The following is a 227816-nucleotide window of genomic DNA, read 5'->3' as shown; positions in this document are numbered from 1 at the left end:
TGTCCTGACCATGCACGCAAAGGAAGGCATCGAAGGGGTGATTACCGGCCGCGCGCTCTATGACGGTCGGCTGGACTTGAGCGCGGCGCTGGCGATGGCGGTGCGGGCATGAATTCCCTAGCGGCCATTCTGATCGGCGTGGTTCTAGCCCTTGGAGCCGGTGTGCTGATGGGACCCGCCGACTTACCCGCCTGGCTTCCGGTCGTGGAATTTTTGGCGCTTTTTGCCATTATGAGCGGCGTGTTCTGGCTCTTCCGAAAATTCGGGATACTCACGATCGCGGTCAATCCGTCTGTCCTCATGGTGATCTGCATCGCGCCGGTCCTGTTCGTATCGATGACGGCCGCGCCATGACCGTTCGCATCCGCGTCATCCCCTGTCTCGACGTGGCCGATGGCCGCGTGGTCAAGGGCGTCAACTTCGTCGATCTCAAAGATGCCGGCGATCCGGTCGAGCAGGCGCAGGCTTATGATCGGGCCGGGGCGGACGAGTTGTGCTTTCTCGACATCTCCGCCAGCCACGAGGGGCGCGGCACCCTGCTCGATATCGTGCGCCGCACGGCCGAAGTGTGTTTCATGCCGCTGACCGTGGGCGGCGGGGTGCGTAGCGTCGAAGACGCACGGGCGCTGCTTCTCGCGGGCGCGGACAAGGTGGCGGTCAATTCCGCCGCCGTCAGTCGTCCCGAACTCGTGGGCGAGATCGCGGACAAGTTCGGCAGCCAGTGCGTCGTCGCTAGCGTGGATGCCCGCGCGGCGACCCGGGCCGATGGCGAAGGCTTCCGTGGGTGGGAAATCTTTACCCATGGCGGCCGCAAGCCGACCGGGATCGACGCGGTCGAACACGCCATGCACCTCGCCGAACTCGGCGCGGGCGAATTGCTCGTCACCTCGATGGATGGCGATGGGACGAAGCAGGGCTACGACCTCGAACTGACCCGCGCCATTGCGGACAACGTCTCGGTCCCGGTGATTGCCAGCGGCGGCGTCGGCAGCCTCGATCATCTCGTCGAAGGCGTTACTAAGGGGCATGCAAGCGCGGTGCTGGCCGCCTCGATCTTCCATTTCGGCGAGCATTCCATCGGCGAGGCGCATGCCGCACTGCGCGCCGCGGGCTTGCCTGCGCGCGGTTGATCCCGCAGGACGCGCCGCATGGACACCCTGACCCGCCTCGAACATACTATCGCCGAACGCCGCACTGCCGATCCCGCGTCGAGCTACGTCGCGCAGCTTTCATCCCGGGGCACGCCGGTCATGGCGCGCAAACTGGGCGAAGAGGCAGTGGAGGCCTGCGTTGCCGCGCTTTCCGGCAGCCGCGAGGAACTCGTCGGCGAGGCGGCCGACGTACTGTTCCACCTCATGGTGTTACTGGCCGACAAGGACATCGCGCTGGCCGACGTGATGACGGAACTCGACCGGCGTGAGGGGGTGTCCGGCCTCGACGAAAAAGCCAGCAGGAGCGCGTGACCCATGCCGATCGACCCGACGCAGCCTTATGACGACGACAACATTTTCGCCAAGATCCTGCGCGGCGAAATTCCGTCGAAAAAGGTGTACGAAGACGAATGGACCTACGCCTTCGAGGATATCAACCCGCAGGCCGAAATGCACACTTTGGTGATTCCCAAGGGCCGCTATGTCAGCTGGGACGATTTTTCGGCCAGAGCGAGCGCCGAGGAGATCGCCGGTTTCGTCCGCGCGGTCGGCAAGGTAGCGCGGGACAAGGGGCTGGTCGAACCGGGCTATCGCATGATGGCGAATGTCGGCGCGCATGGCGGGCAGGAAGTGCCGCACCTCCATGTTCATATTTTCGGCGGAGAGCCGCTGGGCCCGATGATTGCGCAGCATCGCTGAAGCGGCGTTGATCGTTTCCGAAAGGCCGTTCGTCTTTTAAAGTTGCATGGCGATTCCCCGCTTCGCTAAAGCGCGGACCGAACCATGAGCGCTCCCAATCCTCCCGATGGCACGTTAGACGGCGACCGGCATCTTTATGCCGTGCGCGTCTATTACGAGGATACGGACCTGTCCGGCATCACCTACCATGCCAATTACCTGCGCTGGTTCGAGCGGGCGCGCAGCGACCTGCTTCGCCAGTTGGGGATCGACCAGCGCGCCGCGATCGAGGCGGGCGAGGGGGCCTATGCCCTGTCTGAAATTTCGCTCAGATATCTGCGTCCGGCCAAGCTTGACGACGACGTGCTGATCGAGACCCGTTGCACCGAACTGCGCGCCGCATCGTGCCGGATGCATCAGACGGCGAAGCGCGGCTATGATCTTCTGTGCGAGGCGCATTTGCGCGTGGGTTTCATCGCGCCCGATGGTAAGCCCAAGCGCCAACCGCAGGCCTGGCGCGACGCGTTTCACGATTTCACTCATTCCTCCGAGGACGCATGACCACTCTTTCCCTTCTGGCGGCAACTGCCGCCGCACCCACCAGTCTCGATCCGGTGCAGCTGTTCCTCGACGCCGATATCGTGGTCAAACTCGTTATGGTGGGCCTCCTTCTTGCCAGCGTCTGGGTGTGGACGATCATCGTCTCCTTCACCCTGCGGATGCGCAAGCTGCGGGGGGAAACGCGCCGCTATGAGGATGATTTCTGGCAGGCGGAGAATTTCGACCGGTTCATGAAAGAACGCGGCAAGCGCGACGTGCCGAGCGCGCGGATCGCGCAGGCGGCAGTGGGCGAATGGCGCCGCTCGACCAAGGGCGAAGTGCGCGATCCCGAAGCGCTGCGCGGCCGCATTTCCACCGCGATGGAAAGCCAGGTCGCGGCCGAGGCGGACGAGATTTCGGAGCGGCTGAACTTCCTCGCCACGGTCGGCGCGGTGGCGCCCTTCGTCGGCCTGTTCGGCACGGTGTGGGGCATCATGAACAGCTTTTTCCAGATCGGCGCGCAGGAAAGCTCTTCGCTCGCCGTGGTTGCGCCCGGTATTTCCGAAGCCCTGTTTGCCACCGCCATCGGCCTGTTCGCAGCCATTCCGGCGGTGATCGCCTATAACCGCTTCAGCCACATGGTCGAACGCTATGAGGCGGGCCTGCATCGCTTCTCCGACCGGTTGCACGCGACTTTCAGCCGCCAGCTGGAGCAGCGCTGAGATGGCGATGTCGCTCGGCACGGGTGGCGGGGCGCGGCGGCGTGGGCGGGGGCGCGGCCGCCGACCGATGTCGGAGATCAACGTCACTCCCTTCGTCGACGTCATGCTGGTGCTGCTGATCATCTTCATGGTTACCGCGCCGCTTCTGACCGCAGGCGTGCCGATCGACCTGCCTGACAGCCGCGCCAATGCGTTGCCGCAGGATCAGGAACAGGTTTCGATCAGCATCGATAGCGACGGCTTCGTCTATATCGACGACGACCAGATCCCCGAGGGAGAGTTGCCGCAGGTCCTGCAGAGCATTTCGCCGGACGGCGGCGAGGGGCCGGACATTACTCTGCGCGCCGATCGCGAGCTCGATTACGGGCGCGTCATGGCGGTGATGGGCGAGCTCAACCGCGCCGGGCTCAATCGCATTTCGCTGGTGACGAATGGCGGCCAGACGAGCCCGCCGGTCAACGGCGGTTCATAAGCGGAACGATAGCGCGGGCGGCAATGGAGAGGACCGGAATCAGGGGCGATGAAAAGACGGGGCTGATCGTGGCGATCGGCTTGCATCTGCTTGTCCTCGTCGCACTGCTGTTCCAGGCGACACGCGAGGTCGAACCGATCCCGCAGACGGAGCGGATGACCGTTAATCTCGCGACCGACGTCGGGTTGGAGGCGACCGCGCCCGACCCGGTGCCGGAGAGCCGCGCCGCGATCGCGCCGACCTTGGCCGATACGCCCGCACCAGTGGCCGAGCCGCAACCCGAACTGCCCCGCCCGATCGAGCGCCCGGTAACCCGTCCGGTCGAACGGCCCGCACCGCGGGTGGCCGAGGCACCGTCACGCCCGCAGCCCCGCCCAGAGCCGCGCCGCGAACAGCCGCGCCGGGAAGCTGCGCAGCCCAAACCCGCCGAGCGGAGCGGTGGCTCGCGCCTGGGCAGCGATTTCCTCGCCGGTGCCGGTGCGAGCACGACGACCAGCGAAACCCGCACGCCCGCCTCGCAAATCGGCGCGAGCGCGAAGGCGTCGCTGTTTCAGGCCGTGGGAAGGCAATTGCGCCCCCACTGGCAGCCACCGAGCGGGCCGGATGTCGATAAAATCGTCACCAAGATCCGTTTTCGGCTCAACCCGAATGGCAGCCTTTCGGGCAAGCCTACCGTGGTCAGCCAGAGCGGCGTGAACGACACCAACAAGGCACAGGCCGGCCGGCACGGAGAACAGGCGATCCGTGCCGTGCAGCTTGCCGCGCCGTTCGATTTGCCCGAAGAATATTACGACGCCTGGAAACTCGTCACCGTGGATTTCGACTGGAAGCTATCGCAATGAAAAAACTGTTCCTTCTTACCGTCGCTTTCGTCGCCGCGCCTTTGGCCGCACAGAGCACCACGACCAATCAGGATCTCGGCGCGCCGATCCAGGAAGGCGGCGAAGTCGAGACGGTCGATGAAGGCGGCGGGCTGACCGGTTCGGTCAGCTTCGAAGGCAATCTCGACGACCTCGGCATCGCCATTCCCGCCTTCGCTGCCGACCGCGACGTGCCCACGCCCGCGAACGCCAACGGCACAGGTGCGCTGGGACGCGAGTTGGCGCGTGTCATCACGTCCGATTTGCGTAACAACGGCCTGTTCAAGCCGACCGGGCCCGACGCGTTGCCCAATCCGAGCTATGCCGAAATCACCGCGCCCAATTGGTCGACATGGTCCAATCGCGGGGCGGAAATGCTGGTGCAGGGCTATGTCCGTGCCCGGGCCGACAACAAGCTGACCGTTGGCTGCTATCTCTACGACATGCAGTTGAAGAGCGAACTGGTGCGCGAAGGCTGGGTCGTCGGCCCCGCCGACTGGCGCCGCGCCGCGCACAAATGTGCCGACCTCGTCTATTCGCGGCTGACCGGCGAAAGCCCGTTCTTCGACAGCCGCATCGCCTATATCGCGGAGACGGGGCCGAAGGGGAATCGCACCAAGCGCCTCGCGATCATGGACAGCGACGGTGCGAACCACCGCTTCATCACCACGGGGCGTTCCACCGCGCTTACTCCGCGTTATTCGCCGGACTACAAGAAGCTGGTTTATCTCAGCTATGTCGACGGCAACCCGCGCATCTATGTCTACGATATCGGCACTGGCAAGCAGACGCTGGTCACGCAGAGCGAGAACCCTACCTTCGCCCCGCGCTGGAGCCCGGACGGCCGAACCATCCTTTATTCCATGGCGGTCGGCGGCAATACGGACATCTATAGCGTCCCCGCGACGGGCGGCAGCAGCAAGCGGCTGACCGATACGCCGGGCATCGACATCGGCGGATCGTACTCGCCCGACGGCAGCCAGATCGTGTTCGAAAGCGACCGGTCGGGCAGCCAGCAGATCTACGTGATGGATGCCAATGGCGGCAATCAGCGGCGCTTGACCTTCTTCGGCGGCCGTGCAGCGACGCCGGAATGGAGCCCGCGCGGCGACCAGATCGCCTTCACGCGCATCTCGGGCGATTTCAACGTAGCGGTCATGAACCCGCAAGGGCGCAACCTGCGCGTGCTGACGAGCGGATGGCAGGACGAGGCCCCGACCTGGGCGCCCAACGGCCGGATCATTCAGTTCTTCCGCACCGCCCGCGGCAGCGGCGAGAGCGGGCTGTGGCAGGTCGACCTGACCGGCGAGAACGAACGCGAACTGCCGACACCCGTCGGCGCGTCGGACCCATCGTGGGGACCGATTTTGCCGTAAGGGCATTGCATAAAACGATAACGAAATTCCGGTGAAACCGGTGTTGCAACGCTGTTATTAAGGGGACAGCCTATGAATACGCGCCTAGCCGCCTCTGCCTTGATCGTATCGACGATCGCACTCGCCGCCTGTAACAAGCGGGCGCCCGAGGAACTTCCGCCCGCACCGGAAGACACCTCGACCGCCACGCCGACCCCGACGCCGACGCAAACCGGCCCGACTGTCGGCAGCCAGTCTCACTTCACCAATGCCGTGGGGCAGGTGAACACCGTCGTCTATTTCGACACCGACGGCTACGATATCGATGCCGAGGATTCCGCCAAGCTTCAGCGCCAGGCGCAGTATTTCCAGCAGTATTCGAACGTGACCTTCACCATCGAAGGGCACACGGATGAACGCGGTACGCGCGAATACAACCTCGCGCTCGGCGAACGGCGTGCGAACGCGGCGAAGAACTATCTCGTCTCGCTCGGCATTCCGCAAAGCCGTATCCGCACCGTAAGCTACGGCAAGGAACGGCCCGTCGCGATGGGCTCGAACGAATCCGCGTGGGCGCAGAACCGCCGCGCGGCGACCGTCACGGTCAATTGATGCAAAGGGGGCCGCGGCGCGTGCTGCGGCCCCTCTTCGCTTGCGCCTTCCGGCTCGCTGCCTAGATAGGGCGCAATGTTTCTACCCCTGACAACCGATGGCTAGAAAGACCCGGTCCAACGATTGGGGCTTTCCCCGCTGGCGTGGCTACGGCTCGGCCCGCGAGGCGACGACCGTGCGCCTGTGCGACCGGCACGGATGCGAGGAACCGGGCGACTGCCCCGCGCCCAAATCGCCCAACAATCCCGATCGCTGGTATTTTTGCCAGCGCCATGCCGCGGAATACAATTCCAAGTGGGATTATTTCGAGGGGCTCGACAAGGCGGAAAAAGCGAAACGCGCCAAGGCCGAACAGTCGGAGAATGCCGGCTATGCCGAGGCGCAGCATTATGGCTGGTCCGGCAGCGGTGACGGATCCCGCAGCGCCGACGAAATGCGCGCGCTCGATATTCTCGATCTCGAAGCCGATGCCGATTTCGATGCGGTGAAGAAAGCCTGGCGGGTAAAGGCCAAAGCCGTCCATCCCGACGTAAAGCCGGGTGACAAGGACGCCGCCGAAGCCTTCCAGAAGTACCAGCTCGCCTACGAGGTGCTGAAGTCCGCCGAAGAACGGCGGGAATGGAAGGGCTGACCGGCGTTAGCCGTTTGTAAGGCATTATCTGCGATGGCCTTCGCATGACCGACGCCAATCCTGTCAATCGCCGCGTAACCAATCGGAAAGCGGCCGATATTGCGCTGACATGCCGTATTCCGGCGCAGCCGGTATCGGCGCGCTTGCGCGATCTCACGGAACGCGGTTGCCGGATCGAACTCGCAACGGCGGGGCCGACGGTCGGGTCGAGCGTGGTGATCGAGCCCTTCAACGGCGATCGGATCGTGGGTCAGGTGCGCTGGGCAGAGAGCAAGACGATCGGTGTACGCTTCGATCGGCGGCTGCGGTCCAACACGGCGACCTTTCTCGGGCTCGAAAAGGAGCCGGCGGTGCAACTTACCGTGGGTTCATCCGGCGGCGACGAACCCGACGGAGACAAGGCCCATCACTGGCTGCGGCGCTTCGGAAAAAGGCCGGTCTAACCTGCGCCTTCGAGTCGAGCGGTAATCCCGGAAGTTAGCTTCGCTCCCAGTTCGCGCCCTTGTTCCGGATAGAGATAAGGCTCGATCGCTTCGGCTTCCATCACCGCTAGTTCGCCAGACGGCAGGCGGATCATGTCTATCCGGCAGTAGAGCAGGTCGGCGAAGGGCAGGGCGGCAACGACCTCTTCGGCAGTCGCACGGTCGTCTGCCGAGGGCGACCACGCTTCCTCGCGGCCGCCGAACAGCGACTGGATGCGGTATTCGCCGTCGCCCGCACGCTTGCGGACACCGTGCGAGAACGTGCCATCGATGAAGACGAAGGTGAATTCGCCTTCGTCGAGAATGCTCGGCAGGAAAGGCTGCACCATGCAGGGCCGCCCCATTCGCCAGCCTTGTTCGGGCAGGGCATTAGCCGAGAAGCGATGCTGTCCGAGGCCGCCCGCGCCGACCTGCCGTTTCACGACCACATCGCCGACTCCAAGCGCCTCCATCGCGCACTCGATCTCGTCGCGTCCCGCATCGTCGAACCATAGCGTGGGCACGATCGTTGCCCCCCGTCGTTCGAGGTCCCGCAGGTAGCGCTTGTCGGCATTCCAGCGCACGACTTCGGGCGGATTGCACACGGCGATCCCCCGCTCCGCCAAAGCATCGAGCCTGGCGATGAAGTCCTCCGCATGGTCCTGATAGTCCCACGCCGTGCCGAGCAGGACGAGCGCCACCCCATCGAAGGCCTCGAAGGGCGCGCGCCAATCGATCTCGATCAGGTTCAGCCCCCGCTCGGCAAAAGCCGGTCGCAGGGCTGCCACCTCGAGATCGTGCTCGAATGCGTCACCCCGCCGCGATCCGGGACCGGGCAGGGTATCGGCGCAGGCGAGGAAGGCGATTGCGGTCATCGGGAGGCGCCTTCCGGCATTGCGGCGTAGGGCAACGCCCCCCGAAACAGGTTGCCGATCAAACCGTCTCCAGCGCCTGCGCGAAGTCGGCGATCAGATCGTCGGCGTCCTCGATCCCGATGCTGATGCGCACGAGGTTGTCCGAAATACCGAGTTCGGTGCGGCGGCCTTCCGCCACCGAAAGGTGCGTCATCGAAGCCGGGTGGCTGGCGAGCGTCTCCGTCCCGCCGAGGCTCACGGCCAGCTTGGCGATCTTGAGGTTGTCGAGGAAGCGGAAGCATTCTGCCTCGCCGCCCTTCAGGAACACCGAGAAGGTCGAACCTGCGCCGAGGCAGTGCCGCTCGTAGATGTCCTGCTGGCGTGCATCCTTGATCATGCCGAGATAGCCGAGACCCTCCACCTTCTCATGGCCGGCGAGGAATTCGCAGACCTTGGTCGCGTTCTCGCCCGCGCGCTGCATGCGCAACTCCACGGTTTCCAGCGAACGCAGCAGCATCCACGCCGTGTTGGGATCGCAGATGCCGCCCATCGTGTTGCGCAGTGACCGCACCGGGTCCATCCACTTCTTCGAGCCGGCGATGCTGCCCGCCACGAGATCGGAATGGCCGCCGACATATTTGGTCAGCGAGTAGACCACGATATCCGCGCCGTGATCGAGCGGGCGCTGCCACAGGGGGCCGAGAAAGGTGTTGTCGATCGCGATCGGGCACGACCAGTCGAGCGCCTCGTCGCGTGCCGCCTTTACCGCCTCGATATCGACCAGGGCATTGGTCGGATTACCGGGGCTTTCGAGATAGACCATGCAGACCTTGCCGCCCGCATCGCTCGCCATGTCCTTTGCCTTCTCAAGCACAGCGTCGATCTCTTCGCGCGTCGCGCCGGCGGGGAAGTCGACATACTGCACACCGAACTTCGCCAGCACCTTGGCGACGAAGCCTTCGCTTGCCGCATAGAGCGGACCGGAATGCACGATCACGTCGCCCTGGCTCGCATAGGCCAGCATGAGGACGCAGATGGCGGTCATCCCGCTGCTGAAGCTCAGTGCATCTTCCGCCCCATCCCAGATCGCGAGCCGGTCTTCGAGGATCTCCTGATTGGGCGCATTGAAGCGCGAATAGACGAGGCCGTCCGCACCGCCCGGCCGTTTGCCGGTAATCCCTTCGAAATGGCGCTTGCCGTCGGCTGCGCTGGGAAAGGCGAAGGTGCTGGTAAGGAAGATCGGCGGCTTCAGACTGCCTTCCGAAAGCACGGGATCGTAGCCGTGGCCCATCATCAGCGTGCTGGGCTTGAGTTCGCGGCCCTTGATCTTGGTCGGCTCGGCCTTAGGGGCCATGCGGGGCGATGTGGGATCGATATCGTTGTCGCTCATGGGGGAGGGACGTCCTTCCTGCGTGTCACGCCCCCAGGAAGGCGGGGGCCGGTGTTTCGGTCTGGCGGCGCCCGTTCCTAACCTCCGCAGGAACGCCTCTCCGCTTCGCTCCCGCGCGATGTAACGTGCAGGCCCGTGCAGTTCAAGAAAGGGCGGCCGCCCCTCCGGCGGCGCGGACGAAGGCGCGTTCGACATCCGGCAATTCGGAGGCGATGCGCGTCTCGAGGTGTGCGGACAACCGCTCCACCTCGTGCGCCGTCAGCGTATCGTCGAAATCGACGCTGACGACTGCGATCACCGTATCGGGCGAGAGTTGCAGCGCGATCACCTCGCCGATCCGTTCGATGCGGCCTTCGGCAAAAGCGAGGTCACGGATTGCCTTTACCAAATCGGGATCGGCGCTTTCCCCGATCAGCAGATGTTTCGATTCCCGCAGGAGGACGACGGCGACTCCGGCCAGCAGCACACCGATCAGGATGGAGGCGATGCCGTCATACACCGGATCGTCGAACCACAATTCCAGGCCGATCCCGGCCGCTGCTATCAGAATGCCTATCACCGCCGCGCTGTCTTCCAGCAGGACGGCGAGGGTCGGGATGTCCTTGATGTCGTGGATCGCCTTGCGCAGCGATTGCGATTTGCGCGTTCGCTGAAATTCCTCGACTGCCTTCACAAGTGACCAGCTTTCGAGGAGGAGCGCGACGCCCAATACGCCGAACGCCACCAGCGGCTGGGTCGTCTGCACGGGATGGCGGATATGCTCGATCCCTTCGTAGAACGAAACGCCCGCGCCGACGCCGAAGATCATCACGCCGACGATGACGGTCCAGAAATACAGTTCGCGCCCGTAGCCGAGCGGATGCAGCCCGTCGGCGGGGCGGCGGCTGCGCTTGCGCCCGTACCACAGCAGCACTTCGTTGAGCGTATCGACGAGGCTGTGCACCCCTTCGGTCAGCATGGCGGACGAGCCGGTGATCGCCGCGGCGACGAACTTCGCAATGGCGATGCCGAGATTGGCGAGGAAGGCCCGCAGAATGACCGCGTTGGTTTCGTCGCCCGCTGCGGCCTCTTGCGTGTCTTCTTTCACGACATGACAGCGCGCAAGTTGCTGCCGCGTTCCGGACGGCTCAATGCGTCGCGGAAAGGTCGAGGCTGTAGATATGCCAGCGGCGCTGGGCCTCGGTTGCGCCCGGCACGTCGTTCGACCGCCGCAGGACGATCGGGCCTTCGTAGCGGATCGGGCGGCCGTCGGCGTCCTGCGCCGTGATGATAAGATCGGTGGTGTAATAGGACGAACCTGCCGCACCCTCCATCCGGCCGTTCGGTACGGCGACCGTTATGTCGCGCAGATCGTCGAACATTCCGGCCCATTCCGCCCTCGGCCATTGGGACTGGCTGCCTTCGTCCAGCATCGCCCAGGCCTGATCCCACTCTTCCAGTTCGATGGCACGGGCGAAGGAGAGCAGGACGTTGCGGGCGCCCTTTTCGGTCCGCTCCGCTTCGGGGGTTAGAGTTGCAGGCGTAAGGTCGGGCTGGCCGTCATTCGCCGCATTCGCCGCCAGAGAGGGCGGCGGCGGCGGTGAGGGGGGCGGGGCATCGGCAGCCGGCTGGTCAAGATCGACGGACGTAACCCTATCGGAGGTCTGCGGCTCGGCATTGCAGGCCGAAAGCAGGACGAGCGCGAGGCCGGAAATGAGAAAACGTTGGGTCATGAATCGAAAAACCGGGGCCGCGCATATCGCGTTCCCCGGTTCATCGCATTCCGAAACGGACAATCCGATCTTTCTGGCCTTGATCGCAGCCTCCCCCTCGTTGCATCGCGAGCAAGGCGGGAAAGACGTTCGCAGAATGATGGAAAGGCTAGTCCACCTCGCTCGCTATTTCCTCTTCCGCGCTGCTCGTGCCGGGCAGGATTATGACCCGCCCGATCCGCCCTTGGTCGCGAAGCTTTTCGTATTTGTTTGCGCGTTCCGACAGCATGCGGCGCATCGAAGCGGTCAGGCGAACGCCTCTGAATCGGTTGTTGTCATCGACGTAATTGTATTCGGGCTCACGTTCGCCCCCGGCCAGATCGGCGATGGCATCGTCGTAAATGTTCGTCTCGATCGCACTCGTTCTCGCAAGGATAGCGGCAACGTCGTCCTCGGCGAACTCGGCGAGGTGCGCATGCAGATCCTGTTCGGTTCGCGGGAAGTAAAACGCGGCGGCTTCGTCATAGATTTTCGAAACAAGCAAGGTTCCGCCGTTGCCTTCCACACCGCGCAGCGAATTCACGAATTCGTTCGCCGATTCGTTCAGCAGCGCGCGCACGTTGGCACCGGTGTAGGCAGTGCGCTGGATTGAAGGCCCCCCGATTTCGCCACGGAAAAAACCGTACATCACAACCGGATCGTCCCAGTTCGGATAAACGATTGCGGTGCGGATGTCTTTCGGGCTGAGTTTGACGCCGGCCACTTCGATAAACCGCGCTTCGTCGAGCGGACGCTTATTGGGTCCGACACGGATGCGGGAGGGGCTGGCAACAGGATAATGAGCGGCAATCTGTTCGATCACCGCAACATTGTGAAGGTTGATCCAGTAAGCGAGCTGCTCGTTGCGCGGCAGGCTAGTAATATCGACCTCGGAGCCGACACGTTCCAGATCGCGGCGATATTCGGCAAGGGGCGCGAAATCTTCCGGATCCAGTAGGGAAAAGATGATCCGATTGCCTTCCAGACGGAAGCGCGATTTATGGCCGTAAACGTGGTGGGTGCCCACCAACGGATCGGGCCGGCCCAACCCTTGCCGCGTGGACGGACCCATTCTCAGCACCATGTAAGCCAAGGCCTTGTCGAGAAACGAGTATTCGAGCGAAACGTCATTCTTCGCAGCATCGGGCCGCGGAACGAAGGAATTGGTTTCGCCATCCGAGACGATGTTCGCAGTCGCATCGACCGGATTTTGCGCTTCGAGCGACGATGCACCGAGCAGCGTAACACCACTTAGAAACACTAATACCGACGAACGCTTGATCATTCGATTTCCCCACTAACGTCTCGCTGTTCTATCATGATAGCACAGGCGCTTCGATTACGATGACGTTTGCAGAATCATCCAAGCGTTCCGCCGATCCACTATTCCCGCCGTCAAGAATCAGATCGGATTTGCTGTCCAAATAAAAGAAAACCGGGACTGCGCCGAACGCAGTCCCGGATATTTCGAAATACTGCTACTGGTTTGCTTATTTCGGCGAGAGCACCATCACCATCTGTCGCCCTTCGAGGCGGGGGAAGCTTTCGACCTTGGCGATTTCTTCCGTATCGTCGCGCACGCGGTTGAGCAGGTCCATGCCGAGCTGCTGGTGCGCCATTTCGCGCCCCCGGAAGCGCAGGGTGCATTTCACCTTATCGCCGTTCTCGATGAACTTGTTCACGTTGCGCATTTTGACGTCGTAATCGTGATCGTCGATGTTCGGACGCATCTTGACCTCTTTGATGTCCTGGGTCTTCTGCGTCTTGCGCGCGAGGTTCGCTTTCTTCTGCGCCTCGTAGCGATATTTGCCGACATCGAGGAACTTGCACACCGGCGGGTCGGCATTGGGCGAGACCTCGACGAGGTTCAGGCCATGCTCGTTGGCCTCTTCGACCGCTTCGCGCGTATACATAACGCCCCGGTTCTCGCCTTCGTGATCGATCACGCGGACCTTGGGGACATTGATCATGTTATCGTAGCGCGGGCCGCTTTTGACGGGCATCTGCGTGCTACGGCGGGGTGGACGGGCTATGGGGCATTCTCCTTTGGGGGCTTCGTATAAGGCGCGTTATGTAGGCATTGTTCCGTAGATTCGGAAGAGGGCCTTTGGCGGGCGTGCCGATTTGCGCGCGGCGTGGCGTTTGGGGCGCAGGGGAGGGTGGTTTCGATAGCACGGATCGAATGGCAGATTACGACCCTAATTGCTGACATTGTGATTGTCGTTCGAACCAGAAAAGCGCTTAAGGCATTTGCGGACGATCTGAGTGATCATTGGTCTGGTAAAATCGCCAACTGGGTCATCGGTCTTGTCTTCTTTGCGATGGTATTCACCAGCGTCAAATGCATCATAGACTTCATAAAACGTGTCAGGCCACGGCTTACTCAAAGGTTTCCCAATCCAGCCAATCAAGATCACCCAAAGCTCATTCACAACTTCATCACAGAACTCGTATGAAAGTTGCCCCCGATGAAATCGGGTGGCCAGTTCAAAACCAAAGCTATCGAGGAAGTTGCCCGCCGTTTGATCACGCTGAGTGGCCCACTGAAATACATCATTCTCCGAGATTGCCACTACGCCAGTATCGTCCATTTTGGCGGCAATTGCGCCGAATATGTCGTTCATCGGACTTTTCATGGATCTTATGCCGAATGTCTGCAATCCACCCCACAAGCGGACTTTACTTGCTGACCTAATATAGCCGGGTGCAAACCGCTATAGCTTGCGGCCCTCAACCACATTAAGCCGCCCGCCACAGCGGGAACGTCGCCAGCCGCCCCTTCGCCGGGACCACCGCGTCGATACGGTCGGCCGGTTGCAGCGCCTTCAGGATCGCCGGGTCGGCGGCGTTCATGCCGCCGGTATAGGCGCCGAAGGCGGGGAGGATCATGCGGCCGCCGCCTGTATCGTTCGCGCTGATCACCGCGCAGGGGCGGCGGATGTGGCGGCGGTGGATGGTGAGTTGCAGGCGCGGGTGGTAATGGCCGGAGAGTTCGGGCCGGGTCTCGCCCTTTTCCGCCCGGTGGCGCAGGATCAGACCGTCGAGCTCGATCTCCTCCACCAGCGTGCCGCCGCAGCGCGCCTCCATTTCAGGATCATGGTTGCCGGTAATCCATACCCAGTCGACCGCCTTGGTCAGCGCCTCCAGCATGCCGCAGGCATGGGGTTCGAGCCTGGTCGAACCGTCGCTGTCGTGGAAATTGTCACCCAGCGTAATGACCCGCCGCGCCCCCGTCTCGCGAATGGCAAGCGCCACCCGTTCCAGCGTCTCGCGACTGTCGTAGGGCGGGACCATCTGGCCGTGGCGGGCGAAGAAGCTGCCTTTCTCCAAATGCAGGTCGGCCACCAGTAAGGCCTGCTCGCGCGGCCAGTACAGCGCGCGGCCTTCGGTGAGCAGCCATTCCTGATCGGCGAACGAAAGGGGAACCATGCGGGGCTATTGCCCTTGCGGCCTCGGCTTGGCAAGGCTTGTCGCATGACAGACTGGTCCAGCGAAACCCACGAAGCCCGCACATGGTTCGAAATCTTGCGCAATCGCATCTGCGCCGAGTTCGAGACGATCGAGCGGGAGGCGGGGTCGGATGCGGCGTTCGAATATACCGAATGGCACCGCGAGGAAGAGGGCAATGCCGATCCCGGCGGCGGGACGCGCGGCCTGATGAAGGGCAAGGTGTTCGAGAAGGTGGGCGTCAATGTTTCCACCGTGCGGGGCAGCTTCGCCAAGGAATTCGCCGGTACGATCAACGGCGCGAGTGAGGAAGCGCCCGGTTTCACCGCCACCGGCATCAGCCTGGTTGCGCACATGGCCAATCCGCATGTGCCCGCGGTCCATATGAACACCCGCTTCCTCGCCACCACCAAGGCATGGTTCGGGGGCGGGGCGGACCTCAATCCGCCGATCCCCTACGAGGACGACACGGAAGCCTTCCACGCCCGCTTCCGCGCCGCCTGTTCGGCTCACAACCCCACCTATTACGACCGGTTCAAGAAGTGGGCGGACGAGTATTTCTACATCCCCCATCGCGGTGTGCATCGCGGGGTCGGGGGCATCTTCTACGATCATCTGGAATGCGACGATCGCGAGGCGTTCGCGCGCAATCTCGCCTTCACCAAGGATGTGGGAGAAGCGTTTCTGGACGTCTACCCGATGCTGGTCCGCCGCCGGATGGACAGCGACTTCTCCGATGCCGATGTCCAGACCCAGCTCGAATGGCGCGGGCGCTATGCCGAGTTCAACCTTGTTTACGACCGCGGCACGCTGTTCGGCCTCAAGACCGGCGGGAATATCGATGCCATCCTGATGAGCCTGCCGCCGCGCGCCGTGTGGAGCTGATTGGCAAGCGCGCGCAGCGTTTGGCCAATCGCGCGTTCATCGCCATATAGGCATCTGTAACAGATACTTGGATTTCCGGAGAATTCGATGCGCCGCCTTGCCGCACCCCTGATTGCCCTTCTTGCCACCACCGCCTGCACCACGATGGAGACCGCGCCGATGGCCCAGCAAACCCGCGCCGGCGATGCGATGGTCTCGCCGATCCTGACGACGCCGGAGGCGAAGGACAACCAGACCTACGCCCAGCCGCAGATTGCGCGCGTCACTCACGTCGCGCTCGACCTTGACCTGAACTTCGATGCGCAGGCGATCGGCGGCACCGCTGTGCTCGACATCATGGCCGAGCCGGGTGCCGAAGAAATCGTGCTTGACGACAAGGGCTTGCAGATCACGTCGATCACCGATGGCGAGGGCCGGGCGCTGCCTTACGAGATTGGCCGGCCGCGTGCCGGAGCGAATGACGATATGGGCGCGCCGCTGACCATCCGGATCGGCGATGCGCGGCAAATCCGCATCGCATACGCCGCCGCCGAGAATGCCAGCGCACTGCAATGGCTCAGCCCCGAACAGACCGCGGGCGGCGAATATCCCTTCCTGTTCAGTCAGGGCCAGGCGATCCTCAACCGCACCTGGATTCCCACGCAGGACAGCCCTGGCATCCGCCAGACCTGGGAAGCACGCATCACCGCGCCCAAGCCGCTCGACGTGGTGATGAGCGGCGTGCGGCAGGGCGAGCCGGAGGACCTGAGCGACGGACGCCGCGCCTTCCGCTTCGTGATGGACAAGCCGGTGCCGCCCTATCTCATCGCAATCGCGGCGGGGGACATCGACTTCCAGGCACTGGGTCCGCGGACCGGCGTCTGGGCGGAACCGTCGGTTCTGCCGCGCGCCGCGCAGGAAGTGGGCGATACCGAGCAATTGGTCGCCGCCGCCGAGAAGCTCTACGGTCCCTATCGCTGGGGACGGTACGACATGATCGTGCTGCCGCCGTCCTTCCCCTATGGCGGGATGGAAAACCCGGTGATGACCTTCCTCACCCCCACCTTCATCGCCGGCGATCGGTCGAACAACGGTCTCGTCGCGCACGAACTGGCGCACAGCTGGTCGGGCAATCTGGTGACGAATGCGGTGTGGGGCGACGGCTGGCTCAACGAAGGCGTGACCTCCTATTTCGAGAACCGGATCGTGGAGGCGGTCTACGGCAAGAAGCGCGCCGAACAGGAAGCAAGCCTTGCCTTTGCCAACATCCAGGAAACGCTGGACGAGGTCGGCGCGGATGCGCCGGGCACCGCGCTGCACAATGACGGCGAAGGCGAACTGGTCGGAAGTGCGATTGCCTACGACAAGGGCCACTATTTCATGCGTACGGTGGAAGGCATCGTGGGCCGCGAGCGCTTCGATGCGTGGCTGCGGCAGTGGTTCGACAATCATGCGTTCGAACCCGCGACCAGCCAGATGCTGTACGACGACATGATGGCCAACCTTGTCCGCTCGCCGGAAGAGGCGGAACGACTGATGCTGCGCGAATGGATTTTCGAGCCGGGCCTGCCGTCCAACGTGAAGCGTCCCGATCCCGCCGCCTTCGCCGAGGTGGATGCGGCGGTCGGCGCCTATGCCAATGCAGGGACGATCCCTTCAAGCTGGGAAAGCTGGACCAGCGCGGAACGCCAGCGCTTCCTCGACAATATTCCCAAGGAACGCACCGCCAACCAGCTTGCCGCGCTCGACCGGGCGCTGGGCCTTTCGCAGACCGGCAATAACGAGGAGCTGTTCCTCTGGCTCGAACTGGCGCTCGCCAACCGCTACCAGCCGGCAGTGCCGCAGGCCGAGACCTTCCTCGCCGATGTCGGCCGCGCGAAATTCGTGCGTCCGCTTTTCGCGGTGCTGGCTGCGGACGAGCAGTGGGGCATGCCGATCGCACAGCGAGTCTACGACCGGACCCGCCCGACCTACCACGCGGTAACTCGCGCGGGCGTCGACCGGGTGCTTGGCCGAACCGATTAGTCTGTTCGCGGTTTTTGCGTTGCATTGCGGGATGATTTGACCACATCATTCCCGCAATGCTGCGCCAGTACGAACTCGTAGAGCGGGTCAAGGAATACGACCCCGACGCCGACGAGGTGATGCTGAACCGCGCCTACGTCTATACCGTCCAGAAACACGGCACGCAGACGCGCGCCAGCGGCGATCCCTATTTTAGCCATCCGGTCGAAGTCGCCGGCTTGATGACCGACCTGAAGCTCGATCAGGAAACCATCGTCACCGCGCTGCTCCACGACACGGTGGAGGATACGCTCGCCACGATCGACGATATCGATCGCAATTTCGGCCCCGACGTCGCCCGGCTGGTGGACGGCGTCACCAAGCTGTCCAAGATCGAGCAGATGCCCGAAAACGAACGGGCGGCGGAGAACCTGCGCAAGTTCTTGCTCGCGATGAGCGAGGACATCCGCGTTCTCCTGGTCAAGCTGGGCGACCGGCTGCACAACATGCGCACGCTCCACTTCATCAAGAAGGAGGAGAAGCGCCAGCGCATCGCCCGCGAGACGATGGAGATCTATGCCCCCCTGGCCGAACGGGTGGGCATGTACGAATACATGCGCGAAATGCAGCTGCTCGCCTTCGAACAGCTGGAGCCCGAAGGCTATGCCACGATCATGCAGCGGCTCGAGCAGATCCGCGAGCAGGATGGCGGGCAGGTCGACCGGATCGCGCTCGACATGAAGCACGCGCTGGCCGAGGCCGGCATCGTCACCGAAGTTTCGGGCCGCGAGAAGCACCCCTATTCGATCTGGCGCAAGATGGCCGAGCGCCATGTCAGCTTCGAACAAGTGACCGACATCATGGCGTTCCGCATCATCTGCGAGGATGTGGCCGATTGCTACCGGGCGCTGGGTATATTGCACACCACGTGGCAGTGCCTGCCGGGTCGCTTCAAGGACTATATCTCGACGCCGAAGACCAATGGCTATCGCAGCCTCCACACCTCGCTGATCTACGGCAAGTCGATGCGTGTCGAAGTGCAGATCCGCACGCGCGAGATGCACCGCCTCAACGAATTCGGCCTTGCCGCCCACTGGGCATACAAGCAGGGCGATCGGCCGGATGGACAGGTGGCATGGCTGCGCGACCTGATCGAGATTGTGGATGCAAGCCACGATGCCGAAGAGCTGCTCGAGCATACGCGCATGGCGATCTACCAGGATCGCATCTTCGCCTTCACGCCGAAGGGCGCGCTGTTCCAGCTGCCGCGCGGATCGACCGCGGTGGATTTCGCCTTCGCCGTCCACACCGATCTCGGCCTGCAGACGGTCGGTGCGCGGATCAACGGGCGGCACATGCCGCTTCGCACCCAGCTTGCGAACGGCGACGTCGTGGAAATCCTCAAGGGCGAGAATGCGGAGCCGCAGATGAGCTGGCTCGGCTTCGTGGTCACCGGTAAGGCGCGCGCCTCCATCCGCCGTGCCGTCCGCCTGAAGGAACGCGCCGAAGTGGCGGAGATCGGCCGCAAGCTGTTCGACGAGATCGCCACCCGCGTGCCTGCCAAGGTCGGTAAGAAGGCGATGCGTGGCGCGCTCGAACGCCTCGCCATGGAGGAGGAGGACGACCTCTATTACGCCATCGGTTCCGCCAAGATCACGGATCGCGACGTAATGGAAGCGCTCGTTCCCGGCTCGACCGACGGCATGGAAGACGAAGCCGAATGGAGCCGCGGCACCAAGTCGCTTTCCATCCGTGGCCTGACGCCGGGCGTCGGGTACAAGCTCGCCGAATGCTGCCATCCCGTGCCGGGCGACCGGATCGTCGGCCTGCGCCTGCCGGGCGAAGGCGTGGAGGTCCACACGATCGACTGCCACCGGCTGGCCGACGGCATCGGGTCCGACTGGCTGGACCTGAGCTGGGGCAAGCGCAGCATGGGCGCGGTCGGCCGCCTGCGTATCACGCTGTACGATCGGATGGGGACGCTGGCGGAAATGGCCGGCATCTTCGCCAAGAACAACGTGAACGTGCAGAGCCTGCAGCAGACCCAGCTCGACCATCCGTTCACTACCTACGATGCCGATCTCGAAGTGCAGGATCTCGCCCATCTCAACCGCATATTGAGCGCCGTGCGTGCGAGCGATGCGGTGGCGCAGGCGGAGCGAGTATGAACGAAAAGAGCGCGGCCTCTATCCTCGGCATAGACCACGTGCAACTCGCCATGCCGCATGGCGGCGAGGAGGATGCCCGCCGGTTCTGGAGCGGGCTGATGGGCCTTCGGGAACGCCGCAAGCCGGTGCATCTTGCGGTCAATGGCGGGTGCTGGTTCGAAGGTGAAGGCGTCGCCATCCATTGCGGGGTGGAAGAGCTGTTCCTGCCCGCCAACCGTGCGCATCCGGCGCTGCTAGTCCGCGACCTGGGGGAGTTGGTCGAGCGGCTCGAAGCGTCGGGCATACCGTTCAAGCCGGGCAAGCCGCTCGAAGGCTTCCGCCGCGGCGACATCGCCGATCCGTTCGGCAATCGCATTGAATTGATGCAGCGGGTCTGACCGCACGCGGCTAGCGGACACGCCTAACCTCCGCCGCGCGGATCTTGCGAGAAATAAGAGCAACGGGTGACGGCCGATGCGGTGTTGGCCCGGCAGCATACGGGCGTGCTGTGTGCGGCTTCGTAAAAGCGGATGACGGAATTGCCGCCGCACAAATTTAGCATCCGTTCGGCCCAAGCCTATCGGGCGGCGAGGGGGCGGGCCACGCAGGCTCCCATCCTCTGCCATGGGGGCACACCCCCATTTTGCTGCGCCGCGTCCGTGAGGCCGGCAGCGGCACGGCGGGTCCGGTCGGCCCGCTCCCGATAAGTGCCGGTCGTTTTTCATCGACCGTCAACGCGATGTGATGAGCGAAGCGCCAACCGCCACCGCACCCGTTGCGACGAGGGGGTTAAGCGGGCGCGAGACGAGTAGGAAAGGGGTTATGTGCAGCGGCAGCGCGTTTTTCCGTCATGGGCATTCGGAATTGGGCGGTTTTCCGAATGATTGTTCGAATGCCGAGGAGCGAGGCGGGAAAGCGAGAGCGGCAACGCGCCGGAACACGCCGCTCTGGAGGCGGATGCCGCAAATTTCTTCGGCTGCGAGAGCGCGCTGTTCGCCGGTTCGGGCTTTGCCGCAATCAGTCTCATTATCTCGACTTTGCCGCAGCGTAACGATCTCGTTCTCCACGATGCGCTGATCCATGCCGGTTTACATGAAGGCATGCGGGTTTCGCGTGCCCCCTGCCAAGCGTTCGCACACAACGATGTGAACGCCGCAGCGGATGCGATCGCTTCGTGGCGCGCCAATTGCGGACGCAAGCCGTTGAGAACGAAGACAGGTCTCGTCGGCTTGCAACAAAAGGACAGGGCGAACGTATTGGCAGTGCCGGACTGTTCCGGCTCGTTCCCGCAATAGGAATTTCGTTTGCAGAAGTTGGAGAAGGCCCCGGCCGAGGCCGCCGTCGACGGTATGGGGGCCAAGGTGTTGCGCATCCTCGCAGTACTCGACGAACGGCCGATCCTTTACCTCGCGGATGATGAGACCGAAGCAGAGAGCCTAGCATCGGTGCTTGAAGCACTGCTGCCCGATGTGCCTGTCATACATGTGCCTGCAGCCGACACTTTGCCTGGAGAAGACGCGCCAGCCTCTCCTGCGAATATCGGCCACCGCGTGACCGCGCTGCGCCAGTTGCGAGCGCTTGCGCAAGACGATAGCGCCGAGAGGCCCATAGTGGTGGCCAGCGGAGAAGCGGCCGCGCATCGCTATCAGGCTCCGACGGCTTTCGATGCCGCGCCGCCCATCATCCGCGTAGGCGATCCGATCGATCCGGAGCGGTTCGCGGCTCAAGCGGTCGCCAACGGATACTTTGCGGACGACCGGATCGACGAGCCGGGCGAGATCGCCGTGCGCGGAGAAGTGATCGACCTGTTCCCCGCCGACGCGGGCGGCCCCGTCCGCATCGCGATCGACGACGATAAGATCATCGGTATTCATCATTTCGATCCCGTCACGCAGATGCGGGGCGAACCGTGCGATGAAATCGAGATCGGGCGTGCTGCCGAACCGGCGGAACCATTAGATGCGGTTCTCCTGGATCATATCCCTGCGGGCATCGTGCTTTCTTCCTCGCTCGCGGAAAAACGGCGGCGAGGATTTGTCCAATTGGCCGTGCGAATGACGAAGCAGGACAAGAACGAGGTCGACGCCGTATCGAATGAACGCTGGCTCGAAGCACTGGGCGATTGGCGCAGCGAAAGCGATCTCGAAACGAGCGATAGAAGCGCCATCGAAGCCGTACCGCGCTTTGCCGAAAGCAAGTCGACCGCCCGTGCGGTGAAACGCTTCCTCGATGCCGAGCGCAAGGCGAAGCGTGCTATCGCCCTGGTCGGCAGCGAACGCGACCTGCGGTTTCTACGCGGGCGTTTGAAGGGTGTCCTGTCCGGCGCTTCCGATCATGCCGATATCCGCGAGCTGCATAAGCACAAGGGGGCGGAGATCGCGATGTTCGCAGCACCGCTCGACCGGGGCGCGCGCGGGGCCAGTCTCACGCTGATCGCCGCCGCCGATATCCTCGGTACGCGTGCTTTGATCCAGCAGAAACCCGCAGGCGTTCAGGCAGTAGGGCTTGGCGGCGCAGAGATGCACGCGGGCGACCTCGTAATTCACGAAGAGCATGGGTTCGCGAAACTTCTCGGACTGGAACCGGCTCCCGGTGGCGAGGGCGAGGTGATCGCACTCGAATACGCCGATGAGGACCGCCGGCTGGTTCCGGTTCGCGATGCCGGAATGCTCTGGCGCTACGGTGGCGACAGCGACAATGTCAGGCTCGACAAGCTGGAAGGCAAAAGCTGGGACAAGCGCCGGGCTGAAATCGACAAAGCGGTCGGCGAAACGGCGAGCGCCCTTATTACCTTGGCGGAAGAGCGCGCCAAACTGGAAGCGCCAGTGATGAAACCCGAAAGCGACGCACTCGAGCGTTTCGTCGCTGGCTTTCCGTTCACGGAAACCCCCGATCAGGCACGGGCGATAGCCGAGGTTCGCGACGACCTCGAATCCGGCAAACCCATGGAACGGCTGGTGATCGGCGATGTCGGCTACGGCAAGACCGAGGTGGCGCTCCGCGCGGCGGCGATCGCGGCGCTATCGGGCTATCAGGTGATCATCGCCGCGCCCACAACGGTCCTCGCGCGCCAGCATCTCGACGAATTCACCCGGCGCTTCGCGGAGAGCGGGCTGAAGGTCGCCGGCCTGTCGCGGCTGTCCAGCGCTGCCGATAAAAAGGCCGTGCGGGCAGGGCTCGCAGACGGTTCGATCGATATCGTCGTCGGCACGGCATCGGTGGTCGGCAAGTCGGTGCGCTACGCGAAACTGGGCCTGGTGGTCATCGACGAGGAACAGAGGTTCGGCGCGGCCGACAAGGCGAAGCTGCGCGGCCATAAAGGCGTGCACTTGCTCGTGATGAGCGCGACACCGATCCCGCGCACGCTCCATCGCGCAATAATCGGGCTGCAGCAGGTTTCGATCATCGCGACCCCGCCTGCCAGGCGCCAGCCGATACGCACGACCGTAAGCGGGATCGACGATGCGACGATCCGCGTGGCGCTGTCCCGCGAGAAGGCGCGAAAGGGACAGAGCTTCGTCGTCGTGCCGCGTATCGCCGACCTTCCCGAAATGCGGGCGCTGCTCGAAAAGCTCGTCCCGAAGCAAACGCTTGTCGAAGCACACGGCAAGATGCCCGGCGCCGACCTCGACGAAGCGATGGTCGGCTTCGCCCGTGGGGAAGGCGACATCCTGCTTGCGACCAATATCATTGAAGCCGGGCTCGATGTGCCGCGCGCCAACACAATGATAATCTGGCGCTCGGATCGCTTCGGCCTTGCCCAACTGCATCAGCTTCGCGGGCGTGTCGGCCGGGGGCGGCGGCGTGGACAGGTCGTACTCGTGACGGATGGCGAGGATACGAGCGAAGCGACGCAAAAACGGCTGCGCACGCTTGCGACCTTCGATCAGCTTGGCTCTGGCTTCGCGATCGCCAGTGCCGATCTCGACCAGCGTGGCGGCGGCGATATCCTCAGCGATGCGCAGGCCGGCCATATGAAGCTGATCGGGGTCGAGCTATATCAGCATCTGCTTGAAGGCGCCCTTCGCCGTGCTCGTGGAGAAAAGCAGCGCGAATGGCATCCCGAGATACGGACCGGTGCGGCGGGGGGATTTCCAGCCGAATGGATCCCGGAAGAAGAGGTGCGCCTGAACCTTTACGTCCGGCTCGCGCGGCTCGAGGATCGCGAGGACCTCGAAGCGTTCGAAGCGGAACTGCTGGACCGCTTCGGAAGCCTGCCCCAAAACGCCGCTACGCTGCTGGAGCGCACCCGCATCACCATGTTGGCGATCGAAACCGAAATTCGCGCTGTGAACGCCGGCCCTGCTGCGATCGCATTCACGCCGATAAGCGAGGATGACGAACGGCTAAAGGCACAGGGTCTCGATGCAAGTGATGGCCGTTGGCTGGCGAAAAAGGGAGCACCTTTCAGTGATCCGGCGACGGAAGCGATAACGATCTTGGAAGCTTTGGCCGAGGGCGATTGATTGTGCGAAATCGGTAGGATCGAAAGACAAGAGTGACGGTCAGCAAAATTTTTGCCTCACCAGACGGTGTTGAAGAGCCCCGCCATTGGCCTTCCTCTGACGCTTACGCCTTTCATTTGAACGCTTGTGAAGATCGGCCGCGCTGCCAGCCGATCCGAAACCCATAGTATGCCTGCGAAGCAGCGCTGCGGAGAATCAACAGGTCGTTGAACGCCGTAGAGCGAAGTCAGCACTTCGTGCAGAAGGCTGATTGGCAATAGTTCGGACCTTCGTTCACTTCGGCTAGAGAGACAACGTCGGTGCCTCGACATTCGCCGTACGCACCTTTAGGCTCATCTTTCGATACATAGGGGGCTGGCGATATCTCGATCTGTTCCCTGCATTGACACCGGGGGAATGACAAACATGCTACGCCGTTTTCTATCGACTTCGATCATGGCGCTCGCCGTAGGCGCGTCCGTGCCCCTTTCCGCGCAAACTGCCGCAACCGACGAAATCACCGCGCCGGAAATCGAGTACACCATGTGGACGCTCGACAACGGCCTGCGCGTCATAGCGATCGAGGATGATACGACTGCCAGCGTCACGACCTCGATGTGGTACGATGTCGGCTCGAAACTCGATCCCGAGGGCCGCAGCGGTTTCGCGCATTTGTTCGAGCATATCCTCAGCCGCAAGACGCTGAATATGCCGTACAATCAGATTTATGGCCTCACCGCGGATGTCGGCGGCACGCGCAATGCCTCGAACGGCCCGGATCGTACCAATTATTTCGAGACCGTCCCGGCCGAATATCTCGAGCGTATGCTATGGACGCATCGGGAGCGGATGGCGTTTCCCGTCGTGGATGACGAAGTCTTCAATCGCGAACGCGACGTGGTGAAGGAGGAATTGCGGCAGCGCGTTCTGGCCCCGCCCTACGGTCGGTTCCAGCGCTTCGTCATTTCGGAAAATGCCTACGACACCACGGCTTATCGGCGTCCGGGGATCGGCTCGATCGAGGAATTGAACGCGGCCACGCTCGAAGATGCGCTGGCCTTCCACGAAGCTTTTTACGGGCCGGACACGGCGACGCTGATCGTAGCGGGCAATTTCGACGAAGCGAAGCTGCGCGCACTGGTCGATCAATACTTCGCCGACATTCCGGCTCGTACGAATCCGGTGTCGCTCGAACTGAGCGCCGAAGAGCCGGTGCGTACAGAACCGCGCAGTATCGTGGCCCGCGCTCCCAATGTACCGCTGCCGATCCGCGGTACCCTGTGGAAAGGGCCCAAGTCCGGATCTGCAGATGCCGCCGCGCTCGAAGTCCTCGCAGCGATCATGGCGCGGGGGGATAACAGTCGTTTGAACGAGGCTCTGGTGCGGAGCGGCAAGGCCGTCGATGCGAGCTTCTTTTACAACGACGGCGAGGAAGCAGGCATGATCGCGGGTTTCGCGATCACCAACCCTACGGCCGATGCAGCGGATGTGAAGACGGTTCTCGATGCCGAATTCGATCGCATCCGCAACGCTCCGATAAGCGCGGATGAACTGGCCGAAGCGAAGAACGAATTGCTTTCGAGCGCCCTGCGCAGCCGCGAAACCGCACGTGGGCGGGCTTTCGAACTGGGTGAGGCGCTGGTTTCCACCGGAGATCCCGAAGCGGCAGACAAACGATTGAAAGCCATTTCCGGCGTGACGATCGCCGATGTACAACGCGTCGCCGCCAAGTGGCTCGACCCGCAAGGTCGCGTCGATATGGCGTACGAACAGGGCGAGGAAAATCCGTCCGAATGGGCTAATCCCGCTCCCTTTCCCACGTTCCGCTCGCTGCCCGAGCCGACACGGTCGCCCCTGGCAGTGCGGCCCGAAGACGAACGCGACCCTCTACCGGAACCCGGTATGAAACCGGCGGTGGAAACACCGGCAATCGTCGAGCGCACCTTGTCGAACGGCGTCGAGGTCGTCGCAGCGCAGACGGGAGATGTGCCTTTTGCGACCATGACCGTACTTGTTCCCGGAGGATCGCGGTCCGATAGCCGGGCGAAGGCTGGCGTCGCCAACATGGCGGCAGTCTTGGCCGACAAGGGCGTTTCCGGGATGAATGCGCAGGAGATTGCCGCCCGTCTCGAAAGCCTGGGCGCAAGCGTTGGCGCAACGGCGGGCACCGATGGCACCTTCTTCAGTCTCACCGCGCCGGCGGCGAATATGGAAGAGGCGGGCAAGGTGCTTGCAGCGATGATCCGCAGCGCGGACTATCCCGCAGAAGAATTCGCACGTGAGCGCAAGCGCGCGATCGATGGCCTTGAAGTCAGTCTGAAGGATCCGGGAAGTCTGGCGCAGATGGTTGCGCAACCGGTATTCTATGGCGACGCGCCCTACGGTACGCTGGCAGGCGGCACCCAAGAGAGCCTGGCAGCCATTACGCGCGAGGACCTGATCGCCCATCGCCGAAATTGGTGGCATCCGGCCCAAACCAGCATCATCGTCAGCGGCGGCATCGCGCCCGATACGGCGGCGACGCTTGCCGATCGCCTGTTCGGTGACTGGACGTCGACTGCTCCGACCCCTCCTTCGATCGAAGATGGAGCGGGTACGCCGCAGCCGGTTCGCACTGTCGTGGTCGATATGCCCGATGCGGGTCAGGCCGCCGTGTATGTCGGGGTGCGGGCGCCTTCACGATCGAGCGACGACTACATGGCGCTCGAATTGGCCAATGCCGTGCTCGGTGGCGGATCGAGCGGCAGGTTGTTCGAAGAGGTGCGCACCAAGCGATCCATCAGCTACGGTGCCTATAGCGGTCTGCCGGCACATGCCGACGATGCCTATCTGATCGCCAGTTCGCAAACCCAGAACGCGACAGCCGACGAAGTGGTGCAAGTGTTCCTCGACGAATTCGACCGCTTGGGAAGCGAAACCTTTGCAAGCGATCTGATCGATACCCGGCGGCTTTATCTTTCCGGTGGATATGGCCGCAGTCTGGAGACGTCGGCAGGCTTCAACGGTATCGTCGCGGAATTGCTTATGTATGGACTGGAACCGGCCGAAGCGGCCAATTACGCAACCGATCTGCAAGGGGTAACACCCGAAGCGGCAAGCGCAGCTGCAGCGAAGTATGTTTCTGCCGACAAGGCGACGATCGTCGTGGTTGGCAACGCGGCGGAGTTCATCGACGATTTGCGCGCCATCCGCCCCGATGTTGAAGTGGTAAAGGCGGCAGATCTGGACCTGTCGTGCGGCGATCTAGGGGCGAGCACGCAATGATCGCCTCGGTAACCTTGCGGAACTCCTGATTCGCGATGCGACGCGAACCGACCGCACCGGGACAGGAGAGCGTCTGGGATTTTCCGCGTCCTGCAATCGCAGAGCCGACAAGTGCGCATGTCGTCATCGAGCATGGCGGACGCACGATTGCCGACAGCCGGCAGACGATCCGCACGCTCGAGACCAGTCATCCGCCAAACTACTACATACCGCTTGCCGACATTGCGCCGGGCGTGCTGCGGCGCGCGGAGGGTACGTCGTTCTGCGAATGGAAGGGCGCGGCGGTGTATTGGGACGTCGTCATCGGCGAGACTGTCTTGCCGCGGGTCGGTTGGAGCTATCCCGATCCGAGCCGAGCTTTCGCCATGCTGCGCGATCACGTGGCCTTCTACGCCGCGCCTTTCGATCATTGTTCTGTCGATGGCGAAAAGGTCACGCCGCAGCCGGGCAGATTTTACGGCGGTTGGATCACCAGCCGATGTGCGGGCCCGTTCAAGGGCGTACCGGGGAGTATGGGGTGGTGATGCGGCGCGATCGGTCGTCCCGCCGCGCCGCTTAAGCCTAAATCATCGACCGGGCTGTCTTGAGGATGCAGCCTCCAGCCACGCGGCGCTTTGCGAGCGGGCGAGGTCGAGGAGGTTGCCCATGACCAGGTTCATGTCGATCAGGTGGAGGCCCATGTCGGGGTTGATCTCGCCATCGGTATAGATGTCGCCGGTTATATCGTCGGTCCGCACGTCGTCAGGATCGGCTTTGATGCGGATCGTGAGGTATTGGCCGCTTTCGTTCGATACGCATTCGCCCGTCAGCAGACCGGGCACAGACGCGAAGGGAGTGTCGACCGTGCGACCGTCGGTGGTCCATTCGGGGACCGGCCCGCCCATCAGCGCAGCGGTGGTCAGGTATGAATGCAAAGGCGCTTCGCCGCCTGTCGGGGCAGCCGGATTTACGCAGGCGATGGCCATGCCCGGGCGCGATGTGGCGGCATAGTCGTTGACCGGGCCCAGCGTGTCGCGAAAGCTGCGATAGGCGACGATGCACCCGATTTCGTTCGTGTCGGTGCACAGTGGCATCGATTGAAAATCCCCGCCGACCACCTCGCCTTCGGGAACGAGCACGCTGGTGCCGTTGAGGTAGGCGGCCACGATCCGGTCTTGCACGGGCTTACCGTCGATCTCGGTCTTGGTAAGCTGGGTCAGCATGCGCGAGCCCTGCGAATGGCCGATCAGGATAACGCCGCGGCCTTCGTTATAATTGGCGAGATAGTGGTTCCACGCATCCACGACGTCGCCATAGGCGGTGCGAAATGCCGGGACGATCTCGGCCCGCGGGATCTGGCCGGTGGTGCCGCGTAAGGTGATCTGGCGGTATTTCGGTGCATATATTCGGCAGACGTCGGCGAAGCGGGCGAGCTGCTGCTGCACGACGCGCGTTTCTTCCGCGCCCGCGTTCCAATCCGCATTGGCCCCCTGGTCCAGCGAGACGGTCGGATAGATATAGAAGCAGTCGACCGGCGCATCGGCGGGTGGGGCGAATGCCTCGCGGGTCATCGACCCGTCGGCGGCGACGATGGTCGTCGTCAGGTCCTGATCGCAAATGTCCTCCCGCCCGGGAAGGCATAGCCACTTGTCAGCATCCGCATAGAGTTCACCGGAGGGGGATTGCGACGGATCAACCGGCTGCGCGGCGGATGGTGAAGCAAGTGTGCCGAGGGTCAGCGCGAACACGATACCGATGCGAGTGTGTTTCATATCTCTTTCCCAGTCTCAGCGGCAGCCGCGATTCAATCCGTGCTGCTCTTTCTCTGGCTAGGATGCCGCTGCATCCGTAATATTGCAACTTACAAACAAGCGAGTTTGTTTTTTCTTTGCCCTTCGGTATGCTTCTCGAAAACGAACGGAGAGAGGCATGAAAGATCGGCTGACGCTGTCCCGCCGCGGTGCGATGATGGGGGCAGGCATGACGACTCTGATGGTGAGCACGAACTTGGGCGCGGCGGGTAGCGCCGCCGTTCAGTCATCCGGCGAACCTGCAAAGCCGGGAGAGCCCGGTTTCGTCGCCGTCGTCCCCAATCTGACGGATTACCTTGCGGGCGCGCGCACCGCCGAAATTCCTGCCGCCATTCGTGAACGCGCGCGCCTGCATGTCCTCGATACGCTCGCTTCCATCGTGGCATGTCATGCGCTGGAGGCGTCGCAGCTGGGGCGGAAATACGCTCGAACGATGAGCGGCGGCGGGGGGAGTCCGATTTTCGCCGCAGAGGAGACCGCCAGCCCCATCGATGCCGTGTTCGCCAACGCGATGACTGCGCACGCCGCCGAGATCAACGATTTCATCCCCTCCGCCTATGTGCAGCCCGGCCCTTCGATCGTGAGTGCCGGAATGGAGCTTGCGCGCTCCAATGCGCGCAAGGGGCATGATCTCGTTAACGCGGTGGTCGCCGGTTACGAATTGGCGGGACGCATCCCAAAGGCCATCGGCACGCGGAACCTGTGGCGCGCCGGGCTGGCCAATCATGGGGTTGGTCCGGTTTTCGGAACGGCCGCGGCCAGCGCCGCGCTGCTTGGGCTGGACCAGGCGCAGTGCGACCATATGCTTGCCTATTGTGCGCAGCAGGCGTCCGGTTCGTGGCAGTGGATGCTCGATGTGCGGCATATCGAAAAAGCGTTCGTCTTCGCCGGGATGGGCGCACGGAACGGAATGCAGGCGGCGGTCATGGCGAGCCTCGGCTTCACCGGCGTTCCCGAAAGTTTCGATACCGAGCAAGCATGGTTCCGCTGGCCGGCCTTCTCGGGCGAGGGAGCGGATCCGGCCCGTCTGATCGACGGCCTCGGCGAAACCTTCGAACTCTCGCTGGCTGCGATGAAGCGTTACCCCGTAGGCGGCCCGACGCAGCCCGCGGTGCGCGCCCTGCTCGAACTTCAGGAAGAGGTGGACGCGCAGGATGTCGCGGCCATCAAGGTCGAGATGCCCGGTTCGGCCGACACCTTCCGCCGGGCCAATATGCCCGCGCTCAACATTCCCTATCTCGCCGCGATCATCATGCTCGACGGTCGGCTCGATTTCGTGGACGCGCAATCGCTCGACCGGATGGTCAACGACGAGGCGGCGAAGGCGTTCGCCCGCAAGGTCGAGGTGGTGGCGGATGCTACGCAGGACATGGGCGAAGGCGAGGACCGGACCGAAAGTGCGCGCGTGACGATCACGCTGGCAGATGGAAGCAAGAAATCCAGGTACATTGCCTACGTCCCCGGCTTTCCGACCCATCCGATGAGTAAGGCGGAAATCGAAACCAAGGCTCGTGAGCTGATCGAACCGGTGCTGGGTTCCACGAAAGCTGCAAGGCTGATCGCCCTTTGCGACGGGCTGGATGATCTCGCGTCGGTCGATCCGATCGTGGAGCTGATGCAGTTCGAAAGTCCCGCCGAAACATCGGCGTGATTCTCAGCCGCCTTCGTTCTCTGCGAAAAGGCGTTCGGTCAGCTTTTCCTTGTACCATTCGAGCAGCTTGATCGATTCTGCGATGGTCTCGGCTGAGCCGTCGAACATGGATTCCAGCAGCAGGCCCCGCATCGCCGCCGCATGCAGCTTGTTCATTGTTTGCAGCAGGCGTTCGTTCTCGATCCCGGCGGCCTTCGCCACGGTCTTCGTCTTGGCAAGTTGAAGCTGGTCGAGCTGCTGCACGAAGCGGGGCATGATTTCGGCCATCGAAGGATCGCCGCGCGAGCCGATCAGGATTTCGAGCAGCGCAATCGATTCCGGCTCACGAATGGTTTCCCAGGTGGCCCGGGTCAGCGCCTGGAAACGCTCCACGCCCGGCGCGATGCCGCGCAGCGCTTCCTTGCGCTTGACCTGCAGGGTCTCGACGGCACGATAGCCCACGGCTTCCATCAATTCGGCCTTGCCGGAGAAGTGGTGAAGGATGCCGCCTCGGCTGATGCCCGCCCGCTGGGCGACGCGCATCACGGTCGTCGCGGCATAGCCTTCTTCGGCGAGATTGAGGATCGCTGCGTCGATCGCCCGCTTGCGCGACGAGGAGGTCCGCTCCGCCTGCGTCCGGCGGACCTTTTTGGGGCGAAGCGCATCGTCCGCATCGTGTTCTTGTGTCGCCGTCGGCGCTTTATCGGTCATGTCGGTTCAGGTCAGTAAGGCCGATGAAAGCGCCGAACAAGTTCCCGGTAGGCGTCATCGCCGACCGGGTCCTATGCCTTGCAGCGATCAGAATCGCGCCGTCGCTCCGACGAAGAAGCGCCGCCCAATCACGTCGTAGGTCGATGTCGGCGTGACCGAATTGCCGCCGAATTCGGGCGGCTGTTTGTCGAACAGGTTGTTGGCGCCCGCCCGCAATTCGAACCGGTCGTTCACGTTGAGGCGGCCGATGAGATCGAAATAGCTGACCGAGGGCACCCCTTCCGCTTCGCTGTCGGGGTTGGCGACGACGGCGGAATTGTCCTGCTGTCCGATATAGCGCCAGCGAAGCGACAACGAGCCGGTTTCGCCTGCAAGCCCGAGGGTGGTGACATGCTTCCAGTCGGGATGGGTGGACGAGAACCCGTCGATCTGCGCATTGCCGACCGTGCCCGCGTAATCGAGGACCGGATCGCTGGCTGTCGACTGGATCTTGTAATCGATCACGTAAGTCACCGCGCTGTTCAGGAAGACGCGTCCGACCCCGCCGAAATCGATCGCGGCATCGACCTGAAAATCGATCCCCGAGGTTTGGTAGCGCGCGAGATTGAACAGTGGTTCTTCGATTTCGGCCAGCAGGCCGGACGCGTCGCGGGCGATCAGTTGGCAATTGGCGTTCTGCGGGTCGTAGTCCGGATTCTGCCCTGTGAAATTGTAACATTGGTTGAGCGCGATCGGACTGGTCAGATAGCCGATCGCGTCGTCCACGCTGATATTGTAATAATCGACCGAGGCCGAGAAATCGGACAGCACGTCGAACATGAAGCCGGGCTGGAAGACGGCGCCGATCGTGTAGCTGTCGGCGGTTTCTTCCTGAAGATCCGGATTGCCGATGCGGAACGCAGCATTCGCGGAGCCGGAATAGGTATAGCCGTCCACCAGTGCTTCGGGAACGCCCTGTGCGATGCAAAGCGCACGGACCTGCGCCGGATCGACGCCATCGACCTGCCCGTTGCGCGCCGCGCCCGTCACGTCGCAGGGATCGCCGCCGCCGGTGCCCGCCCGGCCGATAATACCGATCGCGCCCGCACGCGGAGAGAACAGATTGCCGAGGCTCGGCGCACGGATCGCGCGCGAATACCCGCCGCGCAGGGTGAAGCCGGTGATCGGCGTCCAGTTCGCGCCAGCCTTGTAGGTGCTGACGCCGCCAATCGTATCGTAGTCGGAATAGCGGTAGGCGAGATCGACCTCGAAGCCGTCGAAAACCGGAACGAGCAGTTCGCCGTAAACCTCGGCCACCGAGACGTCGCCGCCCGACGAGAACGCGCCCGACGTGCCGAGCGCCTCGGGCGCGGTCGTCACGCCCGGTATGTCGGTCGGCGTCGGGCTGCGGCGCGGGTCGATCGTCGTCTGGTATTCGTTGCGGCGATATTCCGCGCCGACCGCGAAACCCAGCGGCCCGGCGGGCAGGTCCAGCACCGTCCCGGTAAGGTTGCCCTGCACCACGGTCTGTTCGAACACCGCGCGGTCCACCGTATCGATCGTAAGGTAGTCCGAGCATTCCTGCGAGGTCGGCGCGAAGCCGAACGGATCGTATCCGCCGGCGCACAGGCTCGCGCCGCCATCGGGCGCCGATACCACGGCATTGAACCGCGAGCGGCTGATCTGGTTGAAGGTGGTGGAATCGTTCGTCGTCCTGCCATGCGTGGCATAGAGATCGAAGTTCAGCGACGGCCCGAACGATCCCTTCAGCCCGACGAGGGCCTGGTAGACATCGTATTCCTCTTCTACTTCCAGCCGACCGATACGCGTGCCGGTGAAATAGTAGGAGATCGGCGCGGTGGGCACCGGCCTTGCGTTCAGCAAGGTACGCAGGTCCGGGGTGATGAACGGATTGGAAGCGGGGATCTGGATCGGCTCGACCACCGATTGCAACACACCCGAAGCAGATCGCTGCCGCGCCTCGTAGGTCGCGTAATTGATCTGCGCATAAGCGGTGATCGCATTCGAAACGTCGAACTCTCCGCGGGCGAAGGCGGTGTACCGCTCGATCGGAAGCTGGACGGTGGAATCGAACAGGGAGCGCTGGCGCACCGCATTATCCGCCACGAGATAGCCGGTCGCATCGGTATCGCGAAGGTTCAATGCGCCGTCGCGCCCGATAACGGTACCGTCCGAATTGACGAGATAGCTGCTCGAAACGCCGGGAATGGCTGTTCCGTATGTCTGGGAAAACAGGTTGCGGAATGCGGCCACGGCATCGGGGCGGCCGAAGCCGAAGGGATTTCTGCCGGACTGGATAATCAGCCCGCTAGTGGGTGAGGAGGTGCCATCGACATTGTCGAAGAAGGGGCGGGCGAATTGCGAGGCGGTGCCCCGCTGCAGGTAAGAACCGGAAACGAACAGGCGCGCGCGATCGTCGGCGAAGCTGCCGCCATAGGTCGCAGAGGCGCTGTAGGTCTCGGCATCGCCCAGTTCGGATATGCCGACGTCGCCCTGCAATTCCAGTCCGCGAAACCGGTCGTTGAACTTGAAGTTCACGACCCCGGCTATGGCGTCCGACCCGTACACGGCAGACGCGCCTCCGGTGATGACCTCCACCGTGGAGACGAGGGCGGAGGGGAGGGTGTTGAGATCGATCGCGCCCGAGGTGTCGGAGGGCTGCAGGCGCCGGCCATCGAACAGGATCAGCGTGCGTTCCGCGCCAAGGCCGCGAAGGTTCGCATTGGCGCGCCCGCCCCCGCCGCCCGCGACTGCGTTCGTCTGCGATCCCTGTGTCGCCTGGAATTGCGGCAGGGCGTTGAGGGACTGCTCGAGAGTAGCGGGGCCGGCATTCTGTATGAATTCGTCGTCGATCGTCGTGATCGGGCTTTCGGCGGTATAGTCCCGACGCACGATGCGCGATCCCGTAACCACGATCGGCTCGCCTGCATCGCCCGGTTCGGCCTCGTCCAGCCCGACCTCGTCGCCATCCGCCCTCGAAGGAACTTCCTGTGCCTGAAGCGGCATGGCCAGCATCGTGAGGCAGACGCCGCACAACGCAATCCTGCGGACAGTACGCATAACTCTCTCCTGATCAATTTGGTCCGCTTCTCGCGGCACGAGGCTTTTGCCCATTTTCGGAATGTGTTCGGGGACCGGCGCGGTCAGCCCGCGGTTTTGCGCGATGCGCCGATCTGCTGCCAGATCTCGCGGAATTCGGCGCGCGGATCGCTTACGACATGCGGGTCCTGCGAAAGGATCATCGTCGAACGCCTGGCGCTGTCGTAAGCAGGCCAGTCGGGAAGGTATTCGTTGTTCGGATCGCCCGTCGCCGCGAACGCCGCCCAGCTTCCCGCGATGCGATCCGCCATTGCGACGCTTTCCGCGCTCGGCCCGTTGAGCGCACCGCGCACGCTGTGCAGGCTGGGCGCGACATCGATGCCGTGAACCGCGCCGAAGCGGCCGCCATAGGCAGGGCTCGGCCATGTCCAGAGATAGGACCATACGGGAGCGCCGCCTTGCTTCGCCTTCAGTTCGGTCTGTGCGAACGCCCCTTTGCGGAACCAGATGTCGCTATCCATCCGGGCGGCGAGGAGGAAGGCTTTCTCCTCCGGACTTTCATCGCGATAGAGATCGACCACTTCCTTCGCCCGGTCGCCCGCGCGTTCGCGTGCGAATTCGAGCAGCCCCTCCTCGGTCATGTCGAAATCGACCATCCGGTAGGACCGCTCGTCCAGAGCCGTCGAAACGATCATCGGGACATCGCGGCTGACCTCGGGGGCGTCGGGCGCGAAGGGATGGCGTGGGAGAACGGTGCCGTCCACTACTGGTGCGAAGGACGAAGGCGCTTCGCCTTTCGCGCGCGCCGCAGCTTCGAGGGTGGCCTGCGTTTCCAACAGCGTGGTCCACGGCACGGCCTGCAAGGCGGCGATGTCGCCCTTGGCGATATCGAGAGCCTTCAGCAGGCGCGCGGCGTTCGCATTGGCCATTTCCTCGGGCATCATGCGCAAGGCCGATCCGCTCATCACGCCGGCACGGTGGAACAGGCCCTTGCCGCTCGGCATGGCCATCAGCGTGCTGGTCTTCGCGCCGCCGCCGGACTGGCCATAGACGAGCACGCGCGAAGGATCACCGCCGAACGCTGCGACATTGTTTCGCACCCATTCCAGCGCGGCGACGATGTCTTGCATCCCGACCGTGCCCGAGGAGGCAAAGCGTTCGCCGCCGAATTCGGCGAGGTGGAGATAGCCGAGCGCACCGAGCCGGTGCGTGACCGAGATGACGACGCTGTCGGAAAAGCGCGCCATCGCCTCGCCGTCCATGCCGATGCCATTGCCCGAACCGCCATAAAACCCGCCGCCGTGCAGCACGACGATGACCGGCTTCTTCGCCGTCGCGGATATCATGGGCGACCACAGGTTGAGGGCGAGATTGTCCTCGCCGGGCCCGGCCGGCTGGTTCTCGAACATGATCAGATCGGCGTAATCGTGTCGGCGGTCGCCCGGAACCTGTGGCGCGCTGTCGGAATATTGCAGCGCGTTGCGAACGCCGGACCATTTTTCGACCGGCTGCGGAGGCATGAAGCGGTTGGCGCCGGAGGTGGGCGCGCCATATCGAATGCCAAGGAACTTCGCGATGCCGCCTGCCATCATGCCGCGCAGGCGTCCGTCCGCGGTCTCGACGACCGGAAAGATGTCTGCGGCCGAGAGCGGATTAGCCATTGCGAGAACTCCTCCGGCTACTGCTGCGCCGAGAAACCCCCGCCGACTCGGCGTGAAAGACGATGCCATTCGGTATTCTCCCAAAAATCGGTAAGGCTTTTGCCTGATCCGCCGGATGCGTACCCTGTCTTCAGAAATAAAACAATCGTGACTGTCGGTAAATTTACCGGTAGGGGAGTCGGCGAGAGAACGGGCAGTAAGTCGGCATAAAACGGGAAAGAGATTTCGAGATGGCAAAAGTGGTGAGCAGGATCGCGAATACCGGGTTTGCAGTTTCTGCGGTTTTGGCAGTTGCCCTGTCCGGCTGTGCGAGTGCCGACGGGGTTGCATCGGCATCGGCCATTGATTCGGCCGACTCGCCGGTCCTTGCGACCAGCCTCGGCCCGGTGCGTGGCACGACCAGCGATGCGGGCGACGTGAAGATATTCCGCGGCATCCGCTACGGCGCATCCACCGAAGGAATGCGGTTCCAGGAAGCTGCCGACCCACAGCCGTGGAGCGAAACGCGCGCTGCGACCGAGTTCGGCCCCGATTGCCCTCAGCGGCCGAGCGGCGAGGTTCCGGTATTCGCATCATGGGCGAACGATTTGCCGCAAAGCGAGGACTGCCTGTTCCTCAACGTTTGGACGCGCGGTACGAATGACGGGAAGAAACGCCCGATCATGGTTTGGCTGCACGGCGGCGGCTATGTGACCGGCTCGGGATCGAGTCACGGATACGATGGAACGCGGCTCGCGCAGCGTGGCGACGTGGTGATCGTCACCATCAATCACCGCCTGAACGGTTTCGGCTACCTCTATCTTGCGGGCATGACGAACGATCCGAAATACGCCCGCTCCGGCAATCTCGGCAGTCTCGATGCGGTCAAGGCGCTCGAATGGGTGCGCGACAATGCGGCGGCCATCGGCGGCGATCCCGAAAATGTGACCATCTTCGGCGAATCCGGTGGGGCCGCCAAGGTTTCTACCTTGATGGCGATGGAGGAGGCACGGGGTCTCTTCGATCGCGCGATCGCGCAGTCGGGCTCGATGTCGCTGTCGGGTTTCGAATCGCGCCTCGCCAGTGCACTTACCAAGAACATCTTCGAAACCGCCGGGCTTGAGGAAGGCGATGTGGCGGGTCTCGCCGCGCTGCCGATGGAGGAGTATGTCCGGGCCTTGATGGAATCGCGCACCCGCGCCGCGTTCTTCCGCCCGGTAGTCGACGGCAGTTCGCTGACCCGGCAACCGTTCTCGCCCGATGCGACGCCTGTTTCCGCAGATATCCCGCTGCTCGTCGGGACCAATCGAACCGAGATGCGGCTGCAGGCCGGGCTGGCCGATCCGGGCAATTTCTCGCTGACATGGGAGCAATTGCCGGAAAAAATTGCGAGCGTGGTCGGCGATGCGGATGTCGATCAGGTGATCGCGGGAATGCGCGCCGCTTATCCCGATGCGGATGCGAGCGAAATCTTCTTCCAGACCGCGACCTTCCAGAACTATCGCGGTACCGCGCTGCGTCAGGCGGAGCGCAAGAGCGCGCAGAACGGGGCGCCGGTCTATATGTACCGGCTGGACTGGGAAACGCCGGTCGAGGGCGGGCGCCTGAAATCGCCGCATGCGCTCGACATTGCTTTCGTCTTCGACAACGTCGCCCGCTCCACCTCGTATACGGGCACCGGACCGGAACAGCAGCGTCTGGCCGATCTCATGTCCGAAGCCTGGATCGCCTTTGCGAAGACCGGCAATCCGAACACGAACGCGCTGCCGCAATGGCCGCGCTATACCAAGGCCAATCGCGCGACGATGATCTTCGATACGGACCCCGAAGTGGTCGTCGATCCGGACAGCGCAGAACGCGAATTACTGCAAAGCCTGCTATCGGAGGGCCGCTCGCAATAGGGGTAAGGGCGGAGATTCTACCATACGAGAGCCGGTGTGACTGATGCGTGCAGGGGTGACGGCGAGGCGTGACGTAACAAAATTAGTGTGAACCCTCTTGTAAAAAAATTTTTGAAGTTTCAGTATGCTTCGGCCAGAGGATGGCTTGAAAGCGAAAGCAGGCGCGCAGGGGCAAAAGCCCCGTGTGCCGAAACAGTCAGGCCCTACTCCGGCAAAGGTACGAAGCTACCTGATCGGGGAGAGGTCATGAAAACATACTACCTGAATTCCGCCTGCCGTTTCGCATTTGCCACCGCCGTCCTTGCAGTGCCGGGAACGGCCTTTGCGCAAGCCGAGGCGGAACAAGCCGGAACCACGAATACTGCCGATACCATCGTCGTCACAGGCTCGCTCATTCGCGGAACGCCCGAGGATGCTGCGCTGCCTGTCGACGTGTTCAATGCCGACGAACTCGTCAAGTCGGGCATCGATTCGCCGCTCGAATTCATCAAGGAATTGCCCTCGGTCGGCGCCGTACTGGGCGATACGAACCAGTTCGCCACAACCGCGCAGGCGTTGCAGGGGGTGGGCTCGCTAAACCTGCGAGGCCTGGGCGCGGAACGCACACTTGTTCTGCTCAACAGCGCGCGCACCATCCTGACGCCGGGCGAGGGATTCGCCGATACGAATCTTATTCCCCTGTTTGCGCTTGAACGCATCGAGCTGCTCAAGGACGGTGCGGCGTCGACTTATGGGTCGGATGCCATCGGCGGGGTCGCGAACTTCATTACAAGACGCAATTTCGAAGGCGTCGAGGTTCAGGGCGATTACACCTTCATCGATGGGTCCGACGGGAACTACAGTGTCAGCGGCCTGGTCGGTTTCGATGCCGGCGGGGCCAACATCATGGTTGGTGCCGGTTGGCAGCACCGCAGCGAACTGGGTACGCCCGAACGCGATTATACGCGGCTTAATTTACAGACCAATCCGTCTGCCTTTTCGGCTTTAAGTACGCCTGGCCTTTTCGCCGTCACGCGACTGTCGGGAAATCCCGACAATCCGGCGACGCCTGGCAACGAAGCTCTCGCCACATCCGTCGTCCGCGATGTAGGCTGTACGGAACTGGGCGGTGAGATCGCAATCGGACGATGCTATTTCACCTACGTTCCGTTCGACAACATAACGGAGGATGAAGACCGCTATCAGGTATATGCACAGGTCGTTGCAGATCTCAGCGACCGGACGGAAATTACTCTGACTGGCCTTTACGCACAAAGCGACCTTGACTCGATCAATCAGTCGCCGTCCTTCCCGCCAACTCAGGGACCAAACGGTTCCGGTTTCGTCAGCGCTTTCACGACATCACCCAATAACCCCGGCGTCGCCGCGTTCCTCGAGCAGACCGGCCTCGCGCCGGCTTCGGCGACCAATCCTGTCCTGGCGGTCACCAACGTGCTGTACCGTCCGTTCGGTTATCTCGGAAACCCGCGCGATCCCGATCGCGGTGCGGGCCCGGGTTCGGCCAATAACAAGGCCTACCGGTTCACGTTCGACATCGCGCACGAACTGACCGACAGGCTGACGCTGGATGGAAGTCTGGTTTTCTGGGATTCCAACCGCGAGCGATCGTCGCCCGGGATCATCGGGTCGCGCCTGCAGAATGCATTGAACGGTCTGGGCGGCCCGGACTGCGATCCGGCGACAGGTACGCCGGGGCAGGGCGGGTGCCAGTTCTTCAATCCCTTCGCCAATGCCGGACCCGGAAACGGGACGTTCAATCTGGACAATCCGTTTTACGTCCCTGGCAACGAGAACTCGGTCGACCTGATCCGCTACCTTCAAGTTGCCAACGGGGTCGTTCAGGACGAACAGCAAGTCGTGGCGAGCGCCATCTTGTCCGGTCTTACCGGCTGGGAACTCGGCGGAGGCGAAGTGGCCTTCGCGGTCGGCGCACAATATCGGCAGAACGATTATGCTACGCGGCCGCTCAACCCTGAATCCAGCCGGGACAACAATCCTTGCTTCGTCGAGGGCGATCTAAGCTGCGTCGGGACGACCACCGAAGGGGTCGGGCCGTTCATCTTCCTCGGTGTGAACAGTCCGGTATCGCTCGAGCAGAGCGTTTACGCCTTGTTCGCCGAAGTGAATCTGCCAGTAACCGACCGCATCGAGATCGACGGCGCGATCCGTTTCGAGGATTACGGCGATCCCGTCGGGTCCACGATCAATCCGAAGGGTTCAGCCCGCTTCGAGGTAACGGATTTCCTCACCTTCCGCGGATCGATCGGCACGACGTTCCGCGGGCCCCTAGCGGTCGATGTGGCGGACAACCAGCGGACGGCGCTTCAAGGCTTCACGGCGGCTGGCGGCAATTACAAGTCGCTCGACATCTTCGGCAATCCGGATGTGAGCCCGGAAAGCGCGCTGACCTACAACGTCGGTGCAATTATCGACACGGGCGGGTTCACCGTCAGCGTCGATTACTGGTCGATCGATCTGGAAGATCGTATCACGACGACACCGGGCGATGCCATCGCCAGTCTGGTAGTCAGCGGTGCTCTCGGCCTCGGTGACAACAACACGCCACTGGCGGATTGCTCCAGTCCGCTCGCCGGTTTCATCACTTTCAGTAACAACCAGTGCGTTCAGGGTGTAACGGAAGGTATCGACATCAGTCGCGTGCGGACAAATGTCGTCAACGGGCCTGACGTCAACATCAGCGGTCTAGATTTTGCAACCAATCTCGATGTGCCGTTCGGCGCGGCGCTGCTATCGCTGGGCGGTAATGCGACGTGGAACCTGAATTACGAGTTCGACGATTTCGAGGTGAACGGGATCACCGTGCTCGAAGGATACGATGCGGTCGGCCTCGCAAACTATTTCCGCGATCCGAACACGATCCCGGAATGGCGCGCGAACGCTTACGCCAATCTCAACGTGGCCGGTTTCAATGCCCGATATTCCTTCATCTTCATCGATAGCGTGCGGGACGAACGGTGCGACGGCGTGCCATCGGATACTCGGCCGTTCTGTTTCGTCGTGCCGGGAAGTACCGAAGGATCGAACTTCGGTGCAACCAGCGGATCGTACATGCAGCATGATCTCAATCTGACCTACGATTTCGCCGTCGGATCATCGGAATTGACGCTTCAGGCAGGGGTGAACAACATCTTCGACGAAGAGCCTGCTGCGGCCCAACTTCCGCTCGGTTACAACCCGTTCATCGGCAATGCTATCGGGCGCAATTACCGGATCGGTTTGCGCGCAAGATACTGAGCATAGACATCGGCGGGCCGGGCATTGAGCCGGCCCGCCTTTCATATTCAAAGGGATCGCAATGGCCTCGACGCCGGCAACGTATGCGGGGGGCGCGGTGGACGGGGAAGTCAGCGCCGCTGCGCGCAAAACCACGCTCTTCCTGCTCACCGTCACCTACTTCTTCAGCTACATGGACCGGCAGATCCTTGCGATCCTGCTCGAGGATATCAAAGCCGATCTGCTGCTGAACGATACGCAGCTCGGCCTGTTGTCCGGATTGGCCTTCGCTCTGTTCTACGCGACGCTCGGTATTCCCGTGGCCGCCTTGGCCGACCGGATGAACCGGGTGAACATCATCTCGATTGCCCTCGCTTTGTGGAGCGGGATGACCGCCGCCTGCGGGTTGGCTCAGAATTTTTTCCAGCTCCTGCTTGCTCGTATCGGCGTCGGCGTGGGAGAGGCGGGCTCGTCGCCCCCTAGCCATTCGATCATCGCGGACCTTTATCCCGCGGAAAAGCGTGCGCTGGCGCTTTCCATCTATTCGCTCGGCGTGACATTGGGCGCGGCAGCCGGCCAGATTTTCGGCGGTAATCTTACATACTTCTTCGATTGGCGGGTCGCGTTTCTGGCGATCGGGTTGCCGGGCGTCATACTCGCTATCGTGGTCAAACTGTTCGCGACCGAGCCCATGCGCAAGGCGGAACCGGGCGCAGTCGAGGACGAAAGCACGCCGTCCATCATGGCGGGATTCCACTCGATCTTCGCCAACCGCGCGGCGGTGTGGCTGGTCGCCGGTGTCACCATAACCTCGATGATCGGCTATGCGCTGACGGGCTGGACGCCGGCCTATCTCATTCGGTCATTCGGCCTCAACACGTTGCAGATCGGCAATATCGTCGCACCGCTGCTGGCGATTGCCGGTGTGGCAAGCGGGCTCGGAAGCGGCTGGCTTGCCAATCGGCTTTCCGAAAAGTACGGCCTCAAGGCGCAACCTTTGATGGTGGCAGGATTGAAAACGATCGCGCTGCCTTTCCTTGTCTGGTTTTACGTGGCTGAAAGTGCACCACTGGCTATCGGCGTGTACTTCATCGCGGTGCTGTTTCAGTCTTGTTACCTCGGGCCGACCTTCGCCCTGATACAGACCTTGGCCCCGCTCAAGATGCGGGCTGTGTGGGCAGCGATCACCCTATTGGTCATCAACCTGATCGGTCTGGGGCTCGGTCCTACTCTGGTCGGTGTTCTTTCGGACGTCTTCGCGCCGACATACGGCGAGGAGTCGTTGAGACAGGCGCTACTGGTCATCGCTGCCGCGACGCCTCTCGCGATTTTCTGCTACTGGCGAGCTGCGAAATGCCTTGAAAGGCACGGGGAGAAGAGTGTCACATCGGGATGATTAGCAGGGACTACCGTCGGGCATTCCCTGCTCTGTTTCTTACCGCGATGAGATAATCAGCCCTCGGGTGCGCTGCCCATCTGCATCATCTCGATCTCGTGCCCTTCCGGCGTAAGCACGAAGGCGATGCGGGCGCTGCCGAAATTCACGGTCTTGCCCTTCTGGGTAGCGCCCGCGTCAATCGCGCGGGCAAGATCGATTTCGAGATCGCGCGTGATCATGCCCACCGGGCCGTACCCGTTGCCGATCTCAACCGCACGCCCGTCCTTCCAGTGGAAAAGGACGATGGTTGCCGAGCCCTTCTTGCCGGTCATCACGTGTTCGCGGAACGCGGGCGTATCCACGGTATCTGCATGCGTCATGCCGAACCCTTGGACGAAGAACCGCGTCGCGGCGTCGATATCGTTCACGGTCAGTTTGACGAAGGTGAACAGGGCTGCGTCGGTATCGCTCATCGGATGGTCCTTAAGATGTCGGGCGGTTTGGATCGCCGGGCGGGCGCGACGTAGGATGCGAACTCGACAGGCCGCCATCCACGGCGAGCGCCTGCCCGTTGACGTAGCTGGCTTCCTCGCTGGCGAGGAACAGGGCGGCTTGCGCGATTTCACCCGGCTGACCACCCCGCAGTAAAGGATTGAGCTGGCCGATCCGGTCTTCCTTACCGGCTGCCCGTGCGCCGTCGAACAGGGGCTGGGTCATGCCGGTTTCCGTCAGACCCGGCAGTACGGCATTTACCCGAACGCCCGTCCCGGCAAGCTGCTGCGCCGCCGTCTGGACGAGGTTGATCACGCCGGCCTTGCTGGCCGAGTATTGCGCCGGGCCTGCACCGCTGCGCAGCCCCGCTACCGAGGCGGTGCACACGATCGCGCCGCCGCCGCTGTCTTTAATTGCGGAGGCGGCGTGCTTCACGGCGAGGAACGGGCCGATCAAATTGATCCGCAATACCTCCGCCCAAACGTCCGGCGTCGCGTCGAAGAAGCCGCCACGCACATTCCCGGTGATCCCCGCATTGGCGAACATCACGTGCAGACCGCCGTGCATTTCGATCGCCTTTGCGACCAGCGCAGAAATGTCCTGTTCCTCACCTGCATCGCCGGTCATCACGACGGCATGACCACCATCGGCTTCGACCATTGCAGCCGTTTCCTTCACGGCATCGGTCTTGTCGAGCAGGACGAGCTTCGCGCCTTCGGACGCGAACAGTTTGGCGCTCGCGCGGCCGATGCCCGAGCCGGCGCCTGTTATGGCAGCGATCTTGCCTGAAAGCCTTCCGCTCATATCGTCGCCCCGCCATCGACGACGATCATCTGGCCGGTGGTCCATTTGGCGGCAGCCGATGCGAGATAGACCGCGGCCCCGGCGATATCCTCCGGCTCGCCGATGCGGCGCATGGGCAATTGCCCTTCCACTCGCTTGCGCGCTTCCGGATTTTCCCACAGCGCCTTGGCGAAATCGGTTTTTACGAGGCCAGGGGCAATGGCGTTGATGCGCACGCCGTGTTGTCCGTTCTCGACCGCATAGTTGCGCACCAGCTGGAAGTCTGCCGCCTTGGAGACGTTGTATGCCCCAATGGTGGGCGATCCGCGCAGGCCGCCGATCGAACTGATAACGATGATCGCACCGTCCTGCTGCTCGCGCATATGGGGAAGGGCCAGCTGCATCAGCCAATGGTTGGAAAGGATGTTGTTGTCGAGCACCTTGCGGAATTGCTCGTCCTCGATCCCGTCCATCGACCCGTAATAGGGATTGGACGCCGCATTGCAGATGAGGATATCGACTGGCCCCAAGCGTTCCTGCGTTCGCGAGAACAGGTCCTGAAGCTGCGCCTTGTCTGAAATGCTCGCGGCGACCGCGATGGCGCTGCCTTCTCCGTGTTCCGCATTGATCGCGGCGGCAACCTCGTCGCAGGTTTCCTGCGTGCGGCTAGATATAACCACTTTCGCACCATGGGCGGCAAGCTGCTCGGCGATTGCCTTGCCGATGCCGCGGCTGGATCCGGTGACGACGGCGACCTTACCGGTCAGATCGAATAACGACATATCTCTCTCCTAATTTTCGTTCGGCGCAGGGCTTACTTTTATGCGCTTCGCATGCGCTCGAGTGCTTCGCCCTTCGGCCGCATCAGGCTTTCCTGGCTGACTGTCGCCACCATGCGCCCGCTTTCATCATAGAAATGTCCGCGATTGAGACCACGCGCATGGCCGGCCCAAGGGCTTTCGGTAGCATAGAGATGCCAGTGGTCGAAATCGGGCGTCTCGTGAAAGTAGATGGCATGATCGAGCGAGGCGGCCTGCACCTTGGTGCTGCCCGGCCTGATCGCATGCGGCAACATGGCATTGCGCAGGAACATCATGTCCGAGGCATAGGCGAGCAAGGCTCTCTGCAAGAGCGGGTCGGGACCGGCGGGCTCGCGCATCCGCATCCAGACGCCGGTGCGAGGCTCGCGCGCCTGCGCGCCGAACAGTGCCCCGGGATCGAGGGGGACGATTTCGATAGGGCGCTTCTGCAGCCGGTCTACGATGGGGGAGGCATTGGCCTGAGAATGACGTTCGCGCCATCGGTCGAGTGCTTCGATGGCCGCTGAAACGTCGAGGTCGAAGGGGGCGGGAGAAGTGTGCTCGAACCCGGTTTCGGGCGAATGGAATGAGGCGATCATCGAAAAGATCATCGTATCGTCCTGCATTCCTTCCACGCGGCGCGTGGCGAAACTGCGCCCCTCGGAAAGAGTGGTGACTCGATACGAAACCGGCTGATCGCTCGATCCGGCTTTCAGAAAATAGGCGTGGAGCGAATGGGGGAGCCGGTCGTGTGTTTCCTCTTGGCAAGCGGCGAGCAGTGCCTGTGCGACTGCCTGCCCGCCGAACATCCGTGGTCCGATCGCCGGACCGGGCGCGCCTTCGTAAAAGCCATGATCGGTCGCTTCGACCGCTAGGATCGTCGGTAGGTCGATGGTCTTAGGCTCCCCCTTCACGTCCATACCGCGTATTCTAACGATTCGCAGGTTTCAAGCCCGAACCGTAATATTGTGAGGCGGAAACGCCCTGAACTCTAGGGCTTTCGGAAAAGGTTTGACGACCTAACAAGTAGTGTGAGATAAGCGTGGCGAGAATTCAGGAGAACACGGATGACTTACACCAAAGGCCGCGTCGTCAACGATGCCGATGCACACACCATGGAAACGCAGGACTGGCTCGCTCCGTATTTGGAAGGCGAGTTTAAGGAGATGTATTCCGAAGTGTATTCCAAGCGCGAAGGCGGGGACCGGATCGTCAAGATGATCGATGCGGCCAAGGCGCGTAAAACCGATCCCGAAGCGCGTGCCAAGGCGAAGGAAAACCCGATCGAAGGCGCCAAGGGCTGGCTTGGCTATGGCGGGTTCGACAAGGACGAGCGGGTCGAAGCGCTCGACTGGCTCGGTTTCAACAGCCAGCTTGTCTTCCCGACCTTCGGCCTCGGCGCTATCACCAAGGCGACCGACGAAGATCAGCGTTATGCCGCAGCGACCGCGCTCAACAAGGCGCAACAGGATTTCTGCAACGCGGATGCGCGAATGGATTGCGTCGCTTTCTGCCCGCTCGACGATCCCGAGCGCGGGCTTGCCGAAGCGAAACGCGCCGTTTCCGCCGGTGCGAAGGCAGTGATGTTCAGTGCTGGGCCCGCTGGAGACAAGAGTCCTGGCCACCCGGACCTCGATCCGTTCTGGCAGTTCCTGCAGGACCATCGCATTCCCTTCATGCTGCATATCGGCCCCGGCACGAAGACGCAGCCTTCCAAGTTCAAGAACAACGGGCGCGAACGGTCGGCCGACCTGCATGGTGGAGGCGAGAACCTGCGCTTCCCCGACTTTCTGTGCCTCTGGTACGCGCCGCAGGAATTCCTCACTGCCATGGTCTATGACGGCGTCTTCATGCGCTTCCCCGAACTGCGCGGCGGCGTGATCGAAAGCGGGGCGGGCTGGGTGCCGGAATTTCTCCGGATGCTGGATCACGGCTGGTATTCGTTCAGCAAGACGGACCAGTACCTTCAGGAAATGGACCTCAAGCCATCGGAATATCTCAAGCGCGCGGTGCGCTTCACCCCGTTCCCGAACGAGGACGTCGGCCGCATGATCCGCGATAGTGCGCCGGAGCTGTACCTGTTTTCGAGCGACTATCCGCACCCCGAAGGCACGAAGGATCCGTTCGGCAAGTTCGAAGCCTCGCTCGATGGGTTCGACGAAGAAGTGAAGGACATGTTCTACCGCACGAACTACGATCACATGATGTATCGCGAAAGCGAGGCCCTCGCCGAGGCGGCCGAGTAGTTCGCTCTATCATTGGGAAAAGGGCCGCCGTGTTGCGGCCCTTTTTCGTATGTGGGCCCGTTTGCGCAATCCGGCCGCGGCGTTCGGGTCTTGCCAGACTGTCGGCGCAGGGTAGACCGGAAACCATGACCATGGCGAGAGAAAGCGATCGAGCGCAGCAGATGCTTTCAGCCGCCGAAGCCTTGATGCGCGATCACCGATCGCTGGGCTTTTCGCTGAACGAGGTAGCCGAACGGGTCGGTGTCACGCGCAGTCTTCTGTACGCGTATTTCGATGGCGTACCTGCGATACTGGACCAGATCTTCCAAGATCATCTGCAGCGACTGGAAGATGCTATTCGCCCAATTATGGACGGGGACCGGCCTTACCGGGACAAAATGGTCGACGCCTATGTCGCTTATCTCGTTTACCTCGTTGAAGCAGGACCGATCCTACAGATTTTGCTGCGCGAACGGCAGCAGGACAATCCGCTGGGCGAGGGAAGTCGGCGCGGCTTCCAGCGTTTCCTGCGTTACCTCGCTCGCCACACGACGCGAGCGTTGACGCTCGAGGCGCGCGAGGCGTTCGTTTTGCTCGAACTCAATGCCGCCATACCGGAAGCGCTTGCGCGCCTGGTGCGGGCGGAAGAGATCGAGATGGCGACGGCACGCGACACCTGCTCGCGGCTCATATCGGCCTCGCTCGATGCCTTTGCCTGGTCGGATATAGCCGCTTAAGCGGTTCGTCCGGCCGCCAGCTCCTCGTCGCTCTCGGTGCCGGCCATTACGATGGTAAGGCAAATTTCCTCCACCATCGTCAACGGAGCGCGGCCGCTCATCAGGATGCCGCCGGCCTTTAGCGAAACGGCGGTCAATGCCGCGGTCGATGCGCGGGCGCTCGCCATGTCCATACCGCCCCGTGCCGTCAATTGTTTGAGGATCGGCGCGCGCGCTTCTGCGCCCTTTTGCAGCCGTTCTTCCTTCATGGCTTCGCGGACTTCCGGCGTGCGCAGCAGCATCGGGAGCAGGGGGCCGGATTGGGCCGCTTCGTGGAGATAGCCGATCGTCGAGAGCATCACGCGCGTATGGTGGTTCGACCCGCGAGCGATCCGCCGCCGGCGCCGTTTTTCCTGCGCTTCCGTTTCTCGGCGGGCGAGTGCGACAAGAAGGTCCGTTCGCGCCCCGAAGCAATTGTGCACCTGCGTTTCGCTGATCCCGGCTTCCTGTGCGACCTCTCTCATCGTCACGGCGGACATCCCGCGCGCTAAAGCGATTGTCTTCGCAGCGTCCATAAGATGCTCGCGCCGCTCCTCGGCCGAAAGCCGAACCCGCCGGCCGGGCGATTGGCGCATCTGCCGCCGCCCCAAAGCGAAGGTCTCGCTAAGCCCTATCGGAGCCGGGGGAAGGTCCGGCTGGGGCTCCCGATTGTCCGCATTCCGGGTCCAATGAGACCGGGGCGGGCGGGGAATGGCCAAGCGATCGCATATCTTTGCGAGACCATTCCCCGTGAGGCCGTATTGCGCCGCGACCGCACCCATGGGCTCAGACCAAATTCTGTCGAAAAGCTGTGACCGGGTGATTTCCATCGCCGTCATTTTACGCCCGGACCGCCCGAAGTGTCCAGCGCGCCAGCCATGCTGCAGCGCACAACAAATCGTTCATACCCAATCTTCAATAATCTATATTGTTAGATCGTAAATATCGAGCTACGAATGCTGGCAAGAGGATATGGGAGAGTTGCGATGAGGGGGACTAAGACGTCTTCGTATACAGGCGTTTTGTTGGGGCTGGCTGCATTGTCAGTCTCAGGTTCGACGAGCGCGCAAATGCCCGCGCCGATCGATGCGGTGCAAATCGAAACGCAGGCCGGAACGCTCGAAGGCTCACGCGAAAACGACGTACTGGTCTTTCGAGGCGTGCCCTATGCCGCGGCGCCGATCGGAGAAAATCGCTGGCGCGCACCCCAGCCCGTTGAGCCCTGGAAGGGTGTCCGCTCGGCAACGGCGCATGAACCGGGATGCACGCAGCCGGTCGATCTCGACACGACAGTCGCGAATTTCGGCGGCGTAAACGGCGCGCAATCGGAAGATTGCCTTTATTTGACGATCACCGCGCCGCAGAATGCGCAAGGGGCGCCCGTCCTCGTCTGGTTCCACGGCGGAGCGTTCTTCCTCGGTGCAGGGCATCTTGGATCATATGACGGTACGGCGAACGCCCGGCAGGGCATCGTAACGGTCAGCGTAAACTACCGGCTCGGCGCTCTGGCGAACTTAGTGCATCCCGCTTTGGCCGCTGAGGACCCGGACGCGCCGCAGGGCAATTACGCGTTGCAAGACAGCGTCGCTGTACTCGAATGGGTCCGCGACAATAGCGCGGCGTTCGGCGGCGATCCGGAGCAGGTGACGATCGCCGGCCAATCGGCGGGCGGCGGTATCGTGACCAACCTCTTGTCCCTGCCAGCGGCGGAGGGGCTGTTCGACAAAGCCATCGTCCAGTCCGGCAGCTTGCTCCTACCGGATCGCTCCCAAGACGAAGCAAAACGCATGGCGTCCGAAGCGCTTGCGACCATCGGCATTGAAGGCGATGCGACGGCGCAGGATTTGCGCAGCATCTCCGCGCAGACCTTCGCTGCCTCCGAGGCGTTGCGGGCAGGCTTCTTCTTCACGCAGGACGAGAATTACAAGCCGACCTCCACCATCGCCGCCCTGAAAGCGGGCGAGGAATTCGACGTGCCGCTGCTCGTCGGATCGAACAAGGGCGAGGGCGGGTTCGCAGCAGCGCGCACTTTCGCACGGATGGCAGGCGACGACGGTGCGCCCGCCTTCCTCTATCGCTTCGACCATACGCCTGCGTTTCGCGCATCGGAATGGGCCGACGGGCCGATCCATTCCGCCGAGCTCATGTTCGCCTTCGATTCCATCGACCGTTCGAGCTGGGGCGGCGAGCAAGCCGATGCTGCCGACCGAGCGCTCGCGCAAACCGTCAACGGCTGCTGGGCAGCCTTTATCAAGATGCCGGCGGATGCGCGCAGCTTCTCCTGCGCGAACGGCTTCACCTGGGAGCCTTACGAAGAGGGCGGCAACGCGGTGCTGATCGAAACCGGCGGACCGCGCAGCGCGGCAGCGGATGCGCTGCCCGATGGACCGGAAAAGAAAGACTAAAAACAAAAATCTGGGAGAGAAAACATGAACCGTAAGACCCGCTATCTTTTGGGCGCGACGCTGTCTGTATCAGCCCTTTCGCTCGCCGCCGGCGCAAGCGCGCAAACTGCGCCTGCTGCCGACGAAGATCTCCAGCCCGATCTTGCCGAACAGATCGAATCCGAACCCGAAGATACGATCATCGTCACCGGATCTTACATTCGCGGCCAGCGCGAAGACGGAGCACAGCCGGTCGATGTGTTCGGACAGGAGGAACTGGAATCGCGCGGGATCGACAGTCCGCTCGAATTCATCAAGAGCCTGCCGTCGGTCGGTCCGGTGCTCGGCGATTCCAACCAGTACGGCGCCGGCGGTAGCCAGGGCGTGGGCTCTATCAACCTGCGCAGCCTCGGCCGCGAGCGCACGCTGGTCCTGTTCAATGGCCGCCGCTTCGCCACCGAACCGGGCGACGGTGCCGCCGACACCAATCTCATCCCGCTTTTCGCGCTCGACCGGATCGAGGTGTTGAAGGACGGCGCGGCATCGACCTACGGTTCGGACGCCATCGCCGGCGTCGCCAACTTCGTGACCCGCCGTAACTTTACCGGCTTCGAGACGACTGCCGATTACGAGTTCGTCGACGGATCGGACGACAATTACCGCATCAGTGCGCTTGCGGGTTTCGATATCGGCACGGCAAACCTGATGATCGGAGCCGGATGGCAACACCGCTCCGAACTGCCGACAACCGCACGCGATTTCACGCAAGTGCCTTACGCGGTGAACCCGACGGGCTTCTCGTTCCTGTCGAACCCAGGTCTTTATGCGCCGGTCGGTGTCATTCCGGGCGTCGGAGCGACGACGGTGGGATTGGCCGTTGATGGCAATCAGGTGAATGCTTGCGAAGAACTGGGCGGTATCAATGGAGGCTTTCCTCGCGCTGGCGCGGCGCCTTTGCCGGTCTGCAGGTACGGGTACATTCCGTTTGCCAATCTGATCGAAGAGGAAGACCGGTATCAGGTTTACGGTCAGTTGCTGGCCGACCTTTCCGACACCGTGCATTTTACTGCGGAAGCTTTGTATTCGCGCACCGAACTGAACGATCTCGGCTATTCTCCGTCCTATCCCCCGGTTGCTGGACCGCGGGGCCCGGGCAGCACCAACGCCTTTACCGTCTCAGCAAACAATCCCGGTTATGCCGCGTTCCTGGAGCAAAGCTTCGCGCCCGGTACCCCGCCCCGCCTGTTTACTCCGGTCCTTGCTTCCATCGTTTTGGGTCGACCTTTCGCCTTGGGCGGCAATCCGCTTGATCCGCGCGGTGCAGGTAACGGCGCGGCCGTAAACGACGCATGGCGTGTATCGGCCGGGCTCGATTTCGACCTGACGACGGATCTCAGCCTTCAGGTTTTCGGAACCTATATTCGCAGTGCACGCACGGCCTATTCGTTCGATTTCGTGAGTGATCGCTATCAGCGTGCCCTCAACGGTTTCGGGGGCGAGGACTGCACCGGAACGACGCCCGGCGCGAACGGCTGCCTGTTCTTCAATCCGTTCATAAATTCGTCCCCCGGCAATCCGGCATTGGGCTTGACCAATCCTGCCTATGTCCCCGGGAACGAGAACAGTCAGGCCGTGATCGACTTTGTCCGCCAGAAGAACGGTGCCATCCAGGTCGAAGAGCAATATATCGCGGATGCCGTTTTCAGCGGACAAACCGAAGTGTTCGGTCGTACATTAGGCTACGCATTCGGCGGCCAGTTCCGCAAGACCGACTTCGCCAGCGATCCCATCAACCGGTTTACCGATCCCGATGCCTATCCTTGCGCGATCGAAGGCGATCGGTCCTGTCTCGACGATCCGGACGATAACAATTTCCCGGTCGGTGCCTTCACATTCCTTGGGCAGTATCCGCAAGCGAGGCTTTCGCAGGATGTCTATGCTTTCTTCGCGGAAGCACAGATCGAAGCGTTCGACGGCTTCGAATTGACCGGCGCAATCCGGTACGAGGATTACGGCGGCGGCGTAGGATCCACCCTGAACCCCAAACTCTCGGCCCGGTGGCAAGTGACCGATTTCCTGGCATTGCGCGGGTCTATCGGCGATACGTTTCGCGGTCCGCTTCCCTCCGATCTAGGCCGGGGGATTAGCGCGGTTGCCGGTATCGATGCGCTTGGCGGCGCTTTCAAGGCGACCGATCAGAGTGGCAATCCGGACCTCTCGCCCGAAACCGCACTGACGTATAACGTCGGAGCGCTGGTGGAGTTCGGCGGGTTCAGCGCAAGCGTCGACTATTGGACTTACGAGTTCGAAGGCCGGTTTACCGACCTTCCGGTCCAGTCCATCGCATCGGCGGTCGCGCCTCCTGCCGCAGACGGCACCTCGAATGGCTCACAATTCGTGGATTGCAGCAGCCCCTTCGCAGCTTTCGTGGTCTTCGAAGGCAATGTCTGCACGCAAGGCGTGACAGTCGGAAACGACATCAGCCGCGTACAAGTACAGACGGTCAACGGTCCGGACGTGACTACGCGCGGTCTTGATTTCGGTCTCAATTACCGGACCGAGTTCGGTGCGGCGCGGTTCAGCGTCGGCGCGAATGCCACGCATATCTTCGAATACGAGTTCAGCGATTTCGAGTTTAACGGACTTACTTTCGACGAGAGTTACGATGCGGCGGGCTTCGCGAACTACAACCGGGAACCGGGTACGATCTCGAAGTGGCGCGCAAGCGGCTATGCCAACGTCCAACTCGAACCGTTCGGCCTCACCTGGTCGACGATCTTTATCGGTGGCGTGGACGACAATCGTTGCAGGGACGATGAACCCTGCGCCGAGACGCCTGAATTCGGTCCCACCGATTTCGGCCGACGGGTAGAATCCTACTTACAGAACGATGTCTTCGCGACTGTCGATTTGCGGCTTGCAGGCCTGGAGGCCGAATTGCAGGCCGGGGTCGAGAATGTCTTCGACCGAGAACCGTCGGCCGCGCGGCTCGAATACAGCTACGACCCGTTCATCGGCACGGCGAAGGGTCGGACCTACCGCATCGGCACCAAGGTTCGCTTCTAACCTCTCCCGGAAGCGGCACGGGGAGGGGCGGGGCTTCGTTCGAAGCGCCCGCCCCTTTCTTGTTCAGGTAAGGCGTTCGCCCTTTTGCGCCTTGGCGCGCAGGTAGTCGCTGACCGGAAGGCCATGCTTCTCGAGCCCAGCAACGACCGTATCCAGCCCCACCGTGTCCGCCCAGAACATCGGTCCGCCGGTATAGAGCGGCCAGCCATAGCCGTTGATCCAGACGACATCGATATCGCTTGCGCGCTGGGCCATGCCTTCTTCGAGGATCTTCGCGCCTTCGTTGACCATCGGATAGAGCAAGCGCTCGCGAATTTCGTCCTTCGAAATATCGCGCTGCGCATTGCCTTCCTTTTCGGCGAAGTCCGCAATGATCTGCTTCACTTCGTCGGACGGGGTACGCTGGCGGGCATCGTCGTAATCGTAGAAACCCTTGCCCGCTTTCTGGCCGAAGCGGCCTTTCGCGCACAGAGCCTCGCGTACGGTCGTCACCTTGGAAGGATCGCGGTGCCAGCCGATATCGAGACCCGCAAGATCGCCCATCTGGAACGGACCCATGGGGAAGCCGAAGTCCAGCAGCACCTCGTCCACCTCCCAGTAATTCGCGCCTTCGAGAATGAGCTGATTGGCCTGTTCCTGCCGTTTGGAGAGCATCCGGTTGCCGATGAAGCCGGGGCACACGCCGGAAACGGCGGCGACCTTGCCGATCTTCTTCGACAGTTTCATCGCGGTCGCCAGCACATCATCGCGGGTTTTCTCGCCCCGTACGACCTCGAGCAGTTTCATCACGTTGGCGGGCGAGAAGAAGTGCAGGCCGATGACATAGCCGGGCCGATCGGTCGCTGTGGCGATCTCGTCGATGTCGAGATAGCTGGTGTTGGAGGCGAGGATCGCGCCATCCTTCACCACCTCGTCGAGCTTGGCGAAGACCTCCTTCTTCACATCCATGTTCTCGTACACCGCCTCGATCACGAGGTCGCAATCGGCGAGATCGTCGTACTCGAGCGTGGGGGTGAGCAGGCCCATTGCACCTTCGACCTGTTCCTCGGTCATGCGGCCGCGCTTCGCGGTGTTTTCGTAATTCTTGCGCATCGTGCCGGTGCCGCGATCGAGCGCATCCTGCTTCATTTCAAGAATAGTCACCGGGATGCCGGCGGACAGGAAGTTCATCGCAATCCCGCCACCCATCGTGCCGGCGCCGATAATGCCGACTTTCTTCACGTCGATCAGCGGCGTGTCGGCGGGCACGTCGTCGATTTTGTTGGCGGCGCGCTCGGCGAAGAAATAGTGGCGCATGGCGGCACTCTGTGTGCCGCCCATCAGCTTGGCGAACAGTTCGCGCTCTTTCTTCACGCCGTCCTCGAACGCCATTTCGCCCGCCGCCTTGACCGCTTCGATCCCGGCATTTGGAGCATCGAACCCGCGCAGCTTGCGGCCGTTCTTGGCGCGGAATTCGTCGAACAGATCCGGGTTTTTTACGCCGTCCTGATTGTTGGTCATTTCGCTCGTGCGGGGAATATCAGCGCCGACCTTGGACCTGGCGAATTCGGCGGCATCCTGCGCGAGGCTGCCTTCGCCGACCAGTTCGTCAACCAGGCCGATCGCCTGCGCCTTCTTCGCGGGAATCGGATTGCCCATGACCACGAGGGGAAGAGCGGCTTCCGCGCCGACCAATCGGGGCAGGCGCTGCGTGCCCGCCGCCCCGGGTATGAGCCCGAGTTTCACTTCCGGCAGGCCGAGCTTGGCGCTGGGCACGGCGACGCGATAATGGCAGGCGAGGGCGATCTCGCACCCGCCGCCCAGCGCCGTGCCGTGAATGGCTGCCACGACCGGTTTCTCGCTCGCCTCGATCGCATCGCAGACTTCGGGTAGACTCGGCCCCTTTGGAGCCTTGCCGAATTCCGTGATGTCGGCCCCGGCAAAGAAGGTGCGCCCGTCGCAGCGAATGACCACTGCTTCGATTTCGTTGTCGGACGCCGCCTGTTCGATGCCGTTCTTGAGCCCCTCGCGGACCGCCTGCCCCAGTGCGTTTACTGGCGGATTGTCTGACGAAATGACGAGGACATTGCCGTGCTTCTCGGTCGAAATCGGTGAGGCCATCGTATGTTTCTCCTGATCTGTCTGAACTCGGTATGCCCGAATTAGGGCATTCCCGTACCGGTCCTTTACTCGTCCAGCGAAGAGTGATTTGCAAGCCGCAAGGTTTCGCGTACCCGTATTTCAGAATGTTTCGCCGTGCGCATTGCGTTTCGACTCGTCGGAGGTTTAGATTGCAGGCGAGACCGAAGACGAATCGGTACGTCGGAAAGGATTGCCCCGAAATGCAAAACGCCGCATCTGCGCGCGAACCACAGGATCTGGCTTCCGCTATCGGCTGGGTTCCGCCTCCGGGTTGGCCGGCCCGCAGCAGGGCGGAATGCAGGGCTTTGCTGACGGCGCCGGGTCAGCGCTTCGAAATGGAAGATGTCGATATTCGCGGCGTCGCCGTTCGCACCTGGAAGAATGCGCCGCCAAATCTGCGTGCCATCGCGCTGCTAGGTCGCTCCCACGGCACGCGCGAATTCGTTATCTACGAGGACGAGCGCGTTACCTATGACGGCTGGTTCCGGGCCGTTGCCAAACTGGCGCACGAGTTTCAGGCGCGCGGGATTGGGAAGGGGGACCGCGTAGCCCTTTCCATGCGTAACCTGCCCGAATGGCCGGTCGTCTTCTTCGCCGCGGTGACCATCGGGGCGATCTGCGTCCCGCTCAATGCCTGGTGGACAGGCGACGAATTGGCGTACGGCCTGGCGGATTCCGGAACGAAACTGCTGGTCTGCGACGAGGAGCGGTGGGAGCGGATTGCGCAGCACCGGAGCGAGTTCCCGCAAGTCGAAACCGTATTCGTCGCGCGGGCCGAAGTGTTAGGCGAGGGTGCCGAAGCGCTCGAAGCGGTGATCGGAATTCCGGCGAAGTACGGCACCCTGCCGAACGCGGAATTGCCCGAAGTGGACATTCTCCCCGAGGACGATGCCACTATCTTCTACACGAGCGGAACCACCGGCAAGCCGAAGGGCGCGCTGGGTACGCACCGCAATTTATGCACGAACATCCTTTCGAGCGGATACAATGCAGCCTGTGCGGTCATGCGACGCGGCGAGACCTTGCCCGATCCGGTGCAGAAGACGACGCTTACCGTCATCCCGCTGTTTCACGTCACCGCCTGCTCTGCCGGACTGATGGGCAACATCGCGGCCGGCAATACCATGGTCTTCATGTACAAGTGGGACCCGGTCGAAGCCTTCAAGATCATCGAGCGCGAAAAGGTCGCATCGACCGGCGGCGTACCGACCATCGCGTGGCAATTGCTCGAACATCCGGAGCGCAAGAATTATGACCTCTCCAGCATCGAGGCGGTAGCCTATGGCGGGGCGCCCGCTGCCCCCGAACTGGTGCGCAAGATCCGCGAAGTGTTCGGCGCGCTTCCCGGAAACGGCTGGGGCATGACCGAGACGATGGCAACGGTGACCGGCCATTCCAGCGAAGACTATCTAAATCGGCCCGACAGTTGCGGCCCACCTGTGGCGGTGGCCGACCTGAAAATCATGAGCGAGGATGGCACGCGTGAATTGCCCGTCGGCGAGATCGGCGAATTGTGGGCGCGCGGCCCGATGATCGTCAAAGGCTACTGGAACAAGCCAGAAGCGACGGCGGAAACCTTCGTCGATGGCTGGGTGAAGACCGGAGACCTCGCCCGGCTGGACGAGGAAGGCTGGTGCTATATCGCCGACCGGGCAAAGGACATGATCATCCGCGGCGGGGAGAACATCTATTCCTCCGAGGTCGAGAACGTCCTTTACGATCATCCCGCCGTTACCGATGCGGCGCTCATCGGCCTGCCGCATCGCACCCTGGGCGAAGAGCCCGCAGCCGTGGTGCACCTCGCCCCGGGCATGACTGCCGACGAAGCCGAATTGCAGGATTGGACAGCGCAGCGTTTGGCGAAATTCAAGGTGCCGGTGCGGATCGCGTTTTCCGAAGAGACATTGCCGCGCAATGCCAATGGAAAAATCCTGAAAAAGGAGCTTGGCGCCTACTTCGTGCAGTAGGGCGGGTGGCTCTTGGCAAGTCGGGAGGGGCGGGATAATCCTGTCGTTTTGGGGAAGGGGGAAGGTAAGGCGTGGCGAAGAAACCCGACACGACGACGAAGTTCGGCGAAAAGCGAGCAGCCATCGTCCACGCCGCTTCGGTCCTCATCAATGATACCGGCGTTCAGGCCACCACGCTGACGAAAGTCGCCCGTGCCATCGGTCTCAACGCGACCAGCGTCACCTATTATTTCCCGCGCAAGGACGAGTTGATCGTGACCGTCTACGCCGAGACCATCGCCCTGATGAAGCAGACTGCGGAAGAGGCGCTGGCCGAGCCGACGATCGAGCGGCGCATAGCGAAATTCGTCGCACTGCACGTGGCCCTGCGCGACCGGATCAGGCGGGGGGAGCGCGGACTGATCACGGCGCTTTCGGAGATTCGCTCTCTCGATCAGGAGCAACAGGACGGATTGCTCGCCGAATACAGGGCGATGGTGGACGATGTACGGTCCTTTTTCGGACCGCCGGGGGACGATGCACAGCGCGCTCTGTTCTCGGCTCGCGCGCATATCCTGATCGAAGCGATGCTGTGGTGGCCGGTCTGGTCGCTGCGCTATTCGATCCTGGATTTTCCGAGGGTCGAGAAAAAGATCGTCGAAATTCTTTGTCACGGTATCCCTTCGCAATCCGGCCTATGGGAACCGGTGCCGATAGAGGACGGCGGCTGGCGGACGGCAGCGGACGCTCCTGCATCGCAAAACGACGAATTCCTTCGTGCGGCAACGATGATGATCAACGAGCGCGGCTATCGCGGGGCATCGGTCAACCGGATTGCCGAGGCGCTGAACGTCACCAAGGGCAGTTTCTACCACCATCACGACGCCAAGGACGATCTGGTGATGGAATGCTTCCAGCGCAGTTACGATCGTCTTTCGAAGGTGCAGATGGCCGGCTTGCAACTGAAGGCAGATTACTGGACGCGGCTGTCCAGCGTCCTCAACGAGTTGCTGGATGTGCAATTCTTCGATCCCATGCCGCTTCTGCGCACCACGGCGCTGCAGGCGCTCGATAGCGAACATCGCAACGATGTCGTCATGCGGTCCAACCGGCTGGCACGCCGTTTCGCCGGCTTCCTGATCGACGGGATTGTCGATGGGTCGGTGAAACCGGTCGACCCCCTCGTCGCCAGCCAGATCATCATGTCCACCTTGAACGGCGCCTATGAAGCGCGGCGTTGGGCGGCGCGGTTCGGCGAACAGCACGTCGCTATCGAGGCGTATTTGTCCGCATTGAGCGAAGGCATGCTGGCGGACTAAGCTAGCTGGTGCGCATTTCGCGGGTCGCGCACCTTCAGCATCAGCATGAGCAAGGCAGCGATCTGCGCTGCCAGAACGATGGCAAACAGGGGCAGAAAGCCTTGCGCGGCGACCAGCAGACCCGCGATGACCGGCCCCGCCGCCGCAATCGCACCTTCAAGCGTAGTGACGAAGGCGAGCCGCATCGGCGTATCTTCGGTTTGGCCGAATTCCAGGACCATTGTGGTCGATGCGAGCATCCAGCCCGATCCGCCGACCCCCAGACAGACGAAAGCCGCGTAGATCGGCATGGCGGTATCGCCGAAAATCAGCAGCGTCACCCCGGCAACCGAACTGGCCAGCGCGAGAACATAGACATATTTGAAGCCCATCCGGTCGCCCAGCGGCCCCCAGAGCACGTTGGAAATGGTGTCGGAGCCGAGGAACACGAAGCTGAGGCCGCCGATCAAGGCGCCGTCCAGCCCTAATCTTGTACCGGCATAGACGGTCCAGAACGGTGCACCGACCCGCGCCATCGTCGAACAGCCCTGCACTACGAGGAACCAGGCGAAGTCACGATCCTGCAGCAATTCGGGAAACTGCCGGATGCGATCCATGATCGGCATTTGCGGGCGGGAAACCGGTGCGGCGGGTTCGCGGATCATCGTTTGCAGCACCACGAGACCGGCACTCGTCAGCAGGAAGGCGAAGAGGAAAGTGGTCGCATATCCGTTGCCGAGCCATTCGTCGGCAATCAGGTAATTCCCCGCCGCCCAGGCAAGGATGGCGGCGATCAGCCCGCCCGCGAAATTGCGGTATCCCTGAAGCCGTCCGCGCTTGCGGATGGGGATGAGCTTGCTCATCAGCATCTGGAAGGCGACCCGCTGCGCACCGGTGAAAAAGCCCAGTAGCAGGAAGCAGGCAAAGGTGCCGATTAACAGCGCATTGCCGGTCAGAAAATACCCCGTCAGCGCGAGGCCGAGTATCATTAACCGCATCATCGAGCCCACACGGATCGCGTAAGGCAGGATGTGGCTGCGATGTTCGATCCGCGAGCCGCTCGCGATGGGGCTGATGGTTGCACCGAGCTGCAGCAACGCAGCGCCGAGACCGACTGCAGCCGTGCTTCCCGTCAGCAGAAGCAGATAGGCCGGGATGATCGTCGGCGCGTAGATCAGGCGGAAGCCCGTCATGCCGAGAACGCCGTGAATGAAATTCGCGCGGTAATTGCGGGACAGGTTCTTGTCGACGAACCGGGCGTGTTCTGCCAGCGCCCGTGCCGGACCGTCGGACAGTCCGTCGGGGTCTTCGAGCGGATTGAGGGGCGCCGGTGCCCCGCGCGCACCCGTCATTCGGCCGGTTCGGGAATTTCGTCCGCATCGCGCGATGCGGCGCGTTCGCGGGCCTCCAGTTCGGCGACGCTCGCCTCGTGAGTCGAGCGGTCGATCCGGTAGGCGAACAGGAAGCCTGCCCCGCCGATATAGAGAACGAGCAGGGTTGGCACGTAGACCAGCGCCAGCATGCGGGGAATTTCGGGATCGATGGTCGCCGGGTTCGTACCCGGAAGTATGCCCACGAGAGAAACGAGCATGCCTGCCGCGAACACACCGAGACCCGACGTGCTCTTTTGCATCAGCGTGTTCGCCGCATAGAACAGCCCTTCGCTACGGCGGCCGGTTGCGAGCTGGCTCTCTTCGACCACGTCTCCCACCATCGCGTGGATCAGGACGGCGGACGACACGCCGCACATCTGGAACATTGCGGAGAAAAAGAAGATCGCCGGCACGAGCAGGGGATCGCCGTTCTCGAAGAAATTGCCGGTGAGCCGAAGAATATAGGGCAAGCTACCGAAGACGACGGCGATCACCGCGAGACCCAGAGCCGCGTTCCGCTTGCCGAATTTGCGCGAAACGATCGGCGCGACGAACAAGGCGAGGAAAGCGCCGGTCAGGGAGTCGATCGTCAGGATTGCGAGTTGCGCGGAATTGAGGCCCCAAAGATAGGTGCCGAAATAGATCGCCAGCGCGGATGTCATGCCGACCGAAGTGTATTTCAGGACGCCGAAGGCGAGGATGGCGAGGAAGCCCCGGTGCCCGAACGTCCCCTTCATCTGCTTCAGGGTTTCCAGCGGCCCGATCTTCTCGCGCGCGGGCGGCAGGCGGAAATACTTGATGCGGTGGATCGTGCCGAGGCTGGAGATCAGGATCGCGGCGAACATGATCCCGGCGCCTACGATGGCGAATGTCTCGTAACCGGCCGGGTTGAGCTGGCCGACCGGATATTCCGTCGTCGGGCGCAGAAAAACTAGCAGCGTCAGGAACGCCATGCCCACCCCGCCTAGATAGGCGAAGAAATAGCGGAAGCTCGCGATGGAAGTCCGCTCATCGTAATCGCTGGTGAGTTCGGGGGCGAGCGCGCTGCTCGGGATTTCGAAGAAGGTAATGAAGGTGCGCACGCAGCATCCGACCACGAGGATATACCAGAAGGTCTGCGCTTCGCTCATCCCTGCGGGCGGGAAGAACAGGAACAGCAGGCTTGCCGATGCCGGGATCGCGCTGAGGAACATGAACGGGTGGCGCCGGCCCCAGCGGGTGCGCAGCGTATCGGACCATTGGCCGACGATCGGATCGGAGACCGCATCGACGCATAGCGCAACGAGGATCGCGAAAGATACGAGATCGGCGCGCACGCCCACGACTTGGTTGTAATACAGCAGCAGGAAAGTGCGGAAGGCGACGTCTTTCACGCCGTATCCGACCGAGCCGAAGCCGTAGAACAGCTTCGTAATCAGGCCGAGTTTGGGGGCGGAGGAGTCTGCGACCATGGAAAGTTACCTTGCTGGCGAACCGAAGGCGCCGTCGCGGATCGTCTGTTCGCGCGCCTCGGCCTCGCGGGCGCGCAGGCGTTCGACGTTCTCGCGATGGCCGGCTTCGGTAATGGGATAGAAGAGCAGGATCAGCGCGCCGAGGATCCACAACCCGGCGGACATCGGGATGTAATGGATAAGCAGGCTGTCCTCCATCGCGGCGGTTACCTGGCTCACTTCGACCTGTTCGGGAAATTGCGAGAGCTCAAGTACCAGCCCGGCGGCAAGGATGCCGAACCCGGTCGAGCATTGCTGCATAAAGCTGGACGCGGCGAAGAAGACGCCTGCTGTGTGCTGGCCGGTCCGCACCGCATGATCCTCCACCACATCGGCCAGCATGGACGAGGTATTGATAAGCGAGATCGCGATCATAGCCCCGTACACCGCACCGATCAGGAAGAGGGCGGGCAGAAGGAGCGTATCGCCGGGACGGAAGAACAGATCGAAATAGGTGAGGATCAGCGGTGACAGGCCGAGTGTGATGCCACCGATCGCCATGATCATCGAGGTCTTGCGCTTACCCAGCCATGCCGAGAATTTCGGCGCCAGCGGCGCTGCCAGCGTTGCGGCGACGAGGCTGTCGAAGGTGAGCAACGCCAGTTGGTCTGCCTGCAGTTTGAAGACGTAGGTCCCGAAATAAAGGGTCGTTGCCGCATAGAGACCGATGGCGGTGTATTTCAGCACGCCGAAGCCAAAGATCGAAAGAAAGCCGCGATTGCGGAAGGCGCTGAACATCTCCTTCAAGTGGGAGGGCGGAGTGGCGCCTTCGCCCAGTTCGTCGCGCTGGCGAAGATAGGGTACCCGGCTCAGCGTTCCGATGCCGCAGACCAGAATGGCCAGGAAGATGAGTGCGCCGCCCAGCCAAGCGAACTTCACATACCCTTCGGGATTGAGCTGGCCGCGTTCGAATTCCGGCGTCGCCACGAAGAATACCGCGAGCGAGAAGGCAGCAAAGCCGAACGTGCCAGCATAGCCGAACCAGTATCGCAGGCCGAACAGCTTCGTGCGAGCCGAGTAGTCGTCCGTCATCTCCGGGTTCATCGCGCTCGACGGAATTTCGAACGCACTGATCGACATGCGGGTGAGGGAGGCAATGGCGAAAATCCACACGCCCATTTGCATGTCGGTCAGGCCGGACGGGGGAAACCACGCGAGGACGAAGAAGAACGCGGTGGGTAAGGCGGAACCGAGAATGAACGGGTGTCGCCGCCCGATGCGCGAGCGGGTGAGGTCGGACCAGCGCCCGATGAACGGGTCGGCCACCGCATCGACCAGTAGCGTCAGCGCGATCGCGCCGGAGACGATGCCTGCCGGTACGCCGAGCACCTGATTGTAGAACAACAGGAGATAGGTGGAAAAGGCGGCGTTCTTGATGCCATTGGCGACCGCTCCGAAGCCGTAGCTGAGGCGCTGGGTGCGGGTGATGGGGGGTGTGTCCACCGCCGCTTACTCCGCCGCCTCCACCAGTTCCTCGACGGGATCGTACATGTCCCTCGCGCGGGCCCGGCGTTCGATCAGCGAATAGTCGGGAAAGATCGGATCCGCGACGTCGCGATATTGGCGCAGATGCTGCTTCGCCACTGTGACCTTGTGCACTTCGGTCGGACCGTCGGCGATACCCATGACCATGGAGCCGATGAGGCTGCCGACGAAGGGCATTTCGTTCGACACGCCGAGCGATCCATGGATGTGAATGCAGCGGCTCGCGATGTCGTGATAGACCTTCGGCATCAGCGCCTTGATCGCCGCTATATCCTTCCGGACCTTGCGGTAATCCTGATATTTGTCGATCATCCACGCGGTCTTCAGGACGAACAGCTTGAACTGCTCCAGCTCGATATAACTGTCGGCGATCTGCATCTGCACCGCCTGGAAGTCGGCGATAGTACCGGTTCGTGTCTTGCGGCTGACCGCCCTGCGGCTCATCGCATCGAGCAGACGCTTGCAATTACCGACGGTGCGCATCGCATGATGCACGCGCCCGCCACCGAGCCGCGTCTGCGAAATCGCGAAGGCTCCGCCCCGTTCGCCGAGCAGATGGTCGGCCGGGACGCGGACGTCGGTGTAGCGAATGTAGCTTTCCGATCCTTCTTCCTGCCCATAGACGCCGACATTGCGGACGATCTCGACACCCGGCGTATCGACCGGCACGATGAACATGCTCATCCGCTCGTGCCGGGGCGCGTCGGGATCGGTGACCGCCATGACGATCAGGAAATCGGCCCATTTCCCGTTGGTGGAAAACCATTTCTCCCCGTCGATGACCCAGTCCTCGCCGTCCTTTCGGGCGGTTGTTATGAAACTGGTGGGGTCCGAGCCGCCCTGTGGTTCGGTCATGGAGAAGGCGGAGACGATTTCGTTATCGAGCAGGGGCGCGAGATACCGCGTTTTCTGTTCCGGCGTTCCGTAATGGGCGATGATTTCCGCATTTCCGGTATCGGGTGCCTGACAGCCGAAGACAATCGGCGCGAAACTCGCACCGCCGAGAATCTCGTTCATGAGCCCGAGTTTCACCTGGCCGTATCCCTGACCGCCGAGTTCCGGTCCGAGATGGCAAGCCCATAGCCCCTTCTCCTTCACTTCCTTTTGAAGCGGGCGGACCAGTTCATTCCGACGCGGGTTCTTGACGTCGTATGGATGGATGCCGAGCAAACCCAGCGGTTCGACTTTCTCGCGGACGAAAGCCTCCATCCAGTCGAGTTTTTCCTGAAATTCGGGGTCCGTTTCGAAATCCCATGCCATCGCGGCGCTCTCCATTTCGTTCGCAACTTACGTGCGTTTGGAGGGAGCATACCTGTTTTTCATTTTCTCACAAGGCTTGTGACGCCGCCGTATGTCACTGCCCGGTTTTGCGCCGGGCCAGATACGATTTGGTGTAGGTTTCGCACAGCATTTGCTTTCGCACCGGGGGCAAGCCAAAGATGACAGGGACATCAAAGCTACCGAAAGAGGGCAGAACTGCATGGCAACGTGGCGTTTCGCGATCGACCGCGGCGGAACCTTCACCGACGTGGTGGCTAGAACGCCCGGCGGCGAAGTGGTGACACACAAGCTCCTGTCCGAAGATCCGGGGCGCTACGACGATGCGGCGAGTGAAGCGGTCCGGTTGCTGATGGACGAGCATGGAGAGGGGCCGATCGCGGAAATGCGCGTCGGCACCACGGTCGCCACCAATGCGCTGCTCGAACGCAAGGGCGAGCGGTTGGCGCTGGCGACAACCCTGGGGTTTCGCGATGCGCTTCGAATAGGCTCCCAAGCGCGCCCCGATATCTTCGCGCGGCACATCATGTTGCCCGAACAATTGCCGGAACGGGTAGTGGAGATCGACGAGCGTATCGGCGTGGATGGCAAGGTGTTGCGGCCGTTCGACGCCGAGCATGCGCGCGCCGAACTGGAAGGGCTGAGGCAAGACGGTTTCGACGCTCTCGCCATCGTTCTGATGCATGGCTGGAAGCATCAGGACCACGAAGCGCAGCTCGCCGCCATCGCGCGCGAGATCGGCTTCACGCAGGTTAGCGTCAGTCACGAAGTCGCGCCTCTCATCAGGCTGGTGCCGCGCGGCGATACGACTGTGGTGGACGCGTATCTTTCTCCCGTGCTGCGCCGCTATACCGAAACACTCGAAGCGCGGCTGCCGGAAACGCAGAGCCTGCACTTCATGCAGTCGAATGGGGGCCTGGCAGAAAGCGCGGCGTTCCGCGGCAAGGATTCCATCCTCTCCGGTCCGGCGGGCGGCGTGGTCGGCATGGTCGCAGCGTCCGAGGCGCTCGGCTATCGCAAGCTGATTGGCTTCGACATGGGCGGCACCAGCACCGATGTCGCGCACTTTGCCGGCGAATACGAGATGACGGGCGACAGCGTGGTCGCAGGCGTGCGCATCGCCGCGCCGATGATGCAAATTCATACGGTGGCTGCGGGCGGCGGCTCCATCTGCCGGTTCGATGGATCGCGCTTCCGCGTGGGGCCGGAAAGCGCTGGGGCGGACCCGGGCCCCGCCTGCTATCGCAAGGGCGGGCCGCTGACGGTGACCGACTGCAACCTCTTCCTAGGCCGGATCGACCCGGCATTTTTTCCCAGTGTCTTCGGCCAGGAAGGCGACCAGCCGCTCGACCCCGATGCGGCGCGTGCGCGCCTGGAAGAGGTTGCACAGCGTCTCGACGACGAACGCTCCCTGGAGGACATCGCGGAAGGCTTCCTGGCCATCGCGGTCGACAATATGGCCAATGCCATCCGCAAGATCAGCATTGCACGGGGTCATGACGTCACCACCTATGCACTCGCCTGTTTTGGCGGAGCGGGCGGGCAGCACGCCTGCAAGGTGGCGGACGTGCTCGGGATCGAAACGGTGCTGGTTCATCCGCTCGCGGGCATTCTCTCGGCCTATGGCATCGGGCTCGCACCCCTGAAGGCCATCCGCGAGCGCAGCATCGTAAAGCCGCTCGACACCGATCTTTCGGCCACGTTGGAAGAGATTGAAGGCGAGGCGCGCGAGGCATTGATCCGGCAGGGTGTCGAGGTCGATGCGGTGACGCTCTCGCGCCAGATGCGGCTGCGGTTCGAGGGTAGCGACAGCATGCTGTCGCTGGACGTACAGTCGAAGGACGAGATGGATGCCGCCTTCCGCCGCCTTCACCGTACTCGCTTCGGCTATTCCGACGCGAATGCCCCGATCATCGTCGAAGCGCTGAGTGTGGAAGCGAGCGGTAATGCGGGCGGGTTGGGCGAGGCGACAGCGAAGCCCGTACCCGTGGGCGTCGAGGCAAGCGGAACCTGGACCACCGTCGAGCGCGCCGTGATGGAGAACGCGCAAACGATAGCCGGCCCTGCGCTGGTTATCGATCCGGGCTCGACCACCGTGATCGAACCGGGCTGGCAGGCGAGGCTCGCCGAAGAGGGCAGTCTCGTTCTCGAACGCGTCGAGGAAGCGAAGCGCGACCGGGCGGCGGGCACCGAGGTCGATCCCGTGCGGCTCGAAATCTTCAACAACCTGTTCATGGCGATCGCCGAGGAAATGGGCGTCGTCCTCCAATCGACCGCGACCAGCGTGAACATCAAGGAGCGGCTCGATTTCTCCTGCGCCCTCTTCGATGCGAGCGGCAGCCTCATCGCCAACGCGCCGCATATCCCGGTCCATCTCGGCAGCATGGGCGACAGCATCGCGCGGGTTATCGAGGCGCGCGGCGAGGGACGGGACGGGCGCGGCATCAGGCGGGGCGACGCCTATGTACTTAACGATCCCTATCGCGGCGGAACGCATCTGCCAGACATCACGGTAATCGCGCCCGTTTTCTACGACGAGACAGGTGATACCCCCGATGCGTTCGTGGCGGCACGCGGGCACCACGCGGATATCGGCGGCATCGCACCCGGATCGATGCCGCCCGAAAGCCATACGATCGAGGAGGAGGGCGTCATGATCGACAATCTCCTGCTCGTCGACCAGGGCGAATTTCGCGAAGCGGCGGTGCGCGAGGCTCTGGCTGATGCCCGTTTCCCGGCACGCAAGCCCGATCGCAATATCTCGGACCTTCGCGCCCAGTTAGCCGCCTGCACACGCGGGGCGGAATTGCTGCGCGGTGCGGCAAACGAACAGGGCGGCGCAGTCGTCTCCGCCTATATGGGGCACGTCCTCGCCAATGCGGAGGAAAGCGTGCGCCGCCTGCTCGACCGTTTGAGCGATGGCGAGTTCGCCTACCCGATGGACAATGGCGCGACCGTAAAGGTCGCCATCCGGATCGACCGGGATGGGCGCTCTGCCACGTTCGATTTCACCGGGACGGGCGACCAGCTGCCCGATAATTTTAATGCGCCCAAATCGATCGCCCGCGCGGCATCCCTCTATGTTTTGCGCACCCTGATCGACGATCAGATACCGATGAACGACGGATGCCTACGCCCGGTCGAGCTGATTGTACCCGAAGGCTCGATGCTGAATCCAAATCCCGGCGCAGCGGTGGTCGCGGGCAATGTCGAGACCAGCCAGGTAATCACGGATACGCTGTTCGCCGCGACCGGGCGGCTCGCGCCGAGCCAGGGCACGATGAACAACTTCACTTTCGGTAACGAGGCCCACCAGTACTACGAGACGATCTGCGGCGGATCGGGTGCGGGGCCGGACCATGACGGGACGAGCGCGGTGCAGACGCACATGACCAATAGCCGCCTGACCGATCCCGAAATCCTCGAGAGTCGGCTTCCCGTGCGGCTCGAACGCTTCTGCATTCGCGAAGGCTCAGGCGGGGCGGGCGCGCATGGCGGCGGCGACGGAGTGGAGCGGCGCATGACCTTCCTCGAACCGATGCGCGCCAATATCCTCGCCAATCGGCGGGCCGTGCCGCCTAAAGGGATTTGCGGCGGGGGCGATGCACAACCGGGCCGCAACTGGGTCGAGCGCGTCGACGGCATGCGAGAGGATCTCGGTGCGACCGGCTCGGCGGAAATGCAGCCGGGCGATACGTTCGTAATCCTCACACCCGGCGGCGGCGGATATGGAGAACCGGGCGCATGAATTACTGGCCGCTTGCCGGTATCGGCATCGTCGTTGCCGGCTTCGCGCTGCGGTTCAATCCGCTGCTCGTGGTGGTCGTCGCCGCAATCGCGACCGGCCTCCTCGCCGGGCTGGAGCCGGTGCCGGTAATCGAGGCGCTCGGCGCTGCGTTCAACGACAATCGCTACATCTCGGTAACGTGGATTATCCTGCCGGTTATCGGCTTGCTCGAGCGCTACGGTCTGCAGCAGCGTGCCCGCGGTCTGATCGAAAGTATGCGCGGGGCGACGATGGGGCGGCTGCTCACGATCTATCTCGGTTTCCGACAAATAACCGCCGCGCTCGGAATGAAGGACATCGGCGGGCATCCGCAAGCGGTACGCCCGCTGGTCGCGCCGATGGCGGAGGCGGCGGCGCTGAAAACGCATGGCGACCTTCCCGAAGCCGAACGGGAGAAGGTGCTCGCCATGTCGGCGGCGACAGACAATGTCGGTCTGTTTTTCGGCGAGGACATCTTCTTCGCCATTGCCTCCATCCTGCTGATCCAGGGGGTGATGGAAAGCGCAGGCTATCCGCTAGCCCCGCTGGAACTGTCGGTCTGGGCCATACCGACCGCGATCTGTGCCTTCATCATCCACGGGCTGCGCATACAGGCGCTCGACCGCCGCTTGGGCAGGGTGCGGGCATGATCACCTACGAATGGCTCTATATTCTGGCAGGCGGGTTCTTCGCGATCTGGTCCGCCTTCAGCTTTCGCGACCGCCTCTTCGGCAATGGCGCATTCTGGGGCCTCTTGGCGGCGAGTTTCCTGCTCGGCAGCCACCTCACGCCTTTTGCGAACGGCCTGCTGGTTCTCGCCATGGTGGGCATTGCAGGTGTCGGCGGTCTGAAGCGCAGCGATCCACCGACTACAACTTTGGAAGAGCGAACCGTCTTTGCAGCGAAGTTGGGCAACAAACTTTTCTTCCCTGCGCTGATCGTGCCGCTGACTGCGGTCGTAGGGACGCTGCTCTACAATTATACCCCTTTCGGCGAGACCGGCCTGTTCGAGGAACGGCGTGAAACGTTAATCCTGTTCGGTGTGGGGGTGCTGGCGGCGCTGGTAGCGGCGATGGCGTGGCTGCGCGCGCCGCTGGCCGCCGCGCCGGAAGAAGGGCGGCGTCTGCTCGATTCGATAGGATGGGCAGCCATCCTGCCGCAGATGCTGGCAGCGCTCGGCGCGGTATTTGCCCTTGCCGGGGTGGGTGACATCATCGGCAACATCGCCAACCAGGTCATTCCCGAAGGCAGCGTGCTGGTGACGGTAATCGTCTTCGCGCTCGGCATGGCATTGTTCACGATGATCATGGGCAATGCTTTCGCCGCCTTTCCGGTCATGGCGGCGGCGATCGGCATCCCGCTATTGATCGAGCAATACGGCGGCAATCCGGCAGTGATCGGCGCGGTCGGCATGCTGGCGGGGTTCTGCGGTACGCTGATGACGCCGATGGCGGCCAACTTCAACATCGTGCCCGCCGCGCTGCTCGAACTGAAGAACCAGAACGGCGTCATCCTGCAGCAGATCGGCACGGCGATCCCGCTCTGGGTCTGCAATGTCGCGATCATCTATATCGGAGGGTTCCTGCTGTGGAACTGACGCAAGACACCGCACGCAAGTTCGCGCGAATCGCGCTCGGCCACGTGGGACGCGAATATCCGCACAAGCTCGACCACGTGCTCGACGGGGACGAGGATGCGCAGCCGCCGCGGGTGCTGCATCCGTGCTTCTTCGGCAGTTTCGACTGGCATAGCTGCGTCCATTCGTGGTGGACTCTACTGACCTTGCGGCGCCTCTATCCCGATATGCCCGAAGCGGGCGATATCGCCGCACTAGCGGAAGAGACCTTCACGCCGGACAAGCTGGCGGTGGAACTGGTCTATCTCGACCGACCCTCTTCGCGCGGTTTCGAGCGGCCCTATGGCTGGGCTTGGCTGCTTTACCTCCACCTCGAGGCCAAGCGGCACGGGAATGAGGAATGGGGCGCGCGGCTCGAACCGCTGGCGCAGGCCTTTGGCAAGCGGTTTGCAGATTACCTGCGCATTCTAACCTATCCTATCACGGTCGGCACTCATCCCAATACCGCCTTCGCACTCAGCTTAGCGCGCGATTGGGCGGAGGCGCACGATGCGACGCTGCTGGCAACGATCGACGAATGGGCACTTGCGGCCTTCGGGCAGCGGCAGGACTATCGCGGATGGGAACCGGGCGGAGACGAGTTCCTCTCTCCCGTCCTGACCGCCGCCCTGCTGATGAGTCGGGTCATGCCGCACACGCAGTTCGCGTCGTGGTTCGAGGGATTGGTCATCGAGAATGGCTGGCTGGCGAACGAATGCCGCCCGGTCACCGTTTCCGACCGGAGCGATGGAAAGATCGCCCATCTCGACGGGTTGAATCTCAGCCGCGCATGGTGCCTGCGCGAGATATCTCCGATCCTTGGCGAAGCCAATGCGCTCGACGCTATGGCCGAAGCCCATCTCGACGTGGCCCTCCCACATGTCGCTGGCGACTATATGGGCGAACACTGGCTGGCGAGCTTTGCGCTCTTGGCGTTGCTGGCGGGACAGGGCGGGCAACCATAAGCGCCGCTCGCGTGTTGATCGAACGAATGGGATAGGAGAGGACCGACATGCCGACCGAAACCGCCGCCGCGCAGATCGTGCGCAGACCGGAAGCCGATGCAAAGGCCTGCACGGCCGAGCAATACGCCGACCTTTATGCGCACAGTCTGGACGATCCGGATGCATTCTGGGCCGAGCAGGCCGAGCGGCTGGACTGGTTCGAGAAACCCGCGCGTATCGCCGACTGGTCCTTCGATCCCGTCGACATCAAATGGTTTGGCGGCGGCAAGCTCAACATCTGCCACAATGCAGTCGACCGTCATGTCGCAGCGGGGAAGGGCGAAACGGTCGCGCTGATCTTCGAGCCCGACGATCCGCAAGGCGAGGTTCGCCGGATCACCTATGCCGAATTGCAGCGCGAAGTCATGCGCATGGCGAACACGCTCAAGAAGCTCGGGGTGGCGAAGGGCGACCGGGTGACGATCTACATGCCGATGGTCCCCGAAGGCGCGTTCGCCATGCTCGCCTGTGCACGGATCGGAGCGGTGCATTCGGTAATCTTCGGCGGCTTTTCGCCGGACGCCATTGCCGGCAGGGTGGAAGATTGCGAGAGCGACTGGATCATCACAGCCGACGAAGGACTGCGCGGGGGCAAGCCCATCGGCTTGAAGGCCAATGTCGACAAGGCGCTCGAAAAAGCGAGCGCGAAGGGCGTGTTGGTGGTGCGCCATACGGGCGGCACGGTGGCGATGCAGGACGGGCGCGATCACTGGTATCACGAGCTGTCGAAGGACGTCGGCGCGGAATGCCCATGCGAGCCGATGGAGGCCGAAGATCCGCTGTTCATCCTCTATACCTCCGGTTCGACAGGCAAACCCAAGGGCGTCGTCCATACCACGGGCGGCTATTCCGTCTGGACCGAAACGACGTTCCGCTACGTTTTCGATTACCGCCCGGGCGAGGTGTACTGGTGCACCGCCGATATTGGCTGGGTGACCGGGCACAGCTACATCGTGTACGGCCCACTGCAGAACGGTGCGACAGCGCTAATGTTCGAAGGCGTACCGAACCATCCGGACCACAGCCGTTTCTGGCAGGTGTGCGAGAAGCACGAGGTCGCGATCTTCTACACCGCGCCCACCGCCATTCGCGCGCTGATGCGAGAGGGCGACGCATATGTGAAGAAGCTTGACCTGTCCAAGCTCCGCATTCTCGGCAGCGTCGGCGAGCCGATCAATCCCGAGGCGTGGCGCTGGTATCACGAGGTCGTGGGCGACGGCGCGGCGCCCATCGTCGATACGTGGTGGCAGACGGAAACGGGCGGCGTGATGATCACGACCCTGCCTTATGCGCACGATATGAAGCCGGGCAGCGCGGGCAAGCCATTCTTCGGCATCTGTCCGCAACTGGTCGACAATGACGGCGCAGTGCTGGACGGCGCGGCGGAAGGCAATCTGTGTATCACCCGTAGCTGGCCCGGTCAGGCGCGCACCGTCTATGGCGATCACGACCGCTTCGTGCAGACCTATTTCAGCACCTATCCCGGCAAGTACTTCACTGGCGATGGCTGCCGCCGCGACGATGACGGCTATTATTGGATCACGGGCCGGGTGGACGATGTCATCAACGTTTCCGGCCACCGCATGGGCACCGCCGAGGTGGAGAGCGCGCTGGTCCTGCACGCACAGGTGAGCGAGGCTGCGGTTGTCGGCTACCCGCACGATATCAAGGGGCAGGGCATCTATTGCTACGTTACGCTGAAAGCCGATGCCGAACCCTCGGACGATCTCGAAGCCGAGCTACGTCAATGGGTGCGTAAAGAGATCGGCCCGATCGCAACGCCCGATCATATCCATTTCACCCCTGCGCTACCCAAGACGCGCAGCGGAAAGATCATGCGCCGCATCTTGCGCAAGATCGCCGAGAACGATTTCGGCGCGCTCGGGGATACGTCCACGCTGGCCGATCCCGGCGTGGTCGATGCACTGATCGAGGAAAGGCGAAGACGCTAGGCCAAGAAGGGAGCACACGTCCCGTCCGGCCGGAAAAGGGCGCTCGTCAATCCTGCTCGGGTAACCCCATGGCCTCAAGCAGGCCAGGATACCAGCGCTCTTCGTCGGGGTCGTACATGCCGAAGGGCCCCTCATACGACCACGCGCAAACGCCGACGCCGAGCGGGGCGAAAGTGTCGTAGATCGTCTTCAGGTAATTCACCCGCTGCTCCAGCGAGTTGTAAACCTTGTACGTGCCGGTTTCCCCGAGGAAAGGGTAGTGTCCCGTCCGCTCGATGTATTCGGCCACCCGTTCGCGGGATTTTGCTAGGAAAGCCATGTCGTCGGCATCGCCCCACGTCCGCAACGTGCCGGTATAGGGCTGGTTGGCCCATTTCGCGCCTTGATGCGTGAAGTTCGCTGGCGAGTAATAGTGGAAGGTCGGGTAGACATGCGGATCGTCCGGCAGGTCCATCGAGATCATTGCCTGAAGCGATCCGTATCCGCCGCCGCCCATGATGACGGGCCGCGTGGGATTGCTTTCGCGCACGGCGGCAAGCGACCCGTCGAGAATGTGCAGCACGCTTTCGCTGTCGGGCTTTCCGTAGGGTTCGTTCTCCAGTTCGAACCATAGCCGATCTTCGGGGTAGTCGGCGAAGCGTTCGGCGATTTGCGACCATACTGTGGCGTGAAACGGCGCCTTGGTTTCGGGCTTGGTGAACAGGCCGGCGAAATGATGGCTGTCGAGTACGACGTTGAGATTTGCCTCCATCGCCCAGTCGACGATCTGCACCACGCGGTCCATCCAGGCGGGATCGATTGTATGGGGCGGAGCGTCGAGGCTACGCGTATCCCAGCGAACCGGGAGGCGGATTGTCCGGAAACCGGCATCGGCAACCCGCTGGATGTCTGCTCGATCGAGAACGGTGTTGCCGTAAAGCCCCTCCGCCTTGCGCTCCAAGGTGCCGCCGAGATTGATGCAGGGCCCGATAGGAAGCGGTTCGGGCGCTCGGGGCGGGGCTTCAGGCTGGCCGGCGGCGCTGCCCGCGCTCCCGACGAGCAACGCAGCGGTGGCCAGAATTGATGCGACGACATTCACGGCATTCATCTCCGAAGACTTTGCAAGACCATAAAAGTTCAAGCTGAGCGCAAGCTAAACGGCGTCGAGAGCATCGTACGCAAGTCGGAAGGCTCCAACTATGCCACTATCCGATCCGAGCTTCGGTGCTTCGATACGATGACGTTCCCCACCGGGCAGGTACCCTGCCGCAAGCTCCGTGGCCCGAAGGCGGATACGCTCAAGCAGACCGGGCGTTTGCATCACGCCTCCTCCGAGCACAACGATCTCCGCCGCGGTAACTGCGAAAACGGTATGGCCCAGTTGCGCGAGGTAATCGGCGATGATGGCTTTGCCTTGGTGATCGTCGGGCAGGTTCGAGAGGCTTGCACCCCAGCGGGCCTCGATTGCGGGGCCACTGGCAAGGCCTTCGAGGCAGTCGCTGTGGAGGGGGCAGACCCCGCCGAAATCGTCATGATCGGAGCGCCGGGGAAAATAATGACCCATTTCGGGATGCGCGATCCCATGAACCGTTTTCCCATCCACCACCAACCCGCCGCCGATTCCGGTTCCCACGGTTACATAAGCGAGCGAAGGTTGCACGCTTTCGTCTCTCGCGTGGACTTCCGCAAGCGCGGCAGCGTTGACATCGGTATCGAAACCTATCGGCATATTGAAACGACGCGCGAAATACCCCACCAGATCGCAATTCTGCCAGCCGGGCTTGGGCGTAGTCGTGATACAGCCATAGTTTGCATGCTTTGGATCGAGTTCCACAGGCCCGAAACTCGCAATGCCTAGGGCATCGAACGGTCCGTGGTTCGAGAACCATTCTGCGGCGGCAGATAGTGTCGCGCCCGGATCGACGGTCGGAATGACGTGGCGCGCAATGACGGCACCGTTGTAATCGCCGATAGCGAGCACGAATTTCGTACCGCCTGCCTCGATCGCTGCCAGTCTTCCATTCTTGGCCACAATCCGCCTCCGTCTTTTTCCTTTGCAGCGCCGTCGCCATTCGCTAAGGCGCGCGCCTGCCGATCGGACTGCCATATCCGAACGGCACGAAACCTGGAACGGGGCCGTAGCTCAGTTGGGAGAGCGCGTCGTTCGCAATGACGAGGTCAGCGGTTCGATCCCGCTCGGCTCCACCAGGTTGCTTCTCCTATCATCGAGATCGCCATGCGGCTAAGCGCTGTGTCGTGAGCAAGGGCGTTCTTTGTCTGATCGGTGCCGGTCACGCGCATCTCGGCGTGATCGACGCGATCCGGAAGGGCAAACTCGAGGCCGAGCGCGTCTTACTGGTCGAGCCGCGCACAGCGATGCAGTATTCCGGGATGGTCCCCGGCTGGATGGCGGGCGAATATACGCTCGATCAAACGCGCATTCCGCTGGCGCCACTGGTGGAGGAAGCTGGCCTCGAATGGCACCGAGAAGAGGCAATCGCCGTTTCGCCGACCGACAGGACCATTGTTCTGGAAAGCGAGAGGCGGCTGACGTTCGACGTCTGCTCGCTCGCGATTGGCGGGGCGGGGCAGGCGGCCGCGGTTCTCGGCTGCGACGAGCGGCTTCTGGATATCCGGCCGATAGACGGCTTCGTTGCCCGGTGGAGCATCCTTCGTAACTCGGCAAACCGGATAAGGGACATCGCAGTCGTCGGCGGAGGGGCCGGCGGGGCGGAGCTGGCCTTCGGTGCGGCGAACGATCCGGCGTTCGATGCCCATATCACGCTGATCGCGGGGGAAGGCGGACTGCTGCCCGAAATGTCGGCGATGGTACGGCGCCGCGCGAAAGCCGAATATGCGCGCCAGAGCATCCGTGTGATCGAGAAGGAGGCGCAATTCGTGAACGGTTCGCTTGCGGTGGAAGGCGAAGAACTTCCGCCTTTCGATCTCGTCGTCGCGGCGGTAGGTAGCGGCGCGCCGGAATGGCCTGCGCGCTGCGGATTGCCAGTGAACGCCGACGGGTTCTTGGAGGTGGACGAGCACCAGCGGGTTTGCGGCATTCCGCACATCTTCGCTGCCGGCGATGTGGCCCACCGGACCGATAGCCACATCCCGCATTCCGGCGTTCATGCCGTCTATGCCGGTCCAATCCTTGCCAGGAACCTGCAGGCTGCGTTGAAGGGCCGTGCGCCGCGAAACGTATATCGCGGGCGCGGCATGGACTTTTACCTGCTGAACACCGGCCGCGGCGCGGCGATCCTGAGCTACGGCCCGCTCGGCACTCGGGCGCGCTGGCTACGATGCCTGAAGGACTGGCTGGATCGGCGCTGGATCGCGCGTTTTACGAACCCAGCCGCTTGATGAGCGCCTTGCGCAGTTTCTCGACGCGTTCCGCATTATAGCCGAGGTCGGACAAGCCCACCCGGCTGGCCGAGCGCAGATCGATCCGGCCGCCGCGAACCCGCGCAATCACATCGTCGCGAAAGCCGTAGGCGAAGGTCTCGGCGACCCCTTCCACTGTTCCCGCAGCCCGATCTGTGCGAATATCGTCCAGCCCGATTTCCCCCATCGCTGCGACGATCGCGTTCATTGCCTGTTCTGGGGTGGCGTTGCCAACCGGGATCGGTTGTAGCTCGTCGTAATTCGCTGCGATGATATCGGCGTGATTCTGCACCGCGAGGTCGCCATCGACGCTGTCCTGCCACATCGGCAACTGGCCGAGCGGGGTGCCGTAATCGACCAGCGGGTTCGCGCCCCATTCTTCGCGCATCGCGAGCGTCTGCGCCGAGAAGGCCGGCGGATCGCGAAGGTCGGTGGCGACATCGTGGATCGGCGGGACCGAATCTCCCTTGGCCTTTACGGTCAGCAGGGCGGAAAACAGCACGGCAGGGATCGCCAGTGCGATGGCGGCTTTCCACCACGGGCCGCGCGGTTTGCCGAACCATGCGAGCGCCAGCGCGATTATCGCTACAGGCGCGACAATGCCCATCAGGATCGGTCCGGCGGTCACAGTCATGATACCGAAGCCCGTTTTCCATCCGATCAGTCCGATCTTCGGCCCGAACACGGCGATCACGAACCAGAGCAGCATCGCCAATGCGAACCACAGCGAATATTTCGGAAGGTTTGCCCGCAGGTCGCTCATTATCCTCGTCCTCTGTAGGGGGCTACACCCTGATCGGGCAGCCATAGGTTTTCGGGCGGCGCGCCACTTTGCCAGAACACATCGATCGGAATGCCGCCGCGTGGATACCAGTAACCGCCGATGCGCAGCCAGCGCGGCGCCATCTCGTCGAACAGGCGTTTGCCGATGCCTACCGTCACGTCCTCGTGAAAGCCATTGTGATTGCGGAAGCTGCAAAGAAACAGTTTGAGGCTCTTGCTCTCGACGATGGTTTCGCCCGGCGCATAATCGATCACGATATGCGCGAAGTCGGGCTGGCCGGTGACGGGGCACAGCGAGGTGAATTCCGGCGCGGCGAAGCGCACGAGATAGAGTTCGCCGCTGCGCGGATTGGCCACGTAATCGAGTTCGGCCTCTTCCGGTGAGGCAGGAAGCGCGGTGTTGCTGCCAAGGAATTTGGGGGCGGGTGTGTCGCTCATGCCGCGCATCTGGCGCGAAAGGCGGTGCGGCGCAAGCCGGGGCTTGGAGGCCGCGCCTTCACCACCTATTCAGCGCGGCCTTTCGAAGGGGCCGCCCGAAGTCATGAACCTGCGTTTTCGTCTGCCTCTTGCTGTGCTGGTATTCGCAATGCCCATGCCGCTGCTCGCGCAAAGCGCGCAGGATTTTCGGCTTCCGCCGGCTCCAACGCCCACCCCGACATCGAACGTGCAGGGGCCGGTCGATACGGAGAGCGGCGTCGTTCCGGTACGTCCGCGTGAAATCCCTACGGCCCGGCCCACGCCCGCGCCATCGCCGACGCCTGCACCACGCGCGACGCCGACCCCGGTTCCCTCGCCTCGGCTTACCCCCGTTCCGACACCGACGGTTCGTATCCCGCAACCGCGCGAGACCGCCCCACCGCCGATCGAGACACGGCCGGTACCGGAACGGAACGTGCAGGAAAGCATCGTGCAACCAAGCGAGCCGGCGCCGAACCAAACGGAGACCGCCGATCCGGCACTGGCACCCGTTCCGTTGCCGCCCTCTACGGACGTCCAGGCGGAGGCTGAAGTCGAGACAACGGAGGGCGAAAACTTCTCCCTGTGGCTCGTCGGTTTGCTGGCTCTCCTTGCGCTCGGTTTGGCGACCTTCTTCTTCATGCGGCGGCGCAAGGCGATGGTTTCGGTGCCGCAGATCGAACGACCGGTCGTGGGAGCGGCGGGACCACGCGCCACGCTGGCCGATATCCGGCTGGATGCCGACGCCGTGAAGCTGACCCGCTCGATGGCCTTCGCCACGCTCGATTACCGGATCACGCTGTTGAACCGGGCGAAGGCAGCGGGCGCGGACGTGGTGCTCGGCGCCGATCTGGTTACGGCGCACGGCAACGCATCCATGGAAAGTCAGGTCGCTTCCGCGGACCAGAAGCTGGAGGAGCGCCATACCTTCGCGCGGATCGCGCCCGGTCAAACGGTGCGGTACGAAGGTAAGCTGCAACTGCCGCTGAGCGAAGCGCGGATCATCCGGCAGGGCAATGCCCCGCTGATGGTGCCTCTCTTGCGCGTGCGATTGGACCGCGAAGGCGATGAGCCTGTGGTGCGTACCTTCGTCGTCGGACAGGGCTTTCCCGGCGGCGGCAAACTCGCGCCGTTCCGGCTCGACGAGGGACCGCGTAGCTACTCGCCGCTTGGCGCCCGGGCGCTCGACTGACATCGACAGGTTCCGCAGGCGCCGCTAGCAAGCGGTCCATGGACAATCTCGTTTCGACGGAATGGCTCGCCGGTAAACTCGGTTCGAGCGACGTGGTGGTTCTCGATGCGTCGGCCCACCTCCCGGATGCAGGCCGCGATGCGAAGGCTGAGTTCCTCGAAGCGCATGTGCCTAGCGCGCGGTTTCTCGATCTCGAGAGTTTCATCGATGCCGGGTCCGATGTGCCGAAGGCGCTGCCGACAGGCGAGCAATTCGCACGGCGAATGGCGGATTTGGGGATCGTGCCGTCCATACCCGTCGTCCTATACGACGACAGCGCCATCCGTTCGAGCGCGCGAGCCTGGTTCATCTTCAACCTGTTCGAACATGAGAATGTCGCGATCCTCGATGGTGGACTTGCGAAATGGCGCCAAGAAGGCCGCATGATTGAGCAAGGCGACGAGACGGAGATCGAGCCGGCAGCCTATCCCGTCCCCGAACAACGCCCCGCGGTTCGGCACAAGGCCGAGATGCTACTAAATATCAAGGGCGGGGGCGAGCAAGTGATCGATGCGCGCGACGCGGCGCGGTTTGCCGGCAAGGAGGGCAGCGGGTCGGACGGCCATATCCCCGGCGCCCGTTCGCTGCATTTCGCAAAACTGTTGAACGCCGATGGCACCTATCGCTCGGCCGAAAGCATCCGCGCGGTATTCGAAGAGGCCGGCATTGACCTTTCGCGCCCAATCGTGACGAGTTGCAATAGCGGCATCACGGCGGCGGTTCTCGCCTTCGGTCTGGAACGGGCGGGGCATGAGGGGGCGGCGTTGTACGACGGCAGCTGGATGGAATGGGGCGCCGATCCCGCGACGCCGAAGGAGCGCGGCTGACACATCCGATTGTCCCGAGCTTGTCGAAGGGTTGCTCTTTCTTCTAGCGGGGTGCTCACAAGAATTACGGTGCTTCGACAAGCTCAGCACAGGCGGGATATGAAACGGTCAGCGCGCGAGAATTTAAAGGCTACAAAGCTTGTTACCACGGGCCGCACGGGCGACTTCGCCGACAAGGTTGTCAACCCGCCCGTCTGGCGCGCCAGCACCCATCTTTATGAAAACTGCGCCTCCCTGCGCGAAGGACCGAAGTCCAACGAGGACGGCCGCTTCTTCTACGGCCGCCGCGGCGCACCGACGCAATGGGCGCTGGCCGATGCGTTGACCGAACTCGAACCGGATGCGGCAGGGACGGTGCTGTATCCGAGCGGGCTTGCCGCTATCGTCGGCGCTCTCCTGACTGTGGTGAAGAACGGCGATGTCTTGCTGGTGGCCGACAATGCGTACGACCCCACCCGTAACACGGCGATGTCTCTGCTGAAGCGCAGCGGCGTCGAATGCCGGTTCTTCGATCCGCTCGATCTCCAAAGTTACGAAGCCGCCTTCTGCGAGCGGACGAAGGCAGTCATGCTGGAAAATCCCGGCAGCCTTACAATGGAGGTGTGCGACATTCCCGCGCTCGCCGCAATCGCGCACGACAAGGGTGCGGTCAGCCTGATCGACAATACCTGGGCGACATCGCTGGGGTTCGCGGCGCTGGCGAACGGCTGCGATATCGCGATCACTGCTTTGACCAAGCATGTCGGCGGACATTCGGACCTGATGATGGGCGCGGCCAGCGCGGGCGAACGATGGTATCCGCGCCTGCGCATGATGGCGCAGCAACTCGGCCATGTCGTCTCGCCCGACGATGCGGCGCTGGCCTTGCGCGGCCTCCGCACGATGGGCCTCAGGCTGGAACGCACGACGGAATCCGCATTCGCGATCGCGCAATGGCTCGACGCGCGCGAGGACGTTGCGGCGGTGCTCTGCCCCATGCTGCCCGGCACGCCGGGACACGATCTGTGGCGGCGCGATTTCACCGGCGGCTGCGGCTTGCTCAGCTTCGTCCTGAGGGATCTCGACGATGCCGCCCGCTGCAGGCTGGTCGACGCGCTGGACCTGTTCGGGATCGGCTATAGCTGGGGCGGGTTCGAAAGCCTCGCCTTGCCGTTCGACGTTCCCCCGGTGCGCAAGGTCATGGAATGGCCCCGGCCAGAATGGGGGGTTGGCGAAGCGCTCGGCATTCGCCTATCCATCGGGCTCGAGGATGCGGGCGACCTCATCGCCGATCTCGACCGCGCATTCGCCGCGATGGACCAAGGATAGCTGTGCAGCCTACCCCGCCCCCCACCGATGTAGCGACCGAAGCTCCATCCGAGCCAGTAGTTCAGGCCTGGAGCCTCGCCGAAGAGGCGCCGGATAGTGGTGTCGCCGCGGCGGAGGGCATAAGGGACGCTGTCGGCTCGTCGAATTCGACGATCGGCTCGCTCGTCGGAACGCTGGACGAATGGGCGCTGTCCTTCGGCAATCTGCGCATTTCGCTGTTCGACGTTCTGATCGTCGTCACGATAATTTTCGGCGTTCTAATCTTTGCATGGTTCGTCAGCCGGGTGGCGCGGCGGGTCGTCAGGCGTGTGACCAAGCTCGACATGGCGCAGCAGCTGCTTGCCGAAAAGATCGTGACCATCCTCGTCTGGGCCGGTGCGTTCTTCATCGGGATAGATCTTCTCGGCATCGACCTGACCGCACTCGCGGTATTTTCCGGTGCCTTCGGCCTCGCCATCGGTTTCGGTCTGCAAAAGACCTTCGGCAATCTCATCGCAGGCATCATCCTGCTAATGGACAAGTCGATCAAGCCGGGCGACGTCATTGCGGTGACCGATATGGCCGGGCAGGAAAGCTTCGGCCAGATCCGTAAGATCGGCGTGCGCGCCGTCTCGGTGACGACGCGGGACCAGCGCGAATATCTTATTCCGAACGAAAACCTGATGATCAACCAGGTCGAGAACTGGTCGTATTCGTCGAAGAACGTCCGGATGCAGGTTTATGTCGGAGTCAGCTACGAAGCCGATATGGACCTTGCCGAAAAGCTGATGCTGGAAGCGGCCAAGGCGTCCGACCGCGTGCTCAAATCCCCGCCGCCGACTGTGTGGATGAGCGAATATGGCGACAGCTCCGTGAATTTTACCATCCATTGCTGGATACAGGACCCCGAAGAAGGGGTCGGCAATGTGCGCAGCCAGGTGCTCAAGAAGCTGTGGTGGCTGTTCAAGGAGAACGACATCGAGATCCCGTTCCCGCAGCGCGATCTGCATATCCGGAGCAGCGGACAGATGGACCGGCTGCTCGAAATTCTTGCGCACGAAAAGCTGCACGAGAGCAAGGCGAAAGAATAGGTTCGCGGGCGAACAGCCACGGTTTCAAAATATCAGCTACGTGGGCGGCCATTCATTCTCATTGGCGAGCCGCCCCCGCGACAGGCATCTCGTGCCGCATGACAGTTTGCGGAACCGTATATCTCGTGGGCGCCGGACCGGGCGATGCCGATCTTCTGACGCTGCGCGCTGCGCGCCTGATCGAACGCGCATCCCTGATCGTGCACGATGGCCTCGTCGATGCCAGCATTCTTGCGCTCGCTCGTAAGGGTGCGCGCCTGATCGACGTTGCCAAACGCCGCGCGCATCACACTTTGCCGCAGGACGAGATCAATGCCCTGATTGTCCGCCATGCGCGGGCCGGTAAAGATGTCGTGCGCCTGAAGGGCGGCGACCCTTTCGTTTTCGGGCGGGGTGGCGAGGAAATGGAAGCGGCCCGGGCTAAGGGTGTTCCGGTCGAGGTCGTCCCCGGCGTCAGCGCGGCGAATGGTGCTGCGGCGGCGGCGCAGATTGCGCTCACCCATCGCGACGCGTCCAGCATCGTGAGTTTCGTTGCCGGACAGTGCAAGGGATTGAGCGATCAGGATTGGGCTGGTTTGGCGGGCAAGGGCCGCACCTTGGTGATCTACATGGGCGTGAAGACCGCGCCGCAGATCGCCGAGAAGCTCATGGCCGACGGTCTCGCGCCCGACATGCCGGTCGCGGTAATCGAGAACGGCGCGCGTCCGAACATGCGCGTGCTGCGCAGCCCGCTCGCCGCCCTGCCGGAAATGGTGGAGCACGAGGCTGTGGTTAGCCCGGCGCTGATCGTCATCGGCGAGGTAACGGCGCGCACGGACCTTGCCCTCAGCGCATTGGCGATGGAGGCGGCGCGATGAGAATTTTGACCGGCAACGATCTGAAAACCGGCGCGGTAACTTGGTGGACCGGTAGCGACTGGTCGCTGCATGTCGAGGACGCGGTCGACGTGACCGGCAACGAAGACGAGATCGCCCGCGTCGAAGAGGCGGAGCGGCGCGTCAATGTGCCTTACGCCATCGATGCCGAAATGCACCAAGGCCATCCGCGGCCGGCCCATATCAAGGACCGCATCCGCGCCCTCGGCCCGACGGTGCGGCAGGATTTGACGTTGAAGCCCGCCGACCCCGAAATTCGAAACTGGGTAATCTGATGTACCAATACGACCAATACGACCAGCAGATGGTCGACGCCCGCGTCGAGGAATTTCGCGACCAGGCCCGCCGGCGCCTTGAAGGCACGCTGACCGAGGACCAGTTCAAGCCGCTTCGGCTGATGAACGGGCTGTATCTTCAGCTCCACGCCTACATGCTGCGTGTCGCCGTGCCTTACGGCACACTGAGCAGCATGCAGATGCACGCGCTGGCCGATATCGCGGACAAGTACGATCGCGGTTACGGACACTTCACGACAAGGCAGAACATTCAGTACAACTGGATCAAGCTGGAAGATGCGGCAGACATTCTCGCCGATCTCGCCAAAGTCGAGATGCACGCCATCCAGACGAGCGGCAACTGCATCCGCAACATCTCGTCGGACCATTTCGCGGGCGCCGCCGCTGACGAGGTGACGGATCCACGACCCTATGCGGAATTGCTGCGCCAGTGGTCGAGCTTCCATCCGGAATTCAGCTACCTGCCGCGCAAGTTCAAGATCGCGGTGATCGCCAGCGACACCGATCGCGCCGCCATGCGGCTCCATGATATCGGCATCCAGATCGTCGAGAAGGACGGCACGTTGGGTGCTGCGTTCTATGTCGGCGGGGGCATGGGCCGCACGCCGATGATCGCGCCGTGCATCAACGAATTCGTGCCGCTGGATCAGCTCGTAAGCTATGCCGAAGCGTGCCTGAGGGTCTATAACCGCCACGGCCGGCGCGACAACAAGTACAAGGCGCGCATCAAGATCCTCGTCCACGAAATGGGCGCGGAGGAATATACCCGCCAGGTCGAAGAAGAGTTCGCGCATATGCTGAAGCGCGGGATCGAACCGCCCTTCGCCGAACTCGAACGCATCCGCACCTATTTCGAGGACCCGCTTTTCGAGGAAGGCGCTTCTGCCGACATCGACCGCAGCGATCCCGATTTCGCCCTGTGGGTCGATCGCAATACGGTGGCGCACAAGGCGGACGGCTATGTTTCGGCCGTCATCAGCCTGAAGCCGGTCGGCGGCATTCCCGGCGATGCGACGGCCGAACAGATGCACTTGATGGCCGATCTTGCGAAGGATTACAGCTTCGACGAGCTGCGCGTAATGCACACGCAGAACATCGTTCTGCCGCATGTCCGCAAGGCCGATCTCCATGCGCTGTGGACCGCTCTGGACGAAGCGGAGCTGGGCGCACCCAATCTCGACACGGTGGAGGATATTATCGCCTGCCCCGGTCTCGACTATTGCAGCCTCGCCAATGCCCGCTCGATCCCGGTGGCGCAGCAGATATCCGAGCGGTTCGCCAAGAACGGCAAGACCGAGGCGCTGGGCCAGCTGAAACTCAAGATCAGCGGCTGCATCAACGCCTGCGGCCACCATCATGCTGGCCATATCGGCATCCTCGGCGTCGACCGGAAAGGGGTGGAGAATTACCAGCTTCTCCTCGGTGGCAGCGAGGCGGAAGATGTCAGCCTCGCCAAGATCACCGGGCCGGGCTTCGACGAGGCAGGCATCGTCGATGCGGTCGAAACCGCAGCCGACGTCTATCTGCGCGAACGGCAGGATGGCGAGCGCTTCCTCGACACGTATCGCCGCATCGGCATGACCCCGTTCAAGGAGGCGCTTTATGGTTGATCAAACCCCGCCGGCCGAAGGCCATGGCCCAACCACCGGCAACCTCGTGCGATACCGCGAGGACGATGCGGTCGATCACGGTGCCGTGACCGTCGATGCGTTTCTCGCTCAGACCAACGCCAGCGCCGTTCGGGTCGAACCGGGCGATGATGCGCGAGAGCTCATCCCGCATCTCGAACGCCTTGCGCTGATCGAAGTGAACTTCCCGGCCTTCGGCGACGGGCGCGGATATTCCTCGGCCCAGATCCTGCGCGAAGCGGGATACGAGGGCGAATTGCGCGCAGTGGGGGACGTGCTGGTCGATCAGGTGGCTTATATGCGCCGTTGCGGGTTCGACGCCTTCGATCCCGACGCGCCGCTGGATGAGGACGATCTTGAGGCTGCGCTATCCCGCTGGCCCGAAGTTTATCAGCCCGCCGCGGACGGTCGCACGCCGATCTGGAACAAGCGGCACGCATGAACCAGACCCGCGCCATCGACCGCCTGAATACACGGCCGCGCTTCACCGATCAGGACGCGATCCGTCTAAACCGCATGTTCCGCGGCACCGAGACCGAGGAATGGCTGCGCGCGGTGATCGAAGGCGATCTGGTGGGCGACATCGCGCTCGTTTCCAGCTTCGGCGCGGAAAGCGCGGCACTGCTGCACCTTGTCTCGCGCATCGCGCCCGAGCTGCCGGTGCTGTTTCTCGACACAGGCAAGCATTTTCCCGAAACACTCGCCTATCGCGACGAACTGGCCGGGCGCCTTGGCCTCGATCTCGTCAACGTCTATCCCGAAATCGCGGACCTCGAAAAGCGCGACGAAAGCGGGCTGCGCTGGTCCTACGATCCCGATGGCTGCTGCGAATTGCGCAAGGTGCTGCCGTTGGAAAAGGCGCTTGCCCGTTACGATGCCAGCCTGACGGGACGCAAGGCGTTCCAGTCTACTACCCGCGCCAACCTACCGCGCTTCGAGGTAGATACGGCGGACGCACAGGGGCGGCTCAAGATCAATCCGCTCATCGACTGGGATGCGGCCCGGATCCTCGGCTACTTCGAAGAGCACGACCTGCCGCGTCATCCACTCGTCGAACGCGGCTATCCCTCGATCGGCTGCATGCCCTGTACGCGCGAAGTGAAGCCCGGCGAAGACCCGCGCGCCGGCCGCTGGTCGGGCTGGGACAAGGTGGAGTGCGGCATTCACAAGCCCGGCGAGGAACCCTTCCTCTAGTCTAAAGCCAGCCTTCGTGGCGGTACCATTCGGCGGTTTGCTTCAGACCGGCTTCACCCGAAATGCGTGGCTCCCACACGGCCCGCGGCACCCCGTGTGCGGAACGCGCGACCCAATTGGGATGGAGCATGTAGCCGACCCGGTCCTCGGTCAGGCGTGCGTTGCGGCCACGCACCATCCGATCGATCTTCGCCGCCGCCCACATTCCGCCGGGCGGCAATTGCGGCGCAATCACCTTTCGGCCCATCGCCGTGCCGATGGCCTTGGCCAGCTCCCTGTGCGACCAACCCCCTTCCCGCCCGTCGTCAGGCTCGAACATCCGTTTGCGGACGAGGGCGGGGGGCGCATCGACCAGGTCGAGCAAGAGACGCGCAAGGTCCGCCACATGGATAATCGAACTCGCCCCGCGCGGCGGGATTGGTACGAAGCCCCACTCGGCGCTGCGAAACATCTCGAAATAATCCACATCGCGCGGGCCGTAAATGCCGGGCGGGCGCACGATCGTCCAGTCGAGGCCGCTCTTCTCCACCAGCGTCTCCGCCACCGCCTTGGATGCGCCATAGCTCGACAGCTTTGGTTCGCGTGCGGACAGCGATGAGACGAACACCAGCCGCTTCACGCGCGCTTGCTTCATCGCCTCGATAACGTTTGCCGTGCCGGTGACGTTCGCGCGTTCGAACTCTGCCGCGTCGTTCGAGGTTGTGAGGCCCGCGATGTGCAGCACTGCGTCCGTCATACGGCACATCTCCGCAAGGGCGGTGGTACCGTCCAAGGTTCCGCGAACCCATTCGACACAGTCTTGCGGCGCCTGCTCGCGGCGGGTCAGTGCGCGTAGCGGTTCTTCGCGCCGCAGCGCCTCGTCCAGCACCGCCCGGCCGACGAAGCCGGTTGCGCCGGTGAGCGCGATCGTCACGTGTATACCATATGGTCGCGATGAACGACAGCGGCCCGGGGGGCATAGCCGAGCTTCGCCGCCTGCTCGCGCTCGCGCAGGCCGAGGATCGTGCGACATTCGACAGCGTCGTATTCGACCAGTCCCTGACCCAATCGCTCGCCCTTCGCACCATGAATTGCAACGAGATCGCCGCGCCTGAAGTCGCCCTCTACCTCGGTAAGTCCGGCTGCAAGCAGGCTCGCCCCGCCTGCCAACGCTTCGACGCAGCCTGCATCTACTGTCAGAACCCCTGAGGGCGCGAGGCGGCCCGAGAGCCACGCCTTGCGCGCCGAACTGTCGGCCTGCGGAACGAACAGCGTCCCACGACCTTCCGCCAGAATCCGCGAAATCGGCGCACCATGCGTGCCGTTTCCTATGGCGAGCGCGATCCCGGCCCGTTCCGCAATGCGCGCCGCTTGTAATTTCGCGAGCATCCCGCCGCTACCGAGGCCGGAAGTGCTGCGTCCTGTCGCCATTGCGATGATTTCCGGCGTTACCCCCTCTACCCGCTCGACCAGCAGTGCACCATCTTCGCGCGGATCGCGGTCGTACAACCCATCGACATCGCTCAACAGCAGCACCGCATCCGCACCCGCTGCTTGTGCCACGCGCGCGGCCAGCCGGTCGTTGTCGCCGAAACGGATTTCCTCGGTCGCGACGCTGTCGTTCTCGTTCACCACCGGCACCGCGCCTGCTTCGATCAGCCGGGCGAGGGTGGCGGACGCATTGAGATAGCGGCGGCGGTCTTCAAGATCGCCCAGCGTCACCAGCATCTGCGCCGCCGTAATACCGTGCGAACCCAGCGCCGCGCTCCACAATCGTGCAAGTTCGACCTGACCGACCGAAGCAGCCGCCTGCGCGTCGGCGAGACTGCCGCGCCCGCCTTTCGCCATGCCAAGCTTCGCCGCGCCCAAGGCAATCGCACCCGACGATACGACGATAATATCCGTTCCGCTTTCCCGCAGCCGTGCGAGGTCGTCCACGAGCGAGCCAAGCCATTGGGCGCGCGGTTCGCCGCGTTCCACCAGCAGGGCGGAGCCGACTTTAACGACCAGCCGGCGTGCGTTCGCAAGATCGGGCAGGGCGGCGATCGTCATTGCGGATTACGTCAGAGCGGCGACCAGTCGCGCGCTTCGGCTTCGGCCAAGTCTTCGACCTCGGCGGCTTTGGTCTCTGATGCCGTGCGATCAGGGAGGTAGGCGAGTATCGCGTCGAGCAAATCGTCCATCCCCGCGCCGGTCGCGCCGGAAACCTTGAACACCTTCTCGGCTCCTGCCGCGAGCAGTTCGTCGCCGAAACCTTCGCCAAGTTCACGGTCGGCAAGATCAAGTTTGTTAAGGACGACCAGTTGCGGCTTGTCGATCAGACCCTCGCCATAGGCTTCGAGTTCGGCGTTGACGGTTTGATATGCTTCGGCCGGATCGTCGCCAGCAATATCGATCAGGTGGATCAGGACGCGGCAGCGTTCGACATGGCCGAGGAACCGGTCGCCGATGCCCGCGCCGTCCGCCGCGCCTTCGATCAGGCCGGGAATGTCGGCCAGCACGAATTCGCGGCCCTTGTGGCGCACGACGCCGAGCTTGGGAATGAGCGTGGTGAAGGCGTAAGCGCCGACCTTCGCCTTCGTGTTCGTCACCTGATTGATGAAGGTCGATTTTCCCGCATTGGGCAGGCCGAGCAGGCCGACATCCGCAAGCAGCTTCAGCCGTAACCAGACCCACATCTCCTCGCCCGGTTCGCCAGGTTGGTGCTGTCGCGGGGCGCGGTTGGTGCTGGTCTTGTAACTGGCATTGCCACGCCCACCGATGCCTCCTTGAAGGAAGACCATGCGCTGGCCGACTTCGGTGAAATCGGCGAGCACTTCTTCCTTGTCCTCGCTCAGCACCTGGGTGCCGACGGGCACTTCGATCACGAGATCGTCCGCGCCGGCGCCGGTGCGGTCCTTACCCATGCCGTGCGCGCCGCGCGGTGCCTTGAAATGCTGGGCATAGCGGAAGTCGATCAGCGTATTGAGACCAGCAACCGCCTCGAAAATAACGTCGCCGCCCTTGCCGCCATTGCCACCGTCGGGCCCGCCATATTCGATGTATTTCTCGCGCCGAAAGCTGACAGCGCCGGGGCCACCGCCGCCGCTTTTGAGAAATATCTTGGCTTGGTCGAGAAAATGCATCGTCTGCCCGTAATGGGTTTCGCGCTTAATGGCGAGGGGTAGGAAGCAAGCCCACCCTCGCGGGCCAAACGACTTGGAAGATCCAGATTGGAAAGCGTCAGCGCATCCGTCGGACTGCGACCGATGCTACAATTCGCAGGGATGTTAGCGCCGATCGAGGGGACAACAGGAAAGCCAGCCATAAAGCATGAAGCGCGTCATACGGTCGGCTTTCGCGGATTAGCCTTCGCGCATGATCCTGTGCCCATCTCGCGCCTTGCCTCGAACGGGAGCGAACCAGCCTTTCGTGTTTGCGCCAGATGTACCGAAAGCTGCGATGCCGCTTCCCGGGATCCTTGGAAACCTGGCCTTGGCGATGCTTGTGCAGGCGATAGGTCGCGTGTTCGAGTGCCTGTATTTTCGCGACCCTGTTAAGGCGCAAGGCAAACTCGGAGTGGATACGGCTTTCCAAAGCCGTGTCGAAGCCTCCGATCCGAAAATAAGTTTCGGCCGGGATGACGAATGTCTGCTTGGTCAAATGGCTCGAACCGGACGGCGTATCCTCGAGAAACCAAGCCTCGCCTTCGGAACGCGAAACGGCCTTTCTGACTTCCAGCGTTTTCCCTTCGGGATCGACCACTTCGATCCCGCTGACATAGCATAGATCGGTCTGCGGCTCGTCGGCGAGGACGGTGTCGTACAGCGCGCCTGTCCCGCTGAGCCATTCGTCGTCGTCGTCGAGGAATGTGATCCATGGCGAAACCGCTTGCTCGACGCCGTAGTTGCGCGCCTTCGCACCTCCCGAATTGGTCTCCAGTCGCACGAGGGAAAGGCTTGCGTCGCTTCGATGCAATCGAGCAGGAGGGTCGGACCCGTCGTCTACCACGAGTATGCGCGGAACCGCAGACTGAGCCAACACGCTGTCGATTGCGCGCGCCAGCATTTCGGTGCGCTCGAAGGTCGGGATGATAACAGTCAGTCGCTCGGATAGCGAAAGCTGCGGGTCAGGCCTTGCGTTCATTCTTCTATTGCACCGTTTTTATACGCAACGATCAAGCCTGCCGTGACGAACCGGCAAGCCGCCGTTATGGGCCAAAGTCGGAGGCGGCAATTTGAAATTCGAGCGACAGCACGACAATCTCGGAAAACGGGCCTTCGCTGGCGCGGTGTTGCTGGGTGTCGGCAGGATGCTGACTCGAATCAGCACGCTCATCAGTCTTGTCATTTTAGCGCGGTTGTTGACACCAGCCGATTACGGCCTCGTCGCGTTGGCATTCACAGTCGTCACATTGATCCAGGCAGTGTTCGACACGAAGGATGGTGCCGCGTTGATCGTGCGGCAGGACCTCGATCGCGCCCATCTCGATACTGTCTTCACCATCCAGCTGCTGCGCGGTTCGGCGATGGCGGCGATCCTGTTTCTTACCGCGGAACCTCTGGCAGGGCTGCTCGGTTCGGCCCGGCTATACGATGTCCTGCGCGCGCTTGCGCTCATGCCGCTGCTCGATGCGTTACGGAACCCGGGGCTCGTCGTTTACAGTCGAAATCTCGATTTCCGGCGCGAAGTAGTACGCGACGTCATTGCAGCCGCCATAGCGACCGGACTTGGCATTGCGGTTGCATTCTGGTTGCGCAATTACTGGGCGCTGGTGGTGATTTCGCTCGCAACGAGTGGGTTGCAATCGCTCGTATCCTACTGGCGCGTACCATATCGTCCGCGTTTCGGTACGAAGGATTGGCGCCACTTCGTCAGCTTCGGCGGGTGGTTGGCAGCGGAACGGTTCGCCGCCGAAGCCAATACGGTCGCGCCGCGTCTCATGCTTTGGATATTCACGACGCCCGCAATTCTCGGGTTGTTCACCATAGCCCGCGACCTTCAGTCGATCCCGATGAATGAAATGCTCGAACCGGTCCGGCGAACCTTGTTACCGAGCTTTTCCGCGTTGAAGCACAGTCCGGAAGCGATGCGCGCTGCGTTTCGCAAGGCGCAGGGCGTGATCGGCGGGTTCGTCCTCCCGGCCGGCATAGGGATAGCCGTGCTCGCGCTCGAGATCATTCGCACATTGGTCGGACGGGACTGGCTCGATGCAGCGATCGTCCTGCAGATCCTTGCCCCCGCTATGGCGTTCAAGGTCGCGACCGGCCCGGTCGGCAATGTGGCGATTGCCTTGGGGCATTTGCGGGCCAATTTCTGGCGCTCTCTTTTGATTGCGGTGGCAACCTATCCGGTACTTTGGCTAACGATCGCCGAGTACGGGTTGGCAGGCGCAGCGATCGGGATGGCCTTGCTTGCCCTGCTGCGGATCGTTCTCAATGCATTCCTGATCCGGCATCTGCTCTCCGCGCCCCTACTGGGCATCGTCAGAAACAATTGGCGTGCGATCCTCGCTTCCGGGATCATGGGCGTATGTATCACGGCTTTGCCCGGTAGGGTCGAACGCTTTACCACTTCGTTCGAAAGTGCAGTCTTGCTGGCCTACAAAGTGCCTATCGGCGTGCTGGTCTATTTCCTGAGCGTCTTCGTTCTATGGCACATCAGCGGCAAGCCGGACGGGTTCGAAAAGACGCTCTTGCATTACACCGGACACGGCCGCGAACGCGCAACGGCGCTTGCGGGTCGCTTTCGACGCTCGTGGGCGGAGCGGCGCGGCTGATCTTCAGCGTCGCCGGTCGTGCCAGCCAACGAGGGCACGATTGACGACCATCTCCACAGGCTGAGAGGCTCGCGCGGCTACCCGAGCGAAACGTGCATTACGACCCATCAGCGGAATCTGTCGCATAATCGGAATGAGGATGCCCTGCATACGCCGCGTCGCGTAGATATGCTCCTTCTCGGCGACGTAATCGGGTTTCGTCTGCAAACGCCATTTCGCGATGAAATGCTTGAGGGAGCGCGAACCGTATTCCGTCGACCAGCGCAATGCGAAAAACGGCCAGTCCTCGCGGTTCAACGGCCTCGCACGGCACGGAAACACGTAGGTAATGACCGAAGTCGGTTCGAACCAGACTTCCTCGCCAGCTTCGCGAACCGCAATCGAAAAATCGATGTGTTCTTTCGTCGAAAGCATGCCTTCGTCGAGCGGACCGGTTTTTTCGAACACATCCTTACGCACAAGCACGCAGTGAAATTCGCACATACCGGTAACCTGACGGCGAAGCTTGCCCTGCCAGGCGGATAGTTTGTCGCCGTGTCCATGCATGACTTCGTCGAACGGTCGCTGCTCGTCGTCGTTCGCCGCCATGAAATCGTCCATCATGCCATCGATGGCATAATCCCCGCCGGCATGGTGGATTTCGGTATGCGCGGGAAGACCTTGGCAGGTTAGCGGCGCGACCACCGCCGCGCCGGTCTCTTCGGCACAGGCGATCAGGTTCTCCAGCCAATTTTGCGAATAAATCACATCGTTATCGGCGAAGACTACGTATTTGGTGCTTGCAGCGCCAACGCCCAAATTTCGCGCCTGATTGGGCGTAAGAAAAGCGTCGCGGCGGATCAGGGTGAACCCGCGCTCCTTTGCTGCCTTTTCGAGGTAGGCCTTCTTTGAAGGTGGCGAATTGCCATCCACCACCACCACATCGACATTTTCGCCGATATGATCATACAGACTGTCGAGCGATTCTTCGGTCATTCCGAAGCGCTCGCGCTGGGTGACGATCACGGTAGCGCGCGTGTCAGCGATCTCAGTCATCGTTTCGGATCTCCGTTTCCAGTCGGTAATACACCATCTATCGGGCCCTGCACCAGCCTGCGCAGTTGGTTTTATCGTTCAAGCGTCCTGCGGTAAGCGGCAAGGGTCCGCTCGCACACCGTATTTCTTTCATACATATCGAGTACACGACCACGCCCGGCCTCCCCCATTGCGCGCCATTCCTGCGGCCGTTCGGCGAGCTTAAATATGGCGTCGGCCAGACCCTCGGCATCGTACTCGTCGATCAGCAAGCCGTTCTCGCCGTGTTTGACGAGTTCGGGAATGCCGCCGTGACGCGTGGCGATAACGGGAAGGCCGGTCGCCATGGCCTCTTTCAAGGTATTGACAGGCGCATCCTCGTTGCCGGATGCATCGCGGACGCTGGGGGCGAGGGCGATATCGGCTTGATGCAAAGCATCTACGATTTGCGCTTGGGTTGCATGCCCTTTGAGCGTCACGATCTTTTCAAGATGATGCCGCTCGATTTCGCGCTTCAGCTCGTCGCGCAGCGGTCCATCGCCGAGAATATCCAGCCTAACATCGATGCCACGACTTTTTAAAAGGGCCACAGCTTCGACCGCTGTTCCGAACCCTTTCTTTGCGACCAAACGTCCGACGGCGACGAGTGCGAGTGGGCGATCTTCATACGCGCGTCTATCTGAAGGTGGCACAAATCTTTTGGCATCGAGTGGCGAGCCGATGACCTCGATCTTGTCCGGGTCGCAACCTAAGGCGATCGCGCGATCCCGAAAATATTCGCAATTAGCGATGAACAGGTCCGCCTTAGCGAATAGTTCGTCATAAACATTCCGGCCCCGCTCCTCCACGAAAGTCGTGATGTCGTAGCCTCTGAGATGCACGATCATGCGGCGGGTTTTCAAAAAGCCGTTCTGCATGAGAGATAGCATCGGCAAACCCAGGGTTGCGAAATGGCAATGCACGATGTCGAATGGGCCGGCGCGGCTTGCCATTCGCGCACGCAGAGCGAACTGCCCCCCGCGGGATTTGGCGATCAGCTTCCCGAAAGCGCTTCGGGGGGCGCAATGTCGAGCAAGCCCTGCAATTCCCGTTTCTTCTACCTCGCTATGCATCGCTTGGGGCGTTCCGCGGCTTTCGGTATTGAGTGTCATTACCGAAAGGTCATGTCCACGAAGCGCAAGGTCGATGGCGAGCGTGCTGACGAACGGTTCCGATAGAACCGGAAATTCATAAGTCGCAAAACCGATGCGCAGAGGGTCGAACGCCGTCATCATACTGTTCTAAAGAATTCTCGCCCCGAATCGTGCCAATCGCCACACAAGCTTTGCGCAGGTTTCGCAGTTGCGGCATGGGTAGTGTCTATGGTCGAAATAAGCATCATAATCCCGGCCCATAACGTCGCGGACTATGTCGCGGAAACCCTCGACAGTCTGTTGGTGCAGGATGACGCGGATTTCGAGGTCTTGCTGATCGACGATGGATCGACCGATACGACGCTTTCAGTTCTGCAACGATACGAGGCGCAATTCCATCAGCGGAAGCGCCAATGCACCGTACTATCGCAGAAACAGGGCGGTGCGGGTTCAGCCCGGAATGCAGGACTACGGCGCGCGACAGGGCGGCTGATCGGATTCCTCGACGCGGACGATCTGTTGCATCCAGGTGCGCTGACTGCGCTGATCGAGACGATAGGCACGGCTGATTGCGATCTCGTCTTCCCCTTATGCCGCCATGTCGATTTGCGTGGCCAGCCCACTGGCGTTACATCGCGAATCGACAGGCTTCGCTTCAGCGCCGAGGACCTGCTGAGGGATAATCCGATTCACAGTGGGAGTGGCGTCGTCATTGCGGCGGAGCGAGCCGCCGCCATCGGCCTATTCGATGTCGATCTGCCTGCATGTATCGATCTCGACTACTGGGTCCGCTTAACCGAAGGCCGCGGCAAGACGATTACAGCAGTCGATCGCGTATTGGTCGACTACCGCACCCGCCCCGGTCAGATCACGGGAAGCTGGAAGCGGATGAGAGTAGGTTGGGAAGCGGTGGTGGCGGGCGCAATCCAGCGAGACTGCGTCGACCTTTCGAGGTTGGACGGGGAGGCCCGCGCGCGGAACCTCCTCGTTTGGGCCACGGCGGCTTACAAGAATCGCGAGTTCGCCGAAGCGCGCCGTCTAATGGCCGAATGCTGGCGAACCGATCCCGTGTTCGCCATCAGTGATCAGCATGCCCGTGTCCGTTCGGCGGCTGTGCTTGCAAGCCTTCTGCCGCCACCGCTTCATCGGACACTGCAGGCGCAGTTCAATGGCTGAGCCAATCGATCTTTCGATCGCCGTGATCGTACCTGCGCATAATGCAAAAGCCTATCTGGCGCGCTGCCTGACCGGCTTAATGGCGGCGGGTTTCTCGACGGATGAGATCGTGCTGGTCGACGATGCATCAACAGATAGAACCGTAGAAATCGCGCGAACCTTTAACGTCGAACCGCTCAGCATTTCGGCGAATGCAGGGGCGGCGAATGCACGCAATGTGGGCGTGCGTGCGACCAAGGCGGATATCCTGTTTTTCGTCGATGCCGATGTCGTGGTTCATCCCGATACGAGGCGGCGAGTGCTGGCTTTCTTTACCGAACATCCACAATATGCTGCCGTCTTCGGAAGTTACGATGACGATCCGGCGGCGAACACCGTCGTTAGCCGGTTTCGCAATCTCCTTCATCGCCATGTCCATATCGAGGGGGCGGGAAAGGCAGTGACTTTCTGGACTGGGTGCGGCGCGGTGCGGCGGGAGGCATTCGAACGGGCAGGGGGCTTCGACGCCAAACAGGCGATGATGGAAGACATCAAGCTCGGCCTCGAACTGACTACGCGCGGAGAAACGATCTGGCTCGATCCCGGCATCCAGGGCAAGCACCTCAAGCGTTGGACCCTGCAATCGATGTTTCGGACGGATATGTTCCACCGCGCCATACCATGGGCGCGCATGTTGCAAACCGATCTTGGCGAAGCATCAAGCTATGCGTTGAACCTTAGCTTGAAAGGTCGGTTGTCCGGCATAGCGGTCGCTGCGAGCCTGCTGGGGCTGATGGCGCTGCTTATAGCGCCCGCAATTGGGGCGATTCTGATTGCTTCGGCTTTTGGCCTGCTAGCCTATGCCAACGGTAGCTTTATTCGCAGCGTATTCGCCGAGCGCGGGGTGTTCGAGGCGGCGGCGGCAATTCCGCTACTATGGGTACACTATCTTGCCGCCTGCCTCGGCTACGCCTGGGTTCTCCTACGCCTGCCTTAAGCGGGCACTTTTTCGCGCGCCTTTCCCTTCTCGGGCAGTTCGAATTCTTCGTGATAGGACCGCTCGACATTGACGTTCCAAACGTCGTTCTTCTCACCCAGGATATTACGCGCGGCGAACATCGCGGACAGCATGGAATGGTCCTGGTTGTTGTAGCGATGTAAGCCGTTGCGACCGACTGTCTGGAAATTTTCGAGGCCGTCGATCCATTCGGCAATCGTGTCGAGCGCGTCCTTGTATTCGCCATCATAGACCGGATAAGCCTTCGGCTGGCGGATGATCGCGGCGTCGACGACCTGTTCTTCCTTTGCGAGACCAAGCTGTGCAAGCTCTTTGGTAGCGAGCGCGCGTAAGTCCTCGTCCGACATGGTCCACAAACCATCGCCTTCCTGGCAAAAATATTCCATCCCGATGGATGCGGTGTCGGGATCGGGCAGCATGTCCGGCGACCACGCGCGGAAATTCTGGATCCGGCCGACTTTCACCGCCGGACTGTGCACGTAAATCCAGTTGTCGGGGAAGGGATCGGCGCTGTTAAGCACCAGCGTAACGATCAGGAAATCACGATATTTCAGCTTCGCCGCCGCATCGCGCACATGCTGCGGCGGGGGCGGATCGAAAGCCTCGATCAGATCCTTTAATGCCATCGAATTGATGAATTGGTCGCCTTGAACTGTTCGCGCCTCTCCGTCCTTCGACTGGAATTCGACCGAAGTAACGCGGTCATCTTCGCGCAAGACCCGCGTAGCGCGAATGCCTTTTTCAACTGCGCCGCCATTCTCGTCGATATGGTCCGAAGTCACTTCCCACATCTGACCGGGGCCGAGGCGCGGATACTGGAACTCTTCGATCAGACTGGCCGTGTCGTTCGATCCCGAAATCGCATTCCAGACTGCTTTCAGAAGCGACAGGTTCTTGATCCGCTGCGCTGCCCAATCGGCCCGGATTTGCTTGGGGGGAATGCCCCAAACTTTCTCCGTGTAGCTGCGAAAGAAATGCATGTAGAGGCGCCCGCCAAAACGGTTCTGGACCCATTCTTCGAAGCTGTCTTCCACCTTATGGGGCTTTACCCGCCATTTAAGATAGCTGAGTAAGATACGCCCTGATTCGTATACGCCGATGTTGGACAATGCGTTGAAGATGCGCAGGGGATAGTCGAAATACCGGCCACGATAGTAGATGCGGCTCTGGCGTGGGACGGTAATGAATTCGTCCTTCAATACCTCGCGCCACATCTCTTCCACTTCCCCGACCTTGGTGAAGAAACGGTGTCCACCAATGTCGAATCGGTAGCCCTTGTAACTCTCGGTGCGTGCAATGCCGCCAACGATATCGCCTGCCTCAAATACCAGAGGCCGGTATTCGTCGGACCGTTTGAGTAACTCGTAACCGGCGGTCAATCCGGCGGGACCACCGCCGATGATTACTACGTCGCGTCGCGAATCCGTCGCCATGAATTTCCCCGATCATCCGAAATACGAAAGTATCACTGAGCTTTGCCCAGTTGCATTTGACGATGCTGGTACAGCACTTGACTACCGATGTCGCGGGCCTTCCTGCGAATTGTCCCAAAAAGTGATGCTGGGGTGTTTGCGCTCTTTGAAAAGGTGCAGCTCATCGGCTACCGCGCATCCATCGTAAAACGCGAAAAAGGGGTATGGCAATGTTGAACAGTGCGTCCGCTTCTGTCGCCATCGTCGTCCCGACCTATAATCGGCCCGACAAGCTTGCGCGTTGTCTGACATTTCTTGAGCGGCTCGATGGCGGACCTTACCGCACGATCGTCGTCGACGATGGAAGTCCGCAGGACCTTGCGCCCGTCTGTGCGCCATACGAGTGGGTTCAACTTGTCCGGCAAGACAATGCCGGCCCCGGGGCAGCGCGCAACACTGGAGCGAAGAAAGCGGAAGGTGCCGACCTTCTGGTCTTTACCGACGACGACTGCCGCCCTCGAACCGATTGGGTTCGCAACCTCGTTACAGCGCAAAACGGCAAACCGCTGTTGCTGGTCGGAGGAAAGGTCGAGAACGCTTTGCCGGACAACGTGTTTTCGTCTGCGAGCCAGTCGCTATGCTCGTTTCTTTACGAGTATTACCACTCGCATGGTAGCGAGATGACGTTCTTTACGACCAATAATATGATTTGCCGCCGCGAGGATTTCCTCGCGCTTGGGGGGTTCGACACGGATTTCGCGATCGCTTCGGAAGATCGCGATTTCAGCCTTCGCTGGAAATCGCATGGCGGTACGCTCGCCTATGCCGAGGACGCCGTTATCGACCATGCTCATGACCTTTCCCTGCGTTCATTCTGGAAGCAGCACAGTAATTATGGAAGGGGCGCTCGCAAGCTACACACCACGATGGACGGGCGCGCGGACGACAGGCCTAAGATCGAGAACGCCGGCTTCTATTTTGGAATGCTGACCTATCCGCTGCGTGCCCGGTTAAGGCGACCACTGAGCCAGGCCTTTCTCGTCGGGCTTAGCCAGGTCGCGATGGTTGCAGGCTATGCAAAAGCCATACGCGAGGAAAAGCGCGCGTGATTTTTGGCCGGTGGCGAGAGCAGGTCGTCGCAGCAAAGCCGGTCGGTTCGCCTGCGCGGCCGCCGTACTACTCGATGAAAGGGCTGCTGCTGTCGCTCGTCTTCGCGGTCCTGCTGTGTTGGCCGATGCTGCTGACGAATGGTCCGCTTATCTACGCCGATACCGCGAACTATTATTCGCTCGGCGATAAGATCGTCGATCTGGTCGGAAATCGGGTTGATCCTGTCCCGCCGTCGGAACCCACGTCGAATAGCAGGCAACAGAACGAGCCCTCTGCCGGGGGGGGAACGGAAGGGATCAAACTTCGCTCCATTCCGTATTCGATTTACACATACTTGACCGGAGCGACACCGCTCGGGCTTTGGTTGACGTGTCTCGTCCAGGCGACGTTCGTTCTTTTCGCTACCACAACTCTGATTCCCACGCTCAGTGCGCAAGAGAAAAGATATTTCGTTTTCGGCCTAATCGGAATCGGGGTTCTGTCCAGTCTGCCGTGGTTCGTGTCCTATGCGATGCCCGACCTGCTCGCCGCCCTCGTGGTCGTCACCTATGTCGCTATGTTGCGACAGGTAGATGGCATGACGCTGAAGGGCCGTCTGGCGCTTATCGCTTTGGCTACGGCAGGCGTACTGGCCCATTACGGTAATATCCCGCTTGCCGCAGGTCTTGCCTTGGCAATCATAGCCTGGCGCTGGTTCGAGAAATCGCTGACGTTCTGGATGACGGGTCTGTGCCTTGCTCCAGTAGTCCTCGCGGCGGCGTTCAACCTCGCGAGCGGGAAGGCAAGCACTGGGGAAGAAAGCGTAGCCCCCAAACGGCTTCCGATCCTTCTGGCGCGTTCGCTGGAAGATGGACCGGCCCGCTGGTATCTCAACGATGTGTGCGCAACGCAGCCGTACACGATCTGCGAATTGTCGGACACGATCCCGGACAATGTCGGCGCCTTTCTTTGGGGCCCGAACGGCTATCGCCTTGCCACCGATGCGCAAGTCGAGGCCATCCGTAACGAAGAGACCGAAATTCTGTTCGAAGCCTTCAAGCGCTATCCCGTTACTCAGACGAGGGCTTTGTTCGGCAATGCGGTAAAGCAGACGGTGTCGGTCGGCACGGGCGAATTATGGCCGCTCGATCCTGCAGGTACCGAGATCGAGGACAGCTGGCGAGGCGGCGGCGTACGCGCTGCGCAGAGCCGTGTGCTAAACATTTTCGATACTCTCGTCCCGCTTGCCACCTTCGTTGCGATTGCGGGACTCGCCATTGCAGTCATCAAGAGAGGAACGTCTTATCCGCTAGCGGTCAGCATCGGCTTGGTCGTCTTCGCCCTGACACTCAACGCAGCCATTTTCGGGGGGCTCTCGGCTCCGGTCGACCGATATCAGAGCCGGATCGTCTGGTTGCTCCCATTCCTTCTTCTTCTCGCATTCGTGAGGCGAGGTCGCGAAGACGATGCAACGGCGCGAATTCGAGTTGGCTGAGAGCGATCAGTAGCAGTTCCGGTGCCGGCTGGAGGATTCGAACCCCCGGCCTGATGATTACAAATCAACTGCTCTACCAACTGAGCTAAGCCGGCACATCGGAAGGGCAGCGCCTTTCGATCAAAACGCGCCGAAAGTCCAGCCCTCGGTTTGTGCGATCTCGGGCGTCAGGGCGGCGGGGTGCCAGCGGCGCGGGTCGTCGGCCACGGCGCGAAGCCATGCGGCGGCGAGCAAGGCGTCGGAGGAGTGGTCGTCGATGGGTCCCTCACCTTTCACGCGATTCGAGCCGAGCGCATCGAGCGCTTCGTTCAATGCCTCGTAGCTGCGCATCTTAGCGTGTGAAACTCTGCGTCGGGCCTCCATCGCGGCTAGGCTGGTGTAAATTTCGACGATGACGGAGCCGGTGCTAGGGAGGGGGGCGACCGGCCATACCGGCAGATGCCCACGCAGTTTGTTCAGCATCCGCATGCCAGTTAGGCTCGACTTGCCGACCTGCGCGGCGCCGACGAGGTTGAAGTTCGAATAAGGCTTGCATCCCTGTGCCGCCTGCGCGTGTTCGGTAACACGAAAGCGACCCCGGCCATGTGCGGCGGCGTCGCAGCGAAATTGGGCACCTTCCCTGCCGCCATGACGTCGAAAATAGGGGGCGAAATCGGGATGATCGGTGAAAGCGGTCGCCGAGAGATCGGTCTCTTCGGCAGAAACGTCATCGACCAAACGCCAGAGGGCGGGAGCGTCGGGAGGGCTGTCCGAAAGGCCGGGAAAATAGGCGCCGCAATCGGCATGAGGCAGCCCGATGCCGAGATCGAGACCGACGAGGGTGTTCGGCGGAAGGTCGTTGCGCAGGAAGGACAGAACCGCTTCGCGGCTCCATCCTCCGGGTCGGTTCAGCAAGAAGGGCGCCGCGCCTTTGGTATCGGCCAAGCCGAGCGCAATGCCTTTCTGTCGCGCGCCTTTCGCGCCGGACCAGTCTATGGCGAGGTAATGGGCGAACCTACCCACGCCCAGCGCGCAGCCCTTCCCAATACTCCAGCCGCTTCTTGACCTCGCGCTCGAACCCGCGATCGACCGGCGCATAATAGACCTGCGGCTCCATTTCGTCCGGCCAGTAATCGTCGCCGGAAAAGCCTTCCTCGGCGTCGTGATCGTAGGTGTAGCCCGAACCGTAGCCGATGTCCTTCATCAGTTTGGTCGGCGCGTTGAGGATATTCTGCGGCGGCATCAGGCTGCCGGTTTCCTTCGCGCTACGGAAGCTGGCTTTCTGCGCCTTATAAGCGGCGTTCGATTTGGGGGCGGTGGCAAGGTAAATACAGGCCTGCACCAGTGCCAACTCGCCCTCGGGGCTGCCAAGAAATTCGTACGCGTCCTTCGCTGCCATGCACTGCACCAGCGCCTGAGGATCGGCCATGCCGATATCCTCGACCGCCATTCGAATAAGGCGGCGCGCGAGGAAGCGCGGTTCTTCGCCCGCGGTCAGCATCCGGGCGAGATAATAGAGGCTGGCCTGCACATCGCTGCCGCGAACCGCTTTATGTAGGGCGGAGATGAGGTTGTAATGCCCCTCGCGGTCCTTGTCGTACACAGCGACACGGCGCTGCAGGAACGCACCGAGGGCGGCGGGATCGAGCGGCTCGCCGATTCTCGCGTTGTAGAGCGTCTCGGCCTGGTTGAGCAGGAATCGCCCGTCGCCATCCGCGCTCGCCACTAGGGCGTCGCATGCGGGGGCGGTGAGAGGGAGGGGGCCTTCGAGGTCCTCCGCCCGGTCCAGCAATTTACCCAGCGCCTCGCGGTCGAGGCGCTGGAGTATCAACACCTGCGCCCGGCTAAGCAGCGCGGCGTTCAAGGCGAAGCTCGGGTTTTCGGTCGTCGCCCCGACCAGTGTCACCGTCCCCCGCTCGACGAAGGGCAGAAAGCCGTCCTGTTGCGAGCGATTGAAACGGTGGATCTCGTCCACGAACAGCAATGTGCGCTGTCCGGCCTCCGCTGCTTTGTCGGCCGCCGCGAAAGCTTTCTTAAGGTCGGCGACGCCGCTGAACACCGCGCTGATGCTTTCGAAACGCATGCCGACGCTGTCGGCCAGCAGCCTAGCGATGGTCGTCTTGCCGGTGCCGGGCGGGCCCCACAGGATCATGCTCGACAGCCTGCCTGCCATGACCATCCGTCCGATCGCGCCCTCGGGTCCGGTCAGATGGTCCTGTCCGATGACCTCGTCGAGCGATGCCGGACGCAGTCGGTCGGCGAGGGGGGCATCCTCGCGCGGTTCGTCCTTGGGTCGTTCGGCGGGGACGGTTTCGGGAAAGAGATCGGCCATCGCGGAAATGTAGGGCGGGTGCCCGACTATTTCATCTCTTGCGTAAAAGCGCTCAAGATATATCTTGATACTGTGGTGTTATGGAGTCGAATTGATGGCACGCGAAGAATATAACGAATGGGAAGATCGCAGCAAACCGATCGAGGGGCGCATTTCTGATCGTCCGGAAGGCGAGGATTTCGACGTTGATATCGACGTCGATGTCGATGCCGACGAGGACCGCGATCATTCCGGCTTTCGCCAGCCCTTCGGTCGCCACGGTCCGTTCGGTCCGAACGGTGTGTTCGGCAAGGATGGCCCCTTCGGCCCTCGCGGGCCATTCGGCCCCGACGGTCCGTTTGGGAAGAAAGGCCCCTTCGGCAATAGCGAGGACTTCGTGCAAACCGGCTCGACCCACCACCGCAAACGCCGCAAACCGATGGTGCGGGGTGGCGAACTTCGTTTGGTCATGCTGTTCCTGATCGCTGAAGAACCGCGTCACGGTTACGAACTGATCAAGGAACTGGAAGAAATGACCGGCGGAAGCTGGGCGCCCAGCCCCGGCACAGTCTATCCCACACTCTCGCTGCTCGAAGACGAAGGCATGATCGATCACATGCCCGGCGACGATAATCGCAAGGCCTACCGCGTCACCGAGGCGGGCCTGCGCGAGATCGAGGATAACCGGGAGGAAATCGAGCGGCTTTTACGCAAGCTTGGCCGTCAGGCGGAACGCAAAGAAGAGCAGGCCGCGCCCGATTTGTTCCGTTCGCTCGGAAACCTCGCAGCCGTCCTGACCAATCGCGCCGCAACCGGGGGCTTCGACGCGAAATCGCGGACAGAGATCGTCGACATGATCGACGCGCTGGCGAAGAGGATCGAGCGGCTATAATCGGCCCTGGCTTGCGCCTTACGCGGCGTTCGCTAATTTGCTGCGTGAGGGTCGTTAGCGGGGGATAAACGCATGAGTAACAAGCCTTCACGAACACCGTGGCATGTATGGGCGGTGGGGATAGTTACACTGCTGTGGAATGCGATCGGAGCGAACGATTATACGATGACGCAGCTGGGCAACCGCGCGTATCTCGATGCGATGCAATATCCACCGGCGGGGCTCGCATACATTCAGGCGTTTCCCGCATGGGCGGTAGCAGGCTGGGCGTTCGGAGTATGGGGTGCGTTGCTCGGATCGGTGCTGCTTTTGTTGCGCCGCCGGCTTGCCTTGTGGGCTTTCGCAGCTTCACTGTTCGGTATGGCCATCGTTACGGTCTACGAAGCCCGCACCGCCAAGCCACCCGAAGTGGCGGCGTTGCAACCGGCGTGGTTTCCGATCGTTTTGTGGGGCATTGCAGTGTTTCTGCTCGTTTACAGTTGGTCGATGCGACGGCGGGGCGTCTTGCGGTGAGTCTTATCGTGAATTTCGGTCGATGATACGCAGGTACGTATCGACGACTGCCTGATTGATCGCATCCCAGCTGTAGGTGCGGCTTTTCACTTCACCGGCGGAGCCATGCCGGGCGCGCAGCGCGTCGTCCTCGCAATAGGCGGCAAGCGCATCGGCATAGGCGCCTGGCGTGCCGTCCGGCACAATGGCGCCGCTTCTGCCGCTCTCGACCAGCGAAGTGCTGCCCGTCGCCCCTGCCGCCACCACGGGTAGGCCGCTGGCCATAGCCTCCAGTGTAACGTTGCCGAAAGTCTCCGTGACACTGGGGTTGAAGAATAGGTCGGCACTCGCCAGCGCGCGGCCGAGATCGGCGCCGGCCTGAAAACCTACGAAAGTGCCGCCAGGCAAGGCTTTCTCGAACCACCCCCGCGCCGGCCCTTCGCCTATGACGAGCACGCGATGCGCAACGCCGCGGTTGCGCAGTTCGGCGATGGTGTCGGCAAAGACGTCCAGCCCTTTCTCCATGACCAGCCGGCCGAGAAAGGCGATCGCAATATCGTCGTCCGCGATGCCTTGCGTACGTCGCCAAGCCATGTCGCGGCGCGAGGGATCGAAGATGCCGCGGTCTACGCCGCGAGACCAGATCGATACGTCCTCGTTCATGCCCTGCTGTTCCAGCACGTCGACCATCGACTGGCTGGGCGTCACCAACGCGTCGCAGCGGCGGTAGATGCTGCGCAAGTAGCGTTCGACCAGCGGTTCGATGAAACCGAGCTTGTAATAGCGAGGATAGGTTTCGAACCGGGTATGCACCGATGCCAGCACCGGGAGTTGACGATCCTTCGCCCAGCCGACTGCGGCGCGCGAACTGAAATCGGGCGAGGCGATATGCAGCACGTTCGGCGCGAAGCGTTCGAGATCGCGTTTGACCGCGCCGGAAAGGCCAAGCGGGATACGATATTCGCTGCGCCCCGGGATCGGCACGGCGGGCAGGGAGACGAGGTCGCCAGTCGGCTCGAACGCGGGTTCGTCGGTCGTGGGCGAATAGACCCGCAGCTTCGCTCCGCGCCGCAGGAGATATTCCGCCAGTCGGTTGAGCGCCTTGTTCGCGCCGTCGAGCGTGATGTTGTAGTTCCCGCTGAACAGCGCGATGCGAAGGTCGGTCACGTCCATTGCGAGCGCGCCATAGAGCCGTGATCCTTCTTTGGCGAGAGCCAGGGTGGCCTGCGCTAACTCGGAACGAAACCGGCAAATTTCCTTTGGTTCGCCGAACCCTTCGTTTTCAACCGCTTCGCATTTTCGGCGTTGACTCGAAGCCGCGCCCCCCTAGTGCCGCAGGTGGGCCACGCGGTCCCAACGCCGCGCGAGCTCTCTGCAAGGAGAGAATACATGACTGCCGAACCTACGCTCAAGCCAGAGCGCCCTTTCTTTTCGTCCGGTCCCACGGCCAAGCATCCCGGCTGGGACATCACCAAGCTTAAAACCGAATCGCTCGGCCGCTCGCATCGCAGCAGCCTCGGCAAGTCGCGGCTGAAATATGCCATCGACCTGTCGAAGGAATTACTCGGCGTGCCCGATGATTACCTCGTCGGCATCATGCCGGCATCGGATACCGGGGCGCTGGAATGCGCGATGTGGACGATGCTGGGCGGCGGACGTCCGGCCACGGTCGCGGCATGGGAAAGCTTCGGCAACGTCTGGATCCAGGACGCGGTCAAGCAGCTCAGGCTGGCGAACCTGACCACGCTCGATGCCGACTATGGCGAAATTCCGGACCTCACAAGCATTCCACAGGACAACGACGTCGTCTTCACCTGGAATGGCACGACCAGCGGCGCGAAGATTCCCGACACCGACTGGCTTGCCGAAGGCCGCGCCGGGGTGACGATCAACGATGCCACCAGCGCAATCTTCGCGCAGGAGATGGATTGGGCGAAGCTAGATGCGACGACCTATAGCTGGCAGAAGGTTATGGGCAGCGAGGCGCAGCACGGCATGTTGATCCTCAGCCCGAAGGCGGTCGAGCGGATCGAAAGCTATGATCCCGAATGGCCGCTGCCCAAGCTGTTTCGCCTGAAGAAAGGCGGCAAGATCAATACCGCCATCTTCGAAGGCGCGACGATCAACACGCCTTCGATGCTGGCGACCGAAGATTATATCGATGCGCTGGAATGGGCGAAGAGCATCGGCGGGCGTACCGCCATGTTTGAGCGGGCCGATGCCAATGCCGAGGTACTGACCGACTGGATCGAGGCGACCCCGTGGCTGCGCAACATGGTCCCCGATCCGGCGAAGCGGACCAATACCGGCGTTTGTTTCGTGTTCCAGGGCGAGTGGTACGACAGCCTTTCTGATGAGGACAAGGCGGGCGTTCCGAAGAAGATCACGAAGATGCTGGAAGAGCGCGACGTCGGTTACGACTTTAACGGCTATCGCGACGCCCCGCCGTCCTTGCGCGTCTGGTGCGGCGGCACGGTGGAACAGGAAGACATCAAGCGTCTGCTGCCGTGGATCGAATGGGCCTACGAGCAGGTCAAGGACGGCTGAAGCTGGCGGCCTTTTCCCCCGTTCGCCCTGAGCTTGTCGAAGGGCTGCACTTCACTTCGGCGATGCAGCCATAAGCAAAGCAGTCCTTCGACAAGCTCAGGACGAGCGGACATTTCTCTGGAGCGATCCAATGACCAAACCCAAAGTTCTTATTTCAGACAAGATGGACCCCAATGCCGGCCGCATTTTCGAAGAGCGTGGCTGTGAAGTCGATGTGAAGCCGGGCATGACGCCCGACGAACTCAAGGCAGTGATTGGCGAGTACGACGGTCTCGCCATTCGCAGTGCGACCAAGGTCACGCCAGAAATTCTCGATGCGGCGACCAATCTCAAGGTAATCGGCCGCGCCGGGATCGGCGTCGACAACGTCGATATCCCCTATGCCAGCGGCAAGGGCGTCGTCGTAATGAATACGCCGTTCGGTAATTCGATCACCACGGCCGAACATGCGATCGCGATGATCATGGCCCTAGCCCGGCAAATTCCGCAAGCGGACAAGCGCACGCAGGCCGGCGAATGGCCCAAGAACGACTTCATGGGCGTCGAGGTCACCGGCAAGACGCTCGGCCTGATCGGGGCGGGCAATATCGGTTCGATCGTGGCATCCCGCGCGCAGGGCCTGCGCATGAAGGTCATCGCTTACGATCCTTTCCTCACTCCCGACCGGGCGGTGGAAATCGGAGTGGAGAAGGTCGATCTCGACACTCTGCTCGCACGCGCCGACTTCATCACACTACACACCCCGCTGACCGACGAGACGCGCAACATCCTCAGTCGCGAAAACCTCGCCAAAACCAAGCAGGGCGTGCGGATCGTCAACTGCGCGCGCGGCGGTCTGATCGATGAAGCGGCTCTCGCCGAAGCGCTGGAGAGCGGGCAAGTCGCTGGCGCGGCGCTCGACGTGTTCGAAACCGAACCTGCCAAGGACAGCCCGCTATTCGGCAAACCCGGCTTTATCTGCACACCGCATCTTGGCGCGAGCACGACCGAAGCCCAGGTCAACGTCGCGCTCCAGGTCGCCGAGCAATTGGCAGATTATCTCGTTAACGGCGGCGTCACCAATGCTCTCAATATGCCAAGCCTCAGCGCCGAGGAAGCGCCCAAGCTGCGCCCCTATATGGGTCTTGCCGAAAACCTCGGCAGCCTCGTCGGTCAGCTCGCCCACGGCAATCTGACCAAGATCAGCATCGAGCGCGAAGGCGCAGCCGCGGAACTGTCCGGCAAGCCGATCGAAGGCGCGGTGCTTGCTGGCCTGATGCGCGTCTATTCCGACACGGTGAACATGGTGAACGCGCCGTTCCTCGCGAAGGAGCGCGGAATGGATATTCGCTCGATCCGCCACGAAAAGGAAGGCGCTTACAGCACATTGCTGCGTGTCACGGTCGATACGGAGCAGGGCGAACGCTCGGTCGCAGGCACGCTGTTTGGAGCTGATGCACCCCGCCTGACCGAAATCTTCGGGGTGCGGATCGAGGCCGAACTGGAAGGCCACATGCTATATATCGTCAACGAGGACGCGCCGGGCTTCATCGGCCGGATCGGGTCTTTGCTCGGTGAAAACGGCATCAATATCGGTACCTTCCACCTCGGTCGCCGCGCGGCGGGCGGGGAGGCGGTGCTGCTGCTGAGCGTCGATCATCCTATCTCGCGCGATCTGGTGCAGCAGGCCTGCGCGCTTCAGGGCGTGAAGACTGTCATGCCGCTTTCGTTCTGACGCCCGAACCAGAACGGATGACCAACCAAGACGACCTCCTGCCCGTAGGCCTTGAGGATGCATTGCCTCGCCGGGCCGCTGCGATCACCAAGGCGATGCGCGAAATTCTCGATGCGATGGACGCGCATGGGTACGATCGCGTGCGCCCGCCGCTGGTCGAGTTCGAGCAATCGCTCGCCGGGAGGATGGAAGGCGTGGCGACGCGCCGGATGGTGCGCTTCACCGACCCCGAAAGTTTGCGCACGCTCGCCTTAAGAAGCGACATTACGGTACAGGTCGGGCGGATCGCAGCGACGGGGATGCGAGGTGCGGCGCGTCCGCTGCGTCTGTGCTATGCAGGCGACGTCGCGCTGCTCAAGGCGGACCAGCTCGATCCGGCTCGCCAGCGCCTGCAACTCGGGGCCGAACTGATAGGAAGCGACAGTGTGGCGGCAGCACGCGAGGCAGTGAACCTTGCTGTCGAGGCGTTGGAAGCCGCAGGCGTATCGGACATATCGGTCGATTTCACGCTGCCCGATCTTGTCGACACGCTGGCGGGGGATGCCCTGCCGCTGCCACTGGATCAGCGCGAGGCCGTGCGCCGCGAACTCGATACGAAGGATGCCGGCGGTTTGGTCACGGCAGGGGGCGAGGCTTACCTTCCCCTGCTATATGCTACCGGGCCGTTCGATGAAGCGGCACGCAAATTGAAGGACATCGATGCCGGCGGCGTTCTCTCAACCCGGCTCGACGGTCTGCGCGAAATTGCCTCCGCCATGCCCGACCGCGTTCGCCTCACCCTCGATCCGACCGAGCGGCACGGCTTCGAATATCAAAGCTGGTTCGGCTTCACCCTGCACGCGAATGGTGCACGCAACGCGCTGGGCCGGGGCGGCACATATGCGATCAAGGGGACCGACGAGCCGGCCACCGGTTTCTCGCTCTATATCGACCCGATCCTCGAAGTGCTGGACGGCGCCGAACCCGAACGCCGCCGAACATTGTTTCTTCCGTTAGACCACGATCGCGACGTCGCGGCGCGTTTGCGGGGCGAGGGCTGGCGAACGGTGGCTGCGATTACTGACAAACAGGCGCCCGAGCCACTCGGCTGTACGCATCGTCTTGCGGACGACGGTACAGCCGAACCTGTCTGATCAATTCTGTTCGCTAGGGTCCGGACCCATGCGGCCGTCCTTGCTGTCGAGGGCATCGATGCGGTTCATCTGATCGTCGGTCAGTTCGATCGAGATCGCCTTGAAGTTCGCTTCCTGATGCTCGCGGCTGGATGCCTTCGGGATCGGGCAGAGGCCGTGCTGGATATGCCAGCGGAGGACCACGGCGCTTGCCGGCTGGCCGGTTTCCTCGGCAATCGCCTTGATGGTATCGTTCGACAACCCGTCGCCTTGGCCGAGTGGGGACCAGCTTTGGGTCACGATGCCGAGTTCGTCGTGGACCTTGCGCAGTTCGCGCTGCTGGAAGCTCGGATGCAACTCGATCTGGTTCAGCGCAGGGGTGACGCCGGTTTCGTCGATGATACGGCGCAGGTCCTGCTCGCGGAAGTTCGATACGCCGATGGACTTGGCCTTGCCTTCGTCCCGCAGCTCGATGAGCGCCTTCCAGGTTTCGACATACAGGTTCTTGTCCGGACAAGGCCAGTGGATCAGCAGCATGTCTACGTGCTCGCGCCCAAGCCGGTCGAGGCATTTCTGCGCGGCTTTTTTCGTCCGTTCGTAACCCTGGCTCTCGTTCCAGATCTTGGTCTGGAGAAAGATATCCGACCATTCGCCGACGCCTTTGCCGACGCCGTCTTCGTTCTCGTAAATCGCGGCCGTGTCGATCAGCCAATAGCCGACGTCGATAGCGTTGCTTACCGCTTCGGACGCCTTATCGTTTTTAATCTGCCAGGTGCCGAAACCGAGCTGCGGGATTTGGCGATCGTCGTTGAGGTCGAGGGTGGGATAATCGGTCATAAATTCTCCTTTGGCTTCTCAATCCCGCAATCCCGCGATGTTTCCGCAGCTCCGCCTTGCCCTGTGCCTCGCCTGCGCCTAACCGCTGGCGCGTTTGTGCAGCCCTTCTAAAGAGCGAAGCGAGAATTCCCGATGGCCAATGTAACCGTGATCGGCGCCCAATGGGGCGACGAAGGCAAAGGCAAGATCGTCGACTGGCTGGCCAGCCGCGCCGATGCCGTGGTGCGGTTCCAGGGCGGACACAATGCCGGCCATACGCTGGTGGTGGGCGATACGACGTATAAACTTTCGCTGCTGCCGAGCGGGATCGTGACCGGCACACTGTCCATCATCGGCAACGGCGTCGTTCTCGACCCCTGGGCCCTGAAGGCCGAGATCGAGAAGCTTGAAGGGCAGGGCGTCGTCATCACGCCCGACAATTTCGCCATCGCCGACAATTGCCCGCTTATCCTGCCGATCCACCGCGACCTCGACGGCTTGCGCGAAGCGGCGGCGGGTACCGGCAAGATCGGCACCACCGGACGCGGGATCGGACCTGCCTATGAAGACAAGGTAGGCCGGCGCGCGATCCGGGTCTGCGATCTGGCCCATCTCGACAGTCTCGATCTGCAGCTCGACCGGCTTTGCGCCCATCACGATGCGCTTCGTGCCGGGTTCGATCAGTCCCCGGTCGATCGCGATGCGCTGCTATCCGAACTGTGCGAAATCGCGCCCTTCGTGCTGCAATATGCGCAGCCTGTGTGGAAGCGGCTGAAGAAGGTACGCAAGGCGGGGGCCAAGATCCTGTTCGAAGGCGCGCAGGGCGTGCTGCTCGACATCGATCACGGCACTTATCCGTTCGTCACCAGCTCCAACACTGTCAGCGGCACGGCGGCGGCGGGAAGCGGGCTCGGGCCGAACGCGACCGGCTTCGTGCTCGGCATCGTGAAGGCCTATACCACGCGGGTGGGCAGCGGCCCGTTCCCGACCGAGCTGGAAGACGAAGTCGGCCAGCGGCTGGGCGAGCGGGGCCACGAATTCGGCACTGTTACGGGCCGCCAGCGCCGGGTCGGCTGGTTCGATGCGGTGCTGGTGCGCCAGACCTGCTCGATCAGCGGTGTAACCGGCATCGCGCTCACCAAGATCGACGTGCTCGACGGGCTGGACGAGGTGAAGATTTGCACCGGCTATCGCCTTAACGGTCAGGTCTACGACTATCTGCCGAGCCATGCGGCGGATCAGGAAGCGGTCGAGCCAATCTACGAGACGATGGAAGGTTGGAGCCAGTCGACCGCGGGCGCGCGCAGCTATGCCGACCTGCCGGCCAATGCGGTGAAATACATCCAGCGGGTGCAGGAATTGATCGAAACGCCCGTCGCGCTGGTTTCGACAAGTCCCGAACGCGAGGATACCATTCTGATGCGCGATCCGTTCATGGATTGATTCCGCAGGCTGGGAGCGGGTAGCCTCGCCAAATGCTCCGGTTTGCTTTCTTGGCAGTGGTCTTTCTTGCCGCCCCCTCGGCGGCGAAATCCGGCGCGGGCCTTGCCGATTTCGTATTGGTCGACAAGTCTGACCGCATGCTTCAGGTCTATCGCGACGGTGTGGTAATTCACGAGATCGGTGGCCTTCAATTCGGCGATGCGCCGCTCGGTCACAAGCAATTCGAGGGTGACGAGCGGACGCCCGAGGGCCGCTATACGATCGACTTCGGCAACCCGCAAAGCCGCTATCACTTGAGCCTCCATGTCTCCTATCCCAATGCGGTCGACCGGGCACGAGCGAAGGGCGCCGGAGGTTCGCCGGGCGGGGCAATATTCCTTCATGGCCAGCCCAATCGCTTGCCGGAAAACCGTCGCATGCTGCGCGACTGGACGGACGGGTGCATCGCGCTGACGAATTCCGAAATCCGGCTGCTATGGAAAATGATCCCTGATGGGACGACTATCGAAATTCGGCCCTGAAGCCGGTTGACGACGACCGGCTTTGTTCGCATTTTGTTCTCAAAGAACAGGAGCGCGATTCGATGCAGGCCGATTTTTCCTATGATCCCGTGCGCGATGCCGCGGGCTGCCAACTCTCGGTCACCTTGATTGCCGATCGCGCAGCCATGCGGGAAGAGTTGAAGGACGATGCGCTGCAATCCGGATTTCGTATCCGGACCTGCGCCTCGTTTGCCGACTATGCAACCCGCGAGTTCGGCGGGGTGGGCGATCTCGTCCTGATCGACTGTGCGAAGGCCGATGCGGCGGTGATGGCAACCCTCTGCCGGATCGACGATCGTATCAAACGGGCCGGTTCCCAGCTCATCGTTACGACGACCATGGAAGCGCTCGATACGGTTTATTGCTGCCTGACGGCCGACAACGCTCAGGTGCTCGTCGATGCGGGGCGGGGGGAACGCATCATCGCGTTAGGCAGGGTTCTTGCGAAAATACCCAATCTGCATGTCCAGGAATTCGCCGCCGATGACCGGCTTATGCTGCTGCGATTGACCGAACAGGTCGAAAATCTGGCCAAGCGGATGGAGGCTTTGACGCCGGGACAGCGCGCAGGGGGCGGGGCGTTCATGTTCGCGTCCCCGGCCAATGCCTGGGCACCCGAGCCGACTTCGGAAGATCGGAAATTCAAACCGCGCCTGCCGAATGCGAAAACCATTCGCACCCTCATCCGGAACAGGCAATTACGCTCGCGCTTTTTCGACGGCGATTTGTTCGCAGACCCTGCGTGGGACATCCTGCTGGATCTCGCGGCGGCCCGTGCCGAAAACCTCGATGTCAGCGTTTCGTCCGTATGCATCGCCTCCGCCGTGCCTCCGACAACGGCGCTGCGATGGATCAGCCAGATGGTCGATAGCGGACTTTTGGTCCGTGTCTCGGACCCGTTGGACAAACGGCGCGCCCATGTCGCGCTTTCGGATAAAAGCGCCGAACTCATGGCCAGCTACTTCGCCGAAATCGGTGTCGAATCCTCAAGTGCGCGATTGCAGGTCGTCTAAGCGGGCGTGGGCATCCGGAGGACGACCGTCCGGCCGGGGCGATGCTCGTCTATCGATGCAAGCGATCCCCGTTCCGCATCGGCGCGTGCCATCGCCAATATTCGTGACGACACGTTAGCATCGTGGAGTATCGTGTCGGCAACGCCGAGTAGTCTCGCCTGTCTCAGGGTAAGATCATCGGGATCGTCACTAGCCAGAACGAAATCGTGAAATTCGGTTTCTGCTTTTTTCACCGCGTCCGAAAACCAGTCATCGATCCTGTCAGCGCTTTTTTCGTCGAGCGGATCGAGCGGACCGCCATATCCCAATGCCGCGTCCAAGGCCGCACGGCGGTCGTCGGCATTCGGCAGTTTCTGGCGAAGACGATTCTTCAATGCGTGCAACCCATGAGCGAGCGGGCCGAGCGTCTGGGGAAGGATATTTTCCAACCGCAGCCTAAGGTGTTTCGCCAGACCGGCCGACGCTCCGCCCGTACTTACCGCAACGAGGACATCCCCGCGTTCGAGAATACTGGGAAGGGTAAAATCGCACAGGTCGGGTCGATCGGCGACATTGACCAAGAGCCCCGCACGCCGCAGCCGGGTCGCTGCCGCCTCGGCTTGCCGCGCGTCATCGAGTGCGACGAAGGCAAGACGTGCGTGATGCGCTTCGGTTTCACCGCAAACCTCGCCGCCCGCCCGCTTGACCAGCCGCGCCTTCGCGTCCGCCATCGCACCCTCGCCGACGACGACGACACGTTTCCCCCCGATCCGGTGGAACAACGGCAGACTGTGGAGGGGTGCCGGATCGGTCAGTCGAGCCATTCCGGCACCCGCTCGGCATCCATGATCGCCGATGGCGCGATCCGATCGGCGACGACCGCGAAGCGATCACCATCGACCAGTACTTCCGCCACGAACCCGCGCGAATTGTAGCTCGACGCCATCGTCGCCCCGTATGCGCCGGCGGTGCGGAACACGGCGAGGTCGCCGCTGCTCAAAGCATCGCACTCGCGGTCCATCGCGAAGGTATCGCCGGTCTCGCAGATGGGGCCGACAATATGCGCGGTCATCCTGTCGCCGCTCGGGCTCACAGCGTCGAAATCGTGCCACGCGCCGTACATGGCAGGGCGCGCGAGGTCGTTCATCGCCGCGTCCACAATCACAAACGGCGGGCCGTTGCCGCTGCGCTTGGTGCGTACGACGCGGGTCAAGAGCACGCCGGCATTCCCGGCGATGACGCGGCCGGGCTCGAATGTCAGTTGTACGTCCCACCCCTTGGTCGCGCGCGCGACCATGGCGCCATACTCCACCGGGGAGGGGAAGGCGTCGTCCGCTTTATAGGGCACGCCGAGGCCGCCGCCGAGATCGACATGGGTGACCGAGCATCCCGCATCGCGCAATTCGCGCACCAGCGCGCCGACTTTGCCGAAGGCCTCTTCCATCGGCTCGAGCTCGCCGAGCTGGCTGCCGATATGCACGGCCACTCCGCGCATATGCAGACCGTTTTCCGCCCCCAGCCGCGCGTAAATTTCCGCGGCCCGGTCGATCGGCACGCCGAACTTGTTCTCGCGCTTTCCGGTCGAAATCTTCGCATGGGTGCGGGCATCGACGTCGGGATTGATGCGCAGGGCGCAGTCCGCTGTCTTGCCGAGCCGCTCCGCGATTGCGGCCAGCTCGTAACCCTCTTCCTCGCTTTCGACATTGAACTGGCCAATGCCGGATTCCAGCCCGTGCACCAGTTCGGCATGGGTCTTTCCGACACCGGAGAACACGATGTCCTCAGGCTTCATCCCCGCCGCCAACGCCCGGTCGAGCTCGCCGCCTGAGACGACGTCGGCTCCGTAGCCTTCCTTGGCCAGCACGCGCAGCACGGCGAGGTTCGGGTTCGATTTGACCGCGAACGCGATGTGCGGCGTGCCAAGCGGAGCAAGTGCTTCGCGAAACACACGGGCATGGCGGGTCAACGTGGCGCGCGAATAGACGTAGACCGGCGTGCCGACGGCCTCGGCAATGTCGGGCAGCGGTACGTCCTCGGCGTGCATCACACCGCCGCGAAGTTCGAAATGATCCATGGCCTGCGCCCTAATCGGCCAGCCTGTGTAACGCCAAGCAAACTCTGCTACGCGGTCCGCAATCTACTCCGGCGGCAGGTCGAACGGGTCGTCCTCGCGCTCTTCCGACCGGGTCCGCAATTCGACCGACCGTTCGGGCGCGGCAAGGGGGTCGAGCTGCAGCAACTCGTCCGCCTCGGGCCGCGTTTCCGCGCCGTAGGGGGCGGGCGGAAGCGTTTGCGGCGCGACCGGCTGCAACTGCGCTTGTTGGCCGCATGCCGCCAGACCGAGGACCGAAAGGACAATCGCGAGTTTCTTCATTCATCCATTCCCAGCACCCGGCGCGCCTCGGCCACCCGGCCCTGTACCTGCTCCGGCGCGGTTCCGCCATAGGAGGCGCGGCTGGCGACCGAGGCATCGACAGAGAGAGCGTCGTAGACACGGTCGTCGATGCGACTATCGATTTCTTGCAACACGTTCAGTGATAGCTGGTCGAGCGCCACGCCATCCGCCTCGGCTCGTTTGACAGCCGCGCCGGTGATATGGTGCGCCTCGCGGAACGGAATATCGGCCTCGCGTACCAGCCAGTCGGCAAGATCGGTCGCAGTGGCATAGCCAAGTTCGGCAGCCTCGCGCATCCTTTCGGTGCGAAACGTGCTGCCCGCGACCATGCCTTCCATCGCTGCAATGCTGAGGGTGAGCAGTCCGGCCGCCTCGAAAACCGGAGGTTTGTCGTCCTGCATATCCTTCGAATAGGCGAGGGGGAGGCCCTTCATCGTCATCATCAGCGCGGTGTTGCAGCCGATAATGCGGCCTGCATGCCCGCGCACGAGCTCTGCGGCGTCGGGGTTTTTCTTCTGCGGCATGATCGAGCTGCCGGTGCTAAGTGTATCCGGCAGGCGAACGAAGCCGAAGGGCTGGCTCGCCCAAATGATGAATTCCTCTGCTAGCCGCGATAGGTGCAGCGCGCACTGACTGGCGGTGGTGAGGTAATCGAGCGCGAAATCGCGATCCGATACGGCGTCGAGGCTATTGGCAGTCGGCCGTGCGAAACCCAGCGCGTCTGCGGTGCCAGAACGGTCGATCGGGAAGCCGGTACCGGCTAATGCCGCGCTGCCCAATGGGCATTCGTCCATCCGCGCCCGCGCATCGGAAAAGCGGCTGCGGTCGCGGCGGATCATCTCATAATAGGCCATCAGGTGGTGGCCGAGCGTGATCGGCTGCGCGGTCTGCAAATGGGTGAAGCCCGGCATGATGCTGGCAGCATGTTCGCTAGCACGGGTGACGAGCGCGCGTTGCAGGGCGGCAAGACCGCGATCCGCTTCGTCGATGGCATCGCGAACCCAAAGGCGGAAGTCGGTCGCCACCTGGTCGTTGCGACTCCGCGCGGTATGGAGCCGCCCAGCCGCCGGACCGATCAGTTCGGCGAGGCGGCTCTCGGTAGTCATGTGGATGTCTTCGAGGTCCCAGTCCTCCGGCACCCCATCCGCCTCGTATTCGGCGGCGATCCGGTCGAGCCCGTCGGCGATTGCGTCCGCATCCTCGCGCGTCACGATGTCCTGCGCCGCCAGCATCGCGACATGCGCCTTCGAGGCGGTAATGTCCTGCCGCCAGAGTGCCTTGTCGAACGGGATCGAAGCGTTGATTTCGCGCATGATCGCGCTAGGTCCTTCGGCGAACCTTCCGCCCCACATCGCATTGGAACTGCCCGTGTCCCGTTTATCGCTCATCTTCGTCCTTACGCTCGGCCTCGGTCTGGCCGCGTGCGATAGGGGCGAGCCGGAGGCGGTGCAAGAAAGCCCGGCTAGTGACAACGCAACTGCGCCTGCAGGCGAGATCAACCGAAGTCAGGCGGGCACCCTGATGCCGGCGGTCAATTTGCGCGATCCGGCGGGGCGGGAACTGAACCTCGGCGCGCTGCAAGGCACGCCGGTGTTACTGAACCTGTGGGCCACATGGTGCGCGCCGTGCGTCAAGGAGATGCCGTTGCTGGACGGAGTGGCAGCGGATTACGACGAGCAATTGCACGTCATTACGGCAAGCCAGGACATGGGCTCGCCCGAAAAGGTCAGCGCCTTTTTCGCCGAGCGAAACCTTGAATATCTCGAACCGTGGATCGATCCGCAGATGGAATTGAGCGAAGTTTTGGGCGGCGGCGTGTTGCCGACGACTGTGCTTTACGATTCGCTCGGCCGCGAAGTGTGGCGGGTCACAGGCGATTTCGACTGGTCGAGCGAGGAGGCGAGGACCGCCATCGACGAAGCGATGGATCCGATGCCATCATGATCGCGGAGTATTTTCCGCAAGCCATTCCCCTGCGCGGGTTCATCGGTGGGCTGCTGATCGGGCTCGGCGCGGCGGTGTTCCTCATCGGAAGCGGTCGGATCGCCGGTATCAGCGGCCTGTTCGCGCGCACCCTCGGCCTCGCGACCGGGCCGTTCGATCGCGGAGCATTGTGGTTCACGCTGGCTCTGATCGGCGGGGCGGTTCTCGTGTCGCTGATCGACGGACCAGTAGTGCAGCGCTTTCCGCCGCACTGGCTCTATCTCGCGGTTGGCGGAGTGATCGTCGGCTTCGGAACCCGGCTCGGCAGTGGATGCACCAGCGGGCATGGCGTGTGCGGAATGTCGCGCCTCTCGAAGCGTTCGATCCTTGCAACCTTCACCTTCATGGGGTTCGGCATTGTGACCGTCGCCACGATGCGCGCCGTCGGGTTGGGTTGGTAAGCATGCGGACAGGTTACCCCATCCTTGCCGGCTTGCTCTTCGGTGCGGGTCTGGCGATATCCGGCATGCTGGACCCGGCGCGGGTGCGGGCCTTTCTCGACGTCTTCGGCGATTGGGATCCGACGTTGGCGTTCGTCATGGGCGGGGCGCTTATCGTAATGGCGGCGGCGTGGGCGGTGCAGCGGCGGATGAACACCAGCCTTGCGGGTACTAATTTCGACCTGCCCGATACCACCACCATCGATACCCGGCTGGTCGGCGGAGCGGCCATGTTCGGAATTGGGTGGGGTATTGCGGGCCTATGCCCCGGGCCCGCTGTTGCCTCGCTCGGCACGGCGATCGGTCCCGCCGCGATTTTCGTCGTCTCGATGGCTATGGGCGTTGCATTGCAGCGCGTACTCGTTCGGTAGTGCAAAAAATGAATGCTGGATGGCAAAACTGCGATGGGAGTTGCAAAGCATAGAACTCATGGTGCGCGAGTTTCATCCCAATTGTCGCAGCATTCGGCTATAGAGCCGTCATGTTCGACCAAGCCGACGCCCTGTTGCTGGCCCGTATCCAGTTCGCTTTCACGGTCAGCTTCCATTTCATCTTCCCCGCCTTTTCCATCGGACTCGCCAGCTACCTGGCGGTTCTGGAAGGGCTGTGGCTGAAAACCGGCAAGCCGCTTTACAAGGATCTGTTCAAATACTGGCTCAAGATCTTTGCGATCGCCTTCGCCATGGGTGTCGTCAGCGGGATCGTGATGAGTTACCAGTTCGGCACAAACTGGTCGGTCTTTTCGGACGTTACCGGGCCGATCCTCGGGCCGCTGATGGCATACGAGGTGCTGACCGCCTTCTTCCTCGAAGCGGGCTTCCTCGGCGTGATGCTGTTCGGCATGAACCGGGTCGGCAAGAAACTCCATTTCTTCGCGACGGTCATGGTCGCCGTCGGCACGTTCATCTCCGCCTTCTGGATCCTCAGCGTCAACAGCTGGATGCAGACGCCCGTCGGCTGGAGCGTGGGCGCCAATGGGCAATTGCTGCCTGAGGCGAGCTGGTTCGAGATCGTTTTCAGCCCCAGTTTTCCTTACCGCCTCGTCCATACGGTGATCGCGGCGTACCTGACCACGGCGTTCGTCGTAGGCGGCGTGGGCGCATGGCATCTGCTCAAGGACAAGACGAACCAGCACGCTCGCAAGATGTTCTCGATGGCAATGTGGATGGCGGCAATCGTCGCACCGATTCAGATTTTTGCCGGTGACATGCACGGGCTCAACACAATGGAGCACCAGCCGCAAAAAGTCATGGCCATGGAGGGGCATTACGAAAGCCACCCCGACGGCGCGCCGCTCTACCTGTTCGGCATTCCGAACGACGAGGAACAGCGGCTGGATTACGCGATCGGCATCCCGAAGCTTTCCAGCCTGATTCTGAAGCACGAACTCGACGCGCCGCTTGCCGGGCTCGACACTATTCCCGATGCTGATCAGCCACCTGTGCTGCCGGTGTTCTTCGCCTTCCGCATCATGGTCGGGATCGGGTTCGCGATGCTCGGCATCGGGCTGTGGAGTCTGTTCGCGCGCTATCGCAAGAAACTGTACGACTGGCCGTGGTTGCACAAGGCGGCGCTTGTCATGGGACCGTCCGGCTTCGTGGCGGTCATCGCCGGATGGATCACGACCGAGGTCGGGCGCCAGCCCTTCACGGTCTATGGCGTGCTGCGCACCGCGCAATCGGCCAGCCCCCTCGATGCGCCGGCCGTCGCCGCCTCGCTGCTCGCTTTCGTGGTGATCTATTTCGCCGTCTTCGGCGCGGGCACGTGGTATATCCTGCGTTTGATGAGCCATCCTCCGCATTTGGGCGAAAAGGGCGTCCGCCAGACCGAGAAGGGGCCGGTGCGTACTGCGGGCATCACGCCGGGACCGACCCAGAATCCGGGTCATAACCACGATCCCTTGCCCGAACATCAGGTGGAGCCCGCGGAATGAGCGTCGATGTCGATCTCACCACCGTCTGGGCTTTCATCATCGCCTTCGCCGTCTTTGCTTATGTGGTGATGGACGGGTTCGATCTCGGGATCGGTATCCTGTTTCCCACTTTCGATGTCGGGCCGGAGCGGGACCGGGCGATGAATTCCATCGCACCCGTGTGGGACGGCAACGAGACCTGGCTGGTGCTCGGCGCAGGCGGGCTGTTCGCGGCGTTCCCACTGGCCTATGCCATCGTCCTGCCGGCGACCTATCCACTGATCATCGCCATGTTGCTGGGTCTGGTATTCCGGGGCGTCGCCTTCGAATTTCGGTGGCGCGATCCGGGACATCGCAAGCTGTGGGATATCGCCTTTACGGGCGGAAGTTTCGTAGCCGCAATGGCGCAGGGAATGACGCTGGGCGCATTGCTGCAAGGCGTAACGGTCGACGGGCGCGCCTATGCGGGCAGCTGGTTCGACTGGTTCACACCCTACACGCTGCTGACCGGGCTGGGCACCGTGGCGGGCTATGCGCTGCTCGGCGCGACGTGGCTGGTATGGAAGCTCGACGGCGAGAGCCAGCACCACGCGCGCCAGCTCGGCAAGCGAGCCGCCTGGGCGACCTTCGTGCTGATGGGCGGGGTCAGCGTGTACAATCTCGTTCTGAACGCCGAATATGCCGAACGTTGGCTGACCGCGCCGGAAATCTACTACGCCGCCCCGGTGCCGATCGTGACCGGACTGGTCGCCTTGGCCTTGCTGCGAGCGCTGTCGGTCGAACGGCATTCCAAGCCGTTCTGGCTCAGCATCGCGCTGTTCTTCATGGGGATGGCGGGGTTGGGCGTGACCATGTGGCCCTATATCGTGCCGCCGGGCATCACCATCTGGGACGCCGCCGCCCCGGAGAAGAGCCAGATCTTCATGCTGGTGGGCACCGCGATCATCATGCCAATCATCCTCGGCTATACCGCTTGGGCTTATTGGGTATTCCGCGGGAAGACCGAATACGAAGGTTATCACTGATGCGCTTCGATCCGCTGGACGGTGCGGACGACGCGCGCGAAGTGCCGCTGTGGCGGCGCGTCGCATGGATGGCCGCGATCTGGCTCGGCAGCGTTACCATGCTCGGCGCAGTCGCTTACGTCTTGCGGTTGTGGCTGGCTTGAGAACCGTGGTGGGCGATGACGGGCTCGAACCGCCGACCCTCTCGGTGTAAACGAGATGCTCTACCAACTGAGCTAATCGCCCCACGGTGGCCCGTCACATAGCGGGCGTGACCCGAAAATCAATCACCGCTATCGCGCTTCGCGAAATGAGCGCACATCTGACAGTTCTCGCCACCGGCGGCACCATCGCGGGCATCGCCGGCTCCGCTATCGGTCACGAATACAATGCGGGCGAGATCGGCATCGACGCTTATCTCGAAAAGGTCGGCGGGCTCGGCTTGTCAGCCGTGCTGTCCGGCAAGCAGATCGCCAATATCGATTCGGCCGACATGGGGCCGCCGGTATGGAACGCGCTGTATTTCGCCATGCGCGCCGCGCTCGCTGACGAGGCGTGCGATGGCGTGATCGTCACGCACGGGACAGATACGCTTGAGGAAACCGCGTTTCTGCTCGACCTGACGATCCCTGCAAGAAAGCCGGTGGTGGTGGTCGGCGCGATGCGGCCCGCCGACGCGGTCGGCTATGACGGCTTGCGCAATTTCGCGAACGCGGTGCGGGTGGCGAGCGACGGCGATGCGGCAGGGCGCGGCGTGCTTGTGGTGATGGGCGACCGTGTGTTCGCCGCGCGCGATGTGCGCAAGGTCCGCACGCGCGGGGCTGATGCCTTTCGCGGCTTTCCGCGCGGATCGGTCGGGCTGGTGACGCCCGCCGCGCTCGATTGGTTCGGCGCACCGTGGCGGCGGGATTTGGGCGCGATGTTCGAATGGCATGACGACCTGCCGCCGGTCGCGGTGGTGTATCTCTACGCCGGTGTAGTGGTGGACGATGTCGTGCGGCAGATCGGCGAGGATACACAGGGAGTGGTCATCGCCGGAGTTGGCGAGGGCAATATGCCCGAACCGGTGCGCCGATACCTCGCCGACCTCAAGGCGCACGGCGTCGTTGTGGTACGGGCAAGTCGGGCGGACGAGGGGCTGGTCGACCGCGAGGCGGACGATGACGCGAACGGCTTCGTCGCCGCCCGCGCTCTCAATCCGCAGAAAGCCCGCATCCTGCTGCAGGTGCTGCTCGCCAACGCAATACGCGCGCCGGAGGATATCCAGCGCGCGTTCGACGGGCGATGAGTTCCGCCAGAAGTTTGGATGACTGACGGACTCAGTTTATTATCCGTTGGGCACAACCAGATACTTCTCGCCCGTTTTCATCTGGCGGTAGTCCAGGATAGCGTCCTTCGTCAGCATGCCTTCGAGGTCGACCTTCGTCTTGTAGCTGCTGGCGAACGTCGTCGTCAGGTTGTCGAGCACGCGCTTCCTCATCCGCAGGTTAGTTTCCATGCCCGCCTGCTGGAGGAACGGCGTCAGCAGCCAGCCCGAAAGCGTCCATCCGAACCCGTAGCTCGGCGTAAGCGTGGTCGGCCCCATGTCGAGCCGGCCGTAGATGAACATGCGTTTCTGCTGGTTCGAGCCGTAGCGCGAATATTCGGTCATCTTGGCCGAGGCGACCTGCTCCATCGCCTTGAAGCAGCTATCGACCATCTTGCCGCCGCCGATCGGATCGAAACCGTAATAGGCGTCCGTTTCGTCGATCGCCGACTTGAGCTGAGCCATGAAATCGCCGTCGGACGAGTTCACAATATGGGTCGCGCCCTGATCCTTGAGCAACTGGACCTGATCGTCCTTCCGCACGATGTTTACGAGGCCCATTCCGTCTTCGAGGCAGATACGGTTGAGCATCTGACCGAGGTTCGATGCACCGACTGTGTGGAGGATCGCATTCTGCCCGTCCATCTTTGCGTTCTCGACGAAGCCCAGCGCCGTCATCGGATTGACGAAGCTGGATGCGCCGTCCTCCGCGCTGTTGTCGCCCAGCGGCAAGCACATATTCGCATCGGCGAGCGCATATTCGCTGTAGGCATGACCGGGTACACAGGCGACGCGCTGGCCCATCAGGCCCTTCGCCATGTCGCTGTCGCCCACCGCGACGACGGTGCCGGCGCCTTCATTGCCGGCCGGCAGACGCTGGCCGTGGCGGGCCTTCTGCCCCGAATTGAACGGCTCGGGCATCTTGGCGACGACCTTTCCGCTCGAATAGTCCGCATTCTCGAAATCCGCTGCTCCGGTCAGGATCGCGAGGTCGGACGGATTGATCGGTGCCGCTTCCATCTTGACCAGCACCTGATTGCCGGTCGGATCCTTAAAGGTGCTTTCGGCGATCTCGAGCGTCAGCGTGCCGTCGCTGTCGAGCGTGGTGAAAAGCTGTTTACCGGTCGTGGTCATATTCCTCTCCTGCTGTTTGTTGTTTCGAGGCTTCAACCTGCCATCAGGTCGAACGGCAAGGACTTTCTCCGCACGTCATCAGGGTGACGGAGCGTCACTGCGGGTAAATCGCCTCGACAAAATACAAGCCGTGCGGCGGAGCATTCAGTCCGAGTTCCTGCCGGTCGCGCGCCGTTAGCGCTTTTGCCATGCGACCGACCTCCCATCGCCCCATGCCGACCAGCGCGAGGCAGCCGACCATGCTGCGCACCTGATGATGGAGAAAACTGCGCGCTGCGGCGTGGATGAGGACGCGCTCGCCATCCCGTTCGACATCCAGCCGGTCGAGCGTCTTGAGAGGACTTGCGGACTGGCAGTGGGCTGAGCGGAAGGTGGTGAAATCGTGCAAGCCGACCAAAGCCTGCGCCGCCTCGTGCATAGCCCGTTCATCGAGCGGCTGCGCCACCTGCCATGCGCGGTCCTTCTCCAGCGTCAACGGCGCACGGCGATTGGCGATGCGATAGACATAGCGCCGACCGATACAGGTGAATCGAGCGTGCCAGTTGTCGGGCACGATCTCGCATGCCGTAACCGCGATGGGGTCGGGGCGAAGCTGTGCGTTAAGAGCCTCCATAAAGCGAAACGGTGCGATGTCCTTCGCAATATCGAGATGACTGCGCATGGCAAGCGCGTGGACGCCGGTATCCGTTCGCCCGGCGCTGGCGAGGATGACCTCCTCGCCGGTAATGCGCTGCGCTGCTTGCTCTACCGCTTGCTGCACGCTCGGCCCGTGTGGCTGGCGTTGAAGGCCGAAGAACGGTGTACCGTCGAATTCTAGGGTGAGTGCGAAGCGGGTCATCGGTTCGTATGTCGAAGGCTATGCGCGTACATCAGCCCAACCGCGTCCCGACAGCCACCGAATTACCTCGCAGAAAAGTCTCCAAATCCATCGCAGGCTTGCCCGCGCGTTGCAGCTTCACCGGACGGATAGCGCCATCGCCGCAGGCAATTGTAAGGCGCTCGTCCAGCACGTCGCCCGCCTCACCGTCGCCGTTTATGGCCTCCGCCTGGAGTAGCTTCATCCGGTCGCCGCCAAGCTCGAACCAGGCACCGGGGAACGGCGCCAAGCCGCGCACCCGCCGCTCGATCTCAATCGCAGATTTCGCCCAGTCGATCCGCGCCTCCGCCTTGTCTATCTTCGGCGCGTGAGTTGCTTCCGCATCGTCCTGCGAGATAGGATGGAGCGCATCCAGGTCGATCAGCGTGCCGACCATCAGTTGCGCGCCCAGTTCGGCCAGTTCCTCGGTCAGCTCGCCGGTGGTCTTATCTTCGATTGGCGTGCGCACGGTCGCCACCATGGGGCCAGTGTCGAGCCCGGCTTCCATTTGCATGATCGTCACCCCCGTCACGGGATCGCCTGCCATGATTGCGCGGTGAATTGGCGCCGCCCCGCGCCAGCGCGGCAGGATCGAGGCGTGAACGTTGAGGCACCCATGCTTTGGCGCATCGAGAACAGTTTGCGGCAGGATCAGCCCATAGGCCGCGACTACCGCGATATCGGCATCGAGCGCGGCGAACCGCTCCTGTTCCTCTGACGACTTGAGCGACGTAGGATGGCGCACCTCGATGCCCTGCCGCTCGGCCAATTGGTGAACGGGTGTCTTGGTCAATTCCTTCCCGCGTCGGCCGCCGGGGCGGGGCGGCTGGGTATAGACGCAGACCACCTCGTGCGCCGCGTCCAGCAGCGCCTGCAAGGTCGGTACCGCGAATTCGGGCGTTCCCATGAAGACGATCCGCATCACTCTGCCCCTTGTAAAATTGGCGGTTTGGGCAAAGCTTGTCGAAGCCCTGCCTTTTCGTTGTGCCGCCCTTAAAGAGAAGTGCGGCCCTTCGACAAGCTTGGGGCGAACGGAAAGGAACCGAAGCGCTTGGCTTCTCAGGAAATCGAAACCCTCGCCGCCGCGTTGGCCCGTCTGCCCGGCCTTGGCCCGCGGAGTGCTCGCCGCGCGGTGTTGTGGCTGGTCAAGCGGCGCGAAAGCGCACTGCCTGCATTGCTCGAAGCGCTGGCAACGGTGGGCGAGGCGTTGGTCGAATGCCAGGTGTGCGGCAATGTCGACACCACCGATCCGTGCGGCATCTGCGCCGACCCCCGACGCGACGGCAAGGGACTATGTGTAGTAGAAGATGTCGCCGACCTATGGGCGCTCGACCGGGCCAAGCTGTTCACGGGCAAGTATCACGTGCTCGGCGGCAAGCTGTCGGCATTGGACGGCATTCGACCCGAAGATCTCAACATTGCCAACCTGCTCTCCCGCGTGGAGGAGGGCGGCATCGACGAGATCGTCCTCGCCATGAACGCCACACTGGAGGGTCAGACCACCGCCCATTACCTCGCCGAGCGGCTGGAGGATTTTCCCGTCCGGATCACGCAACTCGCCCACGGGCTACCGGTCGGCGGCGAGCTCGATTACCTTGACGAGGGTACGCTCGCACAGGCGCTTAGGGCGCGGAGACCGCTCGGCTAGGCGATCACTGTAAGCAGGGCATTCTGATTGAATTTGCGTACCCGTGCGATTATCTCGCGCTTCATGGCTATCCGCGAAATTCTCGAAGTGCCGGACCCCCGGCTGAAAACAATATCCGAACCCGTTACCGCATTCGACGACGAGTTGAAGACGCTCGTCTCCGACATGTTCGAGACGATGTACGATGCGCCGGGCATCGGCCTCGCCGCGATCCAGGTCGGCGTGCCGAAGCGCGTGCTGGTGATCGATCTGCAGCCGGACGATCCCGATGCGGAACCGGAAGTCTGCAACCACGGCGGGCATGAGCATACCCACCAGCCGACGAAGCGCGAACCGCGGGTGTTCGTGAACCCCGAAATCCTCGACCCGGCGGAAGAACTGGCCGTGTATCAGGAAGGCTGCCTTTCGGTTCCCGAAATCTATGCCGATGTGGACCGTCCGGCGACCTGCCGCGTCCGCTATCAGGATCTCGAGGGTGAAACGCACGAGGAGGACATGGAGGGCCTGATGGCCACCTGCATCCAGCACGAGATGGATCACCTCGAAGGCATCCTGTTCATCGACCATCTCTCGCGGTTGAAGCGCAACATGGCACTGAAGAAGCTCAACAAGCTTCGCACCGCCGCCTGACCCCAAAACGAAAAAGCCCCGCTCACCGGCGGGGCTTTTTGTTTCAGGCGCTGGCGGTTAGCCTTGGCGATTGTCCGCCATCAATTGCGTCGCTTTCTTCACGTCGCGAATCACTTCCTCGCACATCTGCGCGCAACGCTTGCAATGCGGATCGTCGTGCTGCTTGCAGAGTTCGTGGCATTGCTCGCAGGCGATGATCGTTGCCGCGCCGATCGCCTTGATCGCCGGCACATTGCCGTGCGTTCGGCGGCTCGCCATGCGATAGAACGCGGTGCAGGCGTCGCTCGCATCGAGGCAACGGCGGATGCATTCGGCCCGTTCCTTGGCGTTTTCTTCGGCCAAACAGGCATCGGCGCACGAATTCATAATCGCCGCGCCGTACATGGCGTGCTTCACGGCTTCGCCCAGTTCGTCGTTGTAATCGTCGCCCACCGCCGGGTGGTCTTGAATCATTTCCTTGATCGACATCGCGAAATTTCTCCTTCGCCTTTCCGAGCGAACGGAGCGGGGGATTGGTTCCGTGCGAGGCTTGGAGCACGCGCGCGTTCCGACTATGTTCTGCGCCATGGAAACGATGGCTTTGATTTTCGTAGCGGTCGCACTGCTCGGCGGCATAGGTGTAGGCTGGATCCTCGGTCATAAAGCCGGATCCGGGCCGGTGAACGACTGGATGGCGCGCCATGCGGAACGGGACAGCGAAGCCAGGGAACTGGACGACAAGTTTCGCCGCGCCATCGTCGATCTCGAAAACGCGACTGTCCGGGCAGAACGGGCCGATGCGCTGGACCGCGAACTGCGCGAAGCGCGTGCCGATCATCAGCGCACGCTCGACGAAACGCGAGCAGGACACGAACAGGCAATGGAAGACCTTCGTGGGCGACATGGTGAAGTTTCGGCGGAGCTTGCCACGCTGCGCGAGAAGACTGCCAATTTCGACGAGCAGAAGCGCCTTCTGGTCGAGGCGCGCGAGGAATTGCTGAAGGAATTCCAGAACACGGGGTCCGCCGTGCTGTCAAAGGCGCAGGAGGCGTTCCTGGAGCGTGCAAATGAGCGGCTTGGCCATTCGGAGAAAACCTCGGAAGCGAAGCTCAAGGCTTTGCTCGATCCCGTCGGCGAGCGGCTCGCAAAATACGAGCGGCAGGTGGCGGACCTCGAAGAAAAGCGCACCGATGCCTTCGGGCGGCTGCACCAGCAGATCGTCGAGATGCAGCGCGGGCAGGAAGAGGTCAGGCGCGAGGCGCAGCGGCTCGGCAACAGCTTGACGAATGCCCCCAAGGCGCGCGGCCGCTGGGGGGAGCGGGCGTTGCAGAACGTGCTCGAACAATGCGGGCTGTCGGAGCATACCGACTTCATTCTGGAGCATTCGGTCGAGACCGAGGGCGGGCGGCTGCGACCCGATGCCATCGTTAAGGTGCCGGGGCAGAAGAAGCTGGTGATCGACGCCAAGGTCTCGCTCAATGCCTATCAGGCGGCATTCGAAGCGGATAACGACGACGAGCGCGGGCGTCACATGGACCTTCATGCGAAATCGATGCGCAATCATGTGCAGACGCTCGGCTCCAAATCCTACCAGAGCCAGTTCGACGATTCGCCCGACTACGTGGTCATGTTCGTGCCGGGCGAGCATTTCGTCGCGGCTGCGCTCGAACATGATCCGGAACTGTGGGACTTCGCCTTTCGTAACAAGGTGCTGCTCGCGACGCCGACCAACCTCGTCGCCATCGCGCGCACCGTCGCGCAGGTCTGGCGGCAGGACACGATCGCGAACGAGGCGATGGAAATCGGCAAGGCCGGCGCGGAATTATACGACCGGCTCGCTATCGCGGCGGAGCATATGAAACGCGTAGGCGGCGGGCTGGAAACCGCGGTCAACAATTACAATAAATTCGTCGGCAGCTTCGAGCGCAACGTCTTGTCCTCCGGCAGGCGCCTGGCCGACAAGGGTATCGAGATCGGCAAGCGCGAGATCGAGGAAGTGCCCAAGGTCGAAGCCAGCCCGCGTTACAATAACGACGATTTTACGGAACAGGCTTCGCTGGCGGCGGTTGAACAGCAAAAATAGGGATAGTTACGGGAAGGTTGCACAATGCGTTCTGTGGTTCTGGCGGCCGCCATCTGGGCGCTCGCAGCATGCGGATCGAGCGATCAAACCAGCAATATGACTGTGGCCGGAACCGAACTTCCCGAACAGCCGACCACGCCGCCGAAGGGGCGGCTCGCGCCCCGCAACGAATGCATCGAACTTCCCGGAGCGAAGGAGTTCTTTGTATCGTTGGAAAAGGCAATCAAGGACCGCAACGCCGATGCCTTGCTCGGCATCACCGCGCCGGGCGTGCGGCTCGACTTCGGCGCCGGGGGAGGGTTGACCGCCTTCCGCGAGCGCCTCGAGGCGAGCGACAGCCAGCTTTGGGCGGAGCTCGACCGGATCGTCGCCCTGGGATGCGCCGTCGATGACGGCGGCAACATGGTTCTCCCATGGTATTTCGCGCAGGACCTGAAAGTCGACGATCCCTTTGCAGCGATGATCGTCACAGGATCGGACGTACCAGTCCTCTCGGAGCCGAATGCGATTGCATCGCCCATCGAACGCATATCGTGGGACACGGTGACGGCGGTGGACGGGCCACCCAAAAACGGTTTTGCGCAAGTCCGTACTACGTCTGGCGGAGAGGGTTTCGTTGCAGCGGACAAACTCCGCAGCCTCGTGGATTACCGCCTATATGTCTCCGGACAGAACGGCAACTGGCATATTACGAGCTTCGTCTCGGGCGATTGACGCCGCCCCGGTTTAGCGCGTGTCCAGTTGCGCCAAGACCTCGTATGCCAATACTGCCGCCGCGACCGCTGCGTTGAGGCTGTCGGCGCGCCCCTTCATCGGCATGGTCACACGAAGATCGCAGGCGTCCTCGTATTCGTCGGGGAGACCGCGTGATTCGTTTCCGACCAGTACGAAGCAGGGCGCTGCATAGGCCGCGCCGCGATAGGGCACGGCGTCTCTCAGTGAGGCGGCCGCCAATTGCCCTTCTCCGGCCCGCAACCACAAGACAAATTCCTCCCATGAGGCTTGTGCGAGCGACTGCGTGAAGATCGCGCCCATGCTCGCGCGCACGGCTTCCACCGAAAACGGATCCGCGCAATCATCGATCAGGATTAGCCCGCCCGCACCCACGGCATCCGCGGTGCGCAACATCGTGCCGAGATTGCCCGGATCGCGCAGCGCTTGCGCGACCAGCCAGATATCGCTGCGCGTGCGATCGATGGCTGCGAGCGACGTATCGAACTCCGCGAACACTCCGGCGACGGATTGCACGTTTTCCTTCCCGGTGATCTTGGAAAGAATGTCCGGCGAGGTCTCAATGATTTCGCCGCCTGCCGCCTCCACATCGTGCTCCAAAACGTCGAGCAATGGGTGGGCATCGCGCCGATCGGACAGGACGAGTATTTCGGGGATATGCCCGCATTCGCGCGCATCGGTCAGCAGCCGCAGCCCTTCGGCCAGAAACCGACGCTCGCGGCGGCGGTGCTTCTTGTCGCGCAACTGGCGAAGCGCCTTGACGGTCGGGTTGGAAAACCCGGTAATCGTGCGGCGGGTCATCCGGCGGGCGCCTGACGTCTCACGGTTCGCCGAAGCCGTCTTCCACCAGCGCGGCAAGTTCGTCCATCACGGCGTCGCACGCCTCGCCCTCCACGACCAACTCGATCGTATCGCCCTTGGCCGCCCCCAGCATCATGAGGCCCAGAATAGAACCGCCAGCAGCCTCATTGCCGTCTTTCGCGACGCGCACGGAGCAGCCCGGCGGCAGCTGGCTGACGATGCCGACGAACTTCGCACTGGCGCGCGCATGCAGCCCACGCTGGTTTACGATCGTCAGCGTGCGGCGAACCTCGCTCAAGAGCCGGACCGCGCCGTTTCGAGGTCCTGCCCGAGGAACTCGCTGGCCACCGTGATGTAGTTGCGGCCGGCGGTTTGAGCGGCCGCCACCGCGTCCGTCACATCCATCGCTTTACGCGCGCCCGCGAGGCGGATGAGCATGGGCAGGTTGATGCCCGCGATGACCTCGATCCGCCCGGCATCGAGCAGCGAGATGGCAAGATTGGAAGGCGTGCCCCCGAACAGGTCGGTCAGGATGATCGCGCCGTTTCCGCTGTCCACCTTGGCGATGGCATCGGCGATGTCCTTGCGCCGACGTTCCATATCGTCATTCGGCCCGATGCAGATGGTTGCCACATCGTCCTGCGGACCGACGACGTGTTCCATCGCATCGATGAAAGTCTCCGCCAGCTTGCCATGGGTGACAAGGATCATACCGATCATGCGTGAAATACGTCCTGCATAGCTCGCGCCTCTGGCGCTCGGTCGTTAACCGTAATCATGGCGGGAATCAGCGGCGCTCGAGCGGATCGGCGGGCCGGCTTCCCAAATTTCTATGCTGTATGGTGGGCGAAAATCCGGCATCACGCAAGACCTGCCCGGCACGCTCTGCGGTATAGACCGAGCGATGTCTCCCTCCGGTACAGCCGAAAGCGATGTTGAGGTAGCTGCGGCCTTGCGCTTCGTACCGTGGTAGCAGATCGAGCAGCAGATCGGCCATTTTCGCGAACGCCGGTCCGAAACCCGGGTCGTTATCGATATGCTGCGCGACATCGCCATCGAGCCCGGTCTGTTCGCGAAGCCCCGGAACCCAGTGGGGATTGTCGAGAAAGCGCATGTCGAACACGAGATCGGCCAGCGGCGGCATCCCACGCGCGAAACCGAAGCTGGTGATCGTTATCGTGAGGCCGGTATCGGCGGGCGCGGCGAAACGCTCACGCATGGTCTGCTGCAACTGGTGGACCGAGAGGTTCGTCGTATCGATGACGATGTCCGCTCGGCGGCGCAACGGTGCCAGCATCTCGCGGTCGGCGGCAATGCCGTCTACTATCGGGCGGCCGCGCGCCAAGGGGTGTGGGCGACGCGTCTCGTTGTAGCGACGTTCGATTTCGGTACTCGCGGCATCCAGAAACAGGATCGCCATTTCGATGCCGCCGGAAGAAAGATCGTCGTCCAGTTGGGCGAGCGTGCCGCTGTCGAAACCGCGCGTTCGGGAATCAAATCCGACGGCGAGGCGTGTGTCGCCTTGCTGCGCGAGCAGAGATGAGAGGAGGCGAACGGGGAAGTTATCAATGGTTTCCCAGCCGAGATCGTCCAGCACCTGCAAGGCGGTCGATTTGCCCGCTCCGGAAAGACCGGTGACGATCAAGACGCTCTGGCCCTCCGAGCGGTCGCGGTCATGCATCATGTGTCGATCCTCTGCGTTGAAACGGGCGTCAGGCCATAAGTCCGTAGCGCATATTCCGCCCGGATTGCCTGCGCAGGATCACCGGGCCGGAATTCGATGGCGGGTACGGCGTGTCCGGCGACGTCCCGCATTGCTGGCTGATCGATAAACCGGGATGCGGTCTCGGACATCGACAGCAAAAGACAGATCGGCGCGCACGTACATTCCGCCGCGACAATCCCGACATTGCGGACCTCGATCAGCCCGCGGGTTCTATCCGCGGGATAGGCGGTCAAGCAGCCTTTCGATCGCAGTTCGATCCCGTCGTCGCCGATCAGCGTAGCCCCGCGATCGATCAGCATCAGCGCGAGGGACGTCTTTCCGCTGCCGGGTGGCCCTTCGATGAGTATTCCGCGCCCGCCGATCGCAACAGCCGTGACATTGGGCAGCAGACGCCCTGTCATGCCGCGGCCGGCAGGTTGAGCGACAGGCATGCCCCGTCGGTCCCGTCGCCGCGACCGTGCGCGGTAAGCGTACCTTCGTGCGCTTCCGCGATGGCCCTACCGATGGCGAGGCCAAGACCCGAATGATTTCCGAAATCCTCGCTCTCGGGGCGGTCGGAGTGGAAGCGCAGGAACACCTTTTCGCGTTTGTCTTCCGAGATACCAGGCCCTTCGTCGCATACCGAAAGGACGATCCGGTTGTCCCGCCGCTTCAACGTAACGAGGATTTCGCCACCGGGCGGTGAGAACGACACCGCGTTGTCGAGCAGGTTCTGCAGCACCCGCTCCAATCGCATGCCGACGCCCATGACCTGCCAGAGCCCGTCGTTCTGCACCGCCAAATTGACGCGGCGTCCGGCATTCTCGTCCCGCGCTTCGCGGCTGGCGACGACGTTTTGCACGAGCGCAGACAGATCCAACCTCTCGAATTCGGTTCGGGAGATTTCTGCGTCGATACGACTGGCGTCGGAAATTTCCGTAACGAGCCGATCGATCCGCCGTACATCGTGCGTCGCGATATCGAGCAGTTGGGCGCGCAGCGCGGGATCGTCGACCTTGGCAAGCGACTCGGTCGCGCTGCGGAGCGATGCGAGGGGGTTCTTGATCTCGTGCGCGACATCCGCGGCGAAACTTTCAACCGCATCGATCCGTGTGCGTAAAGCGCCCGTCATATCGGAGACGGCGCGGGCGAGCATGCCGATTTCGTCGTGCCGGTCGGGCAGACGCGGTACCTCGACTCTGCGATCGCGTCCCTGCCGCACCCGAACGGCGGCCTCGACCAATTCGCGCAAGGGACGAACGATCGTGCGTGCGAGGAAGAGAGAGAGCAACGTCGATACGAGAAGAAACAGCAGCACGATAACGGCCACCGTTGTTCGGGCCGCCCTGACCCGCTCCGTTATGTCGACCGGATTGCGGGTGAGAAGCAGCGTGTCGCCATCGAGACCGACCGGCGCGGCGGCATTGATGACGTGGGTTCCGTCCGGTGCATCGCGCAGAACGATCTGCGTCAGGCTTTCCTCCCGTGCGCGGGTCAGTTCGGGCCAGTCGGCCACATCGTCGCGCGGCGGTTCGACATAATCGGGGAGGGAGGGGGCATCGACCACGCGGTCGAATAACCGGTCGAGCTGCAATGCGAACGCGTCGCGATCGACATCCGCCGCATCGGGCAGGGCGAAACTCGGCGCGGCAAGAGAGAAACTGTCTGCTTCCAGTTCGCCATCGGCATTGTAAACACGCAGCCGCAGGCGTTGCTCCTTGCCGATCTGGATGAGCAGCGCCTCCTGCCTTTGGGGCGTGGCGCCCGCCAAGGCTTCGGCGGTGATCTGCGCTTCCACGAGCGCCAGCTTGAAGCGCTCGTCGAGCAAACTCTTGCGATAGCTGTCGAGATAGAGAACGCCGCCGCCCAGTAGAACGAGGGGCAGCACGTTCACCAGCAGGATACGCCCGGTCAGCGAAAGGTGGTTCGACCAGCGAAGTTTTCGCAATCGCGGATCGTCCCGAAGCCCGCGCGGTTCAGCCATCGGTGAAACTGTAGCCGGCTCCATAAAGGGTCTCGATCGCCGCAAATTCGGAGTCGACGCTGCGGAACTTGCGGCGCATGCGCTTGATATGGCTGTCTACCGTGCGATCGTCGACGAACACATCGTCGGGATAGGCGGCGTCCATCAACTGGTTGCGGCTCTTGATTACGCCGGGATGCAGGGCCAGCGCCTCCAGCAGAAGGAATTCGGTCACAGTTAGGGAAACGGCGCGACCGTCCCAGGTCACATGGTGGCGGGCCGGGTCCATCTGCAAGCGACCACGCTCGATCACTTCGCCGGCAGGTTCGTCCAGAACGAGTTCGCCTGCATCCTGCGGACGGCGTGCCTCGCTGCGCCGCAGGATCGCGCGGATGCGGGCAAGGAGTAGTCGCAGGCTGAAGGGTTTGGCGATGTAATCGTCGGCCCCCATCTCGAACCCCGCTTCCTCGTCCTCTTCCTCGTCCTTGCTGGTGAGGAAGATCACGGGGAGGGGGGAGCGCTCCCGCAATCTGCGCAGCAGTTCCATACCGTCCATCTTCGGCATCTTGATATCGAAGATGGCAAGGTCCGGCGGGTTATGCATCAAGGCGCCGAGCGCCGCCTCGCCGTCCGAATAGACCCGGGTCGCGAAGCCTTCAGCCTGCAAGGCGATCGATACGGTGGTCAAAATATTACGATCGTCGTCGACGAGTGCGATCACGGTACGGTCGCCCTGTTGCGGCGGGGCGTCAGTTGCGGCTGCGTGCTCCATCGTGGGTGCGGATAGACGCTATGCCGGGCGAAAACAATTCACCCTGTCTCGATTTGGAAAGCATATGGCGGCGATTGTTTGACCTGAATGCAGCCTGTGAGTATGCGAGATATAGATCGCGCGCATTCGTATGCGCACTCCGATTCCCGCTGATTCGAAACCATATTCCCTTGCGGAGACCGCTGTGACCGACCCTCTCTCCCATTCGCTTGCCGATCAGGGCATCGCGACCGATGCGACCATCCACGCCAACCTCGATTCCGACGCGCTGACCGAGGCGGCGCTCGCAAACGGCGAAGGCAAGCTCGCGAAGGGAGGACCGCTGGTCGTGGAAACCGGCAAGCACACCGGGCGCAGCGCGAAGGACAAGTTCATCGTGCGCGATGGCGAAACCGAAGACAGCGTGTGGTGGGACAACAACGCCTCAATGTCGCCTGCGCATTTCGCAGCCCTCAAGGACGATTTCCTCGCCGCGCTTAAGGACAAGGGCAGTCTCTATGTCGCCGACCTGTTCGGCGGTTCGCAGCCGGAACATCGGGTCAACGTGCGCGTCATCAACGAACTCGCATGGCACAACCAGTTCATCCGCACGATGCTGGTCCGCCCCACGAAGGACGAATTACGGGGCTTCACTCCGGAATACACAATCATCGATCTGCCGAGCTTCAAAGCCGATCCCGAGCGGCACGGTACGCGCGGCGAAACAGTGATTGCGGTCAATCTTTCCGAAAAGCTGATCCTCATCGGCGGCACACAATATGCCGGCGAAATGAAAAAGAGCGTGTTCGGCATCCTCAATTACCTGCTTCCGCAGCAGGGCGTCATGCCGATGCACTGTTCGGCCAATATCGGCCCCGACGGCAAGAGCGCGGTATTTTTCGGCCTGTCCGGCACCGGCAAGACCACGCTGTCCGCCGATGCGAGCCGCACGCTGATCGGCGACGACGAGCATGGCTGGTCCGACACGGCAGTCTTTAATTTCGAAGGCGGCTGCTATGCCAAGATGATCCGTCTCGATCCCGAAGCGGAACCCGAAATTTATGCCACCACGCAAATGAAAGGCACCGTCCTCGAAAACGTGGTAATGAACGATGCAGGCGAGATCGACCTCGACGACAACAGCCTCGCCGAAAACACACGCGGCGCCTATCCGCTGTCCTCGATCCCCAATACCTCGGAAGAGAATATGGGGCCGCCGCCCAGCACGGTCATCATGTTGACGGCCGATGCGTTCGGCGTGCTGCCTCCGATCGCGCGGCTGACGCCGGACCAGGCGATGTATCACTTCCTGTCGGGTTACACCGCGAAGGTCGCAGGCACGGAGATCGGCGTTACCGAACCGCAGGCGACTTTCAGCACCTGCTTCGGCGCACCCTTCATGCCGCGCCATCCCAGCGTTTATGGCAACCTGCTCAAGAAGCGCATTGCCGAGGGCGGGGCGCAGTGCTGGCTGGTCAATACCGGCTGGACGGGCGGCAAGTATGGCGTTGGCCACCGCATGCCGATCAAGGCGACCCGCGCGCTTCTGAATGCCGCGCTAGACAGTTCGCTGAACGATGCGGAATTCCGCAAGGACCCGCATTTCGGCTTCGATGTTCCGGTGGCGGTTCCGGGGGTCGACAGCGGCATCCTCGATCCTCGCTCGACATGGGCGGACGGCGAGGAATACGACGCAACCGCGCGCAAGCTGGTGCAGTTGTTTATCGACAATTTCGAACCCTTCGCGCCCCATGTGGACGAAGGTGTGCGCCAGGCAGCTCCCGAAGCCGCCTGACCGAATTCGTACCTTCGGGTACGCACGAGTTGGAGAGGAGAGCCCCCGGCCGGGAAACCGGACCGGGGGCTTCGATCATTCGGGTCCGGCGCCGCTCGTATCGCCCGGCTGATCGCCGCCCGGCTGTTCGCCACCCGGCTGATCTCCGCCCTCATCCTCGGTTTGCTCGCTCCATCCCGAACCGCCATCAGGGAACCAGGGCTTGCCTTCGTCCGCGGTTTCGAGCGCGGCGTAATATTTCGCGGCCGTTTCCGCGAGCGAACCGCCATGGGGGTTCGACGTCAACGGATGCATCATGTTACGTGCGAACGAGATCTTTCCTTCACCCGCAAGCATCAGCGCCGCATTCATCGCCAGTCCCTGATCGAACGGAGCGAGGATCGATGCACGCTCCAAAGCGTGCCGGGCGTTCTCGTTGGGCTCCTGGCCGCTTTCCAGGAACTTACGGTAATAGTAAATAAGCGGCAGCGGATGATCGTTTTCGATGCGGTTCAACGCTGTGAAAGGCTTCATCGCCGCATCGAAGGCGGCAGGATCGTCGCTTTCGCCTGCTTTCCGAAACAGCGCATATCCCTTCTGCACATACGCATTCGTACGAGAGGGATCGAGCGCAATGGCGCGGTCCGCCGCTTCGATGGCCGCATCGGTATATCCGGCATCTAACTCCGCTTCAGCGAGCGCAGTTTGCACACCGGCATCGTTGGGATAGCGGGCTGCGATCTCCCTTGCATCGGGAATAAGTTCAAGCGCCTCTTCGCGGGTGACACCGCGCTGAGAAACGATCCTGACATCCATCATCTTCGCTTCGCCTTCCGGCAGACGCTGGACCGAAATCTCGCCATAGTCGAGCAAGTCAGGCCCGAAATTATAGAGGTTCATCCGACGCTGCCGAAGGTAAGTATCGAGTTCTTTTTCCAGAACATTCAAGTCGCCGAAGACTTTTCTCGCAGCTTCCAGCGACGTATCGCCATCGCGCACAGCTCGCCAATATTCCGTAAGCTGTCCTTTGCGTTCGGAATTGAAGGACAAATAATGATACAGGAGCCAGCTGCGCGCATAGAATTGATCGTACCGTTTGCCCTTTGTCTTTTCATAGAGCTCGGCATCGAACAGCGCTTCGATATCGACATCCTCCGAGTAGGCGAAATCCCCCTGCCGGTGCATTGCAGGCCTGCCGATCATGATTCCGCCATCGCGCTCGAAGGAAACGGACGCGAAAAACTCGGCAGCGCCTTCGCTTAACCACCGCGGCATCGCGTAGCGAGAGGTCGAGATCAGGAAATGGTGCGCGTATTCGTGCAGCAGGATGACCGTCGAGAAATCGGCATATTTCCCGGTTCGATTGCGGACGTCCTGAACGAATGCACGCGATGCGCCGGCGCGGGAAACGTAAAACCCACCAATAGTTCGTGTTCCAGTCAGTTTGCGCATTGCCCCCGAGTTGCCGACCGCGAATATGGTGACGCGATTGGAGGGGCTGGGCTTTTCGACTTGCCTGCCGGTTACGAGTTCCAACGCCGAATGGTAGCGTTCCAGATTGGCGGCGAATTCCCGCACGTCTTTCTCGCTATCGTCGGCGTATATGACGAAATGATCGCTGGATGCTTCGTACCAATCCGCCAATGCAGGTGTCGAAACGGATGCCAGCGCGGCGAAAGCCAGTAATTTGCGAACCATGATTCCCCCCGAAAGTACGTTCGAGGGCGGACTGTAGCACAAAACCTAAATAAAGGTGGCCCGATCAGGACATATTTGCCGCTACGTAACGTGATACGTTCTGTGCAAGAACATCCAGTGGCGCATTCCCGCCGAGGACGACCGCGTCGTTGAACGCCTTGAAGTCGTAGTTCTCGTCCAGCTGGGTTTGTGCAAGCTCGCGTTGCCGCACGATTTCGCTGTGGCCGAGCTTGTAGCCGCAGGCTTGCCCGGGCCAACTGCAATAGCGGTCCACTTCGGAAACAACCTCGTCGTATTTCGATCCGTTGCGTTCGACGAAGAACTGCCGTGCCTGTTCGCGGGTCCAGCGTTTGTGATGCAGGCCGGTGTCGACCACCATGCGGCAGGCGCGGAACGCAAGGCTTTGTAGGTAACCCAATCGGCCGACCTGGAAATCGTCATAGGCGCCCAATTCGTCGGCGATCTGCTCCGCATATAAAGCCCAGCCTTCGCTGAACGCATTGAAGGCGAGAATCGAGCGGATCAGCGGGAGGCGATTGGAATATTCGCCCTCCCATACATGGCCGGGGATCGTCTCATGATAGGTGAGATCGGCGAGATCGTATTTACGATGCAGGTCGGTGGTGCGCAGGTTGATCCACATGCGCCCGGGGATCGATCCGTCCTTGCTGCCCGCACCGCCATAGGCACCGGGCGCACCCGGTTCTTCGGCAAGCGGAAGGCGGCGCACTTCGAGGTTTGGATCGACCAGCGTATTGAATGCGCGCGGCATCTGCGATGTGATCCACTGGATGCGCTCGTTGATGAACGCCATGATTTCGGCCCGACCCGGGTCGCCTTCCGGAAACTTGTAACGCTCGTCGGCGCTCAGCGCCTGCATCCGCTCGCCCACCGTTCCACCGGTATAGCCGATATCGCGAAGGATGGGGTCCATCCGAGCGTGTAGCGCGGCAAGCTCTTCTAGACCTTGTTCGTGGACTTCGTCGGGGCTGAGCGTGGTCGTAGTGCTGGCTTTCAGCGCCCAGCGATACCACTCCTCACCACCGGGCTGTGCCCACATACCGGCGTCGCTTTTCGCCAAAGTGCGCTGGGTCCGCAATTCGGCAAGCTGGCGTTCGAGCGCTTCAGCGATGGGCCCTTTGACGAGCTGTTCGACGCCGTTCGCATAAGCCAAAGGCATTCCGGCCGCTTCGAGATTCTGCCGGTACTGCGCCGTGAACAGCGTGCCTGCGACCGCGTCCCCAAGCGTCTGCGCCAATTGCGCATCCGCTTTTTCCAGCAGGAAATCGGGCGGCACCACGCCTATGCGGCGCGCATCCTGCATTCGCTCCAACTCGCCGTCGAGAACGGAGGGGAACTGCGCAAGGCGGGCAAGATAGGCGTCCGCATCGTCGCCGTCCTTCACCGGATGGACCGTGTCCATGAAGCGCGGCATGTCGAGATAGCTGCCGACGTTCTGGATCACGACATAGGGCGCGTTCCGCCAGCTGCCGACCGCAACGTCGCCATAGGGCAGGGCGAACCCTTCAAGGGCGGTGCTGTAAGCGCTTTCGACGACTGCCAGGCTAGTCGATGTCTCGTTCGAGAGCCCTTCGCGCGGGTAGGCGCGAACGCGTTCCAGATCCTGTCGCAGCGTGGCGGCATAGGCCTGCTGCGCTTCGGGCCGCTGGTCCTCCAGCCGTGTACGCAAATACGCATGATCGCCGGTATCGATGCCAAGGCTCGTCGCTCGTTCGGGTTCGTGAGCGAGCAGGTTGTAGGCCACCGTTTCGAGCAGCCGGTCCGCGCCGATCGTCTGCGCTGCGGCGATGCCTTCGGGGCGCGGTGTGAGGGCGCAGCCGCCGAGCGCCAAGGCGGAAACGCCGCCAAGCCCGGCAAGGGCCTGACGGCGGGTTATGTCGATGGAATATCCGGTCATGCGAACAGATGTGCTGCCCGCTTGCCGGCAAGTCAATCAATCGCGCAGGCTCGCCGGCACCTTGCCGCCATTCGCGGCAAGCTGGTTCATCACGCGGCGGTGCAGCCAGATATTGTCGTCGGGGCTGCCGGTGTAGTTCTGGCGACCCATTTCGTCCGCAAGTGCTTTGCGCGACTCGTAATCGGAATCAACGCCGATCAGTTTCATCAGGTCGACGATGGATGTGCGCCAGTTCAATCGGTCGGCGCCCGGCATGGCATCGAGATGGTTTTCGACATCGACGACCGCTACACTATCGGATTGCGGCGGGGAACGAGGGGCGGTCTGCGTCTGTCCTGACGGCGCGGGGGCCGGGGTGGTACGCGTCGGAGCGGGGCGAGGGGCCGGTTTTGCTTCCGCCTCCTTGCCGAAAATGGCGTCTTTGATCTTTCCGAAGATACTCATGCCGTAAGTCCTTATGGCGAACGGCGACCTTTCGCCGTCCCTACGGCGCGACAACGGTGTGCGGGCGGCGCGCGTTCCGGCCTTTCGTCGCAAAGCCTTGAGGGCTAAGACGGGCGTTCATGCTGTCGACCGTCCTTTCCATCACTGTCCTTGCGGCATTGGCGCTCGTTGCCGGCGCATTTGTGCTATGGCGTCGCACGGGCAACGCAAAGCAACCCTTGCTGATGGTGGTCCTCGCAGCGATCGCCTTGGTCAATGTCGCGATCTGGACCTTGCCGGATGGATCGGGTGCCGCCCCGCTCGAAAAAGTCGAACGGAGCGTTGAGTAGGGGTCAGTCAGGGAGTTCCCAGCGAACGGCCCCGGAATACGTACCGGCAACCGGCTCGCCTTGCTTACCGCGCGCCGGTTCGAACTTGGCCCGCTTCTGCACGAGCGCACAGGTCGCACTGTCGAGTTCGCCATGTCCGGTCGAGCCCGTCACTCGGCACCCGGTAATCGTGCCCATCCTCGAAATGTCGAGCTGGAACCGTGCAACACCGGTGAGGTCGCGCCGCGCCCAGCTGCTCTTGTAATCGCTGTCGCGAAGCCAGGCGCCCGGATCGTTGCGCGGCTTGGCGGACACCGGATCCACGCCTGTGTCGCGCGGCGATGGAAGCGGCTGCGGAACTGGCGGATCGAGGGTGATCGGTCCCGGCTGCGGTGTCGGTACGGATGGCAGGATCAATTCGGTCGTTCGGATGTCCGTCGGTCGCGGGTTCACATTGAACTTGGGTTGCGGGACGGTAGGAGGATTGGTTGCCGGAGCTTGGAACTGCTCCGGCTGCGTGGAGGGTTCGGGCTCGGGCGGCGGTGGGGTTTCGGGCAGCTTGAAGTCGATAACCGGAAAAGCGTCATCCACCGGCGGTTTGATGACGCCGCTTACTGTCAGACCGGCAATAAGGACGGCGCCCAGTCCAGCGTGAACCCCAATGGCCGCCGCCAACGAAGCGGGTGAGGGACGATTGGACTGCTCAATATATGACATATCAGGCTCCTCTAACGTTATATTATTCCTTCCACGTTACAACATAACTCAGATAAAGCAAGATTCGTCGTATTGATGCATAAAGGGGTGGGACGCGGCACAGGCATCCCTCCCCCTCAAGTCAGTCGAGATTAGATCAGGTAATCGGGCAGGACGGATCGAGCCGGAAGTCGAGGTAATTGTCGACTGCCGCCATAAGCTCGTCCTGCTCGTTCTCGAAGAAGTGGTTCGCGCGCGGAATTTCTTCGTGATGGATGGTGATGTGCTTTTGCGTGCGCAGCTTGTCGACCAGCTTCTGCACGGCGTTGGGCTGCACCACCGTATCCTGCGCACCGTGGATGAAGATGCCGCTGGCGGGGCAGGGCGCGAGGAAGCTGAAATCATACATGCTCGCCGGCGCGCCGATGGAGAGAAAACCGCGTATTTCAGGGCGGCGCATGAGCAGCTGCATGCCGATAAGCGCGCCGAAGCTGACACCGGCGACCCAGGTCACCTGCGCTTCGGGGTGGATCTGCTGCACCCAGTCGAGCGCGCTGGCTGCATCGCTCAATTCGCCGATGCCGTTGTCGAAGCTGCCCTGGCTGCGGCCGACGCCGCGAAAATTGAAGCGCAGGGTGGCAAAGCCGCGATCGACGAAATCCTTGTACAGCTTCTGCGTGATCTGTTCGTTCATCGTGCCGCCGCCCTGCGGGTGCGGGTGCAAGATCATCGCGACCGGCGCGCGTGGGCGCGGGGCGGGCGAGAAACGGCCTTCGAGGCGGCCTTCGGGGCCGGGAAAGATCACGGTCGGCATGAAGCAATCCTGTCGGTAGAATGTCTGGCGGCACAGGGGGCAACGCCCCTTGCGCAAGGTCGCGCGCTATATAGTGTTGTGCGCGTATTTCGCAATTGTTTAAGGCACGTCTCATTCCGGACCGCATCTATCTCGACCATGCAGCCACCTCGCCGCTGCGCCCCGAAGCGCGCCGGGCGATGGAAGAAGGCTTCGCGCTATGGGCCAATCCCAGCTCGCCCCACGCGGAAGGCCGCAAAGCGCGCGCCGCGCTGGAAGATGCGCGTGAACGGATCAAGGAAGCGCTTGGATGGGATGGAGAGCTGATCTTCACCAGCGGGGCGAGCGAGGCGGCTTTATTGGTGTTCGATTCTGCTGACGTTCTTAATGAAGTCGTCAGCGCAGTAGAGCACGACTGTATTCATGGATTCGCCCGCGACCGCGGCTTGGTGGAAATTCCCGCTGATGCGAGTGGGGCGCTCGATGTAGAAGCGTTGGATCGGCTTTCCGTCGAGCCTTCGCATCATGCGCGTAGACATATTGAAAATCGCCGGTTGGTTGCGATTCAAGATGTGAATTCTGAAACCGGAAATCGGCAGGACATCGAAAATTACGCCGAATGCGTACATCAGAATGGCAGTCTTATCGTGGTCGACTGCGTTCAGTCCGCAGGTAAGTTTTCGCTTTCTCGAAACATCGATTTCGCCCTTATCTCAGCACATAAGTTCGGCGGCCCAATTGGCATCGGCGCGCTGCTCGTCAAAGACTATGCAATGTTGAAACCTTCGGGGGGGCAGGAGCGTGGCTACCGGCGGGGGACCGAGAATCTTCCCGGCGCGCTCGGGATGGCGGCGGCCTTAGAAGATGCCGGGGACCCCTACGTCGCTTTCGAAATTCTCGAACCCTTCGACGCGCTGGCCGACGAATGCCGCAAGCTGGGCGGTACCTGGCTTTCCGACGGTCTGTCGGACCCCACCCCTTATATCCGCGCCATCGCCATGCCGAACATGTCTGCCACAGCGCAGGTCATGCGTTTCGACATGGCGGGCATCGCGGTCAGCCAAGGCAGCGCGTGCTCCAGCGGGACGATGAAGACCAGCCGCGTGCTCGAAGCCATGCAAGTCGAGCCGGAGATCGCGGCGAACACTATCCGGGTCAGCGTCGGCTGGAACACGACCCGCGCCGAGGTCGAGCGGTTCTGCGAGGTCTGGCTGGATCTGGCGAAACCGAGATAGGAGGTTCGTGTTCGACAGGCTTTGGGTGAGCGGGTAGGCGGGGTGCGATGATCTACCTCGATTACCAGGCTACCACTCCCCTCGCCCCCGAAGCGCGCGACGCGATGCTCCGCTGGCTCGATGGGCCGGGCGGTACGGGCTTCGGCAATCCGGCAAGTCCGCATCGCATGGGCCGGCAGGCGAAGGCGGCGGTCGAGATCGCGCGCGAGCAGGTCGCGGCGCTGTTCCCGCCAGGCGGCAAGGTTATTTTTACGGGCGGCGCGACCGAGGCCGCCAACCTCGCCATTCGCGGCAGTGGAACGGAGGGCGCGGTTTCCGTCTCCGCAATCGAACATGCCGCTGTGCTCGACACCGCGCAGGCGGCGGGCAAGTGCCATGTGCTGAACGTCGCCAAAGACGGGCAGTGCAACGTCAGGCAGGATCTCCCGAACGACACCCGCCTCGTCTGCGTCATGGAGGTCAATAACGAGATCGGAACCATCCAGCCGACCGTCGAATGGCATCGAAAGGCGAAAGAGAACAACGCGTTGTTCTTCTGCGACGCAGTGCAGGCCTTTGGCCGGATCGAGGTGATGATGGCCGACATGATCGCGATCAGCGCACACAAGTTCCATGGGCCGAAAGGCGTCGGTGCGCTGTGGGTGCGCGAGGGGCTTGAGCTTGCCGAGGTACAGACCGGCGGCGGGCAGGAATTCGGCATGCGCTCCGGAACTTTGAGCCCGGCGCTGATCGCCGGGATGGGCGCGGCCGCGAAGGAAGCGAAAGAGCGGATGGAACGCGATGCCGAGCACGTGGAAAAACTATGGGCTCGGGCGCGCGAAATTTTCGACGGCTGGACGATTAACGGAAGCGCCGAGGCGCGCTGGCATGGCAATCTCAACCTCCGGCGCAAGGGGCTCGACGTGAACCGGTTGATGAGCGAGGTGCGCGATGTGATGTTCTCCGCTGGATCCGCCTGCGCCAGCGGGTCTGGCCGGCCGAGCCATGTGCTCAAGGCCATCGGCTTGTCGGACAAGCAGGCGAAAAGTTCCATCCGGCTGGGCTTCGGGCGCTACACCACGCTGGACGAGATCGAGGATGCGGGCCGCCAGATCAACGACGCAGCGAAGGCGCAGGGGCTATGAAGCTCGCTTTCGTCACGCCGGAGGGCGATACGGTCGCCGCCGAAGGCGAGGTTGGCGAAAGCCTGCTCCGCGCCGCCCAGCGCGCCGGAATGCCGCTCGAAGGTACGTGTGAGGGGCAGATGGCCTGTTCGACCTGTCACGTGGTTGTCGCCGCCGAGTGGTTCGACCGATTGGCCGAAGCGAGCGAGGAGGAAGAGGACATGCTCGACCTTGCCGCAGGCGTGCGCCGTACCAGCCGGCTTTCGTGCCAGATCGTATTGAACGAAGCGCTGGATGGCCTCGCAGTCGAGATACCCTCTGAAAGCTACGACATGCGGCGGGGCTAGGCCTAGGCGTCCATCCGCACCTCGCGCTCCCGCGGCAGGTAGGCGGGTGAGGATTCGTTACCTGCCGCCGCATCGAGTTCGGCCGCCACCGCCAGCATCCTTTCGCGCAACCGGCAATGCATCGACCAGCCTGCCTTTGGATCGGTCGAACGAGCCATGAAACGCACCACCATTGCCCGCGCATTCTGCCCGACCACTTCGCATTTCGCATCGTCCGGATCGATGACGTCCTCGTCGCTCTCGACGAATTCGCGGAACGGTCCCCGCAAGGCCTCGACGTCGGCTCGATTGTCGAGCTCGAGCTCGACATGCATCATCAGGCTCGGATCCTTCTTCGTCCAGTTCTCGAAGCTTTCGCTGGTGAAGGCGCTGACAGGCGCGATCACCCGCCGCTCGTCCCAGGTGCGCAGGCGCAGGTGGGTGAATCCGATCTTTTCGACATAGCACCACTGGTCGTCGTAATAGACGGCATCGCCAATCCGGGCGCTCTGGGCGAAGGCGATCTGCACGCTCGCCATGATGTCGCCCAGTACCTTTCGCGCGGCAAAGGCAAGGACGAGGCCGAGCACACCCGCCCCCGCAAGGATCGAGAAGCCGAGCGTGCTGGAAAGACTGCTGGCGACGAGCAGGAATCCGACGGCAGCAAGCATCAGCAGAGCCGTGACGATCCGGCGGATCGCGCTCATCTTGGTATAGAAATCGCGGTCTTCGCTATTGTCCGGCGCCTCCAGCTCGTCGGTGCGCCGATCGGTGGCGAAATCGAACATCGCCTCGATGATCGCGAGGGCGACGCCGAGGACTGCCGCTATGACAAGAACGAGCTGCAAGGGGTCGAGGAGATCCTTCACCGGACCCGATAACTTGAAGAAGGTTGCCCGGATAAGGGCAAAGGTCCCGGCGAACGCGAGTAGAGTGGCAGGCAGATGCACTGCCTGCAGGATGCCGAATTCCTGACTGTCCTTCCTGTTGTGTCGCCGCCAGCGCTTGATCGCGAGATAGGTCAGCGCGGCAGCGAAAGCGGATAGCAGCAGGATCAGGGGCAGGGCGATCACTTCCCACCATGCGAGCGTCCAGAACGCCTGCTGGCGAAGGAGGGGCGGCAAAGATTTCTCGAACGCGGTCGGCCCGTATTCGGCATAAAGCACAGGAACGTTGGCGACCGTCTGACGACTGAACACCCACACCGGTTCGCCGTCCGGCGCCTGCACCCGCGCGATGCGGATGGTCACCGGGCGGTTCGGCAAGTCGAGATTGCCGACGGTGATGGAGCGACGGGCCACGCCCGCCATCGGGTCCTTGCTGCTGGTCTGCGTATCGACGGCGTCGGGCCGATCAGGCAGCGCCGCCCAGTCGATCGGCACGCTGCGGTGGATGAGGTCGTAAAGCTGGGCGGCCAGTTCGCGCGCCGATGCGTCCCCGCCCCGCATATTCGCCATGTCTAGCGCAGCGGCGGCGCGGTTCCAGTCCTTGGCCTCACCTGCTTCGAGGAAGGTTTCCATCAGGCCGCGCGGGGTATCGAGATCGAGCGGCGTGGCTAAGCCGGACTGATTGTCGAGCCGCTCGATCTGGTAGACGAACGGCTCGCTATCCTGCGCGATCTCACGCGACTGCGCGCTCGCCATCGGCGCGACGACAAACGTAAGGCACAGGATGACGAGCGACAGCAGGCGACCGATGATTGTTCTCCCCATGGCGACACAATGCATAGGCAAGCGGGTAGGTCCAAACCGTAAGCGCCGCGTCGCGAGGAGGGAGGTTCAGGTTTCGGTGGCATCCGGCTCACGTATCCATGCATTTCCGCCAATCGTATTGATCTTGCGGAATGCGCGGATGCCGCCCCACAGCAGCAAGCCGACCAGCAGGAGCACGGTTACCACGATCAGTAGAAAGGCAATGAGATTGCCGAAGATCGAGGCGAGCGAGCCAAGGGCGTTGCGGATCGGATCGACGAAACCGCCTTGGCTGGGCGCACCGGCTTCGTATTCCAGCGTCATGGTGCTGTAGGCGACGCGCCCACGCATTTCGGCAAGCCAGCTGCGCGCTTGGTCGATCTCCTCGTTCACCTGTGCCACGCCGCGTTCGGCCTCGACCAGTTCGGCGACCGTCCCGCTACGATTGCGCAGCACTTCCATCAGCCGATCGCGCAAAACGGTGCGAGCACGTAACCGGGCCTCCGTATCCACGATCCGCTTGGACAAATCCTCGCCCTGTATCGAGGACGAGGTGAGCTCGCCGTCCATCTGTCCGCTCGCCGCCGTTAGCGCTTTGCCGAACTGGCGCGCTTGATCGCTGGCCACCGCGATGCTCAGATTGCCATAAGCGTAATCCCCCTCGCGCTCGCCAGAATCCATAGATACGATCCGGCAGACTTGGGGACCCTTGGCTTCGCACATATCGGCATGGCGTTCCTGTAGAGGACGTATCGTGTCTGCGGGGACGCGGAACCCGTATGCGAATGCATAAGCTATTTGCGGCAGGCTGGTGGCAATCGCACCTGACACAGGGAGGTCCCTACCAGCAGTGCGAGGCACCGCTGGCGGAATAGGCGGCGCCGCGCGGTTGAACGCACCCTGCTCGCCGGCTTCCATTAAGCCGAATTCGTTGGGCGGCGCCATATCGGATTCCGCGGCATCGACGGTAGTTACATGTTCGACGCTCGCGCTTTCTCAACTGTCGCTGCAACCCGTTGTGCCCAGCAGTATTATCCCGGCAAGCCAATACCCTGTACGCATCCTGCTCACTCCTATGCCTTATTTGAAACACAACTAAGACACAATTTCGCCTCATTCGCAAACGGTAAGTTCGCAGATACGATCTCATATGAAATTGAGACTTACGGGAAGCACAAAAATGCCCCGCCGGATTGCTCCAGCAGGGCTCACAATTTGTTGAAATTTCGAAGTTTATGCGGTTTCCATCGCATCCTTCTTGGCCGTCTGGCCGAGCGCCTCGATGAGCGCCTTCGAGAAGGCCGGAATGTCGTCTGGGTTGCGGCTGGTGATGATGTTGCCATCCTTCGCGACTTCCTGGTCGACCACATTTGCACCGGCATTCTTCAGATCGGTACGGATCGACTTGTAGCAGGTCGCGGTCTTGCCCTGAACGATGCCCGCTTCGATCAGCAGCCACGGCGCATGGCAGATGGCCGCGATCGGTTTGCCCGCCATGTTGAATTCCTTGACGATGGCAACGGCACGCTCGTTGACGCGTAGGAGATCGGGATTGATCTGGCCGCCCGGCAGCAACAGCGCATCATAGCCATCGCAGTTCGAAACGCTGTCGAGCGTTTTGTCGACCTTTATGGTTTTGCCCCAATCGTCCTCATCCCAGGCCTTGATGTCTCCAGCTTCGAGACTGACGACCTCGGTCTCGATTCCGGCCTCTTCCAGGTTCGCCTTGGGCTTGAAAAGTTCGGATTGTTCGAAGCCGTTGGTGGCGAGGATCATTACTTTGGTCATAGCTAGCTCCTTGATTACGTGTTGTTCCGATAACGGATGGGGGAGGGACAGTGTTCCGCTCTGTTAGCCGGAGCGTGGCGATGATAGGGCGGGGCGCGAGAAAGCCGATCGCATCCGGCTTTCATGACAATTCATGGTTGAATGACAGTGCCCGATACCGACACCGCAGAGCCCGATCCGTTTGACGCCATCGTTGATTCACCGTTCGATGCCGCCCTGTCCGAACGCTATCTCGTCTATGCGCTGTCCACGATCACCGCGCGCTCGCTGCCAGATCTGCGCGACGGGCTAAAGCCGGTCCATCGCCGTCTGTTATGGGCGATGCGGCAGCTGAAGCTCAACCCGACCGACGCGTTCAAGAAATCCGCCCGCGTAGTGGGCGATGTGATCGGCAAGTACCACCCGCATGGCGATGCCAGCGTGTACGATGCGATGGTCCGCCTCGCGCAGGATTTCGCGCTGCGCTATCCGCTGGTCGAGGGGCAGGGCAATTTCGGCAATATCGACGGCGATAACGCCGCCGCCTACCGCTATACTGAGGCTCGCCTAACCCGCACCGCGCTGCGCCTGATGGAAGGATTGGACGAAGGCACGGTCGAGTTCATCCCGACCTATAACGGCGAGGAGCAGGAGCCGGAAATCTTCCCCGGCCTGTTTCCCAACCTGCTTGCCAACGGGGCCAGCGGCATCGCGGTCGGCATGGCGACCAATATCCCCTCGCACAACGTTGCCGAAATCGTCGATGCGACGCTGGAGGTAATCGACAACCCGCATGTCGAGCACGCGCGTCTGATGGAACTGTTCAAGGGGCCGGACTTCGCGACAGGCGGCGTCGTACCCGAAAGCGCCGCGACGATTAGCGCGGCTTACGAGACCGGGCGCGGCAGCTTCCGGGTGCGCGGGCGGTTCCATGCAGCGGAAGCGGCCCGGGCCGAAGATCGGGAGGCGGGGATCGAGCGCTTGGGCGGCGGGCAGTGGCAGCTCGTCATCAGCGAGGTTCCGTATCAGGTGCAGAAGGGCAAGCTAATCGAGCAGATCGCCGCGTCCATCGGCGATCGCAAATTGCCGATCCTGGAAGATGTGCGCGACGAGAGCGACGAGCAGATCCGTATCGTACTGGTCCCGCGCAGCCGCAATATCGATCCCGAATTGCTAAAGGAAAGCATTTACAAGCTGACCGACATGGAAACGCGCTTCGGGCTGAACCTCAACGTTTTAGACGCCACCCGCACGCCGATCGTGATGGGCCTGCACGAGGTTCTGTCGAACTGGATCGCCAGCCAGATCGACATTCTCCAGCGCCGCAGCCGGCACCGGCTCGAGCAGATTGCGCGGCGGCTGGAGCTGGTCGAAGGCTATATCGCTGCCTACCTCAATCTCGACCGGGTGATCGAGATCATCCGCACCGAGGACGAGCCGAAGCCGATCATGATGGCCGAGTTCGAGCTGACCGATCGGCAGGCTGAGGCGATCCTCAACATGCGGCTGCGATCCTTGCGCAAGCTGGAAGAAATGCAGTTGCGGCAGGAGAAGGACGATCTGCTTAAGGAGCAGGACGAACTTGAAAAGCTTCTCGGTTCGCCCGCCCGCCAGCGCACCCGGCTGAAGCGCGACCTGAACAAGCTGCGCAAGGAGTATGGCGAAGATACCGCGCTCGGCAAGCGGCGCACGACCATCGCGGAGGCCGAACCGACGGTCGAATTCAGCATGGATGCGATGATCGAGAAAGAACCGGTCACCGTCATCCTAAGCCAGAAAGGCTGGGTGCGCGGGGCTAAGGGGCATCTGCCGCTGGATCAGGACTTCAAGTATAAGGAAGGCGACGGCCCCGCTTTCGTGCTTCATGCGCAGACAACCGACAAAATCCTGCTGGCGACCGACAAGGGGCGGTTCTTCACATTAGGGGCCGACAAATTACCCGGCGGCCGCGGTTTCGGCGAGCCGGTTCGCAACACGCTCGATATCGAGACTAGCGCGAACATCATCGCTGCCATTCCGCACAAGGAGGGCCGGCGCGTTCTGCTCGCTGCCGACACCGGCAAGGGATTTTCCACCGCGACCGACGATCTCCTCGCCGAAACCCGCAAGGGGCGGCAGGTGGTTACTCTGCGCGGCGATGCGAAGCTGCGCGTGGCGAAAGTAATCGACGAAAGCCATGACCATGTCGCGGTGGTGGGCGAGAATCGCAAGCTCGTCGTCTTCAATCTCGAGGAGCTGCCGACCCTTGCCAAGGGCCAAGGCGTCAAGCTGCAAAGCTATCGCGACGGCGGGCTGTCCGACGCGACGACTTTTACGCTGGAAGAGGGGCTAAGCTGGACGATGGGCGGCAAGGAAGGCCGCACCCGGACCGAGAACGAGATGTGGCAATGGAAGGTCGCACGTGGCGGTGCGGGCCGAATGCCGCCGCAAGGCTTCCCGCGCGACAATACGTTCGACTAAGGCGGGACAGGCCAACGGCACGAAAAAAGCCGGAAGCGGCAGCCCGCTCCCGGCTTTCAATCGACCCCCCGAAGTCCCGTCGGGGGCGAAACCTTCTTACAGGGCGTCGGTATCCGAAGCCGCGGCTTCGGCATTCGCTTCCGCATCGGCTGCAGTGGCGGCAGGTGCCGCCGCTCCGCCGTTCATCGCCGCATCGATCTGGGCATTGGTCAAACGTGCCTTCAAACCCTGATCGCCAGCATCGAAATATTCACGCAGTAGCGTGACCTTGTCCATCTCATCGTCGCCACGAGCGATAATGACATTGTCGCCGTTGATTTCGAGAATGGTACCGATCGGCTCGTTATTGGCATCCATCACGCTCGCGCCTTCGACGAGAGCGGCATCACGTGCAGCAGCGGATTGGGCAAGCTGCTGATCGACCATCGTATCGATCTGCATCTTGGTGACGGTGATGGTCGGGCCGTTTTCGCCCTCTCCATACATATTGAGCGCGAGCGGCACCTTATGCTTGCCAGTGTCGAGAACGGCCTGACCGTTTTCTACCGACACGATCGTGCCAACCTGATTGCCTTCCGGTCCGTAAACCGTCGAACCGACAGTAACGCCGCTCTGCGCGAGGGCAGGGGTGGCGGCCAGGGCGAGGGAGGCAACAGCAAGTTTAACGAATTTCACGTAATTCTCTCCAAGTTACTTGAGGGGGATGCACATCACGCGACGAGCGATTGATATGCTTGAAACGCCAAAATGTTATGCTGCGTCGCAGCTTAAGCGTGGATGAAGGCGCATTTCAAGGCGATCAAACGGTGCTGCGCTGCGCCAAAACTTCGTCGAGTAACTCGGCGATGCGGGGCTCATCGGGGAAACCCTCATCAACCCACCTCGCTTCCACCTCGCGCATCGTTTTGGCGACCTGGGGCCCCGCCGCAATGCCGCGTTCCACGATGCGACCTCCGTTGAGGGGGAATTTGGGTACTGACCATCCGGAAAACGGCGCGAGGCTTTCTCCCAGAATGAGCAAGCGGTCCTGCGCACACTCCATACCTGTCCGGTAAGCCAATGCGCGCGGATCACTGCTATCGGCGGACGTTCGTTCGGCGATACACATCAATCGGTTTCGATGCTGCTTCGATAAACGCAAACGTGCAGCGACGGCTTCACAAATGTTCGAGATCGGGGGGAGGAGTGCACCGAGGCGGCGGATCGGGTTCGCCGCGACGCTTTCGCTCAGTTCCTGTGCAATAAGTTTTTTCAGAACGTCAATAGTGCGGTCAGTCGCTTCTGGGAGGATCACGGGAAGGACCCCGAGCTTGCGCATCAGCACGATGGTGTCGACGGGTGTCGGCAGAGCGAGGATCGCAAGCAGTTCCATCGCAATCCGTTCGCGGCTTAGCCCTTTCAGCGTGTGCGCAAGGTTGCGGCAGGCCTCGATCGCGTCCGGGTCCGGCGTATCGCCGAACCGCGCCTGGAAGCGAAAATAGCGCAGGATGCGCAAGTGGTCTTCGCGAATGCGTTCGGCGGCATTGCCGATGAACCGAACCCGGTGGGCGGCCAGGTCTTCAAGACCGCCGAAGAAATCTGCGATCTCCAGCGTCTCCGGATCGGCATAGAGGGCATTGATCGTGAAGTCGCGCCGCGCGGCATCTTCGTGCCATTCGGCGGCGTAAGTCACGGTTGCGCGGCGTCCGTCGGTCGAGACATCTCGGCGCAATGTGGTGATCTCGACATTGCCTTGCGGCAGAACCGCCGTCACCGTGCCGTGATCGATCCCGGTCGGCACGGTCTTGATACCCGCGGCCGTGCATCGTTCGATAACCGCATTAGGCATCAGGACGGTCGCGCAGTCGATATCGTGGATGGCCTTGCCGAGCAGGGTATCGCGCACCGCCCCGCCCACATAGCGCGCCTTGCCCTTCCCAAGCGCAGCCATCAGCGCGGCAAGATCGTCGCGCTGGGTCCAGGGGGATTGAGGTAGAGAAGCTGTCATACGCAAAGAGGGACTAGACCCACGCGAGGCGCCGCGAAAGGTTGTGACAGATCGCTGCTGTCACGCCCCATACGCGGTAGCCTTCGTAGTCCATCTCATAATAATGGCGGCAAGCGCCTTTCCAGAACACGCTGTTTTGCTGCCAGCGCGTGCGATCGAGCAGAAGGGCCAGCGGCATCTCGAACCAGCTTTCGACCTCGCGGGGATCGGGGCGGATGACGAGATCGGCGGGGATCGTGGCGAGCACCGGCGTGATGTCGAAGCCGGTGCCGGTCTGATAGCGGTCGGTCGTGCCGATCATACGGACGTCGGCGGGCCGAATGCCGAGTTCCTCCTCAGCTTCGCGTAAGGCGGCTTCGGTCGCAGCTTCCCCCGGCTCCAGCTTGCCGCCGGGGAAAGCCACCTGCCCGGGATGATCGCGCATGGTCCTGGGGCGCTGGGTGAGGAGCACGCCGGGTTCCTCGCGCTCCGTCACCGCGATCAGCACGGCGGCATCGGCGGTCCGGTCCGCGTCAGCGAAGGAGGCATCGGTAAGAAGGTCGGGAAGGTCGGCGGCATGACCCTCGTCGAACAGGACCTTCAGCCGATCGAACACATCGCTCATTCGGGCCGAAGCGCAAAGGTTTTGCCGCCGCTCGTCACTGTCCAGTGCTCGCTTTCCTCGAGCGCGATCTGCGCCAGTTGCTCGTAGGTCGAACGGTTCAACCGGGCTTCGCATCCGCGGCGCACGTGAAGGTAGAGGGCCGGCTGGTCCGGATCGCCCGACGCGCGCAGGGAGTTGTCCGAGCCAGCGACCACGAGATCGTCGGTATTCAATCGGAATGCGAGATCGCCGTCCTTGCGCGAAACATCGACGGCCTGGAAACAGGCATCCTCGACTTCGATCGACAGCTTCTGGAACGGGGTAACGAGCCAGTATCCGCTGTCCCCCTCGCGCCGCAGCAGGCCGGAAAACGCGCGAACCATCGCCTGCCGTTTTATGGGCGAGCCTTCGTGATACCACGTGCCATCCGCCGCGATGCACATGTGGCTGTCGCCGCTCTGCTGAGGATCCCATTGTTCGACGGGTGGCAGTTTGCGCTGAGCCACCTGCTCTGCGATTTCGGCGAGCGACAAACCGGCGAGTTCGGGGGGCGGGGTATAGACCATGCTTACTATCTGGAGCGCGCCATGCCGAGGTGCAACGGGTTACATACGCCAAGGACCCAGAATGCCTTCCGCAGGCAGGATCGCCGGATTGGCGGTGCGGACCAGCAGGCGTTCGGGATCGAACGGGCCGGGGCAGGTCCAGCCGGCGGTGTGCTGCGCGGTGAAGTTCCAGCGTGCGTAATATTCCGGGTCGCCGATCATCACCAGCGGCAACGGCATGGCACCGCTTTCGAAACCTGCATCGACCGCACCGAGGCTCGCCGCCATGAGCGCCTTGCCATAGCCTTCGTTCTGATAGCCGGGTGCAACAGCCACCGGGCCGACCATGATCATCGGATGCGGCCGCTTGTGCGGATCGAGCAGGGCGACCGGCCATAGCTGGATCGATCCCGCGAGATAGTCTTCGTCGTCGAGCGCCGCGAAGCTCAATCCGTCAAGCGCCGTCACGCCCTGCCGAATGCGATAGGCGGTGCGCGCGCGCCGTTCGATGCCGAAGGATGCGTCGAGCAATTGCTCGATCTGTTTCGGGTCGATCGCGGAGAGGGGAACGATGGTCGGCATGGCGGCGCGCTCGTTAGGTCGGCGCACCGCGCATGTCGATCAAGAACGCCTTAGCCTGGACGAAGTTCGAGCAGGCGACCGTTCTCGCCGTCTTCCAGCACCCACAGTGCGCCATCCGGTCCTTCGATCACCGACCGGATGCGCTCGCCCATGTCGTATCGCGCGGCTTCGCTCGCTTGCGTGCCGTTGACATCGACGCGGATCAGCGCCTCGGTCTTGAGGCCGGACATGATGAGGTCGCCGTTCCAGCCGGGGAACAGGGTGCCGGAGTAGAATACCATGTTGCCCGGCGCGATCACCGGCGTCCAGTTGACGACGAACTTCTCGAACCCGTCGTCCGGCGAGTGGTCGGGAATGTTCGACCCGTCGTAATTCACGCCGTTCGAGCGGACGGGCCAACCGTAATTGGCGCCCTTCTTGACGAGATTAAGCTCGTCGCCGCCTTTGGGGCCGTGCTCGACTTCCCACAGGCGGCCTTCGCTGTCGAAGTCGAGGCCAAGAATGTTGCGATGGCCCCACGACCAAATCTCGTCGCTCGGGCTGCCGCGATCGGCCAGCGGATTGCCGGCGGCGGGCGTACCGTCGAGATTGAGTCGCACGATGGTACCTAGGGTGTTCGACGTGTCCTGCGCCGGTTCGCCCTTCTGCCGCTCGCCGCTGGCGACGAACATGTACCGCTCGTCCGGGCTGAAGGCGATGCGGTGCGAATAATGGCCGCGCCCGGTGACCTTCGGCGTCTGCCGCCACAAAATTTCGAGCCCTTCGATCGAGCAGCTATCGCTTTGAATGCACAGTAACTGTCCGCGTCCTACGACGGCACCGCGAGTGTCGCCTTGGCCCGCTTCCGCCCAGCTGAGATAGATCGTGCGATTGGCCGTCTCGCGATCCGCTTCGCTTGGCAGGAAGGCGACGTCTCCAAGACCACCCTGTCCACCATAATCCACTACCGGCAGTCCGGTTATGTCGATCACATTGCCGTTCCGCGTGTCTACGATCTTCGCGGTGCCGGGTCTTTCCGTGATGAACAGCATCGACGTACCCGGTACGAAAGCGCTGGCCCACGGTTCGTCGAAGGTGCCGTGTTCGGTGATGGCGAATTCCCCATCGAACGTATCGCCGGTCACCGTGCCGCCCCCGGTCGTGGGAGTGGGCGCGACAGAGTTATTCCCCGATGACGTCGAGCCGCAACTTGCGGCGAGCAACAGGGGCGATAGAGAGGCGGCAAGGATCGAGATTTTCTTCATGTTCTGTGCAACTCCCGAAAAAGGCTTAGGTGCCGCGCCACTGATCGTCGGGGTGGACGAGGCGGGGCGCGGACCCTTGGCCGGTCCGGTCGTGGCCGCAGCCGTCGTCCTTTGCAAGCCGTGCCCCGGCGGGCTGAACGATTCCAAGAAGCTCTCGCGCCTCGTGCGCGCCGAACTCGAACCGGTGATCAAGCGCCGCTGTGCCTGGGGCATCGGCGTGGTCGAGGTGGACGAGATCGATCGCCTCAACATCTTCGGCGCGACCATGCTGGCGATGACGCTTGCCGTATCGCGCCTGGTCGAGGCGCTGGGCTGCGACCCCGATGGCGTGCTGGTCGACGGCAACCTAACGCCGCATGGCCGCCGCCCCGAATGGCGCTGGCCCGCCCGACCGATCGTCGGCGGGGATGCACGCGAGAAATGTATCGGCGCGGCCTCCATCCTGGCCAAGGAACACCGCGATCGGATGATGCGCGAAGCCGCCGCCGCTCATCCGCATTACGGGTGGGAGCGCAATGCCGGTTACGGAACGGCCGAGCATCTCGAAGCATTGCGAACATACGGACCGAGCCCGCTGCACCGCCGCAGCTTTGCGCCGGTCGCGCAGATGGAGATGTTCGCGTGAGTTTTGCCTTTTCCGATATACCCGAGCAGCGCGGCAGGACCGCGATCGTCACCGGTGCCAATACCGGGATCGGGCTGGAGATCGCGCGTGGCCTTGCGCGAAAGGGCGCCACGGTCGTGCTGGCCTGCCGCGATGGCGACAAGGCGCAAGCCGCGATGGAGGCCATCAAGAGCGGACCCGAACAGGCCGATCTCGCCTACCTCCATCTCGACCTCGGCAATCTTGCTTCCGTCCGCGATGCGGCGGACGAAGCGAAGGGGTACGAGCGGATCGACATGCTGATCGACAATGCCGGCATCATGATGCCGCCGCTGGGTCACAAGATGGGCGTGGAGCAGCAATTCGCCGTCAATCATCTTGGCCATTTCGCGTTCGTCGGATTGCTGCTCGACAAGCTGGCCGAGAACGGCGGAGCACGGGTGGTCACCCAGTCCTCGATCGCGCACAAGGGTGCGAAGATCGACTTCGACAATCTCGATGCGACCCATGGCTACGGCAAGCAGAAGTTCTATGGCCAGAGCAAGCTCGCCGACCTGCTGTTTGCCCTCGAACTCGATCGCAGGCTACGCGCGGCGGGTTCGCCGGTGAAGTCCATCGCCTGCCATCCCGGCATCGCCCAGACCGACCTGACGCGCCACCTCGGCGTGGTGGGCAAGGTGTTCAATCCGATCGTCGGTCTGGCGCTGAATTCCGCCGCACAGGGCGCGCTGCCGGCCCTGCAGGCGGCGACCGACCCCGAGGCCGAAGGCGGGGACTATTATGGCCCCTACGGCTTCCGGGAAATGAGCGGCACCACCTCGGGCCGAGCGATCGCGACCGACACCGCGAAGGACGAACTGCTCGCCGCGCGCCTCTGGGCGAAATCGGTCGAATTGACGGGGATCGATCCCGGCCTCGATCCCGCAAACGGCTGAGCGCCGAAGCGAGTCTTCCGCGCAACACACGCAAGATATCGAGTCCGCCGAGCGTGTGCGGACTCAACATCTTGAGCTTGCTGCGCGCCTTACGACCGCCTGCTTCGATAGGCAGCCGACAAGTTGCTTGACCCCGCATCCATTTGGACTCACCCTGTGGATAACTGAAGACGGGGAAATGCGATGGGGGTCCTTGAGGCCACGAAAATCGGCGCGAAAGCGCGGGAGAGCGCGGTCGAGCTGCCGCTCGGTCGGATACTGCCGGGCGACTGCGTCGAAGCGATGCGGAGCTTGCCGGATGCTTCGGTAGATCTCGTCTTCGCCGACCCGCCTTACAATCTTCAGCTTGGCGGCGATCTCAACCGGCCCGACGGCAGCCATGTCGATGCCGTGACCGACGCTTGGGACCGGTTCGACAGCTTCGCCGCCTATGACACCTTCACCCGCGCCTGGGTGACCGAGGCAAAGCGCGTCCTCAAACCCGATGGCGGGCTGTGGGTCATCGGCAGCTATCACAATATCTACCGTGTCGGTGCGATCCTGCAGGATCTCGGCTTCTGGATCCTTAACGATATCGTCTGGCGCAAGACCAATCCGATGCCGAACTTTCGCGGCACCCGCTTCACCAATGCGCACGAAACGCTGCTCTGGTGCAGCCAGGGTGAGAAAGCGAAATACCTTTTCAACTACCGCGCGATGAAGACGCTCAACGACGAACTCCAGATGCGTAGCGACTGGGTGCTGCCGATCTGCGCCGGCGGGGAGCGGCTGAAGGAGGGCGGCCACAAGGTCCACCCTACCCAGAAGCCCGAAGCCTTGCTTTACCGCGTGCTGCTGGCGACGACCGAGCGAGGCGACGTGGTGCTCGACCCGTTCTTCGGCACCGGTACGACGGGCGCGGTCGCCACGCGATTGGGCCGCGAATGGATCGGCTGCGAGCGCGAGGATGGCTACCGTGATGCCGCACGGAAGCGGATCGCCAAGGAACTTCCGCTCGATGAAAGCGCGCTGACGACGATGCAGGCGGGCCGCGCAGCGCCCAAGGTTGCGTTCGGCGCCCTGGTCGAGAACGGCTTGATCCCGCCCGGTACGGTGCTGTTCGACAAGAAGCGCCGCTGGGAAGCGACCGTGCGGGCGGACGGGTCGCTCGCTTATGGCAAGCAAGCTGGGTCGATCCACGGCCTCGGCAAGGAATTGCAAGGCGCACCAAGCTGCAACGGCTGGACCTTCTGGCATTACGAAGCGGGCGGCGAGGCAAGGCCGATCGATTCTGCGCGGCAAATCTATTTGCTCGCGGCCGAAGACTGAAACCCGCGTAACGCCTCACTTGTAATGGTTACGATTTTATTGCTATGAACGACTCAAGCGACCTTTTTGGTTGCTAGGGAGTGGGTCGATCATTTCTCTTATCGTTCGAAAGTGTGCCACCACGCTCGGGGTGCTTTGTCTGGCTTCTGCCGGTTGCGCACCCACGGCGGCCGAACGGCAATCACCTCCAACATCGATTGGGGAGCAATCCATGACGAGCGTGCCGCAGGCTTTTCAGGGGATCGACGGAATACAAATCCTTTGTCTGGTTCAGGCAGACGGCGTTCCCGCGGATGACAGCATTAGAAACCAGCTGTGCGACCGGGTTGCGGCTGCGGCGGGGCAGGGCACGGAGCTGGCTGTAAGCACTATAGCGCTGGGCGATCCGGCCGTGCTTTCGCAAAGCAAGCTGACAATCCTGGTTCATGGTGCGATCGAGGGCGGCGACCGCGCAATCCTGACGATGCGGCCCTATCGCCCATCGGCGCCGGGTTCCGATGTCCTGTTCGGCGCAATGCCGCGGGTCGCCTCGCTTTCTGACGAGGCGGGCATCAAATCCGCCATCAATGCTTCGCTGGACGAGATCCTGCCTTGGCGCGCAGGCATCGCCGGAGTTCGAAAATTACCGTAATTCTTAGGGAAGGGAATTCATATGGAACGTATTATTCTTAATGACATCGAAATCCAGCACACCGATGCATTCGATTGTCAATGCAGCGTTTGTCAGGGTGATCCTGAAACGCGCGAGGGATCGACCGATCTGGTCGGACCATACGTTATTCCATCCGACAGCCTCTCGGCGTCTGTCGATCCGCTTGCCGGAACGGTAGCGCCGAATGGCAAGCCGATCTGGTCGGTCGAGCAAATCGCTGCACACCTGAATCGGACCGGCGCCAGCTGGATCGATGGCCCGGACCCGGCTCCCCAGCGGGGCGACGATGATCCCACGACGATCACGTTCGGCTTCTTCGAGTCGCAGGCCGAGCTGGTCGATAACGGTTATGTCTATTTTATCGGCGATGACGGTTACGGGTTCTCGGAATATTTCAACTTTGCATCCTTCACTGATGCACAGCGCGCGGCGGCTCGCGAAGCCGTACAGAGCTGGGACGACGTTGCGGCGATTTCTTTTGTCGAAACGGATGCGGACAACGCGGATATCAATTTCGGCAACTTGGCGAGCGCACCGCAGACGCAGGCTTACGCCCGCCTCCCATTCGCAAATCTCACGTCTGATCCGGACATCAATGCGCAAATCCAGCCGATTGCCGGAGACGTCTGGATTTCTGCAAGTCAGGCCAGCAACTTCCAGCTGGATGAAGGTCGCTACGGCCTGCAGACGCTAACCCATGAGGTCGGCCATTCGCTAGGACTGTCTCACCCTGGCGCGTATAACGCTGCTCCGGGCGTTTCGATCACGTATCCGAACAACGCGGAATATTACCAGGACACGCGTGCCTACACCGTGATGTCCTATTTCAACGCCAACTTCTCCGGTGGGCAGCACTTCGATTTCCACCTGTCGACCACCGCCTATTCCGGCGTGCCGCTGGTTCACGATATCGCTGCCATTCAGGCGATGTACGGCGCGGACATGACGACCCGTACCGGCGATACGACGTACGGTTTCAACAGCAATGCAGGCCGTGATTCGTACGATTTCGATGCGACCCCGGCACCGATCATGGCGATCTGGGACGCCGCTGGTGAAGATACGATCGACGCATCGGGTTACGACACCAACCAGATCATCGATCTGCGTGAAGGTGCGTTGTCGAGCATCGGCGGCGTCACGATCGATTCCGCGCCGACGTTCGAAGAAACGAATGCTAACCGCGCAGCCGCGGGCCTGCCGCCAATCGCGCGTGCGACATACGATGGGAATATTGCATTCCTCGCGGCCAATCCCGGGATTGGCGCTCTGACCGATAATGTAGGCATCGCTTACGGTGCCATTATCGAAAACGCGATCGGCGGAAGCGGCGATGATCTCCTCGTCGGTAACGATGCCGAGAACACGCTGACCGGTAATGGCGGTAGCGACGGGCTATTCGGCGGTGCGGGTGCAGACGTGTTTGTCCTCGACGGCGACTTCGCCGGGGACGGATCGGATTTGATTGCCGATTTCACTTCCGACGATACCATCCGCCTAACCAATGTTGCCGGTGCGCGCGTGGTGTTCGAGCAGGTCGGGGAAGATACGGTTATCTCGTTCGATGGTATCGAGATCGCGACCGTCGCGGGCACGGATGCGGCAGCAGCTTTGGCTGGCGCAGACTTCCGCAACTCCCCCAGTTCGACGACGCTCATCATCGACGGCGAAGAGATGCCCCTGGCGATCTCGGGCACGTCTGGTGACGATACCATCCGCGGCATCGCGGGTGTGGAGAACGTGATTGCCGGAAACGCCGGAGATGATCGTATTCTGGGTCGTGGCAAGAGCGACGTATTGCTCGGCAACGCCGGTAACGATGTCCTCGATGGGGCCAATGGCAGCGATACGCTGTTCGGCGGACGCGGCGACGATGAACTGATCGGCGGCAACGGCGGCGATACCTTGAATGGCGATCGCGGCAACGACCTGCTTCGTGGCGGTAACGGGAACGACATTCTGACCGGAGGATCGGGTTCGGACGTGTTCTTCTTCGAGAACGACAACTTCCGCGCCGGCGTCGATCGGGTCACCGATTTCAACGTGGATGAAGATTCGATCGAATTCTCGGGCAACCCGAACTCCGTCACCTTCAGCAATTCCGCAGCCGGCGCCGAGATGTTTGTAGATGGAAACCTGATGGCTATCTTCGAAGGTGTTACCGCCGAAGAAATGCTTGGCGGACCTCCTCCTGCTGCTGCGTTCGAAGCGGCGAGCGAGGCGAGCCAGCTTTCCGCGGCACACTCCTTCTATGCCGGAAACACGATGCCGCTTGAATTGTTGAGCGACGTTGTGATGTACTGATCGATGATGCATCGCGTTCCTGTTTGAACGCATAGGCTAACGGGAAGGGCTTCGATTTAGTCGAGGCCCTTTCCGCATCTGCCATCGGGATGTGCATCCTACAGATTCCAAGATAACCGTGGGGATATCGTTGCAAATATATATTCGCCCCATTGGCTTCGCGCCTGGTCCGCAAGCTGAACACGGTAACGCGGTCCGCCTCGCAGGGGGCATGATGTATGCAAGCCGGTTCGCAGTAATCCTTCGTCGCGAAGGAAGGACGCAAGAACGCTGGCTTGCGTCACCCGATAAAATGGCTGAGGTATTGGGTCAGCTGCCCGATACGGTGGGCGCAGAGGCGGAAGCGCAATGGGCCAATCTTACCTTGGCCCATCCGCCGCTGGAATTGGGACCACGGACCGTGCGGCTCGATCAACCGCAGGTCATGGGTATTCTCAACGTCACGCCGGACAGCTTCAGTGATGGCGGCCGGTTCCTTGACGATCGTGAAGCGGGGCGCGCCCATGCTGCAGCGATGGTAGAGGCGGGGGCGGCCATCCTGGACGTCGGCGGCGAAAGCACGCGACCCGGCGCGAAGGCAGTCTGGGAAGGCGACGAGATCGAGAGAGTCGTCCCGGCAATCGAAGCGTGCGCGGCAATGGGCGCGGCAGTCAGCGTGGACACGCGAAAGGCGTCCGTGATGGAGGCAGCACTCGATGCAGGCGCGCATCTCGTCAACGACGTAAGCGGTCTGACGCACGACCCGCGTAGTGCCGAGGTGGTGGCGAAGGCAGAGTGTCCCGTGGTGATTATGCACACGCCGAACTCAGGGGATAACCTCCACGATGGGGGAGGCCATGGCGATGCGATGTTCGAGGTATTCGATATCCTGCGGGCGCGAAGGGACGCAGCACTGGCTGCGGGGATCGAAGCGCGCAACATCATCCTCGATCCCGGCATCGGCTTCGGGAAGTCTCTCTCAGACAGTCTTTCGCTCATAAACACTCTGCCCATGTTCCATGCTCTCGGCCATCCGCTTTTGCTTGGTGCGAGCCGCAAACGCGTTGTGGGGGCACTCGACAACGAAGCACCCGCAGACGACCGTCTGGGAGGCAGCCTGGCTCTGGCGATTGCAGGCATGAACGCCGGCGCGCAGATCCTACGTGTGCATGATGTCCGCGAGACCGTTCAGGCGCGCAATGTGTGGCGGGGTTTGCGCGATCAGGCGCTTACCGATTTTTCCGATCTGCCCGCCTGAGACATTCCCAAGCGGGCGAAATCGAATTAGAGGTCAGGCCGCCTGATTTTCCTCGATATATTCGTCGACATCCTTTTTCTCGCGCTCGTAATGCGCATCGTGTTCCATCTGGAACGCGAGATACTTGATGCCAAGCTTGCGGCGTTCATCCGATGACACGTGGCGGCGGAAATCGGGCATGCCCTGTCGCTCTTCTTCGGAAAGGTGCGCGCTGTTTCGGCAATTGGCGAGGTCGACCTTCTCCCACCATTCGTCGGAGCCGACTTCCAGCTCGGCGGCTTCTTCTAGGGCTTCGGCGATTTCGTTGTGATCGCCGATCGCGTCTTCGGTGGTTTCCTCGGCGCTTTCGGAATCGGCCGCGCCTTCGCCCTTCTTGAGAAGCGCGGGATAGAAATATTGCTCTTCCGCCTGCGCGTGAGATTCCAAGTGATTTTTCAGGCGGTTGAAGATCTTGCCTAGCGAATCCTTGTCTTCGCCTGCTTCATCCAGAGCGGCGAAGAGGCGGCGCTGTTCGCCGTGGTCGTGAAGAATGGCGTCGACGATATCCATGAGATGTTCCTTTTCCTGTTTTCAGGACAACGGAACACGGGCGCGGGCGGTTCCGCCGCCACGCCGATAGCGTCAGGCGGCGTTGTCGATCCCGAGTTCGGAAAGCTTCCGATAGAGGGTCGAGCGGCCGATCCCGAGCCGCCGCGCGACTTCGGTCATGCGACCGCGATAATGGCCGATGGCGAGCCGGATCACGTCGGCTTCGATTTCCTCGAGCGGACGCAAATTGCCGTCGTCAGTATACAGCAGGACGCCTACGCCGCGCGCTTTGCTTTCGCCGCGCGCCGGATTGTCGCCGAGCAGATTGGATAGCTGCGGGAAGCTGTCCGCCGTCAGCGCTTCCTTGTCGCAGAACAGCACCGCGCGGAACAGGACCGCCTGCAACTGGCGGACATTGCCCGGCCAGTCGTAGGCTTCGAGCAGGGTCAGCGCGCTGTCGGCGATTGAATGGTGCGAAAGTCCGGGACGTTCCTTGAACCGCGAAAGGAAATAGCGGGTCAGGGCGGGGATGTCGCCCAAGCGCTCGCGAAGGGGAGGCAGCGTGATCCGCGTCGCTTTGAGCACATTGTAGAGATCTGCGCTGAACTCGCCGTCCTCGACCAATTGATCGAGCGGAAGGTCAGATGCCGCGAAGACGCGTACGTCCACTTTGAACCCGTGGTCCGCGCCGGTGGGACGGACGATGCCTGTCGAAAGAGCCGCAGCAAGCCGCTCCTGCGATTTGAGGTTCAGCCGATCAATCTCGTCGAGCATGAGCGTGCCGCCGTCGCAGGCTTGCAACAGGCCATCCTGCCGGTCGAAAGCACCGGCGAAAGCGCCTTTCTCGTGCCCGAATAGCAGCGAATCCAAAGAATTCGCTTGCATCGATCCGCAATTGACGAGCTTGTCGCAGGTTTTCGAACGGGTACTCGATGCGTGCATCGCGCGCATCAGCATTTCCTTGCCCGTGCCGGGCTCGCCTTCCACCAGCACGTGCCCGTGGCTACGTGCCGCGGTCGCCGCCTTGGCAAGCGCCGTGCGGAACGGTGCGGCCGTGCCCACCATCGCATCGAAATCGAGTTTCTCGCTCAGTTTTTCGGCAAGCGGCTGCAATTCGTCCTGCGGTGCCTGCACGCGCGTCGCATTGCGGAGCGCCTTGAGCAGGCGTTCGGGCGCAACGGGCTTCATCAAGTAATCGGTCGCACCGGCGCGCATCGCCTCGACGGCGAGCAGCGGCGAGGTGCTGGCGGTCAGCATTAATAGGGGTAGACCCGGACGTTCCGATTTCACCTCGCGAATGAAATCACACGCCTTGTCCCCCGGCACCCATTGATCGAGCAGAACGGCCGCATAGGCATTGCCTTCGTCCGAGGTGAGCGCGGCGAGCGCCGTCTTGCAATCGTCGAACACCACGGCGCGCCAGCCTTCGCGTGCTGCGAGAGCGCAAACGAGACGGCTCTGCGCCGGCTCGTCATCGATCAGCATCAAAAGACGCTCTTCGCTCTCGGCCATAATTCGAATACTCCCTGTTTCGGGAAGCAAAGAAGGTCCCCGATCGAGCGAGAACTTACGCGGCACACGTTAAAAGCGGCTTAAGCGCGATTATTGGGGTTGTTCATCAAAAGCTGCTGTCCTCTTGCCCGCAAGGAGCGCCCGCTTTAGGAATGCGGACCAGACAAATTCAACCTGAGGAATTTACGCGCAATGGAATCCGCGAACGACCGGAAAGCACATGCCCGCACTTATGGCAGCTTCATCGGAATGCTGAAGTGGTCGGTCCCGTTGATCGTAGCCATCGCGGCGATCGTCGTTATCATCATCGCAAGCTGAGCCGCCGGTGCGGATCGCGGCGCTGAAGGAAACCGCATCCGGTGAAAACCGGGTCGCCCTGACGCCCGAAACGGCGAAGAAGTTCATCGCGCTCGGCGCGACCGTTGCCGTCGAACGGGGTGCGGGAGCGGGCGCCGCGATATCCGACGAAGCGTTTCGGGAGGCTGGGGCCGAAGTCGGGTCGGCTGCGTCCGTACTCGCAGAGGCGGACATCGTGCTGGGCGTTCAGGCGCCCGATCCGACCGCTCTGACGGCGGCGAAGGACGGGGCATGGGTCGCGGCGACCTTCGATCCGTTCCGGAACCGCGCGCAGATCGATGCCTATGCGGATGCTGGCCTCGAAGCGCTGGCGATGGAATTCATGCCGCGCATAACACGTGCGCAGAGCATGGATGTGCTCTCCAGTCAGTCCAACCTCGCCGGATACAAGGCGGTGCTGACTGCGGCGAACGAATACGGACGCGCGTTCCCGATGATGATGACCGCAGCCGGTACGGTGCAGGCCGCGCGGGTGTTCATCATGGGCGTCGGCGTTGCCGGACTGCAGGCGATTGCGACGGCCAAGCGTCTGGGTGCGCAAGTATCGGCCACCGACGTCCGCAGCGCGACGAAAGAGCAGATCCAGTCGCTCGGCGCCAAGCCGGTCTTCGTAGAAGAGGTCGCGGGGATCGAGGGCGAAGGCTCCGGCGGCTATGCGACCGAAATGAGCGAGGAATATCGCAAGGCCCAGGCCGACCTCGTGAGCGCGCATATCGCCAAGCAGGACATTGTCGTCACCACCGCGCTGATCCCCGGACGGCCCGCGCCGAAACTGATTTCGGACGCACAGATCGCGACGATGAAGCCGGGCAGCGTGGTGTTCGATCTGGCCGTCGCGCAAGGCGGCAATGTCGAAGGATCGCAACCGGACGAGACGGTGTTGCGGCACGGGGTGAAGATCGTCGGCTATTCGAACACAGCCGGGCACCTGGCGGCGGATGCGAGCGCGCTGTTCGCGCGCAACCTCTACAATTTCCTTTCCGCCTTCTGGGACAAGGATGAGGGCAAACCGGTTCTCGACGAGGAAATCGGAAACGCCGTGCGGCTGACGCAGGGCGGCAAGGTCGTGAACGAGCGGCTTATTCCTCAGGCCGCATAAACGAGCGCAGCGGCTGCATCCGATTGTGGCCGATCCGGGTAGCTTCTCCTGACCCACAGGAGACTCTTCGATGCGCAAGCCAAACCTTTTCACGATTTCCGCAATTGCGGCGTTCAGCTTCACCACCGCCGGCTGCATGACGATGAATGACGACATGGCTATGGGCGATGAACAGATCGCCTATGTCGATGGGGCGGCCATGTATCCGTCCAAGAATATCGTCGAGAACGCGATGAATTCGCCGGTTCACACGACGCTGGTGGCCGCCGTCAAGCAAGCCGGTCTGGTCGATACGCTGATGGGCCCGGGCCCGTTCACCGTTTTCGCACCGACCGATGCGGCTTTCGCCCGCGTTCCCGAAGCGATGCGCAACTCGCTGATGATGGATCAGAACCGCGCCAAGCTGCAAAAGCTGCTGACCTATCATGTCGTGCCGGGCCGCATTACGGCTGCCGATCTCATGTCGCGTATCGAGGCCGGTAACGGGCGCGCGATGATCAAGACCGTCGAAGGCGAAGACCTTACCTTCATGATCGAGAACGGGAACGTCATGCTGATGGGCAAGGGCGGCAGTTCCGCCTTCGTCACTCAGGCCGACGTCATGCAGTCGAACGGCGTGATCCATGTCGTCAACGGGGTTCTGACACCCACTCTGTAACGGCGCCACACCTTCCCCGGTGTCGTTCGGGGCCGTCTGCATCACCATTCCCGCAGGCGGCCCTTTTTTGTGTCCACACGTCTTCGCTCGACAGGGGGCGTGACGATTGTAATAAGTCAGTCGTTCGGAAGAGGGGAGTGGCCGTGGACTTCATCAGCATCCTGTCGATCTTCGTGCTGGCATGTTTCGTCGGCTATTACGTGGTCTGGTCGGTCACGCCCGCGCTGCACACGCCCCTGATGGCGGTGACCAATGCGATCTCCAGCGTGATCATCGTCGGCGCGCTGATCGCGGCGGCCGCGGCGGATGTGCCCGGCGCGAAGTGGCTGGGGCTGCTCGGCATCGTGCTAGCGAGCATCAACATCTTCGGCGGGTTCGCGGTGACGGCGCGCATGCTCGCGATGTACAAGAAGAAGGAGAAGAAGTGATGCGTCGCCTTCTCCTGACTATCCCTGCCTTTGTGAGCTCTTCGCCAGTTTGGGCCCTTGAGTGCACAAATAATCCGCCACCGGGGTCAAACCTTCTACTGTGTGACATGATGCAGGCTATTGAACACCAAGCGGTGAACCCGTGGGTGGCGCTCGCCTATCTCGTCTCGGGCGTGTTCTTCATCCTTGCGCTGCGCGGCCTTTCCTCGCCCGCGACGAGCCAAGCCGGCAACCGGTTCGGCATGATCGGCATGCTGATCGCCGTAGTGACGACGCTGGCGACCCACGACATCGCCAATATCGTCGAAATTCTGATCGCGATCGCAGTCGGCGGCGCAATCGGCCTCGTGATCGCCCGCCGCATTGCGATGACAGCCATGCCCGAGCTGGTTGCGGCCTTCCACTCGCTGGTCGGCCTTGCCGCTGTGCTGGTCGGCTGGGCGGCCTATCTTAATCCGGGCGCGTTCGGCCTGCTCGAGAGTAGTCTCCGCTTCTCAGCAGAGCTGTACGATGGGACCGTTATTTCAGGAGCTAGCAATTCGATTTCGCCGGTCAGCAAGGTCGAGATGGGGCTCGGCATCGCCATCGGGGCTATCACATTCAGCGGCTCGGTCATCGCCTTCCTGAAACTCAGTGGGAAGATGAGCGGATCGCCGATCCTCCTACCCGTGCGGCACCTGATCAACCTCGGCACGCTCGCCGTGATCATCGTGTTGACCGCACTGTTCGCGATGGCGGGACCTGATCAGACGCTGCCGCTGATCGTCGCGCTGACCATCGCAGCCTTTGTCATCGGTTTCTTGCTCATTATCCCCATCGGCGGGGCGGACATGCCGGTCGTTGTGTCGATGCTGAACAGCTATTCGGGCTGGGCGGCAGCGGCGATGGGCTTCACGCTCGGCAATACGGCGATGATCATTACCGGTGCGCTGGTCGGCTCCTCGGGGGCGATACTGAGCTACATCATGTGCCGCGCGATGAACCGCAGCTTCATCAGCGTGATCGCGGGCGGTTTCGGTGCGGATGCCAGCGCTGGCGGCGGCGAGACGAAGGAGCAGCGCCCCTACAAGCAGGGCAGCGCCGCCGATGCGGCCTTCATGCTTGAGCAGGCGGAAAAGGTCATTATCATCCCCGGCTATGGCATGGCGGTGGCGCAGGCGCAGCACGCCTTGCGCGAAATGGCCGATCTTCTGGAAGAGAAAGGCGTGGAGGTGAAATACGCCATCCACCCCGTCGCCGGGCGCATGCCGGGGCACATGAACGTGCTGCTCGCCGAAGCGCAGGTGCCTTACGAGAACGTCTTTGAGCTTGAGGATATCAACAGCGAATTCGCGCAGGCCGACGTGGCCTTTATCATCGGCGCGAACGACGTGGTGAACCCGGCGGCCAAGACCGACAAGTCATCGCCCATCTACGGCATGCCCGTATTCGATGTCGACAAGGCCAAGCAGGTGTTCTTCATCAAGCGTTCGATGGGCGGCGTGGGCTATGCCGGGGTCGACAACGATGTTTTCTATATGGACCAGACCATGATGCTGCTGTCCGATGCCAAGAAAATGGTCGAAGAAATAGTAAAGGCGTTGGATTGATGCGTGTAATTATTCTCCCTTTGATCGTGTTGCTGGCAAGCGGCTGCGCCCAGCAGATCGCCGAAGGACGCGTGCGGACGGCGCTGGTCGATGCCGGACTATCGCAACGCCATGCCGGTTGCATGGCCGAACGGATGGTAGACCGTTTGACTATTGACCAGTTGAAGAAGCTGGAACGCGTGAAGGCGCGGCCGGGAGAAGCCGAAGACCCTGTCAGCCTTTCGGACTATGTCGCGCGTGTCCGCCGGGTCGGCGATACGGAAGTCATCGGCGTGACGGCCTCGTCCGCTGCTCTGTGCGCCACCGGCCTCGCCGACGAAGCGCGATAGCTGGCCTTCAGCCCACGCGAGCCGGGCCGGTATTGACGCAAAATCGGAACTCCCCCACCTAGGCTTCGTTGGCGATAGTGGCGCGATGATTGCGGCGTCAGACAGGAGGAAACGGGGCAGGTGCGCAAACTGGGTTTGATCGGCGGTATCAGCTGGATATCCACGCGCGCCTATTACGAGAAGATCAATCGGCGTGTGCAGCATCTCGGCCAAGCGGTCGCCAGTGCGCCGATGCTGATCGAGAGCCTCGATTATGCGCCGATCCACGAAGCCAAGCAGGACGACGATTGGGACCGGATTTCCGGCACGCTGATCGATGCGGCCCGCGGGCTGGAACGTAGCGGCGCCGAAGGGCTGGCGATGGCATCGAACCTGATGCATCGCCAGTACGACGAAGTTGCCGCGGCGGTCGACATCCCCGTACTGCATATCGCCGACGCCGTCGGTACGCATCTTTCAAGCAAGGGTGTCGAGAATGCCGCCCTGCTCGGAACGCGCGAGGTGATGACGGGCGGTTTCTATCGCCAGCGCCTGGTTTCGCACGGCGTATCCCTGCTTCCGCCGGACATGAACGATGTCGAGATGGTGGACGGCATCATCTACAAGGAACTGATTTTCGGCCGTGTCACGCGCAGTGCGGAGCGCGCCCTGAAGACGATCGTGACCGGAAAGGACAAGGCGGGCGCCAACGCCATCGTGTTGGCGAGCACCGAACTGGAGCTCGTCGTCGACACGCGTGCGAACGTTTTGCCGGTTTTCGATTCTACGGAGATACACTGCAATGCGATTTGTGACTGGATTTTAGGTCGCAAAGAAGGGTTACCAACCTAACGGAATGCAATCCACGGTGATCGACATCATCTGAACGGTCACGCTGTTTGTGAGCATTCCTTTGAATGTCTGCACCACTTTCTTTTGCCCGCAAAAGCAACAAGTTCGCCTTTCGTTCACGTTGTTCGGCCTGCCTCGCTCGCATAGGGCGGGCCGGGCATGGAAAGAGCGCCTTACGCCGCGGATCCCGTCAACTCGCGGGGCAGGGAGTTTCCCGAACAGCGGGACGGCACGCGCGGGCCGCGCACCGAATTCCAGCGCGACCGGGACCGGATCATTCATTCCATCGCCTTCCGGCGCCTTCGTTCCAAAACGCAGGTGTTCATCGCCCCGGACGGCGATCACTACCGCACCCGCCTGACTCACAGCCTCGAGGTTGCACAGATCGGTCGTGTGATCGCGCGTGCGCTCGGTCTGGACGAAGACCTGACCGAGGCGCTGTGTTTAGCGCACGATATCGGGCATCCACCCTTCGGCCATGCAGGGGAGGCGGCTCTTGGCCATGCGATGATGCAGGCAGGTGGATACGATCACAACGCGCAGGGAATTCGCACGCTGGCCCGCATCGAGAACCCCTATTGCGATCGGCAGGGTCTCAATCTCACTTGGGAAACGCTGGAAGGGATGGCCAAGCATAATGGCCCGGTCGGCGCACCAAATTGGGCGCTTGCCGAGATCGACCGGGCATTCCCCTTGGAACTCGGCCTATGGCCATCGCTTGAAGCGCAGATCGCTGCGATCGCGGATGACATCGCGTACGACAATCACGACATCGACGATGGCCTGCGCGCAGGGTTCCTAGAGCTCGACGATCTCCTCGAACTGGATTTCGTCGCCGATCAGTTTCGCGCGGTCGAACGGCGCTTTCCCAACGCCTCGCGCGACCAGCATCTGCGCGAACTCGTTCGCACGCAGATCGGGCGGATGGTCAACGATGTCATCGCGCAGACGCAGCAAGCGGCCGCGGGATATGAAAGCGCCGATGCCGTTCGCGAGGCGGGCAAGCAGATCGGCGGGTTCAGCGAGGGCGTTGCGATTGAGGAGCGGCGCCTGAAACGCTTCATGTACGACCGCCTATACTATCACCCCGAACAGATCGCGACGGCGGAACGCGCGCGGGACGTCATGGCCCGCCTCTACGCGGCCTTCAGTCAGGACGCCTCGCTTCTACCCGATGCCTGGCTGGCCAATTTGCCGTCAAACGATCCGCAACGCAGCCGCCATATCGCCGACTTCATCGCCGGAATGACCGACCGCTTCGCCATCGACCAGTATGCCCGTATTTATGGACGCATACCCGAAGGCCTTTCGAATGTCTGACCACGCGCCCCTCGGCATCACCCTCGTCGGGGCCACTGGCCTCGTCGGCGGGCAGGTGATGGCGAATTGCGTGGGGCGGGAAGACGTGCGTCTGTCTGCCATCGCACGTCGCGAAACAGCCCTGCCGCCCGGTATCCGTATGGAACTGTTCGTCGCCGAACCCGACAAATGGCACGAGGTGATCGAGGCCTTGCGACCCTCGGCCGTCATCTGTGCGCTCGGCACGACGTGGAAGAAGGCGGGTGAGGAAGAAGACGCGTTCCGAGAAGTGGACGAGCGACTGGTTCTGGATGTAGCCAAGGCGGCCAAGGTTAACGGCGTAGAGCGTTTTGTAGCCGTCAGTTCGGTCGGTGCGGATGCCGCGTCGAAGCATTTCTATCTGAAGGTGAAGGGCGAGGTCGAGCGCGAACTGACCCGTATCCGGTTCCCGCGGCTCGATATCCTGCGCCCGGGATTATTGCTGGGCGCGCGTGATGCGGATCGCAGATTGGGCGAACGGCTGGCGCAGGTCGCTGCGCCGGTCACGAATCTGCTCCTGCATGGCAAGTACAGGCAATACCGCGCGATACCCGCCGATACGGTCGCAAAGGCTGCTTTAGCGCTCGCGAAGCGACCGGCGCGCGGCCGGTTCGTTCACGACAACGATGCCATACTCCGTGCCGCGCGCAGCCTGCCGCAACTGGGAGTAGAATGAGACGATGTGGGACACAGTTTTCAATATCGCCAACCTGCTTGCCCTGGCGATGTGGGCAATCCTCATCCTGTTGCCGCGTAAACCGTTCGCTATGGCGCTGGTGCTCTACTGCGGCGTAGGGCTGCTCTGCCTGACCTATGTCGTTCTCTTGGTAGGTCTCGTTTCCGGAGTGTTCGATCCGGTCCGCGAGGCTGGGGCCGGCGCGGCGAATTTCGGCGATTTCAGCTTGTCGGGAATCGCCGATCTGTTCCGGTCGGAAGGCGGGGTTACGACCGGGTGGGTGCATTACCTTGCCTTCGACCTCTTCATTGGCGTGTGGATCGCGCGCGATGCCGATGCGAAGGGCTTTTCGCGCTGGGTGCAGGCACCGATCCTGCTCGCGACCTTCATGGCGGGGCCGCTCGGACTGTTCGTCTGGCTTCTCATGCGGGAACGGCGCGCTCGCGCCGCAGGGCGGTGGTCGTGAAGCGGCATGCCCCTGCCGCAGCGCGGAATGCGGAACCCATCTCCGAGGTTTTGGCGCACGAGTTGCCCCAAAGCGGTCTCGTCCTTGAGATCGCGAGTGGGACAGGCGAACATGCGGTGTTCATGGCGCGAGGCTTCCCCCACCTCGATTGGCAGCCGAGCGACAGGGATGCGGACGGTCTCGCATCGATAGAAGCCTGGCGCGAAGATGCGGGGCCCGCAAACCTGCTCCCGCCTATTGCGATCGACGCCAGCGCACCGACGTGGCCGATCGATCACTGCGATGCTATCCTATGTATCAACATGGTACATATCAGTCCGTGGAGTGCGACCGAAGGCTTGCTGCGCGGCGCAGGCCGTTTGCTGGCGAATGACCGACCCTTGATCCTGTATGGACCGTATATCGAACAGGATGTCGAAACCGCCCCGTCCAACCTCGCATTCGACGCTTCACTGAAAGCCCGCGATAGTGCGTGGGGTCTGCGCGAGGTAAGCGCGATGGACCGACTGGCGCGCGCGAACGGTTTCCGCAGATCGGCACGGTACGAGATGCCGGCAAACAACATCATGCTGATTTACCGCCGAAGTGCATAGTCCAACGAAAAAGGCCCGCCGTTAGGGGCGGGCCTTTGTTCGAAAGATCGCGGCTTAGATTTCGTTGTCGACGGTATCCGCGGCGGATTCGAGATCTTCACCTGCGCCGCGCACCGTGTTGCAGGCAGTCGCGGTGAGAGCCATCGTCGTGATGCCGAGCGCGAGGAGAAATTTCTTGGCCATGTTCTATTACCTTCCCGAATGCTCGTGATTGAGCGTTCCGGACTGATAAACGTGTATTCGAAAACGCAGTTCCCGCGTCGCCCACCTGTTGAACGCAAAAGCGTTTGCGCCATATCCGCGCGATGCAATGGGCCGAGCCGGACTTCCTGCTGTTTGCAAGCGATGCCGCGATCCTAGCACTATGGGGGCTGGGTGCGGTTCTGATCGCGCTCGCAGCCTTGGTGATGGAGCACCGCCGCAATCGGCGCACGCGGATCGATCACGTGGGCTGGGTACCGTGGACTGGCATTTTCCTGGCATTCGCGGTGATCGGCGGCGGGTTGCTCGTGGCTGCGATCCCGCCGCTTCTTGCCGGTTGATTACTTAAAGGCAGGCTTCCAGATAGGCCTGGTCGAAACCGAACTGGCGCGCCTTTTCGAGCGTGTATGGGCGCAGGCCGGACGAACGGTATTCGCCAAGGATCTTACCGTCGTCGCTTTCGTCCAGATACTCGAACTTGAACAGTTCCTGCGTCACAATCACGTCGCCTTCCATACCGATCACCTCGGTGATGTTGGTAGTGCGGCGTGACCCGTCGCGCAGACGCTTGACCTGTACGATTAGGTCGACCGATTCCGCGATCTGGCGGCTGATGGCTTCCTTCGGAATTTTGATGTCGCCCATCAGAATCATGTTTTCCATACGGCCAAGGCATTCGCGTGGACTGTTGGCGTGAAGCGTACACATCGAACCGTCGTGGCCCGTGTTCATGGCGGCGAGAAGATCGAAACATTCCGCACCGCGAATTTCGCCCAGAATGATACGGTCGGGGCGCATACGCAGGGCATTCTTTACGAGATCGCCGATGGTGATGGCGCCTTGACCTTCGAGGTTCGGCGGACGGGTTTCCAGCGGCAGCCAGTGCGGCTGCTGCAGGCGAAGTTCGGCGGCGTCCTCGATCGTCAGCACGCGCTCGCCCGGGTCGATCATCTTCGACAGGGCATTGAGCATGGTCGTCTTGCCCGAACCCGTACCGCCGGAAATGACGATGTTCATGCGGCACGCGCCGGCGATCTTCAGCGCGGTGCACATCTTCTCGCTCATCGAACCGAAGCCCATAAGCATGTCGAGCGTGATCGGTTTCTCGGAAAACTTACGGATCGAGATCGCGGTGCCGCGCAGCGACAGGGGCGGGACGATCACGTTGACGCGGCTGCCGTCTTTCAGGCGGGCGTCGGCCAAGGGGGTGGTCTGGTCAACGCGGCGGCCGACCTGGTTCACGATCCGCTGCGCGATCTGGAACAGGTGCTGTTCGTCACGGAAGCGAATGGGCGCGATGACCAGCTTGCCCTTCTTTTCGATATAGGTCTGGTCAGGTCCATTGACCATGATGTCCGACACGTCAGGATCGTTCAGCAGTTCTTCCAGCGGACCGAAGCCGAGCAATTCGTCGACCAGCACCTTTTCCAGTGCGAACTGCTCGCGCCGGTTCAGCGTGACCTTCAGTTCGGCCAGCACTTCCATGATGATCGGGCGGAATTCTTCGGACAGCTCCTCCTTGGTCAGCGTTGCCGCCGCTTCTGGATCGACGCGTTCGAGCAGGCGGGGGAGCACCTGCTCCTTGATCTTGTGGATGCTCGCTTCGAACCCGCCGGTCTCGCTCTCGCCGGAATGTGTCGCGTTCATCCTTTCCGACAGGCGCGCCATTGCCTCGCTGCTGGAGGTGGGCTTTTTTGAGCTGGAAGGCTTGGGCGTATCGCTATCGGGGAGGGGTGGGAATTGCTCGCCGCCGCCGTGATCGTCGGAAGAGCCGTCGTCCTGTGCGAAAGACGAGCCTCCGCCGCCGCGCATCGGTTTCGCAATGCCGAATTGCGGACGACTTCCGGGTCCGTTCTTCCGTCCGAATGCGCTCATTCCACTCGTACCCCTGCAGGTCTAGGCTTTCGTATCGTGCGGCGAGCCCTGCCGCAGAAGGCAGGAAAGCCGCGTTTCCGAGCGTGGTGAATAAGTTGGAAACCTTGATTTTGTCCTAACGGAAGCGGGCCCTAGCCAGCACGGCGAATAGCGCCTAGCCGCAGGCGCCTGTCAGGAGGCGAATATCAAAATGCGCGAAAACGAAGGGAGCGGCATCCTGCTCGCGCTATGTGGATTCGCACTGCTCAGCACCGGCGACGCAGTCATCAAGACGATGGCGGGCGAATGGTCACCCCTGGCCGTGGCGGCGCTGCGTTTCACGTTCGGCGCGATCGGCTTGTCGGCCTTGCTGGCGACGACGCAGGGACCGGCGGCTTTCAAGCCAAGCAATCCCTGGCTGCAACTGGCGCGGGGGTTCTGTCTGTCGATGGCGACGATCGGCTTCTTCTCCGCCGTTTTCATCATGCCGCTGGCAGAAGCGACCGCCCTGGTCTTCGTAGCCCCGATCCTCACGGCCTTGCTGAGCGGACCGTTACTGAAGGAAAAGGTGCGACCCGCCACCTTCATTGCATCTGCCATCGCCTTCGTCGGCGTTCTTATCGTCCTGCGCCCGAATTTCCTCGCGCTCGGAATCGCCGCATTCCTGCCCTTGGGGTCGGCGTTGTTCATGTCGTTGCTGGTAATTGCCAATCGCGCCTCGGCCAATCAGGGCAGCGCGCTTTCGATGCAGGTCTTCATGGCAGTGTGCGCCGCGCCGATCATCACGATCGCCGCGCTGATAGGGAATGCTACGGGGGTGGAGAGCTTGCAGATTGGCTGGCCTACGCCGAGCGTAGCGCTGCGGTGCGCCGTCGTCGCCATCACCGCGAGCACGGCCCATTACCTCGTCTATCTCGCCACCACCAAAGCCAATGCGGCTACTATCGCCCCGATGACCTATGTGCAGCTGCTGGTCGCCGGCACGCTCGGATGGTGGTGGTTCGGTGACACGCCCGACCTGATGACGCTCATCGGGGCGCTCGTAATCATCGGCGCAGGGCTCTATCTGTGGCGCGACAACCGGCGCAAGCTGCAGTCGGCACGCGCGCCGAGCTGAGCCGGTAATTGACCGGTAAGCGCATTGCGTTACATCCGGCGAACCATCCAATCGGAGCGAATGACATGTGCGGAATCATCGGGATAGTCGGCAATCGCGGCGTGGCGGACCGGCTGGTCGACGGCCTGAAGCGCATGGAATATCGCGGATACGATAGCGCGGGCATCTGCACAATTCATGACGGCGATCTCGTCCGGCGCCGGGCGGAAGGCAAACTTGCCAATCTGGTCGAGGAACTCGCCGCGCATCCCGCACCGGGTGCCATCGGGATCGCGCATACCCGGTGGGCCACGCACGGCGCGCCGATCGCGAAGAACGCGCATCCCCACGCGACCGACCATCTCGCGCTCGTCCACAACGGCATCATCGAGAACTATAAGGAACTTCGTGCCGAGCTTTCGGTCGACGGGCGGACGCTGGAAAGCGATACGGATAGCGAAGTGGTCGCGCATTTAATCTCGCGCGAGGTCGAGAACGGGGCTGAGCCGACCGACGCCGTTCAGACCGTTCTGCCCCGCCTGCGCGGTGCGTTCGCGCTGGCGATCGCCTTTCGCGATTATCCCGATTTCCTGATCGGCGCCCGCCGCGGTTCCCCGCTTGTAATCGGGTGGGGCGACGACGAGACGTATATCGGTTCGGACGCGCTGGCTTTGGCACCACTCACCCAGCAGATCACCTATCTCGAAGAGGGCGACTGGACGGTGGTGCGCCGGGACGGCACGGTAATTTACGACGAAGCGGGCCAGAAGGTGGAGCGCGAAGTCACCACATCCGGTGCTTCCGCCGCCGCGGTCGAGAAGGGCAATTATCGCCACTTCATGCAGAAGGAGATTTTCGAGCAGCCGACCGTGGTCGCGCAAACGCTGGGTTCCTACGTCCGGCAGGCCGACAATTCGGTAGCGTTGCCCCAATTCGACTTCGACATTTCCAGCATCCGCCGAGTTACGATCGTCGCCTGCGGTACATCCTATTACGCGGGTCTCGTCGCGAAATACTGGTTCGAGCAATTCGCACGCGTACCGGTCGATATCGATGTTGCGAGCGAATTCCGCTACCGGGAGCCCGTTTTGGAAGAGGGCGGCCTGTCGTTGTTCATTTCGCAGAGCGGCGAGACGGCGGATACGCTTGCGGCGCTGCGCCATTGCAAGGAAAACGGACAGACGATCGGCGCGGTGGTCAACGTGCCCACATCCTCCATGGCACGCGAGGCGGACCTGCTGCTGCCGACCCACGCCGGGCCGGAGATCGGCGTCGCCAGCACCAAGGCGTTTACCTGCCAGCTTGCGGTGCTTGCTGCGCTCGCCGCACATATGGCGGTGAAGAAGGGGCTGATGGGCCGGGAGGAGGAGCAGAAGGTCGTCGAGCACCTGTTGCAGGCTCCTGCATGTTTGAACGCAGCGCTGGACCACGATGAGGACATCGCGGCGATGGCCCCGCTTATCGCGCCGGCGCGCGACGTCTTGTATATCGGACGGGGTCAGGATTTCCCGCTCGCCATGGAAGGCGCGTTGAAGCTTAAGGAAATCAGCTACATTCATGCGGAGGGCTATGCGAGTGGCGAGATGAAGCACGGTCCGATTGCCCTTATCGACGACGAGGTTCCGGTGATCGTCATTGCACCGTCGGGCCCGCTGTTCGAAAAGACCGTGTCGAACATGGAAGAGGTGCGCGCCCGGGGTGGGCAGATCGTCCTGATCTCGGATGCGAAGGGCTTGGCAGAGGCGGGCGAGGGTTGCCTCGCAACGATCGAAATGCCCGAAGTGCATCCGCTGATTGCGCCGCTGGTCTATGCCATACCGGTGCAATTGCTCGCCTATCACGTTGCCTGCGTCAAAGGCACCGATGTCGACCAGCCGCGAAATCTGGCGAAATCTGTGACCGTCGAATAATCCCTGCTCGATATACGTCTGATTTGATGTCGAAAATGGCGATTGGATTTACAGCCCAATAACCTTTCGGAGTTAGCAGTTCGGGGGTGAGCGAAACGACCCCCAACTTCGCGACGATGGTCGCCTCCCTGGCTGTCAAGCAGATCCTCGGGCTGGAGCCTATCGAAGGAGCCGATTGGGCGGGTATTCATGGACCGCGCTATGCTGTCGTACCGCAGCGGACGAAAATCAGGCTCGCTATAAACGCTTTCGGATTTCTCCTAGTCTTCGGTCTGTGTGTCAAAGCCGTAGGTCTGGCTTCGATACTGGGGTGGGGGATCGCTCTCGCGTTGGCGACCTTGATCGCGAAGCGGTTCGATGATCAATTGTCTGACGCCGATGGCCGCCCTGTACCTGTCAGCGAAATGCGGCGGCATGCCATGGCATGTGGGCTCAAGGGCGCAGTTTGGGCTATCGGTTTGACATTGGCGGCGGTTTCGCCCCGACCCGATCTGGCTGCGCAGGTCTGGTCCGTTTGTGCGATACTCATTCTCGCAAACGTCGTCAGCGCGTATTCTGTACCGCTCAATTCCATCTGTTTTACCATTGCGATGTCGGTCGGCAGCCTGATCGCGGCGGTTGCCACCTTTCAAATCCCCCTCGCATTGACCATCGTATCGATGGGAATAATCGCAGTGCTGGGCGCGCTTGAAAACGCGCGGTCCGGTCTTCTTGCACGGCTTTCCCAGATCAAGATCCAGGAAAAGTCGGAAACCGTTTCGATGCTGCTTCGCGAGTTCGAAGAGGGCAAGGCCGACTGGCTGTGGCAAACCGATGTCCGCCGCCGCTTGTGTTCGGTTAGTCCGCGTTTTGCGTTCGCCGTCGGCAAGGATGCTGCCGACATCGAGGGTCAATCGTTCCTCCAATTGATTTCGGGAGACGGGTGGAAGAACGGTGAATTTCCGCGCAGCCTTCACGAACTGGCCGAGCGTTTGAAATCCAAAGAGAGTTTTTCCGAACTTATCGTGCAGGGCTTCGTCGAAGGCGAGACGCGGTGGTGGGAGCTTTCCGGTACGCCCATCATCGACGATAACGGTGTGTTCCAAGGCTATCGCGGCGTTGGGTCGGACGTCACGAAGCAACGCGAGAGCAACGACAAGATCGCTTATCTCGCGCGCTACGACACGCTGACGCAACTGCCGAACCGCATGATGCTTACCGAAGCGTTGGGCGACGCGCTCGATTACGCCCAGCAATGGAAGACGCGCTGCGCCTTGCTGATTATCGACCTCGATCGCTTCAAGGCCGTGAACGATTCATTGGGGCACCCCGTTGGAGACCGCATGCTGGGCGAGGTTGCTGCCCGTCTCAGCAGCCTGATGGGGGACGGTGAGACTTGCGGTCGATTGGGCGGCGACGAGTTCGCCGTCGTCATTCGCGACGTCTCGAACAGGAAACAGATCGAAACGCTGGCGAAAACGATAATTGCCGCCCTCTCCACGCCCTATAAGATCGACAATCACATACTGTATGTCGGAGCTTGCGTTGGTTCGGCAATCGGACCTCGCGACGGTACCACGGTTGAGACCCTTCTTCGTAATGCCGATCTGGCTCTATACAGGGCCAAGGACGAGGGCGGCGATCTCTATCGGGAGTACAATCCTTCGCTTCACGCCAATGCGGAAGAAAGAAGGCAACTCGAATTCTCCCTTCGAACGGCGCTCGACCGCAACGAACTTGTCTTGCATTATCAGCCGGTTGTCGACGCCAACGATGAAACACTTGTCAGTTTCGAGGCGCTGGTTCGCTGGAACAGCAAGGAGCACGGCTTCGTAAGCCCAGGCAAGTTCATCCCGATAGCAGAGGAAACCCGGTTGATCGTACCCATCGGCACATGGGTAATGCAGGAAGCTTGCCGCGAAGCTGCGACCAATTGGCCTAAAGGGGTGAAGGTCAATATCAATGTCTCACCCGAGCAGTTGCTCGAACCGGATTTCGCAGCAACCGTCGTGCGAGCCCTGTCCCACAGCGGACTCGAAGCGCATCGGCTAGAGATCGAAGTGACCGAAAGCATCTTCATGCGCGATGCGGATGTGGCGCGCAAAGCTTTGGAACAGTGCATGGCACTTGGCTGTTCAGTCGCACTCGACGATTTCGGGACCGGATATTCTTCGCTCGGCTATCTGCGCAAATTGAAGTTCACCACGATCAAGGTCGATCGCCTCTTTGTCCAGGGGGCCGCGCAGGACAGCCCGGAAAGCTTGGCGATCATCCGCGCCGTCGTCGCCATGGCCGACAGCCTCGGCATGACGACCACTGCGGAAGGTGTTGAGAACGAAGAAGAAGCGGCAATGATCCGGCGTCTGGGTTGCACCAAAATCCAGGGCTTTCACTTCGGCCGCCCGATGCCGGTCGAAGATGTGCATCGTCTCTTCGCACAGGCGCGAGCGTCGAGACGCAGAAGAGCCTAATAATGAGTGCCTAGAAGCTTTAGGCGTGCGCCAGAGCTTTCACCGCATTTTCGAACAACCGCAGCCCGTCGGTACCGCCATGCGCCGGATCAACGGCCCGTTCCGGATGCGGCATCATGCCGAGCACGTTGCCCGCCGCATTGAGCACGCCGGCAATATCCCGCTGCGACCCGTTCGCGTTCGCGACATAGCGGAAAGCGACCCGACCCTCGCCCTCAATCCGCTCGAGCGTCTCGGTATCGGCGAAATAATTGCCGTCATGATGGGCGACGGGGATGCGAATGGTGCCGCCTGCCTTGTAGCCCGCCGTGAAGAGAGAGGCCGTGTTCTCCACTCGCAAGTCTACCGTGCGGCAGATGAAATTCTGGCTCTCATTGCGCATGAGGGCGCCGGGCAGCATTCCGGCTTCGGTGAGGACCTGGAACCCGTTGCACACGCCCAGCACGGGGACCCCGCGGTCCGCCGCGCGGACAACCTCGCGCATGATCGGGCTGTTGGCCGCCATCGCGCCTGAGCGAAGATAGTCGCCGTAGGAGAAGCCACCGGGCAGGGCGATGAAGTCGAGCCGATCCGGCAGGGCTGCGTCGCCATGCCAAACGCGTAAGGGCGCTTCGCCCGATGCGCGTTCGAGAGCCACCGCCATATCGCGGTCGCAGTTCGATCCCGGGAAGGTGACGACGGCAGCGCGGAACGCCATCAGCCGAGCTTCTCGATCCGGTAGTTCTCGATCACCGTGTTGGCGAGTAGCTTTTCGCACATTTCTTCCAGTGCGGCGTCGCTCGTGCCGTCGGCCACTTCGAGTTCGATCGTCCTGCCAATCCGAACGTCAGAAACGCTGTCGAAGCCCAATCCTTCGAGTGCGTGATGCACGGCGCGGCCTTGCGGATCGAGCACGCCGGGCTTGAGGGAAACGAGAACGCGAACTTTCATTGGTGCCAGCCTTTCGTCGCCCGCGCCTATGGCGTGTGCCTGAAGCGGACGCAAGCCGTGCAGCGTCTCAATCCGCAGTGTCCGCCGCGAGGCTTTCATGGACGATCTTGATCCGCAGGGCATCATCGTGGCGCAGCCATCGTTCGGCGGCGGAGCGCAGCATGGTCGGAGTGACGGCGCGGAGGCGCGCCTCGTACGTCCGGTAACGATCAAGTCTTTCCGCACGCAACTGCGCTTCGCTTAACAACCCGAGCCAGTACCCGTTTTCCTTCCTGCTAAGCGCCAGCCGCTCGAGCATGGGACGGCGGGCCCGTGTCAGAAGATCGTCGTCTATCTCACGGCGCGAAAGCTCCATGGCGATCTCTTCGATGGCCGCGAACACAGCGTCGGCATCTTCGGGCGCGACCAATGCGGATGCGCCGAACGTCCCGAACCCTTCGTAGGTATCGGACATGTTGGATGACGCCGAGGGCGAATAGGTTGCACCAAGTGTCTCGCGGATCTCGTCGGTAAGCTCGAGGCTCATCACTTCAGCGAGTAATCGGACGATCGCTTCCTCCTGCGCGTCCTTATCGTCGGTCAGCGGCCAGTAGATCTGCGCCAGCGCCTGATCCGGGGCGCCCGCATGGGTCAGCGTGACCTTGCCGCGTCTTTGCGTGAACTGCGCCTGCCGCGCCTCACGAAACTCGCCCAAGGTATTCTCGCGCAGCGGCAATGCGCCGAAGGTTCGGGCTACCGCTTCGATGACTGCGGCCTCATCGATATCTCCCACCACCGCGATTTCGATAGGGGCAGTTGCGAATTGCCGATCGATCGCATTGCGCAGGTCGTCGAGCGTAACCGCCTCGAGCGCCTCGCGCGCTGGCGTGCCGAAACGGGCATTGCCGTCCGTCAACAAAGCCGGAACTTCGAAGGACGATACGGCCTGCGGCGTGGCGTCGGCGCGCGCGAAATAGGGCGGCAACAGCGCGCGAAACCGGGTGAGCGCCTCCGGTCGGTATCCAGGGTCGGTAAGGTAGGCCGCCGTCGTATTCATCTGCGCAGCGAAATCGGCCATGGTCGTGCTGCCGGACGCGCCGAACCGGTCGCTGCCCGAACCGATGCCGAAATCGACGTTCCGGCCTGCGAAAATGCGCCGCAGTTCATCCAGGCTGTGCTTGCCGAGCCCGGCCTGCGCCATGGCCGACGACATAAGCATGGACGTGGCGATCGCGTCATCGGGAATAGCCAAAGCCCCGGAGCCTATCCGGACGGCGTACCGTACCCGGCCTTCTTCGAAATCGGTGCGCTTCAAATTGAGGCGGACGCCGTTGGCGAAGCGAAGTTCACGGAAACCGAGGTCTTCGACTGTCCGGTCGGATATTACCGTGCCGGGCGTTCCGAAGCTTTCGTAACCGAACTCTGCGGTATCCGACATATCGGGCGGGGCCACGGCCTGTATCTCGGATGCTTTATAGGCCGCAAGGATGGCGGAGGGGCCGCCCTTAATCGGCTCTTTCGAGCTGACGTGGATTAAAGGCTCGCCATCCCTGAACGCTTCGGCAAAGGCGGCATCGATATCAGACAGCGCGATATCGCTACGAAAGGCTTCGAACAGATCGAGGCGGGTTTGCGGTGTAACGAACAAGCGATCGTTTTTCGCTGCGGCAAGCAAGCCGGAAGCAAGTGCCGCGTTTCGGCGGGCGCCGGCCTGTTCCGCGGCAGTACGAAAGCCGAGCTCGAAATTGGCAAGCTGTTCTGCGAGTTCGGCGTCTGTGAAACCGAATTCGATTGCACGGCGCAATTCCTGCTCCCCGACTTCGATCGCCTGTCGCCATTCGCCCTCTCGCGCCTGCAAGCTGACGCTCGCGATATCGGCGAGTTCGAACAGGTCCGAGACGCTGGCCGATCCGCCGAGGATCGGAGCGTCGCTCCCGTTCTTGATGCGCTCCAACCGCCGGTTGAAGATCGACAGTCCGAGCGAACGCAGCAGGCGCCTGCGGAAATCGGTCACCGTGTCCTGCGGCGCTTGGTAGGGCGAGAGGCGGTCGATCTGGACGAGGAACTCGGTGTCCGGATCGACGAAGTTCGCAGCCTCGGCATTCCTTGCGAGTGCGATCGAACCTTCCGCCACTCGATCGATGGGCATGTCCGCGGCCTGCCAGTCCCCGAACCGCGACGCGATCTTCCGTTCGATATCGTCCGTATCGACATCGCCGACGACAACCAGCACGGCATTGTCCGGCCGGTAGAAGCACCGGTATAGATCGCGCAGCGTATCCGCTGATGCATTCGCCACGATCTCGGGAGCTTTGGGGTTGCGAAACTGCTTCGAAAACACCGTTTCGGGCGCGATGAAGTGCAGATAGTCGCGCGTTCGCCGGGAAGAATAGGAATTGCGGGTGCGCGTTTCGGATGCGAGCACGCCGCGTTCCCGGTTCACCGCTTCCGAGGAGATGGTCAACTCCGATGCGGTTTCGCGCATAAGCATAAGGGCGGTATCGAGCAAGGCCGGATCGCTGCGGGGCAGGTCCAGTTTGTAGACCGTATCCTCGAACCCGGTCGATGCGTTGGTATCGGCTCCGAAAGCCAGCCCCTCTCGCTCCAGCAATTTGACCATCTCGCCCTCGGGCACGTTGGTCGAACCGTTGAAGGCCATGTGCTCGATGAAGTGGGCGAGGCCGAGTTCGTCCTCGCCTTCGTCGATCCAACCGACGTCGAAGGCCAAGCGCACGCTGACGGTGTTCTGCGGCCGCTCGTTGCGAAGGATTGCGTAGTGCAGCCCGTTGGGCAGCACGCCGTAGCGCACCGCCGGATCGGGCGCGATATCGTTAACGGGGGTGCCCCAAGCCGTCTCTCTGTCGACGGGGAGCTTGATTTGCTGCGCTTGAAGCGGCGAGCCAAGCAGGATCAAGCCGCAGAGGATCTTCGGCATCATGATTAGGGATTTAATTGCTCAGTCCTTACGTGTGCCATCAAGAGTAAAAGCCTGACGGAAAGCCGCTGAACTGTTGCCGAATATTCCCGCGAAGCAAGCGAACTAGGATCAGTCAGACAGAACGTCCTCTGGCAAACATGGAGCATCGACGCCTGTCCAATCGATTTCGTACGTAGCGGGAACTGGAGAAAGGCGGCCCCACCCGCGCATTGTTCGAGAAGGATCGTAAACGATGTTAGCCTTGGAATTGTCGAACTTCGAAAGACGCTCGTTGTCTTTCTCGGCTATTGCAGGAGAGATTTCCTGTTGCTCGGTTCGGGATCCGCGGACCATGCGTATTGTGTGATCGTCGCGCTTTTCCATCATCCGATAATATAGACGTCCAAACAGCATTTGATCGTAAGTCGTGTTGAAGCCCCAATTGTCCAGATCGGTTCCTTCCGGGAGCCGCACTGTCGTAGCATGGCAACTGTAACCGGGCTCGGTGTAGAACGGTGCTGTTTGGTCCTGTTCCTCCGGTCGAACCCTCCGCGGCGGGGGGCTGAAGCCACCTCCCGGTAAGGTAAGATCGTAAGATCCCCTGCCTTCGTCTTCCCAATCTACCGGACCGGTGCCCTCGATGGTCAAGATGCTCGCTTGGGTATCAACGTCGTAACGGTAGGATACGCTCTCAATACGGTTCCAGACTTCGCCGACGAGAGATTGTTTCAATCCGGCTTCCAGTTGGTTCGGCGCTACAGACGAATATTGCATGTATTCGATAAGACCAGCCAGCCCTCGACGTACGGATACGCTCTTTATCCTCGCAGGTTCGTCGAAGCCAGCTCGGGCATCGATCTCGAACAAACCCATTTCTTCCGGTAGCACATGCGGAGTGGCGGGTATCCGCACCAAGTCCGATCCTGCATCAGCAAGCGGTAGGACGTATCGGTAGGGGTGGACGGGCTCAATGCTCATGGCGGCAACAGCAGGAAGCGTTCCATCGAGCCAGTAGGTTTCGCCCTCGATGTCCGCCTGCACCAATACATGGTCGAAATGACCCGGACTGGGCAGGCGCTCGTCCATCCCGTCATCCATCGCGGCATTCTGGACGAGGACAGCACGCGCGGGCACATCAAGTTCGGCAAGCAAGGCCAAAAGCAGCGCGGTCTTACCCTTGCAGTCCCCGTAACGGCGCTCCCAAGTGGTGTTCGCATCTGCCGGAGAATAATTTCCGCCGTTCAGTCCGACATAGACGTAGCGTACCTGGTTCTGAACCAGTTCGAGCGCTGCCTGTGCGCCATCTTTCGCCGAGGTATGCTGGCTTGCAATGCGTTCGGCTTCGATGCGTACTGGCGATGTAGGGTCGATTTGAGTGGCTTCGACAAACAGATCGTTGAATCGTGCCGAAACTTCGCGCCAGGTGGAAAAATCGCTGTATTCGGCGATGCGGTGCATAAAATAGCGCGGTGGTGCAAAAGCAGGCGCCGTTGCAACAGGCGCATCGTTCGCCACGATGTCCAGCCTTCGGTCGCCTTCGGTCACGTAAGATCGAAGGCCCTCCGGGACAGAAATATCCGGTTTCTGACCTTCGACCCAATTCAATCCAAGGCGAATACGACCTGATGGTGGACTGTCCGCGATGGCAAGAATGCCGAAATTCGTGGCCCCGAGTGTGGGATCGTTCGACGGGACGGTATAAGCGAGTTCAAGTTCGTCGCCGACGCGCAGATCGGGCACTTGCAGGGACGCGGTCAGAATACCGTCCAGCGTTGCCTGCTCAAGATTGTCCTCGCGGCGAAGTATCTTAAATTGCGAAGCTTCCAACACGTCAATCGTTTCGCCCGAACGGTGAACGACAAGCCGGTGAACGATCGGATCTCCCGCAGCAGGGTTCCATGCGAGAGCGATGTTGCCAATTTGTAGCGCTTGAGGGTTCAGGATGGCTATACGGCTTGATGAGAACGTATGCTGGGTCGTCTCGGAAAGGTGAACAAGAGTGTCTTGGCGACGAATGAAGATGAGGCCGGACGCATCCGCTGGAACGGGCAGAAGTTCGGATTCGTCTGCCCATTCGGGAACGGGGCCGCGCGAAATCTCTCTTTCTTGCGATAGCGCTGATGCGGGCGCAGCGAGCACCAAGACCACTGCGAATGTTCTCATGAAAGTCATATCTGTCCCCCTGATCGCATAATGCGCAAAGCAGGCAAACAGACAAGAGCCGATCGGACGAACTCTAACCTTTTATTTCTTCGTCGGTTTTACCGATGCTCGCAGCCTGCCACGATGAGCATTCATGTCGAGCACTTCCCCTGGACCGTTATCCTCGTTCTGCAGAAGGCCGAGGCGGCGGGCCACTTCCTGATAGGCTTCGCTTTCGCCGCCCATGTCACGGCGGAAGCGGTCCTTGTCGAGCTTCTCGTTGGTATTGATATCCCACAGGCGGCAGCCGTCGGGGCTGATCTCGTCCGCCAAGATCACACGGGCATAGTCGCCATCCCAAATGCGCCCGAATTCGAGCTTGAAGTCGACCAGCCGAATGTCGATCGCGCTGAACATGCCCGATAGGAAATCGTTGATGCGGATCGCCATCGAAGACATGTCCTGCATCTCTTCGTGGCTACACCAGTTGAAGCAGGCGATCTCTTCCTCGGAAACCTTTGGATCGCCGAGGCTGTCGTCCTTGTAGCAATATTCGATGAGCGTGTGCGGCAGCACCTCGCCTTCTTCGATGCCGAGCCGCTTGCTGAGCGATCCGGCCGCTACGTTGCGCACCACCACTTCCAAGGGAATGATCTCGACCTGCCGCACCAACTGCTCGCGCATATTGAGGCGGCGGATGAAATGGGTGGGGATGCCGATGTGACTGAGACGGGTGAACACATACTCGCTGATGCGGTTGTTGATCACGCCCTTGCCGTTGATCGTGCCCTTCTTCTGTGCGTTGAAGGCGGTGGCATCGTCCTTGAAATACTGGATGATCGTGCCCGGTTCGGGGCCCTCGTAAAGGATTTTGGCTTTGCCTTCGTAAATCTGTCGGCGACGTGCCATGGGCCTGCAATCCTTCGGGGGAAACATCTGCGCCCCGGCAGCCGGGATCGGTCGATCCGCGAAGCCCGGGGCGTTGTTGCGCCAATACATAACACCCGCGATCAAGGCAATTGCCCTGCGAAAGGTTTACTTATAGGGCAACCGCCATGGGGGTAGAAATCAGGCGACTGCAGGGTAGTGAACTGCGCGCGCAACTCGACGCGCTTGCTTTCCTGCGCATTGCGGTGTTTGAAGATTATCCGTACCTGTACGCCGGAGATATCGAATACGAGCGAGACTATCTCGCCCAATTCGCAAACGCGCCCGGTTCTGTACTAGTTGCAGCCTATGCGCACGACCGGCTCGTCGGCGCGGCGACCTGCTGCCCCCTAAAGGAATACCGTCCCAACCTCGGCGACTTGTTCGAGAAGCGTGGATACGATCTGTCTAGCCTGTTTTATTTCGGCGAAAGCGTGTTGCTGAGGGAATGTCGAGGGCAGGGCATCGGCCACCGTTTTTTCGACGAGCGTGAGAAAGCTGGGCGAGAGGCAGGTGCAACTCAAGCCACGTTTTGCGCGGTTGTTCGCGAAGACGACCACCCGCTACGGCCCGACGATTATCGACCGCTCGACGGTTTCTGGCAGCGACGCGGATACACACCGATCGACGATCTCACGATGACGCTCGAATGGGACGAGCATGGCGGCGATGAGACCGCGGACCATACGATGCAATTCTGGATCGGCGCGCTTTAGCGATCGGAAGTCAGGCTCCGTTCCCTTCGACCGCGGGCGCATGGTCGTCTTTCAATTTCGCGATCAGTTTGCCCAACGTCGCCCGTTGGACGAGCACGCTGAACAGGACGGCGGCGAACGTCGCGGCGAGGATGAGTTCGCGGGTTTCGCCTGGCGGCAGAGACAGGGCGAGCGCGATGGATATGCCGCCGCGAAGGCCGCCCCACCACAGCACCCGCGCCGCACCTCGTTGCTGCAACCGTGCCGCGGGAATGACCTTCGTCGAAACGGCGATGCCGATAGCCCGGGCTGCGAGCGTAATCGGGATGGCGAGAATGCCGAACGCCGCGTCCTCGAACCCGGGAACCAGTGCAATCATTTCAAGGCCAATAAGCAAGAAGAGTATCGAATTCAAAAGCTCGTCGACCAGCTCCCAGAACTTGATGACATAGTCGCGCGTTACGTCGCTCATCGCGTAAGTCACGCCCTGATTGCCGATCAGCAAACCCGCCACGGCCATCGCCAGAGGACCCGATATGTGCAGGTTCGAGCAAAGGGCATATCCACCCATCACGACCGCCAGGGTGATGAGAACTTCGAGGACATATTCGTCCATGCTGGCGAGCGCACGGTAGCCGATCCAGCCGAACAGCAACCCGATAGCAACCCCGCCCCCTGCCTCGATGGCGAAAAGGCGCGCTCCTTCGGATATGGAGAAGTCGGCGCCGGTCACAGCGGCACCGAACAGGATCGTAAATACGACGATTCCCACGCCGTCATTGAACAGGCTCTCCCCTGCGACCGCGCTTTGGAGGGAAGGGGGCACGTTCTCCTCTTTCAAAACGCCCAGTACCGATACCGGATCGGTCGGAGCGATCAGCGCGCCGAAAACGAAATACCAGATCGGTGCGACGGGCAGCGAAAGAAACGATCCGATCAGCAGCATGGCGCCGCCAACAAGCACGGTCGAAACGACAACGCCTACCGTCGACAGCAAAAGAACAGGCAGCCACGCGCTTTTCAGGCGATCCAGATCCACATGAAGGGCGCCCGCGAAAAGCAGGAAACTCAGCATTCCCTGAAGCAGGGTTTCGGTAAAGTTGAGCCGCTGCAAGGTATCGGCAACCCAATTGTCGAGCGTAATTCCGGGGACGAGCGCATTGGCGAGCATCAGGACGATTGCAGCCAGCGCCCCCATGATCGTCAGGCCGATGACATGGGGAAGCTTCAGAACCTTATGATTGAACCAGCCGAGCAATGCCGAGGCAACGACAAGCAGTGATGCTATGTCAAACGGTGAGAGCGGGGCAGATCCATGTTCCATTTCCGCAGCGATAGCGTTTCAAGCCAGTCTGGCAATGCGGCCTGGCCGATAATGGAGAAAAGGTGGTGCCCAGGGGCGGAGTCGAACCACCGACACGACGATTTTCAGTCGTCTGCTCTACCACTGAGCTACCCGGGCACATCGCTTCGAAAGGCGGACCTCGAAAGGCCCGGCAAGCAATGAGTGCGCGCCTATGGCGAAGGCACTCGCGCTTGGCAAGGGGCTAATTCAGTCGCCTTCGTTTGCCCCGGTAACCTCGGCCGCGATTTCTTCGGGCAGGGCGGGGCGGCCGGCAACCGCGTAGCCATCGCCGAACCACCGCGCGAGGTCGCGGTCGCGGCAGCGCTGCGAACAGAATGGTGTAAATTCCTCGCTGCGCGGTTTCTTGCAGATGGGGCAGGGGCGGAGCGTCTTACTCATGCGAAACAATTTGGGCAGCGGATGCCTCCAGCGCAAGATTTGCGTCCGTCTTGATCCGCGCGGGTCGGCCAGTGCGACGTTCCAGTTCGACGATCCAAGCAGGATCGAACTTTGCGGAAACCGAAGGATGGACGGTCAGTAGCGTGGTGCCCGGTCCATCCAGCAACTCAGCGCGCCGCAGCGCCAGCCGCGCGGCGGCAGCGGCGGGATGCGAGGCCAGCCGCTGGAGGATGGACGGCCCTTCGAGCCGAGATACCAGTTGGACGAAGCCGAAGCCGTTCATTGCCGTCCGCTCGACCCTGCGGTCCGCGAGCGCTTCGCCGAGGGCCTCATCGATCTCCTGCCGCGCGCTCCGCTTTTCGAAAGAGGGGAAGTCGATGCCGACCTGCCCACCTATGTCGAGAAGGTCGAGACCGCGCGCGATAGGATGGACGGCTCGGCGTGCCAGCGTTTCGGGGTCGAGGTCGCCATCGATATCGATGACCGTCATCGCAGGGGTGGGGCTGAACAGCAGCGCGCCCCCGGAAAATGCGATTTCGCCCGACCAGGCAGAGATGAAGACATCATTCCAGATGTCATGCGGGAAGCATCTGACCGTCCGGCCCGTCCCGAAAGGATCGAGTGGAGCGTCAGAGCGATCTTTCACTTCGTTTTCTCTTGCGACGACACGCCCCTGTGGCCGTTTCAACCGGCCCCGCTCCGCAATGGAGTCGCGGCGTATCTGAACACGGATTTCGGCACCTTCGGTAAAGCCGGGTGGGATGCGGTCGAGCAGTATATTCTTGCCGCATTCGGATCGAGCGATGCCCCGCCGCGAGCCCGCCGGTTTTCCGACCAGTTTCGCATTCACGATCCGGCCTGCCGTGAGGTCGCCCGGCCAGCGCAGTTTGGCCGCGATGGGCTTATCACCATCGAACAGCAGCGCGCGATCCTCTCCGATCCCGCGCTCGATCAGCCATTCAGGCAAGTGCAAATCCTGCGGCCTTCAGCAGCGTTCGTGTTTCGTAGAGAGGGAGGCCCACGACCGCGGAATGGCTGCCCTGTATGCGCCGTATTAGGCCTTCGGCGATACCCTGAATGGCGTATCCCCCTGCCTTCCCGTCCCATTCGCCCGACGTGATGTATGCGTCGATTTCCTGAGCGGCGAGCCGTTTGAATATGACGACCGTTTCACTCAATCGCTCGCACAACGTGCCATCCGGCGCGCGCAGGGCGATGGCGGAAAGGACCGTGTGACGGCGACCGGAAAGCAATTCGAGACAGCGCCGCGCAGTGGCTTCGTCCTCCGCTTTGGGTAAAATCCGGCGACCGGCTGCGACTACCGTGTCGCCTGCCAGCACATAGCCATCGTCCGATACGACAGCTTCGGCTTTCTCGCGCGCCATGCGTTTAGCATAGTCGCGCGGTAGTTCGGCCTTGTGCGGCATTTCGTCGATATCGGCGGGGGAAATTCCAGCGGGCGTTACGCCGAGCCGGCCGAGCAATTCGCGGCGTCGCGGACTGGCCGAGGCGAGGATCAGCTTCGGCGATCCGCCTTGAGTCACCTTGGTATTCACTTCACCGCTAGGCACGACCGGTCTTCGAACCAGCCCACTACGCTTATTGCGGGCCCGGACCGCCACGACCCGGCATGAAGCGATAGGTAATGCGCGCCTTGGTCAAATCGTAAGGCGTCAATTCGCATAGGACTTCATCGCCCACCAGCACGCGGATGCGGTTCTTGCGCATCTTGCCTGCCGTGTGCCCGAGCACCTCGTGGCCGTTCTCGAGTTCGACGCGAAACATCGCATTGGGCAGCAATTCCACAACGCGTCCGCGCATTTCGAGAAGTTCTTCTTTGGCCATCCGGTGTAATCGTCCTGTCGTTTGTCGAGTTATGTCGCGCGCCCATAGCGTTAGGGCAGATAAAAGGGAAGCGCCGCGCATAGCGTTCAGGAAGCCGATGCCAATCGTTCTCTACCCGATCCGGATCAACCGCAAACCGCTGGCAACCGTGTCCGCGCCAAAGCGAATGGAACCCGAATGCCGAAGCAAGCTTTTCTGACGCTCGCCCTCGCGACCACCGCCCTGCCATATGGGGCGCTGGCGCAGGATGTCCAGCCGCCGGCCCCCGATCTCGCGCAATCCGCGCAGGATGAGGACGTCGACGTCGAACCGGAATCCGAAACCGATACGATCGTCGTGCAGGGCACGCGCATCCGCGGCCAGTTGATCGTGGACGAGCCGCCCATCGCCGAATATGGCGAGGAGGATATCCAGGCGCTCGGTGTAAGTTCGATCGAGGAACTGCTGGAAGCGATCGCGCCCGATACCCAGAGCAGCGCGCGGGGCGGCCGGGGCGGCGGGCGCCCGGTGTTCCTTATCAACGGCATTCGCGTATCGAGTTGGCGCGAGTTCCGCAGCTATCCCCCCGAGGCGGTGCAAAAGGTCGAGGTTTTCGCCGAGGAGGTCGCCCAGCGTTTCGGCTTCCGGCCGGACCAGCGGGTGGTGAACATCATCCTCAAGCCGAACTTTCGCCAGCTGACCGGCGAGGTGGAGTATGCGCAACCGGACCGGGGCGGCTATTCGCGCAACGAACAGGAACTGACGTACCTTCGCATCGGCGAGGAAGGCCGTTTGAACTTCAACGTCGAAGTCGAAGATCAAAGCCTGCTCACCGAAGCGGAGCGCGGGCTAGCCATTGATGGCGATGAAGCGTCCGCGCCCTTCCGCAGCCTCATTCCCGATACGTTCGGACTGGAAGCGACGGCGAATTATGCCCGGTCGTTCATCGAAAGCGGAACCTCGCTATCCTTGAACGGAACCTACGAACGCAGCGAGACGCGCAGTCTTTCAGGGCTGGCGATCGACGGCGCCACCGCACTCGAACGGCGCGGAAGTACCGACAGTTTTTCGACCGGGGCGACGGTCAATCGCGGGATCGGCGATTGGACCGCGACCTTCACCAACGACAACACCTATTCAGAATCCACGACCGAGATCGACCAGCGCGATGGGACAAATTTCGATACGGCCGAAACCCAGACCCTGAGCACGACCAACAAGGCGACCTTCATCGGCTATCCAATCGAACTGCCGGCAGGCGAGATCACGACGACGGTCGATCTCAATCTCGATTGGATCAACCTCAAGAGCCAGGATACCCGCGCGGATACCGACCTCGATCTCACGCGGCGACGGCTGGCCGGTGGCCTCAACGTCAATATCCCGCTTGCCGAACGGAACGGCCCGCTCGGCGTAATTGGCGGCATCAGCCTGAACCTTGCAGGCGGAGTGGAGGACCTCTCCGACTTCGGCACTCTTCCGAACTGGACGGCCAGCCTCAATTGGCAACCGACGGAAAAGCTGAACCTTTCGGCCACGCGCATCTGGCGCGAAGTCGCCCCCGGCCTCACGAGTCTCGGTAATCCACGGATCGAAGAACTGAACGTCCCGGTGTTCGATTACGCGACCGGCGATACCGAGCTGGCCACCGTCATCAGCGGCGGCAATCCGGCTCTTCCTGCCGAAACGCAAAGCGACTGGCAATTCGGCGCGAACTGGGAACTGCCTTTCTGGGAGCGGGCGCGGTTCCAGGTCGATTACGGCATCAACCGCTCCCGCAACGTCACCTCTACACCAGGCTTCAGCGCTGCTTTCGAAAGCGCCTTTCCCGATCGTGTCACACGCGACGAGAACGGCGTGCTTCTTGCTGTCGACCAACGACCGATCACACTTTACCGAACGCGCAGCCGCATCCTGTCGTTCGGGCTGAGCGCGCGCGGCCAGATCGGTGCGGAACCCGAGCGGCCCGAACGCCAGGCGGGCGGAAGGACGGAAGGACGCGGCGAAGCGCCGTCACCCGAACAGATGCAGGCTATGCGCGCTGCCCTGTGCGCGGACCCTCCGCGGATCGACGAACTGCCCGAACGGATCCAGGCGCGCTTGCAAGCCGAGGATGGAACCGTCGATCCCGAGAAGCTCGCGGCCGCTCGCGAGCGCATGTGCAGCGCGGATAGCGAGCAAGCCTCGGGTCGGCAGGGCGGCGGGGCGCGTAACCCCTTCGCTCGCGGAGACGACGACGGCGACGATCGGCCGCGCTATTTCCTCAGCCTCAACCATGCGATCACCTTGGAAAACGAAGTCGAACTGGCGGAAAACGGCCCGGTCTTCGATCAGCTCGATGGCGAATTGATTGCCGGCGGCACCGTTCCGCGCAACACCACCCGATTGGAAGGCGGCATCTTCTGGCAGGGCTACGGCCTGCGCGTGTCCGGCCGCTATACAGGCGAAGCGGTCATACGCGGCAACGATCTCCAGGGATCGACCGACCTGTTCTTCAGCGATCTGGCGACATTCGATCTGCGCCTTTTCGCCAACCTCGACGAGATCTTCGAGCGGGACGAGGGCTGGATGAAAGGCCTGCGGGTTTCGCTGGTGGCCGACAATGTCTTCGATTCGCGCCGCCGCGTGGTGGACGCGAACGGAGTGGTACCGGATGCCTACGAGCCGTTCCGCATCGATCCCACCGGTCGCTATCTCGGCATCGATCTCAGGAAGGCATTCTAGAGAACGTCGCCCGCCGCGACGCCGCTCGCCCAGGCCCATTGGAAATTGTACCCGCCGAGCCAGCCCGTCACGTCCACCGCCTCGCCGACCGCATAAAGGCCGGGTAAGCGCTTCGCTTCCATCGTCTTGCTAGAAATCTCGGCGGTGGAGATGCCGCCTATCGTCACCTCAGCCTTGGCGAAACCCTCGGTGCCGTTGGGGCGAAAGTGCCAACGCGCGAGCCTCTCTTGCGCGGCGCGCAACGCTTTGTCGCTTGCATTACCAAGTTCGATTTCGACCCCGAGCTTGTCGGCAAGAATGTCGGCTAGGCGCTGTGGCAGGCTGTCGCGCAGCAGGGACCGTAAGGTAGCTCGGGGCATTTCACGCTTGGCATCGAGAAGCCAGTCGCCGGAGTGGCCCGGAAGAAAATCGACCACTACGGTTTCGCCCGGCGACCAGTAGGAACTGGCCTGTAGTATGGCGGGTCCGGACAGGCCGCGATGAGTGAAGAGCGCGGCTTCGGGGAAACTGCCTTTGCCTGCTTCGACGACCACTGGCGCTGACACGCCGGAAATTTCACGAAACAGCACCTCTTCGCCGCCGAGCGTCAGGGGCACAAGGGCGGGGCGCGGTTCGACGATTTTTAAGCCGAACTGCCGTGCGAGATCATAGGCGAAACCGGTCGCACCCATTTTAGGAATGGACGGTCCCCCTGTCGCAATCACCAGCGAGGCAGCGGTGCAACGATCCGCCGCCGTTTCGACCACGAAGCCTTCGTCGTGCGAGACCGAACGCACTTCTTCCCCGCACCGGATGTCGACATCGCCTTTCGCGCATTCCGCCAGCAGCATGTCGACGATCTGCTTCGCCGATCCATCGCAGAACAATTGGCCGAGCGTCTTTTCGTGCCAAGCGATACAATAGGCTTCGACGAGCTCGAGAAAATCGCGTGCGGAGTAGCGGGCGAGCGCGCTTTTCGCGAAGTGCGGGTTCTGCGAAAGGTAGTTCGCCGGTCCGGCTCCAAGATTGGTGAAATTACAGCGACCGCCGCCCGAAATGAGGATTTTCTTGCCCGGTTTCTCGGCCCGTTCCAGCACCAGAACGCGCCGCCCACGCTGGCCGGCGCGGGCGGCGCACATCAGGCCGGCCGCACCGGCCCCGAGGATTATGGCATCGTAAGGCGCGCTCATTCACGCCTCTTCGATGGGTATTTCGGGCTTTTCCCGCGCGGCGACCCAGTAAAGCAGCGCACCGGTCAGCACGAGCCCGGCGAACACCGCCCATGCTTTCGGTTCGGCCTGTGTGGCAATAAAGAGCGACGATCCCACCGCGAAAAGGACGCAGGCCAGATGGTGCGGCACAATCCGTCCCTCCCGATGCTCCAGCACCGGAAGCGCGAGGCTGGTGACGATATAGGTAATCAGCCGGATCAGCGTGCCCGCGATCGCCAGCAGTTCGAACCCTTCCCACAGGCCGAACAGGATCGCCGCGACCCCGTAAAACAGGATCGAATTGAAGGGGGTGAGGAAGCGGGGATGTACATACTCGAACCATCGTGGCAGCAGCCCGCGTTCCGCCATGCCGTAGGAAAGGCGCGGCTGCGCGATGCCGGCGGCGAAATTGTTCGCACCGATCGAAAAGCTTGCTGCGATGATGATCGCGATCGCGCCGATTGGGCCCATCGAGGCATCCGCCGCACCTGCCAGCGCATTGCCTTCGTCGGCGGTCTCCGGCCCGATCAGGATGAAGGCCCAGATCATCGCCATGTAAAGTAGCGTGACGCCGATCACCATCGCTACGATGGCGCGGGGAATGTCGCGCTTCGGGTCAAGCATTTCGCCTGCCGTATCGACCACGCCCTCGAACCCGATAAAGGCATAGAAGGTCAGCAGGATAACGCTTTCCACCGCCGTGAATTCCGGGAGGGCGACCACGCCCAGATCGCCGCCTGCGAAAAAGGCGGAGACGACCAGCGCGAGCAAGGGCAGCAGCTTGACTGCCGTCATCAAACCCAGCGTGCCGACCGAGGCCCGCATCCCGTATAGGTTGATGGCGGTGATCACGGCAAGCACGACTGCGACCGCGATTGCGGCGGCGGTCGGCCCCTCCAGCAAGGGAAAAAGCGCGGCGAGATAGGCGATCATTACATGCGTGTTCGCCGCCGCCGTCACGATGGCGCTGGCATAGCGTGCCCATCCTGCCTGAAAGCCGACGAAGCGCCCGAAGGCCGCCTCGCCATACAGGACCGAACCGCCGCTATGTTCGAAACGCGCGGCCATCCAGGCATAGCACAGGGCGAGCGGCAGGAAGAGGATGCCGCCGATCAACATCATCCACGGCGCGAAACTGCCCACTGCGGCCACCAGCACTGCGGGGAGGGCGAAGATGCCAGCGCCGATCATGCCGTTCAGCGGGAACAGCGCGGTGCCCCAGAAGCCGACCGTGCGCGGCGGTGCGATCTTGTAGCCGTCCATCACGGGCGCGGTGCCTGCAAACGGCGCACGGTGCAAGCGATTGAGATTGCGGCCCCCTGCGCCTATCTCGCCAACCATGTCGCGCACGAAGGCCGGTTCTCCGCACAATCCCCGAGGCAAGGAGCGTTTCCACGAGGACGGCGCGACCAAGACGGTCGCCAGCGCGCAGCCCGATCTGGAAGCGGGCATCGCCGCGATCCGCGATACGGTGCGCACGCTGAAACCCCGGCCCGGCGTGTACCGGATGCTGGATACGCGGGGTGACGTGCTGTATGTCGGCAAGGCGCGGAGCCTGAAGGCGCGGGTGGCGAACTACACGCAGATCAAAGGGCTTTCCAACCGCCTGAAGCGCATGGTCAGCCAGACGCGGCGGATGGAAATCGTCGTCACCAATTCGGAGGCCGAGGCGCTGCTTTTGGAAGCGCAGCTGATCAAGCGGTATCGCCCGCCGTTCAACGTCCTGTTGCGCGACGACAAGAGCTTTCCCTTCATCCTGCTGCGCGCCGATCACGATTTTCCCCGCATCCAGAAGCATCGCGGGGCGCGGCGTGCGAAGGGTGAGTATTACGGGCCGTTCGCCAGCGCCGGCTCGGTCAACAAGACGCTGAACGCGCTGCAGAAACTGTTCCTGCTACGCAGCTGCACCGACAGTTTCTTCCGTAATCGCGATCGGCCTTGTCTGCTCTACCAAATCAAGCGCTGCTCCGCGCCGTGTACCGGGCGGATCGATGAAGCCGGCTATGCGTCGCTGGTGAGCGAGGCGAAAGACTTCCTGTCCGGCAAGTCGAGCGCGGTGCAGGCGAATATCGAGAAGCAGATGGCAAAGGCCGCCGAAGACCTCGATTTCGAAACCGCCGCGATCCTGCGCGACCGGTTGCGCGCGGCAACCTTCATCCAAGGATCGCAGGCGATCAACGCCAGCGGCGTAGGCGATGCGGACGTGTTCGCCCTGGCGGCGAAAGGTGGACAGATCGGCGTGCAGGCCTTCTTCATTCGCGGCGGACAGAACTGGGGGCACCGCGCGATCTTCCCCAAAAACACCGGCGAAGTGGACGAAGCCGAAGTGCTCGCCGACGTGCTGCTCCAATTCTACGAGGAAGTGCCGCCGCCCAAGACCATTCTGGTCGATCGCGAATTGCCCGAACAGGAACTGATCGGCGAAGCGCTGTGCGAAAAGGCCGGCCATGCCGTTGCTATCTCGATCCCCCAGCGAGGTGACCGGCGCAAGCTCATGGCACAAGCGACGCGCAATGCGGTGGAATCGCTCGAACGGCGGCTGGCGGAAAGCGGCACCAAGGCGAAGATCATGCGTGAGCTGGCCGAATTTCTCGAGCTGGACGAAGTGCCGCAGCGGATCGAGATCTATGACAACAGCCATATTCAGGGCGACAAGGCACTGGGTGCCATGGTGGTCGCCTCGCCCGAGGGGTTCGAGAAGGGTCAGTACCGCAAGTTCAACATCAAGACGGCGCGCACCGACGATGATTTCGGCATGATGCGCGAAGTGATGCGGCGCCGGTTCCGCAAGCTCGCCGAAGAAGATTTTGCGGAGGATAGTTCACCGCCCCCTGCCGAGAAGGCACAGAGGAGGGGTGGTCACGAAACCATCTGGCCCGATCTCGTCCTGCTCGATGGCGGCAAGGGCCAGATGTCGTCGGTGCGCAATACGCTCGAGGAAATGGGTGTGGAGGACGTGCCGCTGATCGCCATTGCCAAAGGTCCGCACCATGGGCGCGAGGGGCGCGAGGTGTTCCATTTTCCGGATGGGCGCGAGAAGACGCTGCCGGTCAATTCACCACTCTTGTTCCACCTCCAGAACCTGCGCGACGAGGTGCACCGCTATGCCATCGGCGCCCACCGTGCCAAGCGTAGTCGCGCGATTACGGCCTCGCCACTGGATGAAATTCCCGGCATCGGACCCTCGCGTAAGCGCGCGCTGCTGCTGCATTTTGGCACCGCCGGTAAGGTTCGCGCCGCCGCGCTGGACGACCTGAAACGCGCACCCGGCATCAGCGATGCGGTGGCGAGGCAAATCTACGACTTCTATCACGCCGGCGGGTAAGGTCCGGCGCCGTCACGACATCGCGAAGGGCTCGCTCTGGCGAAGGCGGCGTTCCTGGAAGGCGAAGCGAGCAGCACGGCCGACGTCTTTCTGGAAGGACGAGTTGACCAGCCCGCCGACGACGGAGCCGACGATCGGCACCAGCATTCCCGCACGGCTTCGGAAACTTGCGAAGGCGACAGCGCGCGATACGCGTTCCACCGCCTGATCGATCACCGGCGCGATATGCTCGTGATCGGCCTGGACCAGCTGACCGTTGGCTCCGATGGCGTTTTCGAGCGCGGCGATACGCGCAGCGCGCTGGTCCGGATCATCGAGCGCGGACAGTTCGAGAATCTGAAGGCGGAACAGCTTCTCCGCCGATCCGTCGCCCGAATAGCCATAGGCGCGGCCGGTATCGCGGATCACCCGCAAGGCGATCGCGATGGTCGCCGGAATATCGAGGCTCATCGACAGCGCCCCGCCTAGGCCCGCAGCCGCGCCGGTGCTGGCGCTGATACCGCGCGCCGAGCGAACCACCCGCTCCGCCGCATCCTGACACGCCTGCAAATCCTCGACATCGTGCGAGAAATTCACGAGTTGCGGCGCCGAGACGGTCCTGTCGAGTGCGTTAAGCACGGTTTCGACCAGCGACTTCGGCACCACGCTGGCGAGCGCCTTGCCGAAGGGATGAGTAAGACGCTCGATCCCTCGACCGAGTTTCGAGGGTTTGGCGCTGCGAAATTGCGCCTGATCGCGTTCTATGTTCATACAAGCGGAATGGGTGGGGGTGTGGTCGGTTCCTAGATAGGCATACCGCTCGCCGTCAGGTCTTCCAGCAGATCGTTCGGTCCAAGGGTTCCAACATCTTCTGCTCGAAGAAGATCGGTAAAAATCAGATTGGTCACGAACGCGCTTGCTTCGAGAAGACCCGGCCGATCGTCGCCGAAAACGCCGCCAAGAGTAACCGTGGCTCCCTTGTGGAAGTAAAGCGTCAGATCATAGAGCCCGTCACCGTTTACATCGCCGGTATCCCACCATTTCATCCAGAGGTTTTCCGGGTTGCAGAGGGCGTCGTAACCGAGGTCGAAATCGGTGATGAAGTCGTGTCCGCCCGATTTGCTTACCAGAAAAATGTCGTTGCCTGCGCCGCCGGTCAGAATGTCGTTCCCGTGTCCCCCATCGAGCCAGTCGTTGCCGGCCTCACCTTTGAGGATATCATTGCCATTCCCGCCATATAACCGGTCGTTTCCGGATCCTCCGATCAGGATGTCCCTGCCGTTCCCGCCACGAAGCACGAGGTCGTCGATTGCGCCGTCTACGGTGACCGAGACCCGTGCAGTATGCGTCGTCCCGCCCTCATCCATCACGGTGTAGGTGAACGTATCGAGCAGGTCGTCGCCTTCAACCAGCCCATCGATAAGTCCGCCCTGCGCAAAGTAACGCAGGGTTTGGCTCGCCGCATCGAATTCGACCCGCCCAGAGGTGCCAGCTACATCAACCGAAACGATAGTTAGCGCATTACCGTCGGCATCGCTATCGTTCGACAGAAGAAAGGCGCTCAGGTCTGCGCTTACCGAGCCTTCTACAATGGCAAAGCTGTCGTCTTGCGCAACGGGTGCGTCGTTGCGATCGAGAACGGTCACTGTCAGATCGGCTGTCGCGCTCAGCCCTGCCGTATCGGTGACGACGCCGGAGATCGCAAACTGGGCAATGTCCTCAAAATCCAGAGCGACGGTGGTGGTGACGACGCCGGTTGCCGCGTCCACGACGAAGCGCCCTTCGGCATCATTCGTAAGCGCAAACCGCAGGCTGTCGTTCAAAGTATCGTCAGCTACCAATACGCCCACCACGGTTCCGATGGGCGCATTTTCCGCTACGGTCCCTCCGGCAAGCCGAAGATTTTCCGGCGCGTTCGGAATGTAGAAGCGCACGACCTGCGCATCGCCATCGCCATTGCGGCCAAGCCCCGCGAACTCCGAATTGAAATGCACGATGTCGTATTCTGCACGCTCGAGCAGATTGCCGCTGAGCAGCGTATTGTCGATCAACTGCGCATTGCCGTCCTCGATCCGGCTGTAGCGCTCTTCTTCCGCAAGGCGGGTTGCGAGGTTGGTCAACAGGCCATCGTCGGTCAGCTGGCGCTGCGCCGGTTCGAACAGATAGCCGCCGAAGCTGCCGGTGAGCATCACGTTGCCATCCGGATCGGCTGTCAGGCGCTCTTCGATCCAGCGGTCGATCGCCGCGATCTGGTTGGTCCGCATGATCGTGCCGGCATGGTAGGGGTTCTGCACATCGCCCCACAGCGGATCGCTTCCATAACGGGTCGTAAGGTGAACGTTCAGAGTCGTCACTTCTTCGCCGTTGAAGCTCCAAGTCGCGACCAAGGGGCTTCGCGTACCCTGGAAGATCGGATCGTCGATAACTTGCAGGCTGCTTTCGACGAGGTCGACGCGATCTGGCCGGTAGAAATACCCGTTGCGAACGTTGCCGTTTTCCTGCCCGGCCGTCGAGTTCGCCTCGGTGGGTGCGATCTCGACATAGACGTAATTGATGCCGGTCAGCTGGAAGATCGCATCGAGCAAACGGTCGGCGGTTTCCTGCCCGGAAAGGTTCGTGCCGGTGCCTTGACCGTCGGCGTCTTGGATGCGTTGCACCGCGATGACGTCGGGCGCCTGCATCCGTTCGACGATGTCCTGAGCGACCGACGCGAAGCGCGCATCGTACGGATCGAGATTGGAAAGGTCGTAGCTGGCGACGGTGAGGTGGTTCGCATCCCCGGCGAGATCGGTCGTCTCGCGTTCCAGCGTCACGTCCTGCGCAATCACGGCGGTTTGGGTCGCGACCAGTTCGTAATGATTGTACCCGTATCCGAGAATACCGGTGATGCTTTCGAGCCCGTCGCCGATTGACAAATTCGGTTGGTCGAACAGGCGGTCGTCCAGCTGGATCATCTCGGGGTTCCAGTCGCCTTCCGAGATCGCCAGAGCGCCGCGGTCGGACAGGCCGGTCGCACCGGACACGACCAGATCGGTTTCGCCGTAGCGATTGGTATTCGAGATCGCTTGCGGCGTTTCCAGCGTTACTCGCATGCCTTCGAGCGATTCCCAGAAATCCAGGCCATCGGTCGTGGGATCGTAGGACGTCATGCCATCGTCCTCGATCACCTCGGTCGGAGGTAGAACCCCGCCTTCTCCGATGACTACTGCATCTGGAAGTTCGTTTCCTTGGCTCTCGACAGTAACCGTTTCGGCATTGATGCGTGTGATCGTCAGCCCCGAGCCGCGCGACCGTTCGGCGACCGTTCCAATCACTGTCAGCGCGTCGCCGACAGTCACTTCGGTCTTTGAACGAGCGACGTAGATGGCATCCGAAGTTGCCGCGTTGCCGTCGCCTAAGGCGGACTGGAACCAGAACCCGCTTTGTTCAACGGCCGTCACGATACCCGTAGTTTGCACGCGAACGCCGACATACGCCGAGGTATGACCTTCACCCTGAATTTCCGAGATCGTCAGCTGACGCGGTCCGGAAGCGGCAGACAATACGGCCGGCCCTTTCGATGCCACGACTTCATCCGGCGTGACGAGCGGTTCGGCGGCGGGAGTCTGAAAACTCGGCTCATTCGATGCGGTTGACGCTTGCGGAGGTACGAGCGGTTCAGGGACGGTCGTTGGGGAAACCGGCTCTTTCGAAGCGGTAGACCCGAGCGAAGGATCAAGCGTTTCGAAGGGGGCCGCCAGAAAAGTCGGCTCTTTCGCGGCTGTTAATTCCTGATGCGGTACAAAGGATGTCGGAAAGACGAAGTCATCGTTTTCTTTGATGAGGCGAAACTGCGATTCGAGTTGCATGTGAAAGTCTTTCCGTCGTTCAACGGATCGCTTTTTAATGCTGCAAAGGTAAACGAGTGCTTAGGTGAAAACCCGTATTGCGGTAAAGATACCGTAAATTCTCTTCCATATGGTTAACCAGGAATTTCTATTCGATCATTTCCCCTTTGCCAACCGAATCACACCTTCCTGCGCCACGCTGGCCACGAGCCGTCCGCTACAGTCGAAGATACGGCCTTGGTTGAAACCGCGCCCGGCTCCCGACCAGGGGCTTTCGGTGGCATAAAGCAGCCACTCGTCGGCACGGGCTGGGCGGTGGAACCACAGCGCGTGATCGAGGCTCGCACCTTTCAGCTCGCCGCGCGCCCAGCTGAGGCCATGCGGCAAGGCGGCGGTGCCGAGCAGGGTGTAATCGCTGGCGTAAGCAATCACCGCCCGGTGGATGCGCGGATCGTCGGGCAAGGTGCCCACGGTGCGGAACCAGCTATAGGTACGAGGGGGGCGCTTCTCGGTGCTCATCCAGTGCATCGCGCAGGGCGAGCGGATCTCGATCGGGCGGGGCCGCTCGAACATGGCGCGCTGCACATCGGAGACGTCGTCGAGACTGTCGAGAAAGCGGCGGCGAACCTCCGCATCGGGTTCGAGATCTTCGGGCGAGGTGACCTCGGGCATCTCGGCATCGACATGCTCCAGCCCGTCTTCCGGCTGCTGAAAGCTTGCGGTCAGGTTCAAGATAGCGCTGCCCTCTTGCGAGGCGACCGCCCGGCGATTGGCGAAACTGCGCCCGTCGAAATCGGCCTCGACGCGGTATTCGATCGGCACGCCTTCCTTTCCGCCGCGCAGGAAATATGCATGGAGGGAATGAGCTTCCATCCCCTCGGGCGCGGTATGCTGAGCGGCTTGAAGCGCTTGGGCCACGACCTGCCCACCAAACATGCGGCCCACACCTCCGGGCTGCACGGAGCCGGTGAACAGATGCTCGCCGTCCCGTTTCACGGTCAGGAGTTCGACGAGGCTTTGCGTAAGTTCTGCGGGATTAAGGGTGTCGGACATGGCTCGCGCCATGCGTAGCCATTCCGTTCACGTCAAGCGCGCACGAAAAAGCGGCGCCGCCGGTTAGAGCAGCGCCGCTTCGCATTTTCACGAAGATCAGCCGCCGGCGAGGGCCGCTAGGAGCAGGAGCGCTACGATATTGGTGATCTTGATCATCGGATTGACGGCGGGGCCTGCAGTGTCCTTGTAAGGATCGCCGACCGTGTCGCCCGTCACCGCGGCATGGTGGGCATCCGAGCCCTTGCCGCCGTGATTGCCGTCCTCAATGTATTTCTTCGCATTGTCCCACGCGCCGCCGCCGGCGGTCATGGACAGGGCGACGAACAGCCCGCCGACGATCACGCCGAGAAGCAACGCGCCCAATGCTGCGAAGCCGTTGGCCTGCCCGGCGATCAGGGTGATGATGAAATACACCGCGATCGGGGCCAGCACTGGCAGCATCGAGGGGACGATCATCTCCTTGATCGCTGCCTTGGTGACGAGATCGACGGTGCGCGCATAGTCGGGCTTGCTGGTGCCCGCCATGATCCCGGCATCGCCCGCGAATTGTTCGCGCACGTCCTTCACCACATCGCCCGCCGCACGACCGACCGCGGTCATGCCCATCGCGCCGAACAGGTAGGGCAGCAGTGCGCCCAGCAACAGGCCGACGATCACGTATGGGTTTTCCAGACTGAAATCGACGTCCACATTCGGGAAGAACTCGCCGAGATCGGTGGTGTAAGCCGCGAACAGCACCAATGCGGCAAGGCCTGCCGAACCGATGGCATAGCCCTTGGTCACGGCCTTGGTGGTGTTGCCCACTGCGTCGAGCAGGTCGGTCTTCTCATGCACGCTGTCGTCCAACCCGGCCATTTCGGCGATGCCGCCGGCGTTGTCCGTCACCGGACCGTAAGCATCCAAAGCCACGACCATGCCGGCCAACGCCAGCATCGCGGTCGCCGCATAGGCGATTCCGATCAGTCCGGCGAGCTGGTAGGCGATGATGATGCCGGCCACGATCACGATGGTCGGCAACGCGGTCGATTCAAGGCTGATGGCCAGACCCTGGATCACATTGGTGCCGTGGCCGGTTTCCGAGGCTTTGGCAATCGAGCGGACCGGGCGGTAATTCGTGCCGGTGTAATACTCGGTGATCCAGATGATGATGCCGGTAATGGCGAGACCGAGGATCGAGCACCAGAACAGATCCCACCCGGTGAAGGTTAGCACCTGTTCGGCTAGGCCTTCCTCCGCGATCGGCTGACCGGGGTCTACATCGGCAAGGCTGCCGCCGATGACCAAGTCCATGCTGCCCAACGCGATGTTCATGACGAGCCAGATGAGCGGGATCGACAAAACGGCGGTGACGAGGAAGCCCTTGTACATCGCACCCATCACATTGGTGCCGCCCTTGCCGAGACGCACGAAATAGGTGCCGATGATGCTGGTCACGATGCATGCCCCGCCGATCAGCAGCGGCAAGGCCATGACGGGTAGCAGCAGGTCGCCGAGCCGTTCGCCGAACAGCAGTGCGGTCAGCACCATGGTCGCGCCGACAGTGACGACGTAGGTTTCGAACAGGTCGGCCGCCATGCCTGCACAGTCGCCGACATTGTCGCCCACATTGTCGGCGATGACGGCGGGGTTACGCGGATCGTCCTCCGGAATGCCCGCTTCGACCTTGCCGACGAGGTCCGCACCCACATCGGCTGCCTTGGTGAAGATGCCGCCCCCAAGTCGCGCGAAGATCGAGATCAGCGAAGCGCCGAAGGCAAGGCCGACGAGGCCGTCCACCACTTCGCGGCTGTTCGCCGCATGGCCGCCGGGGCCGATCAGGAAGGCGAAGAAGCCCGCGATTGCCAGCAGAGCGAGGCCTGCGACCAGCATTCCGGTGATCGCGCCTGCGCGGAAGGCGAGGGTGAGGCCCTGCTGTAATCCGCTCTGGGCTGCGGCTGCGGTGCGTACGTTGGAGCGCACCGAAATGTTCATCCCGATAAAGCCTGCGACGCCGGACAGGATCGCGCCGATGACAAAGCCGACCGCCGGAATGATCCCGAGGAACACGAAGACCAGCACGGCGACGACGACGCCGACAATGCCGATGGTAGTATACTGGCGTTTCAGATAGGCCTGCGCGCCTTCCTGAATGGCGGCGGCAATTTCCTGCATTCGGTCGTTACCGGCACCTGCGCCGAGAACCTGGCGGCTGGTCACGAAGCCGTAGACCACGGCCACCAGCCCCAGCGCGATCGCTATGAGTACGAGTTCCACTGATATCCCCTCCCTCTTTTATGTGGCATGCCGGCATGGGAGACGCCGGAGCCTGTAGACGGAAGGTATAAGCGCGCCGCCGTTCGTGGCAAGGCCGATTAACGTAGGGTAAACGGCCTAGTGGCTGTAGCCGAGTTTATCCGCCCGACCAAGCGGCTCCCCGTCGAGAAACAGGGATGCGTCGGTGCGAGGGTTTACCGAACCGATCCGGGTTGCGGGAACCGGATCGGCCACGCCTTCGGGCAGCGTGAACAGCAGTTCGTAATCGTCACCCCAGCGGATGCAGTCGTCCCGACGTGAGGGATCGGCTACCGGTATCGAGCCGCTTTCGAGTTCGATACCGACCCCGCTCGCTTCCGCCATTCGGAGACTGTCGAGCAACAGCCCGTCCGATATGTCCATCATGGCCGAAACCAGCGGCGCGAGTAGCTCGCCTTCCCGCAAGCGCGGTTCCGGGCGGCGATAGGCTTTGTCGAACCGGCGATCTTCTTCGAAACCGAGCATGGCGCGGCCGAGCGAACCGGTGACGTACACACCGTCGCCAGGTTGGGCGGCGCGTCGGTCGGGCACCGGCGTATGCGTGGCGCGGCCGATAGCCGTGCAACCCCAGACGCGGCGGCCTTCGGCGGAAACGGTGTCGCCGCCGAGCAGGGGAACGTCGTATTCCTGCAGGATTTCGCCAAGACCTTCGACAAAGCGTGCGTCGCCATCGCCGAGCATGTGCGACACTAGCACGCCAAGGGGCTTCGCGCCCTTCGCAGCGAGATCGGACAGGTTCACAGCGATGAGCTTCCACGCGATGTCGGCAGGATTCTCATCCTCGCGGACATGAACGCCCTGTACGAGCGTATCGTGGGTGAGGATCAGCGTCTCACCACCGACTTCGAGAACGGCGGCATCGTCGTCGAGATTTCGCGCGGCCGGATCGTTTACCAGTGCTTTCAGCGCGGCGATAAAATCCGGCTCGGCCATATGCGAAGTTACCGCCCCAATTCCTTCGCCACCGCGTCCAGAATGCCGTTGACGAACTTCGCCTCGCGATCGTCGAAGAACGCTTTTGCCACATCGACATATTCGTTGATCGCCGCGGCTTTCGGAATATCCTGCCGCGCCAGCAATTCGTATGTCCCGGCGCGCAGAATCTGCAGCATCGTCTTGTCCATCCGCGCAAGCGTCCAGCCTTCGGCCAGCCGCGCCGTCAGCAGTTCGTCGATCTCTCCGCGCCGCGCATCCACGCCGCGCACGACGTCGTCGAAGAAGGCGACATCCGCATCGGCATATTCGTCGTCCTCGATTACCTTGCCGAGCCGGTGCTGGTGGAATTCATCGAGCAGGCGGGCGGTTGCCGTCTTCTCCATCTGCTGCTGGTAAAGCGCCTGCACGGCGCCGAGGCGGGCCGCACTGCGGGCTTGCGATCTGGGTTTCTTGCTCACGAAAGTCTCTTCGAAATCGATAGGGCATGGGCGGGCAAGCCCTCGGCTTCGGCGAGGCGCACGGCAGCGGGGCCGATGGCTTGCAAAGCCTCCGGCGTGGTGCCGATGAAACTGGTGCGCTTCATGAAGTCGAGCACGGAAAGCCCGCTGGCGAAGCGCGCGCGGCGGCCTGTGGGAAGCACGTGATTGGGTCCGGCGATATAATCGCCGACCGCCTCGGGCGTATGCTTGCCGAGGAACACGCTGCCCGCATGGCGCAACCGTGCGAAGAGCGGCTCGGGATCGGCAACGGCGAGTTCGACATGCTCCGCTGCCAACTGGTCGGCGAGGGGGATGGCGTCGTCCAGCTTCTTCACAATGACTATCAAGCCGTTCTCGTCCCAGCTCTGCCGGGCGGTCTTGCCGGTCGCCAAGTCGAGGAGCTGCAGATCGACTGCGCCCTGCACCTGCCGCGCCAGCGAAGTGTCGTCGGTGATGAGGATGGACTGGCTGGTCGGGTCGTGCTCGGCCTGGCTCATAAGGTCGGCGGCGATGATCTCGGCATCGTTGTCGCCGTCCGCAATCACAAGGATTTCGCTGGGTCCTGCAACCATGTCGATGCCGACCACGCCAAACAACTGGCGCTTGGCTTCCGCGACCCAGGCATTGCCCGGTCCGGTGATCACATCGACCCGCACGATCCGCTCAGTGCCGTAAGCGAGGGCGGCGACGGCCTGTGCACCGCCCACCCGCCAGATCTCGTCCACGCCCGCAATATGTGCCGCAGCGAGGACCAGCGGGTTGACGGTTCCGCCCGGTGTCGGCGTCACGACAGCAAGGCGTTTCACGCCAGCGACCTTCGCTGGGATGGCGTTCATCAGCAAAGAGGACGGGTAGGCCGCACGGCCGCCCGGCACATACAGCCCCGCCGCATCGACCGGTAGCCAGCGCGAACCCAGCCGCATCCCGATCTCGTCGGTATAGTCGCGATCCTGCGGCAATTGCCCTTCGTGATAGGCGCGGATGCGCCGCGCCGCCGTATCGAGTGCGTCGCGCAAATCGCCATCGAGGTCGCGATAGGCAGTTTCGCATTCCTCGGCCGAAATCGACCAGCCCGCGTCACTGCCGAGCCGATGCTCGTCGAAGCGCATGGTGTACTCCACCAGCGCTTTGTCGCCGCGCTCGCGCACCTCGTTGAGGATTGCGGCGACATCGCGCGAGACGCCCGCATCGCTTTCGCGCCGGTCGCGCACGATACGCTCGAACTTCGCCTCGAACCCGGCGTCGCTGGCATCTAGAAACTGCATCAGGCCGCTGCCCGCTGTGCACTGTCGGCGCGGAACGCCTCGACCAGTTCGCCGATGCGCGGATCGGTCTTCCATGCCGCGCGATTGACGATCAGGCGGGCCGATATGTCGAGGATACGGCTGGTCTCGACCAGGCCGTTCTCGCGCAGCGTCGTCCCCGTGCTGACCAGATCGACGATCCGCCCGGCCAGCCCCAGTTCCGGCGCGATCTCCATCGCCCCGTTGAGCTTCACGCATTCAGCTTGGATACCCTGGCGCTCGAAATGGCGGCGGGTGAGATTGGGATACTTAGTCGCGACGCGCAGGTGGCTCGCCCCGTCCCGCTCCACTGCGTCCTTCGGCTGGGCGACGGCAAGGTGGCAGTGCCCGATGTCAAGATCGACCGGTGCGTAAAGGTCGGCATAGTCGAACTCCTCGATCACGTCCGATCCCACGATGCCCATCTGCGCCGCGCCATGCGCCACAAAGGTCGCGACATCGAAGGCGCGCACGCGGATCAGCCGCATGTCTTTACGCGTGGTGGCAAAGGTGAGCGAGCGGTTAGCCTTGTCGTGAAACCCGTCCTCCGGAACGACGCCCGCGCGCGCCATCACCGGCAGCGCCTCGTCGAGGATACGCCCCTTGGGCACGGCGAAAGTGAGCAGGCTGGTCATGGCAAGGCGCGCAGATAGGGGCGGCGATGCAAAAGGGCAACGTGTATGGCGGCGCGCGGGGTTAGCGGTTTGTTGAGGCGGGGCGGGGCATGAAGGCGGCGAGATCGGATTGGCGCGGAACCGCTGAGGGGGGGTGGGGGCAATTCCAAGACATTGAACCAGCTTTGCGGTTGCCGGCGTCAAGCCGACGAAACGCGTGCTGTGTCGCGAGGGAACAGAATATGGCTATGGTTTACGGAATGAGAGTTCGACCGTCCTCGGGGCTGACGACAGACATCAAGGTTCTCGATGGCGACTTCAACAAGGTGAAGGCGCTTCCCGATGGCGATCGTTTTCGCGTCGATCCCGAGAACTTGTGTACCCGCTTCAAGTTTCTGAGCAGGGACTGCTCGCCTCCGGACGATTTCGATCGGCAGCCGTTTATGAACGTATCCGCGCGCGCGAAGGAAGCGATCGAAAATCTGGAGCCGGGGGTTCATCAGTTCGTCCCGGTCGAGTATCTCGATAAGCGGGGAAGGCATCTAGAACATCGTTTCTGGTTCATTACCGGACAGATCATCGACAGCATCGACAGCATCGATCGCGCGCATACCAATCCTATATTTTATCTGAATAGTTGGCGGTCAGCGAAGGATATCGCCCGCCGATATCCGGAACTTCTCCCAGAAGGCGCCGATCCGACAGCTGAGCCGAAGCTCGTTTTCAATCTCGATCAGATAGGCAGCGCTCATATGTGGCGAGACCGGTTTGCCGGTGGGGGGGTAAAAAAATTGCCCCTTTCATGTCGCAGTAGATGCATGACCATCTGCAAGACAAAGAGCTGACGGGACTTAATTATAATGCCGGGCAGTTTGAGGCCGTGCGATGACCATTCAGATGTCATGTGGCGAGAACTTAACTCCGATTCCTCGTTGAAGGAATGGAAAAGCCATATCGAGACGCTGATATGCTGATTTCCAATTCTCGGAGCGAAATTGAAGACAACGGTTGGAAATAGCCCCTCGTTCTCGCTAACCACCCCCGCATGCTCGACACCGTCTCCATCCCTGAAGCCATCGCGTGGCAAGCCGACCACGCCGAAACCAATGGTGCCCCCGGCACGGCGCGGGTCGTCCGGGCCTTACTGGCGCTCGAAGACTCGTCCGCTGCCACCGCGCGGCGCATCCATAACTGGCACGGCCTCAGTCTGCGCGATGCCATGCCGCTGCGGATCGCTGGCGGGCTGCACAACCTTTTCCTCACCGGCGACGAACCGCGGCTGGAGGATGTCTATGCCGGGCGCATGACGGCGCAGGCGGATGTCGATGCACTGGTGCGCGAGTTGGTCGAGACGTACGATGCGCGCCTGATGCCGTGGCTCGACGGGCCGCCGCAGACCAACGAAGCGGGGCGCTCGGCCAGCCTGATGGCGGCGCTTCTTTGGCTGGCGGACGGGCGCACCACGGCGCAGTTCGAGCTGCTGGAGATCGGGGCGAGCGCGGGCATCAACACGATGATGGGCCGCTATCGCTATAACCTTGGCGGGGTCGCGGTCGGCCCGTCGGCCAGCCGCATGGTGCTGGAGCCGGAATGGCGCGGGCCTTCGCCGCCCGATGCGGAGTTCGGGCTCGTCGATGCGCGGGGCAGCGACATCGCGCCGATAGACCTGACCGACGAGGCACAGGCGCTGCGCCTGAAAAGCTATGTCTGGCCCGAAGCGCTTGGCCGGATGGCGCGGATCGATGCCGCCATCGCGCTTGCCGAACGCATGCCGCCCGAGATCGAGCGGATGGGCGCCGCGGATTGGGTCGAACGCGAACTCGCCCGTGCGCCGGAGCAGGGCGTGACCCGCGTGCTGATGCATTCGATCATGTGGCAATACCTGCCCGATGCCGAGCAGGAGCGGATCACCGGCGCGATGGAAGGTGCCGGCGAACGGGCAACGGCCGACAGCCCGCTGGCGTGGATCACGCTCGAAACCAATCGCGAGACTTTCGCGCACGAATTGCGGGTGCGGTACAGGCCGGGCGGGGCGGAAGAGGCGCACCTCGCCAACGCGCACCCGCACGGCGAATGGGTGGAGTGGCTTGGCGGTTAGGCGGTCCGTTGCAGAAATGCGTCCATCGCAGTGTTGACCGCACCCGGCTTTTCCCACTGAACGAAGTGACCTGCATCGGGAATATGTTCGAGCGTCAGGTCGTCGATGTGCCGGTCCAGCCCCTCGGTATTCTCGGGCGGAAGAGCCAGATCGTCCATGCCCCACATCACCAGCGTCGGTATGCGTAGCGGCGGGGCTTCGCGCGGCGTGTAGTCCCCCGGCATTTCATACGGCGCATCCAGCGGCGGGATGTCGATCGGGCTGGCGCGATACCAGTTGAGCATGGCGAAGGCGGCATCGCGGTCTTCCCATTGCCGGAACAGGCGTTCGCGTTCGGCAGGCTCCATCCGGTCGGAGTTCTCCCAGCGGATTTCCTGTTCGAGCAGGGCTTTCAATCCGCCCTCGCGCACGACGGCATCGTTCGTCGAATTGCGGAAGCCGCGCATGTACTGGCTCGCCTCGCGCTGGGTCGGACTGGTATAAAGCAGCGTCTGGAAGATCGCAGGGTGGGGCGCGTTGGCGATGATCGCCCGTGTCACCGTGCCGCTTTCCTGCCCGGCCATCGCGACGCCCCAAGCCAGCGCACCGCCCCAATCGTGGCCAACGATTGTGAAATGTTCGATGCCGAGCGCCGCTGCGAGCAAGAAGATGTCGCCGACCAGTTTGTCGGGCGAATAGTTCTCGACGCCTTCCGGTTTGGACGATCCGGCATAACCACGTTGGTCGGGCGCGATGCAACGGAACCGGTCCTGAAAATGCGTGATTTGATGGCACCAGCTGTGCCGGTTTTCGGGAAAGCCGTGCAGGAAGATCAGCACGGGCGCGTCCTTCGGGCCAACATCGGTCAAGTCGAGTTCGATGCCGTTCGGCAGGGAGATACGCTGCTTGTCCATTTTCAGGCCTTCATCTTCTGCATGTAACCGCGCGCGACCATACCGGCGACTTGGTCGAACAGCGCATCGGGCGTGCGCCGTGTCCCGCCCATCATTTGTTCGGGGCCGCGCGCGACGATGATTTCGCGCATACCTTCCGCAATGGCATCGACAATTTCGCGGGCCGCTTCGTCAGGGGGAATGCCTTCGTCGATCGCCTTGTCGCTGGTGCCGCGGCGCGAGCCGTCCGCGTTAAGGGCGTTGCGGCTGACATCGGTGGCGACCGACCCGGGGCACACGACATGCACCTGAATGCCGGTCTGGCTGAGTTCCGCCCGCAGTGCATCGGCATAACCGATCAGCCCGTGTTTGGCGGCGCAATAGGCGGTGCGCAAGGGAACGCCGACCTTGCCCGCGACCGAGCTGATGAACACCAGACGGCCTGTCCCTCGTTCGGCAAAATGCGGCAGCAAGGCCTGGGTCGCCGCGATCTGGGCGGTGAGGTCGATCTCGATGATGTCACGATAGACCTGCATGTCGGTCTCGACCGCCTCGCTGCGCTGCGAGATGCCGGCATTCGCGACGAAGATATCGACGCCATTGCGCCATGACGTCGCTTTATCGGTCGCCTCCTGCATGGCCGCTTCGTCGCGAACGTCGAACGGCAGGATCAGCGTTTCGGTATCGAGCGTGCCCGCAACCGCCCGCAAACGCGCGTCGTCGCGCCCGGACAGGACGATGGCCGCTCCACGCCCCGCCAGATCGCGCGCCAGAGCCGCGCCGATACCGCTCGATGCCCCGGTAATCCACGCCGTCTGGTTGGCGAATTGCTGGCTACTACCGATCATGGATAGGTAACGGTCTTGGGCGCGCCATCGGGCAGCGGAATCCGTTCTTCGCGGTCGTCCGGTACCTCGTCGAAACGGCCTTCGCGCCAGTCCTCCTTCGCCTGCTCGATGCGCTCCTCGCTCGAGCTGACGAAATTCCACCATGCATGGCGTTTCGTCTCGAAAGCGTCGCCGCCGAGCAGCATGACCCGTGCGCCGCTATCGCTTGCCAGCGTCATCTCCTTGCCGGGCGCGAGAACCGACAGCTGAAATTTTTCGAGCGCATGGCCATCGACGGTCGCCGCGCCGCCGACCAGCATAACGGCCCGCTCGTCCGCATCGACTTCCAGTGGAATGCAGCCGCCGGCTTCCAGTACGATCTCGGCGTAGATTGTGCCGGCATGGGTCGTCGTCGCCGCTGTCTCGCCCCACAAATCGCCCATGATGACGATGGCGCGGGCGCGACCGTCTTCGACTACGGGCAGATCGGTAATGGCTTCGAAAGCAGGATCGATCTCTTCGCGGCCGTCTGGAAGGGCAAGCCATGTCTGCATGCCGAAGAGCTTGGGCCCCGCCTCGCGCTCAGCCTGCGGCGAACGCTCGGAATGAACGATGCCGCGCCCCGCTGTCATCAGGTTCACCTGCCCCGGCCTGATGGTCGAGAAGCTGCCGATGCTGTCGCGGTGGTCGATCGCGCCTTCGAACAACCAGGTTACGGTCGAGAGGTTGATATGCGGGTGCGGCCGCACGTCCATCCCCTTGCCGAGATCGAGCTGCGCCGGTCCGAATTCGTCGACGAAGATGAAGGGACCGACCATTGAGCGTTTCTTGGAGGGCAACACCCGGCGGACCTGGAACTGGCCGAGATCGTGGGTCGTCGGCGTCAGCAATTGCTCGAATACGCTCATGCAGCGTCAAGCTCCTCGTAATGGCGAAAGATACCGTCCTTGTTGAACGCTATTCGGCTGTCCGAGTCCAGATAGTGGGCGACCCCATCGATCTTGGCGACCGCATCGCGGCAGGCGCCAAGATCGGGATAGTCGCTCTCCAGCGTCTTCATGCGTTGCGGCAAGGCATAGCGCAGGCCCTCTACGAGCTGGAACAGCGAGGTGTCGACATGGCTCCAGCGATCGCCAAGCACGAACGGCCCCTCGTTCACGCGTAGCGCCTGCTGGAAGTGGTCGAAATATTTGGGCATCCGCTCTTCGCGGAATGCCTTGGCCGCTTGTGCCGCCGCATCCTTTTGTTCGTCGTAATAAAGTCCCCCGGCGACGGGGTGATGGACATCGTGCACCTCGGCAACGATATCGGTGATGGTCAACTGCAACTGGATGAGATGCAGATTGGTCCGCTCGTCGCCGGACCCAAGATCGTGCTCGCCGGTCAGCCAGCTGACGATATGCGCCACCTGCGCGATGGCGAAGTCGCTTTCCCGCTCGACCAGATAGGGCGGGGCATAGGGCGCGAACTGCCCGCTTTCCGCCCGCCGCTCCATATCCTCGACCAGCGCTTGCGCATCGCCTTCCCGTGCCCGATCGCGCCATTTCAGATCGGCCGCCGCCATGAACAGGCGAACGAACTCGCCGCGCCCCTGGATGGAGGGCCAGTACCATAGGTCGTATTGTGCATCGCTCATGGCGTCGGCGCCGAGGCTTGGATCGACAGGGCGTGGACCCGCTCGCCCGGAATATCGCCAAGTGCCTGATTGACCATGCGCTGGCGTTCGAGGCGGCTCTTACCTGAAAAGGCGGGCGCTTCGATCGTAACGGTGAAATGCGATTCGCCGCTACCGTCGTCGCCTGCATGGCCGCTATGGCTGGCGCTGTCGTTGACGACTTCGAGGCGCGTCGGCTTGAACGCATCGGTCAGCAGGCGCTCCATTTCCTGTTGGACGGGTCCTGACATTGGGCAAATTCTCCTTGTTCGGGGTTTTCCTCGGCGCATTCGCACCCCATCCTAGAACGAATGCGCCAGACAAAGTTTCACGGACGATACGAAGATACCGGAAGGATATGCGAGCACCCCACCTGCCATGAGGCGGGCGAATTTCGCGCGCCGGGCGGGGCAGGGCACAATTTCGACGGGCCGGGCCGGTGGCGCTGGATGTGCTTGGAGCATGTACGCGAATTCAATGCGGGCTACGACTGGTTCGAGGGGATGAGCGCGGAGGAAATCCTCGCTGCGCAGGCGCCCGGCATGGGCTGGCGTACCGAAAGCCCGACCTTCCGGCCGAATGCCGGCGTGGACGGCATGCCTCGCTGGGCCGATTACGACGATCCGCTGGACGCGATCTCGGCCCGGGCCCGCGGCATCAAGAGCCGGACGCAGCGGCAGGCGGAGATGGCGATGGACGGGCGCTTCAGCCCGGCAGAGGCGGAAGCGCTGGAAACGCTCGGCCTTGGCAGCGATGTCGATCGGCGGCGGCTGCGGCGGCGCTACAGCGAACTCGTGCGCCGCTACCATCCCGACCGCAATGGCGGCGACCGGGCCTACGAAGCGCGGCTCAATCGCGTCGTCGAAGCCTATCAGACGCTGCGCAAGGCCCGCGCGATCAGCTGAGTTTGGCTATGCCTTTTCGTGCACCAGAGGCACGAAATCGCCGACGATCATGCGTTTCGCGTCGAAAGGCATATCCATGATGGCTTGCCAGCGATCGTCTGTCTGCATGCTTTTCTCGCATGCATCGGCCGTTTCCTTGTTGGGCCAGACGATCCAGCTGAAGACAACCGTCTCATCATCTTCGAGCTTTACCGCGCGGCGATAGTCGGTCGTCTTGCCTTGCGGGACGTTCTCGCCCCAGGCTTCCATGAATTCGACTGCGCCGTATTCCTTGAATAGCGGCCACGCCTTCCGTGCGTGTTCGGCGTATGCATCCTTGTTGGCAGTGGGGACCGGGCTCAGAAATCCGCTGACATACATCGGCTCACTCCTTCGAGACGTTGCCGGGCAGGGCAACCGGAGCCGGATGATGTCTCAATTGCGCCGAAAGGCACAGCAAAAAAAACGCTATTGGCGAAACGCCCAGCGTAGCGTTCGCCCGACGCCCCAGGTCGCGGCACGTGCAGGCAGGCCGCCCAGCGGCGGCATCTCTAACCCCAACATCGAACGGGCGAAGGGCGGGAGCAGGGCGATGGATTCGCTTACGATCGCCTTCTGCAGGGCCGGCGGGGTGCCCTCGGGTTTGATTGTGGCGACGAAGTGCGCGACCTCGCGCGCTTCCGGACTGGTAGAGAGGTCGGCGCGCAAGTCGCGGAAAACCGCCTCCGCCTCACGCCGACTGGTCGGCACGGGATCGGCATTCAGGGCGCGGGCGACGACGGCGAACTGGCGGTAATATACGTCCTGCTCGCTGCTCGGCATGTTCGGCTTGGCAACGCGCATGTAGCCGGCGAGGAAACTGGTTGCCTCCGCCACATGGACCCAGGCAAGGGTACGCGGGTCGGTGGCCGAATAGGGCGTGCCGTCGGGCAGGGTGCCGTTCACCTTGGTATGGATGCGGTTGACCCGCTCGATCGCCGCCATCGCAGTATCCCGGTGCGCGAAGGTCGTATCGGTGATGAAATGCGCGGTGCGGCTGAGGCGACCATGCATGTCGCTGCGGAAGTTCGAAAAATCGAGCACGCCCTGCAACGCATGGGGGTGCAGCATCTGCAGGAACAGGCCACGTATCCCGCCGACCATCATGCCCACCACGTCGGCGTGGACGCGGCGGATCGGGCTGTCCTTTTCGAACAGGGCATCGTCCGACGGCGGGCGGGCGGGCGCGTTCGTCTTGCCTTCGTTGAAGGTCGCGCGGACGCTGCCGATTATCTGTTGGCGAAGAAATTCGATGGGATCGGGGGCGGGCATGAGCGCCAATATAGGCTTGGCGCTCGGCGGAATCATCCCTAGGTCGCATCGCGCAATGAACGAAATGACCGACAAGAGCTTCGACGCGGCCGCCAAGACCGCGCTGTCCGCCCCCGATACCGAGGTCGACGTCCGCGAAACCTTCGGGATCGATATCGACTGGAAGGTGCCCGCCTTCAGCAAGCCGGACGAACGCACCCCCGATCTCGACGAAAGCTACGTGTTCGAGCCCGACACGACGATGGCGATCCTCGCCGGTTTCGCGCATGATCGCCGGGTGATGGTGCAGGGCTATCACGGCACCGGCAAATCCACTCATATCGAACAGGTCGCCGCCCGCCTCAACTGGCCGTGCATCCGCATAAACCTTGATGCGCATATCAGCCGCATCGACCTAATCGGGCGCGACGCCATCGTGCTGCGCGACGGATTGCAAGTTACGGAGTTTCGCGAGGGATTGCTGCCGTGGGCGCTTCAGCACCCCGTTGCTCTGGTGTTCGACGAATACGATGCAGGTCGCCCCGACGTGATGTTCGTGATCCAGCGCGTGCTGGAACAGCAGGGTAAGCTCACCCTGCTCGACCAAAATCGCGTCATCCGGCCCGATCCGAACTTCCGCCTGTTCGCGACGTCGAACACGGTCGGTCTCGGCGATACGAGCGGGCTTTACCACGGGACGCAGGCGATCAACCAGGGCCAGATGGACCGCTGGAACATCGTCGTCGGCCTGAATTACCTGGCGGCCGAAACCGAACAGGAGATCGTCGCGGCGAAGAACCCCGACACCGATCCCAAGCTGCTTGCCGACATGATCAAGGTTGCCGACCTTTCGCGGCAGGGGTTTATCAACGGTGATATTTCCACCGTGATGAGTCCGCGCACGGTCATAACCTGGGCTCAGAACTACGCGATCTTCAAGGATGTCGGCTTTTCCTTCCGCCTCTCCTTCCTTAACAAATGTGATGAGGAAGAGCGGATGCTGGTCGCCGAATACTACCAGCGCGTGTTCGGCGAGGACCTGCCTGAGAGTGTGGTCGGCAAGGGTTAAGCTTCGGCACCCTATGCATGGCTGTGTTATTGAGGTAGCACAGTAGGCGATGGGCGTGTTCGATTCCTTCCGGCGCGGTTCGCAGTACGAGGCGGAGCCAGAGGGCCATCGCGGCTATTTCTCGCTCGACGACCGGCTGGGCGAGCCGGATTACGACCACTGGGATACTCGGCTGGGTGCGGTCGATACCGCATTGGCCGAGGAAGAACGGCGGCAGACGCGCTGGTTCCAGCCGTCGCACTGGCGTGGGCGGCGCAAGCGTTGGTGGGCGGTGCGGGTCATCGCAGCGCTCTTGGCGCTGTTCATCGTCCTGATCGCTTGGCTTGCCGTCACTGCGCCGCTGAACAAGTCGCTCCGCCCGATCGCGCCACCGCAGATCACGCTGCTCGCTTCGGACGGCACGCCGATCGCCCGTAACGGCGCGATTACCGACGAGCCGGTCGATATCGATACGCTCCCGCCGCATGTCGTCGAAGCCTTTCTCGCAATCGAGGATCGGCGGTTCTATTCGCATTGGGGCGTCGATCCCCGAGGGATAGCACGCGCGGCAATCACCGGCACGGGCGGGGGCAGCACGATCACGCAGCAGCTCGCTAAATTCACCTTCCTCACCCCCGAACGCAGCCTGACCCGCAAGGCCCGCGAAGCGCTGATCGCGTTCTGGCTGGAAGCGTGGCTGACCAAGGACGAGATACTGGAGCGCTATCTCTCCAACGCCTATTTCGGCGACAACGTGTACGGCCTTCGCGCGGCCAGCATGCATTACTTCTACCGCCGTCCCGAGAACCTGCGGGCAAACCAGGCGGCAATGCTGGCAGGCTTGCTTCAGGCACCGTCCGCCTATGCCCCCACCCGGCACTACGACCGGGCGGAGGCACGCATGAGGCTGGTGGTGCAATCAATGGCCGATGCCGGCTATATCACGCAGGGCGAGGCCGACCGCATGGGGCCGCCCACGCTCGATGTCCGGTTGAAAAGCGATCTGCCGACCGGAACATATTTCGCCGATTGGGCGCTGCCCGAAGCGCGCGAGTTTGCCGAGACCGGCTATGCCCGGCAAACGCTCACCACGACGCTCGACAGCAAGCTGCAGGAGATCGCCCGCCGGGTGACGTCGCGGGCACCGCTCGGCGAGGCGCAGGTCGCGCTAATCGCGATGCGGCCCAATGGCGAGGTTGTGGCGATGATCGGCGGGAAGGATTATGAAAAGTCGCCGTTCAACCGCGCGACACAGGCGAAACGGCAACCGGGCTCGACCTTCAAGACCTTCGTGTATCTCGCCGCCCTGCGCGACGGGTGGGAGCCGGACGACCGGATCGAGAATACCGAAATCACGCAAGGCGGCTATCGCCCGAAGAACAGCCGTGACGCCTATTCCGACAGCCTGACATTGCGGGAAGCGTTCGCGCGGTCGAGCAACGTCGCCGCAGTGCGATTGATCGGCGAGGTGGGCAGCGAAAAGGTTATCGAAACCGCGCGCGATCTTGGCATCACCGCGCCGATGGCGAAAGGCGATCCGAGCCTTGCGCTCGGCACTACGACCATGTCGCTGCTGGAACTGACCAGCGCCTATGCCGGGATCGCGGCGAATGCCTATCCGGTGAAAGCGCACGCTTTCGCCCGGCCCGAACAAAGCTGGTGGCAGCGTTTGACCGATGGGCCTTCGTCCATGTCGCGTTCGACGAATACCGAAATGCTGGAACTGCTACGGTCCGCCATTAACGATGGGACCGGAAAGGCGGCCATGCTGCGCGTGCCGAATTTCGGCAAGACAGGGACGACGCAGGACAATCGCGATGCGCTGTTCGTCGGTTTTGCGGGCGATCTTGTGGTCGGGGTCTGGGTCGGGAACGACGACAATTCGCCGCTTGCGGGCGGCATCTCCGGCGGTGGGCTTCCTGCGCGCATCTGGCGCGACTTCTTGACGCAGGCGCTCGGCGTCGATGCGGCTCCGGTACGGCAGGCACCGCGCAGCCTGCCCGATCCGGGCACCCCGGTCGAACCGCTCGATGTGCCGGATACGGGCGACATTCCGCTTGGCGAAGGCAATACGCGGCTGCGCATCCGGGACGGCGAGGCGGTTCTTTCGACCGAGATCGACGGCGTCCCGGTTGATGTCCGGATCAACGATCAGGGCGTCGGCATCGACGAAGCGGCCATCGAACGCGCGCGCCAACGGGCCGAGGAACGACAGCGCCAGGCGGAACGGGACTTCGAGGACGCGTTCGCGAGCGAACCCGCCGGATAGGATCAGTCCGGCGCGGCCATGAGTACGTTCATGACGGCGGTGGCGATGGGGCGGGCGGGGTCATCCTGCCAAGCCTCGACCGTGATGTTCGCGCTGCGCCTGCCGAGCTTGGTGATGCGGCCCTTCGCGTAGCTCGTGCGACTTTTGCCTGCCGAGAGGTATTGCACGGTAATGTTGATCGGCTTCAGCATGGCCGCCCGGCCGCGCTTCTTCAGCTCGGCACGCAGAACGCCATAGCCGGCTGTTTCGAGCAACCCGCCGGTTGCCCCTCCGTGGTAATGCTCAGGCCGGCCTTCAACGGTTTCGGCGAATTCGACCCGGTAGACCGGCGTTTCTCCGTCCCATTGTTCGAGCGCGATGCCGAGCGCTTCGGCGTAGGGCGTCAAAGCATCAACCATCAGGCAACTCCCGTGTCTCGCCGCCGATCTTCATGAAAACCGCCTGGATATGCGCGACCGGATCCTCGGTATCCCCATCATGGGCCAACCCGCGTACGAAGGCCGCGCTGCGCGTCACCCGGTAGCATTGTGAGCGGCCGAAAACATGGGCGCCTTCCCGGGCGGGCCGAACGTAGTCGACCCGCAGGTCGAGCGTCGCGATGGCCTGGAAGGCATCCATCTTGCGCCAGATCGCGAGGCCGCTCGCCATGTCCATCAGGCTCAGGATCGGGCCGGAGGCGAGAACGCGCATGCCATCGTCGCCGATCAGGTCTTCGCGCCACGGAAGTTCGAGTTCGACCCAGTCGGGCCCGTGATCGGAATAGGTGAGGCCGAGCCAGCCGGGATGGCCGCGGCTGCACAGGAACGGCGTGGCCGCCTTTGGATCGAAGTTCTGCTCTGTCATGGAGGGGCGCCGATAGAGCGGCTCGCCCGCAGATGGCAAGCCTATCGCGTGAGGGCGTCGAGCGCGCCCTGCAAGATGACGGCGGCGGCATGCGAATCAATGCGTTCTGCGCGCTTGGCGCGGCTCATCTTCTGGCCGATCATGTCCGCCTCGGCGCTGCTGGTGCTCCAGCGCTCGTCCCAGAGGAGGACCGGCAGCGCGAGCGTATCGTAAAGATTGCGGGCATAGGCGCGGCTGGCCTGTGCACGCGGGCCTTCGCTGCCGTCCATGTTGCGCGGCAGGCCGATCACCAGACCGGCGGCCTTCCGCTCGGCGGCGATGGTTCGCAGGATCGCGGCATCCTTTGTGAATTTCGAGCGCGGTATCGTTTTGCCTGCCGTAGCGAAGCGCCAACCGGCATCGCAGGTCGCGACGCCGATGGTCTTGGTTCCGAGGTCGAGGCCCAACAGCACGCCGCCATCGGGCAGCATGTCGCCGAAGAGCAATGCGTTATCGGTTATGCCTGCGCTTGCGTCCACGCATTCACGCGCCGCAGCACGTCCTCTTGCAGGTTCTTCCAGAACAGCGGGATGTCGTAGACGTGATAATTCCCGCCGGGGAGAACGCCTTGGGGGAACTCGGGTGCTTCGCCGATCAGCAATAGGCCGCGTTCGTCGCAGCGCGCCGGTATGCCTCCCGCGATCAGCTCGCCCGACGACAGGTCCTCGTTCGGCATCAATGTGCCTAGATTCGCGCTTGCCGGAGCGGAGCCGCCGGTCGAACCGGTCAGCGGATTGACGCACAGGATCGGCCCCTCGCCGCGCGGTTCGCCATCGAACCCGGGGGTGGTCTTGTATCGTTCCATGATGAGCGAGGGATCGCCATCGTCGGAAAAAGCGCTCCACGATACGATACATGCCGCTTGATCGGGTGCTGCGCAGGCGGGAAGCGGCAGCACGGGCAGATCGTGCTCCACGGAAATCGGCCAGCCAATCGCATACACCCCGGCGATGCGGCCCATCATTTCGGTGCCTTCGACATGCTCCTGCAACAGGCGGAGGATGTGGAGCGCGCCCTGGCTGTGACCGGCCAGTACGATCGGTTTGCCGGGTTCGACGTTGGCGGCGAAATATTCGAACGCCTGTTCGACGTCGGCATAGGCGGCATCGATGGCGCGTGTCGCCTCGGGCCGGTCGGTAAGGAAGGCCCCTGCCGCGGCCTGGCGGTATTTGGGCGCCCAGATCTCGTCGGCGCGATTGAACGGACTGGCGAGCCCGCGAAGGAACAGGCGCGCACGGTTGTTGGTGTTTGCATCCGTCAGCGTGGCATTCCAGTCGCCGCCCGCCTGGATGTAGCTGGTCGGCGGCACGAAGAAGACGGCGAAGTTCGGCGTTTCCTGCGCGTCGACGATTTCGCCGTGGCGTGATCCCGCCGTCGCGAGCGCGGATGGTGCATCCATGCTCCGCTCGGCGGCCGGGTTTTCGGGCGAGGGTTCCCTTTCGGCGGGATCGTCCGCCGGTTCCGCGATGGCGGGTTGATAGCGCGCCGGATCGTCGGTCCCGATGCCGGGCCGCGAATACCACATCGCGGGGTCCTGATAGGCATTGTCTGCGAGCGGTTCCTGCTCGACGAACTCGCCGCGCGGGACGAAGGCAATTTTGGTCGCCTCGTTCGACCAGATCGCGAGCGCGATCGCGCCGGCAATGATCAGCGCGGTGATGATCGCGATGACGTATAGGAATTTACGCGCCATGGGCCTCGGATGGTGATTGGCCGGTTTGCTGCCGATGTGTCGCGGCCTTGTCGTTCTGCTCCGCCCGGCGTTGCAGCGCGACCTTGATCATCGCAAGCATCGGATCGGCGAGGAAGATGCCAATGACGCCGAACAGAATGCCCATGACGAGCTGCGCCGCCAATACCAGAGCAGGCGCGATATCGACCGTTTTCTTCGCGATCATCGGAATGACGATATAGCCGTCGAAATTCTGTACCAGCAGATAGACCGCCAGCGTGAAAATGCCCATGTCGGTTCCGCCGGAAAAGCCCACGAGCGCCATCAAGATACCGGAAATGATCGCGCCGAGATTGGGGATGAAGGCGAGCAGACCTGTCAGGATCGCGAGCAGTGACGCCATAGGTACGGAATCGATACCGAACGGGATGCCGCCGTAACTCAGCAGAATGTAGGTCAGTATGCCTTCCACCACCATTCCGAGCAGGCGACCGGCCATCAGGCGCCGCAACGTGCGAGCCATTTCCGCCAGCGTCTCGTACAAGTCGTGCCGCTTTCCGCGGGGTACCATCCAGCCGATGCCGCGCTCGTACAAAGTCGGATCGACCGCGACGTAAATGCCGATGATGAGGATGAGTGCGACCGTCGTGAGGCCGCCGGCGAGCCCGGTGAGGGCCGCCGTCACGGTCGATATGCCGGACCCGATGCTTCCGGCGTAACGTTCGAGCTGTCGCGCGCTGACGTCGAAACCTTGCGACTGCGCCCAGTTCAGGAGGTCGTTGACCTGCCGTTCGATAAGGGCGGGAAACTGGGCCGCTTCCTGCGAGATCGTCGTCCCGGCGAAGTAGAACAGCCAAGCGAAGAACAGAAGCGTGAGCAGGAGAACGATCGCGACCCGCCAGCCGCGTCTGATCGGGAGAATCCGGGCCAGAAGACGCGAACCGCCATCGATCATTGCCGCGAAGACGAGGGCGCCGAAAACCACCAGAAGGGGGCGGGCGATGTAAACGACGAGCAAGGTCAGGCCGACGACCGTCGTCCAGACGATGGCGCGCGTAAATTCCTTTCGCACTTCCGGATCGTCGATCCGCGATGGGCTGCTACCGAGGTCCTCGTCCTCTACGGAAAGTTCTTCCTCGGCCATAAGTATTCGCCCCTATTCGCCGGTCGGCTCGACCCGCGCCGGGCGCAGCGTGGTCCAAGCACGGCCGCTGCGCAAGCTGGTGAACCATGAAACCGGATTGAGGGATGTGGTTCCATCGAGGGAGAATGTGATGAACTCCGCCCGGCCGCCGATATTCTCCAGCGGAACCGGTCCAAGCAACCCACGCGGATCGAAGGTTTCGCGGCTGTCGGCGGAATGGTCGCGGTTGTCGCCCATCACGAAGACGCTGCCGTCGGGCACGACCTGCTCGGGGACGTTGTCCAGCGATTGGTTGAGGTGATCGATGATCAGATAGGTGGCGCCGTTCGGCAGCGTTTCGCGGTAGACGGGTACGCGGCAGACGCGCTCGCCATTGTCGCCAGCGACAATGAACGTGGGATCCCCGAAACCGGTACAGGTCGAATTCGCATCGATCGGCAGGTCCAGCGCCGGCTCGACCTTCTGTTCGATCGGTGTACCGTTCAGCACGATCTGGCCGTTGCGCACGGCGATGCGGTCGCCGGGCAGGGCGACCACGCGCTTGATGTAATCCTCGTCACGCTGCGGATGAACGGGAATGACGATATCGCCATATTCCGGCGTCGAACCGAAGATGCGCCAAGCGCCGCGCGGTGCGAGATGGAAACTGATCGACGACCAGTTCCAGCCATATGGGTACTTGCTCACCACTAGCCGGTCGCCGACCAGAAGGTTGGGAAGCATGGATTCCGATGGAATGTAGAACGGTTTGGCGATGAAGCTGTGAAACGCGAACACCGCGAGCAGCATCAGCGCAAGCCCGCGGATTTCGCCCAGCCAATCGACCTTCTCGTCGGCAGTCTCTCTTTTCGATTTACGGGACATGGTCGCGGCGTCGCTGCTCATTCCGGGTGCGCTTCTATGATGACGAAGGCCTGCGCCCATGGGTGATCGTCGGTGAGGGTGAGGTGAATACGCGCCACGTGGCCTGCCGGCACCATTTCGGCAAGCCGCTCCGCCGCGCCGCCCGCCAGTTCCAGCGTCGGCGCGCCGCTGGGTGCGTTGACGACGCCGATATCCTTCATGAAGACGCCGCGCCGAAAACCCGTACCCACGGCTTTGGAAAATGCTTCTTTCGCGGCGAACCGCTTCGCATAGGTCCCAGCGATGGTGAAGGGCCGCCGCCGCGCCTTCGCGCGCTCTTTGTCGGTGAAGACGCGGTTCTCGAATCGCTCGCCGAAACGGTCGAGCGAGTTCTGGATGCGCTCGATATTGCAGAGGTCGGAACCGAGGCCGATAATCATGTCGCTCTCGCTATGATGGCAATGAGAAGGGCAAGCATCATCCAGTGAAGCATCACCTGCGTCTTGACCAGCGGATGATCGATTGCGCCGCCCGCCTGCTTGATCGCACCGAGATAGAACAGCGCCTGGATCAACGGCCAGCCGATCGCAAATTCGAGGAATGTGCCGCGGTTGATAGCGATGCCGAGCACGGCGAGGCTGACGAGAAAGGGTATGACCGCGGCGAGCGCCCACAACTTATCCTGCCTGCTCAGACCGTTGCCGGTATCCCCTGCCATCGTGTCAGCGCGCCTCGTCCATCAACTCGCGCATTTGCCGCACGGCCTGCTCCAGCCCGACGAAGACCGCCTCTCCGACGAGATAATGGCCGATATTGAGTTCGGCGAGCTGCGGAATGGCGGCGATCGGCTGTACGTTCTCGTATGTCAGCCCGTGGCCCGCATGCGGTTCGATCCCGTTCTTCGCGGCGAGGGCGGACATGTCGGCGATACGGCGCAGTTCCCGCTGGGTCCGCTCGCTATCGCCCGCAAGGTGCGCATGTGCATATTCGCCCGTATGGAATTCGACGACCGGCACGCCGAGTTTCAGTGCGGCGTTGAGTTGCCGTTCCTGCGCCTCGATGAAGAGCGAGACGCGAATGCCGTGATTTTTCAGCTTTGACACGATCGGGGCCAGGGTGTTGTGCAAGCCCGCAGCATCGAGCCCGCCCTCCGTCGTGCGCTCTTCACGCTTTTCCGGGACGATGCATGCGGCATGCGGCATGTGGCGAAGCGCGATATCGAGCATTTCCTCAGTCGCCGCCATTTCGAGGTTGAGCGGCAGCGCGGTCGCATCCTGGATGCGCTGCAGATCGTCGTCGCGAATGTGTCGGCGATCTTCGCGCAGATGCGCCGTGATGCCGTCGCCGCCGACACTCGCCACGATCTGCGCCGCGCGAACCGGATCGGGATGGTCGCCGCCGCGCGCATTGCGGATGGTGGCGACATGATCGATATTCACGCCCAGGCGGAGGGGATGGGTCAAGACGCGCGGCTGCCCGGCTTGGTGATCGGTATGGCGGCCAGTTCTGCCGGGACCTCGGCCTCGGTATAGGTGGGGAAGGAGATATCGACCAAGGGGAAGAACGGTACGCCGAGATCGGCTCCGCCGTCCGACCGGTCGACAAGCGCGCATTCGGCGATCACCTCGCCGCCCTCCCGGGCCACGGCCGCGATGGCTTCGCGGCTGGAAAGACCGGTGGTCACCACATCCTCGACCATGAGAACCTTCGCGCCCGGTTCCAGACGGAAACCCCGGCGCAAATGGAACTCGCCGTCGGGCCGCTCGAGAAACACGGCATCCTTGCCAAGGGCGCGACCTACCTCGTGCCCGATAATCACGCCGCCCATCGCGGGACTCACCACGAGGTCGACCGCATTCCTGATCTCGCGCGGGATTTTTTGCACAGTCGCGCGCGCCAGATTTGCGGCGCGATCGGCATTCATCAGCACGCGCGCGCATTGGAGATAATGCCCGCTATGCCGCCCGCTCGACAGCAGGAAGTGCCCTTCAAGGAGGGCTTCGCAGTTACGGAATTCGCGTAAAATGTCTTCGTCGGTCATCGTGGGCCGCACAAAGCGCCAAAGTGCGGTTTGCGCAAGGGGTACGCATACCCTATCTTTTTCTCGACCGAAGCTTGAGAGATGCGCGAAGCCTGCGTATAGGCGGCCCATATCCGACCTTTGCGACAGAACCGTACCTCGCGTATCGGTAGTTCCGTTCGGCATGGGTCCGACCGAGATGACATACGAAAGAGTTCGATGACCATGCAGATTTCCGGCTCCCTGAAAGAGCTTCAGCGGATCGCAGTCCTTCTTGCGGCGGCGGTACTTCTCGTATTTGCCGGGCAATCCGTGTCTGCGCAGGAGCCGCTGCAGTCTGACGATCTGGTCGCGCCGATCCCGGCAGAGACGCCCGCAGCCGCCCTTGAGGGCGTCGATCGCGAGGCGGCGGCGGATGTCGCGGATCCCGATGCGGTTGCTCCGGGAAGCGGCGCATATACGAAGATGCGTCCCGAAGCTGGCAAGGGTCAACCGGTCTATGGCGACTGGAACGTACAGAACCAGTTCTCCGAAACCGGCAGGTTTGCTGACGGTCTCCACGTCGGTCTGATATGGGTGATGCTGGCAATCAGCGCATTCGTTCTCGCTCTGCTCGTGTATGTCGTCGTCCGCTTCAACAAGCGCGCCAATCCGGTGCCGTCGAAGACCAGCCATAACACATTGGTCGAGGTCGTCTGGACCGTGGTGCCGGCGCTCATCCTGCTTGGTATTGCGATCCCGTCGATCACGCTGATCGCGAAGCAGTACAAGGCGCCGCCGAAGGACGCGATCACCATCAAGGCGACGGGCTATCAGTGGTATTGGGGATATTCCTATCCCGACAACGGCGATTTCGAGATTATCTCGAACATGCTGACCAAGGAAGAGGCCGATGCTGCGGGTGAGCCCCATCAGCTCGGCGTCGACAACCGCATGGTCGTGCCGGTCGGCGTTCCGATCCGCTTGCAGACAACCGGTGCCGATGTGATCCACTCCTTTGCCGTGCCAAGCCTGTGGTTCAAGCTGGACGCCGTGCCGGGCCGCCTGAACGAAAAGATGCTCCAGATCGACCAGCCCGGCGTGTATTACGGCCAGTGCTCCGAACTTTGCGGCGCGCGTCATGCCTATATGCCGATCGCGGTGGAAGCGCTGCCGATGGACCAGTACAATGCATGGGTTCTCGCGCAGGGCGGATCCATCGCCGGTGCCGACGAGGAAGGCGTAGAAGCCAACCCGAGCGCCGCGCCCATTCAGGAACCGGAAAGCGCCGTTCCCGGAGCGGCGGGGGGGGGGAGCTCCCCCGCCCCCCACGACCCGA

General features: G+C 62.2%; 213 protein-coding genes and 4 tRNA genes (1 of these 217 running past the window's edge). 107 read left to right on the top strand and 110 right to left on the bottom strand.

Translation table 11 applies throughout. From position 1 onward, the window contains the following. The 13 genes from hisA to E3U23_RS06750 all read left to right on the top strand — a co-directional run. A protein-coding gene (hisA, locus tag E3U23_RS06810) for a 1-(5-phosphoribosyl)-5-[(5-phosphoribosylamino)methylideneamino]imidazole-4-carboxamide isomerase (RefSeq protein WP_279350476.1) crosses the window boundary here: on the top strand, positions 1-112 show its final stretch. Its footprint begins 617 nt before the window's first position; 112 of the gene's 729 nt are visible here — the last part of the coding sequence; the start codon falls outside the window, past its left edge; it ends in the stop codon at positions 110-112. Then, positions 109-354, top strand: coding sequence for a hypothetical protein (locus E3U23_RS06805; protein WP_279350475.1), 246 nt, complete (start codon positions 109-111; stop codon positions 352-354). The genes hisA and E3U23_RS06805 overlap by 4 nt, the downstream gene beginning before the upstream one ends. Further along, a complete protein-coding gene (hisF, locus tag E3U23_RS06800; protein ID WP_279350474.1) occupies positions 351-1130 on the top strand; it encodes an imidazole glycerol phosphate synthase subunit HisF in 780 nt (259 codons plus the stop codon). The genes E3U23_RS06805 and hisF overlap by 4 nt, the downstream gene beginning before the upstream one ends. Before the next feature lie 18 nt (positions 1131-1148). Next, positions 1149-1463 carry a phosphoribosyl-ATP diphosphatase gene (locus E3U23_RS06795; RefSeq protein WP_279350473.1) on the top strand — a complete coding sequence of 105 codons (315 nt, stop codon included), beginning with the start codon at positions 1149-1151 and terminating at the stop codon, positions 1461-1463. Positions 1464-1466: 3 nt separating this feature from the next. Continuing rightward, the gene (locus E3U23_RS06790; protein WP_279350472.1) at positions 1467-1850 is read left to right on the top strand and encodes a histidine triad nucleotide-binding protein; all 384 of its coding nucleotides are present in this window, start codon (positions 1467-1469) and stop codon (positions 1848-1850) included. An 84-nt stretch (positions 1851-1934) separates the two neighbouring features. Beyond that, a complete protein-coding gene (locus tag E3U23_RS06785; RefSeq protein WP_279350471.1) occupies positions 1935-2390 on the top strand; it encodes a YbgC/FadM family acyl-CoA thioesterase in 456 nt (151 codons plus the stop codon). Beyond that, a complete protein-coding gene (gene tolQ / locus E3U23_RS06780) occupies positions 2387-3091 on the top strand; it encodes a protein TolQ (RefSeq protein ID WP_279350470.1) in 705 nt (234 codons plus the stop codon). Before E3U23_RS06785 ends, tolQ begins: the two co-directional genes overlap by 4 nt. Position 3092: 1 nt before the next feature. Beyond that, on the top strand, positions 3093-3563 hold the full coding sequence (locus E3U23_RS06775) for an ExbD/TolR family protein (RefSeq protein WP_279350469.1): 471 nt from the start codon (positions 3093-3095) through the stop codon (positions 3561-3563). Positions 3564-3586: 23 nt separating this feature from the next. Further along, a complete protein-coding gene (locus E3U23_RS06770; RefSeq protein WP_279350468.1) occupies positions 3587-4405 on the top strand; it encodes an energy transducer TonB in 819 nt (272 codons plus the stop codon). Further along, positions 4402-5799, top strand: a complete 1398-nt coding sequence (tolB, locus tag E3U23_RS06765) for a Tol-Pal system beta propeller repeat protein TolB (protein ID WP_279350467.1) — start codon at positions 4402-4404, stop codon at positions 5797-5799. The genes E3U23_RS06770 and tolB overlap by 4 nt, the downstream gene beginning before the upstream one ends. Before the next feature lie 72 nt (positions 5800-5871). Further along, positions 5872-6390, top strand: a complete 519-nt coding sequence (pal, locus tag E3U23_RS06760) for a peptidoglycan-associated lipoprotein Pal (protein ID WP_279350466.1) — start codon at positions 5872-5874, stop codon at positions 6388-6390. A gap of 97 nt (positions 6391-6487) precedes the next feature. After that, positions 6488-7021 (top strand): J domain-containing protein, encoded by a 534-nt coding sequence (locus tag E3U23_RS06755; RefSeq protein ID WP_279350465.1) that lies wholly within the window; start codon positions 6488-6490, stop codon positions 7019-7021. Between the two features lie 44 nt (positions 7022-7065). Next, on the top strand, positions 7066-7464 hold the full coding sequence (locus E3U23_RS06750; RefSeq protein ID WP_279350464.1) for a PilZ domain-containing protein: 399 nt from the start codon (positions 7066-7068) through the stop codon (positions 7462-7464). Here the strand turns inward: E3U23_RS06750 and E3U23_RS06745 are convergent. The 8 genes from E3U23_RS06745 to pdeM all read right to left on the bottom strand — a co-directional run bounded on the left by E3U23_RS06745 (position 7461) and on the right by pdeM (position 14885). After that, on the bottom strand, positions 7461-8357 hold the full coding sequence (locus E3U23_RS06745) for an ATP-grasp domain-containing protein (protein ID WP_279350463.1): 897 nt from the start codon (positions 8355-8357) through the stop codon (positions 7461-7463). The genes E3U23_RS06750 and E3U23_RS06745 overlap by 4 nt on opposite strands. Before the next feature lie 58 nt (positions 8358-8415). Next, positions 8416-9726, bottom strand: coding sequence for a cystathionine gamma-synthase family protein (locus E3U23_RS06740; RefSeq protein WP_279350462.1), 1311 nt, complete (start codon positions 9724-9726; stop codon positions 8416-8418). 142 nt (positions 9727-9868) lie between these two features. Beyond that, on the bottom strand, positions 9869-10813 hold the full coding sequence (locus E3U23_RS06735; protein ID WP_279350461.1) for a cation diffusion facilitator family transporter: 945 nt from the start codon (positions 10811-10813) through the stop codon (positions 9869-9871). Between the two features lie 40 nt (positions 10814-10853). Next, positions 10854-11438 (bottom strand): hypothetical protein, encoded by a 585-nt coding sequence (locus E3U23_RS06730; RefSeq protein WP_279350460.1) that lies wholly within the window; start codon positions 11436-11438, stop codon positions 10854-10856. Positions 11439-11586: 148 nt separating this feature from the next. Then, positions 11587-12741, bottom strand: a complete 1155-nt coding sequence (locus E3U23_RS06725; protein ID WP_279350459.1) for a DUF547 domain-containing protein — start codon at positions 12739-12741, stop codon at positions 11587-11589. Between the two features lie 205 nt (positions 12742-12946). Beyond that, positions 12947-13459, bottom strand: coding sequence for a translation initiation factor IF-3 (infC, locus tag E3U23_RS06720; protein ID WP_279350458.1), 513 nt, complete (start codon positions 13457-13459; stop codon positions 12947-12949). Positions 13460-13654: 195 nt separating this feature from the next. Beyond that, positions 13655-14080, bottom strand: a complete 426-nt coding sequence (locus E3U23_RS06715; RefSeq protein ID WP_279350457.1) for a hypothetical protein — start codon at positions 14078-14080, stop codon at positions 13655-13657. Between the two features lie 115 nt (positions 14081-14195). Continuing rightward, entirely contained in the window at positions 14196-14885 is a 690-nt protein-coding gene (gene pdeM / locus E3U23_RS06710; protein WP_279350456.1) for a ligase-associated DNA damage response endonuclease PdeM, read from the bottom strand. Between the two features lie 45 nt (positions 14886-14930). Between pdeM and hemF the strand changes: the two genes are divergently transcribed. The 8 genes from hemF to E3U23_RS06670 all read left to right on the top strand — a co-directional run bounded on the left by hemF (position 14931) and on the right by E3U23_RS06670 (position 28151). Beyond that, on the top strand, positions 14931-15788 hold the full coding sequence (hemF, locus tag E3U23_RS06705) for an oxygen-dependent coproporphyrinogen oxidase (RefSeq protein ID WP_279350455.1): 858 nt from the start codon (positions 14931-14933) through the stop codon (positions 15786-15788). Positions 15789-15875: 87 nt separating this feature from the next. Next, on the top strand, positions 15876-17792 hold the full coding sequence (locus E3U23_RS06700; protein WP_279350454.1) for a M1 family metallopeptidase: 1917 nt from the start codon (positions 15876-15878) through the stop codon (positions 17790-17792). Between the two features lie 56 nt (positions 17793-17848). Next, entirely contained in the window at positions 17849-19939 is a 2091-nt protein-coding gene (locus E3U23_RS06695; protein WP_279350453.1) for a RelA/SpoT family protein, read from the top strand. After that, complete coding sequence (locus tag E3U23_RS06690) at positions 19936-20316, top strand: VOC family protein (protein WP_279350452.1); 381 nt, start codon at positions 19936-19938, stop codon at positions 20314-20316. Before E3U23_RS06695 ends, E3U23_RS06690 begins: the two co-directional genes overlap by 4 nt. Before the next feature lie 486 nt (positions 20317-20802). Continuing rightward, positions 20803-21213 carry a hypothetical protein gene (locus E3U23_RS06685; protein WP_279350451.1) on the top strand — a complete coding sequence of 137 codons (411 nt, stop codon included), beginning with the start codon at positions 20803-20805 and terminating at the stop codon, positions 21211-21213. A 9-nt stretch (positions 21214-21222) separates the two neighbouring features. Further along, complete coding sequence (locus tag E3U23_RS06680; protein ID WP_279350450.1) at positions 21223-24384, top strand: DEAD/DEAH box helicase; 3162 nt, start codon at positions 21223-21225, stop codon at positions 24382-24384. A 405-nt stretch (positions 24385-24789) separates the two neighbouring features. Continuing rightward, complete coding sequence (locus E3U23_RS06675) at positions 24790-27627, top strand: M16 family metallopeptidase (RefSeq protein WP_279350449.1); 2838 nt, start codon at positions 24790-24792, stop codon at positions 27625-27627. A 35-nt stretch (positions 27628-27662) separates the two neighbouring features. Next, complete coding sequence (locus tag E3U23_RS06670) at positions 27663-28151, top strand: DUF427 domain-containing protein (protein ID WP_279350448.1); 489 nt, start codon at positions 27663-27665, stop codon at positions 28149-28151. A 42-nt stretch (positions 28152-28193) separates the two neighbouring features. On the opposite strand, the gene E3U23_RS06665 is transcribed toward E3U23_RS06670, so the two are convergent. Continuing rightward, positions 28194-29378, bottom strand: coding sequence for a DUF3089 domain-containing protein (locus tag E3U23_RS06665; protein ID WP_279350447.1), 1185 nt, complete (start codon positions 29376-29378; stop codon positions 28194-28196). A 157-nt stretch (positions 29379-29535) separates the two neighbouring features. Here E3U23_RS06665 and E3U23_RS06660 point away from each other — a divergent pair, with 157 nt between their 5' ends. After that, positions 29536-31068: an MmgE/PrpD family protein gene (locus tag E3U23_RS06660; protein WP_279350446.1), complete on the top strand. Its 1533-nt coding sequence runs from the start codon at positions 29536-29538 to the stop codon at positions 31066-31068. A gap of 3 nt (positions 31069-31071) precedes the next feature. On the opposite strand, the gene E3U23_RS06655 is transcribed toward E3U23_RS06660, so the two are convergent. The 3 genes from E3U23_RS06655 to E3U23_RS06645 all read right to left on the bottom strand — a co-directional run bounded on the left by E3U23_RS06655 (position 31072) and on the right by E3U23_RS06645 (position 36458). Next, positions 31072-31758 (bottom strand): TetR/AcrR family transcriptional regulator, encoded by a 687-nt coding sequence (locus tag E3U23_RS06655; RefSeq protein ID WP_279350445.1) that lies wholly within the window; start codon positions 31756-31758, stop codon positions 31072-31074. 87 nt (positions 31759-31845) lie between these two features. Beyond that, positions 31846-34818 carry a TonB-dependent receptor domain-containing protein gene (locus tag E3U23_RS06650; protein ID WP_279350444.1) on the bottom strand — a complete coding sequence of 991 codons (2973 nt, stop codon included), beginning with the start codon at positions 34816-34818 and terminating at the stop codon, positions 31846-31848. Between the two features lie 83 nt (positions 34819-34901). Beyond that, complete coding sequence (locus E3U23_RS06645) at positions 34902-36458, bottom strand: carboxylesterase/lipase family protein (protein ID WP_279350443.1); 1557 nt, start codon at positions 36456-36458, stop codon at positions 34902-34904. 284 nt (positions 36459-36742) lie between these two features. Here E3U23_RS06645 and E3U23_RS06640 point away from each other — a divergent pair, with 284 nt between their 5' ends. The 3 genes from E3U23_RS06640 (at position 36743) to E3U23_RS06630 (ending at position 42968) form a co-directional block, all read left to right on the top strand. Continuing rightward, complete coding sequence (locus tag E3U23_RS06640; protein WP_279350442.1) at positions 36743-38338, top strand: carboxylesterase/lipase family protein; 1596 nt, start codon at positions 36743-36745, stop codon at positions 38336-38338. Positions 38339-38584: 246 nt separating this feature from the next. Continuing rightward, on the top strand, positions 38585-41593 hold the full coding sequence (locus E3U23_RS06635; protein WP_279350441.1) for a TonB-dependent receptor domain-containing protein: 3009 nt from the start codon (positions 38585-38587) through the stop codon (positions 41591-41593). 61 nt (positions 41594-41654) lie between these two features. Continuing rightward, on the top strand, positions 41655-42968 hold the full coding sequence (locus E3U23_RS06630) for a spinster family MFS transporter (RefSeq protein WP_279350440.1): 1314 nt from the start codon (positions 41655-41657) through the stop codon (positions 42966-42968). A gap of 56 nt (positions 42969-43024) precedes the next feature. On the opposite strand, the gene E3U23_RS06625 is transcribed toward E3U23_RS06630, so the two are convergent. Genes E3U23_RS06625 through E3U23_RS06610 form a run of 4 tightly spaced genes read right to left on the bottom strand, consistent with a single transcriptional unit; the run spans position 43025 to position 45939 of the window. Further along, positions 43025-43423, bottom strand: coding sequence for a VOC family protein (locus E3U23_RS06625; RefSeq protein WP_279350439.1), 399 nt, complete (start codon positions 43421-43423; stop codon positions 43025-43027). A gap of 10 nt (positions 43424-43433) precedes the next feature. Further along, complete coding sequence (locus E3U23_RS06620; RefSeq protein WP_279350438.1) at positions 43434-44246, bottom strand: SDR family NAD(P)-dependent oxidoreductase; 813 nt, start codon at positions 44244-44246, stop codon at positions 43434-43436. After that, a complete protein-coding gene (locus tag E3U23_RS06615) occupies positions 44243-45007 on the bottom strand; it encodes an SDR family NAD(P)-dependent oxidoreductase (RefSeq protein WP_279350437.1) in 765 nt (254 codons plus the stop codon). The genes E3U23_RS06620 and E3U23_RS06615 overlap by 4 nt, the downstream gene beginning before the upstream one ends. Positions 45008-45045: 38 nt before the next feature. Next, the gene (locus tag E3U23_RS06610) at positions 45046-45939 is read right to left on the bottom strand and encodes an acyl-CoA thioesterase (RefSeq protein WP_279350436.1); all 894 of its coding nucleotides are present in this window, start codon (positions 45937-45939) and stop codon (positions 45046-45048) included. A 153-nt stretch (positions 45940-46092) separates the two neighbouring features. Between E3U23_RS06610 and E3U23_RS06605 the strand changes: the two genes are divergently transcribed. Next, the gene (locus tag E3U23_RS06605) at positions 46093-47271 is read left to right on the top strand and encodes an amidohydrolase family protein (RefSeq protein WP_279350435.1); all 1179 of its coding nucleotides are present in this window, start codon (positions 46093-46095) and stop codon (positions 47269-47271) included. Between the two features lie 125 nt (positions 47272-47396). Then, positions 47397-47987, top strand: coding sequence for a TetR/AcrR family transcriptional regulator (locus E3U23_RS06600; RefSeq protein WP_279350434.1), 591 nt, complete (start codon positions 47397-47399; stop codon positions 47985-47987). Here the strand turns inward: E3U23_RS06600 and E3U23_RS06595 are convergent. After that, on the bottom strand, positions 47984-48601 hold the full coding sequence (locus tag E3U23_RS06595) for a TetR/AcrR family transcriptional regulator (RefSeq protein ID WP_279350433.1): 618 nt from the start codon (positions 48599-48601) through the stop codon (positions 47984-47986). The genes E3U23_RS06600 and E3U23_RS06595 overlap by 4 nt on opposite strands. A 474-nt stretch (positions 48602-49075) precedes the next feature. On the opposite strand from E3U23_RS06595, the gene E3U23_RS06590 reads away from it, so the two are divergent. After that, positions 49076-50410, top strand: coding sequence for a carboxylesterase/lipase family protein (locus tag E3U23_RS06590; protein ID WP_279350432.1), 1335 nt, complete (start codon positions 49076-49078; stop codon positions 50408-50410). 24 nt (positions 50411-50434) lie between these two features. Next, positions 50435-53455 (top strand): TonB-dependent receptor domain-containing protein, encoded by a 3021-nt coding sequence (locus tag E3U23_RS06585; protein ID WP_279350431.1) that lies wholly within the window; start codon positions 50435-50437, stop codon positions 53453-53455. 63 nt (positions 53456-53518) lie between these two features. Here E3U23_RS06585 and E3U23_RS06580 read toward each other — a convergent pair whose 3' ends face one another. After that, positions 53519-55555, bottom strand: a complete 2037-nt coding sequence (locus E3U23_RS06580) for a 3-hydroxyacyl-CoA dehydrogenase NAD-binding domain-containing protein (RefSeq protein ID WP_279350430.1) — start codon at positions 55553-55555, stop codon at positions 53519-53521. A 221-nt stretch (positions 55556-55776) separates the two neighbouring features. Between E3U23_RS06580 and E3U23_RS06575 the strand changes: the two genes are divergently transcribed. Further along, positions 55777-57543: a class I adenylate-forming enzyme family protein gene (locus E3U23_RS06575; RefSeq protein WP_279350429.1), complete on the top strand. Its 1767-nt coding sequence runs from the start codon at positions 55777-55779 to the stop codon at positions 57541-57543. A 71-nt stretch (positions 57544-57614) separates the two neighbouring features. Further along, entirely contained in the window at positions 57615-58841 is a 1227-nt protein-coding gene (locus E3U23_RS06570; RefSeq protein WP_279350428.1) for a TetR/AcrR family transcriptional regulator, read from the top strand. On the opposite strand, the gene E3U23_RS06565 is transcribed toward E3U23_RS06570, so the two are convergent. Genes E3U23_RS06565 through E3U23_RS06550 form a run of 4 tightly spaced genes read right to left on the bottom strand, consistent with a single transcriptional unit; the run spans position 58838 to position 64428 of the window. After that, on the bottom strand, positions 58838-60172 hold the full coding sequence (locus tag E3U23_RS06565) for an MFS transporter (protein WP_279350427.1): 1335 nt from the start codon (positions 60170-60172) through the stop codon (positions 58838-58840). The genes E3U23_RS06570 and E3U23_RS06565 overlap by 4 nt on opposite strands. Then, the gene (locus E3U23_RS06560) at positions 60169-61644 is read right to left on the bottom strand and encodes an MFS transporter (RefSeq protein ID WP_279350426.1); all 1476 of its coding nucleotides are present in this window, start codon (positions 61642-61644) and stop codon (positions 60169-60171) included. Before E3U23_RS06560 ends, E3U23_RS06565 begins: the two co-directional genes overlap by 4 nt. Before the next feature lie 6 nt (positions 61645-61650). Continuing rightward, complete coding sequence (locus E3U23_RS06555; protein ID WP_279350425.1) at positions 61651-63126, bottom strand: MFS transporter; 1476 nt, start codon at positions 63124-63126, stop codon at positions 61651-61653. Between the two features lie 6 nt (positions 63127-63132). After that, positions 63133-64428, bottom strand: coding sequence for an acyl-CoA dehydrogenase family protein (locus E3U23_RS06550; protein WP_279350424.1), 1296 nt, complete (start codon positions 64426-64428; stop codon positions 63133-63135). Positions 64429-64648: 220 nt separating this feature from the next. Between E3U23_RS06550 and E3U23_RS06545 the strand changes: the two genes are divergently transcribed. Genes E3U23_RS06545 through acs form a run of 5 tightly spaced genes read left to right on the top strand, consistent with a single transcriptional unit; the run spans position 64649 to position 72783 of the window. Further along, positions 64649-68194, top strand: coding sequence for a hydantoinase B/oxoprolinase family protein (locus tag E3U23_RS06545; RefSeq protein ID WP_279350423.1), 3546 nt, complete (start codon positions 64649-64651; stop codon positions 68192-68194). Then, positions 68191-68862 (top strand): DUF969 domain-containing protein, encoded by a 672-nt coding sequence (locus E3U23_RS06540; protein ID WP_279350422.1) that lies wholly within the window; start codon positions 68191-68193, stop codon positions 68860-68862. The genes E3U23_RS06545 and E3U23_RS06540 overlap by 4 nt, the downstream gene beginning before the upstream one ends. After that, positions 68859-69809 carry a DUF979 domain-containing protein gene (locus E3U23_RS06535; protein ID WP_279350421.1) on the top strand — a complete coding sequence of 317 codons (951 nt, stop codon included), beginning with the start codon at positions 68859-68861 and terminating at the stop codon, positions 69807-69809. The genes E3U23_RS06540 and E3U23_RS06535 overlap by 4 nt, the downstream gene beginning before the upstream one ends. Further along, entirely contained in the window at positions 69800-70792 is a 993-nt protein-coding gene (locus E3U23_RS06530) for a DUF2891 domain-containing protein (protein WP_279350420.1), read from the top strand. The genes E3U23_RS06535 and E3U23_RS06530 overlap by 10 nt, the downstream gene beginning before the upstream one ends. A 47-nt stretch (positions 70793-70839) precedes the next feature. Next, positions 70840-72783, top strand: coding sequence for an acetate--CoA ligase (gene acs / locus E3U23_RS06525; protein ID WP_279350419.1), 1944 nt, complete (start codon positions 70840-70842; stop codon positions 72781-72783). Positions 72784-72829: 46 nt separating this feature from the next. Here the strand turns inward: acs and E3U23_RS06520 are convergent, their stop codons facing one another. Next, on the bottom strand, positions 72830-73870 hold the full coding sequence (locus E3U23_RS06520; RefSeq protein ID WP_279350418.1) for a glycoside hydrolase family 5 protein: 1041 nt from the start codon (positions 73868-73870) through the stop codon (positions 72830-72832). A gap of 45 nt (positions 73871-73915) precedes the next feature. After that, positions 73916-74794 (bottom strand): ROK family protein, encoded by an 879-nt coding sequence (locus E3U23_RS06515; protein ID WP_279350417.1) that lies wholly within the window; start codon positions 74792-74794, stop codon positions 73916-73918. Between the two features lie 100 nt (positions 74795-74894). On the opposite strand from E3U23_RS06515, the gene E3U23_RS06510 reads away from it, so the two are divergent. Beyond that, positions 74895-74970, top strand: a tRNA-Ala gene (locus E3U23_RS06510). A 48-nt stretch (positions 74971-75018) separates the two neighbouring features. Beyond that, on the top strand, positions 75019-76122 hold the full coding sequence (locus E3U23_RS06505) for an NAD(P)/FAD-dependent oxidoreductase (RefSeq protein WP_279350416.1): 1104 nt from the start codon (positions 75019-75021) through the stop codon (positions 76120-76122). Here E3U23_RS06505 and E3U23_RS06500 read toward each other — a convergent pair. Both E3U23_RS06500 and queF read right to left on the bottom strand, forming a co-directional pair. Next, a complete protein-coding gene (locus tag E3U23_RS06500; RefSeq protein WP_279350415.1) occupies positions 76103-76906 on the bottom strand; it encodes a DUF1499 domain-containing protein in 804 nt (267 codons plus the stop codon). The genes E3U23_RS06505 and E3U23_RS06500 overlap by 20 nt on opposite strands. After that, positions 76906-77364 (bottom strand): preQ(1) synthase, encoded by a 459-nt coding sequence (gene queF / locus E3U23_RS06495; RefSeq protein WP_279350414.1) that lies wholly within the window; start codon positions 77362-77364, stop codon positions 76906-76908. The genes E3U23_RS06500 and queF overlap by 1 nt, the downstream gene beginning before the upstream one ends. Positions 77365-77467: 103 nt before the next feature. Here queF and E3U23_RS06490 point away from each other — a divergent pair, with 103 nt between their 5' ends. The 9 genes from E3U23_RS06490 to E3U23_RS06450 all read left to right on the top strand — a co-directional run bounded on the left by E3U23_RS06490 (position 77468) and on the right by E3U23_RS06450 (position 85811). Then, positions 77468-78574 carry a hypothetical protein gene (locus E3U23_RS06490; protein ID WP_279350413.1) on the top strand — a complete coding sequence of 369 codons (1107 nt, stop codon included), beginning with the start codon at positions 77468-77470 and terminating at the stop codon, positions 78572-78574. Between the two features lie 38 nt (positions 78575-78612). Next, a complete protein-coding gene (locus tag E3U23_RS06485; protein ID WP_279350412.1) occupies positions 78613-79440 on the top strand; it encodes a sulfurtransferase in 828 nt (275 codons plus the stop codon). 99 nt (positions 79441-79539) lie between these two features. Further along, positions 79540-80748: a cystathionine beta-lyase gene (gene metC / locus E3U23_RS06480; RefSeq protein WP_279350411.1), complete on the top strand. Its 1209-nt coding sequence runs from the start codon at positions 79540-79542 to the stop codon at positions 80746-80748. Positions 80749-80750: 2 nt separating this feature from the next. Next, on the top strand, positions 80751-81818 hold the full coding sequence (locus tag E3U23_RS06475; RefSeq protein WP_279350410.1) for a mechanosensitive ion channel family protein: 1068 nt from the start codon (positions 80751-80753) through the stop codon (positions 81816-81818). Between the two features lie 98 nt (positions 81819-81916). Then, entirely contained in the window at positions 81917-82675 is a 759-nt protein-coding gene (gene cobA / locus E3U23_RS06470) for a uroporphyrinogen-III C-methyltransferase (protein WP_279350409.1), read from the top strand. Further along, positions 82672-82968 carry a DUF2849 domain-containing protein gene (locus tag E3U23_RS06465; RefSeq protein ID WP_279350408.1) on the top strand — a complete coding sequence of 99 codons (297 nt, stop codon included), beginning with the start codon at positions 82672-82674 and terminating at the stop codon, positions 82966-82968. Before cobA ends, E3U23_RS06465 begins: the two co-directional genes overlap by 4 nt. After that, entirely contained in the window at positions 82968-84599 is a 1632-nt protein-coding gene (locus tag E3U23_RS06460) for a nitrite/sulfite reductase (RefSeq protein WP_279350407.1), read from the top strand. Before E3U23_RS06465 ends, E3U23_RS06460 begins: the two co-directional genes overlap by 1 nt. Next, positions 84592-85059 carry a DUF934 domain-containing protein gene (locus E3U23_RS06455; protein ID WP_279350406.1) on the top strand — a complete coding sequence of 156 codons (468 nt, stop codon included), beginning with the start codon at positions 84592-84594 and terminating at the stop codon, positions 85057-85059. The genes E3U23_RS06460 and E3U23_RS06455 overlap by 8 nt, the downstream gene beginning before the upstream one ends. Continuing rightward, entirely contained in the window at positions 85056-85811 is a 756-nt protein-coding gene (locus E3U23_RS06450) for a phosphoadenylyl-sulfate reductase (protein WP_279350405.1), read from the top strand. Before E3U23_RS06455 ends, E3U23_RS06450 begins: the two co-directional genes overlap by 4 nt. A gap of 1 nt (position 85812) precedes the next feature. On the opposite strand, the gene E3U23_RS06445 is transcribed toward E3U23_RS06450, so the two are convergent. From E3U23_RS06445 to E3U23_RS06430, 4 genes are all read right to left on the bottom strand, one after another. Beyond that, entirely contained in the window at positions 85813-86724 is a 912-nt protein-coding gene (locus tag E3U23_RS06445; protein WP_279350404.1) for an NAD-dependent epimerase/dehydratase family protein, read from the bottom strand. Then, positions 86721-87842, bottom strand: a complete 1122-nt coding sequence (proB, locus tag E3U23_RS06440) for a glutamate 5-kinase (protein ID WP_279350403.1) — start codon at positions 87840-87842, stop codon at positions 86721-86723. Before proB ends, E3U23_RS06445 begins: the two co-directional genes overlap by 4 nt. Before the next feature lie 11 nt (positions 87843-87853). After that, positions 87854-88915, bottom strand: a complete 1062-nt coding sequence (gene obgE / locus E3U23_RS06435; RefSeq protein WP_279350402.1) for a GTPase ObgE — start codon at positions 88913-88915, stop codon at positions 87854-87856. Positions 88916-89012: 97 nt separating this feature from the next. Continuing rightward, positions 89013-89915 carry a glycosyltransferase family 2 protein gene (locus E3U23_RS06430; protein WP_279350401.1) on the bottom strand — a complete coding sequence of 301 codons (903 nt, stop codon included), beginning with the start codon at positions 89913-89915 and terminating at the stop codon, positions 89013-89015. Positions 89916-90006: 91 nt separating this feature from the next. Here E3U23_RS06430 and E3U23_RS06425 point away from each other — a divergent pair, with 91 nt between their 5' ends. After that, the gene (locus E3U23_RS06425) at positions 90007-91548 is read left to right on the top strand and encodes a lipopolysaccharide biosynthesis protein (protein ID WP_279350400.1); all 1542 of its coding nucleotides are present in this window, start codon (positions 90007-90009) and stop codon (positions 91546-91548) included. Positions 91549-91551: 3 nt separating this feature from the next. On the opposite strand, the gene E3U23_RS06420 is transcribed toward E3U23_RS06425, so the two are convergent. Then, positions 91552-92583, bottom strand: a complete 1032-nt coding sequence (locus E3U23_RS06420) for a glycosyltransferase family 2 protein (RefSeq protein ID WP_279350399.1) — start codon at positions 92581-92583, stop codon at positions 91552-91554. A 71-nt stretch (positions 92584-92654) separates the two neighbouring features. Continuing rightward, positions 92655-93836 carry a glycosyltransferase gene (locus tag E3U23_RS06415; RefSeq protein WP_279350398.1) on the bottom strand — a complete coding sequence of 394 codons (1182 nt, stop codon included), beginning with the start codon at positions 93834-93836 and terminating at the stop codon, positions 92655-92657. Between the two features lie 87 nt (positions 93837-93923). Between E3U23_RS06415 and E3U23_RS06410 the strand changes: the two genes are divergently transcribed. Both E3U23_RS06410 and E3U23_RS06405 read left to right on the top strand, forming a co-directional pair. Next, complete coding sequence (locus E3U23_RS06410; protein ID WP_279350397.1) at positions 93924-94871, top strand: glycosyltransferase; 948 nt, start codon at positions 93924-93926, stop codon at positions 94869-94871. Beyond that, positions 94864-95847, top strand: a complete 984-nt coding sequence (locus E3U23_RS06405) for a glycosyltransferase (RefSeq protein ID WP_279350396.1) — start codon at positions 94864-94866, stop codon at positions 95845-95847. Before E3U23_RS06410 ends, E3U23_RS06405 begins: the two co-directional genes overlap by 8 nt. Here the strand turns inward: E3U23_RS06405 and E3U23_RS06400 are convergent. Beyond that, positions 95844-97301 carry an NAD(P)/FAD-dependent oxidoreductase gene (locus tag E3U23_RS06400; RefSeq protein WP_279350395.1) on the bottom strand — a complete coding sequence of 486 codons (1458 nt, stop codon included), beginning with the start codon at positions 97299-97301 and terminating at the stop codon, positions 95844-95846. The genes E3U23_RS06405 and E3U23_RS06400 overlap by 4 nt on opposite strands. 209 nt (positions 97302-97510) lie before the next feature. Between E3U23_RS06400 and E3U23_RS06395 the strand changes: the two genes are divergently transcribed. Next, a complete protein-coding gene (locus tag E3U23_RS06395) occupies positions 97511-98389 on the top strand; it encodes a glycosyltransferase family 2 protein (RefSeq protein WP_279350394.1) in 879 nt (292 codons plus the stop codon). Beyond that, entirely contained in the window at positions 98386-99864 is a 1479-nt protein-coding gene (locus E3U23_RS06390) for a hypothetical protein (RefSeq protein WP_279350393.1), read from the top strand. The genes E3U23_RS06395 and E3U23_RS06390 overlap by 4 nt, the downstream gene beginning before the upstream one ends. A gap of 22 nt (positions 99865-99886) precedes the next feature. Here E3U23_RS06390 and E3U23_RS06385 read toward each other — a convergent pair. From E3U23_RS06385 to E3U23_RS06375, 3 genes are all read right to left on the bottom strand, one after another. Beyond that, positions 99887-99959 (bottom strand) — tRNA-Thr (locus E3U23_RS06385). Positions 99960-99984: 25 nt separating this feature from the next. Next, the gene (locus tag E3U23_RS06380; protein ID WP_279350786.1) at positions 99985-100872 is read right to left on the bottom strand and encodes a hypothetical protein; all 888 of its coding nucleotides are present in this window, start codon (positions 100870-100872) and stop codon (positions 99985-99987) included. Continuing rightward, entirely contained in the window at positions 100859-102175 is a 1317-nt protein-coding gene (locus E3U23_RS06375) for a replication-associated recombination protein A (protein WP_279350392.1), read from the bottom strand. Before E3U23_RS06375 ends, E3U23_RS06380 begins: the two co-directional genes overlap by 14 nt. 94 nt (positions 102176-102269) lie before the next feature. Here E3U23_RS06375 and E3U23_RS06370 point away from each other — a divergent pair, with 94 nt between their 5' ends. Together E3U23_RS06370 and E3U23_RS06365 are read left to right on the top strand one after the other, a co-directional pair. Further along, positions 102270-103046 carry a PadR family transcriptional regulator gene (locus E3U23_RS06370; RefSeq protein ID WP_279350391.1) on the top strand — a complete coding sequence of 259 codons (777 nt, stop codon included), beginning with the start codon at positions 102270-102272 and terminating at the stop codon, positions 103044-103046. A gap of 72 nt (positions 103047-103118) precedes the next feature. After that, on the top strand, positions 103119-103559 hold the full coding sequence (locus E3U23_RS06365) for a hypothetical protein (protein WP_279350390.1): 441 nt from the start codon (positions 103119-103121) through the stop codon (positions 103557-103559). 3 nt (positions 103560-103562) lie between these two features. Here the strand turns inward: E3U23_RS06365 and E3U23_RS06360 are convergent, their stop codons facing one another. Continuing rightward, positions 103563-104711, bottom strand: a complete 1149-nt coding sequence (locus E3U23_RS06360) for a glycosyltransferase family 4 protein (protein WP_279350389.1) — start codon at positions 104709-104711, stop codon at positions 103563-103565. A 216-nt stretch (positions 104712-104927) separates the two neighbouring features. Between E3U23_RS06360 and E3U23_RS06355 the strand changes: the two genes are divergently transcribed. From E3U23_RS06355 to E3U23_RS06345, 3 genes are all read left to right on the top strand, one after another. Beyond that, positions 104928-106085 carry a phosphoserine transaminase gene (locus E3U23_RS06355; protein WP_279350388.1) on the top strand — a complete coding sequence of 386 codons (1158 nt, stop codon included), beginning with the start codon at positions 104928-104930 and terminating at the stop codon, positions 106083-106085. A gap of 130 nt (positions 106086-106215) precedes the next feature. Further along, complete coding sequence (gene serA / locus E3U23_RS06350) at positions 106216-107799, top strand: phosphoglycerate dehydrogenase (protein ID WP_279350387.1); 1584 nt, start codon at positions 106216-106218, stop codon at positions 107797-107799. Positions 107800-107816: 17 nt separating this feature from the next. After that, positions 107817-108932: an ATP phosphoribosyltransferase regulatory subunit gene (locus E3U23_RS06345; protein ID WP_279350386.1), complete on the top strand. Its 1116-nt coding sequence runs from the start codon at positions 107817-107819 to the stop codon at positions 108930-108932. On the opposite strand, the gene E3U23_RS06340 is transcribed toward E3U23_RS06345, so the two are convergent. Next, a complete protein-coding gene (locus E3U23_RS06340) occupies positions 108933-109748 on the bottom strand; it encodes an aldo/keto reductase (RefSeq protein ID WP_279350385.1) in 816 nt (271 codons plus the stop codon). 132 nt (positions 109749-109880) lie between these two features. On the opposite strand from E3U23_RS06340, the gene E3U23_RS06335 reads away from it, so the two are divergent. The 3 genes from E3U23_RS06335 to E3U23_RS06325 all read left to right on the top strand — a co-directional run bounded on the left by E3U23_RS06335 (position 109881) and on the right by E3U23_RS06325 (position 112725). Beyond that, positions 109881-111170, top strand: coding sequence for an adenylosuccinate synthase (locus tag E3U23_RS06335; RefSeq protein WP_279350384.1), 1290 nt, complete (start codon positions 109881-109883; stop codon positions 111168-111170). A 32-nt stretch (positions 111171-111202) separates the two neighbouring features. After that, positions 111203-111691 carry a L,D-transpeptidase family protein gene (locus tag E3U23_RS06330; protein WP_279350383.1) on the top strand — a complete coding sequence of 163 codons (489 nt, stop codon included), beginning with the start codon at positions 111203-111205 and terminating at the stop codon, positions 111689-111691. Between the two features lie 62 nt (positions 111692-111753). After that, on the top strand, positions 111754-112725 hold the full coding sequence (locus E3U23_RS06325) for a MarR family transcriptional regulator (RefSeq protein ID WP_279350382.1): 972 nt from the start codon (positions 111754-111756) through the stop codon (positions 112723-112725). Here E3U23_RS06325 and E3U23_RS06320 read toward each other — a convergent pair. From E3U23_RS06320 to argH, 4 genes are all read right to left on the bottom strand, one after another. After that, entirely contained in the window at positions 112722-113528 is an 807-nt protein-coding gene (locus tag E3U23_RS06320) for a precorrin-2 dehydrogenase/sirohydrochlorin ferrochelatase family protein (protein ID WP_279350381.1), read from the bottom strand. The two genes, E3U23_RS06325 and E3U23_RS06320, sit on opposite strands and share 4 nt — an antisense overlap. Continuing rightward, a complete protein-coding gene (gene lysA / locus E3U23_RS06315; RefSeq protein ID WP_279350380.1) occupies positions 113516-114778 on the bottom strand; it encodes a diaminopimelate decarboxylase in 1263 nt (420 codons plus the stop codon). Before lysA ends, E3U23_RS06320 begins: the two co-directional genes overlap by 13 nt. A gap of 63 nt (positions 114779-114841) precedes the next feature. Beyond that, on the bottom strand, positions 114842-115078 hold the full coding sequence (locus E3U23_RS06310; RefSeq protein WP_279350379.1) for a hypothetical protein: 237 nt from the start codon (positions 115076-115078) through the stop codon (positions 114842-114844). Beyond that, positions 115075-116451 carry an argininosuccinate lyase gene (argH, locus tag E3U23_RS06305; protein ID WP_279350785.1) on the bottom strand — a complete coding sequence of 459 codons (1377 nt, stop codon included), beginning with the start codon at positions 116449-116451 and terminating at the stop codon, positions 115075-115077. Before argH ends, E3U23_RS06310 begins: the two co-directional genes overlap by 4 nt. Before the next feature lie 16 nt (positions 116452-116467). Between argH and E3U23_RS06300 the strand changes: the two genes are divergently transcribed. The 6 genes from E3U23_RS06300 to E3U23_RS06275 all read left to right on the top strand — a co-directional run bounded on the left by E3U23_RS06300 (position 116468) and on the right by E3U23_RS06275 (position 120602). Then, positions 116468-117043 (top strand): TlpA family protein disulfide reductase, encoded by a 576-nt coding sequence (locus E3U23_RS06300; RefSeq protein ID WP_279350378.1) that lies wholly within the window; start codon positions 116468-116470, stop codon positions 117041-117043. Continuing rightward, positions 117040-117483 carry a YeeE/YedE family protein gene (locus E3U23_RS06295; protein WP_279350377.1) on the top strand — a complete coding sequence of 148 codons (444 nt, stop codon included), beginning with the start codon at positions 117040-117042 and terminating at the stop codon, positions 117481-117483. The genes E3U23_RS06300 and E3U23_RS06295 overlap by 4 nt, the downstream gene beginning before the upstream one ends. Positions 117484-117485: 2 nt before the next feature. After that, complete coding sequence (locus tag E3U23_RS06290) at positions 117486-117893, top strand: DUF6691 family protein (RefSeq protein ID WP_279350376.1); 408 nt, start codon at positions 117486-117488, stop codon at positions 117891-117893. Between the two features lie 110 nt (positions 117894-118003). Continuing rightward, the gene (locus E3U23_RS06285; RefSeq protein WP_279350375.1) at positions 118004-119455 is read left to right on the top strand and encodes a cytochrome ubiquinol oxidase subunit I; all 1452 of its coding nucleotides are present in this window, start codon (positions 118004-118006) and stop codon (positions 119453-119455) included. Continuing rightward, positions 119452-120459, top strand: a complete 1008-nt coding sequence (gene cydB, locus E3U23_RS06280) for a cytochrome d ubiquinol oxidase subunit II (protein WP_279350374.1) — start codon at positions 119452-119454, stop codon at positions 120457-120459. The genes E3U23_RS06285 and cydB overlap by 4 nt, the downstream gene beginning before the upstream one ends. Further along, positions 120459-120602 carry a DUF2474 domain-containing protein gene (locus E3U23_RS06275; protein ID WP_279350373.1) on the top strand — a complete coding sequence of 48 codons (144 nt, stop codon included), beginning with the start codon at positions 120459-120461 and terminating at the stop codon, positions 120600-120602. The genes cydB and E3U23_RS06275 overlap by 1 nt, the downstream gene beginning before the upstream one ends. A 6-nt stretch (positions 120603-120608) precedes the next feature. Here the strand turns inward: E3U23_RS06275 and E3U23_RS06270 are convergent. Beyond that, positions 120609-120684, bottom strand: a tRNA-Val gene (locus E3U23_RS06270). 64 nt (positions 120685-120748) lie between these two features. On the opposite strand from E3U23_RS06270, the gene E3U23_RS06265 reads away from it, so the two are divergent. Beyond that, positions 120749-121726: an asparaginase gene (locus tag E3U23_RS06265; protein WP_279350372.1), complete on the top strand. Its 978-nt coding sequence runs from the start codon at positions 120749-120751 to the stop codon at positions 121724-121726. 39 nt (positions 121727-121765) lie between these two features. Here E3U23_RS06265 and E3U23_RS06260 read toward each other — a convergent pair whose 3' ends face one another. The 3 genes from E3U23_RS06260 to fmt all read right to left on the bottom strand — a co-directional run bounded on the left by E3U23_RS06260 (position 121766) and on the right by fmt (position 124656). Next, complete coding sequence (locus tag E3U23_RS06260; protein WP_279350371.1) at positions 121766-122878, bottom strand: zinc-binding dehydrogenase; 1113 nt, start codon at positions 122876-122878, stop codon at positions 121766-121768. A gap of 94 nt (positions 122879-122972) precedes the next feature. Further along, a complete protein-coding gene (gene truA / locus E3U23_RS06255; RefSeq protein WP_279350370.1) occupies positions 122973-123716 on the bottom strand; it encodes a tRNA pseudouridine(38-40) synthase TruA in 744 nt (247 codons plus the stop codon). Between the two features lie 31 nt (positions 123717-123747). Further along, the gene (gene fmt, locus E3U23_RS06250; protein ID WP_279350369.1) at positions 123748-124656 is read right to left on the bottom strand and encodes a methionyl-tRNA formyltransferase; all 909 of its coding nucleotides are present in this window, start codon (positions 124654-124656) and stop codon (positions 123748-123750) included. Between the two features lie 129 nt (positions 124657-124785). Here fmt and recR point away from each other — a divergent pair, with 129 nt between their 5' ends. Continuing rightward, positions 124786-125382: a recombination mediator RecR gene (recR, locus tag E3U23_RS06245; protein ID WP_279350368.1), complete on the top strand. Its 597-nt coding sequence runs from the start codon at positions 124786-124788 to the stop codon at positions 125380-125382. 63 nt (positions 125383-125445) lie between these two features. After that, entirely contained in the window at positions 125446-126012 is a 567-nt protein-coding gene (def, locus tag E3U23_RS06240) for a peptide deformylase (protein WP_279350367.1), read from the top strand. Between the two features lie 57 nt (positions 126013-126069). On the opposite strand, the gene E3U23_RS06235 is transcribed toward def, so the two are convergent. Further along, positions 126070-126480 carry a four-helix bundle copper-binding protein gene (locus tag E3U23_RS06235; RefSeq protein WP_279350366.1) on the bottom strand — a complete coding sequence of 137 codons (411 nt, stop codon included), beginning with the start codon at positions 126478-126480 and terminating at the stop codon, positions 126070-126072. Positions 126481-126577: 97 nt separating this feature from the next. On the opposite strand from E3U23_RS06235, the gene rmuC reads away from it, so the two are divergent. Together rmuC and E3U23_RS06225 are read left to right on the top strand one after the other, a co-directional pair. Continuing rightward, entirely contained in the window at positions 126578-128074 is a 1497-nt protein-coding gene (gene rmuC / locus E3U23_RS06230; protein WP_279350365.1) for a DNA recombination protein RmuC, read from the top strand. 24 nt (positions 128075-128098) lie between these two features. Beyond that, the gene (locus E3U23_RS06225) at positions 128099-128788 is read left to right on the top strand and encodes a hypothetical protein (RefSeq protein WP_279350364.1); all 690 of its coding nucleotides are present in this window, start codon (positions 128099-128101) and stop codon (positions 128786-128788) included. Positions 128789-128800: 12 nt separating this feature from the next. On the opposite strand, the gene E3U23_RS06220 is transcribed toward E3U23_RS06225, so the two are convergent. From E3U23_RS06220 to E3U23_RS06190, 7 genes are all read right to left on the bottom strand, one after another. Further along, a complete protein-coding gene (locus E3U23_RS06220) occupies positions 128801-129607 on the bottom strand; it encodes a TrmH family RNA methyltransferase (protein ID WP_279350363.1) in 807 nt (268 codons plus the stop codon). Positions 129608-129626: 19 nt separating this feature from the next. Beyond that, positions 129627-129905: an HPr family phosphocarrier protein gene (locus E3U23_RS06215; protein ID WP_279350362.1), complete on the bottom strand. Its 279-nt coding sequence runs from the start codon at positions 129903-129905 to the stop codon at positions 129627-129629. Then, positions 129902-130327: a PTS sugar transporter subunit IIA gene (locus tag E3U23_RS06210; RefSeq protein ID WP_279350361.1), complete on the bottom strand. Its 426-nt coding sequence runs from the start codon at positions 130325-130327 to the stop codon at positions 129902-129904. The genes E3U23_RS06215 and E3U23_RS06210 overlap by 4 nt, the downstream gene beginning before the upstream one ends. 67 nt (positions 130328-130394) lie before the next feature. Next, positions 130395-131291, bottom strand: a complete 897-nt coding sequence (gene rapZ / locus E3U23_RS06205) for an RNase adapter RapZ (protein ID WP_279350360.1) — start codon at positions 131289-131291, stop codon at positions 130395-130397. Next, positions 131288-131734 (bottom strand): HPr kinase/phosphorylase, encoded by a 447-nt coding sequence (locus E3U23_RS06200; RefSeq protein WP_279350359.1) that lies wholly within the window; start codon positions 131732-131734, stop codon positions 131288-131290. The genes rapZ and E3U23_RS06200 overlap by 4 nt, the downstream gene beginning before the upstream one ends. After that, the gene (locus E3U23_RS06195; RefSeq protein ID WP_279350357.1) at positions 131731-133296 is read right to left on the bottom strand and encodes a sensor histidine kinase; all 1566 of its coding nucleotides are present in this window, start codon (positions 133294-133296) and stop codon (positions 131731-131733) included. The genes E3U23_RS06200 and E3U23_RS06195 overlap by 4 nt, the downstream gene beginning before the upstream one ends. After that, a complete protein-coding gene (locus E3U23_RS06190) occupies positions 133289-134047 on the bottom strand; it encodes a response regulator transcription factor (protein ID WP_279350356.1) in 759 nt (252 codons plus the stop codon). Before E3U23_RS06190 ends, E3U23_RS06195 begins: the two co-directional genes overlap by 8 nt. Positions 134048-134231: 184 nt before the next feature. Between E3U23_RS06190 and E3U23_RS06185 the strand changes: the two genes are divergently transcribed. Continuing rightward, positions 134232-135821 (top strand): phosphoenolpyruvate carboxykinase, encoded by a 1590-nt coding sequence (locus E3U23_RS06185; RefSeq protein ID WP_279350355.1) that lies wholly within the window; start codon positions 134232-134234, stop codon positions 135819-135821. A 75-nt stretch (positions 135822-135896) separates the two neighbouring features. On the opposite strand, the gene E3U23_RS06180 is transcribed toward E3U23_RS06185, so the two are convergent. The 3 genes from E3U23_RS06180 to E3U23_RS06170 all read right to left on the bottom strand — a co-directional run bounded on the left by E3U23_RS06180 (position 135897) and on the right by E3U23_RS06170 (position 139860). Then, positions 135897-137498 carry a DUF1570 domain-containing protein gene (locus E3U23_RS06180; protein ID WP_279350354.1) on the bottom strand — a complete coding sequence of 534 codons (1602 nt, stop codon included), beginning with the start codon at positions 137496-137498 and terminating at the stop codon, positions 135897-135899. A 64-nt stretch (positions 137499-137562) separates the two neighbouring features. Further along, on the bottom strand, positions 137563-139416 hold the full coding sequence (locus E3U23_RS06175; RefSeq protein ID WP_279350353.1) for a DUF885 domain-containing protein: 1854 nt from the start codon (positions 139414-139416) through the stop codon (positions 137563-137565). Between the two features lie 36 nt (positions 139417-139452). Next, a complete protein-coding gene (locus E3U23_RS06170; RefSeq protein WP_279350352.1) occupies positions 139453-139860 on the bottom strand; it encodes a DUF3597 domain-containing protein in 408 nt (135 codons plus the stop codon). Between the two features lie 119 nt (positions 139861-139979). On the opposite strand from E3U23_RS06170, the gene E3U23_RS06165 reads away from it, so the two are divergent. Further along, positions 139980-140189 carry a hypothetical protein gene (locus E3U23_RS06165; RefSeq protein ID WP_279350351.1) on the top strand — a complete coding sequence of 70 codons (210 nt, stop codon included), beginning with the start codon at positions 139980-139982 and terminating at the stop codon, positions 140187-140189. Between the two features lie 3 nt (positions 140190-140192). On the opposite strand, the gene E3U23_RS06160 is transcribed toward E3U23_RS06165, so the two are convergent. Then, positions 140193-140885, bottom strand: coding sequence for an energy transducer TonB (locus tag E3U23_RS06160; protein WP_279350350.1), 693 nt, complete (start codon positions 140883-140885; stop codon positions 140193-140195). A 136-nt stretch (positions 140886-141021) separates the two neighbouring features. Then, positions 141022-141678: an alpha/beta hydrolase gene (locus E3U23_RS06155; RefSeq protein ID WP_279350349.1), complete on the bottom strand. Its 657-nt coding sequence runs from the start codon at positions 141676-141678 to the stop codon at positions 141022-141024. Between the two features lie 179 nt (positions 141679-141857). On the opposite strand from E3U23_RS06155, the gene E3U23_RS06150 reads away from it, so the two are divergent. Genes E3U23_RS06150 through E3U23_RS06140 form a run of 3 tightly spaced genes read left to right on the top strand, consistent with a single transcriptional unit; the run spans position 141858 to position 144342 of the window. Then, on the top strand, positions 141858-142892 hold the full coding sequence (locus E3U23_RS06150) for a cysteine desulfurase family protein (protein WP_431732670.1): 1035 nt from the start codon (positions 141858-141860) through the stop codon (positions 142890-142892). Positions 142893-142939: 47 nt separating this feature from the next. Continuing rightward, complete coding sequence (locus tag E3U23_RS06145; protein ID WP_279350347.1) at positions 142940-144016, top strand: cysteine desulfurase family protein; 1077 nt, start codon at positions 142940-142942, stop codon at positions 144014-144016. Next, a complete protein-coding gene (locus E3U23_RS06140) occupies positions 144013-144342 on the top strand; it encodes a 2Fe-2S iron-sulfur cluster-binding protein (RefSeq protein ID WP_279350346.1) in 330 nt (109 codons plus the stop codon). The genes E3U23_RS06145 and E3U23_RS06140 overlap by 4 nt, the downstream gene beginning before the upstream one ends. A 2-nt stretch (positions 144343-144344) precedes the next feature. Here E3U23_RS06140 and E3U23_RS06135 read toward each other — a convergent pair whose 3' ends face one another. From E3U23_RS06135 to E3U23_RS06125, 3 genes are all read right to left on the bottom strand, one after another. Then, positions 144345-146033 carry a mechanosensitive ion channel family protein gene (locus E3U23_RS06135; protein WP_279350345.1) on the bottom strand — a complete coding sequence of 563 codons (1689 nt, stop codon included), beginning with the start codon at positions 146031-146033 and terminating at the stop codon, positions 144345-144347. A gap of 66 nt (positions 146034-146099) precedes the next feature. Next, positions 146100-146957, bottom strand: coding sequence for a DUF4349 domain-containing protein (locus tag E3U23_RS06130; RefSeq protein ID WP_279350344.1), 858 nt, complete (start codon positions 146955-146957; stop codon positions 146100-146102). A 288-nt stretch (positions 146958-147245) separates the two neighbouring features. Further along, positions 147246-147800, bottom strand: coding sequence for a type 1 glutamine amidotransferase domain-containing protein (locus E3U23_RS06125; protein ID WP_279350343.1), 555 nt, complete (start codon positions 147798-147800; stop codon positions 147246-147248). 141 nt (positions 147801-147941) lie between these two features. Between E3U23_RS06125 and parC the strand changes: the two genes are divergently transcribed. Next, on the top strand, positions 147942-150239 hold the full coding sequence (parC, locus tag E3U23_RS06120; RefSeq protein ID WP_279350342.1) for a DNA topoisomerase IV subunit A: 2298 nt from the start codon (positions 147942-147944) through the stop codon (positions 150237-150239). 96 nt (positions 150240-150335) lie between these two features. Here parC and E3U23_RS06115 read toward each other — a convergent pair whose 3' ends face one another. The 6 genes from E3U23_RS06115 to E3U23_RS06090 all read right to left on the bottom strand — a co-directional run bounded on the left by E3U23_RS06115 (position 150336) and on the right by E3U23_RS06090 (position 155180). After that, on the bottom strand, positions 150336-150914 hold the full coding sequence (locus E3U23_RS06115; protein WP_279350341.1) for a hypothetical protein: 579 nt from the start codon (positions 150912-150914) through the stop codon (positions 150336-150338). Positions 150915-151038: 124 nt separating this feature from the next. Further along, positions 151039-152226: a CCA tRNA nucleotidyltransferase gene (locus E3U23_RS06110; RefSeq protein ID WP_279350340.1), complete on the bottom strand. Its 1188-nt coding sequence runs from the start codon at positions 152224-152226 to the stop codon at positions 151039-151041. Positions 152227-152239: 13 nt separating this feature from the next. Then, on the bottom strand, positions 152240-152830 hold the full coding sequence (locus E3U23_RS06105) for a CoA pyrophosphatase (RefSeq protein WP_279350339.1): 591 nt from the start codon (positions 152828-152830) through the stop codon (positions 152240-152242). Continuing rightward, positions 152827-153375, bottom strand: a complete 549-nt coding sequence (locus E3U23_RS06100; protein ID WP_279350338.1) for a DUF1285 domain-containing protein — start codon at positions 153373-153375, stop codon at positions 152827-152829. The genes E3U23_RS06105 and E3U23_RS06100 overlap by 4 nt, the downstream gene beginning before the upstream one ends. A 39-nt stretch (positions 153376-153414) precedes the next feature. Then, complete coding sequence (locus E3U23_RS06095; RefSeq protein ID WP_279350337.1) at positions 153415-153936, bottom strand: GNAT family N-acetyltransferase; 522 nt, start codon at positions 153934-153936, stop codon at positions 153415-153417. A 50-nt stretch (positions 153937-153986) separates the two neighbouring features. Next, positions 153987-155180, bottom strand: coding sequence for a PQQ-dependent sugar dehydrogenase (locus E3U23_RS06090; protein WP_279350336.1), 1194 nt, complete (start codon positions 155178-155180; stop codon positions 153987-153989). Between E3U23_RS06090 and E3U23_RS06085 the strand changes: the two genes are divergently transcribed. The 6 genes from E3U23_RS06085 to folP all read left to right on the top strand — a co-directional run bounded on the left by E3U23_RS06085 (position 155179) and on the right by folP (position 162220). Continuing rightward, positions 155179-155805 carry a ribonuclease HII gene (locus E3U23_RS06085; RefSeq protein ID WP_279350335.1) on the top strand — a complete coding sequence of 209 codons (627 nt, stop codon included), beginning with the start codon at positions 155179-155181 and terminating at the stop codon, positions 155803-155805. The two genes, E3U23_RS06090 and E3U23_RS06085, sit on opposite strands and share 2 nt — an antisense overlap. After that, positions 155802-156719: an oxidoreductase gene (locus E3U23_RS06080; protein WP_279350334.1), complete on the top strand. Its 918-nt coding sequence runs from the start codon at positions 155802-155804 to the stop codon at positions 156717-156719. Before E3U23_RS06085 ends, E3U23_RS06080 begins: the two co-directional genes overlap by 4 nt. 183 nt (positions 156720-156902) lie before the next feature. After that, positions 156903-158027, top strand: a complete 1125-nt coding sequence (locus tag E3U23_RS06075; protein ID WP_279350333.1) for a site-specific DNA-methyltransferase — start codon at positions 156903-156905, stop codon at positions 158025-158027. A 211-nt stretch (positions 158028-158238) separates the two neighbouring features. Continuing rightward, positions 158239-158658 (top strand): hypothetical protein, encoded by a 420-nt coding sequence (locus tag E3U23_RS06070; protein WP_279350332.1) that lies wholly within the window; start codon positions 158239-158241, stop codon positions 158656-158658. A gap of 21 nt (positions 158659-158679) precedes the next feature. Then, the gene (locus E3U23_RS06065) at positions 158680-160983 is read left to right on the top strand and encodes a M10 family metallopeptidase C-terminal domain-containing protein (protein ID WP_279350331.1); all 2304 of its coding nucleotides are present in this window, start codon (positions 158680-158682) and stop codon (positions 160981-160983) included. A gap of 124 nt (positions 160984-161107) precedes the next feature. Then, positions 161108-162220: a dihydropteroate synthase gene (folP, locus tag E3U23_RS06060; protein WP_279350784.1), complete on the top strand. Its 1113-nt coding sequence runs from the start codon at positions 161108-161110 to the stop codon at positions 162218-162220. Between the two features lie 33 nt (positions 162221-162253). Here folP and E3U23_RS06055 read toward each other — a convergent pair whose 3' ends face one another. Beyond that, positions 162254-162769 carry a hemerythrin domain-containing protein gene (locus E3U23_RS06055; RefSeq protein ID WP_279350330.1) on the bottom strand — a complete coding sequence of 172 codons (516 nt, stop codon included), beginning with the start codon at positions 162767-162769 and terminating at the stop codon, positions 162254-162256. A gap of 72 nt (positions 162770-162841) precedes the next feature. Further along, positions 162842-164260: a sigma-54-dependent transcriptional regulator gene (locus tag E3U23_RS06050; RefSeq protein ID WP_279350329.1), complete on the bottom strand. Its 1419-nt coding sequence runs from the start codon at positions 164258-164260 to the stop codon at positions 162842-162844. Between the two features lie 192 nt (positions 164261-164452). Between E3U23_RS06050 and E3U23_RS06045 the strand changes: the two genes are divergently transcribed. From E3U23_RS06045 to E3U23_RS05995, 11 genes are all read left to right on the top strand, one after another. After that, positions 164453-164578, top strand: coding sequence for an aa3-type cytochrome c oxidase subunit IV (locus E3U23_RS06045; protein WP_279350328.1), 126 nt, complete (start codon positions 164453-164455; stop codon positions 164576-164578). Positions 164579-164585: 7 nt separating this feature from the next. Next, positions 164586-165716, top strand: a complete 1131-nt coding sequence (locus E3U23_RS06040) for an NAD(P) transhydrogenase subunit alpha (RefSeq protein WP_279350327.1) — start codon at positions 164586-164588, stop codon at positions 165714-165716. A 70-nt stretch (positions 165717-165786) separates the two neighbouring features. Further along, the gene (locus E3U23_RS06035; RefSeq protein ID WP_279350326.1) at positions 165787-166374 is read left to right on the top strand and encodes a fasciclin domain-containing protein; all 588 of its coding nucleotides are present in this window, start codon (positions 165787-165789) and stop codon (positions 166372-166374) included. 143 nt (positions 166375-166517) lie between these two features. Next, on the top strand, positions 166518-166802 hold the full coding sequence (locus E3U23_RS06030; protein WP_160615547.1) for an NAD(P) transhydrogenase subunit alpha: 285 nt from the start codon (positions 166518-166520) through the stop codon (positions 166800-166802). A 107-nt stretch (positions 166803-166909) separates the two neighbouring features. Continuing rightward, a complete protein-coding gene (locus E3U23_RS06025; RefSeq protein WP_279350325.1) occupies positions 166910-168391 on the top strand; it encodes an NAD(P)(+) transhydrogenase (Re/Si-specific) subunit beta in 1482 nt (493 codons plus the stop codon). Beyond that, complete coding sequence (locus E3U23_RS06020) at positions 168391-168720, top strand: hypothetical protein (protein WP_279350324.1); 330 nt, start codon at positions 168391-168393, stop codon at positions 168718-168720. Before E3U23_RS06025 ends, E3U23_RS06020 begins: the two co-directional genes overlap by 1 nt. A gap of 120 nt (positions 168721-168840) precedes the next feature. After that, positions 168841-169551 carry an aspartate/glutamate racemase family protein gene (locus tag E3U23_RS06015; RefSeq protein WP_279350323.1) on the top strand — a complete coding sequence of 237 codons (711 nt, stop codon included), beginning with the start codon at positions 168841-168843 and terminating at the stop codon, positions 169549-169551. Between the two features lie 159 nt (positions 169552-169710). After that, the gene (locus E3U23_RS06010) at positions 169711-170871 is read left to right on the top strand and encodes a deoxyguanosinetriphosphate triphosphohydrolase (protein ID WP_279350322.1); all 1161 of its coding nucleotides are present in this window, start codon (positions 169711-169713) and stop codon (positions 170869-170871) included. Next, positions 170864-171565: an NAD(P)H-binding protein gene (locus E3U23_RS06005; RefSeq protein ID WP_279350321.1), complete on the top strand. Its 702-nt coding sequence runs from the start codon at positions 170864-170866 to the stop codon at positions 171563-171565. The genes E3U23_RS06010 and E3U23_RS06005 overlap by 8 nt, the downstream gene beginning before the upstream one ends. 4 nt (positions 171566-171569) lie before the next feature. Beyond that, positions 171570-172031: an ABA4-like family protein gene (locus E3U23_RS06000; protein ID WP_279350320.1), complete on the top strand. Its 462-nt coding sequence runs from the start codon at positions 171570-171572 to the stop codon at positions 172029-172031. Continuing rightward, positions 172028-172624 carry a DUF938 domain-containing protein gene (locus E3U23_RS05995; protein ID WP_279350319.1) on the top strand — a complete coding sequence of 199 codons (597 nt, stop codon included), beginning with the start codon at positions 172028-172030 and terminating at the stop codon, positions 172622-172624. The genes E3U23_RS06000 and E3U23_RS05995 overlap by 4 nt, the downstream gene beginning before the upstream one ends. A 54-nt stretch (positions 172625-172678) precedes the next feature. Here the strand turns inward: E3U23_RS05995 and E3U23_RS05990 are convergent, their stop codons facing one another. Continuing rightward, complete coding sequence (locus E3U23_RS05990; RefSeq protein WP_279350318.1) at positions 172679-172807, bottom strand: hypothetical protein; 129 nt, start codon at positions 172805-172807, stop codon at positions 172679-172681. Between the two features lie 122 nt (positions 172808-172929). On the opposite strand from E3U23_RS05990, the gene E3U23_RS05985 reads away from it, so the two are divergent. After that, a complete protein-coding gene (locus tag E3U23_RS05985) occupies positions 172930-173166 on the top strand; it encodes a hypothetical protein (protein ID WP_279350317.1) in 237 nt (78 codons plus the stop codon). A 4-nt stretch (positions 173167-173170) separates the two neighbouring features. On the opposite strand, the gene E3U23_RS05980 is transcribed toward E3U23_RS05985, so the two are convergent. After that, on the bottom strand, positions 173171-174700 hold the full coding sequence (locus E3U23_RS05980) for a CpaF family protein (protein ID WP_279350316.1): 1530 nt from the start codon (positions 174698-174700) through the stop codon (positions 173171-173173). 190 nt (positions 174701-174890) lie between these two features. Here E3U23_RS05980 and E3U23_RS05975 point away from each other — a divergent pair, with 190 nt between their 5' ends. From E3U23_RS05975 to E3U23_RS05965, 3 genes are all read left to right on the top strand, one after another. Then, the gene (locus tag E3U23_RS05975) at positions 174891-175796 is read left to right on the top strand and encodes a DMT family transporter (protein WP_279350315.1); all 906 of its coding nucleotides are present in this window, start codon (positions 174891-174893) and stop codon (positions 175794-175796) included. Positions 175797-175861: 65 nt separating this feature from the next. After that, positions 175862-177685: a glutamine--fructose-6-phosphate transaminase (isomerizing) gene (gene glmS, locus E3U23_RS05970; RefSeq protein WP_279350314.1), complete on the top strand. Its 1824-nt coding sequence runs from the start codon at positions 175862-175864 to the stop codon at positions 177683-177685. A gap of 86 nt (positions 177686-177771) precedes the next feature. Further along, positions 177772-180135 (top strand): putative bifunctional diguanylate cyclase/phosphodiesterase, encoded by a 2364-nt coding sequence (locus tag E3U23_RS05965; protein ID WP_347710012.1) that lies wholly within the window; start codon positions 177772-177774, stop codon positions 180133-180135. A gap of 19 nt (positions 180136-180154) precedes the next feature. Here the strand turns inward: E3U23_RS05965 and purQ are convergent, their stop codons facing one another. From purQ to purC, 5 genes are all read right to left on the bottom strand, one after another. Beyond that, entirely contained in the window at positions 180155-180832 is a 678-nt protein-coding gene (gene purQ / locus E3U23_RS05960) for a phosphoribosylformylglycinamidine synthase subunit PurQ (RefSeq protein ID WP_279350313.1), read from the bottom strand. After that, positions 180832-181065: a phosphoribosylformylglycinamidine synthase subunit PurS gene (gene purS / locus E3U23_RS05955; protein ID WP_279350312.1), complete on the bottom strand. Its 234-nt coding sequence runs from the start codon at positions 181063-181065 to the stop codon at positions 180832-180834. The genes purQ and purS overlap by 1 nt, the downstream gene beginning before the upstream one ends. 67 nt (positions 181066-181132) lie before the next feature. Beyond that, on the bottom strand, positions 181133-183982 hold the full coding sequence (locus E3U23_RS05950) for a M16 family metallopeptidase (protein ID WP_279350311.1): 2850 nt from the start codon (positions 183980-183982) through the stop codon (positions 181133-181135). Positions 183983-184090: 108 nt separating this feature from the next. Further along, positions 184091-186124 carry a DUF3857 domain-containing protein gene (locus E3U23_RS05945; RefSeq protein ID WP_279350310.1) on the bottom strand — a complete coding sequence of 678 codons (2034 nt, stop codon included), beginning with the start codon at positions 186122-186124 and terminating at the stop codon, positions 184091-184093. Between the two features lie 81 nt (positions 186125-186205). Further along, a complete protein-coding gene (purC, locus tag E3U23_RS05940; protein ID WP_279350309.1) occupies positions 186206-187012 on the bottom strand; it encodes a phosphoribosylaminoimidazolesuccinocarboxamide synthase in 807 nt (268 codons plus the stop codon). Between the two features lie 146 nt (positions 187013-187158). On the opposite strand from purC, the gene E3U23_RS05935 reads away from it, so the two are divergent. After that, on the top strand, positions 187159-187746 hold the full coding sequence (locus tag E3U23_RS05935) for a GNAT family N-acetyltransferase (protein ID WP_279350308.1): 588 nt from the start codon (positions 187159-187161) through the stop codon (positions 187744-187746). 10 nt (positions 187747-187756) lie between these two features. Here E3U23_RS05935 and E3U23_RS05930 read toward each other — a convergent pair whose 3' ends face one another. The 6 genes from E3U23_RS05930 to infA form a co-directional block, all read right to left on the bottom strand. Further along, entirely contained in the window at positions 187757-189049 is a 1293-nt protein-coding gene (locus E3U23_RS05930; RefSeq protein WP_279350307.1) for a cation:proton antiporter, read from the bottom strand. 63 nt (positions 189050-189112) lie between these two features. Beyond that, positions 189113-189187, bottom strand: a tRNA-Phe gene (locus E3U23_RS05925). A 90-nt stretch (positions 189188-189277) separates the two neighbouring features. Next, complete coding sequence (locus E3U23_RS05920; protein ID WP_279350306.1) at positions 189278-189469, bottom strand: DNA gyrase inhibitor YacG; 192 nt, start codon at positions 189467-189469, stop codon at positions 189278-189280. Continuing rightward, on the bottom strand, positions 189462-190436 hold the full coding sequence (locus tag E3U23_RS05915) for a ribonuclease E/G (protein WP_279350305.1): 975 nt from the start codon (positions 190434-190436) through the stop codon (positions 189462-189464). The genes E3U23_RS05920 and E3U23_RS05915 overlap by 8 nt, the downstream gene beginning before the upstream one ends. After that, a complete protein-coding gene (locus tag E3U23_RS05910) occupies positions 190429-191040 on the bottom strand; it encodes a Maf family protein (RefSeq protein ID WP_279350304.1) in 612 nt (203 codons plus the stop codon). Before E3U23_RS05910 ends, E3U23_RS05915 begins: the two co-directional genes overlap by 8 nt. Before the next feature lie 28 nt (positions 191041-191068). Continuing rightward, positions 191069-191314 (bottom strand): translation initiation factor IF-1, encoded by a 246-nt coding sequence (gene infA / locus E3U23_RS05905; protein WP_007163491.1) that lies wholly within the window; start codon positions 191312-191314, stop codon positions 191069-191071. Positions 191315-191491: 177 nt separating this feature from the next. Here infA and E3U23_RS05900 point away from each other — a divergent pair, with 177 nt between their 5' ends. Beyond that, on the top strand, positions 191492-194017 hold the full coding sequence (locus E3U23_RS05900) for a TonB-dependent receptor plug domain-containing protein (protein WP_279350303.1): 2526 nt from the start codon (positions 191492-191494) through the stop codon (positions 194015-194017). On the opposite strand, the gene E3U23_RS05895 is transcribed toward E3U23_RS05900, so the two are convergent. Both E3U23_RS05895 and E3U23_RS05890 read right to left on the bottom strand, forming a co-directional pair. Next, on the bottom strand, positions 194014-195186 hold the full coding sequence (locus E3U23_RS05895; RefSeq protein ID WP_279350302.1) for an NAD(P)/FAD-dependent oxidoreductase: 1173 nt from the start codon (positions 195184-195186) through the stop codon (positions 194014-194016). The genes E3U23_RS05900 and E3U23_RS05895 overlap by 4 nt on opposite strands. After that, positions 195187-196548: an APC family permease gene (locus E3U23_RS05890; protein WP_279350782.1), complete on the bottom strand. Its 1362-nt coding sequence runs from the start codon at positions 196546-196548 to the stop codon at positions 195187-195189. Between E3U23_RS05890 and uvrC the strand changes: the two genes are divergently transcribed. Further along, positions 196547-198532, top strand: a complete 1986-nt coding sequence (gene uvrC, locus E3U23_RS05885; protein WP_279350301.1) for an excinuclease ABC subunit UvrC — start codon at positions 196547-196549, stop codon at positions 198530-198532. The genes E3U23_RS05890 and uvrC overlap by 2 nt on opposite strands. Before the next feature lie 12 nt (positions 198533-198544). On the opposite strand, the gene E3U23_RS05880 is transcribed toward uvrC, so the two are convergent. The 8 genes from E3U23_RS05880 to hisG all read right to left on the bottom strand — a co-directional run bounded on the left by E3U23_RS05880 (position 198545) and on the right by hisG (position 209016). Further along, positions 198545-199282 (bottom strand): EcsC family protein, encoded by a 738-nt coding sequence (locus E3U23_RS05880; protein ID WP_279350300.1) that lies wholly within the window; start codon positions 199280-199282, stop codon positions 198545-198547. A 32-nt stretch (positions 199283-199314) separates the two neighbouring features. Then, positions 199315-202359 (bottom strand): Ig-like domain-containing protein, encoded by a 3045-nt coding sequence (locus E3U23_RS05875; RefSeq protein WP_279350299.1) that lies wholly within the window; start codon positions 202357-202359, stop codon positions 199315-199317. Between the two features lie 135 nt (positions 202360-202494). Beyond that, positions 202495-203391, bottom strand: coding sequence for an acyl-CoA thioesterase (locus tag E3U23_RS05870; protein ID WP_279350298.1), 897 nt, complete (start codon positions 203389-203391; stop codon positions 202495-202497). A gap of 96 nt (positions 203392-203487) precedes the next feature. Continuing rightward, complete coding sequence (locus E3U23_RS05865) at positions 203488-205644, bottom strand: sodium-translocating pyrophosphatase (RefSeq protein WP_279350297.1); 2157 nt, start codon at positions 205642-205644, stop codon at positions 203488-203490. Between the two features lie 117 nt (positions 205645-205761). Further along, the gene (gene thiL, locus E3U23_RS05860; RefSeq protein WP_279350296.1) at positions 205762-206616 is read right to left on the bottom strand and encodes a thiamine-phosphate kinase; all 855 of its coding nucleotides are present in this window, start codon (positions 206614-206616) and stop codon (positions 205762-205764) included. An 8-nt stretch (positions 206617-206624) separates the two neighbouring features. After that, complete coding sequence (nusB, locus tag E3U23_RS05855; RefSeq protein ID WP_279350295.1) at positions 206625-207077, bottom strand: transcription antitermination factor NusB; 453 nt, start codon at positions 207075-207077, stop codon at positions 206625-206627. Further along, on the bottom strand, positions 207074-208363 hold the full coding sequence (gene hisD / locus E3U23_RS05850) for a histidinol dehydrogenase (RefSeq protein ID WP_279350294.1): 1290 nt from the start codon (positions 208361-208363) through the stop codon (positions 207074-207076). Before hisD ends, nusB begins: the two co-directional genes overlap by 4 nt. Next, complete coding sequence (gene hisG / locus E3U23_RS05845; RefSeq protein WP_279350293.1) at positions 208363-209016, bottom strand: ATP phosphoribosyltransferase; 654 nt, start codon at positions 209014-209016, stop codon at positions 208363-208365. Before hisG ends, hisD begins: the two co-directional genes overlap by 1 nt. Positions 209017-209237: 221 nt before the next feature. Between hisG and E3U23_RS05840 the strand changes: the two genes are divergently transcribed. Together E3U23_RS05840 and E3U23_RS05835 are read left to right on the top strand one after the other, a co-directional pair. Next, positions 209238-209840 (top strand): imm11 family protein, encoded by a 603-nt coding sequence (locus E3U23_RS05840; protein ID WP_279350292.1) that lies wholly within the window; start codon positions 209238-209240, stop codon positions 209838-209840. 200 nt (positions 209841-210040) lie between these two features. Continuing rightward, positions 210041-211093: a DUF2332 domain-containing protein gene (locus E3U23_RS05835; RefSeq protein ID WP_279350291.1), complete on the top strand. Its 1053-nt coding sequence runs from the start codon at positions 210041-210043 to the stop codon at positions 211091-211093. Here the strand turns inward: E3U23_RS05835 and E3U23_RS05830 are convergent. Genes E3U23_RS05830 through E3U23_RS05810 form a run of 5 tightly spaced genes read right to left on the bottom strand, consistent with a single transcriptional unit; the run spans position 211090 to position 214697 of the window. After that, the gene (locus tag E3U23_RS05830; protein WP_279350290.1) at positions 211090-211986 is read right to left on the bottom strand and encodes an alpha/beta fold hydrolase; all 897 of its coding nucleotides are present in this window, start codon (positions 211984-211986) and stop codon (positions 211090-211092) included. The genes E3U23_RS05835 and E3U23_RS05830 overlap by 4 nt on opposite strands. Positions 211987-211988: 2 nt before the next feature. Beyond that, positions 211989-212813: an SDR family NAD(P)-dependent oxidoreductase gene (locus E3U23_RS05825; protein WP_279350289.1), complete on the bottom strand. Its 825-nt coding sequence runs from the start codon at positions 212811-212813 to the stop codon at positions 211989-211991. After that, positions 212810-213700: a pirin family protein gene (locus E3U23_RS05820; RefSeq protein WP_279350288.1), complete on the bottom strand. Its 891-nt coding sequence runs from the start codon at positions 213698-213700 to the stop codon at positions 212810-212812. The genes E3U23_RS05825 and E3U23_RS05820 overlap by 4 nt, the downstream gene beginning before the upstream one ends. Beyond that, the gene (locus E3U23_RS05815; protein WP_279350286.1) at positions 213697-214428 is read right to left on the bottom strand and encodes a glutathione S-transferase; all 732 of its coding nucleotides are present in this window, start codon (positions 214426-214428) and stop codon (positions 213697-213699) included. Before E3U23_RS05815 ends, E3U23_RS05820 begins: the two co-directional genes overlap by 4 nt. Continuing rightward, complete coding sequence (locus E3U23_RS05810) at positions 214425-214697, bottom strand: BolA family protein (protein ID WP_279350285.1); 273 nt, start codon at positions 214695-214697, stop codon at positions 214425-214427. Before E3U23_RS05810 ends, E3U23_RS05815 begins: the two co-directional genes overlap by 4 nt. Positions 214698-214757: 60 nt before the next feature. Here E3U23_RS05810 and E3U23_RS05805 point away from each other — a divergent pair, with 60 nt between their 5' ends. Next, the gene (locus E3U23_RS05805) at positions 214758-215351 is read left to right on the top strand and encodes a J domain-containing protein (protein WP_279350284.1); all 594 of its coding nucleotides are present in this window, start codon (positions 214758-214760) and stop codon (positions 215349-215351) included. Between the two features lie 6 nt (positions 215352-215357). Here the strand turns inward: E3U23_RS05805 and E3U23_RS05800 are convergent, their stop codons facing one another. Further along, entirely contained in the window at positions 215358-215711 is a 354-nt protein-coding gene (locus tag E3U23_RS05800) for a DUF1428 domain-containing protein (RefSeq protein WP_279350283.1), read from the bottom strand. Between the two features lie 87 nt (positions 215712-215798). Further along, positions 215799-216677 (bottom strand): oxygenase MpaB family protein, encoded by an 879-nt coding sequence (locus E3U23_RS05795; protein ID WP_279350282.1) that lies wholly within the window; start codon positions 216675-216677, stop codon positions 215799-215801. A 19-nt stretch (positions 216678-216696) separates the two neighbouring features. Between E3U23_RS05795 and E3U23_RS05790 the strand changes: the two genes are divergently transcribed. Further along, positions 216697-217689, top strand: a complete 993-nt coding sequence (locus E3U23_RS05790) for an AAA family ATPase (protein WP_279350281.1) — start codon at positions 216697-216699, stop codon at positions 217687-217689. A 49-nt stretch (positions 217690-217738) separates the two neighbouring features. Beyond that, complete coding sequence (locus E3U23_RS05785; RefSeq protein WP_279350280.1) at positions 217739-219937, top strand: transglycosylase domain-containing protein; 2199 nt, start codon at positions 217739-217741, stop codon at positions 219935-219937. A 2-nt stretch (positions 219938-219939) separates the two neighbouring features. On the opposite strand, the gene E3U23_RS05780 is transcribed toward E3U23_RS05785, so the two are convergent. The 10 genes from E3U23_RS05780 to pyrE are packed head-to-tail and all read right to left on the bottom strand — an operon-like array spanning position 219940 to position 226519. After that, positions 219940-220335, bottom strand: coding sequence for a PaaI family thioesterase (locus tag E3U23_RS05780; RefSeq protein WP_279350279.1), 396 nt, complete (start codon positions 220333-220335; stop codon positions 219940-219942). Continuing rightward, positions 220328-220780 (bottom strand): PaaI family thioesterase, encoded by a 453-nt coding sequence (locus E3U23_RS05775; RefSeq protein WP_279350277.1) that lies wholly within the window; start codon positions 220778-220780, stop codon positions 220328-220330. Before E3U23_RS05775 ends, E3U23_RS05780 begins: the two co-directional genes overlap by 8 nt. Before the next feature lie 41 nt (positions 220781-220821). Beyond that, complete coding sequence (gene ruvX / locus E3U23_RS05770) at positions 220822-221298, bottom strand: Holliday junction resolvase RuvX (protein WP_279350275.1); 477 nt, start codon at positions 221296-221298, stop codon at positions 220822-220824. Continuing rightward, entirely contained in the window at positions 221277-222512 is a 1236-nt protein-coding gene (locus tag E3U23_RS05765; protein ID WP_279350274.1) for a DUF3089 domain-containing protein, read from the bottom strand. Before E3U23_RS05765 ends, ruvX begins: the two co-directional genes overlap by 22 nt. Then, complete coding sequence (locus E3U23_RS05760) at positions 222502-223635, bottom strand: AI-2E family transporter (RefSeq protein ID WP_279350273.1); 1134 nt, start codon at positions 223633-223635, stop codon at positions 222502-222504. Before E3U23_RS05760 ends, E3U23_RS05765 begins: the two co-directional genes overlap by 11 nt. 12 nt (positions 223636-223647) lie before the next feature. Next, complete coding sequence (gene lepB / locus E3U23_RS05755) at positions 223648-224520, bottom strand: signal peptidase I (protein ID WP_279350272.1); 873 nt, start codon at positions 224518-224520, stop codon at positions 223648-223650. Continuing rightward, on the bottom strand, positions 224517-224918 hold the full coding sequence (gene acpS / locus E3U23_RS05750) for a holo-ACP synthase (protein WP_279350271.1): 402 nt from the start codon (positions 224916-224918) through the stop codon (positions 224517-224519). Before acpS ends, lepB begins: the two co-directional genes overlap by 4 nt. Continuing rightward, positions 224915-225196, bottom strand: a complete 282-nt coding sequence (locus E3U23_RS05745) for a pyridoxal phosphate biosynthetic protein (protein ID WP_279350270.1) — start codon at positions 225194-225196, stop codon at positions 224915-224917. Before E3U23_RS05745 ends, acpS begins: the two co-directional genes overlap by 4 nt. A 4-nt stretch (positions 225197-225200) precedes the next feature. Next, entirely contained in the window at positions 225201-225941 is a 741-nt protein-coding gene (locus tag E3U23_RS05740; protein ID WP_279350269.1) for a pyridoxine 5'-phosphate synthase, read from the bottom strand. Next, complete coding sequence (pyrE, locus tag E3U23_RS05735; RefSeq protein ID WP_279350268.1) at positions 225938-226519, bottom strand: orotate phosphoribosyltransferase; 582 nt, start codon at positions 226517-226519, stop codon at positions 225938-225940. The genes E3U23_RS05740 and pyrE overlap by 4 nt, the downstream gene beginning before the upstream one ends. A gap of 198 nt (positions 226520-226717) precedes the next feature. Here pyrE and coxB point away from each other — a divergent pair. Next, positions 226718-227816, top strand: a 1099-nt coding sequence (gene coxB, locus E3U23_RS05730) for a cytochrome c oxidase subunit II (protein WP_279350267.1), incomplete at its 3' end; no start/stop codon positions are given.

The organism is Erythrobacter litoralis, assembly GCF_029760855.1.
In the GTDB taxonomy this organism is placed as follows: Bacteria; Pseudomonadota; Alphaproteobacteria; order Sphingomonadales; family Sphingomonadaceae; genus Qipengyuania; species Qipengyuania litoralis_A.
Note: the sequence above shows the minus strand (reverse complement) of the source record. Positions and strands in the feature narration are given on the sequence as shown.

Excerpts from the sequence above, each read along its gene's own strand:
- E3U23_RS06745 (WP_279350463.1), bottom strand. The coding sequence starts at position 8,357 with ATGACCGCAATCGCCTTCCTCGCCTGCGCCGATACCCTGCCCGGTCCC.
- hemF (WP_279350455.1), top strand. The coding sequence starts at position 14,931 with ATGACAGACTGGTCCAGCGAAACCCACGAAGCCCGCACATGGTTCGAA.
- E3U23_RS06690 (WP_279350452.1), top strand. The coding sequence starts at position 19,936 with ATGAACGAAAAGAGCGCGGCCTCTATCCTCGGCATAGACCACGTGCAA.
- E3U23_RS06650 (WP_279350444.1), bottom strand. The coding sequence starts at position 34,818 with ATGCGTACTGTCCGCAGGATTGCGTTGTGCGGCGTCTGCCTCACGATG.
- E3U23_RS06200 (WP_279350359.1), bottom strand. The coding sequence starts at position 131,734 with ATGACAGGGCGTCTGCTGCCCAATGTCACGGCTGTTGCGATCGGCGGG.
- E3U23_RS05930 (WP_279350307.1), bottom strand. The coding sequence starts at position 189,049 with ATGGAACATGGATCTGCCCCGCTCTCACCGTTTGACATAGCATCACTG.
- E3U23_RS06145 (WP_279350347.1), top strand. The coding sequence starts at position 142,940 with ATGATCTACCTCGATTACCAGGCTACCACTCCCCTCGCCCCCGAAGCG.
- E3U23_RS06730 (WP_279350460.1), bottom strand. The coding sequence starts at position 11,438 with ATGACCCAACGTTTTCTCATTTCCGGCCTCGCGCTCGTCCTGCTTTCG.
- E3U23_RS06645 (WP_279350443.1), bottom strand. The coding sequence starts at position 36,458 with ATGGCTAATCCGCTCTCGGCCGCAGACATCTTTCCGGTCGTCGAGACC.
- hisD (WP_279350294.1), bottom strand. The coding sequence starts at position 208,363 with ATGCAGTTTCTAGATGCCAGCGACGCCGGGTTCGAGGCGAAGTTCGAG.
- purS (WP_279350312.1), bottom strand. The coding sequence starts at position 181,065 with ATGAAAGTTCGCGTTCTCGTTTCCCTCAAGCCCGGCGTGCTCGATCCG.
- E3U23_RS06330 (WP_279350383.1), top strand. The coding sequence starts at position 111,203 with ATGCTCCGGTTTGCTTTCTTGGCAGTGGTCTTTCTTGCCGCCCCCTCG.
- uvrC (WP_279350301.1), top strand. The coding sequence starts at position 196,547 with ATGTCGCGCACGAAGGCCGGTTCTCCGCACAATCCCCGAGGCAAGGAG.
- E3U23_RS06430 (WP_279350401.1), bottom strand. The coding sequence starts at position 89,915 with ATGAACGCAAGGCCTGACCCGCAGCTTTCGCTATCCGAGCGACTGACT.
- E3U23_RS06370 (WP_279350391.1), top strand. The coding sequence starts at position 102,270 with ATGGCACGCGAAGAATATAACGAATGGGAAGATCGCAGCAAACCGATC.
- E3U23_RS06675 (WP_279350449.1), top strand. The coding sequence starts at position 24,790 with ATGCTACGCCGTTTTCTATCGACTTCGATCATGGCGCTCGCCGTAGGC.
- E3U23_RS06365 (WP_279350390.1), top strand. The coding sequence starts at position 103,119 with ATGAGTAACAAGCCTTCACGAACACCGTGGCATGTATGGGCGGTGGGG.
- truA (WP_279350370.1), bottom strand. The coding sequence starts at position 123,716 with ATGACCCGCTTCGCACTCACCCTAGAATTCGACGGTACACCGTTCTTC.
- E3U23_RS06465 (WP_279350408.1), top strand. The coding sequence starts at position 82,672 with ATGAGAATTTTGACCGGCAACGATCTGAAAACCGGCGCGGTAACTTGG.
- E3U23_RS06170 (WP_279350352.1), bottom strand. The coding sequence starts at position 139,860 with ATGAGTATCTTCGGAAAGATCAAAGACGCCATTTTCGGCAAGGAGGCG.
- E3U23_RS05875 (WP_279350299.1), bottom strand. The coding sequence starts at position 202,359 with ATGCAACTCGAATCGCAGTTTCGCCTCATCAAAGAAAACGATGACTTC.
- E3U23_RS06455 (WP_279350406.1), top strand. The coding sequence starts at position 84,592 with ATGGTTGATCAAACCCCGCCGGCCGAAGGCCATGGCCCAACCACCGGC.
- E3U23_RS05840 (WP_279350292.1), top strand. The coding sequence starts at position 209,238 with ATGGCTATGGTTTACGGAATGAGAGTTCGACCGTCCTCGGGGCTGACG.
- cydB (WP_279350374.1), top strand. The coding sequence starts at position 119,452 with ATGAGCGTCGATGTCGATCTCACCACCGTCTGGGCTTTCATCATCGCC.
- E3U23_RS05900 (WP_279350303.1), top strand. The coding sequence starts at position 191,492 with ATGCCGAAGCAAGCTTTTCTGACGCTCGCCCTCGCGACCACCGCCCTG.
- E3U23_RS06600 (WP_279350434.1), top strand. The coding sequence starts at position 47,397 with ATGACCATGGCGAGAGAAAGCGATCGAGCGCAGCAGATGCTTTCAGCC.
- E3U23_RS05825 (WP_279350289.1), bottom strand. The coding sequence starts at position 212,813 with ATGATCGGTAGTAGCCAGCAATTCGCCAACCAGACGGCGTGGATTACC.
- E3U23_RS06360 (WP_279350389.1), bottom strand. The coding sequence starts at position 104,711 with ATGGACGTGACCGACCTTCGCATCGCGCTGTTCAGCGGGAACTACAAC.
- tolB (WP_279350467.1), top strand. The coding sequence starts at position 4,402 with ATGAAAAAACTGTTCCTTCTTACCGTCGCTTTCGTCGCCGCGCCTTTG.
- E3U23_RS06045 (WP_279350328.1), top strand. The coding sequence starts at position 164,453 with ATGGAATCCGCGAACGACCGGAAAGCACATGCCCGCACTTATGGCAGC.
- purC (WP_279350309.1), bottom strand. The coding sequence starts at position 187,012 with ATGGCACGTCGCCGACAGATTTACGAAGGCAAAGCCAAAATCCTTTAC.
- E3U23_RS05990 (WP_279350318.1), bottom strand. The coding sequence starts at position 172,807 with ATGGCCAAGAAATTTCTCCTCGCGCTCGGCATCACGACGATGGCTCTC.
- E3U23_RS06010 (WP_279350322.1), top strand. The coding sequence starts at position 169,711 with ATGGAAAGAGCGCCTTACGCCGCGGATCCCGTCAACTCGCGGGGCAGG.
- E3U23_RS06420 (WP_279350399.1), bottom strand. The coding sequence starts at position 92,583 with ATGACTGAGATCGCTGACACGCGCGCTACCGTGATCGTCACCCAGCGC.
- E3U23_RS05835 (WP_279350291.1), top strand. The coding sequence starts at position 210,041 with ATGCTCGACACCGTCTCCATCCCTGAAGCCATCGCGTGGCAAGCCGAC.
- E3U23_RS06575 (WP_279350429.1), top strand. The coding sequence starts at position 55,777 with ATGCAAAACGCCGCATCTGCGCGCGAACCACAGGATCTGGCTTCCGCT.
- E3U23_RS05815 (WP_279350286.1), bottom strand. The coding sequence starts at position 214,428 with ATGAGCGATGCACAATACGACCTATGGTACTGGCCCTCCATCCAGGGG.
- E3U23_RS06065 (WP_279350331.1), top strand. The coding sequence starts at position 158,680 with ATGGAACGTATTATTCTTAATGACATCGAAATCCAGCACACCGATGCA.
- E3U23_RS05780 (WP_279350279.1), bottom strand. The coding sequence starts at position 220,335 with ATGGTTGATGCTTTGACGCCCTACGCCGAAGCGCTCGGCATCGCGCTC.
- E3U23_RS06405 (WP_279350396.1), top strand. The coding sequence starts at position 94,864 with ATGGCTGAGCCAATCGATCTTTCGATCGCCGTGATCGTACCTGCGCAT.
- E3U23_RS06325 (WP_279350382.1), top strand. The coding sequence starts at position 111,754 with ATGCAGGCCGATTTTTCCTATGATCCCGTGCGCGATGCCGCGGGCTGC.
- E3U23_RS06790 (WP_279350472.1), top strand. The coding sequence starts at position 1,467 with ATGCCGATCGACCCGACGCAGCCTTATGACGACGACAACATTTTCGCC.
- E3U23_RS06770 (WP_279350468.1), top strand. The coding sequence starts at position 3,587 with ATGGAGAGGACCGGAATCAGGGGCGATGAAAAGACGGGGCTGATCGTG.
- pyrE (WP_279350268.1), bottom strand. The coding sequence starts at position 226,519 with ATGACCGACGAAGACATTTTACGCGAATTCCGTAACTGCGAAGCCCTC.
- lysA (WP_279350380.1), bottom strand. The coding sequence starts at position 114,778 with ATGGATCATTTCGAACTTCGCGGCGGTGTGATGCACGCCGAGGACGTA.
- E3U23_RS06490 (WP_279350413.1), top strand. The coding sequence starts at position 77,468 with ATGAACCTGCGTTTTCGTCTGCCTCTTGCTGTGCTGGTATTCGCAATG.
- E3U23_RS06130 (WP_279350344.1), bottom strand. The coding sequence starts at position 146,957 with ATGGCGCCGCCCAACGAATTCGGCTTAATGGAAGCCGGCGAGCAGGGT.
- E3U23_RS06550 (WP_279350424.1), bottom strand. The coding sequence starts at position 64,428 with ATGGCATGGGATTTCGAAACGGACCCCGAATTTCAGGAAAAACTCGAC.
- metC (WP_279350411.1), top strand. The coding sequence starts at position 79,540 with ATGAAACGGTCAGCGCGCGAGAATTTAAAGGCTACAAAGCTTGTTACC.
- E3U23_RS06125 (WP_279350343.1), bottom strand. The coding sequence starts at position 147,800 with ATGACCAAAGTAATGATCCTCGCCACCAACGGCTTCGAACAATCCGAA.
- thiL (WP_279350296.1), bottom strand. The coding sequence starts at position 206,616 with ATGGCCGAGCCGGATTTTATCGCCGCGCTGAAAGCACTGGTAAACGAT.
- E3U23_RS06265 (WP_279350372.1), top strand. The coding sequence starts at position 120,749 with ATGAGCGCACATCTGACAGTTCTCGCCACCGGCGGCACCATCGCGGGC.
- E3U23_RS05950 (WP_279350311.1), bottom strand. The coding sequence starts at position 183,982 with ATGATGCCGAAGATCCTCTGCGGCTTGATCCTGCTTGGCTCGCCGCTT.
- E3U23_RS06340 (WP_279350385.1), bottom strand. The coding sequence starts at position 109,748 with ATGACCGATTATCCCACCCTCGACCTCAACGACGATCGCCAAATCCCG.
- E3U23_RS06630 (WP_279350440.1), top strand. The coding sequence starts at position 41,655 with ATGGCCTCGACGCCGGCAACGTATGCGGGGGGCGCGGTGGACGGGGAA.
- obgE (WP_279350402.1), bottom strand. The coding sequence starts at position 88,915 with ATGCATTTTCTCGACCAAGCCAAGATATTTCTCAAAAGCGGCGGCGGT.
- E3U23_RS05765 (WP_279350274.1), bottom strand. The coding sequence starts at position 222,512 with ATGGCGCGTAAATTCCTATACGTCATCGCGATCATCACCGCGCTGATC.
- tolQ (WP_279350470.1), top strand. The coding sequence starts at position 2,387 with ATGACCACTCTTTCCCTTCTGGCGGCAACTGCCGCCGCACCCACCAGT.
- E3U23_RS06210 (WP_279350361.1), bottom strand. The coding sequence starts at position 130,327 with ATGATCGGTATGATCCTTGTCACCCATGGCAAGCTGGCGGAGACTTTC.
- parC (WP_279350342.1), top strand. The coding sequence starts at position 147,942 with ATGACAGTGCCCGATACCGACACCGCAGAGCCCGATCCGTTTGACGCC.
- E3U23_RS06155 (WP_279350349.1), bottom strand. The coding sequence starts at position 141,678 with ATGCCGACCGTGATCTTTCCCGGCCCCGAAGGCCGCCTCGAAGGCCGT.
- pal (WP_279350466.1), top strand. The coding sequence starts at position 5,872 with ATGAATACGCGCCTAGCCGCCTCTGCCTTGATCGTATCGACGATCGCA.
- E3U23_RS06165 (WP_279350351.1), top strand. The coding sequence starts at position 139,980 with ATGCTGTCGACCGTCCTTTCCATCACTGTCCTTGCGGCATTGGCGCTC.
- E3U23_RS06500 (WP_279350415.1), bottom strand. The coding sequence starts at position 76,906 with ATGAGCGACCTGCGGGCAAACCTTCCGAAATATTCGCTGTGGTTCGCA.
- glmS (WP_279350314.1), top strand. The coding sequence starts at position 175,862 with ATGTGCGGAATCATCGGGATAGTCGGCAATCGCGGCGTGGCGGACCGG.
- E3U23_RS06095 (WP_279350337.1), bottom strand. The coding sequence starts at position 153,936 with ATGCCGACCATCGTTCCCCTCTCCGCGATCGACCCGAAACAGATCGAG.
- E3U23_RS05745 (WP_279350270.1), bottom strand. The coding sequence starts at position 225,196 with ATGGCAGGGGATACCGGCAACGGTCTGAGCAGGCAGGATAAGTTGTGG.
- E3U23_RS06235 (WP_279350366.1), bottom strand. The coding sequence starts at position 126,480 with ATGTCGATCAAGGAAATGATTCAAGACCACCCGGCGGTGGGCGACGAT.
- E3U23_RS06275 (WP_279350373.1), top strand. The coding sequence starts at position 120,459 with ATGCGCTTCGATCCGCTGGACGGTGCGGACGACGCGCGCGAAGTGCCG.
- E3U23_RS06540 (WP_279350422.1), top strand. The coding sequence starts at position 68,191 with ATGAATTACTGGCCGCTTGCCGGTATCGGCATCGTCGTTGCCGGCTTC.
- E3U23_RS06100 (WP_279350338.1), bottom strand. The coding sequence starts at position 153,375 with ATGGTCTATACCCCGCCCCCCGAACTCGCCGGTTTGTCGCTCGCCGAA.
- infC (WP_279350458.1), bottom strand. The coding sequence starts at position 13,459 with ATGCCCGTCAAAAGCGGCCCGCGCTACGATAACATGATCAATGTCCCC.
- E3U23_RS06140 (WP_279350346.1), top strand. The coding sequence starts at position 144,013 with ATGAAGCTCGCTTTCGTCACGCCGGAGGGCGATACGGTCGCCGCCGAA.
- E3U23_RS06190 (WP_279350356.1), bottom strand. The coding sequence starts at position 134,047 with ATGGAGCACGCAGCCGCAACTGACGCCCCGCCGCAACAGGGCGACCGT.
- E3U23_RS06660 (WP_279350446.1), top strand. The coding sequence starts at position 29,536 with ATGAAAGATCGGCTGACGCTGTCCCGCCGCGGTGCGATGATGGGGGCA.
- E3U23_RS06795 (WP_279350473.1), top strand. The coding sequence starts at position 1,149 with ATGGACACCCTGACCCGCCTCGAACATACTATCGCCGAACGCCGCACT.
- E3U23_RS06580 (WP_279350430.1), bottom strand. The coding sequence starts at position 55,555 with ATGGCCTCACCGATTTCGACCGAGAAGCACGGCAATGTCCTCGTCATT.
- hisF (WP_279350474.1), top strand. The coding sequence starts at position 351 with ATGACCGTTCGCATCCGCGTCATCCCCTGTCTCGACGTGGCCGATGGC.
- E3U23_RS06035 (WP_279350326.1), top strand. The coding sequence starts at position 165,787 with ATGCGCAAGCCAAACCTTTTCACGATTTCCGCAATTGCGGCGTTCAGC.
- E3U23_RS06620 (WP_279350438.1), bottom strand. The coding sequence starts at position 44,246 with ATGAGCGGAAGGCTTTCAGGCAAGATCGCTGCCATAACAGGCGCCGGC.
- def (WP_279350367.1), top strand. The coding sequence starts at position 125,446 with ATGGCTATCCGCGAAATTCTCGAAGTGCCGGACCCCCGGCTGAAAACA.
- E3U23_RS06590 (WP_279350432.1), top strand. The coding sequence starts at position 49,076 with ATGCCCGCGCCGATCGATGCGGTGCAAATCGAAACGCAGGCCGGAACG.
- E3U23_RS05830 (WP_279350290.1), bottom strand. The coding sequence starts at position 211,986 with ATGGACAAGCAGCGTATCTCCCTGCCGAACGGCATCGAACTCGACTTG.
- E3U23_RS06005 (WP_279350321.1), top strand. The coding sequence starts at position 170,864 with ATGTCTGACCACGCGCCCCTCGGCATCACCCTCGTCGGGGCCACTGGC.
- E3U23_RS06755 (WP_279350465.1), top strand. The coding sequence starts at position 6,488 with ATGGCTAGAAAGACCCGGTCCAACGATTGGGGCTTTCCCCGCTGGCGT.
- E3U23_RS06285 (WP_279350375.1), top strand. The coding sequence starts at position 118,004 with ATGTTCGACCAAGCCGACGCCCTGTTGCTGGCCCGTATCCAGTTCGCT.
- E3U23_RS06655 (WP_279350445.1), bottom strand. The coding sequence starts at position 31,758 with ATGACCGATAAAGCGCCGACGGCGACACAAGAACACGATGCGGACGAT.
- E3U23_RS06320 (WP_279350381.1), bottom strand. The coding sequence starts at position 113,528 with ATGGCTCGACTGACCGATCCGGCACCCCTCCACAGTCTGCCGTTGTTC.
- rmuC (WP_279350365.1), top strand. The coding sequence starts at position 126,578 with ATGGAAACGATGGCTTTGATTTTCGTAGCGGTCGCACTGCTCGGCGGC.
- E3U23_RS06090 (WP_279350336.1), bottom strand. The coding sequence starts at position 155,180 with ATGAAGAAAATCTCGATCCTTGCCGCCTCTCTATCGCCCCTGTTGCTC.
- E3U23_RS06050 (WP_279350329.1), bottom strand. The coding sequence starts at position 164,260 with ATGGCCGAGAGCGAAGAGCGTCTTTTGATGCTGATCGATGACGAGCCG.
- E3U23_RS06725 (WP_279350459.1), bottom strand. The coding sequence starts at position 12,741 with ATGATCAAGCGTTCGTCGGTATTAGTGTTTCTAAGTGGTGTTACGCTG.
- pdeM (WP_279350456.1), bottom strand. The coding sequence starts at position 14,885 with ATGGTTCCCCTTTCGTTCGCCGATCAGGAATGGCTGCTCACCGAAGGC.
- E3U23_RS06665 (WP_279350447.1), bottom strand. The coding sequence starts at position 29,378 with ATGAAACACACTCGCATCGGTATCGTGTTCGCGCTGACCCTCGGCACA.
- E3U23_RS05920 (WP_279350306.1), bottom strand. The coding sequence starts at position 189,469 with ATGAGTAAGACGCTCCGCCCCTGCCCCATCTGCAAGAAACCGCGCAGC.
- E3U23_RS05760 (WP_279350273.1), bottom strand. The coding sequence starts at position 223,635 with ATGGCCGAGGAAGAACTTTCCGTAGAGGACGAGGACCTCGGTAGCAGC.
- E3U23_RS06700 (WP_279350454.1), top strand. The coding sequence starts at position 15,876 with ATGCGCCGCCTTGCCGCACCCCTGATTGCCCTTCTTGCCACCACCGCC.
- E3U23_RS06020 (WP_279350324.1), top strand. The coding sequence starts at position 168,391 with ATGCGTGTAATTATTCTCCCTTTGATCGTGTTGCTGGCAAGCGGCTGC.
- E3U23_RS05795 (WP_279350282.1), bottom strand. The coding sequence starts at position 216,677 with ATGATTCCGCCGAGCGCCAAGCCTATATTGGCGCTCATGCCCGCCCCC.
- cobA (WP_279350409.1), top strand. The coding sequence starts at position 81,917 with ATGACAGTTTGCGGAACCGTATATCTCGTGGGCGCCGGACCGGGCGAT.
- E3U23_RS05775 (WP_279350277.1), bottom strand. The coding sequence starts at position 220,780 with ATGACAGAGCAGAACTTCGATCCAAAGGCGGCCACGCCGTTCCTGTGC.
- E3U23_RS06310 (WP_279350379.1), bottom strand. The coding sequence starts at position 115,078 with ATGAAGAAACTCGCGATTGTCCTTTCGGTCCTCGGTCTGGCGGCATGC.
- E3U23_RS06635 (WP_279350441.1), top strand. The coding sequence starts at position 38,585 with ATGAAAACATACTACCTGAATTCCGCCTGCCGTTTCGCATTTGCCACC.
- E3U23_RS05985 (WP_279350317.1), top strand. The coding sequence starts at position 172,930 with ATGCAATGGGCCGAGCCGGACTTCCTGCTGTTTGCAAGCGATGCCGCG.
- E3U23_RS06055 (WP_279350330.1), bottom strand. The coding sequence starts at position 162,769 with ATGGATATCGTCGACGCCATTCTTCACGACCACGGCGAACAGCGCCGC.
- E3U23_RS05790 (WP_279350281.1), top strand. The coding sequence starts at position 216,697 with ATGAACGAAATGACCGACAAGAGCTTCGACGCGGCCGCCAAGACCGCG.
- E3U23_RS05935 (WP_279350308.1), top strand. The coding sequence starts at position 187,159 with ATGGGGGTAGAAATCAGGCGACTGCAGGGTAGTGAACTGCGCGCGCAA.
- E3U23_RS05810 (WP_279350285.1), bottom strand. The coding sequence starts at position 214,697 with ATGTCAGGACCCGTCCAACAGGAAATGGAGCGCCTGCTGACCGATGCG.
- E3U23_RS05870 (WP_279350298.1), bottom strand. The coding sequence starts at position 203,391 with ATGTCCGACACCCTTAATCCCGCAGAACTTACGCAAAGCCTCGTCGAA.
- E3U23_RS06695 (WP_279350453.1), top strand. The coding sequence starts at position 17,849 with ATGCTGCGCCAGTACGAACTCGTAGAGCGGGTCAAGGAATACGACCCC.
- fmt (WP_279350369.1), bottom strand. The coding sequence starts at position 124,656 with ATGCGGATCGTCTTCATGGGAACGCCCGAATTCGCGGTACCGACCTTG.
- E3U23_RS06260 (WP_279350371.1), bottom strand. The coding sequence starts at position 122,878 with ATGACCACGACCGGTAAACAGCTTTTCACCACGCTCGACAGCGACGGC.
- E3U23_RS06075 (WP_279350333.1), top strand. The coding sequence starts at position 156,903 with ATGGGGGTCCTTGAGGCCACGAAAATCGGCGCGAAAGCGCGGGAGAGC.
- E3U23_RS05980 (WP_279350316.1), bottom strand. The coding sequence starts at position 174,700 with ATGAGCGCATTCGGACGGAAGAACGGACCCGGAAGTCGTCCGCAATTC.
- argH (WP_279350785.1), bottom strand. The coding sequence starts at position 116,451 with ATGTGGGGCGGAAGGTTCGCCGAAGGACCTAGCGCGATCATGCGCGAA.
- E3U23_RS06195 (WP_279350357.1), bottom strand. The coding sequence starts at position 133,296 with ATGGCTGAACCGCGCGGGCTTCGGGACGATCCGCGATTGCGAAAACTT.
- E3U23_RS06775 (WP_279350469.1), top strand. The coding sequence starts at position 3,093 with ATGGCGATGTCGCTCGGCACGGGTGGCGGGGCGCGGCGGCGTGGGCGG.
- E3U23_RS06180 (WP_279350354.1), bottom strand. The coding sequence starts at position 137,498 with ATGGTTCGCAAATTACTGGCTTTCGCCGCGCTGGCATCCGTTTCGACA.
- E3U23_RS05895 (WP_279350302.1), bottom strand. The coding sequence starts at position 195,186 with ATGAGCGCGCCTTACGATGCCATAATCCTCGGGGCCGGTGCGGCCGGC.
- E3U23_RS06345 (WP_279350386.1), top strand. The coding sequence starts at position 107,817 with ATGACCAACCAAGACGACCTCCTGCCCGTAGGCCTTGAGGATGCATTG.
- E3U23_RS06000 (WP_279350320.1), top strand. The coding sequence starts at position 171,570 with ATGTGGGACACAGTTTTCAATATCGCCAACCTGCTTGCCCTGGCGATG.
- E3U23_RS06485 (WP_279350412.1), top strand. The coding sequence starts at position 78,613 with ATGGACAATCTCGTTTCGACGGAATGGCTCGCCGGTAAACTCGGTTCG.
- E3U23_RS06105 (WP_279350339.1), bottom strand. The coding sequence starts at position 152,830 with ATGAGCGATGTGTTCGATCGGCTGAAGGTCCTGTTCGACGAGGGTCAT.
- E3U23_RS06460 (WP_279350407.1), top strand. The coding sequence starts at position 82,968 with ATGTACCAATACGACCAATACGACCAGCAGATGGTCGACGCCCGCGTC.
- E3U23_RS05785 (WP_279350280.1), top strand. The coding sequence starts at position 217,739 with ATGGGCGTGTTCGATTCCTTCCGGCGCGGTTCGCAGTACGAGGCGGAG.
- purQ (WP_279350313.1), bottom strand. The coding sequence starts at position 180,832 with ATGGCGTTCCGCGCTGCCGTCGTCACCTTCCCGGGATCGAACTGCGAC.
- E3U23_RS06175 (WP_279350353.1), bottom strand. The coding sequence starts at position 139,416 with ATGACCGGATATTCCATCGACATAACCCGCCGTCAGGCCCTTGCCGGG.
- E3U23_RS06225 (WP_279350364.1), top strand. The coding sequence starts at position 128,099 with ATGCGTTCTGTGGTTCTGGCGGCCGCCATCTGGGCGCTCGCAGCATGC.
- E3U23_RS06740 (WP_279350462.1), bottom strand. The coding sequence starts at position 9,726 with ATGAGCGACAACGATATCGATCCCACATCGCCCCGCATGGCCCCTAAG.
- E3U23_RS05975 (WP_279350315.1), top strand. The coding sequence starts at position 174,891 with ATGCGCGAAAACGAAGGGAGCGGCATCCTGCTCGCGCTATGTGGATTC.
- E3U23_RS06560 (WP_279350426.1), bottom strand. The coding sequence starts at position 61,644 with ATGGTCGCAGACTCCTCCGCCCCCAAACTCGGCCTGATTACGAAGCTG.
- E3U23_RS06750 (WP_279350464.1), top strand. The coding sequence starts at position 7,066 with ATGACCGACGCCAATCCTGTCAATCGCCGCGTAACCAATCGGAAAGCG.
- E3U23_RS06625 (WP_279350439.1), bottom strand. The coding sequence starts at position 43,423 with ATGAGCGATACCGACGCAGCCCTGTTCACCTTCGTCAAACTGACCGTG.
- E3U23_RS06355 (WP_279350388.1), top strand. The coding sequence starts at position 104,928 with ATGACTGCCGAACCTACGCTCAAGCCAGAGCGCCCTTTCTTTTCGTCC.
- acs (WP_279350419.1), top strand. The coding sequence starts at position 70,840 with ATGCCGACCGAAACCGCCGCCGCGCAGATCGTGCGCAGACCGGAAGCC.
- E3U23_RS05820 (WP_279350288.1), bottom strand. The coding sequence starts at position 213,700 with ATGAGCGTATTCGAGCAATTGCTGACGCCGACGACCCACGATCTCGGC.
- E3U23_RS06585 (WP_279350431.1), top strand. The coding sequence starts at position 50,435 with ATGAACCGTAAGACCCGCTATCTTTTGGGCGCGACGCTGTCTGTATCA.
- E3U23_RS06110 (WP_279350340.1), bottom strand. The coding sequence starts at position 152,226 with ATGACAGCTTCTCTACCTCAATCCCCCTGGACCCAGCGCGACGATCTT.
- E3U23_RS06410 (WP_279350397.1), top strand. The coding sequence starts at position 93,924 with ATGGTCGAAATAAGCATCATAATCCCGGCCCATAACGTCGCGGACTAT.
- E3U23_RS05890 (WP_279350782.1), bottom strand. The coding sequence starts at position 196,548 with ATGGTTGGCGAGATAGGCGCAGGGGGCCGCAATCTCAATCGCTTGCAC.
- E3U23_RS05805 (WP_279350284.1), top strand. The coding sequence starts at position 214,758 with ATGCGCCAGACAAAGTTTCACGGACGATACGAAGATACCGGAAGGATA.
- E3U23_RS06400 (WP_279350395.1), bottom strand. The coding sequence starts at position 97,301 with ATGGCGACGGATTCGCGACGCGACGTAGTAATCATCGGCGGTGGTCCC.
- E3U23_RS06520 (WP_279350418.1), bottom strand. The coding sequence starts at position 73,870 with ATGAATGCCGTGAATGTCGTCGCATCAATTCTGGCCACCGCTGCGTTG.
- proB (WP_279350403.1), bottom strand. The coding sequence starts at position 87,842 with ATGACGATCGCCGCCCTGCCCGATCTTGCGAACGCACGCCGGCTGGTC.
- E3U23_RS06160 (WP_279350350.1), bottom strand. The coding sequence starts at position 140,885 with ATGTCATATATTGAGCAGTCCAATCGTCCCTCACCCGCTTCGTTGGCG.
- rapZ (WP_279350360.1), bottom strand. The coding sequence starts at position 131,291 with ATGATGCATGACCGCGACCGCTCGGAGGGCCAGAGCGTCTTGATCGTC.
- lepB (WP_279350272.1), bottom strand. The coding sequence starts at position 224,520 with ATGAGCAGCGACGCCGCGACCATGTCCCGTAAATCGAAAAGAGAGACT.
- E3U23_RS06150 (WP_431732670.1), top strand. The coding sequence starts at position 141,858 with ATGGAAGAAGGCTTCGCGCTATGGGCCAATCCCAGCTCGCCCCACGCG.
- E3U23_RS05945 (WP_279350310.1), bottom strand. The coding sequence starts at position 186,124 with ATGAGAACATTCGCAGTGGTCTTGGTGCTCGCTGCGCCCGCATCAGCG.
- queF (WP_279350414.1), bottom strand. The coding sequence starts at position 77,364 with ATGAGCGACACACCCGCCCCCAAATTCCTTGGCAGCAACACCGCGCTT.
- acpS (WP_279350271.1), bottom strand. The coding sequence starts at position 224,918 with ATGATTATCGGCCTCGGTTCCGACCTCTGCAATATCGAGCGCATCCAG.
- E3U23_RS06415 (WP_279350398.1), bottom strand. The coding sequence starts at position 93,836 with ATGATGACGGCGTTCGACCCTCTGCGCATCGGTTTTGCGACTTATGAA.
- E3U23_RS06375 (WP_279350392.1), bottom strand. The coding sequence starts at position 102,175 with ATGGCCGATCTCTTTCCCGAAACCGTCCCCGCCGAACGACCCAAGGAC.
- E3U23_RS06450 (WP_279350405.1), top strand. The coding sequence starts at position 85,056 with ATGAACCAGACCCGCGCCATCGACCGCCTGAATACACGGCCGCGCTTC.
- E3U23_RS06715 (WP_279350457.1), bottom strand. The coding sequence starts at position 14,080 with ATGAACGACATATTCGGCGCAATTGCCGCCAAAATGGACGATACTGGC.
- E3U23_RS05800 (WP_279350283.1), bottom strand. The coding sequence starts at position 215,711 with ATGTATGTCAGCGGATTTCTGAGCCCGGTCCCCACTGCCAACAAGGAT.
- E3U23_RS06785 (WP_279350471.1), top strand. The coding sequence starts at position 1,935 with ATGAGCGCTCCCAATCCTCCCGATGGCACGTTAGACGGCGACCGGCAT.
- E3U23_RS06295 (WP_279350377.1), top strand. The coding sequence starts at position 117,040 with ATGATCGCGGAGTATTTTCCGCAAGCCATTCCCCTGCGCGGGTTCATC.
- E3U23_RS06395 (WP_279350394.1), top strand. The coding sequence starts at position 97,511 with ATGTTGAACAGTGCGTCCGCTTCTGTCGCCATCGTCGTCCCGACCTAT.
- E3U23_RS06135 (WP_279350345.1), bottom strand. The coding sequence starts at position 146,033 with ATGGGGAGAACAATCATCGGTCGCCTGCTGTCGCTCGTCATCCTGTGC.
- hisG (WP_279350293.1), bottom strand. The coding sequence starts at position 209,016 with ATGACCAGCCTGCTCACTTTCGCCGTGCCCAAGGGGCGTATCCTCGAC.
- E3U23_RS06335 (WP_279350384.1), top strand. The coding sequence starts at position 109,881 with ATGGCCAATGTAACCGTGATCGGCGCCCAATGGGGCGACGAAGGCAAA.
- E3U23_RS06025 (WP_279350325.1), top strand. The coding sequence starts at position 166,910 with ATGATGCAGGCTATTGAACACCAAGCGGTGAACCCGTGGGTGGCGCTC.
- E3U23_RS06615 (WP_279350437.1), bottom strand. The coding sequence starts at position 45,007 with ATGTCGTTATTCGATCTGACCGGTAAGGTCGCCGTCGTCACCGGATCC.
- E3U23_RS06085 (WP_279350335.1), top strand. The coding sequence starts at position 155,179 with ATGTTCTGTGCAACTCCCGAAAAAGGCTTAGGTGCCGCGCCACTGATC.
- E3U23_RS06565 (WP_279350427.1), bottom strand. The coding sequence starts at position 60,172 with ATGACGGGTGCGCGCGGGGCACCGGCGCCCCTCAATCCGCTCGAAGAC.
- infA (WP_007163491.1), bottom strand. The coding sequence starts at position 191,314 with ATGGCCAAAGAAGAACTTCTCGAAATGCGCGGACGCGTTGTGGAATTG.
- E3U23_RS06605 (WP_279350435.1), top strand. The coding sequence starts at position 46,093 with ATGACTTACACCAAAGGCCGCGTCGTCAACGATGCCGATGCACACACC.
- E3U23_RS06670 (WP_279350448.1), top strand. The coding sequence starts at position 27,663 with ATGCGACGCGAACCGACCGCACCGGGACAGGAGAGCGTCTGGGATTTT.
- E3U23_RS06070 (WP_279350332.1), top strand. The coding sequence starts at position 158,239 with ATGACGAGCGTGCCGCAGGCTTTTCAGGGGATCGACGGAATACAAATC.
- E3U23_RS05880 (WP_279350300.1), bottom strand. The coding sequence starts at position 199,282 with ATGAACATAGAACGCGATCAGGCGCAATTTCGCAGCGCCAAACCCTCG.
- E3U23_RS06545 (WP_279350423.1), top strand. The coding sequence starts at position 64,649 with ATGGCAACGTGGCGTTTCGCGATCGACCGCGGCGGAACCTTCACCGAC.
- serA (WP_279350387.1), top strand. The coding sequence starts at position 106,216 with ATGACCAAACCCAAAGTTCTTATTTCAGACAAGATGGACCCCAATGCC.
- E3U23_RS06220 (WP_279350363.1), bottom strand. The coding sequence starts at position 129,607 with ATGACCCGCCGCACGATTACCGGGTTTTCCAACCCGACCGTCAAGGCG.
- E3U23_RS06535 (WP_279350421.1), top strand. The coding sequence starts at position 68,859 with ATGATCACCTACGAATGGCTCTATATTCTGGCAGGCGGGTTCTTCGCG.
- E3U23_RS06290 (WP_279350376.1), top strand. The coding sequence starts at position 117,486 with ATGCGGACAGGTTACCCCATCCTTGCCGGCTTGCTCTTCGGTGCGGGT.
- E3U23_RS06805 (WP_279350475.1), top strand. The coding sequence starts at position 109 with ATGAATTCCCTAGCGGCCATTCTGATCGGCGTGGTTCTAGCCCTTGGA.
- E3U23_RS06595 (WP_279350433.1), bottom strand. The coding sequence starts at position 48,601 with ATGCGCCAATCGCCCGGCCGGCGGGTTCGGCTTTCGGCCGAGGAGCGG.